A 224,978-nucleotide genomic window follows, 5' to 3' on the forward strand; every position below is an offset into this window, starting at 1 on the left:
GCCAGGTCGTCTTCCGCTATGCCGAAGGCACCAACCCGAACGGCTCGCTCAACGACATTGCCGGCGTCATGAACGCCAAGGGCAACGTGCTTGGCCTGATGCCGCACCCGGAAAACCTCATCGAGGCCGCGCATGGCGGTTCCGACGGTCGCGCTCTCTTCGCTTCGGTGCTCGACGTAATCGCTGCTTAACCCGGCGTTGCTATCAAGGGCGCATGTCCATACCCGAAAGGCTTTTCATGCGCCCTCGTCTCTCCGCCAGGCTTCTCCTGCCGCTCGTCGCCGCTGCGGCCTTGACGGCTTGCCAGACGAAGACGCCGCCGCCGAAGGCCAATGGCGGCGCGCTGCCGACCATGGAGCGCGTCGCGCTCGGCGCCAACAGCTGCTGGTTCAAATCGGGCGACCCGGCCTTCAAGGCCTATCGCCTCGCGCCGGAACTGAACTCCTTCTCCGGCCGGCCACGCATTCTCGTCGTGCATCGCAACTCGCCGGAATCGCGTCCGCTGCTCGTCGTGCAGGCGGAAGGCAGCCCCGCGAAGCTCGATGCCTTCGGACCCTTGATGGCCGAACCCGTCGGCGCGCGCATCGCGACCGACGTCCAGCGTTGGGCGGCAGGCGGCAAGGGCTGCTGAGCAGCCCTCAATCCCAATAGAACGATTTGTCGATTTCGCGCCGCGCCTCGCTGCGCGTAACGCCGATGTCGCGGAGCTGATCCTCCGTCATCTCGACGAGCGCGTGGCGGGTGCGGCGCTTGATCCACCACGCCCGCACGACAAGCCATGCACGATGGAGCAACAGGCTGGGCGAATAGCGTCGCTGAACGCCGCCCTCAACGAAGATTGTATCAATTGCCATGGAACTTTCTCCTGAAATGCCACCGGGAGCGTGACAATCGGTGCATCAAGGGAATAGTTGACTTGGAAAACGGTGCAATATAAGAATTGACACCATGACAAATTGGCTCCCCGATCTTCAGGCCTCCGACGGTCCGCTCTATGTCCGCATTGCCGACCAGATCGAGCAGGCGATCAACACAGGCGCCCTCGCCTCCGGCAGCAAGCTGCCGCCGCAGCGAAATCTCGCCTACGATATCGGTGTGACGATCGGTACGGTCAGCCGTGCCTACAGCATGGTGCGCGAGCGTGGCCTCGTCAGTGGCGAAGTCGGCCGCGGCACCTATGTGCTAGGTTCTCCCGACAATGACGACACCGCAGAGGCGATGGACCCGATCAGCGCCCGCCTCGTCGGCACGCGTGCCGCGAATGCACCGCCGGGCAAGCTGCGCTTCGACACCACGGCCGCCACGGATGTGGGACAATCGGCCATTGTCACCGATATCCTCTCGGCCATCTGCCGCGAGCAGCCGAACGAGATTTCAAGCTACACAAGAAATTTTCCGCCGCACTGGATGGAAGCCGGCCGCCAATGGCTGAAGCGTGGCGACTGGCAGCCGGCGATCGAGAGCATCGTCCCGACACTTGGCGCGCATGCCGCGGTCATGGCGGCCGTCTCGGTCATCACATCCCCGGGCGACCGCATCGTCTTCGAGCATGTCACCTATTCGCAGATCAGCCGCGGCACCGCCCTGCTCGGTCGACAGACGGCGCTGGTCGAGTCGGATGCCGAGGGCGTCATCCCGGAAGATTTCGAGCGGGTGTGCCTGCAGCAGCATCCCAAACTCGCCTTCCTGATGTCCGGCGCGCAGAATCCGACACTCGTCACCATGCCGGAGGAACGCCGCCGGGCGATTGCCGCCATCGCAAAACGGCACAATGTCTTCCTGGTGGAGGACAATCTCTACGGCGCGACGGCTGACAACGACATTCCGCTGCTTGCCGAAATCGCGCCCGATCGCACCTTCCTCGTCGGCGGCCTTTCGAAGAGTGTGGCGGCCGGCGTGCGCGGCGGCTGGATTTCCTGCCCACCACACCTCGCCCAGCGCGTGCGCATCGCCCACAAGATGGTGAGCGGCGGCCTGCCCTATCTGCTGGCCGAGCTGGCCGCGCGATTGGTGCTTTCGGGCATGGCCGATACGATCCGCATCAAGGTTTCCGAAGAGGTCGCCATTCGCGAGGCCCATGCGCGGAAAATCTTCGAGGGACTGGACTTCAACTCGCATCCGCGTGTGCCCTTCCTCTGGCTGAAGCTGCCGGATCCCTGGCTTTCCGGCACGTTCCGGCAAGCGGCCTTCGCCGAAGACATCCTCATCGACGACGAGGACGAGTTCAAAGCCGGGCGCTCGGAAAAGACCTTTCATCGCGCGCGCATCGGCCTCTCCTCGCCAGTGGCCCGCGAAGAGGTCGTCGGTGGCCTGACACGCTTGCGCCGGCTGCTGGAAAACGGCCCGACAGGGTATGACAGTCCGGCCTGAAACGCGCGTTCTCATGTGGTTGACGGTCATTTTCCTGTCGCGCTGAAAGTCGGCTTGGGTTAAAGAGACGGCAATCCTGCCCTTCACGACAAGACGAGCGACGATGACCATTTCGAACACCCGCCCGATCACCCCGGAGCTGATTGCCGCCCACGGGCTGAAGCCGGATGAATACGACCGCATCCTCTCGCTGATCGGCCGTGAGCCGACTTTCACCGAACTCGGCATCTTCTCGGCCATGTGGAACGAGCATTGCTCGTACAAGTCCTCGAAGCGCTGGCTGCGCACGCTGCCGACCAAGGGTCCGCGCGTCATCCAGGGTCCGGGCGAAAATGCCGGCGTGGTCGATATCGATGACGGCGACTGCGTCGTCTTCAAGATGGAGAGCCACAACCACCCGTCCTATATCGAGCCCTACCAGGGTGCTGCGACCGGCGTCGGCGGCATCCTGCGCGACGTCTTCACCATGGGCGCGCGCCCGGTCGCGGCGATGAACGCGTTGCGCTTCGGCGCGCCGGATCATCCGAAGACCCGCCACCTAGTTTCCGGCGTCGTTGCAGGCGTCGGCGGCTACGGCAACTCCTTCGGCGTGCCGACCGTCGGCGGCGAAGTCGAGTTCGACCCGCGCTACAACGGCAACATCCTCGTCAACGCCTTCGCCGCCGGCCTTGCCAAGTCGAACGCCATCTTCCTGTCGGAAGCCAAGGGCGTCGGCCTGCCAGTCGTCTATCTCGGCGCCAAGACCGGCCGTGACGGCGTCGGCGGTGCCACCATGGCATCGGCAGAATTCGACGAATCCATCGATGAGAAGCGTCCCACCGTTCAGGTCGGCGACCCCTTCACCGAAAAGTGCCTGCTGGAAGCCTGCCTGGAACTGATGCAGACCGGCGCCGTCATCGCCATCCAGGACATGGGTGCCGCCGGCCTCACCTGCTCGGCCGTGGAAATGGGCGCCAAGGGCGACCTCGGCATCGAATTGAACCTCGATTTGGTGCCGGTCCGCGAAGAGCAGATGACCGCCTATGAAATGATGCTGTCGGAAAGCCAGGAGCGCATGCTCATGGTTCTCGAGCCCGCCAAGGAAGAGGTCGCCAAGGCGGTCTTCATCAAGTGGGGCCTCGCCTTCGCCATTGTCGGCACCACGACGGATGACCTGCGCTTCCGCATCCTGCACCAGGGCGAGGAAGTCGCAAACCTGCCGATCAAGGACCTTGGCGACCAGGCTCCGGAATACGATCGCCCCTGGCGCGAGCCGGGCAAGCCCGCGCCGCTGCCGGCCAATCTGGTGGAAGAGCCCGCCAATTATGGCGATGCCGTGCTGAAGCTCGTCGGTTCGCCGAACCAGTCGAGCCGCCGCTGGGTCTACGAACAGTATGACACGCTGATCCAGGGCAATTCGCTGCAGATCCCCGGCGGCGACGCCGGCGTCGTGCGCGTCGAGGGTCACGCCTCCAAGGCGCTCGCCTTCTCTTCCGACGTCACCCCGCGTTATGTCGAGGCCGATCCGTTCGAAGGCGGCAAGCAGGCCGTCGCCGAGTGCTGGCGCAACATCACGGCAACCGGCGCCGAGCCACTCGCCTCCACCGACAACCTGAACTTCGGCAATCCGGAAAAGCCCGAGATTATGGGCCAGTTCGTCAAGGCCATCCAGGGTATCGGCGAAGCCTGCCGCGCGCTCGATTTCCCGATCGTCTCCGGCAACGTCTCGCTCTACAACGAGACCAACGGCATCGCGATCCTGCCGACCCCGACCATTGCCGGCGTCGGCCTGCTGCCCGACTGGTCGGTCATGGCCAAGATCGGTGGCGCCAGGGATGGCGACCAGCTGATCCTCATCGGCACGGATGGCAGCCATCTCGGCCAGTCCGTCTATCTGCGCGACGTCGTCGGCAAGATCGACGGCCCCGCGCCGGAGGTCGACCTGCATGCCGAACGCCGCAACGGCGACTTCGTACGCTCGGCCATCCGCAACAGCCAGGTCACGGCCTGCCACGACATTTCCTCAGGCGGTCTTGCCACCACGCTTGCCGAAATGGTCATGGCATCGGGCAAGGGCGCGAAGGTCGATCTCTCCGAAGCCAACAGTCCGGCGCACGCCCTGCTGTTCGGCGAAGACCAGGCCCGCTACGTGATCGCGGTTCCGTCCGACCTCGCAAACTTCGTCTGCGCCAATGCGGAAGGTGCGGGCATCCCGTTCCGCCGCCTCGGCACGGTCGCCGGCGATGCTCTGGCCGTGGATGGCCTGTTCTCGTTGCCGATTGAGCAATTGCGCAACACCCATGAATCGTGGTTCCCTGACTTCATGGATGGCAACGGCAACGCCGCTGCCGCCGCGGAATAAATAAGGGAGCAGTTTCATGGCCATGTCACCCGGCGATATCGAAGACCTCATCAAATCCGGCATTCCGGGAGCGAAGGTGGTCATCCGCGATCTTGCCGGCGACGGCGACCATTATGCAGCCGAGGTCGTCGCGGAAGCGTTCCGCGGCAAGACCCGCGTGCAGCAGCACCAGATGGTCTATGACGCGCTGAAGGGCAACATGGGCGGCGTGTTGCACGCCCTTGCCCTCCAGACCTCCATTCCGGAGTGATCCGTCATGGCCGGCCTTCTCGACCAGCTCGTCTCCGGTGTCGTTGATGCAGCCCTCAAAGAGGTGCTGAAAAAGACCGGCGTGCGCAAGACAACGACGACCAAGCGCACGCGCCGCAAGGCGACGACGACACGCAGGAAGGCCTCCGGCGGCATCCTCGGCGATATCATCGAGGCCGCGCTGAAGCCGGCCAAGAAGCCGGCAAAGCGCCCACGCAAGCAGACAAGCCGCCGGCGCACGGCGGCCAGTCGCTCGCGTCAGCGTAGCCGCTGATTGGTAAATGCCAATCTTGCTGTAAAAAACAGGCCAGCTACATGAGGGGCAAATGACGCTTGCGTCTGGCATTGAGCCTCGTTTTTCCATCATCGCCGGTAGCTATTTCGTCGCGGTCGTCGTCGCTTCCCTTGTCGTGGTAACATCGCTTGCCATTACGGTCGGTATCGATCCGTCACTCTCTCTTGCATTCGTTTTCGGGTGCGCAGTTACCTTCGCCTACGGGCTTCCCGGCTTTATAGCTACCGTCTTGATCTCGCGTTGCTTCCATCTTCGGGGATGGCGGTTCTTTATCATTGCAGGTGGTCTGGACGGCGTTTTGTCCATGGCAATTTTCGATTACAACATGCCGAAGCCTGACAAATTCTTCTTTCTTGTTATCTTGGGCGGTTTAGCTGGTGGTTTCATATACCGCCTGCTTGCCTATCGTCCGCACCTCGCTGCGACCTGAAGCACACACGTCGTACTTTTTCCTGAGGGCCTTCTGGCATTTGTCACCCGAGGTTGTTATTTAGGGCGCATGGTTCATCGCATCGGCCCTTGAAGCCGATTTGCTAGGGAATACGACTATGAGCGGCATCCACGATTTCATCGCCAACGAAGTGAAGACCAACGACGTTGTCCTGTTCCTCAAGGGCACGCCGGAATTCCCGCAGTGTGGGTTCTCCGGTCAGGTCGTTCAGATCCTCGACTATGTGGGCGTGGACTACAAAGGCATCAACGTGCTTGCCGACGCCGATATCCGCCAGGGCATCAAGGATTATTCCAACTGGCCGACCATCCCGCAGCTTTATGTGAAGGGTGAATTCATCGGCGGTTGCGACATCGTGCGCGAAATGTTCCAGTCGGGAGAGCTGCAGTCTCACCTTCAGGAACAGGGCATTTCGATCAAGGGCGCTGCCTGACGCTTCACGGTCTTCCGGCCGGCAAGCATTTCAAAGGCGCCGCATCCCAGCGGCGCCTTATCTCTTTTATGGAATGAATTGATATGTCTGCACTTTCCCCTGAATCTGCCCAGCGCCTCAAAGGCATGGGCAAGATAGAATTCATTGCGCTCATGGCGTTCCTGATGGCGCTCAATGCGCTCGCCATCGACATAATGCTGCCCGGCCTGCAGGAAATCGGCGCGAGCCTCGGCATCGAAAACGAGAACCACCGGCAATATGTCATCTCGGCCTACCTGATCGGCTTCGCCTTCGCGCAGCTGCTCTATGGTCCGATCTCCGACCGGTTCGGCCGTCGTGCGCCGATGTTCGTCGGCCTTGGCATCTACGTGCTCTCGTCGCTGGCGGCGATCTTCGTGCCGAGCTTTGCCGCCTTGCTTGCCGTGCGCTTCATCCAGGGCATCGGCTCGGCTGCGATGCGCGTGATCACCGTCTCCATCGTCCGTGACATTTTTGGCGGGCGCGCGATGGCGGAGGTCATGTCGCTGATCATGATGGTCTTCATGGTGATTCCCGTCTTGGCGCCGGGCATCGGCCAGGTCGTCATGCTGTTCGGCAACTGGCACCTGATCTTTGCTTTCATGGCCGTCGTGGCGCTTGCCGTCTGGGCGTGGATGTATTTCCGCCTGCCGGAGACGCTGCATGAGGACGACGTGCGCCCCTTCACGGTGCGTTCGGTCCTCGGCGGCTTCCGCATCGTTCTGACGGACCGCGTGGCGCTCTGCTACACGCTGGCGAGCACCTTCATCTTCGGGGCGCTGTTCGGCTTCATCAACTCCGCGCAACAGATTTATGTCGGTATTTACGGCCTCGGCGTCTGGTTTCCTGTCGCCTTCGCCGCCGTCGCCGCCTTCATGGCGCTGTCGTCCTTCGTCAACGCCCGCCTTGTCGGTCGGTTCGGCATGCGCAAGCTGTCGCATGGCGCCCTCATGGGCTTCCTGACGGTCAATACGCTGTGGCTCGCCCTGACGCTCCTCTGGCCGGGACATGTGCCATTCCCGATCTTCATCGTGCTGTTCGCGCTGTCGATGTTCCAGTTCGGCTGGATCGGCTCGAACTTCAACTCGCTCGCCATGGAACCGCTCGGCCACGTCGCCGGCACGGCCTCCTCGGTGCTTGGCTTCATGGGCACCGCCGGGGGCACGATCATCGGCGCGATCATCGGCCAGTCCTTCAACGGCACGGCGCTGCCGCTGGTCACCGGCTTCTTCACGCTCTCGATCATCGGCCTGATCTTCGTGCTGATCGCCGAGCGCGGAAAGCTGTTCCAGGCGCATAACAAGCCGGTCTGAGAAAAACGGCAGACAAAGAAAAGGCCCGGTTGCCATTGGCAGCCGGGCCTTTTGTTTTGATCTCATCCGCCTCAGTCGACGAACACCTCGCGGCGCAGCAGTTCCCAGGTGTCCTTGTCGGGCGCCACCAGCAGGCCGCCTTCCGTGTGGTGCGGCTTGTAGGCCGAGCCATCGAAGCGGGCGGCATGGGCGCCGGCCTCCTGCGCGATCAGCGTGCCGGCCAGGTGGTCCCAGGGCATCAGCTTATTGTACATGAGGTAATGCAGGTGGCCACCGGCGAAGGTGCGGTATTCGTGCGCGGCGCAGCGATAGTTCGAAACGAAGGCCACCTTGGCGAGGTTCGACAGGATGCGCGCGCGGCGGTCGCGGTCGAGGAAACTGGTGGACGCCATGCCCGTCAGCGCTTCGAGCGGAGCACCGCCACGAGCTTTCAGCCTGACGGCCGGGCGGTGATCGCCGGTCTGCCAGGCGCCGCCGCCCTTTTCCGCCATCACGAAATCATCGCCCATCGGATCGTAGATGATGCCGCCGACCGTTTCGCCGCCGGAGACGATCGCCGCCATGACGCCGAACAGCGGCACGCCGGACGCGAAATTGAAAGTGCCGTCGATCGGATCGACGACGATGGCGGTTTCCGCATCGCCGAGCTTGGACAGAAGCGCCGGATCCGCCGCGACCGACTCCTCGCCGACGAACAGCACGCCCGGAAACTGCGCAGCCACCTCGCGCTTGATGAAACGCTCCGCCGCTTCGTCGGCAACCGTCACGAGGTCGTTCGCGTCGGCCTTGGTGTGGACGTCGCCTTTTGCAAGCGCGCGAAAGCGCGGGCGGATTTCGGCTTCGGCCGCCTGTGCAAGCACAAGCGCCAGGGCATTGATGTCAATCGTCGTCGTCATTGGGCCTTACCGTTTCGAGGGAGGAGAAATCGAAAAGCTTCGGGTCGAGAAGATGGGACGGATTGGTGTGGCCGAGCGCGCGCAGCATGGTGTCCTTGCGGCCCGGCATGCGCGTTTCGATATCCGCCAGCATCGCCTTCATCGCATTGCGCTGGAGGCCGTCCTGCGAGCCGCAGAGGTCGCAGGGGATGATCGGGAACTGCATGGCGCTGGCGAATTTTGCGAGATCGTCTTCCGCTGCATAGGCAAGCGGACGCAGCACCATCAGGTCGCCTTCGTCATTGAGAAGCTTCGGCGGCATGGCGGCCAGCCGCCCGCCATGGAAGAAGTTCATGAAGAAGGTTTCGAGAATATCCTCCCGGTGGTGGCCGAGCACCAGCGCATCACAGCCCTCCTCCCGGGCGATGCGATAGAGATTGCCGCGCCGCAGCCGCGAGCACAGCGAACAATAGGTCGCCCCCGCCGGCACCTTCTCCTTCACGATGGAATAGGTGTCGCGATATTCGATGCGGTGTTTGGCGCCTATCGATTTCAGGTATTCCGGCAGGATGTGCTTTGGAAAATTCGGCTGGCCCTGGTCGAGATTGCAGGCAATCAGTTCGACCGGCAGCAGGCCGCGCCATTGCAGATCCATCAAAAGCGCAAGCAGCCCGTAGCTGTCCTTGCCGCCGGAGACGCCGACGAGCCAGCGCTTCTGGCCCTTCAGCATGCCGAAATCGTCCATCGCCTGCCGCACCTGCCGAAGCAGGCGCTTGCGCAGCTTGTTGAACGACACGCTGGAGGGCGCATCCGCAAAGAGCGGATGGCGACCATCGTCCGGTGTGTCGTCGTCGGGTTCAGCGATTGCCAGGGTCATCGGTGCCGTCATGGGCCTGCAATGCCCCGAACCGGCCGCACAATCAAGCCCCGAAGACCGACCATCCGGTGCGCGCCGCCAGCATTTCCAGCGCCAGCGAACCGAGAAGCGAGTTGCCGTTGTCGTTGAGGCCCGGCGACCAGACCGCGACCGAGGCTTTTCCGGGCGCCACGGCCAGAATACCGCCGCCCACGCCGCTCTTGCCCGGCAGGCCGACGCGGTAGGCAAAATCGCCCGATCCGTCATAGTGGCCGCAGGTCAGCATCAGCGCGTTGATACGCCGCGCCCGCATATGCGAGACGACGCGGTGACCGGTCAGCGGATTGGTGCCGCTATTGGCGAGGAACAGCCCCGCCTTGGCAAGCTGCCGGCAACTCATCGCCAGCGCGCATTGATGGAAATAGACGCCAAGCACCAGCTCGGCCGCGTGATCGAGCTTGCCGAAGGAGCGCATGAAATTGGCGAGTGCGAAATTGCGGAAGCCCGTCGCCTGCTCGGAGCGCGCCACGGCCTGGTCGACGATGATATCGTCTTCGTCCGCCAGGTAGCGCAGGAAGCGCACGATCTCGCCGATCGCCTCCTTCGGGGTATGGCCGGCGAGCACGAGATCGGTGATGGCGATCGCGCCCGCATTGATGAAGGGATTGCGTGGAATGCCGCCTTCCTGCTCGAGCTGGACGATGGAGTTGAACGCCGAGCCGGACGGCTCGCGTCCCACACGCTTCCAGATCGCCTCGCCGTGTTTGCCGAGCGCCAGCGTGAGCGTGAAGACCTTCGAGATGCTCTGGATGGAAAAGGCTTCTTCCGCGTCGCCGACGAGGTGCACGTCACCATCGACCGTCACCACCGCCATGCCGAATTTCTGGGGATCGACATGGGCAAGCTGCGGGATGTAGTTCGCCACCCTGCCCTCGCCGCGCCGCGGCGAAAGGTTTGCGTGGATGTCTTCGATGATGGCCTGAAGATCCATAAGCAGTTCCCCAAAGAAAAAGCCGCCAATCTCTTGGCGGCTTTTCCAGATTGCGCAAGGCGTCGTCGCGATTAACGCGAGTAGAATTCGACGACCAGGTGCGGTTCCATGACGACGGCGTAGGGCACGTCGGAGAGAACCGGGATGCGAACGAAGGTGGCGACCATCTTGTTGTGATCGACTTCGATGTAGTCCGGAACGTCGCGTTCAGCGAGGCCAACGGATTCAAGAACCGTGACGAGCTGCTTGGACTTTTCCTTGACTTCGATGACGTCGCCCGGCTTGCAACGGTAGGAACCGATGTTGACGCGGACGCCGTTGACCTTGACGTGGCCGTGGTTGACGAACTGACGGGCAGCGAAGACCGTCGGGACGAACTTGGCGCGGTAGACGATCGCGTCGAGGCGCGATTCGAGCAGACCGATCAGGTTTTCCGGGGTGTCGCCCTTGCGGCGCTCGGCTTCAGCGAAGATCGCGCGGAACTGCTTCTCGCGGATATCGCCATAGTAGCCCTTCAGCTTCTGCTTGGCGCGGAGCTGAACACCGAAGTCCGAAAGCTTGGACTTGCGGCGCTGGCCGTGCTGGCCCGGGCCGTATTCGCGGCGGTTGACCGGGGACTTCGGACGGCCCCAGATGTTTTCGCCCATACGGCGGTCGATTTTGTACTTGGATGCAGCGCGCTTGCTCATCGCATTTCCTCTTAGTCTTGTTATCGCCTGCCCGTTGCCGGACCGGCTGAAGGAAACACGCCCTCCTCTGAACCTTCTTAGGTTCCGACAGGTTTCTCACGATCGCGACCGGAGAATCCACGGGACATGTCAATGAAACACCGGACATTTCTGCCCGGCGTTGGCGGGGTCATTAGGCGAGTTTTACAAAACTGTCAACGAACAACACCCGGAAAATCCGCCTATTCCGCCGCATCGCGGTGGGAATCGGCAAGGTCCGGCCCATTGGCGTCACCCGGCAGCGTCTCGCAGGCGAGATCCGGGAAGGCGACGATTCGGTGGCCGGCGAGATCGCTGTGCACGACGACCAGCCCCTGCTCCTCGAAATAGCCGAGCAGGCGCCGCGCACGACGGGCGGAGTGGGTGCCGTAGGCGCGCGCGATCCGCGCATCCGACGGGCAGGCAAGGCCGCGCACGGCCGTCTGCGCGACGAGCAGGAAAACGCCCTGCAAATCCTCGGAGACGCTGCGGGAAAGATCAAGCGCCTTGCCCCAGATCTCCGTTGCCGCCGTCTCGGCATCGACGCCGGAACGCGCGACCGCCATCTTGCGGCGGAAGGCCGGAAGCGACAGCGGCGCGCCGGGCACGCGACGGATGCGGCAGCGCACGAGGAAATCCTGGAACAGTTCGGCATCCGCCCGGAAGGCAGCATCGGGATTGCCGAGGATTTCGGCGAGAACCTGGTCGAGCAGGCCGTCGCGCTCTTCGGCGGAAATCTCCGGCGCCGGGACTTTCGTTTCCGTCTGCACCGGCTCCGGCCGGGCGCGGGAGAGTTCGGCGAGGATATCCGTCGTCGGGCGCGGCGCGGGTGGCGCACGGCGCACCAGCGGGCGGGAAAACTCTTCGGGGTCGGGCGTGAAGATCAGGTCTTCGACATCCTGCGGCGCATCCGGTAACGGCATCAGCTTGGGGCTGGTCGAGCGCGCGGAGGTCTCGACGGTACCGATCGTCACCGGCAGCGGACGGCGCGACAGCGCCGGGCCGAGTGCCACGAAGGCGCCGCGCGGCAGATCGCGGAACATTTCCGCCTGCCGGCGATCAAGCCCGAGCAAGTCGGCAGCGCGCGCCATGTCGATATCGAGAAAGGTGCGGCCCATCAGAAAGTTCGAGGCTTCCGCCGCGACGTTCTTGGCAAGCTTTGCCAGGCGCTGCGTGGCGATGACGCCGGCAAGGCCGCGTTTACGACCACGGCACATCAGGTTGGTCATCGCGCCAAGCGAGAGTTTTCGCGCTTCTTCGGAGACCTCGCCGCTGACGGCCGGCGCAAAGAGCTGCGCCTCGTCGACGACAACGAGCACCGGATACCAGTAGTCCCGGTCCGCATCGAACATGGCGTTGAGGAAGATGCCGGCGGCGCGCATCTGCTCGTCGGCCTCAAGGCCTTCGAGCGAAAGCACGCAGGAAACGCGGTGCTGGCGGATGCGGTTGGCGATACCGACAAGCTCGGCTTCCGTGCGCTCGCCATCGACGACCACATGGCCGAATCGATCGGACAGCGTCACGAAGTCGCCCTCGGGATCGATGATGACCTGCTGTACCCATTGCGCGGACTGTTCGAGCAGGCGCCGCAAAAGATGCGACTTTCCCGAGCCCGAATTGCCCTGCACCAGCAGGCGCGTCGCCAGCAGTTCCTCGATATCGAGCTTGGCCGGTGCGCCGCCCTGCACCGTTCCCATGTCGATGCCGACCTTCATGCCGTTCCTCGTTCCTGAAATTTGTGATTCGTCCGGCCGCCACCGGGCAACCGGAGAGCCCTAACACGAAATTAACGCCCGTCACGACCCGCTTTGGAAAAACCCACAGGGAAAGCCGCGTCAGACGACGCGCAGACCAAATCCCTGCATCAGGCGCCGCGTCGAAAAATCCGGGTTGCGCGAGGTGAAGACGGCGATGTCCTCGCCGGGCGCAAGCGTCTCCAGCGGCGGCACGAGCCGGCGGGCCTGGCGGGCGATGGCCTCCGCCGGGTCGAGCCAATCGACTGGCCAGGGCGCGAGTTTGCGAAAGAGGTTCGCCATGAAGGGATAATGCGTGCAGGCGAGCACGACGATATCCGTCTTGCGGCCGTTCTCGTCGGCAAAGCAGGGGATGATCTCGGCACGCACCGCCTCGTCCGACAGCGTTTCGCCGCGGATATAGGCCTCGGCCATCGGCGCAAGGCGCTCCGAGCCGACGAGCCGCACGTCGCACTGGCTGGCGAAGGACTGGATGAGGTCGCGCGTATAGGCGCGCTTGACCGTTCCGGGTGTCGCGAGCACGGAGACGAGGCCGGAGCGGGTACGTTCGGCGGCCGGCTTGATGGCGGGAACGGTGCCGACGAAGGGCATGTGCGGAAAGGCGGCGCGCAGGTCCGCACCGACCAACGTGAACGCCGTGTTGCAGGCGATGACGCAGATTTCCGGGTCATGCTCCGCGAGCAGTTTCCGGAAGAGTTCGATGACATGTGCCTTCAGCGCCGGCTCTTCCCAGGGACCGTAGGGAAATGCGGCATCATCGGCGACATAGATGAAATGCCGCTCCGGCATCAGCACGCGGGCCTCGCGCAGCACGGTGAGGCCACCGATGCCGCTGTCGAACATGAGAACCGGTTTTGCGCTATTGTTCGTCACGAGGCACCTTGGGCCGGCGGTTGCGGGTGCGGTTCGGATCGACCGCGCCGCGGGGCGATTCGCGGGTGAAACGATCGAGGCAGGAAACGATACCGCGCAAAACCTGGATCTCCGTGCCGGTAAAGGAGGGACGCGTCAGAATGGCGCGCAGGTTCTCCACCAGTTTGGGCTTTTTTTCGTCAGGGCGGAAATAACCACGCGCGTCGAGCGTCTCTTCCACATGGTCGAAGAGGCCTTGAAGTTCTTCCTTCTTGGCCGGTCGCTGCGGCAACGCGTGGAACGGCGTGCTCTCGACAGAGACAAGGCCGCTTTTCATCCACTCGTAGCTCATGAGAAGAACGGCCTGCGCTAGGTTCAAGGAGGCGAAGGCGGGGTTGACCGGGAAAGTGACCAATTCGTCGGCGAGCGCGATTTCCTCGTTGGTGAGGCCGGTGCGTTCGCGACCGAAGAGTATGCCGGTCTTTTCGCCGGCGCGGAAACGCAGACGCAGGTCATCGGCGGCAACGACCGGCGAGCGGACTTCCTTGTAGCCGTAGCGATCGCGCGCCGTCGTCGCATAGACGAATTCGAGGTCGGCAACGGCCTCCTCCAACGAGGGATAGACCTTCGCCGCCTCGATAACGTGATCGGCCTTGCTGGCGGCGGAGATCGCCTTCTCGCTCGGCCAGCCATCGCGTGGATTGACGAGGCGCAGTTCCGCCAAGCCGAAATTCGCCATGGCGCGCGCCACCATGCCGATGTTCTCGCCGAGTTGCGGATGAACGAGGATGATCGCCGGTCCTTCGGCGATCAGCGTGCGTTCGCTGTTCGTGCCTGCCATGCTCATAATTCCCTAGAAAGATGGGGCCTCACTGGCATAAACGGCCGAAAATGAAAAGCGGCAGTCATTTATTCCGGTGATTCCGCAGCGCTGCCGTTTCCGCCATTGGCGCCCTCCTGCGCGATCTCGACCAGTTCCTTCTTGAGCGATGCAGCTTCCTCGAAGCTCGGGCGCTCTATATCGTCGATGACCGCGCGGCCATCCTCCTCGATTAGCTTGAAGACAAGCTTTTCCGGCTGCCAGTCGGCGGCGCGGTCGCCAAAACAATGGCTGTTGTCGAAGGTCACGGTGACGTCCTCCGCGCCTGCGGCCGGTTGGCCTTCGGTGGTCGTCACGTCCTTCAGCGCACAGCCGTCCTGGCCGCCGATGATCGGGTCATAGTCGAATGGCGAACCGCCATCCTCATAGGCCGGGTATTTTGCGGCCTCGCGGTACTTCGCCACGAAATCCTTGCTGTAGAGGCGCTTTAGAAAATCCTCGCTGAAATAGTCGGTATAGGGCGGCGGCGTATCGGTGTCGGTGCCCATGTCCTGCCAGTTGGCGGTGGCGGCGGACAGGATTTCCGCGACCGGCGCCTTGAAATCGGCGGCCTGAACCGAAACCGGAAGCAGAAGGGCGAGCGCAACGAGACCGAAACGCGACATGGCATTCTCCATTGGATGACGACAGGTCCGGACGGGCCTGCGAGCGGACCTCCCTGGAACGGAATTTTGGCGAAACTTATTCTTTTGCAGTGCGAAAATAAACCGCCTCCGCCCATGGTCGGCTTTGCCTTCCGGATCGTCAGTGCTATAGGGCCAATCGGTTCTTTAAAGTCCACGATCCGGGGCGTTCCGCCCCTACAAGCACGAGGCTCCCCATGGCAAAGATCAAGGTCGCCAACCCCGTCGTCGAACTCGATGGCGACGAGATGACGCGCATCATCTGGCAGTTCATCAAGGACAAGCTGATCCATCCCTATCTGGATGTGGACCTCGAATATTACGACCTCGGCATGGAAAACCGCGACGCCACCGACGACCAGGTGACGATCGACGCCGCCAACGCCATCAAGAAGCACGGCGTCGGCGTCAAGTGCGCCACCATCACGCCGGATGAAGCCCGCGTCGAGGAATTCAAGCTGAAGAAGATGTGGAAGTCGCCGAACGGCACGATCCGCAACATCCTCGGCGGCGTCATCTTCCGCGAGCCGATCATCTGCAAGAACGTGCCGCGCCTCGTTCCCGGCTGGACCAAGCCGATCATCGTCGGCCGCCACGCCTTCGGCGACCAGTATCGCGCCACTGATTTCAAGTTCCCCGGCAAGGGCAAGCTGACGATGAAGTTCGTCGGCGAGGACGGCAAGGAAATCGAATACGACGTGTTCGACGCCCCGTCCGCCGGTGTCGCCATGGGCATGTACAACCTCGACGATTCGATCACCGAATTCGCCCGCGCCTCGCTGAACTACGGCCTGCAGCGCAAGGTGCCGGTGTACCTGTCGACCAAGAACACCATCCTGAAAGTCTATGACGGCCGCTTCAAGGACATCTTCCAGCAGGTCTTCGACGCCGAATTCGCCGACAAGTTCAAGGAAGCCAAGATCTGGTACGAACACCGCCTGATCGACGACATGGTCGCTTCGGCGCTGAAGTGGTCCGGCGGCTACGTCTGGGCCTGCAAGAACTATGACGGCGACGTGCAGTCCGACATCGTGGCGCAGGGCTTCGGCTCGCTCGGCCTGATGACCTCGGTTCTGATGACGCCGGATGGCCAGACGGTGGAAGCCGAAGCCGCGCACGGCACGGTGACGCGCCACTACCGCCAGCACCAGAAGGGCGAGGAAACCTCGACCAACTCGATCGCCTCGATCTTCGCCTGGACGCGTGGCCTTGCCCACCGCGCCAAGCTGGACGGCAATGCGGAACTCGCCAAGTTCTCCGACACGCTGGAGCGCGTCTGCGTCGACACCGTCGAATCCGGCTTCATGACCAAGGACCTCGCGCTCCTCATCGGTCCCGACCAGCCGTGGCTCTCCACGACGGGCTTCCTCGACAAGATCGACGAGAACCTGCGCAAGGCCATGGCGGCCTGAGCCAAAGCAGAATGCATCGAGAAAGCCCGGCCATCGCGCCGGGCTTTTTCTTTAGCCGCCCTTGCGGCAACAGCACCTTGCCTTATCTTCCCCCCAGCCTGATGCAGAGGAGAAGCACATGGCCGAGGAGCTTGTTTTCTACGCCAACCCGATGTCGCGAGCACGCATTGCCCGCTGGATGCTGGAGGAAGTCGGCGCGCCCTACCGCACGGAATGGCTGACCTTCGACGGCTCGATGAAATCGCCGGATTTTCTCGCGATCAATCCGATGGGCAAGGTCCCCACCATCCGCCATGGCAAAGCGGTCGTCACCGAGGCGGCGGCAATCTGCGCCTATCTTGCAGATGCCTTCCCGCAGGCTGGCCTGGCACCGCCGACCGACAAGCGCGGCGACTACTATCGCTGGCTCTTCTTTGCCGCCGGGCCGCTCGAAATGGCCGTCTCGCTCAAGGCGTTCGGCCTCGAGGTACCCAAGGAGCGCGAACGCAGCATCGGCTGCGGCAACTACGCAACCGTGATGGATACGCTCGAACATGCGGTGACGCGGCATACATACATTACCGGCGAGACCTTCACCGCCGCAGACGTCTATGTCGGCGCGCATATCAGCTGGGGCCTGCAGTTCGGCACGCTCGAACCGCGCGATGCCTTCAAGGCCTATTGGGAGCGCCTCAAGGAGCGTCCAGCGAGCAAACGGGCGACAGCGATCGATGACGAGGAAATGCATCGGCAACTTGCCGCGGCGAAGCAATAGAATGAGCGCCGAGGTTTGAAGTTTTGCCCATCAACGCCCTCTCCTCCGTCATCCCGGGGTGAAGCCCGAAGATGGCGGAGGCGGGTAGGCGCTTGATACAGTTCCGGGGCGATGCCCCCATCCGACCTTTCGGCGCCGTCAGGCCGCAGCCTCCACCGCCGGCTGGAGCGGCAGGTAGATTTCCGTCAGCAGCTCGTTGGGCGGTACCTCTCGCGGATTGTTGAGATAGGCCTCGAACATCACCTCGTCGCGGATCGAGCGGCCGGAGGCCGGCAGCCAGGTGGCATACAGCCAGCGATAGGCCGCCGCCATATCGGCATATGGTCCCCTGTGGCGCAGCACCGCATAGTCGCCGCCGGCGAGCGTGCGGCGTTCCAGCGGCGCCTCCGCAGGGATGTCCGCATCCGCCGTCACACAGGCAAACGAACGAAGCTTGTCTTCCGGCACCAGATCGGGATCGTCGAGGAAAAGGCCGATCATGCGCATATCGGGCCGGAAGATGTTGCGGGAGAACAAGGCGCCGTAAAGCGCCTCGAATGCCTTGCCGATGCCCATATAGGACCCGGTGTGCGGAATGCAGAGCAACGTCTGCGAGGGGATGGTACGTGTAGCGATGTCATACATGCGGGGCGACTCCTTGCCGTTTTCGGGTTCGAAGGCGCGATGAGGACCATCCTTGCGGTAGCGCGCCGGCGGCATGCCGTAGGCAGCCGCAAACGCGCGCGTAAAGGATTGCAGGTTGGGATAGCCCCAGCGCGCGGCGATGTCCCGCACGGAGCGGTCGCTTTTCACCAGATCGCCCGCCGCGCGGTGCAGCCGGAGCCGCCGGACGGTCGCCGCCAGCGTTTCGTTGTGCACGGCCCGGTAGACGCGATGCCAGTGATGGGCGGAAAGGCAGGCGATATCCGAGAGACGGTCGAGGTCGAGATCCTCGTCCAGATGCTCGTAGATATAGGCGGAGACGCGCAGCAGGCGCTTCTCGTAGGCGGCCCAGATCTCGTTCTCGCTCATGCCGTTACCTCTCTCGTCGGGACGCATTCAATCAAGCACGGAGCGATTTCACAAATCCTGCGCTTCTGACTGCCCGCATTTTTTGATGGCCTTGACGTCCATCAATTGCATCGACGAACGACTCGGCGTGAGATGCTCCCGCCGGCCTTTCCATCCCCGGCTTCTTCGAGGCGCTCATGACCGATACCCTGATGCCGAAACTCGCCAGCGTTTTCGCGGAGGGATACGGTGCCGCGCGCCTGAGGGCGGACGCGCTCTCGGGGCTGACGGTCGCGATCGTCGCCCTGCCGCTTTCCATGGCCATCGCCATTGCCTCCGGTGTCACGCCGGACCGAGGCCTGTACACCGCCATCGTCGGCGGCTTCCTCGTCTCCGTGCTTGGCGGCAGCCGGTTCCAGGTCGGTGGACCGGCCGGCGCCTTTATCGTGCTGGTCTCGGCAACCGTCGCCCGACACGGCGTAGAGGGCTTATTGCTGGCTACCTTTCTGTCCGGCATCATCCTGGCGATTGCCGGTTATCTACGGCTCGGCAAATACATAAAATTCATTCCGTACCCCGTGACGGTCGGCTTTACCGCCGGGATTGCCGTCATCATATTCGCCAGCCAGATCAGCGAACTCTTCGGCTTGAAACTCGACGGACGCGAGCCCGGCCCGATCCTCGAAAAGCTCGCCGCCCTCTGGGCCGCACGCCCGACCTTCAACCCCGCGGCCTTCGCCGTCGCCGGCCTCACCATCGCCGTCATCCTGGTGCTGCGCCGCTTCCGTCCGAGCTGGCCCAATCTCCTCATCGCCGTTACCATCGCCTCCGTCGCGACCGCGCTTCTCTCCTTGCCCACGGAAACGATCGGCACACGCTTCGGTGGATTTCCGCGCGGCCTTCCCGTGCCGGCCCTGCCCTCGTTCTCGCCAGAGCTCGTCATTACCGTGCTGCCGGATGCCATCGCCTTCGCCCTGCTCGGTGCAATCGAGTCGCTGCTCTCGGCGGTCGTTGCCGATGGCATGACGGGACGGCGCCACCGCTCGAGCATGGAACTCATCGCACAAGGCTTCGCCAATGTCGGCTCGGCGCTGTTCGGCGGCATCTGCGTCACCGGCACCATCGCTCGAACGGCAACGAATGTACGCTCGGGCGCCACCAGCCCGGTCTCCGGCATGCTGCACGCGCTGTTCCTTCTCCTCTTCATGCTCGCCGCCGCACCGCTCGCAGGCTATATCCCGCTGGCCGCCCTTGCCGGCCTGCTCGCCGTCGTTTCGTTCAACATGGTGGAGCGTCCCGCCATCGCCGCCCTCATCCGCTCGTCGCGCGGCGATGCGGCCGTCGTGATCGTCACCTTCCTGCTCGTCGTGTTTCGCGATCTTACGGAGGGTATCGTCGTCGGCTTCCTGCTCGGCGCCGTGCTCTTCATCGACCGCATGGGCAAGGCGGTCGATATCCGCGAGGAAAGCGTGCCGCGTCTCGTGCGCGCCGTCGAAAATGCCGGCGAGGACGATGGCGGCCTGCCGGAGCGCCCCGTCGCGGCGGATGATCCCGATACCGTTGTGTATCGCATCAGCGGGGTTTTCTTCTTCGGCGCGGCCGCCAGTGTCGGTTCCGTGCTCGATCGCATCGCCGACCAGCGACGCAACTTCGTGCTCGACTGCACCGAGGTTCCGCTGATCGACTCCACCGCCGCGAGCGTCATCGAAGGCCTTGTCCGCAAGGCAAGCCGCTCGGGCGTTCAGGTCTATATTGCCGGCCTGAAGCCAGATATGCGCCGTCTCCTGGAAGCGCACGACCTGCACGCCCACGTCGTTTTCACGGCGACTGCAAATGAAGCGCTGGAGAGGATTTCACGCTTCTAGCGCGCAGCAGCGATACCGGTGGAGGAAGCGGACGGCGAACGCATACGCTCGGCAAAGCCGGAAAGCGTGGCCGCGGGCGTCGCCCGCATCACGAGGTTGCGCCCTGCTTCCTTGGCCGCATAGAGTGCTCCGTCGGCCGCCGAATGCAGGCGGTCGAAATCCGCACCGAAGGTCGCGACGTCGGCAAGGCCTATGCTGACGGAAACACCGATCTCGCGCCCTTCGCTCAGGATGCTCAGCGCGGCAACGTCCTGCCGCAGCCGTTCGGCAAAGTGTTCGGCCCGCGCGATATCATGCCGGGGGGCGAAGAGCGCAAACTCCTCCCCACCGAAACGGCAGAACAGCATGCCCTCCTCCAGCGAGGCGGAGATACGCGCGGAAAAGCGTTTGAGAACCGTGTCCCCTGCGACATGGCCGTGCGTATCGTTGATCGCCTTGAAGCGGTCGAGGTCGAAGATCATCAGCGTACCTTCGCTGCGGGCGGCAAGATGCACACGCGTATCCTCGAAGAACGAACCGCGATTGGCAATTCCGGTCAGCGCATCCGTGCGGGATGCCTGCCGGTAGAGCGCCTCGCCGCGCTCCTTGATGAGCACGAGCATCGCAACCGCCGCCAGAATCGTGTGAGCGAAGAGTTCCAGCGAGAAGAGCGCGAACCAGGCGGAATGCGCTGTGCCATTGCCGAGCGGTGCCGGTGAGACGATCGCCATCGGAATGCGCAGGGAATAGATGATGCCGTGCGACAGGAAGAAAATGGCGGACAGGGTGCGGGTGGGCAACCGTTCGCCCCGACGCCCACGCCAGATATCCACGCCCATCCAGACAGAATAGGCCGAGATGATCGCCGAGGAGAGAATGATGCGGTTGTTCACATCGGCCGAAATCTGCGGCACGAAAAGATAGGCGGCGCTCCAGAGAACCGGACCTGCCAGCACGACCAGCGGATAGGCCCGACGCCGATCGAAAACACGGAAGCCCGCCCACATCAGGGCATAGCCGAGGGTCGCAAGCATATTGGCAAAGCCGACGGTCAGCATGGGATAGCCGATTGCCCGCAGCGCAAAAAGAAGCGTGCAGACCGAGCCCACCCACATGGAGAGGCACCAGTAGCCGGCCGCCGCATGGCGCCGGTCGGTCAGCCAGACCTGCAACATGAAAATCCCGACGACGATGGTCGACAGGAAGGTACAGATCATCAAGGTCGAAATGCTGATCAGGTCTTCAATCAAAACACACTCTCCGCGCGGGCAAATGCTAGGCGTAAAGCTTGAAGACTTCGCAAACAAACGGCGGGCCAAAGCCCGCCGTCCTGTGGATACACGAAGGTTTGAAGCGCCGGATCAGCCGGCGATGGCTGACGCCACGGCTTCCAGCGCTTCGGCCGCCCTGGAACCATCCGGGCCGCCGGCCTGCGCCATGTCGGGGCGGCCGCCGCCGCCCTTTCCGCCGAGCGCTTCGGACGCGCGGCGCACCAGATCGACGGCGCTGAGACGGCCCGTGAGGTCGTCCGTCACCGCCACGACGGCGCTCGCCTTGCCATCCGGCGAGACGCCGACGAAGGTGACGACGCCGGAACCCAGGCTTTTTTTGCCCTCGTCCGCCAGGCTCTTCAGGTCCTTCGGCTCGACGCCGGTAACGACCTTGCCGAGATATTTCACGCCGGAAACGTCGCGAACGCCGTCATCGCTGCCCGACGGGCCGCCGGAAAGGGCGAGCTTCTTCTTGGCTTCCGTCAGCTCGCGCTCCAGCTTGCGGCGCTCGTCGACCAGCGCCTCGACGCGGGCAAGCACTTCGCCCGGCTGGGCCTTCAGCGTGGTGGCGAGCGCCTTCACGCGTTCGTCCTGCTCGGCGAGATAGGCGCGGGCCGCCTCACCCGTCAGCGCTTCGAGACGGCGCACGCCGGACCCGACGGCGCTGTCCGAGAGAATGCGCACGAGGCCGATCTCACCCGTGGAAGAGACATGCGTGCCGCCGCAAAGCTCGACCGAATAGGCACGGTTCGCCTTGGCGCCGCGAACGCCGGTGCCCATGGCGACGACGCGCACTTCGTCACCATACTTCTCGCCGAAGAGCGCCATGGCACCTTCCGCGATCGCATCGTCCACCGTCATCAGGCGGGTGGTGACAGGCGAATTCTGCACGATGATCTCGTTGGCCATGTCCTCGATGATGCGCAGCTCTTCGGCCGACATCGGCTTGGGATGCGAAACGTCGAAGCGCAGGCGCTCGGGCGCGACCAGCGAGCCCTTCTGGGCTACGTGGGTGCCGAGCACTTCGCGCAACGCCTCGTGCAGCAGATGCGTTGCCGAATGGTTGGCGCGCAGCCGCGAGCGACGGGCATGGTCGACAGTGAGCGCGACGGCATCGCCAACCTTCAGCGTGCCCTCGGCGACGGTCGCGACGTGAACGAAAACGCCCTCGCCCTTCTTCTGCGTGTCAGAAACGGTGAGCTTGGCATTGTCGGACGAGATCACGCCCGTATCGCCCATCTGACCGCCCGATTCGCCGTAGAACGGCGTCTGGTTGATGACGAGCTGAACCTCTTCACCGGCAGCGGCGGTTTCGACCGCCTTGCCATCACGCACGATCGCCTGCACGACGCCCTCGGCGATCTCGGTGTCGTAACCCAAAAATTCGGTCGCGCCGAACTTCTCCTTCAACTCGAACCAGATCGTTTCCATCGCCTTGTCGCCAGAGCCGGCCCAATGCGAGCGGGCTTCCGCCTTCTGGCGCTCCATGGCGTCGGTGAAGCCCGCGAGATCGACGTTGATTTCGCGCGCGCGCAACGCGTCCTGCGTCAGGTCGAGCGGGAAGCCGTAGGTATCGTAGAGCTTGAAGGCGGTCTCGCCATCCAGCATGTCGCCCTTGTGCAGCGTGGACGTGGCGTCGGAGAGCAGGTTGAGGCCACGCTCCAGCGTGGTGCGGAAGCGGGTTTCCTCGAGCTTCAACGTCTCGGAAATCAGCGCTTCGGCGCGGGCAAGCTCCGGATAGGCGCGGCCCATCTCGCCGACCAGCGTCGGCAGCAGCTTCCACATCAACGGGTCCTTGGCGCCGAGCAGCTGCGCATGGCGCATGGCGCGACGCATGATGCGGCGCAGCACATAGCCGCGGCCATCCTTGGCCGGCAAAACGCCGTCGGCGATCAGAAAGGCGGACGAGCGCAGGTGGTCGGCAATGACGCGGTGGCTGGCACGGGCCTCGCCCTCGGCCTTGACGCCCGTCGCCTCGACGGAGGCGTCGATCAGCGCACGGAAGAGGTCGATGTCATAGTTGTCGTGCTTGCCCTGGAGGAGTGCCGCAACACGCTCCAGCCCCATGCCGGTGTCTATGGACGGACGTGGCAGGTCGACGCGCTGATCCTTGGTGATCTGCTCGAACTGCATGAAGACGAGATTCCAGATCTCGATGAAGCGATCGCCATCCTCTTCCGGCGAGCCGGGTGGGCCGCCCCAGATATGATCGCCGTGGTCGTAGAAGATTTCCGAGCACGGACCGCAGGGGCCGGTATCGCCCATCGCCCAGAAATTGTCGCTGGTCGGAATGCGAATGATGCGGTCGTCGGTCAGGCCGGCGATCTTCTTCCAGAGATCGAAGGCCTGGTCATCCGTATGATAGACGGTGACGAGCAGGCGCCTCTTGTCGATGCCGAATTCCTTGGTGATCAGGTTCCAGGCAAGCTCGATCGCGCGCTCCTTGAAATAATCGCCGAAGGAGAAATTGCCCAGCATCTCGAAGAAAGTGTGGTGGCGCGCAGTGTAGCCGACATTGTCGAGGTCATTGTGCTTGCCGCCGGCGCGCACGCATTTCTGCGCGGTCACGGCGCGTGAATAGGGACGCTGCTCGAGGCCGGTGAACACGTTCTTGAACTGCACCATGCCGGCATTGGTGAACATCAGAGTCGGGTCGTTGCGCGGCACGAGCGGGCTGGACGACACGACCTCATGCTCGTTCTTGCGGAAATAGTCGAGGAAAGTCGACCGGATTTCATTCACGCCGCTCATATCGCGTCCTTCATCTCTGCACTGTCGGCGCCTCAAGCCAGGCGCAACATCCACCAAATTTTCATGTTCAGCAGATGCGAAACCGCCCCGCCGGCCGGAGTGCCCGCCCGGAGGCCCAGAAAGACCCTCCATCCGCGAATTCCGTCGAATTTGCACACGCCTGCCGCCCATCTGGCGAAAAGGCCGAAAACCTCGGGCGCGCACGAGAACTGAAGGCTTTTATCGCCCGCCTCTTCCCCTGTCCAGACATCAAAAAACCGGCCTTCCCAGAAGAAGAGGCCGGTTTTTCGAATTTTCGTCCCATCCATGTCGTGATCAACAAACCGCAGCGCACATTTGCGGCGGCCGATCGGCCGCCGCGCGGCGATCAGGGCTCGCCGTCACCGCCGTCGTTCGAGTCCGGGCCGCCGTTTTCCAGGAAGCGGTCGGCGATCAGGCCGGCATTCTGGCGCAGCGACGTTTCGATCTCACGGGCGACATCGGGGTGATCACGCAGGAACGTCTTGGCGTTCTCACGGCCCTGGCCGAGACGCTGGCTGTTATAGGAGAACCAGGCGCCGGATTTTTCGACGAGACCGGCCTTGACGCCGAGATCGACGAGTTCGCCCGTCTTGGAGACGCCTTCGCCATACATGATGTCGAATTCGACCTGCTTGAAGGGCGGCGCCATCTTGTTCTTGACGACCTTGACGCGCGTCTGGTTGCCAATCACCTCATCACGCTCCTTGACGGCGCCGATGCGGCGGATGTCGAGGCGGACGGAGGCATAGAATTTCAGCGCGTTACCGCCGGTCGTTACTTCCGGCGAGCCATAGACGACGCCGATCTTCATGCGGATCTGGTTGATGAAGATCACCATCGTGTTCGACTTGGAGATCGAGGCGGTCAGCTTGCGCAGCGCCTGGCTCATCAGGCGGGCCTGGAGGCCGGGCAGGCTTTCACCCATCTCGCCTTCGATTTCGGCGCGCGGCGTCAGTGCTGCCACCGAATCGATGACGAGAACGTCGATGGCACCGGAGCGAACCAGCGTATCGGTGATTTCAAGCGCCTGCTCGCCGGTGTCGGGCTGCGAGATCAACAGGTTTTCGAGATCGACACCGAGCTTGCGGGCATAGACCGGATCGAGTGCGTGTTCGGCGTCGACGAAGGCGCAGATACCGCCCTTCTTCTGGGCTTCGGCGATGGTCTGCAGCGCCAGCGTCGTCTTGCCCGAGCTTTCCGGACCGTAGATTTCGATGATGCGCCCCTTGGGTAGGCCGCCGATGCCGAGCGCCACGTCGAGGCTGAGGGAGCCCGTCGAAACCGTCTCGACCTCGATGATGCTGTCCTTGCCGCCGAGCTTCATGATGGAGCCCTTGCCGAACGAGCGCTCGATCTGAGAGAGAGCCGCTTCGAGTGCCTTGCTTTTATCCACTGATTTTTCCTCTACGAGCCGCAAAGTGTTCTGTGCCATTTGGTCCACCTTTAGGTTATTGAAGCAAGACAGGCAACGAAGCCGTCGATGAACGGTATGTACACATTTTGTTCTCGTTTTGCAAGAACCATTCATCCATTTGAATATTTTTGCAAATCCGGGGCGTGTTCTACTTTCGTTTCAAGTGGATGAAAGCGGCGCAGGAACAGAAACAGACCGACTGCCGGCCACAGCCGGAGCCACCGAATCGGCAGACGGGCACGAAGGAAGACGATGACGGACAGAACGATACTGGTGATGGGCGGCGCCCATGTGGACAGGCGCGGACGCATTGCCGGCGAAACCGCGCCGGGGGCGAGCAATCCCGGCGGATGGTTCGTGGAGGCGGGCGGCGGTGCTTTCAATGCGGCGCGCAATCTTGCCCGGCTCGGCCATGCCGTGCGGCTGGTGTCGCCACGCGGCGGCGATGCGGACGGCGATATCGTGGCGGCGGCGGCGAAGGCAGCGGGCGTCGAGGACACGCCCTTCATCTTCCTCGATCGGGCGACGCCGAGCTATACGGCAATCATCGAGCGGGACGGCAACCTCGTCATCGCACTCGCCGACATGGACCTCTACCGGCTGTTTTCGCCACGCCGCCTGCAGCAGAGGGCGATGCGCGAGGCCATCGCCTCGGCAGCACTTGTCCTGACGGACGCCAACCTGCCGGCCGAAACGCTGGCGACAATGAGCAAAGCCGCGATGGCCGCAGGCGTGCCGATCGCCGGCATCGCCATTTCGCCGGCAAAGGTCGTGCGGTTCCGCGAAAGCCTGACAGCCCTCGCCTTTCTCTTCATGAACGAAGCCGAGGCGCGTGCGCTGACGGGAGAAAGCCCGGAAAACCCGGAGGACTGGCCGACGGTGCTGCGTGCCACCGGTCTCTCCGCCGGCGTCGTGACACGCGGCGGCCATGGCGTCATCGCCTTTGACGAGACGCGCGCAGCACGCGTCGTGCCGCCGGCCATTCCCGAGCTTGGCGATGTCACCGGCGCCGGCGATTCGCTGGCCTCCGGCTTTCTCGGCGCGTTTCTGGGCGGCGCCGGCATCGAAGAGGCGCTTCGCCATGGCGTGGCCACGGCGGCGATCACCGTGCGCTCGCCGCTGGCCGTGGCCGAAGAAATGTCGCAGGCAGCCCTTGCGGCCGCACTTTCCCTTGTGCCGCAAGCGCAAATCCTGCCATGAGACTTTTTTGCCCAGATTTCCTCCCAGGATTTTGTAAGGACATCCCATGACCAGACCCGTCTCTCCCCTTCTGCCGATGCAATATTCGGATGAAGTTGCCGCCGCCAAGGCCCGCGGCGCACCGATCGTCGCGCTCGAATCGACGATCATCACCCACGGCATGCCCTATCCGGGCAACCTCGAGATGGCGCGCAGCGTGGAACGCATCATCCGCGAACAGGGCGCCGTACCGGCGACCATCGCGGTCATCGACGGCGTGCTGCATATCGGCCTCGACGAGGCGCGGCTGGAAGTGCTGGCACAGACGCAGGGCGCCATGAAGCTGTCGCGCGCCGATCTCGCCTTTGCCATCGCCGAGCGCCGCACGGGCGCCACCACCGTCGCCGCCACGATGATCGGCGCGGCCCGCGCCGGCATCAAGGTCTTTGCGACCGGCGGCATCGGCGGCGTGCACCGCAAAGCCGAGGAGACCTTCGACATCTCCGCCGACCTCGATGAACTCTCGCGCACCGGCGTCATCGTGGTCTGCGCCGGCGCCAAGGCGATCCTCGATATCCCCAAGACGCTGGAAGTGCTGGAAACGCGCGGCGTGCCGGTCGTGACCTATGACAGCCCCGTCTTCCCGGCCTTCTGGTCGCGCGATTCGGGCCTGAAGAGCCCGCTGACGCTGAACAGCCCGGCAGCGATCGCCAATTTCCAGACGGTACGCGACCAGCTCGGCGTCGATGGCGGCATGCTGATCGCCAATCCCGTGCCGGAAGCCGACGAAATTCCGCGCGAGGAAATGGAAATCTACATCGCCCGCGCCCTCGACAACGCCGAGCGCGACGAAATCGCCGGCAAGTCGGTGACACCCTACCTGCTCGACAACCTGTTCCATCTGACGGATGGCCGGAGCCTGAAGACGAACATCGCACTCGTGGAAAACAATGCGCGGCTCGCGGCGGAGATTGCCGTGGCGTTGGTGGATTGATCCTATCGGGCGGCCGGTTTGCGCCGGCCGCCCCTTGATCTGGAGCATGACATGGCGTTGACGCGAATCCTGCTCTATGTGCGCGATGTCGAAAAGACAGCACATTTTTACAAGACACTGTTCGGATTGGAAATTCACCGGACAGAGGGCGACCGGATCGTGGAGCTCGCCGATCCGCAAGGAGGCGCCAATCTGATGCTCCATCCCGCCGCCAAGGGCCAGAAAACGGGGCAATCGACGGTGAAGCTCGTCTTTTCCGTGCCGGATGTCGATGCGTTCTGTGTTGCGAGCAGCGCCCGCGGCTTCCCTTTCGGCCCAATCCATCGCGCTGGGGACTATTCTTTCGCAAACACCAGGGATCCGGACGGAAACTCCGTCTCCGTCTCAAGCCGCGGCATCGCCGTGCGCTAGAACCGTCAGGCGTCCAACATCTCTCGCACCGCCTCAGCCAGTTGCTTCAGCGAAAACGGCTTCGGCAGGAAGCCGAACTTGGCGTCGGCGGGCAGGTTGCGGGCGAAGGCGTCTTCGGCGTAGCCGGAGACGAAGATGAACTTCATGTCGGGATAGGATTTGCGCAGTTCGCGCAGCAGCGTCGGACCGTCCATTTCGGGCATGACGACGTCGGAAACGACGATGTCGATGGCGCCGTTCAGCTCTGCCATGATGTCGAGCGCCTCGACGCCGGAGCCGGCCTCGTGCACCGTATATCCGCGTGTTTCCAGCATGCGCTTGCCGCCGCGACGCACCGCTTCCTCGTCCTCGACCAGCAGCACGACGGCCGAACCGCCGGTGAGGTCGCGCGGCTCCTTTTCGGGCGTCGCTACGGCCGCCGGCAGCTGCTGAGCGCCAGCCTCCCCTGAAGCGACGGCCTCGGGGGCAACAACCTCTTCAATATGGCGCGGCATGAGGATGCGGAAGGTCGTGCCCTTGCCGACCTCGGAATCGAGATAGATGTAACCGCCGGATTGCTTGACGATGCCGTAGACCATGGAAAGGCCAAGGCCGGTGCCCTTGCCGACTTCCTTCGTCGTGAAGAAGGGTTCGAAGATCTTGTCGATGATCTCATGTGGAATGCCGGTGCCCTGGTCGGCGACATCGACTTCGACATAGTCACCCGGCGGCAGGTCGCGCAGGTTGCGCGCAGCAGCCTCCTCGGCCGGCACATTACGGGTGCGGAAGGTGATCGTGCCGCCTTCGGGCATCGCGTCGCGCGCATTGACGGCGAGGTTGATCAGCACCTGCTCGAACTGGCCGAGGTCGGTCTTGACCGCCCAGAGATCGCGCCCGTATTCCACGCCGATCTTGACGTTGGTGCCCGTCATGCGGTCGACGAGCATCCGCAGATCGCCGATGACATCGGTCATGTTCAGCACGGTCGGGCGCATCGTCTGCTTGCGCGAGAAGGCGAGCAACTGGCGCACCAGCACCGCGGCGCGGTTGGCGTTGCGCTTGATCTCCATGAGATCGGCGAAGCTCGCATCCGCCGGGCGGGCGGAGAGCAGCAGGTGATCGGAGGAGAGCAGGATCGCCGTCAGCACGTTGTTGAAGTCATGGGCGATACCGCCCGCCAGCGTGCCGACTGCATTCATCTTCTGCGTCTGCGCCATCTGCGTCTCGAGCGCCTTCTGCTCGGTGATTTCAACGGCATAGACGATGGCCGCCTCTTCCGGCGCCTCGTCGCTCTGGTCGATGACGGCATTTACATAGAAACGGAAATGCCGGCCGTCATCCGCCGGGTGCAGCGAATCGAGCGGCGGGATGTCGCCCTGACGGTCCTTGGCGGCGTCGAGCGCCGATTGCAGGCGCAGACGATCCGTCTCGTGCACGATGGTTTCGAGTTTGGCTCCACGGTCGATATCGTCGCGCGAGACGACGCCGGAGAACAGTTTCAGGAACGGTGCATTGGTGCGCAGGATGCGGCCGCCGCCATCGACGGAGGCGATCGCCATGGGCGTGTTGTTGAAAAACCGCGTGAAGCGCATCGAGGCGATCGAAGCGGACTGATCGCTCTCGCCGCCCTCTTCGCGCGCCAGAACGATGGTGCGGCTTTCGCCGGGCGCGCCGTCGCGCATGGAGGAGACGCGGTGCACGATGCGCACCGGCAGGCTCTGTCCGTTGGTCTTGCGAAGATCCAGATCCAGCGTCTCGGTCCGCTTGTGGCCGGGCTCGGCCTGCACGGACTGGATAAGGGCAAGCCCCTCGCCCGCCACCACATCGGCAATCAACAGCGAGCCCGGATGGAACTTCGCCAGATCGATGCCGAGCCATTCGGCGAGCGTGGCGTTGAGATAGACGATCTCACCCTTGCGGCCGGCGGAGAAGAAGCCGGCGGGCGCGTGGTCGAGATAGTCGATGGCGTTCTGCAGCTCCTTGAAGAAGCGTTCCTGATCGTCACGCTCGGAGGTGATGTCGGAGATCTGCCAGATATAGAGCGGCTGCCTGGCCTTGTCGCGGTTCGGCAGAACACGTGCCTTGAGGCGATACCAATGAGCGCCCGATCCACTCGCCGAAGACGGATTGAGCGCCTTCTGGACCCGGAATTCCTCCGCACCCTCCTTGCCCTCGTGCAGGCCGTTCGTCAGGCGATAGACGGCCTCGGTGGCGTCTCGGTTGCGCGACAGCAGCGTTTCGAGCGTCTGCACCTGCGTCGAGCCCACAGCCCCGGTCAGTGCGCCATAGGCGGCGTTGGCATAGACGATGCGGCCCTTGCGGTCGGTGACGACAGTGCCATCGGGGTGGGAATCGAGGAAGGAGCGCGCAAGATCGTCGGAGCCTGCGGCCTGTGGCATGATCTCGATAAAGCCGATGAGCGCCGAGACGACGAAGAAGATGCCGGCCATGGCAAGGACACCAAGCACGCCGAGCACGAGTTCGTTGTCGAGCTGGTTCTTGAAGACGATGAAGGCGCCGGCGGATGCGGCCAGTACGGCGGCAAGCACGACGACGCGCAGCGCCACCGCCGGCCGCACATTGCGGTCCACGATCGGCAGGTTGTCCTCGCCAGGCCGCTTCATCGTCGTCATCATTCCCTCATTCGCAACGGTTCGGTGCAGCGCTTGCAGCCGGATCCGATGCCAGAATCATTTTTATCCGCAGGAGGGAAGCGTAAAAAGCCGTCGAGGGAAAGCAAGCTCGCGAATTCACAGGGAATATTCCCGGCAAACCGTCGCAATTTCCGGCACCTGCGCTATTTGCGCGACGGTAATGGGGACAATAGGCGCTGGACAACACGTGACAAGCGCTTGTAGGAGCCCGCAAAAAGCCGTCAAATGCGGCATCGGCCCCATGGGCCAGTCTGCCGAGTAAGGAGTGCGCGCCATGTTCCAGGAGATTCTCGCGGAGAACGGCACGAAGTTCGTCATCGCCGCCGTGGTGGTGTTGCTCGGCCTCCTCTGCCTCGCGCTGGTGCTGTGGATCGTCCGTGGCCGTCCCTCTTCGCCCTTCATTCGCGGCGGACGCAACCGCACGCCGCGCCTGGCCGTGCTGGATGCCGCCGCAATCGACACACGCCGCCGCCTCGTGCTGGTGCGCCGCGACGATGTCGAACACCTCATCATGATCGGCGGGCCAACCGACATCGTCATCGAGACGCGCATTGCGACACCCTCTGCCACTGAGCATCCGGTGGAAAAACCGGTCCAGAAGGTCGAGCGCGCCGAGCCCGCGCCGGTGTTGCAGGAAACACCCGTGCGCGCTGCGGAAATCGCCGCCGCGCGTTCCACGGCGTCTGCGACCGCCGGCGCCACCGAACGCCGCCCCGCAGCCGCTCCGGATGGCGTGTCCTCCATGAGCAAGGTGCTCTATGCCGGCGACGACGAAGCCGCCGTCCGCGCCGCACAGGTCCGCCCGGTGACGCAACCGGTCACGACGCAGCAGCAGAACCCGGCGACCGCCCAGCAGCGCACGCCGGAGCGGCGTGCCGAAGACGTGCTGGAACAGAGCCGTCAGCGCGTGTTGGCAACGCAGCCTGCCGTTACCACGACCGCCCAGGCGACAGTCGGCCACCCCGTCCAGAGGCCGGTGACGACAACTGCTATCGCCAGGCCGGTATCGAATGTCGCCGACAATCCGGCGCTGGTCAGTGAATTCGAAAGGATTCTCGAAGCGGAAATGGCGAGCAATGCGGCGGCCACAAGCGCCGCCCGCACCGTAGCGCAGCCCGCAGCCATCACCAGCCAGGCGACGTCAGCGGGCGCGCAGGTCCAGCCCGTCGCCAAGAGCCGCGAGGAAACGGAAGCGGAAATGGCGCGCCTGCTCGGCGAAATCGCGGCAAACCGCAAGGGCTGATTTTCCCACCACCGCCTGGCGGAACGGCGTTAAAACCTGTCTCACCGCAGCGATAGAGACAAGTGCCACCGCGCAAACGCGAACCCAAAGCCACAAAAGGGAAAGCCGCTGGAAACGTCAGGTTTCCAGCGGCTTTCATTTGATTCGGTGCCGCGCAGTCCGAGAACTGCCGGCACCGGATGCGTCCGGTGTCGAGCTTCGTCAACGCAGCCCGCAGACCTCCTCAGATCCGCGGGTAACGCCTATTCGTCACGATACACCTTTTCCCGACGCTCATGGCGCTCCTGCGCCTCGATCGACAGCGTTGCGATCGGGCGGGCGTCGAGACGCTTGAGGCCGATCGGTTCGCCGGTTTCCTCGCAAAAGCCGTAGGTGCCTTCGTCTAGACGCTGGAGCGCTGCATCGATCTTTGAGATCAACTTGCGCTGTCGGTCACGAGCACGAAGCTCGATGGCACGGTCGGTTTCCGAGGATGCCCGGTCCGCGAGGTCCGGGTGGTTGGCGCTTTCTTCCGCCAGATGATCGAGGGTTTCGCGCGCTTCGCGCAGGATATCGTTTTTCCAGGCGTTCAGCTTCGCTCGGAAGTAAGCCCGCTGGCGTCCGTTCATGAATTCTTCGCCCTCATCGAGGACGAAACTGCTAAGATCGATCTTCTCACTCAACGCGATTCTCCTGAAGAACATCTCAAGGCGCGCTGTATATCCCCACGGGTAACGCGATTCAAGCCTGTCGGAACTTACCCACGGTTTTCGCGCATGCCTTTGTTTTAATCTCTGCCAGACTAATATTTCATCAAGATTACAACGGGATGGCAAAACCGCCCCGCCAGAGCGCCAAAATAGCCGCCGGTCATCCGCCACGACGCCATCTTCACGATCGGCCCTTTCGTCGTCCTGCCCTCAATTCAGGCACAGGTTGTTTGTTCCTGAAACGGATGATGCGGCCGTTTTCTTTCCCGAACCTGTCGAAGAGGCTGGATTCAGACTTATTTTAGCAAGTCATGCTTCTCTTCACCGTGGAGCAGGAGCGCGTTTTGATGTTTCGCAATTTGAAGGCAATTCTCACGATCGAGGCCGGCGACCCGGACCTCGTCCAGGCGCAGCTTGCCGCCTTCACCAAGCAGGTGCCGTTGCTCTATTTCATGCTGGTGACGAACACCGTCGCGCTCACCGTCACCCATTTCAACGCCGCACCCGCCGTCCTCACGCTCTATATTCCGTCCGCGCTCTATGCCGTCAGCCTGTTCAGGCTGGTTCACTGGTGGTTCAGCCGCCACCGGCGCTATACGCATGAAGAGGCGACCCTGCGTCTGCGCTCGACCTATCGCCTCACAGCGCTTCTCGGCGCCGGTTTCTGCGCCTGGTCGCTCAGCCTCTTTGCCTATGGCGATGCCTATCAGCAATCCCATGTCGCCTTCTACATCGCCAACACCGTCGTCGGCTGCATCTTCTGCCTGATGCATCTGCGCGCCGCGGCCCTCGCGCTGACGGCAATCGTGCTTGGCCCGTTCACCATCTTCTTCGGCACGTCGGGCAATCCCGTCTTCACGGCGCTGGCGCTCAACGTGGCGCTCGTCACCGCAGCCATGGTATTCATCCTGCTCACCTATTACCGGGATTTCCGCGCTCTCATCCAGTCGCAGAAGGAGCTGACCGCGCGACAGGCCGAGACCCAGCGCCTCAGCGACGAGAACCATCGTCTTGCCAATCTCGACAGCCTGACCAATCTGCCGAACCGCCGCCAGTTCCGCGCGGAGCTGGAGAAACGTCTCGTCGCAGCGGAAAAGAACGGCACGGGCCTCGCTCTCGGTCTCATCGATCTCGATGGTTTCAAACCGGTCAACGACACATTCGGCCACGGCATCGGCGACAAGCTGCTGATGGAGGTCGGCGAGCGGCTCTCCGTCTTTATGAAACAGAACATCTTCCCCGCCCGTCTCGGCGGCGACGAATTCGGCCTTGTCTTCGAGGGCATTCCCTGCCCGGACCGGCTGCGTGCGCTGGGCGAGGATATCTGCGCGGCTTTGCACGAACCCTATATCCTGAGCGGCCAGACGGCGCGTGTTTCGGGCTCGCTGGGCATTTCCATCCTGGGCGATGCCGGCACGACGGCGGACCGACTGTTCGATCGCGCCGATTTCGCCCTCTACCTCGCCAAGCAGAATTTTCGCGGCACGGCGGTCGTCTTTTCCGCAGAGCACGAGGCTGAGATCAGCGAGCAGGGCCGCATCCAGCAAGCGTTGCGCGCGGCCGATTTCGAGCAGGAAATGCACCTTGCCTTCCAGCCGATGGTGGACGCCGACACCAACGGCATTTCCGCCTATGAGGCGCTGGCCCGATGGGAAAGCCCTGCCCTCGGCAATGTGCCGCCCGGCGTCTTCATCCGTGCTGCCGAGCGCGCCGGTATCATCAGCCAGTTGACCGAGGTGCTAATGCATAAGGCACTGAGGGCGGCGAAGACCTGGCCGGGGCATATCCGTCTCTCCGTCAACCTCTCCACGCGCGATGTCGTCTCCAACAAGACCGTCGATGCGCTGCTCGACATCATCGCCGAAAGCGGCGTCGACCCGGCGCGCCTCGATATCGAGGTGACGGAAACCGCCGTCATGCGCAACTTCGCGCTCGCCGCCGAAAACATCCGCCGTTTTTCCGAGCGCGGCATCGGCGTCGCGCTCGACGATTTCGGCACAGGCCATTCGAGCCTCAGCTATGTGCACAAGCTGCCGCTCACCAAGATCAAGATCGACCGCAGCTTCATCGTCGATATCGCGAGCAACGAGCTTAGCCGCAGTATCGTGAAGACCATCGTCGACCTGTCACGCAACATCGGCTGCGTCTGCGTGGTCGAGGGCATGGAAACGGCCGAGCAGGTGGCGGCGCTGCGCGCGCTGGGTTGCCGCATGATGCAGGGCTACTACTTCGCCCGGCCACAGAAGCTGGAAGACACCCTCGCCTACCAGGCGACGTCGGACACGATCCTCAACCCGATCCTTCGCAAAACCGGTTGATCTTTCGCGCGAGGAAAGACATGAAGTCTGGAAGCGGCGAAAATTTTCGACCGCAGGCGATGGAGGACAGACTTGGCATCTTTCGGCGCACCGGCCTTCCGGCTCTATCTCCTTCGCCACGCCCGCGCGGCCTGGGCCGAGCCTGGCAAGACGGATTTCGACCGCACGCTCGACGATGACGGCTTTGCCGAGGCCGAGGTGATCGCCGAGGAAGCGTCCGACCAGGGTTACAAACCCGATCTTGTCATCTCCTCGACCGCCGTGCGCTGCCGGCAGACCGCCGAACCGTTCCAGCGGACGGTCAGCGAAGAGCTGTCCATCGACTATGTCGATTCGCTCTATTCCGGCACGATCGACACCTATGCCGAGCTGGCCTTCGCCGCACGGCAGGAAGCCTCCGTCATGATCATCGGTCACAACCCGATGATCGAGGAATTCTTCCACCGGCTCGTCGGCAAGGAGATCGCCGAGACCGCAGCGCCTTTCGGCTATCCGACGGCAGGCCTTGCGATCCTGGATTTCGACAAACGTCCGACGGAAGACGATTATGCCGGCGCCTGCCTTGCCGGCTTCATGATGCCCCGCCCCGCGCATTGACGGAAACGGCGGCGCCTCTTTTTTCGCCGGATTTCGGTTCCTATATCGCGATCGATGCTGGAAAGAGACCTTGCCCCCTAGCCTGACCACTCTCACCGACGAAGCCCTGCTCGCGCTCGACGCGCTGACCGGCCGTGCCGCCAATCTCGTTCATCCGTCGATCCGTCTCGGCGTGACGGGCCTGTCGCGCGCCGGCAAGACGGTCTTCATCTCCTCGCTCGTGCACAATCTCCTGAACGGTGGTCGCCTGCCGCTGTTCGAAGCCGGCCGCTCGGGCCGCGTTTCGAAGATCCGGCTGGAGCCGCAGCCGGACGATGCCGTGCCGCGCTTCCAGTACGAGGACCATATCCGCGCGCTCGTCGCCGACCGCCTCTGGCCGGATTCGACGCGGGCAATCTCGCAGCTGCGCATCACGCTCGACTATGAAAGCGCCTCAGGCTGGGGCCGGCTGTTCTCGCCCGGCAAACTCTCCATCGACATCGTCGACTATCCCGGCGAATGGCTGCTCGACCTGCCGCTGCTCGCGCAGGATTTCCGCACCTTCAGCGAAAACACCGTGACGCTGGCGGCGTCCGGCATCCGTGCGGAGCTTGCCCGCGACTGGCTGGCCCTGTCGGGAACGGTCGATCCCGGTGCCGCCGCATCGGAGGCGACCGCAAGGGCGCTGGCGGAAAGCTTTACCGCCTATCTGAAGGCCTGCAAATCGGACGAGCGCTCGCTTTCGACCCTGCCGCCTGGCCGCTTCCTCATGCCGGGCGACCTCGAAGGCTCGCCAGCCCTGACTTTTGCGCCGCTGCCGAACCTGTCGAAGGAGAGCCCTGCCAAGGGTTCGCTGCAGGCCATGATGGAACGCCGCTACGAGGCCTACAAGACCCATGTGGTCCGCCCTTTCTTCCGCGAGCATTTTGCCCGCCTCGACCGCCAGATCGTGCTGATCGACGCGCTGCAGGCGATCAATCGCGGCGCGGAGGCCGTGCATGATCTGGAACGCGCGCTGGGCGACGTCCTGGAGTGCTTCCGTTCCGGCACGAACAGTTTCTTGTCCTCCTTCGTCACGCGCCGCATCGACCGTATCGTCATTGCCGCGACGAAGGCCGATCACCTGCACCACGAGAGCCATGCACGGCTCGAGGCGGTCACCCGGCGGCTCGTCGAGCGCGCCATCGAGCGCATCGGCATGAGCGGCGCGGGTATCGAGGTCATGGCGCTCGCCTCCGTGCGCGCCACCCGCGAGGCGACCGTCAAGCACAATGGCGAGGACCTGCCTGTCATCGTCGGCGTGCCCATGGCAGGCGAGCGGATCAACGGCGAGACCTTCGACGGCGAGACGAAAACCGCGATATTTCCCGGTGACTTGCCGGAAAATCCGGATTCACTTTTCGAAGCGCTTGAATCACATTCTGAAGGCGACCCGCCGCTGCTCAACTTCGTGCGATTTCGTCCGCCGCATATCGAGGAGACCGCCGGCGGCCTGAAACTGTCGGTGCCGCACATCAGGCTCGACCGCGCGCTTCAATATCTCATCGGAGACCGGCTCGCATGAACGACCGTCCGCGCAAGCCCGCCGCCTTCTCGCTGCCGCCGGATGCAACCGTGCCGCCGGTGCGCAGCGAACCGCGCAAGCCTGCCGCCTTCGACAGCGCCGTGACGCTGACGCCGGATGCCGACGATCCGTTCATCGCGACGACGGCGGATCTGCCGGAACTCGCCCCGCCGGTCGCGACACCCCGCCCCCGTCGCCTCACCTTCGGCCGCATCGCCATCGGTGCACTCGGCCTCCTCTTGTCGCTCGCCGTCGGCCTCTGGGTCGATGCGCTGATCCGCGATCTCTTCAGCCGCAACGACTGGCTCGGCTATCTCGCGATCGGGGCCACGGCCGTTGCCGTGCTCGCCCTCATCGGCGTCGTGCTGCGCGAAGTCTGGGGCATTCGTCGCCTCGCCGCCGTGCAGGATCTCAAGCGCGATGTCACGGATGCGATGACCGCGCCGAAGCCGGCCGCCGGCCGCGCCATCGTCGCGCGCCTCGTGCATCTTCTTGCCGCCCGCCCGCAGACGGCCCGCGGCCGCGCCCGCCTTGCCGAAACCGAGGGCGAGATCATCGATTCGGCGCATCTCGTCGATCTCGCCGAGCGCGAACTGATGGCCCCGCTCGACCGCGAGGCGCGCGCACTGATTCTCGGCGCGGCAAAACGCGTCTCCATCGTCACTGCTGTCAGCCCCCGCGCGCTGGTCGATCTCGGCTATGTCATCTACGAGAGCAGCCGGCTGGTGCGCGGCATGGCGGAGCTTTACGGCGGCCGCCCCGGCAAACTGGGCATGCTGCGCCTGATGCGCGACGTCATCGCCCACCTCGCCGTGACCGGGTCCATCGCCATGGGCGACAGTCTGGTGCAGCAGTTGCTCGGCCATGGACTGGCCTCGAAGCTTTCCGCCCGACTCGGCGAAGGCGTGATCAACGGACTGATGACCGCACGCATCGGCATCGCCGCCATGGACCTTTGCCGCCCGATGCCCTTTCGCGCGCTCAAGCGCCCCGGCATCGGCGATTTCATCGGCGACCTGACGCCGGGCTCCGGCAACGATCGACGCGACGAGACGTGACCGCCTTGCAACACTGCGGTTTTCCGGAGCGCTAATCCTAGCAAAGATGAACGACACGGCGGGCGGAAACCGTCCATTAACCATTTTCGCGCAAATCTCGTCGCACCAAAGCAGGCCGAATGGCCGTCGCCCATCAAGGATCGTTCATGTACCCGCGCACCTCTTTGATCGCCCGCGCCTCCGTAGCGGCCTTCCTCGCAGCAGCCACCGCCTTCGCCACGCCAGCCTCCGCCGGTACGCGCGACAAGGCCTTTTTCGAACAGGTCACCGGCAGCTGGCAGGGCAAGGGCGAAATCGTCGCCGGCAAGTACAAGGGCACGAAATTCGCCTGCGACCTGACGGGTGATACCGCTCCCGCCAAGGGCACCGGCATCCAGCTCGACGGTTTCTGCCGCGTCGGCGTCTTCAAGCAGCCCATGTCGGCGCTGATCACCAAGGCGGGCGGCACCTACAAGGGAAAATTCCTCGACGGCGCTTCCGGCAAGGGCCTCGACATCACCTCCGGCCAGGTTGCCGGCAACAAGGTGGTCGTCGGCATCAACCGCCAGAAGCTGAACGGCGCGATGATCGCCCGGCTCGAGAGCGACAACAAGCTCAACATCACCATCTCGGTGAAGGTCGGGGAAAAGATGGTGCCGGTCATCGGCGTGTCGCTCGACCGCAGCCTCGACGACGTCGCCGTCGGTTCGATCAAGTAAGCGGGCACCATTCGGAGCCGGCACTCGCCGGCTCGATCCCTGTAACGTCAGCCTGTTTCAGCCAGTCCCCGACCGCGCGCCCGGCAACGATGAGATCGGGCGCGACATCCGCAAGCGGCATCAGCACGAAGCCGCGGCCCGTCATGCGCGGGTGCGGAAGCTCCAAGCGTCCGCCCGACTGCTCGATCCCCTCATAGCTCAGCACATCGATATCGATGGTACGCGGCCCCCAGCGCTCCTTGCGCTCCCGCTTCATGTCGCGCTCGATGCCCAGGCAGGCGTCGAGCAACGCCTCCGGCGAAAGCGTCGTCTCCACCAGCGCACAGGCATTGAAGAACCAGTCCTGATCGGTTTTGCCCCAGGGCGGCGTGCGGTAGAGCCGCGACACCGCAGTCACGCGGCAATCCGGCCGCGCGTCGAGCGTGCGCAACGCCTGCGCCATCGCCTCTACGGGTTCGCCGATATTGCCGCCAAGACCGAGCGAGGCCCGGCGAAAGGTTTCAGACGACATGATCGACTGTCACCTGCACGTAGTCGAGAACGCCGGGCACCGGCGCGTTCGGCTTCCGCACGGTGATCCGCGCGCGGGAAATCTGCGGGAAACGGGCGCAGAGAACGCCGGCGATCTCCTGCGCCAGCGCTTCGATGAGGTAGCGGCGCTGGCCGGTGACGATCTTCTCGATCTCCTGGAAAGCGACGCCGTAGTCCACAGTCGAATCGATCGAATCGTCGGAGAGCGGCCGCAGCGGCCGCACATCCAGTTCCGCATCGACGAAGAAACGCTGGCCCAGAAACTCTTCCGCATCATGCAGGCCATGGCGGGCGAAGAAGGCGCAGTTCTTGAGCGTGATCGTGTAGGTGGTGGTCATGGTTTTTCCTGTCTGGCTGTAGTCAGGCGCGTTCTTCGCGCGCCTTCACCTTGCGCTTTGCGTCCAGCATAGCATCCGCAATGGCAAGCGCATCCCTGTTGATTGCGACATCGTGCACCCGAAAGACCGCCGCGCCTGCGACACGCAGGAGCGCCGTCGTTGCGGCGGTGCCGGCATCCCGATCCGCCGCATCGCGGCCCGTGACAGCGCCGACGAAGCGCTTGCGCGAGGTGCCGGCAAGAATGGGCAGGCCGAACCCGAACAACTCGCCGAAGCGCGCCATCAGTTCGAGGTTCTCGTCCGTCTCCTTGGCAAAGCCAAAGCCGGGATCGAGCACCATGGCCTGCCGATCCACACCCGCCTCGCGGGCGATCTCCAGCGAGCGGCCGAGGAACAGATACTGATCCTCGACCACATCGGGCCTTTTCTGGCGATCGCGACCGGTATGCATGATGCAGAGCCCCGCACCGGTCTCAGCCGCGACGCGGGCGATATCGGGCTCGCGCTGCAGGCCATGCACGTCGTTGACGATATGCGCACCGGCAGCAACGGCAAGCCGCGCCGTCCCGGCCCGGTAGGTATCGACGGAGATGATGGCCTCGGTGGTAGCGGCCAGCGCCTCGATGACGGGGAGGATACGATCCTGCTCTTCCGTGGCCGTCACCGCCGCGGCGCCCGGCCGGGTGGATTCACCGCCGATATCGATGATTTCAGCGCCCTGTTCCAGACAGAGGATTGCCCGGGCTACCGCCGCATCGGCGCTGTCGAACAGCCCGCCGTCCGAAAAGGAATCAGGCGTGACGTTGACGATCGCCATCAAAATGCCGCGCGGGCCGAGCTCCAGATGCCGGCCATGGGCGAGCGCCCAGCGGAAGGGATCAAATGGCGAGACCATGGTGGTTTCCTTCGCGATTAACCAGCGTTCTGGAAAGGGTGTTGCGCTCGCCGAGCCTATGCCCCAAGCTTAAGAGAAGTTCAACCGGCCCCGGGCCGGCACTGCGTCGGGTGAACCCCGATGGCGAAAGGAATGCTGATTAGAATGAAGACCATCGCTCGCCTGATGGCCCTTGCCGCCCTCGTCTCCGCCACGCTCCAGCCGGCCGCCGCCGAAACGATCACCTCGAAATCCTTCGCCTATTTCTCCGTGGGAGGACGCACGGCGGCGGAGCTTGACGAGGAACTGTCCAAACGCGGCCCGATGATGAAACATTCCGGCTCCCGCCATCCGGGCGCCACGCGGATCAAGTGGGGCGGGTCTGTCACCTATGTGCGCCGCGGAGAGAAATGCGCGGTCGGCGATGCCAAGGTAACGCTCTCCACGCAGATCGTCCTGCCGCGCTGGAAGAACCGCAAACGCGCCACCCCCTCGCTCGCCCTGATCTGGGATACGCTGTCTGCAGACATCAAGCGCCACGAGGAACGCCATGCGGAAATCGCCCGCAGCCACGCCCGCGCGCTCGAGAAGACATTGAAGACCCTGCGGCCGGAAAGCGATTGCGAACGCATGCAGGCCCGCGTCGATCGGGCCACGGCAGACGCCGTTTCGAAGCACGATGCCGACCAGGCCCGCTTCGACAAGGTCGAATCGAAAAGCTTCAACGACCGCATGATGCGTCTCCTCACGCACCGTCTGAAGAGCCAGACCGAATAAGCTTGCGCGGCAACGCATGTATTTCCAGGGAAAGACTGAATGGAACCGGATCGGGCAAAGGCCCGATGCGCGTTCCATCCATGAAATGACTGGTTAGTTTTAGCGATAGCGCAAATCCGCAAATCACCGTACCTTCATATCAACGGTTAACGGGAAGAAGATTTTCCTTCCCGCAGTTGCATGAAACGGTTTGTAACAGGTTCTCCTGGCGCGTCCTTATCAAAGCAGCAGGTGTCTCCTCCCTCTCCTCGCTGCGATGCGCCCTCCTGGCCTCGCTCGTCTTGATCGACCGGCGAGGCTCTTTTTTTGCCTGTCTATTCTTGGGAAATTCTCAAACGGCCAAAACTCTTCTTCGGACAAGAAGATGATGCTGCATATTCATCGGCGCGAATTTGCCGCGATGAAGCGCGCACGCCGACGGGCGACACCGGAGGATGCCGCCGCAAAATTCCAACGTTGCAGGATGATGTCAGGCCTGGCGTTCCGGCACGTGAACCACGAGCCCGTCGAGCGCATCCGACATCTTGATCTGACAGGAGAGACGCGAGGTAGGACGCACCTCGTAGGCGAAGTCCAGCATGTCTTCTTCCATCGCCTCCGGCGGGCCGACGGTGGCGCTCCAGGCGTCGTCGACATAGACATGACAGGTCGCACAGGCGCAGGCGCCGCCGCACTCCGCCTCGATGCCCGGCACGGAGTTGCGTACAGCATTTTCCATGACGGTGGAGCCGTTGGCGACATCGAGGTCGTGGCGCGTGCCGTCGAAGGCGACGATGGTGAGTTTGCTCATAATGGGTTCCGGATTCTCAAAGGCTGCCCGAAGCGGGCGAATGAACGGCCGGCGAAAGGGTTTTCCAGAACGCCGGTTTTCCGGCGGTTGTTTCCAACAAAACCCCTCCCCAGTCAACATCGCGCGCGCGGCTGACGCTTGCAGGCCCGGATGCGCCATCGGCTTTTCCCGACGCGCCGGAGTGCAAGCATCGCCGGTTGCGACGATCAGCGGCAGAGCTTGAGGATGAAGTTTTCCGCCTCGACGACGGCGGCGGTGACACCGGCAAGCGCGATCGCATTGGCCGGGTTCTCTTCGAGCGCCGCAGCGGCCTTGGCGATTGCGCCCGCACCGACCGACTGGGCCGAGCCCTTGAGGCGGTGCGCAACGGCGGAGCGGGTTTCCCCCTCGCTCGCCGCCAGCTCCTTCATGCTTTCGCGCGCCTGGCGCGCGAACATCTGCAGCACTTCCAGTTCCAGAGCCTTGTCACCCATGGTCTGGCGCGCCAGATGCACCAGATCGATCGGCCGCCCATTCGAGGTACACATACCGCCTGCATTGTCAGGAGCCTCGAAGGCGATGTTGAGCGCTGCCATGTGCCAATATCCTTATTACGCTACGCACGCTTGTTTCGTTGTGATGCACGCGGGGCCGGATGCGACCGGGACCATGTCCCGGGGTCCGGCAGGGTCATGAGACACCATCCTGCGTGGCCGGCGCGGCTATCCGATTAAAAGAGGGCGCAATAGGGGCATGAATCGCAAACTATGGTTAACGGCTGAAAAATTGCCGTTTTCATAGATATTCCATCACGATACAAACGCCCCTCCCGTTAACTTCCTGTTAAGTTTCAAGCTAAGGGAGATGGCAATCAATTGTGTGATACAGGCTAATGTGTCACTACGATACGACCGGGATAGTCCCGGTGGATAAGCCGTGCGCGGAGATACATTGCTCTGTCGTTTCGGGTTATCGAGCGAATTTGGAATGAACGGCGGCCTGGACGCTGCTTGCCATGAGGGTAAGCAGCAAGACCGGCCACCAACCGGACGGTTCGAAGACGCCTGAGCAGCGGCAGAGCGTATGAGGCCCGTCCCGGAGAATGGTAACGAGGCGTAACCGCATGGCGACGAACAAGTCCACCGAGTCGATCGACGAAAAGGCTTTTCAGGCACTGGAAGAAGCGCTGAAGATCGATTTCGACGATCTGGAGCCGGAGACGCCCTCGAAGAAGGATGCGTCGGAGGCACGCGTGTCTGAACCAGCAGCCGGTGTTTCGAGCAAGACCCAGGAAAAGCCGGCGAGCCGCCCCGCAACGGGCGAGACACCGCGCAACCTGACGCCCGAGCCCGCGCCAAAAACCCCGGCCCTCACGCCCGCCAACGATGGCTCGCGCAAGTCGCCGGCAGCGATCCTGAAGTCGCTTGACGTCCGTTCCAGCCGGTCCTCGATGCGCATGGCCGTGCTCGCCTCCATCCTTTGGGTGATCGGCGGCCTCGGCGTCGCCAACCTTCTCTATGCACCGCAGATCTGGCAGATCCGTTCGGTCGCCGACCTCGTGGCGCTTCCCGGTGCCATCGGCATGGCCGTCGCCATCGTCATGCCGATCATGCTGTTCTTCGCCTTCGCGATCATGATCTCGCGCGCCCATGAGCTGCGCAGCGCCGCCCGCTCCATGGCTGAAGTCGCCCTTCGCCTGTCGGAGCCGGAAACCGTCGCGAGCGACCGCATCATGACGGTCGGCCAGGCCGTTCGCCGCGAAGTGTCCGCGATGAACGAGGGCATCGAGCGCACCATTGCGCGCGCCACCGAACTTGAAACCCTCGTACATTCGGAAGTGAACGCGCTCGAGCGCAGCTACACCGACAATGAAATGCGCGTGCGCACGCTCGTGCAGGAACTCGGTTCCGAGCGTGAAGCCATCGTCAGCCATGCCGAGCGCATCCGCTCCTCCATTTCCGGCGCCCATGAACAGCTGAAGGACGAGCTTGCGAGCGCCGGCGACAACATCACCCAGCGCCTTGCGACCTCGGGCGAGGCCTTCGCCTCCATGCTCGACACCCGCGCCGCCATGCTGATGGAAAAGTCCGACAGCGCGACGCAGACGATCGGCGCGATGCTTTCGGCCCGCACGGACAGCCTTCTCTCGACGCTGTCGTCCTCCGGTGTCGCACTCGCCAACGAATTCGACACCCGCCTCGACCACCTGACGAAGAGCCTGGGTTCCCGCGGCCGCGACCTGCTCCAGCAGTTCGAGACGCGTGCGACCTCGCTCGACACCAATACGGATAAGCTGAACGCAGCGCTCAACGAGCGCGCCAAGCAGCTCAACGAGACCCTGATCGCCCGGACCCGCGAAATCAGCGAAAGCCTGTCGGTCGGCCAGCACGCCGTCACCAACGGCCTCGACCAGGTTCTCCAGTCGATGAATGCCGCGCTCGACGAAAAGGGCGCACAGTTCCGCCAGAGCCTCAAGAACGCGGCCGATGACACGGTCATGGATCTCGATCTGCGCTCCGGCTTCTTCGACGAACGCATGCAGACGACCGTCGGTCAGATCGCCAGCGCCTTCGACAACCGCGTGGAAGAATTCGCCCAGGCCTTCGACCAGCGCGCCGGCTCACTCGACTCCAAGCTGATGGAAAGCCTCGGCCGCATCAACGAAACGGTCGCCAGCGGCCGCGATGCCATCGACGGCCTGCTCACATCGAGCATCGATCGCCTCGGCAACACGCTCACTGACCAGTCTTTCGCGCTGGCCACGACGCTTGCCACCAGCCAGGAAGTGCTCGAAAGCGCCGTCTCCGGCCACGCCGACGCCATCAACAATGCCGTCAGCGGCGCGCATGAGCGCGTCGGCGCGGCGCTGTCGGAAAAGTCGGCAGCCCTGCTCGGCGGCCTCTCGGACGTGCAGAATCGCATCGAAAGCGGTTTTGGCGCCCGCGCAGAGGCGCTGGCCGAGAGCATTTCGGGCAGCGAACGCCGCCTGACGGAAGCACTCGACAACCGCGGCACGGCCATCGCGACCGATATCCAGGCCGCCCAGGCGCGCATGGAAGAAGCGCTTGGCGCCCGCGCCGACGAAATCACGTCGACCATCGCGGCCAGCCACAACCGCCTCGACAGCGCGCTGACCGAGCGCACGGCCGCCCTCTCCGCCATGCTGAACGAGACCGGCAGCCAGCTCGAACAGTCGGTCGGTTCTGCCGCCGGCCGTGTTGAAACGGCACTGACGGGCGCTGCCCGCCAGATCGACGAAGTTATCACCGGACGCACCGCGAACCTCACCTCGGTGCTGTCCAACAGCGCCGGTTCAATGCAGTCCTCCATCGATGCCGCCGCAAGCCGCGTCGAAACCGTGCTCACCGAAGGCAGCCAGCAGCTCGGCGGCGTCCTGCATGGTCAGGCAACGGAATTTGCCGATGCGTTCTCCGGCCGCGCCGCCGAGATCGCGGAGGCCCTGTCCGGCCGCGCTTCGCAGCTTGCCGGTTCGCTCGTCAACACGCATGAGCAGATCCGCGCCACGCTCGACGACCGCATCAACGCAATCAATGTGGCGATCACCGATGGCCGCAACCAGCTCACCGAAACGCTGAACGAGCAGGCCACCAATATCGGCACGTCGATCGCGACCAGCGCCGGCATGCTGGAAATGTCGCTTGAGCAGCATGAGGAAACGCTTCGCCGCACCATCGACGGTAGCGCCGCCCTTCTCGATCACCGCGTGCGCGAAAGCGCAGGCGCCGTCGCCGAGCGCCTCAGCGAGACCTCGGCCAAGATCGCCGAAGCCGCCGACGCTTTCGGCGCGCGCATGGAAACGACGGTCGACAGCGTGGCAAGCCGCTTCGACACGACCGGCAGCCGCCTGGAAGAAAACCTCGGCAAGCTGGAAGCCCGCATCGAGCACAGCGTCGATAATGTCTCCGGCATCGTCGATACCGCCGCCTCGCGCATTTCCGACACGCTTTCCGAGCGCCTCAGCGATCTGGAAAGGGTCGGCGGCGACGTGTCGCTGCGCGTTTCCGACGCTCTCTCCCGCCCGATCGCCGAAGTCGATCGCATCGGCGACGAGACGACGGCGCGCATCGCAGCCGCACTTGCCGGCCGCGTCGGCGACATCGAGCGCGTCAGCGCCGACGCAGCCAACCGCATCGAAGGCGCCCTTTCCGGTCGTCTCGGCGATATCGAGCGCGTGACCACGGAAGCTGCCGAACGCCTTGACAACACGCTGACCGGCCGCACGCTCGAAATCGAGCTTATTGCCGACAATGCCGCCCAGCGCATCGATACCGCGCTCTCCGGCCGCGCCTCCGAAATCGAGCGCGCTGCCGGCGATAGCGCCCAGCGTATCGACAACCTGCTTTCCGGTCGGGCCTCCGAGATCGAACGGATTGCCGGTGACGTTGCCCAGCGCATCGGCGATACCCTTTCGAGCCGTACCTCCGAACTGGAACGCGTTGCCAGCGATACCGCAGAGCGTATCGACAGTGTGCTTTCCGGCCGCGCGTCCGAGATCGAACGCATCACGGGCGACGCTACCCAGCGTATCGACGTCACGCTTTCGGGTCGTGCCGCCGAAATCGAGCGCGTCACCGGCGCCGCCACGGCCCGCCTGGAGGGTGCACTGACGGAGCGCGCCAGCGAGATCGCCCGCCTTGCCGGCGAAGCGACCGACAAGATCGACGGTACGCTCGCACTGCGCACCGGCGACATCGAGCGCGTGTCCACCGCGGCCTCCGAGCGCATCGCCGCCACCATCGACGAAAAGACCGGCCGCATCGAGGAACGCCTCGGTACGATGGACCGGGCACTCACCATCGGTCTCGACAGCGTCAACCGCACGATCGACGGCAAGGCCGCGGGCCTTGCCCAGACGCTGCGCGACGCCGTCTCCCAGGCCGCCCACGACATGGATGCCGAAGCGATCCGCTCGGCTCAGTCGCTTGCAAAGACCGGCGAGGAATTCGCCCATCTGTCAAGCTCGCTGCGTGGCGCCGTCTCCCGCGCGGCACAGGAAATGGGCGTCGAAGCCCAGCGTGCGGCGGAGAATATCGCCAAGACCGGCGAGGATTTCGCTGAAAACCTGTCGGTCCGCAACGAAGCCTTCACCCGCTCCGTCGATGAAACCACCACCGCCGCTGTCGCCCGGTTTGCGGAAACCGAGAACCGTCTCACCAGCCAGGCGCAGTCGCTGCGCGCCGGTCTGGGCGACGTCGAAAAAGCTCTGGAAGCGCGCGGCGCCTCCATCCGCTCGACCCTCGACGAACGCACGCGTGAGCTCAACTCCATGCTGGCGAGCCGCACCGAGGAGCTGTCGCGCCTCATCAACGAGGAAGCCCGGCCCGTCATCGACGACTATGTCGCGGTCGGTCGCGAGGCTGTCGAGCGCATCACCGGCGTTGGCCGCGAGGCTGCCGAGCGCATCAGCGGGGTCGGTCGCGAGACCGCCGAAAGCATCAGCGGCGTCGCCCGTGAAAGCGCAGATCGCCTGCGCAACGAGAATGCCGCGCTGATCAACGCCATCTCCGCCCGCACGGCCGATACGCTGGCCGCCATCTCCAGCCGCACCGAAGAAGCGGCCGGCGCGATGCGCGACATCGAGAACGGCCTTGCCGCCAATGTCGAAGGCCTGATCGCCCGCCTTTCCGAAAGCAATGGCGCCATCGCCGGCCTGGTCGATTCCGCCAGCCAGACGCTCGGCGCTATCGACGGACGCCTCACCAGCACGTCGGAGCGCTTCACCACCTCCGCCGAGCGCGCAGCCGACATGGTCGCCACCACGTCGCGCCTGCTCGAAGGCAAGGTCGACCGACTGTCCGACATCTCGGCCGGCACGCTCTCGCAGATCGGCGGTATCGTCGGGCGCTTCGAGGACCATTCGAAGATCCTGTCGCAGGCCTCCGACCTGCTTGCCGCTGCCCAGTCGAACCTCGTCACGACGCTGGAAGAGCGCCAGGACGCGCTGCGGTCGCTTTCCATCGGCCTCGTCCAGCGCTCGGAAGAGATCGAAAAGACGATGCAGTCGCTCGAAGGCATGGTCGAAGGCGTCTTCAACCGCGCCGAAGAGCGTTCCGGCCTGATCGCCGGAAACCTGCGTGGCGGCATCCAGAGCTCGTTTGCCGAGGTCGGCCGCATTCTCGGCGAGACCGAGAAGCGCGCGGAGGCAGCCGCCACGACACTGCGGGATTCGCTGGTCAAGGCCGGTGAAGAAGCGGGCCAGTCCGTCGAAGGCGCGTTCACGCGCGCCGAAGAGCGGACCAAGGAAGTGGCCAATCGTCTACGCGGCAGCGTCGGCGCCTCGCTTTCCGATGTCGATCGCCTTCTCACCGAATCCGGCAAGAAGTCCGAGGCCGCCACGACCGTCATGCGCGAATCCATGCGCGAGGCCGTCGAGGAAGCCGTCGGCAAGTTCTCCGGCGCCACGGAAGAAATCCGCCGTGCGGCAAGCGAAATCCGCAAGGAACTCGACCAGACCCGCGGCGAACTGAAGCGCGGTGCCTTCGACCTTCCGGAAGAAGCCAAGGAAAACGCCGCCCAGATGCGCCGCGCCGTCAGCGAGCAGATCAAGGCGCTGCAGGACCTGTCCGACATCATCGGCAGGTCCTCGTCCGCGCTGGAAGTCTCCCGCCCGGCCGTCCAGCAGACCGTCGTGCAGCAGCCGGTGCAGGAAACGCGCGCTGTCGAGCCCCGTCGCGAAGAGCCCGCCCAGATGCGCGGCACCCTCGGCCTGGAGCGGGCCGCGAGTGCCACCGTGCCGCAGCGCGCGCAGCCCCTGCCCGCTGAGGCCGATGCCAAGACGGCCGGCGAAGGCGGCTGGATGCGGGATCTGCTGCGCGGCGCCGTGTCACGCGAGGAAGCCCAGTTCGCGCAGCCGCGCGGCGAGGCCCAGGCTGCCCGCCCGACCGAGGCACGCAACCCGCGCCACGTCGTGGAATCGCTGAACTCGCTCTCCGTCGATATCGCCCGCGCCATCGATCACGATGCCTCGGTCGATCTGTGGCGGCGCTATCAGCGCGGCGAGCGCGATGTCTTCACGCGCCGCCTCTACACGCTGAAGGGCCAGCAGACCTTCGACGAGATCAAGCGCAAATACGAGCGTGAGCCGGAATTCCGCACCGCGGTCGACCGCTACATCTCGGACTTCGAAAAGCTGCTCGCCGACGTTGCCCGCAACGACCGCGACAAGGTGATGACGCAGACCTATCTCACCTCCGACACCGGCAAGGTCTACACCATGCTGGCCCATGCGGCAGGCCGCTTCAGCTAAGCGGAATAGAAACAGATCCCATGACGGCCGTCCCTCGGGGCGGCCGTTTTTTTGTGATAACGCGCAGGTAACGTACATGTGAGGCGTCCATGCCGTTTCCCTCCACCAAAACCTTATAATCCGCGCTCTCCCCCTCTATATGCGTCTCGACGCACCTCGAAGGTGCCAAGGGGAAGAGAGACGAAATATGATTTTGATACAGGGATTTGGGCGTATTCTGGCAATGCTGGCGATTGCGCTGATGACGATCGTCACGGTGGTGGATGTCGCCGAGGCGCGCCGCGCCGGGAGCGGTTTCGGCAGCCGCGGCACGCGAACGTTCACCACGCCCTCGACGACGCGCACCTCGCCCACCGAGGCACAGCCCATTGACCGCACCATGACGCGCCAGCAATCAGCGCAACCCTCCGCCGGCCGCAACACGACCGCCACGAACCAGCGCCCCGGCCTCTTCGGCGGCTTTGGCGGCAGGCTGCTCGGCGGCCTGATGCTCGGCGGCCTCGTCGGCATGCTGCTCGGCTCAGGGCTCGGCGGCGGCATCGGCTTCCTCGGCCTCATCCTGCAGGTGGCGCTGATCGCCGGCCTGTTCTTCTTCCTCCGTCGCATGTTCGCGCAGCGTAATGCTCCCGCCTATGCCGGCAACGGCCAGGCGCGCAGCGCCTATCAGACCGGCGGCTCGGATTTCGAAATCCCGCGCATCGGCGGTGGCGCCCGGCAAGCGGCGGCCCAACCGAAATCCAATGATGAGATCGGCATCCAGCAGGCGGACCTCGAGCAGTTCGAAAGCCTGCTGAAGGAGCTGCAGGCGGCCTATGCGGCCGAAGACTTCCGCACGCTGCGCCAGATCACCACGCCGGAGGCCATGTCCTATATCGCCGAGGAACTCAGTGACAACGCGACCCAGGGCCTGAAGAACGAGGTGAAGGACGTTCACCTCGTGCAGGGCGATGTAGCCGAATCCTGGCGTGAGGGCACGGATGAATACGCGACCGTCGCCATGCGCTACGAGAGCATCGACGTCATGCGCGACCGTTCGACCGGCAGCCTCGTTTCCGGCGATCCGGACAATCTCACCGAGGCCGTCGAGATCTGGACGTTCCTGCGCCGCGACGGCGGCGAGTGGAAGGTTTCGGCCATCCAGGGCGTCGCGAACGCCTGAATGCAGAACGGTGCGCGGACTCCGCCGCGCACCGCTTCCTATAATTCTTAAATTCAGATTTAGATCGTGCTCAACGTCCAGCCGACGATGTCAGCGGTGACGCGGGCGAAGGCCGCATCAAGCGCCTTCACGAAAGCCGGATTACCGGAGCCCCCGACCGGCACTGCTGCGCGAAACACTTTCTGCGCCCGAACCGTGCCGTTGCGATCGTTGAGCAGCTTCGCCGATATTTCCACGACCGCCGTGTCCGCACCCGATGTCTGCACCTCGAAGGAGCGGATATCGGTGACGATCTGGTAGTCGATGGCAAGGCCCTGCCCCGGCATGCCGACACCACCGAGGCGGCCGCTGTTTTCGAAGGCCTGAACGAGCTTCGCCTGCACGATCTTGCTGAGACTGTCGCTCCACTGCGCCTGGCCGAGATACTGGATTTCCGAGGGCGACGGGCGGATGACGATCTGGTCGCCGTCGAGCGCTTTCAGCGCTGACGGCTGTGGCACGAGAATCTGCCGGTTCTTGGCCGACGGGCCTTCCACGGAGGCTAGTGCCGAAAGGCTGAACGTATCGTTCTTGGCCGCCTTGGTGCCGCAGGCGACAAGCGTTGCCGCCAGAACGGCGATGAGGGCAGCGCGCGCCGCCGTTCCGTTCCGCAACAACTCCATACCCGATACCGTCATCTCGTCCTCAAAAGCCACAGACTCAACGTTTAGCAGTGGCACAGCACGCTGTCACGGCTGCGCTACCGGACAAATTCGCGTCCGAAACATCCGGACTGCCATTGTGGGGATAGCGCCACACCTGCCGCTCAACGTCGGGTGCGGCCATCATACTGCTTCACCGTCTCGCCGCCGAACAGCAGGCGCTGCGGGTCACGCTCGAAGCCTGATATCGCGCTGTCGAGGTTCTGGATCGTCCGGCGTGTGTCGAGAACAAGCGCCTCGACATCGCGCAGGCCCGAACCGGAGAAACGCTGGAGACCGTCGGCGATCGGGCCGATGCGGCCGTTCAGCGTATCGGCCGCCTGCTTGATCGACTGCAGCGTGGCCTTGGCCTCGGCAAAGAGCGATTCGGAATCGCCCTCGCCCAGGAAGCCGTCGAGCTTGGCGAGCACGCCATCGACACGCGTGGAGGCGGTGTTGAGCTTGTTGGTCATCTGCTGCACGTCGGTGATGATCTGATCGATATCGCCCTGCCGCTCGCCGATACGGCTGGCGACGCCCGTGACCGATGCAATCGCCTTGCGGGCATCGGCGCTCGCAACCGAGATATTGTCGATCGCGCCGCTGACCTTCTGCGTATCGACGGCAGCAATCAGGTTGTCGACCTTGTCGAGCGCCGCGTTGGCGTTCTTGCCGAAGGTATCGAAGGTTTCCGCCGTCTTGCGGAAGCCCTCGACCGTCGTCTTCACATCACCCGAGGCAGCCGCGATATCCTTGCTGATCTTGTCGACATTGCCAACGAAGTCCTCGACCTTTTTCGGATCGACGGCCTTGATGAGGTCATCGACCGAAGCGAGCGTCGAATCCAGCCGGCCCGAAAGGTTGCGGAAGGTTTCCGACAGGCCGCCGACGCTCTTCAGGAACTCGTCGATATTCTTGCCGTTGCGGGCAAGCGAATCGGAAAACTGTTCGGCATTGCTGATCGTCTTGGTCAGCGGCCCGCGCGCATCGGCGACAAAGCCCTGGATGTCGGTGATGGCGGCATCGGCGCGTTTCAGGATCTTGTCGGCGGTCGACAGGATGTTGGTGACGCTCGACTGCTCGGCCTTGAGCACGGCGGCCGTCTCCGTGTCGAAGGCCTGCTGGAGGATGTTGGGATCGCCCGCGGTGCCGCCCGATAATTCGATATAGGCCGCGCCCGTAAGCCCCTGCACCTCCAGGACGGCAGTGGTCGAGTCTTTAACTGGAGCACTGGTCGAAACCTCCGTCATGGCGACGGAAAAGCGAGGATCGGCCGCATCGATGGCAAGGCTTCGCACGGAACCGACCGGAATGCCGTTGAAGCGAACGGGCGAGCCGATGCTGAGGCCGTTGGCGGAGCCCGGAATGCGGATGGCGAGCTGCGCCATGTCACCGCCGCGGCCATACTGTGACATCCAGTAGACAAAGCCGAAAGCGGCGGCCATCACAAGCACGGTGAAGAAACCGACGATGGCGTAGTTGGCTTTCGTTTCCATGCTTCAGGCTATCCCGCTTCGCAATTCCGACAGCCGGGGCAGCGAGGCTCCCGGACATTTTGTTCACGTCTTCCGGACGATGGACCGGGCGCGCTTGCCCTTGAAATAGGACTGCACCCATGGATCGTCAAAGGCCAGCATGTCCTCGATCGTGCCTTCGACCATAACCTTCTTCTGCCCGAGCACGGCGATGCGGTCGCAGACCGAAAACAGGCTGTCGAGGTCGTGAGTCACCATATACACGGTCAATCCCAGGGTGTCGCGCAGTTTGGCGATCAGGTCGTCGAATTCGGCCGCGCCGATCGGGTCGAGACCGGAGGTCGGCTCGTCGAGGAAGACCAGCGCCGGATCGAGCGCCAGGGCGCGCGCCAGCGCCGCGCGCTTGATCATGCCGCCGGAAAGCTCTGACGGATATTTGTCGGCGGCTTCCGGTGCGAGACCCACCAGCTCGATCTTCAGTTTTGCCAGCTCGTCCATCATCGCCTGCGGCAGGTCGAGATATTCGCGCATCGGTACCTGGATGTTTTCCTTCACCGTCAGCGAGGAGAACAGGGCGCCGTGCTGGAAGAGCACGCCGAGCTTCATGTCGAGCGCCAGCCGCTGGGCTTCCGTCGCCTTGTCGAAATCCGTGCCGAAGATGCGGATGTTACCGGAACGCCGCGGCAGCAGGCGCAGGACGGTGCGCATCAAAACGGATTTGCCGGTGCCCGAGGCGCCGACGAAGCCGAGAATCTCACCGCGATAGATATCGAGGTTCAGGCTGTCGAGCACGACATTGCTGCCGAAGCCCACGGTCAGATCCTTGACCGAGAGCACGACATTGTCCTGTTTTTCTGAAGCCGGATCCATGCGCGTTCCTAGAAATCGATTGCCGCGTAGAACATGGCGAAGAGACCATCGACGAGGATGACGACGAAGATCGACTTCACCACGGCGGCCGTGACGTGACGCCCGAGCGATTCAGCGCTGCCGCCGACCTTCAAGCCCTCCACCGCTGCGACGATGCCGATGATCAGCGCCATGAACGGTGCCTTGATCATGCCGGAAACAATGGTCGAAAGATCGATCGCCTCGCGCAGGCGCGAGAGGAACGTGTCGAAGGTGATGCCGGAATAGGCCCAGGCGACGCAAGCCGCGCCGAACAGCGCGGCGAAATTGGCGATGATGGTCAGGAGCGGCAGCGCGACGGTCAGCGCCACGAGCCGCGGGAAGACGAGTACGCCGACGGGGCTGAGGCCCATGACCTTCAGCGCGTCGATCTCCTCGCGCATCTTCATCGAGCCGATCTCGGCGGTGATGGCGCTGCCCGACCGGCCGGCGATCATGATGGCGGTCAGAAGCACGCCGATTTCACGCAACTGCAGGATGCCGACGAGATCGACGACAAAGACCTCCGCCCCGAAATAGCGCAGCTGGAAGGCGCCCTGCTGGGCGATGATGGCGCCGATGAGGAACGACATCAAAAGGATGATCGGCACGGCGCGCACGCCCATGTGGTCGATCTGGTGCACGATCGCCGCCGGCGAAAGCCCGCTCCGGCGGCCGAGCTTCAACTGCGCGCCGCGCACCGCCGAACCGAGGATGAACATGGCGGCCACCATGTCCTCCCAGGCGTCCACCATGACGCGTCCGACCGGCGAAAAGACGCGCTCGAACACCGTGGAGCGCGGGGCATTGCCTTCGCGCGGTTCGGCAAGCTTTTCCGGAAGGGCGGAAATGAGATCGGCATAACGTGCGCCATCACCGTCCCTGAGATGCACGTCCGCGCCACTGGCCTGCCGGCCCGTGATCGCCCGACGCACCAGCCAGGCACCGGCCGTGTCCATTTCAGAGACGCCGCTGAGGTCGATTTCCAGAGCCCCGCCCTTGGCGCCGGCCATCTCGGCGAGACGCTTGGCAGCGGTGACCGCGGTCGTGTTCACCCAGTGGCCGGAAAGGCGCCACACCTCCCCGCCGTCGTCCGGCAGGTTTTCGCTCACGATATCGGCTGAGGGGCTGGCGGCTGTGGTCAAGTCTCTTGCATCTTCCCGTGCTTGGGGCACAACATGCGCCTGTCTTATCGGCTCGCCGGCCATCTGTCACCGAACGAACCGGCAAAACCCCGTTTCCGCCTCGAATTTTTCGGGGCCAGCCAGGATCCCGCCCCATGCACCGTAGACTGCGCGCGACCGCCGAAACCTTCCCGATTGCCGGGGCTTTCACGATTTCACGCGGCGCCAAGACGACGGCCGAGGTGGTAACGTGCGAGATAGAGTCCTCCGGCAGCATTGGAAGGGGTGAATGCGTGCCCTACGCACGCTACGGCGAATCGGTGCCCGGCGTGCTGGCAGCCATCGAGGAGATGCGCGGCGCCATCGAAGGCGGCATCGGCCGGGAGGAACTTGCCGGTACCATGCCGGCGGGTGCGGCGCGTAACGCCATCGACTGCGCCCTTTGGGACCTTGAAGCGAAACTCTCCGGGGTGCCGACCTGGCAGGTCATCAACACCGTCGCCCCGCAGAAGCTCATCACAGCCTATACCCTGTCTCTCGGCGAACCCGAGGCCATGCAGCGCCATGCGGTCGAACATGCCGGCCGCGCCCTGCTCAAGGTGAAGGTCGGGACGGCGGACGATGCCGCCCGCATCAAGGCCGTGCGAGCCGGTGCGCCTGACAGCGCCATCATTCTCGACGCCAACGAGGGCTGGACGCCGGACAATCTCGCCTATCACTTCGCCGTCTGCGCCGAGGCGCGCATCGCGCTCGTCGAACAGCCGCTGCCGGCCGGAAACGATTCGGCGCTCGCCGGCTACGTCAGGCCCATCCCCGTTTGCGCGGACGAAAGCGTGCATCGCACGCAGGATGTGGCGAAGCTTGTCGACCGCTACGACGCGATCAACATCAAGCTCGACAAGGCCGGCGGCCTGACGGAGGCCTTGGCGCTGCGCGAAGTCGCGCGCGAGCAAGGGCTGAAGGTCATGGTCGGCTGCATGGTCGGCACCTCGCTCGGCATGGCACCGGCGGTGCTTCTGGCGCAGGGCGCCGATTTCGTCGATCTCGACGGTCCGCTGCTGCTGGCCCGCGACCGGGTGCCAGGCCTGCGCTACGAGGGCTCGTCCGTCTATCCGCCGGAGGCCACGCTCTGGGGCTGAAGGCGTGAGGCCGTGACCTTGGCGGCGATCACGCAGGCAAGGCCGGCGGCAGCGATGAACGACATCAGGTAAAAGCCCTGCACACCGTACCAATTGAAGACGAAACCGGAGACGAAGGTCGCCAACGCCGTGAAAATGCCGGTGTAGAAATAGTAAAGCCCCTGCGCGGACGCTTCCTGTTCTTCCGCCACGCGTTCCACCAGCCGGCTCTGCACGCTCATATGGATGATCGCATAGGTGAAGGCGTGCAGACATTGCAGCACGAAGTAGCCGGCAAAAGACATGTCCATTGGAAAGACGATCCAGCGCAGCACGGCCACGCTGCTGCCGACGATCATCATCGACCACAGATTGAAGCGGCGCCGAAGCTGAACGGCAAAGAGGAAAAAAACCACCTCCGCCATGACGCCGGCACTCCAGAGGATGCCGACATCCACGCCGCTGAAACCCATCTTCTGCCAGTAGATCGCCGAAAAGGCGAAGAGCATGGCGTGGCTGGCGTTGACGAGCGCAACGCCGATCAGCATGAGCTGCACATCCGCCTGCCGCAGCGTGTTTTTCGTCGGCAGCGTTGCAATCGCCGAGATCGGCGACGGCCGCCGCGGCTTGCCGACGCGGGGCGCGATCACCGCGCCGAGCACGGTCAGCACGAAGCCCACCGCCATCGCCGGCAGTACCATGGCGCCGCCATAGAGGCCGGCGAGCCATCCGCCGATCATCGTCGCGACGATGAAGGCGAGCGAACCCCAGAGACGCATCCTGCCGTAGTCGAAATTCCAGCGCCGCACGCCGGACAGCATGATCGCCTCGGTAATCGGCACATAGGGCGAATAGACAGCGCCCTGCAGCGTGTAAAGCAGCAGCACCGGCCAGAAAGATCCCGTCGCAAAGAGGGCAATCGCCGTCAGCAGCGACAGCACGGCCGACCAGGCCAGCATGATCGAGCGCTCACCGATTCGATCGGCAACGACGCCGGCCACAGGTGCGGTAAAGACGCGCACGAACATCGGCACGGCCAGAATGATGCCGATCTGGAGATCGCTCATTGAAAGCGTTTCGAGCCAGACCGGAAAGAACGGCAAGGCAATGCCGTTGACCATCATGGGCGCGCTGAAAACAAGGGCGATGCGCGCGACGAAGAACGGCGGCGCGCCTGACGTCACGTTAAACCCGGAAGGGGCGGTCATGGGCGGGGAACCTGTATTGGAACGCCCTCGCTCTAGCACGCCGATGTACGTACGCCAATCCGCTATTTCTGCCAGCTGCGTCCTGTCCGCTCCGGCCTGCGCCGCTCTGCGTCAGGCGGCCTCGGCCCCGGTCGCCACCACCACTCCAATGCTGCGGCTTGCGATCGCGACGGGTTCGGGGACGGCAGTCAGCTTCTGCCAGGTGATCAGTTCCATCTCGCCGTCATAGTGCTCGGCAATCGCCGTGCAGCTTTCCACCCAGTCGCCGCTGTTGATGTAGCGGATGCCGTCGATCTCGGTGATGACGGCATGGTGGATATGACCACAGATGACGCCGTCGGCATTGTTGCGACGGGCCTCCTCGACAACCACCTTCTGGAACTCGCCGATGAAATTCACGGCCGACTTGACCTGCTGCTTGGCCCAGGACGAGAACGACCAGTAAGGCAGGCCGAGGCGGCGGCGGATGGCGGCGAAGACGACGTTGATGGCGATGGCGGCATCATAAGCCCAATCGCCGAGATAGGCGACCACGCGGGCATGGCGCACCACGACGTCGAACTCGTCGCCGTGCAGCACGAGATAGCGCTTGCCGTCGGCAGCTTCGTGGATCATGCGCTCGGCCACCTCGACGCCACCGAAATGCGTCCCTGGGAAATCGCGCAGGAATTCGTCGTGATTGCCCGGAATATAGATGATGCGCGTACCCTTGCGCGCCTTGCGCAGGATTTTTTGCGTGACGTCGTTGAAGGACTGCGGCCAGTACCAGTTGCGCTTCAGCCGCCAGCCATCGACGATATCGCCGACTAGCACGATCGTCTCGGCCTCGTGGTGGCGCAGGAAGTCGATCAGGAAATCCGCCTTGGCCGCCTTTGATCCCAGATGCACATCCGAGATGAAGAGCGTGCGGAAGTGGCGGACATTGGGGTCGGCAGGCGTCGGGTTCATACGGTTCGTCTCCGGGTGGCCGGCCGCCGCGTTCCGTTTGGGACCGGCGGCTTTCCTCCCGTTGAAAACCAGACTCCTGTTTCAAATTGATGACACACCTATGCATTTTTGGTCCGCAAATAGGCATTGCACAGGGCGCGGAATGCGGCTTTATGGGAGTTTCCGGAAACTTCACGCGGCGACGCTTTCGTGGCATGTGGAGCCGCAAACCAAAACAGCATATGGCAGGAAACATCATGAGCACGGGTGACAAACCGAGGACGCAGAACGGCCCAGTCAGTGGCGACATCGACCAGCAGGCCCTCTTCTTCCACCGCCATCCCCGCCCGGGCAAGCTCGAGATCACCGCCACCAAGCCGCTCGGCAACCAGCGCGACCTCGCCCTCGCCTATTCCCCCGGTGTCGCGGCTCCCTGCCTCGCCATCCGCGACAATCCCGAAACGGCCGCCGACTACACAGCGCGCGCCAATCTCGTGGCCGTCGTCTCGAACGGCACCGCCGTGCTCGGCCTCGGCAATATCGGTCCGCTGGCCTCCAAGCCCGTCATGGAAGGCAAGGCCGTCCTCTTCAAGAAATTCGCCGGCATCGACGTCTTCGACATCGAAATCGACGCACCGACCGTCGACGAGATGGTCAATGTCGTCTCCGCGCTGGAGCCGACCTTCGGCGGCATCAATCTCGAAGACATCAAGGCCCCGGAATGTTTCGAGGTCGAGCGCCAGCTGCGCGAGAAGATGGACATCCCTGTTTTCCACGACGACCAGCACGGCACGGCCATCATCGTCGCAGCCGCCGTCCTGAACGGCCTGGAGCTTGCCGGCAAGGCGCTCGGCGACGCCAAGATCGTCGCGTCGGGTGCGGGTGCGGCGGCCCTCGCCTGCCTCAACCAGCTCGTCGTACTCGGCGCCAAGGTGGAGAACATCTGGGTCCACGACATCGAAGGCCTCGTCTACAAGGGCCGCGAAGCGCTGATGGACCAGTGGAAGGCCATCTATGCGCAGAAGACCGACAAGCGCGCGCTGTCCGAAAGCATCGACGGCGCCGACGTCTTCCTCGGCCTGTCTGCCGCGGGCGTTCTGAAGCCCGAACTGCTTACCCGCATGGCCGAAAAGCCGTTGATCATGGCGCTCGCCAACCCGACGCCGGAAATCATGCCGGAAGAGGCCCGCGCGGTGCGCCCGGACGCGATGATCTGCACCGGCCGCTCGGACTTCCCAAACCAGGTCAACAACGTCCTGTGCTTCCCCTACATCTTCCGCGGCGCGCTCGATTGCGGCGCGCGCACGATCAACGAAGAGATGAAGATGGCCGCCGTGCGCGCCATCGCGGCACTCGCCCGTGAGGAAGTGTCGGACGTCGCCGCCCGTGCCTATTCCGGCGACACGCCGAGCTTTGGTCCGAACTACCTGATCCCCTCGCCCTTCGACCAGCGCCTGATCCTGCGCATCGCGCCGGCCGTCGCCCGTGCGGCCGCCGAAACCGGCGTGGCCACCCGCCCGATCACCGACTTCGATGCCTATCTCGATCAGCTCAACCGCTTCGTCTGGCGTTCCGGCTTCATCATGAAGCCGATCTTTGCCGCAGCGAAAAAGGCCGAGAAGAAGCGCGTGATCTTTGCTGAGGGCGAGGACGAGCGCGTGCTGCGCGCCGCCCAGGTGCTGCTGGAGGAGAATACCGCAAAGCCGATCCTCATCGGCCGTCCGCAGATCATCGAGACGCGCCTCAAGCGCTACGGCCTGCGCGTACGCCCGAATGTCGATTTCGAGGTGGTCAACCCGGAGGACGATCCGCGCTACCGCGACTATGTCGAGGACTATATCCGCCTCGTCGGCCGCAAGGGCGTCAATCCGGAAGCCGCCCGCACCATCGTGCGCACCAACCAGACGGTCATCGCAGCCCTCTCCGTCAAGCGCGGCGAAGCGGATGCCATGATCTGCGGCATCGAGGGCCGCTATGCGCGGCATCTTCGCGATGTCAGCCAGATCATCGGCAAGCGACCGGGCGTGCTCGATTTCTCCGGCCTCAGCCTGCTGATCTCGCAGCGCGGCGCGACCTTCTTCACCGATACCTATGTCACGATGGAGCCGACGGCCGAGGAAGTGGCCGAGATGACCATCATGGCTGCGCAGGAAATCCGCCGCTTCGGCATCACGCCGCGCGCAGCGCTGGTCTCCCATTCGAACTTCGGTTCACGCGATTCGGACAGCGCCCTCAAGATGCGCCGGGCGATGGAACTGGTGCGCGAACAGGATCCCGACCTCGAAGCCGACGGTGAAATGCACGGCGATGCCGCGATTTCCGAGGCGTTGCGCCAGCGCGTCATGCCGAACTCGACGCTGACGGGCGAAGCCAACCTGCTGGTCTTCCCGAATCTCGACGCTGCCAACATCACGCTCGGCGTCGTCAAGACGATGACGGACAGCCTGCATGTCGGCCCCATCCTGCTCGGCGCCGCCCTGCCCGCCCACATCCTGTCGCCATCCGCGACCTCGCGCGGTGTGGTCAACATGGCCGCACTCGCCGTCGTGGAAGCATCCTATCCGGCCTGATTGGCAAGGATCGCCTTACAAAACGGCCGCCGCCTCGGCGGCCGTTTTCGTTTGCGGGGCGGTACGATCGGCATCGTGCGCCTCCCACCAGTCGCCCAGCGCATCCACCAGCGGCATCAGGCTGAGCCCCGCTGGCGTGAGATCGTATTCGACCCGCAGCGGATAGCCATCGAAGACCGTCCGCGCGACGATGCCCGCCTTTTCCAGCTTGCGCAGCTCGAGTGTCAGGATGCGATGCGACACCGTCGGATTGTCACGGCGAAGATCGCTGAACCGCTTCGTCCCGTCCTTCAGGTAGTAGATCAAAAGCGTCGGCCAGCGTCCGCCCAGGACCTGCATGACCTCCTCGATCGGGCAACGGGAAACGAGATCCTTCATGGCGGGCTCCGGTCTGGTGACAAAAATGTGCGTAATTTACATGGGGGCGGGCAAGGCCTAGGTCCAGTGTCGCTGCGCAGCGTGGTCAACAGAAATCACGGAGAACACCATTGGAACCGATCCTCATTTATGGCTTCCCCGCCGGAAGCTCCATGGGCCTTGTGGCCGCGCTGGAATGGCTGGGAAAGCCCTATCGGCTGTGCCGCGTCGACATGCTGGGCGAGATGCGCGACGCATCCTATGCCCGGCTCAACGCCCGCCACGAGACACCGGCGCTCGTCACCGACGACGGCCGGGTGATCATCGAAACCATGGCAATCGCGCAGTGGTTTACCGCCCGCGACACGCAACGGCGTATCAGCTTCGACCCTCAATCGGCCGAAGCCGATCGCATGGTCCAGCTCATGGCCTATATCAACACCGGCTTCACCGGCGCGTTTTCTCCGCTGTGGTCGGCGCTTGAAATGGAAACGCCGGACCCGATCCTGCAGCAGTCGCTGCGCACATGGGGTCGGGAGGCCGTCATCGAGCGGCACGACAAGCTGGAGGCCATGCTCGGCGCCACGCCCTACCTCGTCGGCGAACGCCCGACGCTCGCCGACAGCGTCCTGATCGGCGTCGCCCGCTGGCTCGACTATCACGAGGTCGCGCCAGCCGAGCGCTGGCCGCGCATCGCGGCGGTCCGCCGCCGGCTGGAAGCGGACCCGGCCGTGCGTTTCGCCACCGCGCTCGAAAGCGGCGAGACCCCGGACGGCTCCGGCGCCTTCATGGGGCATGTACCGCTCGCCGAGGTCATCGAGCGTTTCGGTCGCGCCTGATGTAGAAAGGCCGGGATCAGCCCGGCCTTTCCCTCCTACGCCACCGTCAGTTCCAGCCGGCGCGTGATGCCGATCGCCTGCAGGAAGGCCTCGTCGTGGCTGACGACGAGCAGCGCGCCGTCATAGGCCCGAAGCCCCGCTTCCACGGCCTCGATGGAATCGATGTCGAGATGGTTGGTCGGCTCATCGAGGATGAGCAGCGGCGGCGGCGTCTCGCCGCCAAGCACGCAGGCAAGCCCGGCCCGCAGCAATTGTCCGCCACTGAGACTTCCGCCACCCTGCAAGGCCGCATCGGCCCGGAACATGAAGCGCGCCAGCGCCGCCCGGCAGGCGTTCTCGTTGGCCTCCGGATTGAGACGGCGGAAGTTATCTCGGATCGAGAGACCGGCATCCAGCAGGCTGACACGCTGGTCGAGCACCGCGAAGTCCGTGAAGACGCGTACGCTGCCTTGTGACGGCTGCACCTGTCCCGTCACGAGCGCGAGCAAGGTCGTCTTGCCGGAGCCGTTCGGCCCCGTCACCGCGAGGCGCTCCGGCCCCGTGATCACAACGGAAAGATCGCGAAGAACCGGCCGTTCCGGCACATAGCCAGCCGTCACGGCATCGATCTTCAGCACCGTCTTCCCGGCCGCCAGATGCGTGGAGGGTAGGCTGACGGTCAGCGGTTGGAGAATTTCGATGCGTTCGCGCGCAGTCGCAACCGCCTCGACCGCCTGTGCCTGCCGGCTTTCGGCCAGCCGCGCATTCGCCCCGCTCGTCAGCTCGCTGCGCTCCTTCATGGCACCCAGCATGATGCGCGGTATGTCGCCGCGTGCCTTTTTCCTGCGGCCGGCACCGTCCTTGCGCGCCTTCCGCTCCGCAACCACCTGAATGGTGCGTGACACTTCAGCGGCCTGTTTTTCCGCATGGGAAAGGTCGTGCTGCGCGGCCGCCAGCTCCAGCGCCTTGCGTGCGCGGTAGGCACTCCAGTTGCCGCCGTAGCGCGTGGCGCCAAGCGATGTCAGTTCGACGATGGCATCCATCGTTTCCAGCAATTCACGATCATGGCTGACGACCACTGCGCCGGCCCGCCAACCCGCGAGCATGTCGATCACGGCCTGCCTGCCGTCCCGGTCGAGGTTGTTCGTGGGCTCGTCGAGCAGCAGGAAATCCGGTGCGCTAAACAGAAGCGCCGCCAGCGCCGCGCGCGTGCGCTGTCCACCGGATAGAGTCACCAGACGCGTCTCGGCAAATGCCTCCAGCCCGACGCGGGCCAGGGCGACGGCGAGGCGCGCTTCAAGTGTCCAGTCGGCCTGCGCCAGCGCCGCGGCATCCGCCTCCCCGCGTTCGGCGCGGCGCAGCAGGTCGAGCGCCTCTTCGATGCCGAAAAGGCTGGCGACGGTTTCCTGCGGACCGACCTGCACGCTCTGGCGCAGCACGCCGATGGTGCCATCGACAGAAATGGTACCGGTAAGTGGCTGGAGATCGCCCGTCGTCAGCTTGAGCAGCGTTGTCTTGCCGACGCCGTTGCGGCCGACAAGGCCGGCGCGTTCGCGGCCGAAGCTCACATCGAGATTGGAAAGAAGCGCGTGGCCGTCAGGCGTGGACCACGAAATCTTGGAGAGGGTGATGGAAGGCATGGATACGGAATTCCCCGAGGACAAAACGAAGTCGATTTGTGATCGGGTTGAAATCCATGCTGCACCATCCGGTCGGTGTTGACGACGGAAGGATATGTAGAGCCCGACCGGCGGCCTTGCAAGAGCAAGCGGCCGGTCAGGCAGAACGAAGAGCTTAGGCCACGGGCGGCTTGTCGAGGCGCTTGGACCATTCCTCAGCCTTGCCGAGGCCTGCATCCCGCCAGGGCGATCCCTTGATGCCAAGCTTGCTGCGCAGACGCATGCCCGAGATGATCCAGCGGTTCATGCCGGATGCGATGAAGGGCAGCGACGCGATATGAAGGCCGGTGAAAGGCAGGAACGGGTTGCGGCGGAGCGATCCGTAGATCTCGATGCGCGTTGTCGTCTTGTAGCTCGGGCTGCGGGCATGGAAACCATGCGTATCTGCAACGACGAGCGTGTTGGCCTTCACGGTCATCTTCACCGGCTGGCTGTAACCAAGCGCGCCAAGCTCATCCGGCATGATGCGCAGCGAGCCGCGGGCGGAATAGATGTTCTCCAGCGCATCGGCGTTCTCGCTGATGCCGCGCTCCCAGGCGAGGCGTTGCGGCGTCATTTCGTGCGATCCCGGCACGTAGGCGAACGGGCCATCCTCTTCGCCGACATCGCGCAGGAACAGCCAGGCCTTCGCCGTCGGCTGGAACGTATCGCTGTGTAGCGCCGTCTGTGGATCGGTCGAGCCTGCGGAGACGACCGACGGCAGCGCCATGACGATCTGCACGACGAGCAGCGGCTGGCCATCGTGGGAAGAGACATAACGCAAGAGATTGGTGAGGCGCGGGTCGTTGCGCGCGGCCTTGAAGCCGGGCAGGCTTTCGAGGTCGCTGTCGTCTATGATCGCGCGCCGCGTGACCGTCGTCCCCTGCTTCATGTCATGGCGTTCGAAATCGCGTTCGGCGAGTTCCCGCGTGACGGCCTCGAAAACCTCGGGTGACAGAAAGTTCTCGATCTTCACGAAGCCGGTTTCGGCATATTGCCGACGGTGGTCCGGCGCGACGAGGTTTTCCAGCTTCTTGCGACGCCAGGCGGCCATGCGCATGGCCAGCGAGACGCGCTTTTCATGCAGGCCCTTCTTGTTGAGCCACTTGCTGCCGATAACAGGATTGTCGGCAAAGGATTTTGCGCCCGAAGCGAGCTGGAGCGCGTAGAGAGGGCTCAACAAGACTGACGATATCTTCATAGTCACCTGCCTGCGGGATGATCCTGCCGCCGAACGGGCGACCCGTGCCATAACCGGCTGTTGTATTTGCCGAGAGTGCTACACCAAGCCCCCTGCGAGATCAATTGCATGTCGCAAGCAAAGATGACTGAAGAATTCATATTATATCCCCGCCCGTTAATCACAAATTTGGGAGCGCGTTGCACCGCGCGCCCCGTGGCTTATGATAGAGATCGAAAAACGGCCACATCCGACCGTCTTCCACGCTCAACCATGGGATTTCAGGACGTGAAAGGACGCTTCCGCCTTCTGCTCGCCATCGCGACCAGCCTGCCGCTGCTCATTTCGGGCGGTGCTGCAGCGTCGGACGTCTGCGAACGGATTCAGGCGGAACTGGCGAACCTTCCCCGAGTGCTCGTCGATACGGCGAGCGCCCGAAAATATGCCGGCGCCATCGCCCGCCAGAATATCCAGCTGCGCAAGGCCAAGAGCGATCAGCGCCGTCTCGGTTGCTCCAGTGGCAGCATCACCGTCTTCGGCGGCGAGAACGAAGCGGCCTGCGATACGCTGGACGCAGTCGTCAGCAAGATGGAGCGCAATCTCTATATCCTCGATCGCAAGCGCCGCGAATTTGCCGGCGGCACATCCTCGCAAGGGTCGCGCAACCGCCTGCTCGCATCGCTGGAAACGAACGGCTGCAACGACGAGGCGAAGGTGATGCCGATTGCGGCGACCGAGACCTTGCGCACCTTGCAGGATGATACGCGCACCCTGCCGCTCGGCACGATGCCCGAGGATGGCGAGCGGCTGCAACTGCGCTCGCTCGGCGGCAGTTCCGGCCATGGGAACCTGCGTACCGTCTGCGTGCGTACATGTGACGGCGGTTTCTTTCCCATTTCCTCCGGAGCCACGCCACTCGATTTCCGCCGCGACCAGAAGGTCTGCGCGATGATGTGCCCGCAGACCGAGACGCAGCTCTTCTACCAGTCGATGACGCCGGGCCAGGAAACCGAGCAGATGACCTCGACCGTCACCGGCCGACCCTACCGCGATCTCGAACACGCCTTCGGCTACCGCACCCGCGACCTCTCGAAGCCCGGCGCGTGCGGCTGCAATCTCTCCGCCTACTATCAGGAGATGATCAAACGCCAGAAGGCCATGAAGGGCGACACGGCGAGCACGGCGGACGGCGGTCTCCCGGAAACCGGCTCCGTCACGACGATCACCACCCTGCCGCACAAGCAGGAAACGATGAAAACACCTGCGAAGATCGAGGATCGCGTCTACGATCCCACCCACAACAAGGTGCGCACCGTCGGCCCCGCCTTCCTGCCGGAAAACGAGTCCGCCATCGATCTCGGCCGCCCGGCCGATGCCGGCGTCAACTGACGACGCTATAGCGTTTCCGGCCAGCGTTCTTCGAATACAAGCTCCTCCAGCGGCAGGCGCTGCCGCCAGCCTTTCACCGCAAGCTCCGGCTCGGCGTAGAGTTGGTCGACGAAGCCGACACAGAGCCAGGCGACGATTTCCACATGTTGGGGAATGCCGAGAATTTCCCTGACATCGTCGTCGTGGAAAATGCTGACCCAGCCGACGCCGACGCCTTCCGCGCGGGCAGCAAGCCAGAGGTTCTGCACGGCACAGACTGTGGAATAGACATCCATGCGCGGATTGTGCGTTCGGCCCAGCACCACGGCGCCGCCACGCGTGGGATCGCAGGTCACGCAAATCGACAGCGGCGCCTTCAGGATACCCTCTAGCTTCAACGCCCGGTATTGCGTCTGCCGTTCGCCGGTAAACATATCGGCGGCCTCGGCATTGGCCTTGAGGAAAGCGCCATGCACGGCACGCCGTGTTGCCTCGCTGCGCACCAGCAGGAAGTTCCACGGTTGCATGAAGCCGACGGAAGGCGCGCTGTGGGCGGCCTGAAGCAGGCGACCGACAAGATCGTGCGGCAACGGATCCGGCAGGAACTGGTCGCGCACATCACGGCGCGTTTCGATGGCGCGATAGACGGCCTGTCTTTCCTCGCACGGGAAAGCGCCGGCCCGGACGAGGTCGTCCGAGAGTTCTGTTCGCATCGTCTTCTCCCCAACAATGCGTACAACCTGCCGCCGTCCGCGCGGTTCGGTCTATCTCGCCAGGCCGGTCTTCTGACTTCGGTTCACACGGTCCGCGCCTGCCTTCCCGGTTCAACAACCAGTGGCAAAAGCCTGAATCGATTCAAACTTTTACGGCGCGAGCCATCCCCGTCACAGCGTTGGGCACGTTCCGGACCTGGGCTTGGACACCCGCACCGGCTTCCCGATTCTCCCGCCTCGAACGGGCACCTGACTGAGATGGATATGCGCATGGCCTGCCGGCGCGATCAAGTCCGCCCACGCCGCGCACAGCCCTTATTGCGCCGCGGCAGGCGCGGCGTGCACGTCATCGCGGCCATTTCCGTCAGGCGGCGCGCGCCGCACCCGCCTCAGCCACCACGCCATCGTCGATATCGTTGGCATGGACGGCGCGGTTGCGGCCCGCATGCTTGGCGGCATAGAGCGCGGCATCGGCCATGACCATGACATCGTGCAGGCTGCCGCCGTGATCGGGGAACTGCGCAATGCCCGCACTCCCGCCGATCAGCAGAAGCTGGCCGTCATAGGCGATCGGCACCTGCGCGTCGCGCACCAGCGCCTCAGCAAGCTCCACGAGGGTTTCGCGGGAAAAAGCACCGTTGAGAAGGACGGAGAACTCGTCGCCGCCAAGGCGCGCCACCGTCCCCTGTTTGCCGACACGCTCGGAAAAGCGCCGCGCCACCGCCTGCAACACGACATCGCCCGCCGCATGACCGTGCCGGTCGTTGACGGCCTTGAACTTGTCGAGGTCGAGCGCAAGAACGGCGAAGGGCTTGCCGTGACCTTTGGCGATGGTACGGCGGACTTCGTCATCGAAGCCGCTGCGATTCTTCAGCCCTGTCAGGGGATCGTGCCGGGCGAGGAAGGCGTTTTTCGCCTCGCTTCGCTGCAGCGCCTTGACCAGCGCCGAGAAGCGCAGGGTGACGAAAAGCATGACGCCGGCAAAGACCAGCACGAAGATGGCGATCTGCGGCAGCGCCGACTGCCAGACGAAGGTGCCCGGCATATTGGGTCGCCAGGACGCTACCATCGGATTATAGGCATCGCCGCCGACAGGCGCCATGACGAGGCCCGGTTCTTCGGTGACGATCGGCGTGAAACCGAGATCGTGCACGCCAAGCCGCTGCTCGGCATTGGACAACATCTTTTGCGAGACCGGCTTGACGGTGATGAGCAGCGTCGGCTCCAGCCGGCTTGCGGGAATATAGAGCGATTTCGGAACGACCGCCTGCACGACGACGATGCTCATGACGCGGTCGATAAGCCGCATGCCCGAGACGTGGATTTCCGGCAGCGCCGGCGTCAGGAGATCCGGATCCTCCTTGGCGCGTGCCACCTGCCAGCCACCGCGGTCAGGCGACAGCGCCTCACGGTAGGCGCGTTCGGCACGGCGGGTAAGATCGCTCACCCATTGCAACTTTTCGCGCGCCTTTCGCTCGGAAACCTTTTCCCCGCGATGCACACCGAGAATTTTCTCGCCATCCGGCGAGGTCAGGATCATCCAGGAGAAACCGAAGTCGGACCACATCCAGTCGCGCATCTGGTCATGCACGAAACCATCGTTGGGCATGCCGTGAGCAAGCGCGTTGAAACTCTTGTCCCAGAAGGAGAGCTGGCTCTGGTACTGCACCACCTGGTCGATCTGGTGGCTGAATTCGTTGCGAACCAGCGTGCGCTCGGTCTCGGCGACGAAGCTGTCGGCGCGCTCGATGGAATAGTCGAGAACGAAGAAGTTTGCCGCGCCGAAAAGTCCGACGATCATCACAGCTGCGGCACGGATCGCGAAATTCACCCTACGGCGCCGCCCCGTTCGACCGTCTTCCGCCTTGTCCGCCATCGTCACCCCTGCCTGTCCCCCACCCGTTTCGGGCATTGTTGAACAGAGGCTAGCCGACAGACCGCAAAATTCGCTTAAACAGGCTGGTGAGCGAATACTTAACCTGCACGCACAGGAAATTGCGGTCAGGCCGGCGCATAGCGCACGAAGGCGAATTCGCTGCCGTCAGGCGACCAGTTCGGCACGTTCATCGTGCCTTGCCCACCGAAAAGCTCGAACAGAATCCTAGCATTGCCGCCATCCATATCCATGAGCCGCAGCCGCACGTCGAGATCGCGCGGATGATCGAAGACATCGCCATCATAGGAGAGCACAAGCAGGTGTTTTCCATCCGGCGACGGATGCGGGAACCAGTCGCCATAGGGGCTGTCGGTGATGCGTGTCGGCTCCGAACCGTCAGGCCGCACCCGCCATATTTGCATGAGCCCCGTGCGGCTGGAGTTGAAATAGATCCACGCGCCGTCAGGAGAATAGTCCGGCCCGTCATTGCGGCCCTCGCCAAACGTCAACCGCAGCTCGGCGCCACCCTCGACAGGAATGGTATAGATATCGAAGGCATCACCCCGGATACCGCAATAGGCAAGCGTCTCTCCATCCGGCGACCAGCCATGCCAATAGGACGGCAGGTTCGGCGTCACGAGCCGGGGCGCACCGCCTTCGGCCGGCAGCACGTAGATCGCCGATTTGCCGAATTCCACCTTGTCGCTGACAACGAGCAGGCGACCGTCGGGCGAGAGCCCGTGATCGTTGTTGCACTGAACAGCAAAACCGGTATCGATCCGCTCCGGCCCGCCGCCAGCCAGCGCCAGTCGGTAAAGCACCCCATCGCCATTGATGACCAGAAACCGCCCGTCCCGCGAAAAATTCGGTGCCTCGACCAATTTCTCCGTCTGCCAGACGACACGCGTCCGGCCGGTGACAATGTTGTGGATTTCGACGGAGCTGCGCATGGTTTATCCCCGGTCACGATACCGGTTGGTGATGGGGTAGCGGCGGTCGCGGCCGAAGTTTTTCTTGGTGATCTTCACGCCGGGCGCCGACTGGCGGCGCTTGTATTCGGCGATGTAGAGCAGGTGCTCGATGCGGTGCACCGTCTTTACGTCATGGCCGCGCGCGACGATCTCCTCCGTGCTCATCTCCATTTCGACGAGGCATTCGAGGATGTCGTCGAGAACGGGATAGGGTGGAAGCGAATCCTGGTCGGTCTGGTTGGGACGAAGCTCGGCCGAGGGCGCCTTGTCGATGATGTTCTTCGGGATCACCTCGCCGGTCGGACCGAGCGCGCCCGGTGGCAGGTGGGTGTTGCGCCAGCTGGAGAGTGCGTAGACCTGCATCTTGTAGAGGTCCTTGATCGGGTTGAAGCCGCCGTTCATGTCGCCGTAGAGCGTCGCATAGCCCACCGACATTTCGGACTTGTTGCCCGTCGTGACGACCATCGAGCCGAACTTGTTGGAGATCGCCATCAGGATGGTGCCCCGCGTGCGGCTCTGCAGGTTTTCTTCGGTGATGCCCTCTTCCGTCCCCTCGAACGTCTCGGAAAGCGCGGAGAGAAAACCGGCAACCGGCGCTTCGATCGGCACGGTGTCGTAGCGGCAACCGAGCAGCCTGGCGCAGTCGGCGGCGTCCTTGAGCGAGTCTTTCGACGTATAGCGATAGGGCAGCATGATGCAGCGCACCCGCTCCTCGCCCAGCGCATCGACGGCGATGGCCGCGCAGATGGCCGAGTCGATGCCGCCGGACAGGCCGAGCACGACATTCTTGAAGCCGTTCTTGTTGACATAGTCGCGGAAGCCGAGCAGGCAGGCGCGGTAATCCGCCTCCTCCTTCTCGGGAATGCGCGACATCGGCCCGCCATCGCAGACCCAGCCACCGTCCTCTTTCTTGAAGGTGACGAGCGCGATCGTCTCCTCGAACTGGCTCATCTGGAAGGCGAGCGCCTTGTCGGCATTGAAGGCGAAGCTCGCGCCGTCGAAGACCAGTTCGTCCTGGCCGCCGAGCTGGTTGGCATAGAGCAGCGGCAGGCCGGTCTCGATGACCTGCTTCAGCACGACCTGATGGCGGATATCGACCTTGCCGCGATAGTAAGGCGAGCCGTTCGGCGAGAGCAGGATTTCCGCGCCGCTTTCGGCCAGCGTCTCGCAGACCCCCAGTTCGCCCCAGATATCCTCGCAGATCGGAATGCCGAGCCGCACGCCCCGGAAATTGACCGGGCCGGGCATCGCGCCCTGATCGAAGACGCGCTTTTCATCGAACTCGCCGTAGTTCGGCAGGTCCACCTTGTCTCTGACGGCGATAACCTTGCCCGCGTCGATGACCGCGACGGCGTTGAAGCGGCCCGTCTCGTCCTGCCGGGGAAAGCCGATGATGACGCCGGGGCCGCCGTTTGCGGTGTCGGCGGCTAGATCGTCGACGGCGCGGCGGCAGGCCTTCAGGAAAGCGGGCTTCAGCACCAGATCCTCCGGCGGATAGCCGGAGATGAAGAGTTCCGTGAGCAGCAGCAGATCGGCGCCCTGTCGCGCAGCATCCTCGCGGGCGGCACGCGCCTTGGCGAGGTTGCCGGTGATGTCGCCGACAATAGGGTTCAATTGCGCGACGGCGATGCGAAGCGTCGCCTTTTCAATCTCGGAAGTCATGTCTGCGGACCCGTCTTTGCATGGTGTCCGATCCTGCGGAGGCCGCACTCTCGAACGGTCGAGAAGCTGTTTAGAGCATGACAAGCGCTTTGGGAATGAAAAGCCTGACGATTGCATGCGCTTTCGCGCCAACCCCCTGCTTTTCAGTGGGTTCTCGGCACCATTGCCGCAAAGCAACAGGCGGAACCAAAGCACGGGGAGAACGTTGCAGAAACCGTTCATCTCCTGTTCAAGATGACGTCCGTATGACAGATACACGAAAGTTTCATGAAGTTTGGAGACGGCCTTGGCCCTGTTTAATTCCGCAGCCGTGGCGATCGAAACCACCGAAGGAGGTGCCGTCGAGGCAGGTTCCTTCGCGCGCCGTGCGAAGGCATTCGCCGTCCTGCGCTCGCTTGCCGTTTCCGGCCTGCTGGCGCTCCTGACCGTTGTCGTCATCGAACTCATTACACGCGGTTCGATCGAGCAGACCTGGATCTATTTCACCAATCTTGAGCAGCCGGCCTGGACCACCACCGGGGTCTTCTTCCTCACCTATCTCGCGCTCGACGCGCTGATCGGCCGCCAGCACAAGGGCGTGCTGTTCGTCGCGCCGCTCGTCGTGCTGATGGGCGTCATCTCGCAGCAGAAGCAGGTCTTCCTGACCGACCCGCTCTATCCGACGGACCTGCTCTTCGGCCGCCAGATCATGGAACTGATGCCTGTCCTCGTGCAGGATCGTCCGTGGACGGCCGCAGGCCTCGCCGTCGCCATCGTCGCCGCCGTCGTCGGCCTCGTCAGCCTCTGGGTCTTCGCCTGGCGCCGTTTCCGGCCGCTGACGCGCAAGGAGCGTCTTGCACGCCTCGCCATCGCGCTGCCGCTCTTGGCCGGCTTCGCCTCCATCATGGACTACAACGAGTTCTCCTGGGTCCGCGACCGGTTGAAGGTCTTCCCGATCATGTGGGACCAGGCGGAAAACTATCGCCACAACGGCTTCGTCATGGCGTTTGCCATCAATCTGCCCATGGCCAATGTTCAGGCGCCGGGCGGCTACATGGTCGATGCCATCGACAAGATCCCCTCCAAGCCGCTTCCCTTCGGCACCACGCATCGCTCCAAGCCCGACGTGATCGTCGTGATGAGTGAATCGCTGTGGGATCCCACGCGCATCGACAGCGTCAAGCTCTCGCAGGACCCGATGCCGGTCATCCGGGAAAGCCAGGGCGGCCACGTCTTCTCGCCGGAATTCGGGGGGCTGACGGCCAATATCGAATTCGAGGCGCTGACGGGCTTCTCCAACGCTTTCCTGCCGACCGGCAGCATTCCCTACCAGCAATATATCCGCAAGCCGATCCCCTCGCTGGCGACGTTCTTCCGCGCGGAAGGCTACACGGCGCGCGCCATCCACCCCTTCTCCGGCTGGTTCTGGAACCGTTCAAGCGTCTACAAGGCCTTCGGCTTCGAGACCTTCAAGGACGTCGACAAGATGCCGCCGCTCGCCAAGCGCGGCAACTTCACCTCCGACGAAGCCTTGACCAAGGAGATCATCCGTCAGGCAGACATGCAGGAAGATCCGTTCTTCTTCTTCACCGTCACGCTGCAGGGCCATGGTCCATATGACGACGGCCGCTACACGAAGACGGACATCACTCCCGAGGGCAAGCTGGACGCGCGCGACAACCGCATGCTGGCAAGCTACGCGCAGGGCGTGAAGGAAGCCGACCAGAGCCTGAAGATGCTGATGGACTGGGCGAAAAACCGCGACCGCGAGACGATCATCGTGGTCTTCGGCGACCACTTGCCGCCGCTCAACACGGTCTACCAGAATTCCGGCTACATGAAGGGCATCACCGCCGCGCGCAAGGGCTCGACCGAGCAGATGAAGAAGGAGCACGAAACCCCGCTCGTCATCTGGTCGAACAAGACGGGTGCGGAAAAGGATGTCGGCACGATCAGCCCGGCCTTCCTCTCCTACTACATCCTCAAGGAAGCCGGCTTCGAGCACCCCTACTACACGGGCTTCCTCGGCGCCGTGCATGACAAGCTGCGCGTCATCGACCGCTACATGCTGATTGACGCCAAGGGCAACGGCACGCCGGACTGGGCCCGCAAGAAGACGGTCGATCCGCTGGTGCGTGACTTCCGCTTCCTGCAGCACGACATCATGTTCGGCAAGCAGTACGGTCTCGAGCGTTTCTTCAACTCCCACGCGGAGCTGATGAGCGCGGGCTACTGATTTCACCTGAAACAACGCTAGGCTGGGGCTCCGATTCTCTTTCCGGGGCCCTAGCCATGAAACCCTTCGACGACGCCTCCCAGATCCTCTTCGGCAAACCGTCCGACCAGCTCGACGAAACCGAGCGCGAGGTTCTTCTCCACTCTCGTGAGGGCCGCATCCTGTCGGAAGACAGGAACGTCGCCTACCAGTCGAAGCAATCGCCCGGCGAACGCGTCGCGGATGCCATCGCGCGCGTCGGCGGCTCCTGGACCTTCATCATCAGCTTCCTCGTCTTCCTCTTCATCTGGACCCTGGCCAACACGATCCTGCTGACGAAAGACGCCTTCGACCCCTACCCCTTCATCTTCCTCAATCTCGTGCTCTCCATGCTCGCCGCCTTGCAGGCGCCGATCATCATGATGTCACAGAACCGGCAAGCCTCCCGCGACCGTTTCGAGGCCAGCAAGGACTACGAGGTCAACCTCAAGGCCGAGATCGAACTGATGGCGCTGCATCACAAGATCGACACCCACTTCGTCGGCGAGATTGCGGCATTGAAAATGGAAATCCTGCGGCTGCATGAAGCGTTACGAAACAGAATGTAACACTTTGTTACAACCCAAGGTGAGGATAAATGTAGGGATGTGAACCTATAGGAGAAATTAACATTTCGGGCGCACCGTTAGGCTGCATCCGCAATTCAAGGATGCGGGAAACTTAGGTTGTTCGTTAAACCAAGGAGGACATGTCATGCACGTCTTGTCCCGCCTGTCGACGGATCGCAATGGCACTTCGGCGCTGGAATTTGCGATCGTCGCCCCGCTCTTCTTCCTCGTTCTCTTCACGCTGATCGCTTACGGCATCTACCTTTCCGTGACGCACTCGGTGCAACAGATCGCCGCCGATGCTGCAAGAACTGCCGTCGCAGGCCTCAATTCGAGCGAGCGCGTGACGCTCGTCAATCACTATCTCGATGCCTCGCGGTTCAACTACTCGTTCATCAACCGCCGGAAGATGAAGGTGCTGGTCTCCGACGACCCAAACAATCCGGACCAGTTCACCGTCACGATCACCTACGATTCGAGTGATCTGCCCATCTGGAAGATGTTCACCTTCGCCTTGCCCGAGGACAAGATCGAACGTTACGCCACCGTGCGCGTGGGAGGGATGTGACCATGAAACGTCTCAATTCGTTGGTTTCGAACCGTTCCGGCAATATCGGCACGCTCGCCGCACTCAGCTTGCCGTTGGTGATCTTCTCCGTCGCGCTCGGTGTCGATTATGGCTACCTCACGGTGCAGCAGCGCCAGTTGCAGGCATCCGCCGATCTCGCCGCCATTGCCGCGGCCGCGAATGTCGGCGAGGCGGAAAAATCGGCCGCGGCCTATTTCGCGTTGAACGGCCTGCCCGTCTCCGTTGCCGGCAGCGATGGCAACATCATCGCGCCAGTCGTCCTGCCGGGCTCCGGGCGCACGCCTGCCAAGGCAAAGGTCGAGCGCGGTCGCTACGTTGCAAATCCCGACATCGCGCCGGAACAGCGCTTCAAGGCGACGAGCGCCGATGCTGATGCCGCACGCGTGACGCTGTCGCGGTCGGGCGATCTGTTCGTCGCTTCGATCTTCACGGCCAAATCGCCGGTATTGACGGCGGTGGGGTCGGCGGCGCGCAACAAGATCGCCGCGTTCTCCGTGGGCACGCGGCTTGCCAGCCTCAATGACGGTATTCTCAACGCGCTGCTTGGCCAGTTGCTTGGCACGAAATTGTCGCTGAAAGTGATGGACTACCGGGCGCTGCTCGACGCCGACATAGCGATCAATCCGTTCCTGAAGGCCGTTGCGACGGAACTGAACCTCACGGCGGCAACCTATGAAGACGTGCTGAATGCCGGCGTGACGATGCCGCAACTTCTCGCGTCCATGCGGGCGGTCGAAGGCCTTTCGGCCACGACGCGCTCGACGCTTAGGGCAATCGAACAGGCGACGGCGAGCAGCAAGGTCAAGTTGCCGCTGTCGCGCATCCTCAATATCGATCCGAAGAAGGGCGTTGCGGTCGCCACTGGTGGTGACTGGAAGATGTCGATCAATGCGCTGCAGATGGTCTCGGCCGCCGCGGCGCTCGCCAATGGCAAGAACCAGGTGGCGCTCGATCTCGGCACCTCGCTGCCCGGCCTTGCCGCCGTCAGCGTGCGCCTTGCGATCGGCGAGCCGCCGGTCGAAACGCCCGCCCATCGCCTCGGTGAGCCGGGCAGCGCGGTGCGCAGCGCCCAAACGCGGCTTGCCGTGGAGGTGAGCTTCGACGGATTGGCGACGCTTGCGGGCCTGCGCATCAAGCTGCCGCTCTATGTCGAAGTCGCGGCCTCCGAAGCCAAGCTCGCCGATATCCGCTGTCTCGGAGGCACGGCGGAGAATGCCAATGTCTCAGTCGATGCCGTGCCGGGTGTCGCTGAAATTGCGCTCGGCAAGGTCGATCCGTCCGTCCTGTCGGACTTTTCCGACGAGCCGCGCGTCCAGAAGGCACGCATCCTCGATTCCGGCCTGGTGCGTATCGATGCCATTGCCCATGTCGAGGCGAAAAACCTCGGCCGCACCCGCCTCGCCTTCTCGCCGACGGAAATCGCGTCACGCACCATCAAGACCGTTTCGACGCGCAGCACGTTGACCTCTACGACGAAGACGCTTCTGGAAAACCTCGACCTCGATGTCCAGATCCTCTTCCTCACGCTCGGCACGCCAAAGGCGGTGACATCGGCGCTTGCCTCGACGCTGGCGACGGTGACGGCGCCGATCGACGAGCTGCTCTACAACCTGCTGCTGGTCGTCGGCGTCCGGGTCGGGGAAGCGGATATCCGGGTCACGGGCGTGCGCTGCCAGCGCCCCGCTCTGGTGCAGTAGCGGAGACGACGCGCCTCATCTGCCTTGAGCGTATTGGGGCGCGTCGTCGGGGATCTCGTAGTAATCGCCCTTGTCGGCGCAGAAGATGTGAACGCCGATCTTCAAGCCCGTCGGCTGCTCGAACGAGCCGGCCATGATCGACGTATAGGTCGAGCCGTCGCCCTTCCAGAACAATGCGGAGCCGCAGGTACGGCAGAAGCCGCGGCTTGCCGTCTCGCTCGCCCGATACCAGGTGACACTCTCCGCGCCCTCCACGTCCAGTCCCTCGTCCAGCACATTGGTCGCCGCGTAGAAATGCCCCGTCTGCCGGCGGCACTGGCTGCAATGACAGGCGATCACCTCGCGCAGCTGGCCGGACGTGCGAAACCGCACCGCGCCGCAAAGGCAATGTCCCGAATGCGTCTCGCTCATGTCTTCCCCTTTTTTGATTGTGCGCAGACGCGCAAACGAAAACCGGGCCAGCTTTGCCAGCCGGCCCGGTCCTGTCAAATTCACATTCCTGAATGCTTGCATCAGCGCCGCTAATTTACGGAGCCAAAGCATGAACGGATAGGGATCAACCGTTCACAACCATGCGCTTTTCATCGCGACCGCCCTTCATGCGCTCGGCAAGAAGGAAGGCGAGCTCGAGTGCCTGGTCGGCATTGAGGCGCGGATCGCAATGGGTGTGGTAGCGGTCGGCGAGGTCGTCGCCCGACAGCGCGCGTGCGCCACCCGTGCATTCCGTCACATCGTTGCCGGTCATCTCGATATGGATGCCGCCCGGATGCGTGCCTTCCGCGCGGTGGATCTGGAAGAAGCTTTCGACTTCCGACAGGATCCGCTCGAACGGACGGGTCTTGTAGTTGTTGAGCGTGATCGTGTTGCCATGCATCGGATCGCAGGACCAGACGACCTTCTTGCCCTCGCGCTCGACGGCGCGAATGAGCTTCGGCAGGTTATCGGCAACCTTGTCGTGACCGAAGCGGCAGATCAGCGTCAGGCGGCCGGCCTCGTTGGACGGGTTCAGCAGATCGATCAGCTCAAGCAGGCCGTCACCGGTCAGCGACGGGCCGCACTTGAGGCCGAGCGGGTTCTTGATGCCGCGGCAATATTCAATATGCGCATGGTCGGCCTGGCGCGTGCGGTCACCGATCCAGATCATATGGCCGGAGGTCGCATACCAGTCGCCGGATGTCGAATCAACGCGGGTCAGCGCCTGCTCGTAGCCGAGCAGCAGCGCCTCATGGCTGGTGAAGAAATCGGTCTCGCGCAGGTTCGGATTGCTCTCCGGCGTGATGCCGATGGCCTTCATGAAGTCCATCGTTTCGGAAATCCGGTCGGCGAGCTTGCGGTAGCGCTCGGCCTGCGGGCTGTCCTTGACGAAGCCGAGCATCCACTGGTGCACGTTGTCGAGATTGGCGTAGCCGCCCATCGCGAAGGCGCGCAGCAGGTTCAGGGTCGCCGCCGACTGGCGGTAGGCCATGATCTGGCGTTCCGGGTTCGGAATGCGGGCTTCCTCGGTGAACTCGATGCCGTTGATGATATCGCCGCGGTAGGACGGCAGCGACACGTCACCCTGCTTCTCGGTGTTCGAGGAGCGCGGCTTGGCGAACTGACCGGCGATACGGCCGACCTTGACGACCGGCTGCTGGGCGCCAAACGTCAAGACCACGGCCATCTGGAGGAAGGCGCGGAAGAAGTCGCGGATCGTATCGGCGCCGTGTTCGGCGAAGCTCTCGGCGCAATCGCCGCCCTGCAGCAGAAAACCCTTGCCATCAGCGACATTGGCGAGCGCGCTCTTCAGGCGGCGGGCCTCGCCGGCGAAGACGAGCGGCGGAAACTTCGCGAGGCGCTCTTCAGTCGCCGCCAATGCGGCGAGATCCGGATAATCCGGAACCTGCTGGATGGGCTTGTGCCGCCAGCTGGTCGGGGTCCAATTCTGTGCCATGATACTCACCTGTCCTGAGCGCTCGCGAAAGCCTGCGGGCGCCCCTCCGTTTTGAAGATGCGGGCTTATAAACCGTTAGATGGTTCTTGCATAGCCGAACTTCCAGCGGTCACCGAGGCAATTGCGACGGCGGTGTGTTTCCTGTGACAGACGGCAGACCGCCAATCAGGCCCGGGAGCGGCGTGAAGCCGCCCCGGATGCGAATATCCAGCCGGAAACAGGCCTTTCCCCGGCCTTTCGCGGTTGCGGCCGGCCGCGTTCCAGCCGTCGGCTGAACAGAGTGTTCACCCATTGCAGGCCACGCCATTCCGTCCGCTCCAGCGGGTCGGCGAAGGCGTTGCGTTGCGACCGTTGCATTGCAGTCGTCTGTCGATCGAAGGCGATCATCCATTCCGGGTTCATGACGAAACTCCCTGTTTGCGGTGTCCGTCATGGAAGTAGCGACCGTTTTGCGGTCTTCGTAGATGCGGAAATGAAATGCCCGTTTCACCGGTGAGCGATACCGGCGACCGCTTTTGCGCTATGAAAGGAGACGCAAACGAGGAACCGGATATGTCGGAAGTCGACTGGAGCGATCTGCAGCTTTTCTTCCACGTCGCCGCCGAGGGCGGGCTTGCCGGCGCGGCGACCATGACGGGCATCAGCGCGCCGACGATCGGCCGCCGCATGCTGGCGCTGGAGCGCGCCATGGGCCGCACGCTCTTCGTCCGCAGCCAGCAAGGCTATCGGCTTGCGCCTGACGGCGTGGTGCTGTTCGAGCATGTACAGACCATCCGCCGCACGACGGCCGACATCACCCGCTGGCATGGCGATGCCTTCGCGCTGCCCATCGTCTCCATTGCCGGCGATATCTGGTTGACGGGCTTCGTCGCCGACAACACAGGTGAGCTTCGCGGCTCGGAAGACAGTTTCCGCCTCTGCTGCAAGCGGCTCCCGCCCGGCGACGACCTGACCTATCGCCACGGCATGATCTTCCTCCTCCATGCCGCCCCGAAAACCGGAAACGTCGCCGTGCGCAAGTCGGTGGAGGTCGCCTATGCCGTCTATCGCGCGGCAGACCACGTCTTCGAGACGGACCTGCCCTGGGTGTCCATCGGCACGGAGGTCGCGGTATCGGAGCCGGAGAAATGGGTTTTCCGCCATCACGAAAACCAGATCCACACCTGGACGAACGCACCTGACATTCTCGCCCGGCTGATCGCCGGTGGCGCGGGACGCGGCGTGCTGCCGACATTCGTGGGAGACGCGATGCCGGCGCTGATGCGCGAGGGCGCCCCCATCGAGGCCCTCACGCATCCGCTGTGGCTCGCCGTCAACGACGACGACCGCCACCGGCCGGAAATGCGCCTCGCACTCGATCGCCTCGCAGCACTCTTCAAGCACCACGAGGATCGTTTCGCCGGTCGCCTCCCGGTGGAAAGGAAGCCGGCGCTTAGAGCCGCTGCCCGTTCTTGATGCGGTAGCTCGGCTGGTACATCGTCACCAGCTCTTCGGACGCCGTCGGATGCACCGCCATGGTACGGTCGAAATCGTCCTTGGTGACGCCGGCCTTCAGCGAGATGCCGAGCAGCTGCGCCATCTCGCCCGCCTCATGGCCGAGGATATGTGCACCCACGACCTTGCGGTCCGCCGCGTTGACGACGAGCTTCATGATCGTCTTTTCCTGACGGCCCGACAGCGTCGCCTTCATCGGCCGGAATTCGGCGCGGTAGATTTCGAGATCGTCGAACTTCTTCGCCGCGTCCTCTTCGCTTAAGCCCACCGTGCCGATTTCCGGCTGCGAGAAGACGGCGGTGGCGATGAGGTCGTGGTCCGGCGAGACCGGATTGCCGCGGAACTCCGTCTCGATGAAGCACATGGCCTCATGGATGGCGACCGGCGTCAGTTGCACACGATCCGTAACGTCACCGAGCGCGAAAATGCCTGAAACATTGGTGCGCGAAAAATCGTCGACGATGATGGCGCCGCGCTCGTTCGTCGCCACACCGGCCGTCTCCAGCCCGAGGCTACCCGTGTTCGGCACGCGGCCGAGCGCCAGCATGACCTGATCGACGACAAGCGTCTCGCCGGCCTTGGTGGCGACAGAACGCTTGCCATCCGCCGTTCCCGAAACGCTGGTGATGATGTCTTCGCAGATCACGCGAATGCCCTTGGCGATCATCGCCGCCTGCACGCCCTGACGCATGTCCTGGTCGAAGCGCGACAGGATCTGCTTGCCGCGATAGATCAGCGTCGTCTCGACGCCGAGGCCGTGGAAGATGTTGGCGAACTCGACCGCGATGTAGCCGCCGCCGGAGATGACGATGGACTTCGGCATGTCCGGCAGGTCGAAGGCCTCGTTCGAGGAGATGCAGAGTTCGTGGCCGGGCAGATCGGCATGCGGCGTCGGGTGACCGCCGACGGCGATCAGGATGCGCTCGGCCGTCACCAGCTCGTCGGTCGCCGTCAGGCGCAGGGTATTCGGCCCCACCAGCACGGCGCGGGTCGCCAGAATGGTCGCAGCAGCATTGTCGAGGCCCTTGCGATAGAGGCCTTCGAGGCGGGTGATCTCCTTCTCCTTGGCGGCGACGAGCGCCTGCCAGTCGAAGGTGCTTTCGCCGACCGTCCAGCCGAAGCCGGCCGCGTCCTCGAAATGCTCGGGAAATTGCGAGGCATAGACATACAGCTTCTTCGGCACGCAGCCGCGGATGACGCAGGTGCCGCCGAAACGGAACTCTTCGGCGATCGCCACCTTCTTGCCCATGCTCGCCGCAAGGCGCGCGCTGCGCACGCCGCCGGAGCCTCCGCCGATGACGAAGAGGTCGTAGTCGAATGTCGGCATGGTGATCTCCTGCGGGCAAGGCTGGCCGGACGGCCGTAAAAGGTGTGGCAGTGCGAATCCGCCACCTGATTTCCTCCATATAGGAACGTCGAAGACAAAAGGAAAAGAGCAGCGCGCCACGATCCGCACGCGACCAACTGGAAAGCCGCGCGTTCCAACGATACCCTCCCCAAAATTGGCGATGCCAATCTGACGAATATCATTTACCGCAGAGCCAACACACCGTAGGAAGTAGGCGCTCGATTGTGGGCTAACCGGATGATAGATATGTCTAATTTAAAAGTTTTCGCTGCATCTGCAGTGGCACTCGCCATGCTTGCAGGCCCGGCTCTCGCGGAAGATCTCGTCTTCCAGCTGAAGAACGGCACCAACTCCGTCCTGACCCGTTTCTACACCTCGCCCGTCGGCGTCGACAAGTGGGAAGACGATGTGTTCGGCGAACAGGTTCTCAACCCCGGCGAGACGATCGAAATCACCATCGCTGACGGCCGCGACGTCTGCAATTACGACATGCGCTTCGAGTTCACCGAGGATTCCGATCTCGATACGACCACCGACAAGCAGAACCTCTGCGAGCTCGGCGAATATACGATCCATGAATGAAAAACGGGCCGCCTGTGACAGGGCGGCCTGCGTCTTCCATCACGATGCAGAAGAAAGGCGGCCAGAGAGCCGCCTTTTTGATGATTACTGCTGCGGCTGCGCTTCGCCGCCTTCGGCTGGCTGCGGCGTACCGAGGATGTTCTGGAGCTTCTTGCCGCTTTCGACCTGCAGGTCGCGGCCGATGCCGGCGGCCCAGATTTCAGCCGCCTTCATGAGGCTGCGGGTCGCGATCGGGCCGTCGGTCAGGAGCTTCTTGCCAACAGGCGAAGAATAGAAGTCGGCGATCGCCTTCAGCTCGTCCTGGGTGAAGGTCTTTGCGTAGATCGACGCGGCTTCCTTCTCGAGATCGGCGCGGCGCGGCGCGAGCGCAAGCGCCTGCTCATCGACGGTCGCGTTGATTTCGGCCTCGTGGTTCGGCGAAGCCTGGATGAGCGCTGCCTTGGCGCGCATGGCAAGGCTCGGAAGAATGTTGTCGAAGCCTGCCGTCGCCGCGATGGCGTCGATGGCGGCGCGGGCGGTCTTCATCTGTTCGTCCGTGACGTCCTGCGCCTTGACGGCGCCGACGAGGCTTGCCGAAACGATAAGGGTCAGCGCGAAGGTCCGGCCGAAACCAGCGAATTTGATCATGTCGGTCTGTGCTCCTGTCTATTCTTTCGCCGTCAGCGTGCGCGCACCAGCCGGACCGGCGATGATGGCAAGCGACGCCATATTGATGAAGAGTCCGTGTTCCACGACACCGGGAATGTCATTGAGGCTGCTTGCGAGCGCATCTGCATCAGGAATGCGGCCAAAAGATGCGTCGAGAATATAGTGTCCACCATCCGTGGTGAAGGTGCCGTCGCCGGAGGCGCGCAGCGTGAGCGCGCCGGAAAGGCCAAGGCGCGCGGCCGCCTTCTCGATGGCGATACGCGTCGAAACGAGGCCGAACGGGTTGACCTCGATCGGAAGCTTGAAGGCGCCGAGCGCCTCGACCACCTTGGTCTCGTCGGCAATCACGATCATGCGGGCCGAAGCGGCCGCCACGATCTTTTCGCGCAGCAGCGCACCGCCGCCGCCCTTGATGAGGCGCAGCTTGCCGTCGACCTCATCTGCGCCATCGATCGTCAGATCAAGTTCCGGCAGCTCGTCGAGCGACTTCAGCGGCACGCCGAGTTCGACGCAGAGCCGCGCTGTGCGTTCTGATGTGGGCACGCCCTCGACCTTGAGGCCGCCCGCCACCTTTTCCGCCAGCAGCCGGACGAACTCTTCTGCCGTCGAGCCGGTGCCGATGCCGAGCCGCATGCCGTCTTCCACATGGGCAAGGGCGGCTTCCGCGGCCTTGATCTTCATTTCCCTGGCGTCCATCCGCCACGCACTCCCTCAAACAACCCTACCGGCCCTTCCTGCGAAGCGACCGTAAATTCCGGTGAGACACTTACACGCCCCGCCGGACAAACGAAAGCCAAAATCGCGGGGAACCGGGCAGGCAGAAGGCGATTGCAAATGCCGCCTCCATCGCCTACCGGAGAGACCCGCCTCCCATCTTTCGCACAAGGTTTCCCATGTCCGCTTCTCTCGTTGTCTTCGATCTCGACGGTACGCTCATCGACACCGCACACGACCTCGTGGCGAGCCTCAATCACACGATCGGCCTCGAAGGCCTTGAACCCGTCGGCTATGGCGACCTCACCTATCTCGTCGGCCACGGCGGACAGGTCATGATCAAGCGCGCTTTTTCGCTGCGCGGCCGCGAGATTTCCGACAGCGAACTGCAGCGTATGCTGGGCGCCTTCGTCGAGCACTATGCCGGCGCGATGCCGGGCGTGTCCGTGCCCTATCCCGGTCTTGTCGACGCCATGGATCGCCTCTCCGGCTCCGGCTACCGCCTTGCCGTCTGCACCAACAAGATGGAAGGCCTTGCCCGCCGCCTGATCGATGGCCTCGGCCTGACCGCGCGCTTTGCCGCGATCACCGGCGGCGACACCTTCGCGGTCCGCAAGCCTGACGCCGAACATCTGCTCGGCACGGTCCGCCTTGCCGAAGCCGATCCGACGCGCACGGTGATGGTCGGCGACAGCCTCAACGACATCCTGGTCGCCCGCAATGCCGGTATACCCTCCATCGGCGTGCCCTTCGGCTATTCCGACGTGCCGGTCGCCGAGCTTGAACCGAACCATGTCGTCACGCATTTCGACGAACTGACGCCCGATCTCATCGAGCGCCTGCTGGCGCGCTGAAAACCGAAAGGCGCCGCATCCCTGCGGATACGGCGCCTTCGATACTTTTGCCTTCGGACGATATCAGCTCTGCGCCTGACGCGCCTTCTGCGTGGCGGCGAAAGCCTTGCGCATATAGTCGTCGCGACCATAGACGTCGTCGAAATACTCGACCGCGCCGTCCTTGTTCGGCCATGCCGTGAAATAGGCAACGTAGATCGGGATATCCGCCTTCACGCTGATGCCCTTGTTGCGGCCGCCTGCGATTTCCTTGCCGATATCGGCTTCCGTCACGCCGAGCACGGCGGCGGCCATCTTGCGGGGCTCGGCCAGACGCACGCAGCCATGGCTCAGCGCGCGCATATCCTTCTTGAAGAAGCTCTTCGACGGTGTGTCATGCATATAGATGGCATGGCTGTTCGGGAAAAGGATCTTCAGCTCGCCCAGCGCATTGTCGCCACTCGGCGGCTGGCGCACGGAAACGCCTGACGTGGAACCGTACCAGTTGACGGAGGACGACGGGACCGCGCGACCACCCACGGCCACTTCATAGCCCATGCGGTCGAGATAGTTCGGGTCGTTGCGCAGTTTCGGCAGCATCTCGTTGATGATGATCGACTGCGGCACGCCCCAATAGGGATTCACTTCGACGGTCTGGATGCGATCCTCGAAGAAATAGGTCTGATTCGACTTGGAGCCGACGACCGTGCGCATCGAGAACTTTTCCTGGCCGTCCTCGTAGTAATAGACCTGGAAGGCCGGCTGGTTGATGAAGACGTGGCGCGCGCCGAGATCGACCGGTAGCCAGCGCGCCTGTTCCAGCGCCACTTCCAGCTTGGCGATCTTGTCGGCCGCGCTGTCGCCGCCGACCATCTTGCGGATCGAGGCCTTGCCGACGACACCATCCGGCTTCAGGCCGTTTTCCTTCTGGAACGCCTCGACGAGGGACACCAGTTCCGGCGTGTATTCCGGGGTATCCCTGTAGCCGGCAATGGTCAGCGAATGCTCGGTCTTCAGCGCGTCGGAGCCGTGCTTGACGATGCCCTTGACGATATTGGCGAGTTCCGGATTGCTCTGGCCGGGCTTCAGCAGCGTGCCATCGGCGATCACCACGCGGTCTTCCGCGCTGCTCTCGGCCTTCAGTCTGGCAAGCTCTGCCTTCAGTGCCTGGAAGTCACCGCCGGCCGGCGAACGGCTTTCCAGATAGCCCTTGATATTGCTGCTCATCGCGACGTTCTTCAACGCGGCGACGATGTTGACGTCCTTGCGCTTGAAATCGTGATAGCCGGAGATGCGGTTGGGATCGATGCGGCCGCGTACCGCGTCCTGCACATAGGTGGCGACGGCGGAAGAGAGTGCGATCTCGAAAGTCGCAAGCTCGTCGTAGCGCTTGTTCAAGTCGACGCTGTCAAAGCTGTCCGACGGAATCTTGACCGCATAGTCCCAGGGGTCGAGGCCGACCGAGGCAGCATCGGCGAGAACGGCAATAGCGCTCTTCGCCTTTTCATTGATGCCGGTGCCGTCGATCCAGACGAGTTTCTTCTGTGTGGCGTAGAACGTCTCCACAGCCTTGGCGGCATCGGGCGTGGTGCGTACGTTCACATTGGCGAAGGCGGCGCGAACGCCGGAATCGCCAGCTGCGGGAATATCGACGGTGATCGAACTCGTCACGACGGGATCGGCGAGCTTTTCGATGGCGACGCGCTTCAGGCCATCAGCCTTGTAGGTGTAGTAGCGCGGGCCGGTGACGCGCGGCAGCGGCTTGGCGGCCTGCTTCGTTTCAGCGCCCGGAAGGGCGGCCCCCGTGGTCACGCCCGGCAATTCTTCGCGCACCGGCTCCTTCTTCTTGCCACGGAAGATGTCGAACAGCGTCAGGGCATTGGCGGGCGCGGCATTGAGCGTGATGGTGGCGCAGGAAAGAGCCAGCGCGGCGGCCAGCACGGCAGTCTTTGTCAGCTTCATAAATATTTCCATTCCCCGTATGAACCGCAACGCGCGGTCTCTGGCGGCGCCCGAACCAGCAGGCCGGTAAGTTATAGGAAAGGATGGTGAATGAAAAGGAAACGCCCCTCCCCGCCAGCCCTGCCAAACCTCACTTCTCCGTGACGCCGACACCTGGCAAGCCAGACGGATTAGGCCGCGTAAAAATTTGAATTGCTGTCGAAATTTCCCGCGTTGAGGGAAAAAATCCCGCCATCCGTCGCAACGGCCAGAAAAAACAAGCCGGCGGCTGTGATGGAAAAGGCACAACACCAGGCACCTTGCGGGGCCCTTTTTCGCCGCGTCGTCGCCTAATCGATTTTAACCGAAAGTCTCGTCCCATCCCGCCATTCCGCCCTTGCCAGCGGGTCGCAGATAGGCCAGAGATTTGCGCGATTTTTTCGCGCCAGCGCGGCCTCCAAAAGGCCCGCGCTCGCCCGGCCTGCCGCACCCCATGCGGCGGCAAAGCCGGCGGCAGACCGTAACGCATGGGCTCGGAGAAGCGGGAAGCACTATGACATCGACGCGCACGGAAACGGATACATTCGGCCCCATCGAAGTGGACAACAGCCGCTATTGGGGCGCGCAGGCCCAGCGCTCCCTCGGAAACTTCAAGATCGGCTGGGAAAAGCAGCCGCTGTCGGTCGTGCGTGCGCTCGGCATCGTCAAGCAGGCCGCCGCCCGCGCCAATGCCGAACTTGGCCGTCTCGATCCGGCCCTTGCCAAATCAATCACCGAAGCCGCGCAGGAAGTCATCGACGGCAATCTCAACGATCACTTCCCGCTTGTCGTCTGGCAGACCGGCTCGGGCACCCAGTCGAACATGAACGCCAATGAGGTGATCTCCAACCGGGCGATCGAAATGCTCGGCGGCGTCATGGGCTCGAAGAAGCCGGTGCATCCGAACGACCACGTCAACATGAGCCAGTCGTCGAACGACACCTACCCGACGGCCATGCACATCGCCTGCGCCGAGCGCATCGTGCACGACCTGCTGCCGGCGCTGAAGCACCTGCACGCCGCGCTCGAAGCCAAGGTCAAGGCCTTCGATCACATCATCAAGATCGGCCGCACGCATACGCAGGACGCCACGCCGCTCACCCTTGGTCAGGAATTCTCCGGCTATGCCGCGCAGGTCGCCTCCTCCATCAAGCGCATCGAACTGACGCTGCCGGGCCTGTGCGAACTCGCCCAGGGCGGCACCGCCGTCGGCACGGGCCTGAACGCGCCCATCGGCTTTGCCGAAAAGGTCGCCGAGCACATTGCGTCGATCACCGGCATCGCCTTCAAGACCGCGCCGAACAAGTTCGAGGCGCTCGCGGCCCATGATTCCATGGTCTTCTCGCATGGCGCGATCAATTCGGCCGCCGCCGCTCTCTTCAAGATCGCCAACGACATCCGCTTCCTCGGCTCCGGCCCGCGCTCGGGTCTCGGCGAACTGGCGCTGCCGGAAAACGAACCCGGCTCGTCGATCATGCCCGGCAAGGTCAACCCCACCCAGTGCGAAGCCCTCACCCAGGTCTGCGCCCAGGTGTTCGGCAACCACGCCTCGCTGACCTTCGCCGGCAGCCAGGGCCATTTCGAGCTGAACGTCTTCAACCCGCTGATGGCCTACAACTTCCTGCAGTCCGTCCAGCTCCTGTCGGATGCCGCGATCTCGTTCACCGACAATTGCGTTACCGGCATCGAGGCCCGCGAAGACAACATCAAGGCGGCACTCGACCGCTCCCTGATGCTCGTGACCGCGCTTGCGCCGAAGATCGGCTATGACAACGCCGCCAAGATCGCCAAGACCGCACACAAGAACGGCACCACCTTGCGTGACGAAGCGGTCGGCGGAGGCTACGTCACCAACGAAGAATTCGACGAGGTTGTACGCCCCGAAAAAATGATCATGCCGGGTTGAGGTAGAAACCCCTTATATTCTGGTGGAAAGGCCGTAAATCACCGGATTTACGGCCTTTTTTCTATGCGTATTCCGTGAGGGAAAGCACAATCGTTAATCTTTCGCAAAGCATTTGCGCAGTATTTTGCGGGGGCTAACGAATGAGCCAGGAGCAGCCGACATGAACACGGCAGTTGCGCAGAAGGTCCAGGTGCCCGATATCGCGGCCCAGGTGACCTACGCCATGCGCATAATGGGCGTGTCGCCCATCCCCCGGAATTACGAACTGTTCTACGAGGCCTATATCGGCTCGAACCCCAAGCTGACGCGCGAACTCGCCGCACTCGGCAGCAAGGCCTCGCAGGAAGAACTCGACGAAATCGGCATGCAGTATTTCGGCCATCATCATGGTGTGCCGGCCATCGACGGCGCGCATACGAAGATCGTCGGCGAACTGGAAGGCCTGTTGCGCCTTCTCAAGCAGGAGCAGACCTCGCTCGAAAGCTATAACAAGCTTCTGGACGAGACCTTCGTGCGCATCAACAACAAGAGTTCGGCCAGCGTCGACATCATCAGGGGCGTTATCAGCGTCCTCACCGAGGCGACCGGCGACACCATCAGCCAAGGCAAGGTGATGGTGGAGAATGTCACGCAGAAGTCCGTCGAGATGGACAATGTGCGCAAGGAACTCGATGAGTACAAGCGCATCGCCAACACGGATTCGCTGACGCAGCTTTCCAACCGCCGCGCCTTCGACGACAAGCTCTCCTCCCTGTACAATTCGACGATGACGCGCCATGTCACCGCGCTGATCATCGCCGATATCGACCACTTCAAGAAGATCAACGACACCTACGGCCACCCCGTCGGCGACAAGATCCTTGCCACCATCGGCAGCCTCATCCGTGCCAATGTGCGCAAGGACATTCTCGTTGCCCGCACCGGCGGTGAGGAATTCGCGATGATCGTCGAAGGCAATACCGAGGAAGAGGCGATGGCGATCGCCGAGCGTATCCGTACCGCGCTCGAGCACACGCCCTTCAAGAACTCCAAGACCGGCGTCAATTACGGCCCGATCACCATCTCGCTCGGCTTCTGCATGGCATCCTGGGCGGAAGGCCCCGGCGAGCTCTATTCCAAGGCCGATATCGCCCTCTATTGCGCCAAGAACGGCGGCCGCAACCGCACCATGGCCTATGAGGACGGCATGAAGAAGGATTTCGCCAAGAGCTGGCTGATCTACCGCAAATAGACGGCCTCCCTCCCTTTCGAAACGGCGCCTCCGGGCGCCGTTTTGCGTTTGAGGCGTTTGGAACCGCCTGTTCCCGCCGGAACATCGCAACGGCCGGCAAAGTCCTAGAACGTCCCCATGAGAACACGACGCCGGGCACCAAACGCACCGGCACTCCAGACAGGGACCAGGACAATGAACAAGCTCGCACTCGCCCTTATCGCAGGCCTTCTTTCCACCGCTGGCGCCGCATCGGCCGCCGACAACGCCGTCGACCAGATCGAGGTCGCCTCGCTCTCGTCCTCCTCGCAGAAGACGGGCTGGCTGCAGGTCCTTTCGGGCGGCAAGCCGATGAAGTCGGAAAAGAAGATCGCCGCCGTTTCCCGCGCGCCGATCGCCCGCGAACTCGTCGCCTTTACCGAAGACGTCGCCCCCGGCACGATCATCGTCGACAATTCCGAGCGCCGCCTCTACCACGTGCTCGGTTCCGGCCTTGCCATGAAATACGCCGTCAGCGTCGGCCGCGAAGGTTTCATCTGGACCGGTTCGGAAAAGGTGACGCGCAAGACCGAATGGCCGACCTGGACGCCGCCGGAAGACATGCGTGCCCGCGAAGCCAAGAAGGGCAAGATCCTGCCGGTTTCCATGAAGGGCGGCCTCGACAACCCGCTCGGCTCGCGCGCCATCTATCTCGGCTCGACCATCTATCGCATCCACGGCACCAACCAGCCGTCCTCGCTCGGCAAGGCGCAGTCGTCCGGTTGCATCCGCATGGCGAACGAAGACGTCGAACACCTCTACGCCCAGGTAACGTCAGGTGTGACGGTGATCGTTCGCAACTGATCCCCAAAAATGCCGGCGCGTAGCGTCGGCATTTGCACTTCCCAAAGACGGTTCCATTCTCAAACCGCAGTTCCGCATATATACAAGACGTTCGTGACGGACATTCCGGCCCACCCGCTTTTCAACGTGAAGGAGCCCCGCATGGCAAACATGACGCCGCAAGAGCAGCTGATGCTCGAACTGGTCAACCGGGCGCGCATGGATCCAGCGGGCGAAGCAAAACGGTTCGACATCGCCCTGAACGAGGGCGTTCCGACCGACAGAACCATTTCGACCGCACCGAAACAGGTCTTGGCCGGTAACGACGCCCTTGCACGCTCCGCAGACAAACATAGTCAATGGATGCTGGGCAACAATCGGTTCGAGCATCAGGAAACAGCGAACACGCCCGGCTTTACCGGCGTCACCCCGTCGGATCGCATAAAAGCGGCGGGCTACAACCTCACGGGCAACTGGAGCACGGCCGAGAACATCGCCGTGCGTGGAACAAGCGAGACGATCACCGCCGCCATGCGGACGGAAATGATCATCAACCAGCATGCGGACCTTTTCGTCGACGAAAACTATCCCGGCCGAGGCCATCGGACGAACATCCTGAGCGAAGCGGTTCAGGAAATGGGTATCGGGCAACGGTTCGGACCGTTCACGTTCTCCGGCGGCGGCAGTTCATTCAACTCGTCGATGGTCACGCAGAATTTCGCCAGCCAGGGCAACAAGATTTTCGTCACCGGGGTCGTCTACAAGGACAAGGTCATCGCCGATGACTTCTTCAGCGTCGGCGAGCAGGTGGCCAATGTGGGTGTCACCTCCAAAGGTGCGGTATCGGACAAGACGGGTGCGGGCGGCGGGTACGAGCTGCTTTACGACGACGGGGGCAGCAAGACGGTGCACTTCGCGCTGTCGAGCGGCAAGGTCAGCGTCGGCCTGACGCTCGGCTCAAGCAATGTGAAGGTGGACGTCGTCAACGGCACCGAGGTCTGGTCCAACACTTCCGTCAGGTCCGTTTCCGACAACGTCAAGGAACTGCATGTCCTCGGCATTCTCAAGACCAATCTGACAGGCGCCGACGGCAGCCAGAAGCTCTTCGGCAATGGCGCAGCGAATGTCCTCAAGGGCCTGGACGGCAACGATACGCTTTTGGGGGCCGGCGGCGGCGACCGCCTGGAGGGCGGCGCGGGAACGGACACGGCCTCCTACGAAACCTCCAGGAAAGGCGTGACCGCCAATCTCGCCTCCACGGGCTCGAACACGAACGACGCTAGAAAAGACGTCTATGTCTCGATCGAAAATCTCACTGGTAGCAAGTTCGTCGACACACTGACCGGCGATGACGGAAAGAACACCCTGAGCGGCCTTGCCGGCAACGATGTCCTCAAAGGCGGCAACGGCAACGACAAACTTCATGGCGGGTCGGGCGCAGACGATCTCACTGGAGGGTCAGGCGCGGACAGGTTCATCTTCAAGGCGCTCTCGGACAGCAAGGTCGCATCGAGTGGTCGAGACACGATCTTCGATTTCTCGCATTCAGGCGGCGACAGGATCGATCTGTCCGATATCGACGCGATCGCATCGACGGCGAAGAACGACGCCTTCACCTTCATCGGCGAGGAGGCCTTTTCCGGCAAGGCCGGGGAATTGCGCTTCGTAACGAAGGCGTCGGATACCTACATCTACGCCAATGTCGACAAGGACAAGACTGCGGAATTCGCACTTCATCTCGATGACAAGGTTACGCTGGTGAAGGGCGACTTCATTCTTTGACGAGAGAAGCGATCAGCGGCAGGCGGAAGCGTCTGCCGCTCTCGCTATGGCAATCAGTTCAGGGCGATACTCGAAATGCATGGTGTCGTAGTGATACCAGCGCCCGCCCCAGACAAAGCCGTGTCGCTCGAATATCTCGACGATCTCAAGCGGATATTTGTTGGCATATTTCGGCACCTTGCCGGGCTTCCCGCCGGACCAGATCCAATAATCCGCAAACTTGGTGTTGAGATCGACCGCCGCGCCAAAACTGTGCACCGACATGTTCTTGGCGCCAGAAACCTTGCGCCAGTTGAACACGCCGGCCGAAGGCGAGAGGTAGCGTTTCAGCTCGGACTTTGCCGCAAGGTCGTCCCGAACCTTTTCCAGCGCTGCGGCAGCCCCCTGCCGCTTCGTTACGCGCAACGTCTCGCCGAACCATTTCACGGGAACGAGATCGGCTCCGACGGCCTTTGCGGAAGCGCCGTAGAGCCGCATCATCAATGCGTCGCTGCGGATGCGGCCCGGATCGAAATCGGCCTCCGGCTTTTTCTCGCAGGCGCCGAGCGGATAGATCTGCCGAAGGCTGTCCTCGACATCGCCTGATGCAAGGCTCGCCTGGTGATCCTTCGCCTTGCCATCGTCGATCTCGAGCGGCGGGCCGCCATCCTTGAAGAGAAGCCTGTTGCCTTCGATGCCGGAAAGGCTCTCCGGATAGGCTTCCACCAGCAATTTCAGGCGGGCCGCAAGATCAGGCTCCGCCGCCCGCGCTGCAGGTATGGCGAGGAGGAGCGCGGCAACACCCGCGAGAAGACGCCTAGTCGACATTGATGTTGATATAGTCGCCATTGGCACCGCGCCAGATTTGGACCTCGATGCGGACGTCACCCTGAAGCAGACGGCGTGCTGCGCTATGCTCGATGCGGCCATGGCTGATCATGCGCTCGGCCAGTTCCCGGTTGCGCGCCGAGGCGAAGAAGCTGTCGGTATCGTCGCCCGGCTGGCTGATGCCGAAGCGGTGTACATTGGCGCGATCCTGCCGGATGACCTGCCAGGGCTGGGTCAGACGCGCATTGCTGGAGTTGTAGAGATCGTCCTGGCCGATATAGGCCCCGTAGCTCTCGATCAGTTCATCCGCCCTGGCAGCGCCCACCGAGGCCGCAAGCATGGCGGCGCATGCCGCCGCAAAAAATCCTGTGCGCATTCCCAACTCCAAAATTCGCAAAAACCATTCATAACCAGGAACAAGACGGTTGGGGAAGACAGGATATTCGCGCGCGCCTACCACATGGTCTTCGCCGCACCACCTGGCCATTCCCGGTCATAGGCGACGCCGTCGAAACCCATTTTCGCAGAAGCAAGCATCTGGCCTACGGTTGGCAGGCAGGCCGTATCGCGGAATTTTTCCGGGTTCCAGAGGTCGGCGCGCAGCACCGCACGGGCGCATTGCGAATAGACCTCCTCGATCGTGATGACCACGACGGAGCGCGGGTGTTTTCCATCCATGACGAAGCGTTCCGTGATCGCCGGGTCGATGCGCACGACGGCGCTGCCATTGAGGCGCATCGTGGTATTGGAGCCGGGAATGAGGAACATCAGCGCGACGCGCGGATCGCGCACGATGTTGGAAAGCGAATCGATGCGGTTGTTGCCGCGCCAGTCCGGCAGCATCAGCGTGCGCTCGTCCTCGATATGGATGACGGAGCCGGCATCGCCGCGCGGCGAGCAGTCGAGCCCTTCCGGCCCTGACGTGGCGAGCGCCATGAAGGGCGAAGCCTCGATCATCGCGCGGTATTCCGGCAGGAGATAGTCCGTCACTTTGACGAGCGAAGCTTCACCCGGAGCGCCGTAGAGCGCGTTCAACTGTTCGACCGAGGTGACAACCGTCATGCTTTTCTCCTGTGCGTGCGCGTTTGCGGCGCATCGCACCCTTGCATGACAGGCGCATGACGGAAAGGCCGTCAGGCGGCGATGCGCCGCGCGTCCTGCGCGAAGAAACCGACGATCCGATCGATGACAGGTTCGGCGGAAACGATGCGGCGGTGGCCGAAGCCGTTTGCCCATTCGAGCGTGACATTGGGGCCGGAAGCCGCGTAGCGCCGGGCGTGATGCGCCGGCACCTCCTTGTCGTCCTCGGCATGGATGACGAGCATGGGCGTGCTGAGGCGCCCTGCCCCGTCGGCCGCGTCGAAGGCCGAAAGCGGTGCGCCGGCGATGCGCTCGACATGGTTCTCCAACGCCACCTGCGTCTCCGGCCCGAGCTTCAGGTAGCGGCCGAGGTCCTTGAAGAGCCAGGCCATCTCGCTCGGCGAACCGATGGTGACGAGCCGGCGTGGCCGGTGCGCAGGCACCGAGGGTACGAGGCCGCTCGCCGCACAGGCAAGCGATGCGCCGCCGAAGGAATGGCCGCAGAAATAGTCGAAACCGCCAAAGCGCCGCCACGCGGCGTCGATGGCGCGAACGGCCATCGGCAGCGTCAGCGTGCGCCCGCGCGACGCCCCATGACCCGGCAGGTCGAGCGCCACGACCTCGTGGCCCGCCGCAACCAGCCCCTCCGTCAGCGCCGAAAGATAGGCCGCGCGGGACCCCCAGCCGTGAACGACGAGCACGCGGCCGGCAAAGTTTTCACAGGGGCGCGCCGCAAAACGATGCGCGACCGCCGTGCCGCCGGCAAAGCGCAGCGTCACGCGCTCGGCCTGCCGCATCCAGCCTTCTGAGCGGGCGAAAAGCTCCCTCTCCTTGGCCGTGCGCGGGCGACGACCCGGCGTGGTCGCGAACAGCCGGAACGCCGCCCGGCCGGCTGCAGCGGGAGAAACGGCCGCGACGCCCGACAGCGCCAAACGGATGACCTTCAATCCAAAGGATGCCATAGTGGGAATCCATAAAAATGTTCAATGATGAACAATAAAGTACAACGATGAACAAAAATCAAGCCTTTCCCTGGGACCATCCGCGCTTTCGCAGCTGGATCGGGGTAGCGCGTGCCTGCCAGCTGATGCAGCAGGCAGTGACGCGGGCGATTTCGGAGCTCGGCATCAAGCCGCCGCATCTCGACATTCTCGTCAATCTCTACCGTTTCGAGGGCATTTCGCAGCAGGAACTGGCGCGCAAGCTGCTCGTCGGCCGTTCGAACATGAGCATGCTGCTGCCGCAACTCGAAAAGCGCGGCCTTATCGAGCGCAATCCTGACGCCAAGGACAAGCGCGTGCTGCGCTTGTCACTGACCCCGGCCGGCCGGACGCTGACGGAACAGGCCATGGCCATCCAGACCGGGCTCATCGAGCGCATCATGTCGCAGACGCCGGAAGACCGTTGCCTCCAGGTCGCCGAGGCGATGGAGGACATCATCCGCATCCTCCAGACGATGGAGATCGCGGAAGACGACTAGGCCTTGGCGACAGCATCCGCCCGCGTCGATTTCAGCGACAGGAATTCCCAGAGCGCCACGCCGAACAGCACGGCAGCCGCCGCCATGAAGAGTTGGTAGGGTTCGACAAACGGCACCAGCACCGAAAGCGCCAGGAGGGCTGCGATGCCGACGATATGCGACAGAGGCGATCGTCCGCGGATCGCCGCCTTGAACCAGATATTGCCGAGCAGGAAGACGATCGGCCCGCCGAGAATGGCGCTCGCCGTCTTGGCATCGACATGACCGTGCGGATGGGCAAGGGCGAATTCCTCCGCGACGGCCGAAAGGATGATGCCGGCAACGATCGGTATATGGGCATAGGTGAAAGCCATGCGGGCGATGCGCCCGGGCGTCGCCGAATGCTCGATGAGATGCGCTGCCTCCCCATGGCCGAAGCGGAAATAGATCCACCACATGGTGGCGGTCGACAGGAAGGCCGTCATCAGCATGAAGATGGTGAAGCCGTCGAGCAGCTCCATGCCGGCGACCGTGCGACCGGTAACGAGGATTGTTTCGCCCAGGCAGATGATGACGAAGAGCGCGCAGCGTTCCGCCATATGCTCACCCGAGACCTGCCAGTCGCTGACGGTGGAACGGCCAAGCCCCGGCACGGCAAAGCCGAGCGCCGGCGAGGCGTATTCGAGACCGAGCGCGATGGCCCAGAGCGCCAGCCGCGCCTCATGCTCCACGAAGGCACCGGCGATCCAGAACACGGCGGAAAAGAGCGTCCAGACCGTGATGCGGGTGAAGTTGAGGCTGTTTTCCGGCCAGTCGCGGCGCATGACATAGGCAGTGAAGGCCGAGCGGCCCGTCTGCATGACGACATAGGTGAGCGCGAAGAGCAGCCCGCCCGCCTCGAAGGCCGTGGGGATGGCGATGGACAGCATCAGCCCCAGAAACATCAGCACGAAGAGCAGGATGCGCACCGGCGATTTTTCCGGGTCGAGCCAGTTCGTCGCCCAGGTCGTGTAGATCCACACCCACCAGATCGCCAGCATCAGCAGCGCGGCTTCGACGAGGCCGAGCGGCGAATAATGCGCGGCCAGCGAATGCGAAAGCTGGATGATGGTCAGGACGAAGATGAGGTCGAAGAAGAGTTCGGCAAAGGCCACCTTGCCTTCCCGGGCGGTGCCGCGGGCGCGCAGGCAGGCGGAATGGGCAAAGCGTTCGTCGTTCGTCGCCGTCATGGCGCATCCTTTTCAAGAAGCCGTTCGAGCCGCCGGTCGGGCACGACCCACAGGAGCGCGACCGCGGCATAGAGCACATGGGAAATCACCGGCGAGACAAAGGCAAGCCCGATCGCGGCGAGATAGAAGACGGGCGAGAACCGCCCCTTGAAATCACGCCCGAGGGCGTTGCGCACTCGCGCGGCATCCGGATGCACGGCGACGATGCGGATCTGCAGGATTTCGTAGGCGATGGCCGTCAAGAGCAGGATCACGCCGTAGAGCGCCGTCGGGATCGCGGCCGCCGGATTGTTGCCCATCCAGGCGGTGACGAAGGGAATGAGCGACATCCAGAAAAGAAGATGCATGTTCGCCCACAGCACGCCGCCGCTGGCATTGCCGCAGATGGTGAGCAGGTGATGGTGGTTGTTCCAGTAGATCGCCACATAGACGAAGCTCAGGAGGTAGCCGAGGAAGATCGGCAGCATGGGAAGAAGAGCCGCAAGGGTCGGCTCCTTCGGCACCGCCAGTTGCAACACCATGATGGTGATGATGATGGCGATCACGCCATCGCTGAAGGCTTCGAGCCGTCCCTTGTTCATGCAGGCCTCATGTCCATTTTCATTAGACATGACGCATGTTGCGCCGAGTCGCTACAGAAGATTGCGTAGCGTCAGCCTGCCTGCTCTTCCTCGTGGCGATGGCGCTCCTCCTCCACCGCCGCGCGCTGCCGGCCCGTGCGGGCCGCGACGAGGTCGGCGGGCGAGGCATTGCCACGAATGAGCTGGCGGCCGGCATAGATGCCGCCGACGGTTTCCAGTTCCAGACGCTGCCGGTCGACATCGCGGAATTCCTCGACCACCTCGGCCGCCAGATCCTCGTCCTCGCCGAGCGCCTTCAACGTCTCGCGGCTGAAGATCATCGCCGATTCGAAGGTCTCCCGGATCTGGAAGTCGACGCCCGCGTGAATGAGGTCGAGCGCATGGCCTCGGTCATAGGCGCGCGCCAGCAGCGGCACGAGCGGAAACTCCTCGCGCACCACCTCGGCGATTTTCACCGCCGCCTCTTTCTCATCGAGGCAGATCAGGATGGCCTTGGCGGTGGCCGCACCCGCCGCATGCAGGATATCGATGCGCGAGCCATCGCCGTAATAGACCTTGAAACCGAAATCCGAAGCGTCGCGAACGAATTCCGCATCCTTGTCGATCAGCGAAAGCGTATAGCCGCGCGCCAAAAGCGGCTGGCTGACGATCTGGCCGAAGCGGCCGAAACCGATCATCAGCACCGTTCCCTCGACATTCTCGGGCAGCGTCAGCCCCTCCGTGGACGGCTGCTGCTTCGGAACGATGCGGTCATGCAGGATGACCATCAGGGGCGTCAGGATCATCGAGATGATGATCGTCGCCGTCAGGATGGCGTTTTCCTCGCCATTCAGAATACCGGCGGCAACGGCGGCGGCATAAAGCACGAAGGCGAATTCGCCGCCCTGCGCCATCAGCACGGCACGCTCCAGGCTCTCGCTGTGGCACGTGCCGAGCAGGCGCGCCACGACGTAGATCAGGAGTGTCTTCGCCACCATGTAGCCGATGACGCTTGCCACCACGAGCTGCCAGTTGGCGGCGATGACCGAAAGGTCGATCGCCATGCCGACACCGAGAAAGAACAGGCCAAGCAGGATGCCGCGGAAGGGCTCGATGTCGGCTTCAAGCTGATGGCGGAAGGCCGATTCGGAGAGCAGCACGCCGGCAAGGAACGCGCCCATCGCCATGGAGAGACCGGAGACCTGCATGGCAAGCGCCGAACCGAGCACCACCAGCAGCGCCGCCGCCGTCATCACCTCGCGCGCGCCGGAGGCGGCAAGCACGCGAAACAGCGGATTGAGCAGGTAGCGTCCCGCCAGTACCAGCGCCACGATGGCGCCGATGGCGATGCCGATGGACAGCCAGCGGTCGGCGGCATCGGTCGCCGCAGCCCCGGTGCCGAGCAGCGTGACGATGGCGAGCAGCGGCACGATGGCAAGGTCTTCGAAGAGCAGGATCGCGATGATACGCTGGCCCTTCAGCGTCGACATCGTGCCCCGCTCCTGCAGCATCTGCATGACGATGGCGGTGGAAGTCAGAACGAAGCCGGTGCCGGCGACGAAGGAGGGAATGAGCGGAAAGCCGAAGGACAGGCCGATGCAGGTCAGCGCCGCCATGGCGCCCATCACCTGAACCGCGCCGAGCCCGAAGATGTCCTTGCGCATGCCCCATAGCCGTGAAGGCTGCATTTCCAGGCCGATGATGAACAGGAACATCACCACGCCGAGTTCGGCGACATGGATGATCGCCTGCGGATCGGCAAAGAAACCGAGGCCGAAGGGACCTATGGCGAGGCCGGCCGCGAGATAACCAAGCACCGAGCCAAGCCCGATCTTCTTGAAGACCGGCACGGCGGCAACGCCGGCCGCAAGCAGCACAACTACCTGGGTAAGATCATTCGCATTCGCTTCTGCTGCCAAGGGTCTCTCCGTTCGTCTGCGGTGGACGCGCCCTTTGGCAGTCCTGAAATTATCGCGGCTTTTCCGACATATCGCGGCTCATGCCCTTCTCCGCAAGGTCGCGCTCGTAATCGGCAAAGAGCGTTTCGCCCTTTTCCCCGAGTTCCCGGAGATAGGACCACGTGAAGATACCGGTATCATGAAAATCGTCGAAACCGATGCGCACGGCATAATTGCCCGTCGGCGTCATGGCGATGATCGCGACATTGCGTTTGCCCGGCACAGTCAGCTTCTGGCCCGGCCCATGGCCCTGCACCTCGGCAGATGGCGAGAGCACGCGCAGCATTTCGGCGGAAAGGTCGAAGCTCGCGCCATCGTTGAAGGTGACGACGAGGCGCTGGCGATCTTTCGAGACACGCAGTTCGGTCGGCCAGAGGTCGCTCATGGCAATTCCTTTCCTCACGATTTCGCGAAGGACTATGCCGCAAGCCGGGGATGTGCAAGGCTGAAAATGCTGTCATAATCGCCCCATCGGCTTGACGATGCGCTTCGCGCGCACGACATGTCGATGATGGAGGACGTGTCTTGAATTCCTATGCAGGCCCCTGGAACGGCGCCGACCCCGTCGCGCAATCCGCAGCCCCGATGATCGATCCCTTCGGCCGGGCGGTCACCTATCTGCGCGTTTCCGTAACGGACCGCTGCGATTTCCGCTGCACCTATTGCATGGCGGAGAACATGACCTTCCTGCCGAAGAAGGATTTGCTGACGCTGGAAGAGCTGAACCGGCTCTGTTCCGCCTTCATCGCCAAGGGCGTGCGCAAGCTGAGGCTGACCGGCGGCGAGCCGCTGGTGCGCAAGAACATCATGCATCTCGTGCGCGAACTCGGCCGCCATGTGCATGACGGCCGCCTCGACGAACTGACGCTGACGACCAACGGCTCGCAGCTCGCCAGACATGCCGCCGAGCTTGCCGATTGCGGGGTGCGCCGCATCAACGTCTCGCTCGACACGCTCGACGCCGAAAAATTCAAAACCATCACCCGCTGGGGCGAGCTTTCCAAGGTCATCGAAGGCATCGACGCCGCGCAGGCCGCCGGTCTCAAGATCAAGATCAACGCGGTGGCGCTGAAGGATTTCAACGATCGCGAAATCCCCGACCTGATGCGCTGGGCGCATGGCCGCGGCATGGACCTGACCCTTATCGAGACCATGCCGATGGGCGAGATCGAGGAAGACCGCACCGATCGCTACCTGCCGCTCTCGGAAATGCGCGCCCGCCTGGCAGAAGACTTCACGCTGACCGAAAACGCCTACCGCACCGGTGGCCCGGCGCGTTATGTGACGGTCGAGGAAACCGGCGGCCGCCTCGGCCTCATCACGCCGATGACGCACAATTTCTGCGAAAGCTGCAACCGCGTGCGCCTCACCTGCACCGGCACGCTCTATATGTGCCTCGGCCAGAACGACGCCGCGGACCTGCGCCTGCCCTTGCGCGCCTCCGATGACGACGCCCTCCTCTCCCAGGCGATAGACGAGGCGATCGGCCGCAAGCCAAAGGGGCACGATTTCATCATCGACCGCCGCAACCGCCCGGCCGTCGCCCGCCATATGAGCGTCACCGGCGGCTAGGCAGCCGTCGAAAGCGAGGTTTCGGTGAAAATCCTGCTGGCCGCCCTGTTCTGTGCCGCCCTGCCTCTCCAAAGCCTCGCCGCCGAGCGCCCGGAAGGCATCGCCGCCGCCGAAACGCTGGTCAAGACTGCGTTCGGCACCGAATGCGATATGAACGGCATGGAAGAGGTGCCGATGGCCGGCCCTGACGAGGAGGGGTATGGCCACGCCTACTACCGCCTCGCCTTCAAGCCCGACTACGATCCCAACGGCCCTGAGGTACAGATCGACCTCTATCAACTGTTCTGCGGCTCCGGCGCCTACAACATCCGCCACGCCTTCGTGCTGAAGAGAAGCGACGAGGAAAGCCTGAAACTCATAAGCTTCGCCACGCCCGATCTCGACTACGCCTATGCCGACGAGGAAATGAACACGCTGAAAGCCGACCCGAAGGTGCGCGGCTTCCGCGCCACCGGCCTCCTCGTCAATTCAAGCTTCGACGTGGAAAAACGCACGATCACCAGCCATGCGGCATGGCGCGGCATCGGCGATGCCTGGGACAGCGGCGAATGGGTCTTTCGCAATGGCGATTTCATGTTGACGCGATTCGAGGTCGATCCCACCTATGGCGATCCGGATCCGGCGGCGGAGAGTTTCGTCGTCTACGAGGCAGGAAAATAGCCCTGCCCGAATCGAAACGGCCGGGTTTTCGCCCGGCCGTTTCGTTTCCCGAAGAATACCCTTTTACGCCGCGTAGTGCCGGCCGTAGCCGTCATTCTCGCGCATATCCAGATCCCGCGTCTTGAAGTGGTCGATCTTCTGGTTGAGCGTCTGCACCCGGCGGCGCAGGCCGTGGATCTCGGCGGTGTTTTCCTCCACCATCGCAGCGTTCTGCTGGGTGATCAGCTCGACCTGATGCACCGCCTGGTTCACCTCGTTGATGCCCTCGTACTGGGCGGCGGCAGCCGCCTCGATCTTGCCGACGAGCGTATGGATCGAGGAGATGTGTTCGTTGATGACCGACAGCGCCTCTCCGGTCTCGGTGACAAGGGCGACACCGTTGCGGACCTGCGCGGAACTCTCCGAGATGAGACCCTTGATCTCGCGGGCCGCACCGGCGCAGCGCTGCGCCAGCTCGCGCACTTCCTGCGCCACGACCGCAAAGCCGCGGCCCGCCTCGCCGGCACGCGCGGCCTCGACGCCGGCATTCAGCGCCAGCAGGTTGGTCTGGAAGGCGATCTCGTCGATCACGCCGATGATGGTGCTGATCTTGTCCGAGGAGCGGTTGATCTCGCCCATGGCGGTGACGGCCTTGGCCACGACCTCGCCGGAGCGCTGGGCGTAGCTGTGCGTCTCGTCGACCGACACGGCGGTCTTCTGGGCACTCTCGGCCGTCGAGCGAACGATGTCGGTCAGCTGGCGCAGTGCCCGCGAGCTTTCCTCCAACGCCGCTGCCTGCTGTTCCGTGCGGCGGGCGAGATCGTCGGCGGAGGCGGCGAGATTGTCGGTGCCGCCATTGATTTCCATCGTCGTCGCGCGGACGTCGGAGAGCGTGTGGCGCAGCGCCTCGACCGCATTGTTGTAGGTGCGGGCCATGGCGACATATTCGGCCGCCAGCGCCTCCGTCATGCTTTCCTCGAGATTACCCGCGGCTAGCTGGCCGAGCACGTCCGAGAGCGCCGTCAGCGCTTCCGTCTGCTCCGCCTCGATGCGGGCGCGCTCGCTGGTGCGGCGGGCCTGTTCCTCGGCCGTCAGCTGGCGCTGGGCTTCCGCCTCCTGCTCGAGGCGGACGTTTTCGCGGGCGGCGTCGCGGAAGACGGCAACCGAGCGCACCATGTCGCCGATCTCGTCGCCGCGGTTGCGGCCGTCGATGCTGATGTCGAGATCGCCGCTGGCAAGACGCGCCATGGATTCCGTGACGCGCTTCAGCGGGCCGCGCAGGGTTTCGACCAGCATCAGGCCACCGATGATGGCCAGCAGCGTGCCGGCGACCATCGCGATGATGGAGACATTGGCCGAACGCTGGCTGTCCTGCTTGCCGGCTTCCTGCGCGCTCGAGACGAACTGTTCGAGCGTCTGGCTGGCATCGGCAACGGAGGCATAGGCGCTGACACGCGCCGCCTGCCACTTTTCGCCGACGGCGATCAGGTCCTGCGTGCCCTTCTCGATCTCGGCGAGCGAGGGCGCGAGCTTCTGCGAGAGGTCGCGAAGGGCCGCATTCTTCGCGCCGAGCTTGGCGAGTTCGCCTGCGCTTTCGGCGACGGCCTTCACGTCGGCGAGAACCGCGTCGCGGCTCGGCTGATCGAGCTTGCGGTGCAGCTCGCTGATATGCAGACGCGTCTGGTCGATCCCCTTGAACGTGTCGCCCATCAGCGTGATGAGTGTCTTCAGGAGGCCGATCTCGGCATCCATGCTGACGAAGCGCTTGGCAGCGGTGTCGGAGTTCTTGCCCGCTTCCTTCAGAAAATCAGCGTCGAATTTGGAAAGCTTGGTGAGAACGGGAATGAATTTCGCTTTCTTGCTCTCGGCGTCGTCGGCACCGGCAAGTATCTCCTGCACCTTGGCGATCTCGGCTTCCAGCGGCTTGATCTGTTCCAGCGCCTTCGGCGAAGCGATCGCCTTGGATTCATTCAGCTGCTTCAGGAGCTGCGGCAGATAGGTCCCGGCCGCCTTCACCTTGTCTTCCGGCTTCATCGCCAGAGCGACCGGCTTGCGGAATTTGCCGATGCGCTCGGCCAGGCCCTGATAGGCGGCGGCATCGAAAAGCAGCGCCTTGGCGAAAGCTTCCTTCTCGCCGGATTCGCTTCTGATGACGGCGATCTGCTTTTCGGCGAAGTCGCCGTCGCGGGCCATCGCGGCAAGCGCGCCTTCGAGAGCTGCGGTGACGGCGTTGCGTTCCTGGTCGATCGACCAGAGCGTTTCGGTCTGGCCGCGCATCGTGCCGGCAAGCGCAACGACGGAGGCGATCTTCGCCTTCTCGGCTGCATTCGGCAGCAGCGCATCAAGGTCGTGGATGCCCTCTTCCTGCTCGTCGATCCGGGCCGAAAGCGCATCGCGCGTTTCCTGGCCGGGCTTGTCGGCGAAATCCTGCAGGCCCGTGCGCAGGTTCTGGAAGTGCGACAGGCTGTTGATCGTCTCGCGGGTGACCGTCATGTGGCCATTCAGGGTACTCGCGGTGAAGTACCCGACAAGCCCGATGCCCGCGATGAGCACGACAAGGGGAATGACGAACAGCAACACCTTGGTGACGATGCGGCGCTGCTGGAGCAGGCGGTCGATGAAGGACATGGTTTCCCCGACGTTTTTTTGAAGACCAATGTCCCGTCGGATGCTCTTTCAAGCCGGAACGGCCGCTCTGGCTACCAGGGGGAGCGCGGCCGAAAATCGCTTGATGGGCGTCGGCCGATCTTGCATCAGGCGGCCAGCCCTCACCCGTCGCATCATGCGATCGCTCATTGGGATGGCGCAACGATAGGTGCGGAAGCTTAATGAATGCCTTCGAGAAACCGGCAGAAACTCAAGGCTTTGCGCCGAAATGACGATGGTTTTTGCCCAAAATCGCCTCAACCGCCCTTTCTTTCACCAATCACCCCGTTTGTTCCGTCCTTGAGGATGATGGCAGGCCGCCCGCATTGGGCTTATGAGGGACAGACACACGCTTGGAATCACTCCCCATGAACTCCACCGGAAATGCCAGAGGCGCCTTGTTCATGGCCATCGCCATGGCGGCTTTCACCTGCAACGATGCCCTCGTCAAGTCCGTCACGCACACGATGAACACCGGCCAGATCCTGTTCGTGCGCGGGCTGATGACCAGCGCGCTGGTGCTCGTCATCGCCTGGCGGATGGGCGCGCTCGGCTCCTGGCGCGTCCTGCTGCAGCCAGCCGTGGCCCTGCGGCTCGCGGCTGAAATCTTCGCTTCGCTCACCTTCATCTCCGCCCTTGGCGCCATGCCGCTTGCCAATATCTCGGCCATCCTCCAGTCGTTGCCACTTGCCGTGACGCTGGGCGCTGCCCTCTTCCTCGGCGAGCAGGTCGGCTGGCGTCGGTGGCTCGCCATCGTCGTCGGCTTTGTCGGCGTTATCATCGTCATCCGCCCCGGCCCGGAGGGATTTTCGCTTGCCGCCATCTATGCCATCGCCTCGATGATCGGCGCGGCGACGCGCGACCTTGCCACGCGCCGCATCCACAGCAATGTCTCCACCCTGTTCATCAGCGTCGTCACGGCCATCGCCATCACGCTTGTCGGCGGCGCGCTGATCGTGCCGATGGGGGGCTGGCAGCCGATGTCGCTGGAGATCATCGGGCGCCTGGCCGCCGCCAGCGTGCTGCTCCTCGTCGGCTACCAGACGATCGTCAACGCCATGCGCATCGGCGAAATCTCCTTCGTCGCGCCCTTCCGCTATGTCAGCCTCCTGTGGGCCATCGCCATCGGCTTCCTGTTTTTCGGCGAACTGCCCGATCTCTGGATGACGATTGGGGTCTCGATCATCATCGCATCGGGCCTCTACACCTTCTACCGCGAGAACCGCCGTCGGGCCGTGCCGATCGCGCAGGAATCAAAGCCGGAATCGCTGTGACGTTGTAGAGACTTGCGACCCGGCCTTGCACCGATTAGACCGGAGGGAAGCCAACACGATGGGAGCACAATGGCACTGTCGCATGCGATACCGGGCGTGATCCTTGCCGGTGGCCTGTCCTCTCGGATGGGCCAGGACAAGACGCGTATCCGTCTCGGCGGCTGCGCGCTCATCGACCGCGCGGCCCGCCGCCTGCGCCCGCAGGTCTCCAGCGTCACAGTCAATGCCAATGGCCCCATGCTCTTCGAACGGGGTGAGGAACTGCCTGTTTTCGCAGATCTCGACGCAGCCCGTGCCGGCCCGCTCGGCGGGGTGCTGGCCGCCCTCGACCACGCCAGGCGCAACCATCCCGAAGCGAGCCATGTCGCGACCGTGCCGACGGACAGCCCGTTCTTCCCGACCGATCTCGTTCGCCGTCTAAGCCTCGCCATCGACACGCCCGAGCGCATCGCCGTGGCGCGGTCGGCAAGCGGCCTCCATCCGGTCTTCGCTCTCTGGCCCATAGCGCTTGCAGGCGATCTCGCGGATTGGCTGGCGGGCGGTGGAGCGCTGCGGGTGCGCAGCTATCTCGAACGGCACCAGGCGCGCGAAATCGCCTTCCCGCTGATTGAAACGCCACGCGGCGAGTTCGACCCGTTCTTCAACATCAACACGCCCGACGATCTCGATGAGGCGGAAAACTGGCTCTGGGTGTTGGAGAGATGACGAAACCAAAAATCTTCGGCATCGCCGGGTGGAAGAATTCCGGCAAGACAGGCCTTGCCGTGCGCCTGGTCACGGAACTTGTCGCGCGCGGCTACCGCGTCTCGACCATCAAGCACGCGCACCATGATTTCGATATCGACAAGGTCGGTGCCGACAGCTATCGCCACCGGCAGGCCGGCGCGCATGAAGTGACCATCGTCTCCGGCACGCGCTATGCCATCATGCACGAGCTGCGCGGCGCGCCGGAACCCAGTTTCGAGGAAATCCTCGCCCGCATCGCACCCTGCGATCTCGTGCTTATCGAAGGCTACAAGCGCGAACCCATCCCGAAGATCGAGGCGCGGCGCCTGGAGGCGGCCAACCGTACGCCGCTCGCGCCCGAAGACCCCCACATCGCCGCCATCGCCGCCGACCATCCCGTCGCGGACACAACGCTTCCGGTCTTCGACCTCGACGACATCCCGGCGATTGCCGACTTCGTCATCGCCATAACCGGCCTCCCCGCGCCCGTCACGGCCTGATCATCGCATCACCGCCGCCTGCTTTTCTCGTGCACCGATCTCCTCGGCGCTCGCTGAGCAACGTTAATTCCGGGTCAATTCTGTTCGATTTCAAGATGACCGTGTATCAATACGCGCCATAGCAATGTCTAATATGCTTAAATTAACCTTACCACTTAAGCTCTGTGACGGTTTTATTGCAATAGAATACCACCGGAGATACGTAGTATTTGATTAGCAACGCAGAGTTTTGCCATGGCACATATCATCTCAAGAGCCCGCGGCCGTTTTGGCCTCTTCACAAGCCCCTACGCACTCATCCTGGGCTCCTTGCTTTACTTTGCGTTCGCTTATTACTTCGATACCCGATGGCGCTACCTGCCCTATAATTTCGCGGCCATCCTCACGCTGGCGTCCATCATCTTCCTGATCTCCAGACGACCGTTCTTTTCGCTCTATGGCGCGACGCTGGTTGCGGTTCTCTTCACCCTCATCTCCATGATGAAGTTCCACTCCAAGGGACTGGCGCTGCACGTCTACGACGTCGTCTTCATCGGTTCCGACGTATCCACGCTGTCGTTTCTCGTGCGGTACTACCTGCCCGCCGTCATCGTGGCTGCGGTGGGTCTTGCGGCCATCGCGACGTTCCTGACGATCCTGTTCCGGCGGGAAGATCCGGCACCGTGGGGCGTCGGCGTCAGAAGCGGCATCGTCGCGGCAAGCCTGGTTGCCGCGGTCATCGCCCATCGCCCCACCACGCGGGATGCCGACTTCCTGCCTTTCATCGGAGGCTACAACGCCTCGGCCTTCTTCCTGTCGCTCTGGCATATTCCAAGCCTGATGAAGCCGATGCAGTTCGCCACCCCGCTCGACGGCGCCGACGCCGGTCAGCCTTTCGTCAACGACGCGCTCTGCACCAAATCCGGCAAGCAGCCCGATCTCTTCCTGACCCTTTCGGAAAGCCAGACCTCGCCGCTCGTCTTCCCGCAGCTTTCCATTCCGCAATCGGTCACGCAGACCTATCAGTCGGGTGACGGCACGATCCGGCCCCTGTTCGTCGAGATTTTCGGCGGCGGAACATGGATGACGAATTTCTCCGTGCTGACCGGCCTCTCTACCGCCGATTTCGGCTGGCTCGGCCCCTATGTGAACCACCTGCTCGTGGACAAGGTACGAGGCTCGTTGCCGGACGTGCTCGCCCGTTGCGGCTATCGCACGGTCGCATTCATGCCCATGCAGTACAATTCGATCAATGAAGGGCCGTTCCTGAAGTCGCTCGGTTTTCAGGAAATCTACGACGCCGACCACATGAGCCTGCCGGTCATGGGCGTGCGGGATACCAACTACTTCGACAATGCAAAAGACATGATTGCGCAGCATCGGAAGAACGACAAACGCCCGCTCTTCGTGCTCGTCCAGACCATGTTCACGCACTCGCCCTACGAGAACACGCTCGAACCGGTGGTGGCGGGAGAACATGTCTACGCAGACGATGCCGGCGCCAACGAATATCTGCGTCGCGTCGGCGCATCGCGAAGCGATCTGGTTGCATACCGGGACGCGATCAAGGCCGATCCCGGAGCGCGGGGAAGCGTCTTCCTCGAATTCGGCGATCACCAGTCCATCGCGACGAAACCGTACATCCTGGAACGAACCGACGACGACAACCCCTTCACGACTTTCCGTTCCCCGGTCTACGAGACCTTCTACGCGATCCACGGCTTCGGAACGCCGATAGACTATCGCAAGCTGGGTGTCGTGGATGCGCCGTTCCTCATTCCCAGCATCCTCGCGGCAACGGACCTGCCGAGCTCGCAGGTCTTCGACGACCTCGCCTCACTGAGCGACGTTTGCCACGGCGAATTTCACACATGCGCGCAGAGAGCGGCAGTCGATCGGCATATCAGGCGACGCATGGACGCCGACATGCTGCAATTGAACTAAGCGACGTCGCCCATCCCTGACAAAAAAGGCCGCGGGATCGCTCCCGCGGCCTTTCTTTCACGCTCGCCTTACCCGATTACTCGGCCATGGCGACCGGCTTCACCAGAGCGGTCACGCGACGGATGGTGACGCGGCGATTGAGCTGTTCGGCAGAATCCGTGTCGATCTTCAGGAATCGCTCGCCGTAGCCCTGCGTGGCAAGGTTTTCCGGCGGGATGTCGTAGACATCCGTCAGGATGTTCGCGACAGCCTCGGCGCGCTCGTCCGACAGAACGAGGTTCGATTCGTCCGAGCCGACGGCATCCGTGTGGCCTTCGATCAGGAAGGTCTCGCCGGCATCCTTGTCGAGGATCTCGTTGATCGCATCCGCCACCTTGCGCAGCGTCGCGGCCTGGTTCACCGAAATCTCCGAGGAACCGGTCGCAAACGTGATCGTGTCGAGGTCGATGCGACGCACCTTGTCGCGGATACGGGCCGAGTACTTCACCTCATCCAGCGTATAGACGCGCTCGACGGGTTCCACCGGCGGGCGATCGAGGAAGTCGCGATAGTCGCGCTCCTCTTCCGAGGAGGTGTCGATGATGTAGTCGTCGACCGGCACCGTCAGGCGCATCGGCGGCAGGCGCTCACCGGGGTCGACGAAGGTCGGCCGGCTGTCCCTGTCGATTTCGGGCGCATAGAACATCACGTATTCGCTGCCCGAACGATCAATGCGCGAGCGCTGGATGACATCGCCGTAGCGGCTGCGGATCGTCACGACGCGGTCGCCGTTCGGCCGCACGATGACCTCGCGAACGCGACCGTGCGGCAGATCCTCGTAATAGGTCTCGGTTGCCCGGCGCGACAGGCGGCGGCCGTCGTCGGAACGCACGATGATGCGGTCGCCGAAATTGATGACGGCGCGATCATCGAACTGACGTTCGACGCGCCAGCCATCCCGCTCCTCATAGCGCGGCCGGCGGTCGCGCCGTTCACCCCGTTCGCGCTCGCCCGATTCGTAGCGCACACGGTCCCGGTCCTTCCATCCGACCTGCGCGTCGCGGTCGGATTCCGGCACGCGGACCCGCACGTTTTCCCGCTCCTCCGCGCGCTTGCGGCGACGCTCCTCGCGCGCAGAACCCTTGCGGTTGTCGAAATCCTTGTCGCTGTCGAGCACGGCCGCGCCATCGACAAACGGCAACTCGATCGTTTCGTTCGTCTTGGACGGGTCCCTGGCGATGCGCTCGCGATTTTCGTCGCGCTTGCGACGGGGCCGTTCGGCCTTCTTCTCTTCACGCTGCTGGTCCTCGGCCGCCTCGCGCTGCTTCTTGCGGCGCTCCTCGCGGGCCTTCTGACGATCCTGCTCCTGCTGATCACCAGCCTCGGCTTCCCGTTGTTTCTGACGACGCTCTTCACGCGCCTTCTGGCGGTCCTGCTGTTGCTGATCGTCGCCTTCGGCCGCTTCGCGCTGCTTCTTACGGCGCTCTTCACGCGCCTTCTCGCGGTCCTGCTGCTGTTGCTCGCCGGCTTCGGCTTCCCGCTGCTTCTGGCGACGCTCCTCGCGCGCCTTCTGACGATCCTGTTGCTGCTGATCGTCGCCTTCGGCCGCTTCGCGCTGTTTCTTGCGGCGCTCTTCGCGGGCCTTCTGACGATCCTCCTGCTGCTGCTGATCACCGGCCTCGGCTTCCCGCTGCTTCTGGCGACGCTCTTCACGTGCCTTCTGGCGGTCCTGCTGTTGCTGATCGTCGCCTTCGGCCGCTTCGCGCTGCTTCTTGCGGCGCTCTTCGCGGGCCTTCTGGCGATCCTCCTGCTGCTGCTGATCGCCGGCCTCGGCTTCCCGCTGCTTCTGGCGACGCTCTTCACGCGCCTTCTGGCGGTCCTGCTGTTGCTGTTCATCGCCCTGGGCGGCTTCGCGCTGCTTCTTGCGCCGTTCCTGACGTTCCTGCTGCTGCTGATCGTCGCCTTCGGCCGACTCGCGCTGTTTCTTGCGGCGTTCGCCCTGCTGTTCGCCGTTCTCCTGCTGCTGCTGTTCCTTCTGGCGCTGCCTGCGCAGTTTGCGCTGCTCCGCTTCGGAAAGATCGCCCTCCTGGACGGTGATGACATGCGGCATACCGCTCTCGACGATCGGCGGGCGGACCATCGCCGCCTGAACCGGTTGCCAGACAAGCGAAACGATAGGCAAAGCCACCGTTGCCAGAAGTGTCGTTCTCTTACCCATGGGTGTTTCCTCGTTTGCCCGTTGCCGGCAATGGATCAATCGTTTTGGGCAAATTCGTGTTTCCACATATTCGCCGGTGTGAATCGACGCTAGACCATTACACATGAATCCGCGCTGAATGCGACGGAGCCGCAGGCCCGATGGCCTGCGGCTCCGTCTAAACGCACGAGGACGCGATCTAGTTCGCCTTGGCGACCGGGCGGACCAGCGTCGTGACGCGACGGATGGTGACGCGGCGGTTCTGCTGCTCGGCCACGTCGGCGCGCACCTTCAGGAAGCGCTCGCCATAACCTTGCGTCTGCAGGTTCTCCGGCGGAATGCCGTAAACCTCCGTCAGCAGGCTTGCGACCGATTCGGCGCGCTCGTCGGAAAGCACGAGGTTCGACTTGTCGGAGCCGACAGCGTCCGTGTGGCCTTCGATCAGAAAGGTCTCGCCCGGATCCTTATCGAGCACCTTCTGCATCGCGTCGGCAACGCTGCGCAGGGTACGGGCCTGCGACATCGGCACTTCGGCGCTCGCCGTTGCGAAGGTGATCGTATCGAGGTCGATGCGGCGTACCTTGTCACGCAGGCGGGCCGATTGCTTCACCTCGTCGATCGTATAGACGCGCTCGACGCGCTCCACCGGAGGCTCGGCAAGGAACTCGTAGTAGTCACGGTCCGGATCGCTCGACGTATCGATGATGTAGTCGCTGACGGGAATGCGCAGGCGCATCGGCGGCAGTTCGTAGCCGATGTCGACGAGACCCGGACGCGGCGCGTCCCCCTCCAGCTCCGGCGCATAGACGAGAATGTGCTCCCGTCCGTCCCGGCCGACGCGCGAGCGCTGAATGATGTCGCCATAGCGGTTGTAGATGGTGACGATGCGCACGCCGCCGGGGCGCTGGATCGTCTCGCGGACGCGACCGCGGGCGAGGTTGTCATAGGTGACCTCCTCGGAATCCCGGCGAAGACGCGGACGGTCGTCGCCGCGAACGATCAGCTGGTCGCCTACCTCCAGAACCGTGCGGTTCTCGATGCGCTCGATGACATTGACCTGCGTGACGCTGTTGTCGATCGTGTTGTTGTTGACGATCGTCGTGTTGTTGATGACCGTGTTGTTGACGATGTTGGTGGTCTCGGGAACGATGAATGCCGGAGCCTCTTCGACGCGCTTGCCTTCTTCGTTGATCGCCGCCTCGATACGCTGGGGAACGGCCTCGCGGACCTCTTCGGAAATCGTGGCCTGCGCGCTGTCGTCCGTGTCGGGAACCGGTACTTCCTCCTCTTGCGCGCGCTGTTCCTCACGCTGCTTGCGGCGGTTGTCACGGCTTTTCTGGCCGCCGGCATTGTCGGCGTCCTTGTCGCTGTCCAGCACGGCCGCACCGTTTTCGACAGGCAAAACGACCGTCTCATCGGTCTTGCCCGGATCCTGGGCGATGTCCTGTTTCTGCTCTTCCGTCAGCGTTTCAACAACCTCCGGAACCGCTTCGCTGGCGGGTGCGTCCTCGCCGGTCTGCTGGCTCTGTTCGGCGGCAGGCTGCTCGGATTGCTGTTGCTGCTCTTCAGCCGCCTTCTGCTCGTCAGCCTGACGCTGTTGATCCTCAGCCGCTTTCTGTTCGTCGGCCTGGCGTTGTTGATCCTCAGCCGCCTTTTGCTCGTCGGCCTGACGTTGCTGGTCCTCGGCCGCCTTTTGCTCATCGGCTTGGCGCTGCTGGTCCTCCGCCGCCTTCTGTTCATCAGCCTGAGGCTGCTGGTCCTCGGCCGCTTTCTGCTCATCAGCCTGGCGTTGCTGCTCGTCTTCGGCAGCCTTCTGCTCATCGGCCTGGCGTTGCTGATCCTCGGCCGCCTTCTGCTCATCGGCCTGGCGTTGCTGGTCCTCGGCCGCCTTCTGCTCATCGGCCTGGCGCTGCTGCTCTTCGGCCGCCTTCTGCTCATCGGCCTGGCGTTGCTGGTCCTCGGCCGCCTTCTGCTCATCGGCCTGGCGCTGCTGCTCTTCGGCCGCCTTCTGCTCATCGGCCTGGCGTTGCTGGTCCTCGGCCGCCTTCTGCTCATCGGCCTGGCGCTGCTGCTCTTCGGCCGCCTTTTGCTCGTCGGCCTGACGCTGCTGCTCGTCTTCGGCCGCCTTTTGTTCATCCGCCTGGCGTTGCTGTTCTTCCTGTTCGGCGCGCTGTTGCTCTTCCTGCTGCTGTTTCAGCAGTTCCTCTTCACTCGGCTGGTTCTCGTCGCTGGCCTGGGCCACCTCGAAAGGCTTCATGCGCGCGTCGGCCAGCGTCGGCGTTGCGATCAGCGAGGCTGACAGCAGGGGCAGAGCCACGGTGGCAAAAAGTCTGGAGCGGAAAGTCATCGTTCTGTCCTCACGGTGTCCCGTCTATCTGTCTGGAGCGGCGCCTCCCGGCTCTTGCGGCCGGCCGTCAACACCCGTTTCCCTACAGGCCTAGTCATGCGGGCGTGAACCGCGCCTGAACGACCTGTTCAACCGCGAGATAGGTCGCACCATCCGCAAGGCTAGTGGCGACGCGTCAAATTGTCGGGGAAACGCGGTGGAAGCACGGCGGAAAAGCAGTTGATTTTTTGTGAGAAACAGTTCGATTATCCAACCCAAGCGGGCAGGCCTGCCCGCTTCAATTCAGGGCCCGGACAACAAGAAAAACCCGAGAGCCTTCAACAGAGAGGATCACAATGCGTATTTCCAAACGTTTCACGCTCGCAGCATCGGCTGCCGTCATCGCCCTCTTCGCGACGTCCGCGATGGCTGAAGGCGAGAAGATCGTGATCGGCACGGAAGGCGCCTACCCGCCCTTCAACAATCTCGAGGCCGACGGCACGCTGACCGGTTTCGACATCGACATCGCCAAGGCGCTCTGCGAGGAAATGAAGGCTGAATGCACCTTCGTGACGCAGGACTGGGACGGCATCATTCCGGCACTGATCGCCAAGAAGTTCGACGCCATCGTCGCTTCCATGTCGATCACCGCCGAGCGCAAGGAAAAGGTCGACTTCTCCAAGAAGTACTACAACACGCCGCCGGCCATCATCGTGCCGAAGGATTCCGACATCAAGGAAGCGACGCCCGAAGCGCTCGCCGGCAAGGCGCTCGGCGCCCAGGGTTCTACGACCCATTCCAACTATGCCCAGGCGCATATGAAGGATGCCGACGTCAAGATGTATCCGACGTCCGACGAGTACAAGCTCGACATCGCCAACGGCCGCATCGATGCCGCCATCGACGACGTCGTCGTTCTCTCGGAATGGCTGAAGACCGACGCCGGCTCGTGCTGCAAGCTGCTCGGCACGCTGCCGATCGACCCGGTCATCAACGGCGAAGGCGCCGGCATCGCGGTCCGCAAGGACGAAACGGAACTGGCCGACAAGTTCACCGCGGCGATCGCGGCGATCCGCAAGAGCGGCAAGTACCAGGAAATCAACGCCAAGTACTTCCCGTTCGACGTTTACGGCGAGTAAGATCGGCACATTCTGCTCATGAGGGTTTTTTCTGACCCCATCACCAGAATGCACGGGCGGGAGGGCTTGCTCTCCCGCTCCTTTTGTTTGAGAAGTTGGACATAAAGAAAAGAGGGGCGCATCAAGCGCCTTAACAAGAAGCGTAAAACGCGCATCGGGGGTAATTCTGGCATGAGCGGGTTCTTCACCGCCATCGTCGAGGCGGTATCCGCATTTCTGGGGATCATCGATCCCCTCTGCGGACCGATCGGCATCTTCAATCTTTTCGCGGGCAACACGCTGCTCGCCTGCGGCGCCGCAGGCTGGGGCGACGAGATCGCCTTCGGCTTCCTGGTCACGGCGAGCCTTGCCATCGCGACGCTGCCGGTCGGCCTCGTCATGGGCTTCTTCATCGCGCTGGCAAAACAGTCGGAAGAAAAGTCGCTGCGGCTTTCGGCCAACATCTACACCACGCTCTTCCGTGGCCTGCCGGAGCTTCTGACGCTCTTCATCATCTATTACGGCCTGCAGATCGTCGTGCAGAACTTCGCGACCGCGATCGGTTATGAGGGCACGATCGAGATCAACGCCTTCTTCGCCGGCATGATCGCGCTCGGCATGGTCTTTTCCGCCTATTGCTCGGAAGTGCTGCTGTCGGCCTTCAAGGCCATTCCGCGCGGCCAGTACGAGGCGGGTTATGCGCTCGGCCTGCACAAGGGCCGCACCATGCAGCTCATCGTCCTGCCGCAGCTCATCCGCGTTGCCCTGCCCGGCCTCGGCAATCTCTGGATGGCGCTCCTGAAGGACACCGCCCTCGTCTCCGTCGTCGGCCTGCCGGATATCCTGCGCCAGACGAGTGTCGCGGCACGCGTCACCAAGGAAGCCTTCGAGTTCTACGCCATCGCCTGCGTGCTGTTCCTCATCCTCGCCTTCCTCTCCTCGCTGGTCTTCTCCAGCATCGAGGGCTGGGCCAAGCGTTCGGAGGCCGCACGATGAGCTTCGTCACCACCCTCATCGCACCGCAGGCCCCGCCGCCGGCCCCGCCGAAACCCGTCACCGCCGGCCGCCTCTTCGGCAATGCCTTCCTGGGCATCTGGCTGGCGCTCGCCGTCGGCATCTTCATGATGATCGTCGGCGGATGGGATCCGGAAAAATTCGCGAAATACGGCCCGAACTACCTGTCCGGCCTCGGCGTGACGATGTTGCTCGTCGTCCTGTCGGTCGTGCTCGGCGCCCTCCTGTCGCTGCCCCTCGCCTTCGCGCGCATGTCGAAGAACCCGGTCCTTTCCTGGATCGCCTACGCCTATGTCTACTTCTTCCGCGGCACGCCGCTGCTCACCCAGCTCTTCCTCATCTATTACGGCCTCGGCAGTTTCTCGGCCGAACTGAAAGCCTGGGGGCTCTGGTGGTTCTTCCGCGATGCCTGGAACTGCGCGCTGCTCACCTTCACGCTCAACACCGCCGCCTACCAGGCCGAAATCCTGCGCGGCGCCATCGAGAGCGTTCCGCGCGGCCAGCATGAAGGCGCCGATGCGCTTGGCCTGCCGAAGAAGATCGCCTTCTTCAAGGTCATCCTGCCGCAGGCCCTCATCGTGGCGCTGCGTCCCTATGGCAACGAAATCATCCTGATGATCAAGGGCTCGGCCATCGTCGCCATCGTCACGGTTCTCGACCTGATGGGCCAGACCCGCCTCGCCTTCTCGCGCACCTTCGACTACCAGGCCTATCTCTGGGCGGCGCTGATGTATCTGCTGATCGTGGAGTTGCTGCGCAACATCTGGGCCTGGCTGGAAGCCCGCCTGACACGCCACCTCAAGCGTTGACATCATTGGCAGCACTCGATTGCGAGTGCTGCCAACACACTGTTTTCAAAAGAAATATCCTCTTACGTCGCGAGACGTTAAGGCTGCGTTAACCTTGCGGGCGTTCAATCATAGGGACCATCATTCAGCAGCAATGAGGTCCCTATGACGAACGACATGGCAATGCAGCTCAAGGGCTACGGCGTGACCACGGCCCAGATCCTCTATCGCATGCCCGATCATCAGCAATTCCTGCAGACCTATATCTGGCAGCACTACGACCTCGCCCCGGATTTCCCGGAGATGAAGACTTTCCTGAAATTCTGGCAGGAAAAGCTCGACGGCCCCATTCACTCCGTCCGCTACATCCACCGCCGTCTGATTTCGGCGACGGAGTGGCGCGCGCTGAAGGGCGAGTTCGTCATCAACTGAGCCCGAAGTCCAGGATGGTCAGACATGCACCGAACCATGCGCCAGTTCGGTGTCGGACATGTCCACCTTCATCGAGAAATAGGCGATGACGGCATAGAGCAGCGCCACGCCGCCGATCACCACGAGGCCGGGTATCGGGCCGAGCGCCGCATTGGCGACCACATGTTCGAGCGCGAGCGTCATGTCCTTGCCTGCCGTGGCCGGCCTCTGCATCATCGAGGATGAAATCTTCAAGGCCCAGGCGAGCAGCAGGATGAGATAGAGCCAGCAGTAGTTTCGCCGGAGCCGCCGACAGGCCGCGTCGCGGTAGCTGATCAGGAACTCCGGCTTGCGCAGGCTCTTGGCGATCGGCGCGGCCCAATCGAGGTCGAGGGCGGCGCGCGGGTTGAGGATTTCAGCGAAGTAGAAGCGCTCCAGCTGGCGCACCCGCGCGCGGTAGACGTCGAAGAACCGGTAGCGTCGCGCTTCGATCATCAGGAGCAGCGAGACGAGCAGCATGGCGAAGAGCAGGACGCCGTGATGCGAGGTCGGCGTCGAGAGCGACACCGAGAGCAGCGCCGCCACCACCGTGATCGCCCAGTTCGACGTTCGGTCGATCCGGTCGCGCCAGCCGGCCATGCGGCCAAGCTCGCCGCGATAATAGTGCACCATCGTGTTGATGGTCTCCATGGGCGTCGCCGGCAAAGCGGGACTGCCTGTGCGCTTCGCCTCGGCGGAAAGCGACAAAGGGGACATATCGGCGGGCATATCCTTCCTCCAACTGTCTTTTTGGTCTTGCGAGGATGATGCGCCTGTTTCAGCAATTGATAAACGGCTATTTGCACTTAAGCTTGGTCTGCCGGCCGCCGCGTGCACACTCCATTGCCAAAACTCCGCCTGGACCTTAAGAGACGCCTCATGAAAAAGATCGACGAAGATGCGCTCGCGGAAGCCTATAACCGCGCCCTCTCGCTGGAAAAATCCGGCGATTTCGATGCCGCCGCCCAGGCCTATGCCGACGTGCTGGCGCTCGACCCCGATGACCATGGCGGGGCGGCCGTGCGGCTCGCCTCGATGGGCCGTGGCGACACGCCGGAAAAGGCGCCGGACGCCTATGTCGCCACCCTTTTCGACCAGCATGCCGAAGTGTTCGAAGACGTGCTCGTCGAGCAGCTCGGTTATTGCGTGCCGCTTCTGGTGCGCCAGCGCTTCCAGGACCTCAAGATGGGGCCGTTCCAGCGCGTGCTCGACCTTGGCTGCGGCACGGGTCTGACCGGCGGCGCCTTGCGCGATATGGCGGAGGACATCACCGGCGTCGACCTGTCGGAGAACATGATCGAAGTCGCCCATGAGAAGGACCTCTACGAGACGCTCTATGTCGGCGAAGCCGTCGACTTCCTCGACGACAACGACGACGAGCCCTTCGACCTCATCACCGCGACCGACGTGCTGCCCTATCTCGGCGCGCTGGAGCCGCTGTTCTTCGGCGTCGCCGAAAATCTCGTAGCGGGGGGACACTTCATCTTCTCGTCCGAAACGCTGCCCGAACACACCTTTGCCGGCCGCCCCTTCATGGTCGGTCCGAACCAGCGTTTTGCGCATGCAGCCGATTACGTCCTCCAGCGTCTCGACGAGACCGGCTTCGATCTCGTCGAGATCACAGATATCACCGTGCGCATGGAGGAAGGCCAGCCGATCGCCGGTCACCTCGTGCTCGCGAAGTATCGCGGCTGAAGGGCGGGGAGTATTTCCCCGCATCTGAGAGAAACACTTTCGCCGGAAACGATGATCCGTTACACCTCCTGCCAGCAAGTGCAGGAGGGTACGGCATGGCAAAAGTTGCGTTCATCGGTCTCGGTGTCATGGGCTATCCCATGGCGGGTCACCTGAAGGTCAAGGGCGGCCATGCGGTCGCGGTCTACAACCGCACCTTCGCCAAGGCCGAGAAATGGGCGGCCGAATTCGGCGGCACGGCGTTCCGCACACCGGCGGAAGCCGCAGAAGACGCCGACTTCGTCTTCACCTGCGTCGGCAATGACGACGACCTGCGCTCCGTGACGACGGCAAAAGGCGGCGTGCTCGACGGCATGAAGGCCGGCGCCATCCTGATCGACAACACCACCGCCTCCGCCGAAGTCGCCCGCGAACTCGATGCGGCAACCAGGGCCAAGGGCCTGCACTTCATCGACGCTCCCGTCTCCGGCGGTCAGGCCGGCGCGGAGAATGGCGTGCTGACGGTCATGTGCGGCGGCGAGGAAACGGTCTTCGACAAGGCAAGGCCCGTCATCGACGCCTATGCCCGCATGGTTGGCCTGATGGGGCCGGCCGGCAGCGGCCAGCTCGCCAAGATGGTCAACCAGATCTGCGTTGCCGGCGTCGTGCAGGGTCTCGCCGAAGCCATCCATTTCGGCAAGCAGGCGGGGCTCGACATGGAAGCCGTCATCGAGGTCATCTCCAAGGGCGCTGCCGGTTCCTGGCAGATGGACAACCGCCACAAGACGATGATCGCCGGCAAATACGATTTTGGATTCGCCATCGACTGGATGCGCAAGGACCTCGACATCGTCCTGTCCGAAGCCCGGCGCAACGGCGCGAAGCTGCCGACCACCGCCCTCATAGACCAGTTCTACGGCGACGTGCAGGACATGGGCGGCAATCGCTGGGACACGTCCTCGCTGCTCGCCCGTCTCGAACGGAAATGATCGATCAGGCTTCCACCGCCAGCGAGATCATCGACCACCTCCGGTCGCTCCGGTCGGAGGAAAACATCGCCGGCATGGAGCGCTTCGGCATCGCCACCGGAACAGCGCTCGGAATTTCCAACCCAGACCTGCGCAAGATCGGGCGGCTAACAGGCAGGAACCACGCACGCGCCTTCGCGCTGTGGACGAGCGACATCCGCGAAGCCCGCATGCTGGCGCTCTATACACTCGAGCCGAAGAAACTCACGACGGAAGAGGCATGGCGCCTCAGCGAGGATTTCAACTCCTGGGAAATCGTCGATGGCGCGGCGGATATCTTTGTCGAGGCCGGGCTCGTCGAGTTGATCCCGGATTTCGCGGCCGACGAGCGGGAATTCGTGCGCCGCACCGCCTTCGCGATGATTGCGGGCGCGGCCATGCATCTGAAAAAAGAACCGGACGCGACGTTGATCGCCTGGCTGGACCTCATCGAGGATCATGCCGGCGACCCACGCAATTTTGTGAAGAAAGCGGTCAACTGGGCGCTGCGCAACATCGGCAAGCGCAGCCACGCCTGCCACGCGCCGGCCGTCGCGCTTGCGCAAAAACTCTCCGAGAGTTCGGACAGGACGGCACGCTGGATCGGCAAGGATGCCGTTCGCGAGCTGACGGACGAAAAGATCCTCGCGCGGATCAAGCGCTGAGCATTTCCAGCCGAAGCGACATCGCTTCGGCGTCGGATAATGCCGTAAAACCAGACCCTGGGCCGACAGACCTTAGTCGTCGCCGCTCTTCTGGTCCACGACCATGTAGTCGAGCGGCAACTCGGTCGTGTACTTGATCTGCTCCATGGCGAAGGCCGACGAGACGTCGCGAATTTCGATGCGGGCGATCATGCGCTTGTAGAAGGCGTCATAGGCGCCGATGTCGGGCACCACGACGCGCAGCAGGTAATCCACCTCGCCGCTCATGCGGTAGAATTCCACGACTTCAGGGAATTCGACGATCACTTCGGAAAAACGCTTCAGCCATTCGGTGGAATGGGAGTTGGTGCGGATCGAGACGAAGACGGTGACCTTGGTGTTGATCTTGATCGGATCGAGCAGCGCGACGCGCTTGCGGATCACGCCATCCTCTTCCATCTTCTGGATGCGCCGCCAGCAGGGCGTGGTCGAAAGCCCGACCTTCTTGGCGAGGTCGGCCACAGCCAGCGTGGAATCTTCCTGCAGAAGGCGCAGGATTTTGCGGTCCAGACGATCCATTATAGTCCCCTAAGAAATTTAATTCCCTCATACACCGACATTACGGCAAATGGGAAGAATTACATTTCATTCCGCGATAATTTTCACCCGCTTTCGCAGTTCTGGCAGAACCTCTTCCGAAAACCAGGGATTTCGTTTCAGCCAGCCGGTATTGCGCCAGCTCGGATGCGGCAGCGGCAAGACGGCTGGCGCCTCGTTGCGTCCGAGATGGCGGCGCCAGTCGCGCACAGTCTCGGTCATGCTCTTCGCCCTCGCCGCACCGAGATGCCATGCCTGAGCATACTGGCCGATCGCCAGCACCAGTTCCACCTGCGGCATGGCCGCGATGACCCGCGTTCGCCAAAGCGGGGCGCATTCCCGGCGTGGCGGCAAGTCGCTGCCGTGGACATCGTAGCCGGGAAAACAGAAGCCCATCGGCACGATGGAAAATTTTCGCGGGTCGTAAAAGTCTTCGCGCGTCACGCCCAGCCAGTCGCGCAGGCGGTCACCGGAAGCATCGTTGAAAGGCAGCCCGCTCTCATGCACGCGCAGCCCGGGCGCCTGCCCGGCGATAAGGATGCGCGCCGTTCGGGAGATGACGGCAACGGGTCGCGGTTCGTGCGGCAACCGATCGTCCGGCCCCTTCGCCGGGGCATCACGACAGAGCCGGCAGGCCGCGATCGCCGCGCTCAGCGCAGCGATGTCGTCGGCAGGGTTTCGCTCGTCCATCGCACCGTCCGTTCAACTCCAGCCCAGCGTCGCCAGAATACCGCCGAACACGCCGGTTTCTCCCTGATGCGTATCCTCCTGCGGGCGGCCATTCATTTTGCGCCATTGCTGCGGCAGGTCGAATTCCGTAGCCCACAGTCCCTTGCGCTCGGCCTTGGCAAACTGCTCTTCATCCTCATAGCCACCATAGGACACCGCAAGCCCCTCGCGCACCATGCGCGCGCCGAGATCGCCGGCAACGGTCTCGCAGCGCGCCAGAAGCCGGTCGTATTTGTCCCTGCCCTGGCTGCGACAGGTGACAGGCCCGGCGCGCAGAAATTCTGCCAGCCGCGAGCGTGCTGCGACGCCACAGCGCCAGTCCACCCCGTCGCGCTTGCAGATCTGCATCATCTCCGGCGTATCTATGCCGGCGAGGCGGATGCGGTGCCCGTCGAGCGTCAGCGTATCGCCATCGGCCGCACGCGCGGTTCCGGTGATCGTCTCGCCGCTCTCGCCGCCGATCCGCAGAACGACCAGCGCCGTCAGCGCCAGGATCGCCATTGCCACGCCGACATCGCGCGCCCGTTTGGAAAGCCCCATGATTCCCGTTTCCTGCCGTTGAGTCCTGACGCACCGTCATATGCCGAAGTGGCGCCGAATTCACGCTACGGAAATGCCGGAATGGTTCGTAAATGGTTTATGCGCGGCAGCATCTTCTTAAGGATTGCCCCCTAGAATTCAACGCCAACAGCAACCGTGCAATCGTGATGAGTACCGGCGTCAGTACCTCGACCGACAAGATCATCGTCGACAAGTCGCGCAGCCATAGAAACAAGGCTGTTTCGCGGGCCGTTCGCGCGACTCGTGAGCGGCTGCAGACGGCGACCGGAATTTCCGCCGGCTTCGAGCGGGAAATGCTGCAACTCCACATCGCCTCGGCGGTGCAGAGCGCGCTCGCAATCCCGACGATCATCGTGCTGATCACCGCCATCGGCATCTATCTGACCGAGGAAATCGGCCTCATGGCCTGGGCCGTGCTCGCCCTCAGCGTCCATGCGATCGGCATGATCGTCGCGCGCCGCGCCCGCGGAAAGGACGTCACTGCCGAGAACGTGCGCCGCTGGCAGCGCCGCTTCCTTGCGGCGCAGGTCGTCATGGGCCTCGCCTGGGCAGCCTTTGCTCTCCAGACCTGCGGCAAATGCACCGGCGTCACCTTCGAACTCTACCAGGGCACCGCCCTCCTCGTCGCGCTCGCCGTCACGACGATCACGACGCTGATGCTGCGTCATGCCGTGCTCTACACCTTCCTGCCGACGGTGCTGGCGCTGACCGTCTCGACACTCCTGCGTCCTGTCCCCGCCACGATGGCGATGGCCGCCATCATTTTCGCCGCCCTCGTCTTCCTCATCTTCATGACGCATCGCCTGCGTCAGACCAGCGCGCAACTCCTCTCCTCGCAATCGGAAAAGGATGATCTGATCGCCGAGCTGGAAGTAGCAAAGTCGATGTCCGACGAAGCCCGCCGCCGCGCGGAAGAGGCAAATCTCGCGAAGTCACGCTTCCTCGCCTCCATGTCCCATGAACTGCGCACCCCCTTGAACGCCATCCTGGGCTTCTCCGAGGTCATGTCGACGGAAGTGCTGGGGCCGCTCAACAACCCGGTCTACAAGGAATACACGTCGGACATCCATCGTTCCGGCCAGCACCTGCTCAACCTCATCAACGAGATCCTCGACCTCTCGCGCATCGAGGCCGGCAAATACGACCTGTCGGAAGATTCCGTGCATTTCGTCGATATCGCCGAGGATTGCATCGGCATGGTGCAGCTGCGCGCGCGGGCGAAGAACATCACGATATCGGAACAGGTCGAAGGCGGCATGCCCGCTGTCTGGGCAGACGAGAAGGCGTTGCGCCAGGTCCTTCTGAACCTGCTGTCGAACGCGGTAAAGTTCACGCCCCAGGGCGGCGAGATCGTCGTCAAGGCCGGCTGGACCGCCGGTGGCGGCCAGTATGTCTCAATCAGGGATAACGGCCCCGGCATTCCCGAAGACGAAATCCCCGTCGTGCTCTCGGCCTTCGGCCAGGGCTCCATCGCCATCAAGAGTGCCGAACAGGGCACGGGTCTCGGCCTGCCGATCGTCCAGGCGATCCTGGCCAAGCACAATGGCGAATTCATCCTGAAATCGAAGCTGCGCGAAGGCACCGAGGCCATCGCCATCCTGCCGGCCAAGCGCGTGCTGCAAAGCCTGCCCGCCGTCACGGAAACCCAGGCCGTTTCTCCGCGCAAGAAGAGCTTTGCCTGAGGCCGTCGAGCTTCAGATGAACTGGGAAATCACCACATAGCCGGCATAGCCCGCATTGGCGATGATCAGGCAGAACACGGCGAAGGAGCCCAGGTCCTTCGAATGTTTGCCCATTTCGGAAATCTCCGGAGACACCCGGTCGACGATCTCCTCGATCGCCGTGTTGAGCGCCTCGAAAGCGACCATCAGGAGAAAGAGGATCGCCATCGCGACATACTGGAAGAACGAGGCGCCGACGAAGGCGAAGATCACCATCGCCACACCGAAGGCGATCAGTTCATGACGGAAGGCGGATTCGCCGAGCAGCCGGCGCGCGCCGGCTGCCGAATAGGTCGCCGCGGCGATCAGGTGGCTGAAGCCCGTCTTTTTCTCGATTGGTCCCTGACCCATTGCACAATCCCGTTCCTGCAGTGCCCGCGGAGCCATCGCCCCACGGGTCTCAATCCATGCCATTTTGGCTTTTTGCCGGCCGCGCTCTACGAACGGTTGCTGACGCCCGCCTGAACGAAGGTCGCCATGCCGGAATGGCAGGCGGCGGCCGACTTGACGATACCGGCGGCAAGGGCGGCACCGGTGCCCTCGCCAAGGCGCATGCCGAGCGCCAGAAGCGGCGTCTTGCCAAGCTTCTCGATCGACTTCATATGCGCCGGTTCGGCCGAGACATGCCCGATCAGGCAGTGATCGAGCGCCGAGGGATTGGCGGCGCGCAGGATGGCACCGGCCGCCGTCGCGACGTAACCGTCGATGATGACGGGGATCTTCTGCATGCGGGCGGCGAGGATGGCGCCGGCCATCGCCGCGATCTCGCGGCCGCCAAGCCGGCGCAGCACTTCCAGCGGATCGGAAAGATGGCCGCGGTTGAGCGCGACCGCCTTCTCGACGGCCGCGATCTTGCGCTTGAGAACCTCGCCTTCCGAGCCCGTGCCGGGGCCGACCCATTCTTCCGCCGTGCCGCCATAGAGCGCCAGGTTGATGGCGGCGGCGATCGTCGTGTTGCCGATGCCCATTTCGCCGATGCACAGCAGGTCCGTGCCACCGGCAACGGCCTCCATGCCGAAGGCCATGGTGGCGGCGCAGTCGCGCTCCGACAGCGCCGGCTCCTCGGTGATGTCGGCCGTCGGATAATCGAGCGCGAGGTCGAAGACCTTCAGGCCGAGATCGTGCGTCACGCAGATCTGGTTGATCGCGGCCCCGCCGGCGGCGAAGTTCTCCACCATCTGCGCGGTAACCGAGGACGGATAGGGCGTGATGCCCTGCTTGGTGACACCGTGATTGCCGGCGAAGATCGCGACCAGCGGACGCGTCACGGCCGGCGGACGGCCGGTCCAGGCGGCGAGCCAGAAGGCGATTTCCTCCAGCCGTCCAAGCGCGCCCGGCGGCTTCGTCAACTGCCCGTCCCGTTCACGCGCGGCAACCAGCGCGGCCCCGTCCGGACCGGGCAGATTGCGCAGCAATTCACGAAAATCATCGAACGGCAGGCCGCTGGCACTCATCTTGGGATATTCCTTGCTTGGGACTTTCAAAGGCAGGTGTCTCCTAATAGAGGCAGGGCGCGGCTCCGACAACCGCATTTGCGGCAGCGGCCGACGCCTTTTGCGGCGAGCGGCGGCGACGGGTGTCGCGCATCGGAAAGCCGCCATGCCATGCCGGCTCTACGATGTCGCGCACGGGTGCGAACACCACCGCAGCTCGTGCTTTCCTCCATCTCCGAGCATGCTCCGGGGATTATTCTTCACGGGTCGGCGGCCAGCCTGGCCGCCTGCCAGCAGGGGTCTCCAGCGTGACCATCCAGGACTATATCGACGACATCGCCCGCTCCGTCGCCTTTCTCTCCCGCGTGCACGTGCCGCAGCGCCACTTCATCGGCCATGACGGGCGGCTGTCGCGCGCCGTCTCGGCCTTTCCCGCCGCCGGCATACTGATCGTGCTGCCGCCGGCCGCGCTTGCCGCCGTGCTCTCGGCCTTCCACGCGCCGCCCCTGCTCCTCGCCTTCGCCGTGCTCGGCCTGCAGGTGCTGATCACCGGCGCGTTGCATGAAGACGGGCTCTCCGACAGCGCCGACGGCATCGGCGGCGGGCGGGACCGGGAAAGCGCGCTCGCCATCATGAAGGACAGCCGCGTCGGCTCCTATGGCGTGGTCGCGCTGGTTCTCTCCTTCGGTATCCGCAGCGCCGCCATCGCCGCCCTTGCACCGGTGCTGACACCCGCCAGCCTCGCCATGGCGCTGCTCGCCGTCGCCGCCGCCAGCCGCACCGCCATGGTCTGGCACTGGTCGCTGCTGCCGCCCGCGCGGCGCGATGGCGTTGCCGCCTCGGTCGGCGAACCGGACCGCGCCGCGACCGTCACGGCCCTCGTCTCCGGCATCCTGATGGCCACCCTGCTCCTCGTGCCGCACGCGACGATCCTATCGCTTCCGCTCTCTCTCGTCGCAGCCATGGCCGCCGTGCTGGTTTTCAACCGCATCGCGGTTCGCAAGATCGGCGGGCATACCGGCGATACGATCGGCGCCACACAGCAGCTCACGGAAATGTCTATCCTGTTCGCCCTTGCCTTGACGCTTTGAGCTGACGATATAGGAAAAGTGGATATCCGGAGCTGCAATGGAATCGCCCTGCATTCTCGTCTGTTCGATCGACATGGTGACCGGCTTCTGCTTCGGCTGCGGTCGCACGCGCGACGAAATCGGCGCCTGGACGCTCTATAGCTCCGAGCAGCGCCGCACGATCATGGCCGAACTGCCGGCGCGGCTCGAGACCGTCGAGCGCAAGCCCCGGCGCGAGACCCGCCGCACCCGCATGGCACGGGAGCGCGGCGAGGCATGAGGCTCTATATCCTTCTCGGCATCCTCGGCGCCGGTCTCGTCCTCCTGATCCTCAATCACGACGGCGGCCGCACGCTCGGCATCGACAACGACGATTTCGGCCGCCTCGTGACACTCTCGGCGATCGGCACGATGATGGCCGCCGGCATTCTCGCGAGCCGCCGCCAATGGGGCGAGAGCCTGCGCCAGGCCGCCATCTGGCTCCTGGTCATCCTGGCGCTCGCCACCGCCTATCTCTATCGCTTCGACCTGCAGCAGGTCGGCAGCCGCCTGACCGCCGGCCTCATTCCCGGCCGCGCCGTCGTGACGACAGGTGCCGGCGGCGAGCAGATCCTCGTCGTCCACAAGGGCATCTCCGGCCATTTCGAGGCCGATGTCAGCATTGACGGCACGCCGCTGCGCATGCTGGTCGATACCGGCGCCAGTTCCATCGTGCTGACCTATGACGACGCCATGCGGCTCGGCATCAATCCCGACAATCTCGTCTTTTCCATCGAAGTCTCCACCGCCAACGGCCGCGCGATGGCCGCCCCGGTGACGCTGCGCCAGGTCGCCATCGGCCCCATCATGCGTGGCACGATCCGCGGCATGGTCACGCAAGCCGGCCAGCTCGACCAGAGCCTGCTCGGCATGAGTTTCCTGGAAACCCTGGGCTCCATCGAGATCACGCGCGACGAACTGAGGCTGAAGGACTGATCAGGCCGCGTCCTGGAACCGGTAGTGCAGTCGTACGCAGCCCTTGTCGATCGCCTTCGCGCTGACGAGCGTCGGGCTTGCGCGAAATCCCGTCAGCGGAAACAGCGGCTGCCCGCTGCCAAGCATTTCCGGGATCACATAGATCTCGATCTCGTCCAGCGCCCCGCGTTCGAGAAAGGCCATCTGCAACCGCCCGCCGCCCAGCATCCAGACATCGCCGTCGTCGAGCGCGCGCAGTTCCGCGATGAGGGCATCGATATCGTCCCGGGTTTCGAGAGGCCCCTTCGGCGCCTCGATGGGCCGCGACGTGACGACGAAGGTCCGCTTGTCCGCATAGGCCCATGGCGAAGGGTCACGCACGATGAAGTCGTAAGTGCCGCGTCCCATCACGACCGTGCGGATGCCTCCGAGGAAAGTCCGGTAGTCATGCTCGCCGAGATCCATTCCGTCATATTTGAACAGCCAGTCGAGATTGTCGTTTTCGCCGGCGATCAGCCCGTCGAGGCTGGCTGCGATATAGCCTATGATCCTTGCCATGCCAAAATCTCCTTGAATAATAAACGAACATTCATTTATATATAACCATGGCCCGACACAAGACAATCCCGGACGAGAAAGTCCTCGACACCCTTCTCGAAACAGTGATGGAAACCGGCCCGGCCGGGCTCTCCTTCGCGCGCGCCGCCAAGGCTTCAGGCCTTTCGCCGGCAACTCTCGTGCAGCGCTACGGCGACCGGGAAAGAATGGTTCAGGCTGTGCTGTTGCGCGCCTGGGACCGGCTGGACGCCGAGACCGAAGCCGCCGACGTCGAAGCCGCCGCGACACCAGCCGGCGCGGTCGATCTGCTGATGGCTCTGATGCCACCGGAAACCGCCGAACAGAATGCCACGGATGGCCTTCTGCTCCTGCGCGAAGACATACGGGATCCTGCCCTGCGGGCGCGCGGTGCCGCCTGGGCCTATAGTCTCGTCGAGGCGCTGGCACGGCGCCTGTCGGACAATCCCGAGGAGGGAAAACGCCTGGCCTGGCAGATGGCGAGCATCTGGCAGGGCGCCCACACCTGGTGGGCGTTCACGCGCGAAGAGCCGGCGGAGAAAGCCATCCGCCGCGTGCTGGAAAGCTGGCTGGACGATTGAAACGGAGCGGATCGCGCCGCCCCGTTCCGACGTCTGATAATGGCCAAAACAAAAAACTAGAACATTTCTGGTGAATCGGAGCTCACCGGAAATACTCTAGATGGGCTGCCCCACATCGATGCGATTGCCGTCGGGATCGGCAAACACGAAGGCTCGCAGGCCATAGTCCTTGTCCTGAAGGCGCTTGATGATTCGCAATCCGTAGCGCTGGCATGCCGTATGCAGCGCATCGACATCGTCCACCATCAGATGCGCCACATTGAAAGCCGCCGCCTTGTGCGTGGGCTGCAGCGTGAGATGCAGCTCGCCGGCATCCCGCTTCAGGATCATGAAGCCGACGGGGCTGCCATTTTCGAAGACTTTCCTGAAACCCAGGACCTCCGTGTAGAACGCCTCGGCCTTCTTCATGTCCTTGACCGGCAACATGGCCGCTATTCGTCCAAATCGGACACCGTGATCGGCGATGTCAGTCATCGCAGAACCTCCGCTTGCAACGACACATGCCCCGCCGGACGGTGCCGGCCGAAGGTGTGCCAGTTGTTGTTTGGGTCAGCAGGACGGTGCCTACGGACGAGACCATAGCGCGGCTCCGTTGGAAAGAAAACGGTGTGATCACGCCCGGCGCTTGATACGCAGCAACATCGGCGCGGCGACCAGTATCGTCACGGCGGAAAGCACGGCACCGGTGAGGAAGGTCGCGCCGGAGCCATGGGCATCCCAGATCCAGCCGGCCGCGACATTGCCGAAAAGCACCACCACACCGGTGATGAGGTTGAAGACGCCGAAGGCGGTGCCCTTGAGATGTTTGGGCGCGGTATCGGCGATCAGCGTGGCCAGAAGCCCCTGCGAAAGCCCCATATGAAGCCCCCAGAGCACGATCCCGGCGATGAACAGCGGTATGGACGCAGCAAGGGCAAGCGTGCCATAGGCGGCAACGAGCACGAACAGGCTGGCGATCAGCAACCCCGACCGTCCGATCCGATCCGACAGCACTCCGACCGGATAGGCCGTCAGGCCATAGACGGCATGCATGACAACCATGGTGAGGGGAATCCAGGCCGGCGCAAAACCGGCCTCCTGCGACTTCAGCAGCAAAAAAGCCTCGCTGAAGCGTGCCAGCGTCAAGAGCGATGCCGCGCCGATGACCATCCACACCGCCCCGTTGAGCCGGGCGATATCGGCAAGGCGCGGCAGACCGCCACCCTTCGCCTGGAACGGCGCCTTCGGCTCTCGAACCCCGACGATCAAAAGCAGAACGGCCAGAAAGGCTGGAATGACCGCGATCCAGTAGATGGCGAGCACATCGCCACCAAGCACGATCATCAGCCCGATGGCGGCCAGCGGACCGACGAAACCGCCGACCGTATCGAGCGACTTGCGCAGACCGAAACTCGCGCCGCGCAGCTCCGGCGGCGTCACATCGGCGATCAGGGCATCGCGCGGCGTGCCGCGAATCCCCTTGCCCACACGGTCGACAGCCTTGGCCGCGACGATCCAGCCCATGGACGTGGCAAGCGGGAAGATCAGCTTGGAGAGCGCCCCCAGACCGTAACCCAGAACGGCCAGCGGCTTTCGCCGCGCCATGCGATCAGCAAGAATGCCGGAGAAGAGTTTCGTAACGGTCGCGATGGCGACCGAAAGGCCCTCGACGAAGCCGACGAAGACGGCCGACGCGCCGAGCCCGCTGACGAGATAGAAGGGCAGCAGCGTCTGCACCATCTCCGAGGAAATATCCATCAAGAGGCTGACGACGCCGAGCACCCAGACCGTCGCAGGGATGGAGGTCGCCGGTCTGGACGTCGTCATGGATTTCCTCGCGCCTCAAGAATGCATGGCGCGAGGGATAGGGGCGTGCCGCAAAACGGTCAACCGCTTGCGGCGTGGCCACCGGCCTAGTTCTTCAGCTTGTACCCGGTCTTGAATATCCAGGCGGTGATCGACAGGCAGACGACGAGGAAGCCGAGAACCGTCAGGAGGCTGACGACGGGGTTCACGTCGGCGATCTCGTAAAAACTCCACCGGAATCCGGAGACGAGATAGAGCACCGGGTTGAAGTGGCTGACGGTCTGCCAGAAGGGCGGCAGCATGTCGATCGAGTAGAACGAACCGCCGAGGAAGACGAGCGGCGGCACGATCAGCATGGGGAAGAGGTTGAGCTGTTCGAAATCCTTCGCCCAGATGCCGATCATGAAGCCGAACAGTGAGAAGCTGACCGCCGTCAGCACGAAGAACAGCACCATCATGAAGGGGTGCTTGATGGAGATGTCGACGAAGAACGCCGCGGTCACGAGGATGATCGTACCGACGATCAGCCCTTTCGTCGCGGCCGCACCGACATAGCCGATGACGATCTCGATCATCGAGATCGGCGACGACAGGAGTTCGTAGATCGTGCCGGTGAATTTCGGGAAGTAGATGCCGAAGGAGCCGTTGCCGATACACTGGTTGAGCAGCGTCAGCATGATGAGGCCGGGCGCAATGAAGGCGCCATAGGACACGCCGTTCACCTCCTGCATGCGCGAGCCGATCGCCGCACCGAAGACGATGAAGTAGAGCGACGTGGTGATGACGGGCGAGACGATGCTCTGCAGCATCGTGCGGCGCGTACGCGCCATTTCGAATGCGTAGATGGATTTGATCGCCTCGAAGTTCATTTGCCCTCTCCCACCAGTTCCACGAAGATGTCTTCCAGCGAGCTCTGCTCCGTGGAAATGTCCTTGACCCGCAATCCGCATTGCGAGAGTGCCGACAGCAGGGACGAGATGCCTGTCCTCTCGCCGGACGAATCGAATTCATAGGTCAGCCGCGTGCCCTCGTCCGACAGCGTCAGCCCATAGGGCGACAAGGCATCGGGCACGGCCGTGATCGGCTCCGCAAGCTCGACGGTCATCTGCTTGCGTCCGAGCTTGGCCATGAGCGCCTTCTTGTCTTCCACAAGCAGGATCCGGCCGTGGTTGATGACACCGATGCGGTCGGCTATCTCTTCGGCTTCCTCGATATAGTGCGTCGTCAGGATGATCGTGACGCCGTTGGCGCGAAGCCGCTCGACGAGCTGCCACATGTCCTTGCGCAGCGAAACGTCCACGCCCGCCGTCGGCTCGTCGAGGAACAGAACCTTCGGCTCGTAGGACAGCGCCTTGGCGATCAGCACGCGCCGGCGCATGCCGCCGGAGAGATGGCGCAGCATCGTGTCCTTCTTGTCGTAGAGCGAGAGGTCTTTCAGGATGCGCTCGATCAGCGCGGGATTCGGCGCGCAGCCGTGCAGGCCGCGCGAGAAGGCGACGGTGTTGTAGACCGTCTCGAAGGCATCGAGCGTCAGCTCCTGCGGCACGAGGCCGATGATGGAGCGCGTCTTGCGATAGTCGGTGAGGATGTCATGGCCGCCGACGGTCACCGTGCCGTCGCTCGGCGTGACGATGCCGCAGATGATCGAGATCATCGTCGTCTTGCCGGCACCGTTCGGCCCGAGCAGCGCAAGAATTTCGCCCTGCTCGATATCGAGATCGACGCCTTTCAGCGCCTTGAACCCGGATGCGTAACTCTTGGTGAGATTGCGAATGGAAACGATGGGCGCCATGGGAGGGTCCAAAAAGAGGAAATTTCATGCGGAAGGACACCCTATATGGCGTGTCCCTTGTCAATTTTCACCCGCGGCCGGCAAAAAATTCGCTTTGGCAGGCAATCCGTTGTCATCAAACCGTGACCGATTTCAACCATGGTCTCGGCGAGGCCGAAGGGACGGTTTGCACCCCGCGCACCCGCCGTTCCCCTGCTTTCGCAGCGGCCTTGCTCCCGACCCTGAGGGAGCCTCCGGCGGTCCCGTCCGCCACGCTTCCTCGCGGAAGCACCGCATGCATCTTCGCCGGTCGCCCCGGCGGAGGTGTTGGAATGTGACGTTCCAGGCAACCGTCCCCCTAGGGCGGATTGCCAACCCCTTTTGACCGGCGCTCCGCCGGTCTTTTTTTGCCTGGCATCCCGAAAATCACGGCTCCCGGGAACCCACCCGCCCGCTTCCCGCTTGTTCTGCACAGCAAAGGAAGGACGAGCCGCCATGAGCCTGAACAAGATCTATGCCCATCTCAATTGCGCCGATCTCGACACCAGCATCCGCTGGTTCACCGCAATCTTCAATCGCGGTCCGGATGCCCGCCCCATGGAAGGCCTGGCCGAATGGCACCGTGCCGATAGCGCGGGCTTCCAATTTTTCCAGAACCCGGCCGATGCCGGCCACGGAACGCTCACCTTGATCCTCCGCGCCCTGGAAAACGAACGGTCGCGGCTCGAAACGGCCGGCCTCTCGCCCGGCGACATCGAACAGGCAAGCTATGTCCGGCTGATCCGCCTTCGCGATCCCGACAAGAACCTCGTCGTGCTCGCCGAGGAAAACTGAGCCCGGCAAGACCTAGCCACCGGCCGTTGCCGCGGCGAAGACCTGCAGTTGCGCAGCAAAAGCCCGTTGATAGGCGGGCCGCGCCTGGCCGCGGGCGATGTAGGCTTCAAGATCGGGAAACTCCTTCAGGAGGCCCGACGATTCCAACCGGCGCAGCGCATGGATCATCATCAGGTCTCCGGCGCTGAAGGCACCATCGAGCCATTCGCTATCGCCGAGGTGACGGGAAAGCTCGGTCAGCCGCACGCGGATACGGTCGTCAAGCATCGGCAGCCTCTCGGCGTACCAGGGCTTTTCGCGTTCCATCAGATAGGCGGCCGACCGTTCGACGATCGGCGGCTCCACCGTAGCGAGCGCCGAAAACATCCACATGATCGCCCGCATCCTGCCTTTGGCATCATCCGGCAGAAGGCTGGGATGCTGCTCCGCGATATGGAGCACGATGGCGCCCGACTCGAACAGCGCAAGCCCGTCTTCTTCGAACGTCGGGATCTGCCCGAAGGGATTGAGCGCGAGATGCGCCGGCTGCTTCATCGCCTTGAAGGATAGAAGACGCACTTCGTAGGGTTTGCCGACCTCCTCCAAGGCCCAGCGCACGCGCATGTCGCGCGCCAGCCCCTGCCCGCGATCCGGCGAGCTTTCGAATGCGGTAATCGTAGCCGTCATCATCTCTCTCCCTGGCTGTTCATCTCAAAGACGATTGGCCGCAAGGGATTCCGACATCCGGGCTGAAAATTTGCAAGCAATCCTACAGGCTGCAATGCCGGTAGCCGGATTTCCTGGCACGCAGATCGAAATGGAAGTGGTCCTTGTGGTAGCGGTCGCTGCCGGGGCCGAGCACGGTCGAAAAATATTTGCAGCTGTCGCTTCGCACGGACTTCAGCAGGCCCTTTTCGCGGAAGGCAAAAAAGCCCTTCTTCTCGATGGCGATCGCCTTGCCGTTCTTCAGCACGATCTTGCCCACGTCGATCGCGTTGCCCTTGGCATGCTCGGACATCGCCGCACCCTTGCGCGAATTCATCGTGCGGCAGGAATAGGACGACATCTGGTGGATGGCCGAAACGCCGGAGAGATAGCGTGTGCGGCTGGAGGGTACCAGCTCCTGCCGAACCCAGCGCGCGAAGGCTTCGGTGATCTGGCAGTTCACCTGCGCGGCCGGCTTGATCTGGATGCCGCCGGAAAGGCCTGACAGTTCCACCGGCCACGCGATGCCGCAGGAGCGGCCGCGGGAAATGCGCGGTACATCGCGAAACTTGACGCCGAGCTTCAGCAGCCGCTGGCGGCAGGCCTTTTCAGATGCCGGCATGCCACCCATCGTCTCGGGCATCTGCATGGGATTGTTGAGCCTCGGCAGGAAGGCGACCTGCTCGCCCTCGACCGCCTGGCGCTTGCGCGTCGTCACCTTGTCCGGCACGGCGAGATAGCCGTCGTTTTCCGCTGGCGTGCTCAGTTCCAGACCGGCATCCGACATCGGGATGTTCTCCGGCTGGCCGACCTGCTCGGGGGTGTCCGAACCGATCCCGGCGACCACGACCTGCGTGGCGTTGCCCTCGGCGATCTCGTTCGCCTGCGCCTCCGCCAGCCCTTCCACAGGCTGCACGCCAAGCCCCTCGTCCATGCTGACGCCGCCCTCAGGAACGGTCAGAACACCGGAGGACGTTTGCACGGGATCGGAAATCCCCATGGCCTCGTCGCTGTCGATCATCGGCAGGCGCTTCTTTTCACTGACCGGCGCCATCAGCGCCGTATCCGTGCTTTCGCCGCCGCCCGAAGGTTCCGCAACGGGATAGACGCTTACGTCTTCACCCGTGCCGCCCCTATCGGACGCCGGCACCTGCGCTACCTCCTCCATGGGCCGGATGGCGCTGACGCCACCGCCGTCGATATCGTCGGGCGGCGTCAGGCCGCCCGAACAGGCGGCCAGCATCGCCGGAATGAGAAGCAGCCCGAGCGGCCTGCGAAGACGAGAAACGAACGCAATACTCATTGTCACTTCCGCCTGGCACCCGGCCTCGCCCGATGCGAGGTCGATGATGGCACATGTCTGTCCGGTGATGGTGCAGGCAGCTTTTGTCCGCATTCGGACACGCCGACGTGAAACCGGAGGCGCGGGACCATACCCCCGCAATTCCACTGGATTTTCTCGCAACAGGGTAAAGGAAACGTTGTTGTCGGCGCAATTCCAGCGAAAGTGTGCAGCGGTTTTGCGTTTCGAAGAAAAGCGGGAACGCGCTGGAAACGAAAAACCCCGGTGCCAAGGGCACCGGGGTAAGATTTCCGGAGATCGTCTTTTGCTTTATGCGGCGCGGCGCCGGTGATCCGCCGCTCCGGCTGCGGTGAGCCGGAAGTTTCCGAGCAGTGTCTTCAGCCGCTCGCTTTCCTGGGTCAGCGTCTGACCGGCGGCGTTGGTTTCCTCCACCATCGCGGCGTTCTGCTGGGTCATCTGGTCCATCTGGTTGACGGCGGTGTTCACCTCGGCAAGGCCGGTCGCCTGCTCGCGGGCGGAGGTGGCGATCGACGTCACCTGGTCGTTCACTTTGTTGACCAGCAGTTCGATCTCGGTGAGCGCGTCGCCCGTCGAGCGTACCAGCGCGACGCCGGTGCCGACTTCGGTCGCCGAATTGCTGATCAGGCCCTTGATCTCCTTTGCCGCTTTGGCCGAACGCTGGGCGAGTTCGCGCACTTCCTGCGCCACGACCGCAAAGCCGCGGCCGGCCTCGCCGGCCCGTGCGGCCTCGACGCCGGCATTCAACGCCAGCAGGTTGGTCTGGAAGGCGATCTCGTCGATGACGCCGATGATCTGGCTGATGCGGCTCGACGCGTCCTCGATGCGGCTCATCGCGGCGACGGCATCGCGCACGATCGTCCCGGAACGACCGGTCGACTGCTTCGTCTCCGCCACCATGCGGCTCGCCTCGGCAGCTCGTTCGGAGGCGTTACGTACCGTCGCGGTAATCTCGTCGAGCGCGGCGGCGGTTTCCTCGAGCGAAGCCGCCTGCTGCTCCGTGCGGTGCGAAAGGTTGTTTGCGGCTTTCGCGATGCCGCCGGCGCTGCCGTGCACGATCTCGGTCGAATGGGCGATCGCGTTGATGACGCTGGAAAGCGCATCGACGGCCCGGTTGAAGTCATCACGCAGCTTTGCATATTCCGGGGCGATCGAGCCGATGGAAACCGTGAGGTCGCCGTTTGCGAGGCGCTCCAGCGCGCCGCCAACGACATGCATGGCATCCGCCTGGCTCTCGCTGACCTGACGCTGGCGGCGTTCCCCCTGCGAGCGCTCCTCGTCTAGACGCATCTGCTGTTCGCCTTCGCGCACCCGCATCTGCGCCCGCTCGGCAACGGACTGGCGCAGCACCGAAACGACCTTCGCCATCTCGCCGATCTCGTCCTTGCGCTCGGTTTCCGGCACGTCGCGCGAAACGTCCTCCTCGGCGATCGCCTGCATGGAGCCCTTGAGGCGCAGGATCGGGCCGGTGACGCTTTTCACGATGCCGTAGGCGGCAAGAATGATGGCGAGGCCGCCGACGGCGAGAATGATCGCCATCTCGATGGCGTTGCTGCGGAACATCGCCGCAAGGTCGTCCGCATAGACGCCCGTGCCGACGATCCAGCCCCAGGGCTCGAAACCCGCGACATGCGAATATTTCAGCACCGGCTCCTCGAAGCCCGGCTTCGGCCAGAGATAATCGACGAAGGCCTGGCCCGTCGGGCTGCCCTTCACGGCTTTCACGAATTCGGTGAAGATGTGCTTGCCTGTCGGATCCGCCATGCCGGATTGGTCGGTGCCGTCGAGCGCCGGCTTGATCGGATGCATCACGATCACGGCGTTCATGTCGTTGATCCAGAAGTAGCCGCTGTCCTCGTAGCGCAAGGCGCGCACGGCATCCTTGGCACGGGTCTGCGCCTCTTCGCGCGTCAGCGCGCCTGCCGTTTCAAGCTCATGATAGTGTTTGAAGAGCGTCAGCATGCTCTGGTCCATCGCCGCAAGCTTCGACTTGCGCTCGGCAACCATCGCGTCCTGATAGTGATAGAGGCTGTAGACGAGCGCGGCCGCGAAAATGGTCAGGGCAAGACCGACAAGCAATGATAGACGCGTGGATATCCTGAAATTCTTCACCGGGCTCTCCTGACCTCAGACGCACGGCGCCTTATGCCCGAAGGTCCGGGAAACCCCTTAAAATCATCTAAAATTGCAATCATCAATTTTTAGAGCGTGCGCATACTCGAAAATGCCGCTCGCCTGCGCTGCGCCGGCCTCTTTCTCCTTCGCCCGCATTCGGCTAGACCGGAGGAAAGATGGAGAGGATCCGCATGACCGACACGAAGATGCCGAACGGCCAGCTCACCCTTCGCACGCTCGCCATGCCGGGTGATGCCAATGCCGCGGGCGATATCTTCGGCGGCTGGGTCATGGCGCAGATGGACCTTGCCTCCGGCATTCGCGCCGCCGAGCGCGCGCGCGGTCGCGTGGTGACGGCAGCCGTCAAGGAAATGGCCTTCGAGCTTCCCGTGAAGATCGGCGACACGCTCAGCATCTACACGGACATCGCGCGCGTCGGCCGCACGTCGATCACACTCAGCGTCGAAGCCTGGGCGCAGCGCTACCTCACGACGACGCTGGAAAAGGTAACGGGCGCCACCTTCATCATGGTCGCGCTCGACCAGAGCGGCCAGCCCACGCCCGTCCCGGTCGATTGACAGCAGAGGCGCCGGCGATGGAACACACGACCCCGGATCCCGCATTGTTCAGCCATGTACGGGTCGTCATCGGCATGGTGGTCAGTCTCAGCATTGCCCGCATCCTGACGGGCATCGCACTCCTGGTCCAGCATCCCGGCAAGGTGAAGCCCTACCCCGTGCATCTGGCCTGGGCAGGCTTCCTCCTGCTGTTCCTGCTGCATTTCTGGTGGTGGGAGTTCCGCCTGCAGGCACTGACGACGATCGGCTTCGGCGTCTATCTCTTCCTGATCAGTTTTTGCTGCCTGTTTTTCCTGCTCGCCGTGCTGCTCTTCCCCACCGTGCTCGACGACTATGCCGGCTACGAAGACTACTTCTATTCGCGCCGCAAATGGTTCTTCGGTGTCTTCGCGCTGGTCTTCGCCGTCGATCTGCTCGACACCGCCCTGAAGGGCGAAGCTTATTTCGGGTCTTTCGGCTACGAATACCCGTTGCGCAACGCCGTCTTCATCGTGCTTTGCCTTGTCGCCGCCTGGACAGCCAGCCGCCGCTACCACACCACCTTCGTGACCCTGGGCATCCTCTACCAGCTCAGCTGGATCTTTCGTGCGTTCGACATGCTGGAATAGCTAGCCGCGCAGATAGGCGGCCCGCTTGTCGAAGCCCAACCCGGGAAAGACCGAGGTTTCCAGATCGTGCGCGGATACGCCGAACTGCTGGTAAAGCATGGACGCCGCCAGTTTCGCGACGGCGGGATGCCGGCGCTCCGCTTTTCCTCGTCCGCGCGAATCCGGTCGGAAAACATGTCCGTCTCCGTCTCCCTCGCTTCGCGAGGGACCATCGCAAAGGCGGGATCGTTCCGGTAAAGTCGGACGAAGAAGGCCTGCTCGTCCTCGGTAAAGGCCAGATCAGCGCGCCCCGATTTCAGCCCGACCGGCGAACTCGGCCCCATCGAACGAATCTGATCGAGGTAATCCAGCATGGTCGGGTGCAGCACGAAAGCTCTCGGGAGGTCGGAGAAGCGCCCCGCTAGATGCGGTCGTATCGCCTCCGCTTCATACAGTGCCGCCAGGATACGAACAGCTGTGCTCTTGAGGGTGTTGATCGAGAAGTGATCGCTCCAAAAGGAGGAGAGCCGCTCGAAGAAACCATTCGGGGAGAAGACGGCCTGTCGGGCCTTCAGATGGCGGTCGCGCTGCAAGGCATTCCCAACAACAATGCTGTACCGATTGATGCGCCGTTCGCCCACGACCTGCAGCATATTGTTGTTACGCACCCTCGTATAGGAGAGTAGAACATCGCGACAGGCGGGAAACCTGGCGCGACGCCCCTCGATGCCATGGTAGCGAAGGTTGTTGTCACGCGTGCCTCATCCGTTCGATGTCCATGCTCGTGTCCGAATGCGACTATTTTGGGAAAATACGCTCATCCCTTGAACACGAAGGCGGCACCGGCGGCGATCAGCATGAAGCCGATGGCGTGGTTCCAGGTGAGGCTTTCCTTCAGCCAGAAAACGGAGAAGCCGGCGAAGACCAGGAGGGTGATGACCTCCTGGATGGTCTTCAGCTGCGCCGCCGAATAGACCTCGTGGCCGATGCGGTTGGCCGGTACGGCCAGGCAATATTCGAAAAAGGCGATGCCCCAGCTTGCCAGGATCGCGATGAAGAGCGGCGCCGACTTGAATTTCAGGTGGCCGTACCAGGCGAAGGTCATGAAAACGTTGGAAAGGGCGAGAAGCACGATCGGCCAGACGGCCGCGGGGTTGAGGCTGAAGGGCATCGGCGAATCCTGATGTTCGAAGAAAGTCCTGATCGAGATATCCGAGCCATTGCCGTCGTCAAGGCCGGGCAACCATGGATTCTCGCGATCCCCCGTTAAGACAATCTTATGCCCACCGCCACACCATCCGCCCACATCGCCACAGCGGCGATTCCTTCGGGCCGGGACGAAAATGACGGATGCGACCCGGCTGATGCCGGAGGATGAACCGACAAGGCGACAGATCCTCTCCGCACAGGCCCTGGCCGTGCTGGACGGCGTCGTGCTGTCGCTTGCCGCCAATTGCTTCCTCGCGGCCACCACCGCGGCGGTCCTCTGGCTCGATGAACCGGGCGCCAGCATCCTGGCCTGGCTCTCTGCGGTCTTCGCCATAAATCTCGCCCGCTATATGGGTGTCCGGATCGTTCGCCGGCTCAACTGCGCGGTGGAACGGCCAAAACGCGCGCTCGGCGTACTTTCGCTCGGTGCGCTCGGCGGAGGCCTTGCCTGGAGCCTCCCCCCCTTCATCGGTATCCTGCAGGGCACGAACGGCCTCAACCCCTATCTCATTTTCATCATCGGCGGCATCTGCGCGGGATCGCTGATGCAGAGCATGGCCTATTCCCGCACAGCCCTGCTCTTCGCCGGTCCCCCCCTCGCCGCCGCCATCCTCTCGTTGCTGATCACGGGCACGTCGGCCGCGCTTGTCATTGCCGCCGACGCTCTGCTGCTGGCGGTCATGATGCTGCGCGCCAGCCAGCTCAGCGAGGCCGGTTTCATCCGCAGCCAGATCGACCGGCTGAAAGCCGTGGCGCTCGCCGCCTCGCTCTCCGATGCCAACGGAGAAATCCGCCAATCCTATCAACAGCTTGCGTCTCTTGCCAATCGCGACCCGCTGACAGGCCTCGGCAACCGCGCGCTGTTCAACCAGCGCCTGCGCGACCTGATGGACGATAGCGTCCCGACCGGCACCCTCGCGCTGCTCGTTATCGATCTCGACCGCTTCAAGGCGATCAACGACACGATGGGCCACGGCGCCGGCGACGCCGTGCTGACGGAGATCGCCAGCCGTCTCGCCGGCCTTACCCGCCCGACCGATACGGTCGTGCGTCTTGGTGGCGACGAATTCGCTGTTATCATCGAAGGATACGCGGCGGAAGCCCGCGGCCGCGAGATCGGCGACGGCATTGTCCGCCTCGCCGGAGATCCCATCGTCGTCGGCGGGCGGCCGGTCACCGTCGGCGCAAGCGCCGGCCTTGCGCTTTATCCGCAACATGGCGAGACGGCCGACGACCTCTTCGCCAGCGCCGACATCGCGCTCTATGCCGCCAAGGAAGGCGGCCGCCGCCGCCTCGGCCTGTTCAATCCCATCCTGAAAGCCCGCATCGAGCGCCAGCGCCTCATCGAGGCCACCTTGACGGACGCCATCGAGGACCGCGCGTTGCGGGTGGTCTTCCAGCCGCAGGTGGAACTCGCCACCGGCCGCGTCACCGGCTTCGAGGCGCTGCTGCGCTGGATGCATCCCGAACTCGGGGCCGTCAGCCCGCCGGACATCGTGCGCGCCGCCCATGCCCTGCATATCTCGACGGCGCTGACCGGCTATGTCGCCAATTGCGCCGCGGAGTTTCTGCGCACCCTGCCGCGTCTCGGCCTGCCGGAGGCCGCCGTCGCCGTGAACGTCTCGCCGCGCGAGTTCTCCGGCGACACGCTTTCACGCCTGCTGACGGACATTGCCCGCGCGCACGACGTCTCGCCGGCACTGATGGAAATCGAGATCACCGAGGAAGCGACGCTCGATACGCAGGCTGCCGGTGCGGAACTCGCCCGGCTGGAAGCCGCCGGATTCCGCCTCGCGGTCGACGATTTCGGCATGGGTCATTCCTCGCTCGCCTATCTCGTCAGCCTGCACATCGACCGGTTGAAGATCGACCGCAGTTTCGTCAAGGGCATCGCCACCAGCCGCGAGAACCAGGCCCTGATCGCCGCCCTCATCGGTATCGGCCACGCGCTGTCTATCGATATCGTCGTGGAAGGCGTCGAGGACGAGGAGGAGGCCGAGGTTCTGCGCATGCTCGGCTGCCGCCACGCCCAGGGCTATCACTTCGCCCGCCCGATGCCCGCCGAAGACATCCCGCGCTGGCTCGACCAGCATACGGAACGCATGGCTCTCCGGCTGGCGGGTACGCCCTAGGCGACTATTGCCCGCGCCCGCTTGCGCTCGACCTTCGCCAACAGCACCAGCGAAACGACAAGCATCAGGCCACCATTGAACGGATGCAGCGCCTGCAAGATGCCGGAACCGCTGTTCTGCCCGACCACGACCAGCCCGGTCTGGATCCCGTAGAGCACAGCCAGCAACCCCGCCCACCAGCGCAGCGGACGTGCCTGCCTGCCGAACCAGGCCGCGACCGCCATTGCAGCGATGGGCAGGAGCAAGGCCATACCAAATCCACTGTGCCAGCCTAAAAACAAGCCGTCGTGAAACAGCCCCAACCCGGCCAGCAGGTATTGCAAGAGAATCCCTGCCGGCACGGCACGCACCGTCTGAAGAAACCAGAACGGCGCGCGCCCTTGCGGCTTCGCGGCGGATGGATGAACGCTCGTCGCCATGGCTCACCCCCACGCTTCCACGAGGAAACGGTCTGCATCCAGCCGGCGCCATGTTTCAAGGATCGCCGTATAATCCTTCGCCGCGCCATGCAGCGAGAGATCGTCGAGCTTGTCCGCCCGGTAGACGAGGAACGGCGCCTGCCACGGCAAGCTGCACCGGTGGGCCGTCGCCTCCAGCGGGCGCAGGAGCTCCTCCATGGTGAACTTGTTGGCCCCGCTGCGCTGATAGGCCTCCGGCACATTGCCGGCCGTCGCCACGACGAGAAGCGGCTTGCCCTCCAGCCGGCATCCCTCGGTCTGGTAGGCCATGTAGTACATGCGCGTCAGCACCGCGTCCTTCCACGCCTGCAGCAATGGCGGCGTGGCATACCACTGGATCGGGAACTGCAGCACGATCCGATCGGCGGATAGCAACCGGGCAACCTCCCGGTCCGCATCGATCCGCCCGTCCGGATAGAGCGCATACATGTCGGCGATCTCGACACCCGGCAACCGGGCAGCCGCACCGGCCAGCGCCGCATTGGCGCGCGAGCGGCTGAGATCGGGATGGAAGAGAAGGATCAAGGTCTTGCGCATGGCGTCGTCTCCTGTGTTGACGCCATCAGGATGCCGGAGCCCATGAAATCATTCCAATGGATGATTTATATATGTTATTATCGATTTCATGAATTTAAGATCCATCGACCTGAACCTTCTTGTCATCCTCGATGCCCTGCTGGACGAAGCCCATGTCTCGCGTGCCGGCGCCAAGCTGAACCTGTCCCAGCCTGCGACCTCGAGCGCGCTCGATCGCTGCCGCCATCTCTTCGCGGATCCCCTGCTGGAACGCCGCAAGGGCGGCATGCGGCTGACGCCGAAGGCGCAAGCCCTGCGCGATCCGCTGAAAAATCTGCTGGTCGGCATTGCCGCCGTGGTCGATGCCCCGGAAGAATCGCTCTCCGACATCCGCCAGACGGTGCGCGTCACCACGGCCGATCACCCGGGCATCCTGATCGCTGGCCCGCTGCATCGGGCACTTGCCCGCTCCGCACCCGGTATCGATCTCGTCATTCAGCCCTGGCACGGCGCACCGGCTGCGCTCGAATCCCTCGCCCGTGGTGCCAGCGACATTGCCGTCTCCGTCTTCCCGACCATCGACGAAACCGCCTTCCACCGCGAAACCCTGCTGGACGAGCACTATGTCGTTGCCATGCGCAAGAACCATCCCGCCGCCGGGGATTTCTCGTTCGAGCGATGGCTGGACTATCCCCATATCCTCGTTTCCGGCCGCGGCGACACGCGCAGCAGCCTCGACGACCAGCTCGCGACCCTCGGCAGTGTTCGCCGCGTCGGCATCGTCGTGCCGAGCTTCCTGATGGTTGCGCCGCTTCTCGACGACAGCGACCTCATCGCCATGATGCCTGCCCACACCTTGCCACAGGATGCGCAGGGCCGTTTCCACGTCGCCCCGCCCCCCATTCCCGTCGCCGGCTTCCCCCTCCACCTCGCCTGGCACCGCCGCCGCGACAAGGATCGCGCCGTCCAGCATGTGGCGGATGTCTTGCGTGCCGTGTTTTCCGGTCTGGGAATCTAGCCGATCTTGTTCACCAGCTGCGCCGTTGCCAGCAATGTGACGAGATCGCGGATCATCGGCCGCAAGTGCCGGTCGAAATCGATGGGCGTGTCGACGGGTGGCAGCTCGAAGAAATTCCTCTTCGAGGGCACCAGCAGATAACAATCCCGGCCGTTCAGCGCCAGCCGCACCACGTCGTCGCGCCACTCCGTGGCGAGGTAATCGAGCGCCTTGGCGAGCGCACCCTGTACGATGGGCGTCGCCGCCTCCGGCCGGTCGGTGCGGAATTCATGCGAGGCATCCACCTCCGGATTGCTGCTGGGGACAAGCGCCAGCTTGCTGCCGCCGAAGAAGTCGCGCATGAAGAGCTGTACGGCATTGGGCTTGCGCGCCGCCACCAGCAGGCCGGGAAACGCCTGCTCGCGGATGAAGTGGAAGATCACGCCCTTGAAGGTCGTGCTCCGGCTCTTGCCGCTGCCGCTGACCAGTTCCGTCTCCGACAGGGTGAAGGCCAGCCCGTCATGCCGGCCGGAGATCGTGTCGCCGTGCTCGCTGCGATCACGCGGCACGAGCTCCTTGCCGGGCATGGCGCTCATGAAGCGCGGCTCGGCGCCGTGCACATACTGGACCTCGTCGATGAAGCCGAAGACGAGCGGCAACATGCGGTCCCGCAGGTCCTGCTGGAAGCGTTTCGACGGCGCGAGCGCATAGCGCCAGACGACGGTGCCGCCGAAGAACAGCACGCCAAGCACGATGCCGACGATGTCCGTGTCGATCTCGATGACGGCGATATAGGCGAGGATGCAGGCAAAGACGACATAACCGCCGAACATCAGCACCATGTTGACATAGAGCGTGTTCGTCACGGTGCCGCGCTCGGCATTGTAGGCCGCCACCGCCACGCGCAGCTCCTCCAGCGCGTCCTCCTTCGGCATCAGTGCCGCCTCGTCAATCATCGTGTCCATGATCGCCCCTCGCCCTGCCTCGTCTGATAACGGGCGGAGACGGCCGCAAATTCGTTTCCCTTTTGTACTCAAAACCCCTTTTCTTTCCACATGACTCTCTCCATATTCCCCGCATGGCCAAAGCTCCGAAAAAACCCACCGCCCCGAACTCCGGTTTCGAGGAAGCCCCGCAATCGCCTTTCGAGGGAGAGCCCCTGTCCGGCAGCGTCTCCGACTGGGTGAAGCAGATCGAGGCGGAAGCGGAAGCGGCTGGCATCGAAAGCCGCCGCGAGGTCGCCTCCAAGGCGGGGAAACACCGCAAGACGGTGGAGAACGCCGCTCGCCGCCATACGGAAAACGTCACCGCGTCCAAAACCTCCCGCGGCGTCTCGATCGGCGGCTCGTCCGATCCGAAGACCCGCGCCGCCGCCGGCCTCAACCCGGTCTCCGGCCTCGATGTCTCCTTGGAAGACGCCGCCGCGCTCAATGCCGGCACGGCCGTCACCGCCACGGTGGAGGCATTGTCCGCGCTGATCGAGAGCGGCAACCCGCTGTTCAAGGACGGCAAGCTCTGGACGCCGCACCGCCCCGCCCGCCCCGCCAAGTCGGAAGGCGGCATCGCCATCCGCATGGTGAGCGAATACCAGCCCGCCGGCGACCAGCCGACCGCGATTGCCGATCTCGTCGAGGGCCTGTCCTCGGGCGAGCGCAGCCAGGTCCTGCTCGGCGTCACCGGCTCCGGAAAGACCTTCACCATGGCCAAGGTGATCGAGGAGACGCAGCGCCCCGCCGTCATCCTCGCGCCGAACAAGACGCTGGCCGCCCAGCTCTACAGCGAGTTCAAGAACTTCTTCCCGGAAAACGCGGTCGAATATTTCGTCTCCTACTACGATTACTACCAGCCGGAAGCCTATGTGCCGCGCTCCGATACCTTCATCGAGAAGGAATCGTCGATCAACGAGCAGATCGACCGCATGCGCCACTCCGCGACGCGCTCGCTGCTGGAGCGCGACGACTGCATCATCGTCGCCTCGGTCTCCTGCATCTACGGTATCGGCTCGGTCGAGACCTACACCGCCATGACCTTCCAGATGGAGGTGGGCGAACGGCTCGACCAGCGCCAGCTGCTCGCCGACCTCGTCGCCCAGCAATACAAGCGCCGCGAGATGGATTTTCAACGCGGAAGTTTCCGGGTGCGGGGCGACACGATCGAAATTTTCCCGGCCCACCTGGAAGATGCCGCCTGGCGCATCAGCATGTTCGGCGACGAGATCGACGCGATCACCGAGTTCGACCCGCTGACCGGCCAGAAGACCGGCGACCTGAAATCGGTAAAAATCTACGCCAACAGCCACTATGTCACGCCCCGCCCGACGCTGAACGGCGCCATCAAGGCGATCAAGGAGGAGCTGAAACACCGCCTCGTCGAGCTGGAAAAGGCCGGCCGCCTGCTGGAAGCGCAGCGCCTCGAGCAGCGCACGCGCTACGATATCGAGATGCTGGAGGCCACCGGCTCCTGCGCCGGCATCGAAAACTATTCGCGCTATCTCACGGGCCGCAAGCCCGGCGAGCCGCCGCCGACGCTGTTCGAATACATCCCCGACAACGCGCTGATCTTCATCGACGAGAGCCACGTCACGATCCCGCAGATCGGCGGCATGTACCGGGGCGACTTCCGCCGCAAGGCGACGCTGGCCGAATACGGTTTCCGCCTGCCCTCCTGCATGGACAACCGCCCGCTGCGCTTCGAGGAATGGGACGCCATGCGCCCCGACACGGTCGCCGTCTCGGCCACCCCCGGCAACTGGGAGATGGAGGCGGCCGGCGGCGTCTTCGCCGAGCAGGTCATCCGCCCGACCGGCCTGATCGACCCGCCCGTCGAGGTGCGCCCGGCCAAAAGCCAGGTGGACGACGTGCTGGGCGAAATCCGCGAGACGGCGCAGGCCGGCTACCGCACGCTCGTCACCGTGCTCACCAAGCGCATGGCCGAAGACCTCACCGAATACCTGCACGAACAGGGTGTTCGCGTGCGCTATATGCACTCGGACATCGACACGCTGGAGCGCATCGAGATCATCCGCGATCTTCGTCTGGGTGCTTTCGACGTGCTCGTCGGCATCAACCTTTTGCGCGAAGGCCTCGATATTCCGGAATGCGGCTTCGTCGCCATCCTCGATGCCGACAAGGAAGGTTTTTTGCGCTCGGAGACGTCGCTGGTGCAGACCATCGGCCGCGCGGCGCGAAACGTCGACGGCAAGGTCATCCTCTATGCCGACCGGATCACCGGCTCCATGCAGCGCGCCATGGACGAGACGACCCGCCGCCGCGAAAAGCAGGTCGCCTATAACGAGGCGCACGGCATCACCCCGGAATCGGTAAAGGCCAGGATTTCCGACATTCTCGACTCGGTCTACGAGCGCGACCACGTCCGCGCCGATATTTCCGGCGTTTCCGGCAAGGGTTTCGCCGATGGCGGCAACCTCGTCGGCAACAACCTGCAGACCCATCTCAACGCGCTGGAAAAAGCCATGCGCGACGCCGCCACCGATCTCGATTTCGAAAAGGCCGCCCGCCTGCGCGACGAGATCAAACGCCTCAAGGCCGCCGAACTCGCCATCATGGACGACCCGATGGCGCGGCAAGAGGCGCGGAGCGCCGAAGGCGCGAATGGGAATGCAAAAGGCTCGGCAAGAAGTCAGGAAGGTGGCAAGAGCGGAAAGGCCGGCGCTTCCGACACCCCGTCGAAATCCGCATCGGCAAAGGCCGGCGGCGGCGCGGGTGCGACGTCCGACACCACCTCTCCGACGTCATCCTCGAACTCGACCCGAGGATCCAACGCCACAGACGCCGACGCCCCGTCAAAATCCCTCTTCCAAAAACCCTCGCTCGACGACATGGGCCCGGGCACCGACACCGAACGACCGCTCTTCCGCAAGCCGGAATTGGACGAAATGGGCCGCGACGTCGCCACGCCCTCAGGCAAATCGCTGTTCCGCCGCAACACGCTCGACGAAATGACCGTCGGCCGCACGGAAAAGCCCGTCACCGGTGACCTGCCCGCCCGCCCGGACGAAACCCTCTCCACCAAAAAACGCCACGCCCCCCTCCTCGAAGGCCAGCCCGAACGTGCCGATGGTGCCGACGACGCCAAGCCGGTTCGACGGGGGAAGATTGGCGCCGGGAGCTATGAGGACCCGGCGGAAGCGAAGCGGAAGGGACGCACGAAGGGGAAAACGGGGCGGCCGGGGCAATAAAGCAGTCCCAGTGAACTATTCGACGTCTTTCTCTTCCGAAGCAATTTGTCCCGCAATTTTCGATGTGAGCTTATGGAATAGGCTAGACTTCGGATTGTAGACAAAATCTTCGCCGATATGCCTACGCAAGTGCTCCTTCAAAAGCTCCATTTTGACTTGCGTTCGAAGGTTATAGACGTCTTCTAGTGGGATATCTAAATTATTTTGCGAGGCATTTGAGACGTCCGTAGCGATAATACTTACCTTAAACAAGTCTTGCCGCCTGCGATTAATGCCTATAATTTCTGTAATTAAGCGGTGCAAGACTGTATAACAAACCGCAAGAACCACAGCAGATATAATAACATATGGAGACCTTGAAACTATAAAATCGACAACATCAAATCCATCTCCAAAATCCAAATTAATTAATTTCTCGGAATTCCAAAAAAGCCTACCTGTCACAAACATAATTACAATCAATGGAACAGCGCAAAGCCAAGCGTAAACAGAAACATTCCTTGCCCCTTGAGAAACATATCCCGATATCTCGGTAGGAAAGAGATTTATATCACTCACAAGAGACCGCAAACGCGACTCTTTTTCTGAAATATCTTTAGATAAATTCTCAGAATCTTTCGTCAATCGATCAACATTATTACGATATCTCTGATTTTCTTCATTTAAATTTCTTGTCACAGACTCCGCGATGGCAATTTCTTTTTTTCTGTTCTCAAGAATTTCAGAATGATCGGCTATGGAAGCCTCTAAATCCGAGAACTGGTCGCCCTGAGAAGAGAGTAACTCCTGCAAATCTTCTATCTTACTTGCGAGGGACTTATACGCCTCCTCGGATTTCTGCGCCCTCTTTAAGTATAAATTAAGATTATCCTCCACATTTCTTCTATATCCCTCAAAGCCGTCCAAAATTGAAATGACATCTGAAAAAGAATTTTGCTCAATTCCCTCTACAGTTATCTTCGTCAACTTAGAGTCTTTAAAAAACCTCTCATTTGGCTTCAGCCCAAAACCGCCTATGAACCTATTTACATTAAAAATAAATTTTCCATCGCTATATCTTACAGCTTCATTTTTCGTCGATCCGACAATATAGTCTTTATAGCTTAGCTCAAGCTCATGATATTCCTCGTATCCGAACGCAGATACCGTTATCTTAGTTACATAAATTATATCAATAAAATCAAAATCCATCCATTCACGACGGGCCTTAATGAAATTTTCCTCTGAAGAATTTCCAACTAGTTGAGTTGATTTTCTGGCTCTGTGTGAAAAGAATCCGATGTCGATATCTTTTGCAACCGGTAAAGCTGTCGCTTCAATGCTGTTGAGAGCGTTATGATCCATGGCTTCTGGAAGGGGAGCTAATTCTTGGGTCATCTCTACAAGTGTTCCTCTGAGAAAAACTAGATGTTACCCATAATTTGTCTGCTCATCGCACCGAATGCAATCAAACGTATAATTCACCCACCGAATTCTCCTGTTGGATGGTCCATATTGTCGCTTATAGACAGGAAGTTTCCCCACTAGCAGCGTTGATTTTCCCCGCCCCTAAAACCCCATGCCATACTCCCCTCATCCCGCCGCGGATACACCGCAAGGCGTTGCGGCGAGGCGGGGTCGGCGCTTTTGGGGAGGGACGGACGCAAGCCGTCTCCAGAAGGGTCTGCGGAAAGTGGTCTCCCTCCGGCGACATGGGGGAAGCGGCGGGGCGTCGGACCGGGCCCTTCGTTTCATCCCCTGACGGCGCGCCGGATGTGCCTGTGCGGCACACAAGGGGGCTGGGATTGGCGGATGCGTCGGCATCGTCCGCCGGAGCGGTGTCTTCCCGGGAAAGGCGAAACCCTTTCCGTCCGGGCCGGGCTCGAAGGCGAGCCCCGCGCGGATGTCAAAACCGGCCAAAAACCCGCCCCGGAAACCGACGGCGAAACGACGCCAAACCAAGCCTTTGCAGAGAGACCGGAGTCGCAGGCAAAAACCGCCGAACGGGGCGCTGAAAGGTGTCACACCCATACTTTTGACGAGACAGCTTTGAGCGCCCCGTCCGAAGCCTGATCGAAACCCGGCATGCTTTTCACGCGCGGGATCGTTTTCGCGCACCCACCCGCAAGGCCGGCGCGGGCGATGATCGTGAATGCCCGCGCGCCCCCTCGGCCGATCCGGCGAAGACTGGCCGCAGAAAGCCCCGTCTGGCCGGGAGGCGCCGGCGAGGTCCTCGACGGCGCAGACCGGCGGTGCGATGCCTGTGCAGCGCGGGACCGTCCCGCTGTCGGCAGCGGCCCGGACGCCGCGCGAGATACACCGTCCACCGTCATCCCGCCCCGGCAACAGGAGCCGCCATGCCCTACGAATCGCCCCCGCTCGATCGACACCTGCTCGCCCGCACCGCCGAGATGCTGGCCTTGCCGGAGCGCATCTGCCGCCGTCGCGACTGCCGGCGCCGCCATCGCTGCACCTGGTTCTTCCGCGAGACGCGGCAGCCGTGCTGCCTTGCCAATCTCGACGCCGGGCAGCGCCGTCTGTTCGAAGAGCTCGCCGAGACCGTGCGCGACGCCCGTGATTTCGGCCGATGGGACAGCAAGATCAGGATGACCTCGCCCTATCGCGAGACGCGGGCGCTTCAGGATGCCGCCGTCGAGGCCGCCCGTCCGCTCGTTGCCGGCCACGCGGCGAAGACATTCTATCGCGCTTTCGAGGCGATGCGCGCCGCACAGCCCGCGCCGCGCCACGAGGGGTGCGAGCCACCGCTGCCGAAGAGCCGGTAGGACGGCCTATTCCGCCGCCTCGCCCTTGACGAGGACGGGCGCGGGTTCGAGTGCTGCTGCCAGTTCGTAGGAATAGCCTTCCAGCATGGCATAGGCCTGCTCGATGGACTGGATCTGGGTCTCGGCATTGCGGATCGCCTCGGCGATCGATTGCGAGCGGGCGCGCAGCATGGAGCCCAGAAAGTCCGTGCCGGCCTTGCGGCCGAGACGGTCGATATGCTGGCGCACGCGGTTGCGGTGGCGTTCCAGCTCCAGGATGTGGAAGCGGCTCTTGACGATATCGTCGGAGAGTTTGCGGCGCATCGCCGCCAGCGGGTCGAAGCTGCCGGGCTCGCGCTCGTCGAGGATGACGTCGTTGACCAGCGGCTCGAGCAGCATCAGGCCCTTAAGGTCGCGCGGATCGGCCAGCTGCGGGTCGAAGCCGGTGTCGTCGAAGACCTTTCGGCGCACGGGATCGCGCAGCAGGTCGTAGCAGGTCTGCAGGCGGGCGAACTGGTCGGCATCGCCGCCCGAATCGGGATGCATGCCCTTGGCGGCCTTGCGATAGGCAGCCTTCACCGCGTTGTCGTCTGCATCGCGCTCCAGTTCGAGCATGGCGTAGGGATCGATCACGCAGGCACCTGTCCGTCTTTTCATTGCGTCTTCGGTTCTTTTACGCCGTTTTCCAACCCCGAGGGGACGAAATTGTGGTGACGCCGCGGCGATGCACAGAAAGCGCTACTCCGCCGCGTCTCGCGCCTCGGCCCGCGCCGACAGCACCGCCGCAAAGGCATTCGCGATCACCTCCGGCCCCGCCCCCGGCTTGGTGGCGTCGGTGGACAGGATCTGCCGGTAGCGCCGCACACCCGGAAAGCCCTGGAACAGCCCGACCATGTGCCGCGTGACATGCGCCACCCGCCCGCCCCGGGCGATCACCTCGGCCGCATGGGAAACCATGGCTTCCCGCACCGCTTCCCAATAGTCGATGGGAAGGTCTTGCGGGCTGGTGAAGAGGCCGGACGGCTGGCCTCCCGACAGGGGATGCGGAAAAAGATCATCCACGCCGGTGAGAACGCCGCTATCCTGATAAGCGGCTCTGCCAAGCATGACACCGTCAAGCCCTTCCATTTCGGAGACAGCCTGACTCAATGTATGAAGCCCGCCATTGAGGCCGATGAAAAGACCGGGGTTTTCGCTTTTCAGCCGGCGCACCAGATCGTAGTCCAGCGGCGGAATATCGCGGTTCTCCTTCGGCGACAGGCCTTGCAGCCACGCCTTGCGCGCATGGACCCAGACGGCATCGGTGCCGGCGGCCTTCACGCGGGACACGAGATCGCGCAGCGCCACTTCGGGGTCCTGATCGTCGACGCCGATGCGGCATTTTACGGTGACGGGAACGGCCACCGCCGCCTTCATCGCCGCCACGCAATCGGCCACCAGATCCGGCTCACGCATCAGGCAGGCGCCGAAGGTTCCCGATTGCACCCGGTCCGAGGGGCAGCCGACATTGAGGTTGATCTCGGCGTAGCCGAAATCCGTGCCGATCCGCGCCGCCTCCGCGAGCTTGCGGGGATCGTTGCCGCCAAGCTGCAGCGCCACCGGTTGCTCCACGGCATCGAAGCCGAGCAGCCGCTCGCGATTGCCGCGCAGGATGGCGTCGGCGACGATCATTTCGGTGAAGAGCAGCGCATTCTTCGTCAATTGCCGGGCGAAGACCCGGTACGCCCTGTCCGACCAGTCGATCATCGGGGCGGTGGCGAAAATCTTCGTCCCCGTGCTTACGGCCTGGCTATAGAATGTCGCTGCGTTCGTCATGGCCGGGCTCATACTCCAGAAACACCACAAAAACCACCCTCCGGCTTTCCTCACCGCAGGACGCGGATGCTAGAGTGGCGCTGGAATCAAACCGCCGGAGGAAAACCATGCCGCTCTATGCCCTCGACGACCGTGCGCCAACGCTGCCCGCCGCCGACCGCTACTGGGTGGCGCCGGATGCCAATGTCATCGGCAAGGTCATCGTCGGCGAGGATGTCGGCATCTGGTTCGGCGCCACGCTGCGCGGCGACAACGAACCGATCATCGTCGGCGCCCGCTCCAACATCCAGGAGGGCGTGGTGGTGCATACGGATCCCGGCAGGCCCGTCGTCATCGGCGAAGGCTGCACGATCGGCCACGGCGCCATCATCCACGGCTGCACGATCGGCAGCAACTCCCTGATCGGCATGGGCGCGACGGTGCTGAACGGCGCGGTCATCGGCAACAACTGCCTCGTCGGCGCCAATGCGCTGGTGACGGAAGGCAAGGTCTTCCCGGACAATTCGCTCATCGTCGGGTCACCGGCCAAGGCCATCCGCACCCTTGATGCCGATGCGGTCGAGGGCCTGAAGCGCTCGGCCGAAAGCTATGTGCGCAACTGGCAGCGCTTCAGGAAAGGCCTGAAGCCGATCGGTTAGGCGCCATCGGCCTGCGCTAAACTGCTGCGTACGCTTCTGAAACGGCTTCAGGCACAGCCCGCGCAGGTGCCGCGGATCTCGATCGTCGTCTTGCCGGTCTTGAAATTGCGGTCACGCGCAAAGCCCTTCAGCCTGTCCTCGATAACGTGGTCGTGGAACTCCGTCACCTTTCCGCAGGTCTCACAGATGGTGAAAGCGGTGATGCCATGGGCGTGGCAGTCCTCGTCGGGATGGGCACAGGCGACGAAGGCGTTGATGCTTTCGAGCCGATGCACGAGGCCGAACTCCAGGAGCTTGTCGAGCGCGCGATAAACCTGAAGCGGCGCGCGAAAACCGCTGTCACGCAGCTTGTCGAGGATCGTGTAGGCGCTGAGCGGGCTTTGCGAATGCGAGAGCACGTCGAGCACGAGGCCCTGGTTGCGCGTCAAAGTCTGGGTCGTCATGCCTGGCCTCCCTGGCTGGCGGTTGCAGAATCCACGCCGCCCGTCCTCGGCTTCGTCAGCAGGCTTAGAATGAACAGGCCAAGCGCTGCAACCACGATCGAGGGGCCGGAGGGGGTGTCGAATTTCAAGGAGCCGAACAGCCCGCCGATGACGGCGAGCGCTCCGATGACGGAGGCGAGCACGGCCATGATCTCCGGGCTCGTCGAAAAGCGCCGGGCGGTGGCGGCGGGAATGATCAAAAGCGAGGTGATGAGCAGGATCCCGACGATCTTCATGGCGATGGCAATGACGAGCGCCATCAGCAGCATGAAGGCGAGCCGCGTCTTTTCCGGCTCCATGCCCTCGGCTTCGGCCAGCTCCGGGTTGACGGTCGAGGCGATCAGCGGACGCCACATCCAGACGATGGCGAAGGTGACGAGAATGCCGCCGCCCCAGACCAGGTCCACATCGGCGCGCGAGACGGCAAGAATATCGCCGAAAAGGAAGCCCACAAGGTCGATGCGCACCCAGGTCATGAAGGAAACCATGACAAGGCCAATCGCCAGCGTGGCATGCGAGAGAATGCCGAGCAACGCATCGGTGGAGAGCGTTCCGCGCTTCTGGAGGAGAAGCAGCAGCAGCGAGACGGTGGCGGCGACGATGAAGACGCTCAGAAGCAGGTTGAAATCCAGCAGCAGCGACAGCGCCACGCCAAGCAGCGCCGAATGGGCCATCGTATCACCGAAATACGCCATCCGGCGCCAGACGACGAAACAGCCGAGCGGCCCGGCGGTCAGCGCAAGCCCCACGCCGGCAACGAGGGCGCGCATGAAAAAGTCGTCAAGCATCGCGCCGCTCCCCCTTGCCGTTCGAAGGCCGTGGCGTGTGGTCATGGCCGCAGCCGCAGTTCGGGCCATGGGTGTGTACGATGCGCATCGGCCCCGCCTTGCCGCCGGTCGGCAGGATTTCGACGTGGTGGCCATCATCCGGCCGGCAATCGTCGGTGATCGAACCGTCCGCATGCTGGACGCGTCCGTCCGGCAGATGGGTGTGGTCGTGGTTGTGATTGTAGAAAGCAAGCGTCTGGCCGGCACGGGCGCCGAAGAGGCGCAGATATTCCGGGCTCTGGCTGACCGTTTCCGGCGTGCCACGGCAGCAGACATGGCCGTTGAGGCAGATGACGGTATCCGTCTCGGCCATCACGACATGCAGATCGTGCGAGATCAGAAGGATGCCGCAGCCCGTCGTGTTGCGAATGGTCTTGATGAGATCGTAGAGCGCGATCTCGCCGGAGAAATCGACGCCCTGCACCGGCTCGTCGAGAACCAGAAGATCGGGTTTGCGCGCAATAGCGCGGGCGAGCAGCGCACGCTGGAACTCGCCGCCGGAGAGGTGCTGCACTTCCGCACGGGCGAGATGGCGGATACCGGTCGCCTCAAGCGCCGCGTCGATCTCGACGCCCTTCAACGGCGACGTCAGCGTCATCAGCCGGTCGACGGTGAGCGGCATGGTCCAGTCGACGGCGAGCTTCTGCGGCACGTAGCCGACCTTGAGGCCAGCCTTGCGCTCCACCCTGCCCTCGTCCGGCTTCAATACACCGATCGCCGCCTTGGCACTCGTCGACTTGCCCGAGCCGTTCGGGCCGATCAGCGTGACGATCTCGCCGGGTGCTATGGAAAACTCCACGCCGCGCACGAGCCAGCGGCCCTGGCGGCGCACGCCGACGCCTGCAAGCGAGACAAGCGGCTGGACGGTCCTGGTTGGGGTTTGCAGCATCATTTTTCCAAAAAGCCTGTTGCGTCAGGATATGGCACACGTTATAGCATAACGCAATTGATGTAATAACATTACATTCCAATTCAAGCGGAGTATCCCATGCAAAAGACCTTGCGCACCCTCCTTCTCTCCACTGCCCTCCTTGCCGTGGGCACCATTGGCGCGCGGGCCGAAGTGCCCGATGTGGTGGTCTCGATCAAGCCGATCCATTCGCTGGTCGCCGCGATCATGCAGGGTGTCGGCGAACCGAAACTGATCGTGGAAGGTGCGGCATCGCCGCATACCTATTCGCTGAAGCCGTCGAATGCCTCCGCCTTGCAGGATGCGGACCTCGTTTTCTGGGTAGGCCACGGGCTCGAAGCCTTCCTGGAAAAGCCGCTGGAATCGCTCGGCAGCAAGGCAACGATCGTGGAACTGGACGATGCTCCCGGCATCGAGAAGCTGCAGTTCCGCGAAGGCGGCCCCTTTGAAGCCCACACGCATGAGGGCGAGGAAGGCCACGAGCACGAGGGCCATTCGCATGACGAAGCCGGTCATGACCATGCCAAGGAGGCCGAAGAGGCCCACGACCACGCCGCGGAAGCCGGCCACGCTCATGAGGAGCATGGCGAATTCGATATGCATCTGTGGCTGAACCCGCAGAATGCCCGCGCCATCGCGGCGGAAGCCGCCAGAGCCCTCTCGGAAAAGGACCCCGCCAACGCCGAGACCTACAACAAGAACCTCGCAGGCCTGACCGAGAGGCTCACCGCACTCGACCGGGAAATCGGCGAAACCGTCGCACCCGTGAAGGAAAAGCCGTTCATCGTCTTCCACGATGCCTACCAGTATTTCGAGCATCACTATGGCGTGCACGCCGCCGGTTCGATTACCGTCAGCCCGGAAACGCTGCCCGGCGCAGAGCGGCTCACTCAGATCCGCGACAAGGTCAAAACGCTTGGCGCAACCTGCGTCTTCGCCGAACCGCAGTTCGAACCGAAGCTGGTCAATGTGGTGATCGAGGGAACATCCGCCAAATCCGGCGTGCTCGATCCCGAAGCCGCCACGCTGGAGCCGGGTCCGGACCTCTACTTCACGCTGATGAAGAGCATCGCGACATCGCTGCACGATTGCCTCGGACAGGCAGGCTGAGCACGACGGGATGGCTCCATTTCCTCTGTCCTGCCGGATCAAATCCTGCGGGATGGAGGAAAGGGTGCGTATCGAACAGAACACAGGCGGGATCGACCCGCCTTTTTCAGACCTCAAAATGTAATAGTATAACATTAAAGGTAAAAACAATGGACACGCGCCTCCCCGTCACCGTCCTCTCCGGCTTCCTCGGTGCCGGCAAGACGACGCTGCTGAACCACGTCCTCAACAATCGCAGCGGCCTGCGCGTCGCCGTTATCGTCAACGACATGAGCGAGGTAAACATCGACGCCGCCCTCATTCGCGATGGCGGTGCGGATCTTTCGCGCACGGGCGAGCAGCTTGTGGAAATGACGAACGGCTGCATCTGTTGCACGCTGCGTGACGACCTTCTGGCAGAAGTGCGGCGGCTGGCGCAGATGAGCCGCTTCGATTACCTGCTGATCGAATCGAGCGGTATTTCCGAGCCCCTGCCCGTCGCCACCACCTTCGACTTTCGCGACGAAAGCGGCTGGAGCCTGTCGGATGTCGCGCGGCTCGACACGATGGTGACGGTGGTGGATGCCGCAAATCTCCTGAAGGACTACGGCTCGGAGGATTTTCTCGCCCAGCGTGGCGAGACGGCCGGCGAAGGCGATACGCGCACGCTGGTGGAGCTCCTGGTCGAGCAGATCGAATTCGCCGACGTGATCGTGCTCAACAAGACCGGCGCAGCGAGCCCCGACAATCTGCGCGCCGCCCGTCAGATCATCGGCAGCCTCAACGCCGCCGCGCGCATCATCGAAACCGATTTCGGCCGCGTCGCGCTCACCGACATCCTCGGCACCGGGCTCTTCGATTTCGGCAAGGCGAGCGAACATCCGCTGTGGTTCAAGGAACTCCACGGCTTCAAGGATCATGTGCCGGAGACCGAGGAATACGGCGTCCGTTCCTTCGTCTATCGCGCGAAGAAGCCGTTCCACCCGGCGCGTTTCAAGGCGTTTCTCGATGAAAGCTGGCCGGGCGTCATCCGCGCCAAGGGCTTTTTCTGGCTGGCGACACGACCGCACCATGTCGGCGAAATGAGTCAGGCGGGCGCGCTGGTGAGAAGCGGCCGGCTTGGTCTCTGGTGGGCCTCGGTGCCGCCTCAGCACTGGCCGCAGGACAAGGCCGCGCGCGAGGCCATTGCCAGCTACTCCGATCCCGTCTGGGGCGACCGGCGGCAGGAACTCGTCTTCATCGGTGCGGACCCGATGGATGAAGCCGAGATCCGCCGCCGGCTGGACGCCTGCCTTATCGAGGCGGAGGCATACGAGCCCGCCCGCTGGGCGAACCTGCCGGACCCCTTCCCGCTCTGGATCCGCCAGGCCGGTTGATCAGGAGAGTGCCGCGTAGCTGAAACGGGCAAAATCCCCGCCGCGCCCGCGTCCGGTAATATCGAAAGCGAACATGCCGATGAAGGCGCCGGTGAAAGAGCCGTGCTCGCCTCGCCCGCCCTCGTCGGACACCACGCCGGCATCCAGCACCGGGCCGATAGCCTGCCAGGCATCGGCACCGGCCGGACGCCAGAAGAACTGGAGGTCGTTGCCATGCACCTCCGCCGCCAGTTCCAGCGGTCCGTCGCCCACCGCGACACCGCTGCCGGCCGGGAAGGTCAGGTTGCCGCTCGGAAAATCCCCCGGGCAGGACAGGATCGTCAGAACGCGGCCAAGCACCTCGTGCCTTGTGAGACCAAGCGCATGGAACTTGTAGCGGTTGTAGTAGTGCGTCAGACCCGCGACCTGCTGATAGACCTGCGGCTCGGCCTCGATCACAGTCTCGGCACGGAAATCATGATGCTCCTGCCGGCGCGCCACCAGCGCCTGCTCGAACCAGCTGCCGATACTTTCGCGCCCGAAGAGCCGCAGATGACCGGACCGGGCGGAGAGCGAAAAAATCCGCTCCGGCTCCGGCGTGCGCAGCCACTGGAAATCCGGCGGCAGCACGCTATCGGAAAAATCGTAGGAAACACGCCTCGGCTGTTCGATCCGCACCGCCCCGCCCGGCGCTGAAACCTCGACCGCCGGCACCGGCGAGCCGTGCTCCAGATAGAGCCAGCCATCCTCGCGCCAGACGCATTTCTGCAGAGCCGTCTCGCGCCCCAGCGTGCAACGGCGCTCGGGCGGCAACGGGCGACCGCAGAGATGGGTGTGATAGGCCGCGCCATCGGGCGTTTCGACATATTGCCCGTGCCCGGCCCGCTGGAGCAGCGCCTCGGGGTGGTCCTTGGCGGTGATCAGGTAAATGTCCGGATGCATCTCATAGGGGCCGTCGATCGCCCTCGACCGCGCCATCGTGACGGTGTGGTCATAGCCCGTGCCGCCCTCCGCCGTCGTGAGATAATACCAGCCGTTGCGCCGGAAAAGGTGCGGCGCCTCCACCAGGCCCTGCCGGCTGCCGGAAAAGATGTTCGTCACGGGACCGACGAGACGCCCTGTCGCGGCATCCCATTCCTGAAGCAGGATGCCGTCAAAGGCATTGTGGGCAGCGCCGTTGTGGTTTTCCGGGCGATGGTTCCATTGCATGTTGACGAACCATTTTCGCCCGTCTTCGTCATGGAAGAGCGAAGGGTCGAAGCCGGAGGAATTGACATAGACCGGGTCGGACCATTCGCCCTCCACGGAGGAAGCGGTCACGATATAGTTGTGCGCATCCTTGAAGCTGCCGTCGAAGCGTTTGACGTCGGTATAAACAAGCCAGAACAACCCGTTGGCATGGGACAGGCACGGCGCCCAGACGCCGCAGCTGTCGGGATTGCCGCGCATGTCGAGCTGGCTCCTGCGCTCCAGCGGCCGTTTGACCAGCGTCCAGTTCACCAGATCGCGGGAATGGTGAATCTGCACGCCCGGATACCATTCGAAGGTCGAGGTGGCGATGTAGTAGTCCTCCCCCACCCGGCAGATCGAGGGGTCCGGGTTGAAGCCCGGCAGGATCGGGTTGCGGATCATCGTTTCCTCCAAAATGATGCACGTGCGTCAAAATATGCGCAAAAAAGGCCGCCCGGTTTTGCCGGGCGGCCCGAAAGATCAGTCGATCTCGGCGGAACTCTTCCAGAGATTGACGTCAGCGCCGTTCGAAAGGGTCTCGATCTCAGCCAGTTCGGCGGCCGAGAAGTCGAGATTGTCCAGCGCCTTGACGCAATCGACGATCTGCGACGACCGGCTGGCGCCGATCAGCGCGGAGGTGATGCGCCCGCCGCGCAGCACCCAGGCGATCGCCATCTGCGCCAGCGTCTGGCCCCGCGTCTCGGCGATGCCGTTGAGCTTGCGGATATTGTCGAGGATCTCAGGGCGGATGGATTCCGATTTCAGGAAGTGGTTCAGCGCCGCGCGGCTGTCGCTCGGAATGCCGCCGAGATACTTTGCCGTCAGCAGGCCCTGCGCCAGCGGCGTGAAAACGATGGAGCCGATGCCGAGTTCCTCAAGCGTATCGACGAGACCATCCTCCTCGATCCAGCGGTTGAGCATGGAATAGCTCGGCTGGTGGATGATGCAGGGCGTGCCGAGCGCCTTCAGGATCGCGGCCGCCTCGCGGGTGCGCTGCGAATTGTAGGAGGAGATGCCGACATAGAGCGCGCGGCCGGAACGCACGATATGGTCGAGCGCGCCGCAGGTTTCCTCCAGCGGCGTATCCGGATCAAAGCGGTGGGAATAGAAGATATCGACATAGTCGAGGCCCATGCGCTTCAGGCTCTGGTCGCAGGAGGCGATCAGGTACTTGCGGCTGCCCCACTCGCCATAGGGACCCGGCCACATGTCGTAGCCGGCCTTGGAGGAGATGATCAGCTCATCGCGCAGGTGCTTGAAATCGGTGCGCAGGATCTCGCCGAAGGCAGTTTCGGCCGTGCCACCGGGCGGACCGTAATTGTTGGCAAGGTCGAAATGGGTGATGCCGAGGTCGAAGGCCGTGCGGCACATATCGACCTTGCGGTCATGCGGCGTGTCGTCGCCGAAATTGTGCCACAGGCCGAGCGATACCGCCGGCAGCTTCAGGCCGGAGCGCCCAACGCGGTTGTAGATCATCTTGTCGTAGCGGGTTTCCGCCGGCTGCCAGGCCATGGTCCATTTCCTTCATTTGAATCGGGACGTGTTTCGTACAGCCCCGTCGTGCCGGCCGGCAAGGGACATCCGCCCCTCGCCGGCGTTTGTTCGCATCTAGCGCAGCAGCGCGCGCGCTTCCTCGATACCGAGCGCTTCCGGCTGGGTGCAGGTCGTCACGATATCGACGGCCTTACCCTCTTCCGCCGAACGCAGGATCGCGGTCAGAACGTCGATCGTGTGCAGCGAACGGTCGAGCGAGCAGCGATAGTCGCGGCCGGTCGTCACCGCCTCCATCATATCGGCAAGACCGATGCCGCGGTAGTTGGCCTGTGTGCCCCAGTCGAACTGGTAGTTCTGGGCCGTCAACGGGTGATCCCAAACCTCCACTTCCTTCGGCTCGCGGTCGTTGCCGGCCACTTCCACCTTGCCGCCGAAGAAGTTCGGGTCCGGCACGAAGACGGCGCCGTCGGTGCCGTAGAGTTCCATGTTCTGGTGGCGGTGCGCCCAGACATCCCAGCTCGCCATCAGCGCGATCTGCGCGCCGTTCTCGAATTCGAGGATGGCGTGGATGTTCGTCGCGACGATGACCGGCACCGCCTCGCCGAGACGTGGACCGTTGCCGATGATGCGCTCCTCGCGTGACTTGTTGGCAAGCGCCACGACGCGCTTCACCGGACCGACGAGATTGACGAGGTTGTTGACGTAGTAGGGACCGAGATCGAGGATCGGCCCGCCGCCCGGCGCGAAGAAGAAGTCCGGGTTCGGATGCCAGCTCTCCATGCCGGGGCTCAGCACATGCGCCGTGCCCGACATGATTTTCCCCACCTTGCCGCTGTCGATGATGTGGCGAGCGAACTGATGCGAGCCGCCGAGATAGGTATCCGGCGCGGAACCGACCTTGAGGCCCTTGGCGTCGGCGATGCGGCGCAAGTCCTCGCCCTGTTCGATGGAGAGAACGAAGGGCTTTTCCGAATAGACGTGCTTGCCCGCCTCCAGCGCCGCCTTCGAAACGGGATAATGCGCCTCCGGCACCGTCAGGTTGATCACGACATCGACCGCCGGATTGGAAAGCAGCGCGTCGATCTCCTGTGCCTCCACGCCGAACTCTTCCGAGCGCGCCCTGGAGGCTGCGGGGTTGATATCGGCACAGGCGACAAGCTTCAGGTTCCTGAACATCGGGATCAGCTTGAAGTAAGCGCCCGAAATGTTGCCGCAGCCGATGATGCCGACTCCGTATTCCTTGCTCATGATGGTCTGTCCTCAGAATGCCTTGATGGTTGCAATCGAGCGTGAGGCAAGGCGCGTGATGTCCTTGGGATTGTCATGCTCGACGATGAAGTGTTTTGCCGGCGTGCCGGCGAGCGCCTTGACGAGATCGCCCCAGGCGACGGTGCCATGGCCGACATCCGCCCAGCCGTCCTCGTCGGTATTCTCGCCCTTCGGCGCAATGTCCTTGACGTGCACGGCGGTGATGCGGTTGCCGTATTTCTGGATCCAGGCGAACGGGTCGGCGCCGCCGCGGATGATCCAGGCGATATCCGCTTCCCAGGACAGGTCCGGGCCGCCGGCGAAGATGTGGTCCTGCGGCACGGAACCGTCAGGCAGCGCAAAAAACTCGAAATCGTGGTTGTGCCAGCCGAAAGTCAGGCCCGCCTTGCGGATCGGTTCGCCGGCCTTCTGCAGGCGTTCGCCGAAGGCGCGCCAGCCGGCAGCATCCGTCGGGCGGTGCTCCGGCAGGAGATAGGGGCAATAGACCGCCTCGATGCCCAGCGTGCGGCAAATCTCGATGACACGATCCGGTTCGTCCTCGATCATATCGAGGCCGAAATGGGCGGTCGGCATGGTGAGGCCGTTCCTGTCGAGATCGGCCTTCACCTGCTGGATGGCGGCATCGTCGAGCGAGGCATAGAGCGCGCCGTAGCCCTCGACTTGGCTGTAGCCGGCATCGGCGAGGATGCGGAAGATTTCGGCGAATGGCTGGAAGTTGCGGGCGCTGTAAAGCTGGAAACTGACCGTCTGCATGAATGTCTCCTCGTTTCAGTCTTGATGGGTCTGGCAGGAATGAAGGTCGAGCCAGTGGAATTGGGGAACCGCGCCGCGTTCGGCCGGCGTGAAGATCACGGTCTTGCGTTCGCCTGCGGTCAGATCGAAGGCATTGTCGGACCAGCGGCCGGCAATGTCGGCTTCCAGCATGACATGCAGCGCAAGGCCGCTCGCCGAGGCCGTGACGGCGAAAGCGCCGCCGTCACGCGCCGCAGTGTCGAGCGTCAGGCGGGAGGCTTCGAGATCGAGCGCCTTGTAGGTGCCGGAGACGTGGTGCCCCTCGCCTTTCATGCCATTCGAAGCCTCGAAGGACCAGAAGAGCAGCGTGTCCTCCGGCAGGTCGGCGGCGAAGACGGAAAATAGCATTTCCGCCTTGTCCGGGCCGCAAGCACCCTCTGCGTTGCGATACGGGCGGCGCTCGCCGGTGAGCGAGACGAGCCAGGTATCGAGCTTCACCGTGACGCTTTCGGCCGTATCGTTGACGACGGAGAAGCCGATGGTCTCGCCATCCTTCGAGGGGATGGCGGCAACGGCGACGGGCTGGAAGAAGCGGCGCACCATATAGTGCATGGCCTTCCAGCTGCCGCCGTAGTCGAGGCTCGACCAGGAGGCGACCGGCCAGGTGTCGTTGAGCTGCCAGTAGAGCGTGCCCATGCAATGGGGTTTGAGCGACCGCCAGTATTCGACGGCGGTGCGGATGGCCAGCCCCTGCTGGATCTGGCTCAGATAGACGAAGCTCGGGAAATCCTTGGGGAAGCGGAAGTAGCGGAACATCGTGCCGGCAATGCGCTCGTTGCCGCCGGCATTCTTCTGGTGGCTCTCCATCACGGGCGACGCGATGTTCATGTCCTTCGGGTCGGCAAAGCTCTTCATGACCGGCATGGACGTGTAGGACTGGAAGCCGAATTCCGAGCAGAATCGCGGCCGCACGGTGCGGTAATTGTCGAACGACTTGTTCTCGTGCCAGACGGACCAGTAGTGCATGTCGCCGGAACCATCGGCATGCCAGGCATCGCCGAAATCGAGATAGCCGGAGGCCGGGCTCGACGGCCACCAGATCGCGCCCGGCGCGGCCTTCTTCATCGCCACTTCGATGGTGCGGTTGAGGCGGTCGTAGGAGACGAGGTAGCGGTCGCGGTTCTCGCGGCTGACATCGAACCACGTCAGCGCGCCGACCAATTCGTTGTCGCCGCACCACAGCACGATCGAAGGGTGCGAGGCGAGCCGCTTGACCTGGTAGTCCACCTCTACGGCAACGTTGTCGAGAAAATCGACGGTCGAGGGATAGAGGTTGCAGGCGAACATGAAGTCCTGCCAGACCATCAGGCCAAGCTCGTCGCAGAGGTCGTAGAACCAGTCCGGCTCGTAGAAGCCGCCGCCCCAGACGCGCAGCATGTTCATGTTGGCATCGACGGCCGATTGCAGCAGGTCGCGCACGGAAACGGGATTGATGCGCGAGGGCAGCGCGTCGGCGGGGATCCAGTTGGCGCCGCGGCAGAAGATTTCACGGCCGTTGATCTTCAGGGCAAAGCGGCTGCCCGGTTCATCCTTGTCGATCAGGAGTTCGACCTGACGCAGACCGATACGGCGCACCACCGTCTCCGTCGGCGTCTCGACGCGCACGGCATAGATCGCCTGCTCGCCATGGCCCTTGGGCCACCAGAGCGCCGGCTTCTCGATGCAGAACATGTGGGTCAGCTGCGTCTCGCCGGCACTAACGCCGATATCGAGCCGCACCCGCTCCTCGCCGAGCGCGAAATGCACAGGCAGGATGCCCGGCTGTTCGGCATGGAAGGTGGCGGTGACGTAAAGATCGACCGTACCATCGGCATGATGGAACTGCCGCGTCGTGACATGTTCGATGCGCGCCGCCTCCAGCTTGCGCAGGACGATTTCGCCATAGATGCCGAGCGGTGCTATGGCGATATTCCAGTCCCAGCCGAAATGGCACTGGGGCTTGCGCAGCATGTTGCCGTTGGGGATCGGCGAATTGCCGGTGGACCACGGAATGAAAAAGGGTTGCTCCGCCTGGCGCAGCGCTCCCGCCGTGACGCTCGAATGGATCAGCACCTTCAGCGTGTTCTTGCCGGTCTTCAGCGCATCGGTGACATCGGGCCGGTACCGACGGAAGCAATTGTCGGTGTCGAGCACCAGCACGCCGTTCACATAGACCGAGGCGACCGTGTCGATGCTGCCGATATCGAGATACCAGTCGCCCTCCAGCATTTCCGGCGCGACCTCGAAGGTGCGCTCGATCGCCCAGTCCTTCTCCGCCACCCACTGCACATCCCGTTCATTTCGGCCGGCATAGGGATCAGGGATGAGATCGGCGGCAAGCAGCGCGCTATGCACGTCGCCCGGCACGCGCATCGGCGCGGATTTCTCCGCGTCCGTGCTGGTAACGGTCCAGATGCCAGAAAGGTCGATGGAGGTAATATCGGATGTGTGGGTCATGGCAATGTCTGGGCGGTTTCTCTTGCCGCAGGAAGGTATGTCCCTCCGGCCGCAGGGCCAGAGGGTTTTCGTGAAAGAGCGGACTTAAATCCGCTCCTCGGTGCCCGCATCGAACAGCGAGGCAAGCCCCATGTCGAAGGCAAGCCGCACCGCCGTACCCGGTGCGAAACGCCGGGCCCCGGCGATCCGGACCGACATGGTGTGGCCGGCATGTTTCAGCCAGAGCAGGTTGTCGGCGCCCATCGGCTCCTCGATATCGACGGTCGCCTGATGGAGGTCGGCACCGGGAATATCCTCGTTGACCTTCACATGCTCCGGGCGCACACCGAGAACGACTTTGCGACCGGCCTGGAGCCGCTCGCCCGCTGTATAACCATCGAGTGAGAAATCGACGCCGTTGGCGACAAAGACCGGTTTGCCGCCCTTCTCGGCGATCTCGCCGTGCAAAAAGTTCATCGACGGCGAACCGATGAAGCCGGCGACGAACATGTTTCTCGGCGCGTTGTAGATCGTGTTGGGATCGGCAAGCTGCTGGATGACGCCGCTCTTCATGATGGCGATCCGGTCGGCGAGCGTCAGCGCCTCGATCTGGTCGTGCGTAACGTAGATCATCGTGTTCTTCAGCGACTGGTGCAGTCGCTTGATTTCCACGCGCAGTTCCGAGCGCAGCTTGGCATCGAGGTTGGACAGCGGCTCGTCGAACAGGAAGACATCGACATCGCGTACCAAGGCCCGGCCGATCGCCACGCGCTGGCGCTGGCCACCGGAGAGTTCCGAAGGTTTACGCTTCAGCAGCGGACCGATCTGCAGGATTTCGGAGGCGCGGGCGACGCGCTTGTCGATCTCCGCCTTGGGCATCTTGGCGACCTGCAGGCCGAAAGAGAGGTTTTTTTCCACCGTCATCTGCGGATAGAGCGCATAGGACTGGAACACCATGCCGATGCCCCGGTCCTTGGGCTCTTCCCAGGTGACGTTCTTGTTCTTGATGAAGATCTGCCCGCCAGTCGGCTCGAGCAGGCCGGCGATACAATTGAGAAGGGTCGACTTGCCGCAACCGGACGAGCCGAGCAGCACGAGGAACTCGCCCTCCCCGATGTCGAGATTGAGGTTTTCCAGCACGTTGACCGCACCGAAGCTCAACGAAAGGTCCTTGATGGAGACGGATTTCTGCATGGCTTAACCCTTGACTGCGCCGGCGGCGATGCCGCGGACGAACAAGCGTCCCGACACGAAGTAAACGAAGAGCGGAACCGCGCCGGTGAGCAAAGTCGCGGCCATGTTGACGTTGTACTCCTTCACCCCCTGGACGGAGTTGACGATGTTGTTGAGCTGCACGGTCATCGGGTAATATTCCGGCCGCGTGAACACCACGCCGAACAGGAAGTCGTTCCAGATGCCGGTGATCTGCAGGATCATCGCCACGACGAAGATCGGCAGCGACATGGGCAGCATGATGCGGAAATAAATCTGCCAGAACCCGGCGCCATCGATGCGCGCCGCCTTGAACAGCTCCTCCGGCAGCGACGAAAAGTAATTGCGAAAAAGCAGCGTCAGGATCGGCATGCCGAAGATGGTGTGAACCATGACAAGGCCGGTCAGCGTGCCGTAGATGCCCATTTCCCTGAGCACGATGACGATTGGATAGATCATCACCTGATAGGGAATGAAGGCGCCGACGATGAGGATGGTGAAGAACAGGTCCGCGCCCTTGAACTTCCAGTTGGCGAGCGCATAGCCGTTGACCGAGGCGACGAGGATCGAGATCAGCGTCGAGGGCACGGTGATGCGCACCGAGTTCCAGAAGCCGCGCGACAGGCCATCGCAGTTGAGGCCGGTGCAGGCCGTCGCCCAGGCCTTGGCCCAGGGCTCGAAAGTCACTTCGAGCGGCGGCGAGAAGATATTGCCGAGCCGGATTTCCGGCATGCCCTTCATGGAGGTCACGACCATCACGTAGAGCGGCAGCAGATAGTAGAGCGCAGCGACAATGAGCGTGCCGTAGAGCATGATGTTGCGGCCGGAAAGAGCGCGGCGGGGCTTGGCGCCGCGGGGTTCGATGCCCGCCCTGGTGGCGGCGGCAAGCGCCGGGCCGGGCTTGATGGAAACGGTCTCAGCCACGCTTGCGTCCTCCGAACTCGAGATAGGCCCACGGCACGATGATGATCGCGACGGTGACGAGCATCATGGTGGAGGCGGCGAACCCCTGGCCGAGGTTCTGGGCCTGGAACATGTAGTCGTAGACATATTTCGCCGGTACTTCCGAGGCGATGCCCGGGCCGCCGCTCGTCTGCGCCACCACGAGGTCGTAGACCTTGACGATGCCGCTCGCGATGATGACGAGGGTGGTGATGAAGACCGGCCGCATCATCGGAATGACGATGAAGAGATAGGTCTTCCACATCGGGATGCCGTCGATGCGCGCCGCCTTCCAGATATCCTCGTCGATACCGCGCAGGCCCGCGAGCAGCAGGCACATGACGAGCCCCGTACCCTGCCACAACCCGGCAATCAGCACGCCGTAGATGACGATGTCGGCATTGTAGAGCGGGTCGAAGGTAAAACTCGTCCAGCCGAGCGAGCGCACGACGGACTGAACGCCGAATTCCGGGTTCAGGATCCACTGCCAGACGAGGCCGGTCACGATGAAGGACAGTGCGAAGGGATAGAGGAAGATCGTGCGAAAGGTATTTTCGAAGCGGATCTTCTGGTCCATCAGAGCCGCCAGCAGAAAGCCGACCACGAGGCTGAACACCAGCGTGAAGACGCCGTAGATCGCGAGATTCTCGATCGAGACGATCCAGCGCGGTGCGCTCCACAGGCGTTCGTACTGGTCGAGACCGACGAATTTCGCGCGCGGCAGCAGTTTGGAATTGGTGAACGAATAAACGACCGTCCAGACCGTGCCGCCCAGAAAGATGACGACGGCCGTAAGCATCATGGGAATGGATGCAATCTTGGAATTCAGATTGCGCAGCAATTTGCTGGGGCGACCGGTGTGTGCCTGGCCCGTCATGGGTCACTCCTCCTTGGTCTCGATCAGGAAGAACGGCCGGCGCAAGCGCCGGCCGCTTGCTGATCACTCCGCCGAAGCGATGATGTCGGCGAAACGCTTCTGGGCGTCTTCCGGCGCCATGGACGGGTTGGCGAAGAATTCGGAGAAGAGGTCTTCCTTCTGCTTCTGGCTATCGGCCGAAAGCAACTGGTCCGTGCCCTCGATCACGTTGCCCTTGGCAAGGATGTCGAGGCCCTTCTTCATGCAGTCGTTGGCGGCGGCGAGGTCGACGTCGCCGCGCACCGGCAGCGAGCCCTTCTTCAGGTTGAAGGCGACCTGGGTCGCAGGCGCCAGCAGCGTCGAGGCCAGCACTTCCTGCGCCTTGGACTTTTCCTCATCCTTGAGCAGCGGGAAGTAGAAGGCGTCGCCGCCAGTCGAAATGATCTCGTTCACGCCGAGGCCCGGAAGGCAGGTATAGTCCTTGCCGGCCGTCTGGCCGGCGAGCGCGAACTCGCCCTGCGCCCAGTCACCCATGATCTGGCCGCCGGCCTTGCCGGTAATGACCATGTTGGTGGCCTGGTTCCAGTCCTGCACATTAGTGCCCTTGGACATGCGGCGGGCATCGTCGGCGGCCTTGAAGACCTTGGCGATATCGGCGCCGGCGGCGACCTCCTCGTCCTTGTCCTTGAACACCTTGTAGAAGTTGTCCTTGCCGGCGATGGCGACCATCAGCACGTCGAACGCACCGGCCGCCTGCCAGGGCTGACCACCGACGGCGAGCGGAACGATGCCGGCCTTTTCAAGCGCCGGAGAGGCTGCGACGAACTCGTCCCAGTTCTTCGGCACGGCGACGCCCGCCTTTTCGAAGGCGGCGTTGGACAGCCAGAGCCACTGCCAGGAATGGATGTTGACCGGCGCGCAATAGATCTTGCCGTCGATCGTGCAGCTGTCGAGCAGGCTCGCCGGCTTGATGATCTCCTTCCACTTCTCCTTTGTCGCGACATCGGTGAGATCGCGCATCAGGCCGGCCTCGACCAGTTCTTCGGCCTGGCGGCCGTGGTTGAACTGCGTGGCGGCCATCGGATCGCCGCCGGTGATGCGGCTGACCATGATCGGACGGGCCGTACCGCCGGAGCCGGCAATGGCGCCGTCTACCCACTTGTTGCCAGTCGCATCGAATGCCTTTGCAAGCTCGGCGACCGCCGCGGCCTCCCCGCCGGACGTCCACCAATGGGTCACTTCGAGATCGGTCGCATTGGCTGCGGCGAACGGCAGGACCACGGTCGCTGCCAGGATAGCAGCCATAGAGCGAATTTTCATGAGTTCTCCTCCCTCACTGAAACGTTGCCGGAAAAACGTAGTCCAATCGATTTAATCGCGCAACAGGGCTTGAGGAATTAATGCGAGATTTCTTTCAGATGCATGATCTTCGGGCTTTTCGACCATTGTTATCCGAGCAAGAAAAGAACCAAAAACATCAATCAAATAATTGATATTATTATATTTACAGCAAAATCTCGAATCGATCCTGCAGCAGTATTTTCGCAGATGCATAAATTATGAGTTTGCGGTGCAATGCCGGGTCAAAAGCCGATCGGCTGAAAATTTCAGGAAATTCCTCCTCGACAAAACACCTGTATCGTTACAGATTTATAGTCGTCTTCGGGAGGGAGTAGCGGCCGGGGTTAAAAAATGTATAACCGGCCGCTCATATGGAGAGGTGCAGGCAGGGGATGGACAACAAGAAGAGCGAGGGCCAGGCGGCAGCGCTTCCGCCCTCCAATGAACGGCCGACGCTGAAGACGATCGCCTTCATGACCGGCCTCGGCATCACCACCGTTTCCCGTGCCCTGAAAGATGCGCCGGACATCAGCGCCGAGACGAAGGAGCGCGTGCGCCTCGTCGCGCGCCAGATCGGCTATCAGCCAAACCGCGCCGGTGTGCGTCTCCGCACCGGCAAGACCAATGTCATCAGCCTCATCCTCAGCCTTGAGGAAGAGATCATGGGCCTGACGAGCCCGATGGTCATCGGCATCTCGGAAATTCTCGCCTCGACGCAGTACCATCTCGTGGTGACGCCCTATCGAACGCAGGGCAACGCCCTCGACCCGGTGCGCTATGTGCTGGAGACGGGTGCCGCCGACGGCGTCATCATCTCGCGCACCGAGCCGAAAGATCCGCGCGTCGCCCTGATGATGGAACGCAACTTCCCCTTCGCGACGCACGGCCGCACGGAAATGGGCTTTTCCCATCCCTATCACGACTTCGACAATGAGCGCTTCGCCTATGAAGCGGTGCGCAGGCTGGTCGAAATGGGCCGCAAACGCCTGATCCTGCTTCAGCCGCCACCCTATCTCACCTTCTACCTGCATATGCGCGGCGGCTTCGAGCGTGGCGTGCGCGATTTCGGCGCGACGGCGGTTCCCTTCAACACCGTGAACCTCGACAACAGCCTGCTCGACATCCGCGAGGCGGCCGAGGGAGTGTTCAGCGGGCCGGATGCACCCGACGGCATCGTCTCGGGCAGCGGCGGCGGCGCGGTCGCGTTGATCGCAGCGCTGGAAGCGAATGGCCTTAAACTCGGCCAGGAAATCGACATGGTCTCCAAGGAGCCGCACATGTTCCTGCAATGGCTGCGGCCCGAAGTCGTCACCATGCGCGAGGACATCCGCCTCGCCGGCCGAGAGCTTGCCAAGGCCGTCATCGCCCGCATCGAGGGTATTCCGCCGGAAGAGCTCCAGACGCTGAGCTATCCGATCCCGACGGAATGACGCCTTATCGACGCATCAGGTTTTCAAGATCGCATGCGCGAGCTTGAAAGCGACCGGCCCGACGATCAGCGAGAACACGAAGGCGACCGGCCAGGCGACGACGAAGGTATGCGCCCACATGTCGAGCCACAGGAGTGTCGGGCCGAGTTTCAGAAGCGAAAAGAAGCCGGTCATCAGGCACGCCATCATCCCGGAAATGAAGACCTGGGCGAGAATGACGGTTTTTGTCTTGGACATGAAAACTCCACGGAATACGGGTGGAGCGCGACGCCACCACCCCGGTTGAGGTTGGCGCCGTGGGTTCGCGAAGCGACTAAATCTCGTTGATGACACGAGGACCGGGATAACCAACCGGCCATGCATTTTTCGGCTTCTTCCGCGTAGTCAAAGCCCGGCGGACTGTCAACGCTCGCGCGGAAGCACCAAAAGAAAAACCGCCCGCGAAAGGTTTTCGCGGGCGGTTTCGTAAGCGCATATGATCAGGCGTTGAGGCCGGAACCCCACGGGCCATGATGGCTATCGGCACCGTCGAGGCGGTCGAAGCCATGGGCGCCGAAGAAATCGCGCTGGGCCTGGATGACATTGGCCGTGCCGCGGCCGCGACGGTAGCTGTCGAAATAGCCCAGCGCCGAGGCAAGTGCCGGGACCGGCAGGCCATGCAGCGCGGCGGCGGAGACGACGCGGCGGAGCGCTGCATCGGTATCCTTGACCATCGTGGCGAAGGCCGGGGTGACGATGAGGTTGGCCGCATCCGGCGCCTTGGTGAAGGCGCTGGTGATCTCATCGAGGAACTGCGAGCGGATGATGCAGCCGGCGCGCCAGATTTTGGCAATCGTCGGCATCGGCAGGTTCCAGTTATATTCCTTCGAGGCAGCGGCCATCACGGCAAAGCCCTGCGCATAGGCGCCGATCTTGCCGGCGAGCAGCGCGCTTTCGAGGTCCCTGATGAAGGCGGCCTTGTCGGCAACCTGAAGCGCCGGCACATCCGGCAGGCCGAGGATCTTTTCGGCGGCCTCACGTTCGCTCTTGAAAGAGGAGATGGAGCGGGCGGCAACGGCGGCCTCGATGCCGGTTGCCGGCACGCCCATGTTCTGGGCTTCGATGGCGGACCATTTTCCGGTGCCCTTCTGGCCGGCCTTGTCGAGGATCATGTCGACCATCGGACCACCGGCGATCGGGTCCTTGGCGGCGAGGACTTTTTCTGTGATCTCGATCAGGTAGGATTCGAGACGACCCTTGTTCCACTGACCGAAGACCTCGCCGATCTCGGTGGCGCTCATCTTCAGGCCGTCGCGCAGGATGCCGTAGATTTCGGCGATCATCTGCATGTCGGCATATTCGATGCCGTTATGGATGGTTTTCACGAAGTGGCCGGCGCCGTTTTCGCCGAGCCAGGCAACGCACGGGTCGTCGTTGTACTTGGCGGCAATCGAGGTCAGCACCTTCTCGACGCGCTTCCAGCTATCTTCCTTGCCGCCGACCATGATGGACGGACCATGGCGCGCGCCCTCCTCACCACCGGAAACGCCCATGCCGATGAAGGTCAGGCCCGAATCCTTCAGCGCATCGAAGCGGCGCATCGTGTCGCGGAAGTTGGCATTGCCGGCATCGATCATGATGTCGTTGTTTTCGAGATAGGGGCGCAGCAATTCCATCTGCTGGTCGACGGCCGCACCGGCCTGAATCATGATAATGATCGGGCGCGGCGGGCGGATGGCGGCGACGAATTCTTCGATCGTCTCGCAGGGCACGATCTGACCCTTGAGGTCGCCGGCTTCTTCGTAGAATTCCCTGGTGCGCGCGACCGTGCGGTTGAAAACCGCGATCTTGTTGCCCTTCTCGGCAATGTTGAGCGCAAGGTTCGATCCCATAACACCGAGACCGATAAGCCCGATTTCCGCCTGTGCCACGTTCATACCTCCGTAGGATGGCGCGGCGGGGGAATTTTCCGGACCGATACCGAAAACGCCGCGCTAAAAGAGCATTTGGGAGCTTTGCTCCAGCGGTGGTGTTTTGGCATTCAAATCGATTTACGACAAGCAAATGTTTGTTGAAACAGCGTTTTTAGAACTGTTTGAAATCACGGACCCGGCCGGTCGTCGCCATCGTCAAGAACACGCCAGGCCGCGCCCTCGACATCGTCGTACTGGCCGCTCTTCAGCGACCAGAGGAAGGCTCCAAGACCGAGCGCGCCGAGAAGAAGCGCGATGGGGATGAGGAAGATCAGCGTGTTCATGCGACTTGCACCATAGGCTTGACCGGACGGGCCTCGTCTGCAGCGCGCGCTGCGAAAGCCGGCAGCCGGGTGCGCAGCCGAAGCGAATTGACCACCACGATGATCGACGATGTGGACATGGCGATGGCGGCGATCAGCGGCGTGGCGTGGCCGAGAATGGCGATCGGCACGGCGATGACGTTGTACCCGACGGCGAGCGCAAAATTCTGCCGGATGAGACGGCCGGCACGGCGGGCGGTCTCATAGGCGAAGGGCACGGCCTCCAGGCTCTCATGCAGGAAGACGAAGTCCGCAGCCTGCCTTCCGACATCCGCCGCCGTGGCGGGCGCAATCGAGACATGGGCGGCAGCGAGCGCCGGCGCATCGTTGATGCCGTCGCCGACCATCAGCACGCGGTGGCCGCTGGCGGCACGTTCTGCCACGGCTTCGGTCTTCTCGCGCGGCGAGAGCGCGGCGCGCCAGCGGGCGATGCCCAGCGCACCGGCAATGCGGCCGACGGCGGGCGCACGGTCGCCGGACAGGATCGCCATGTCGATGCCATCCCGCTTGAGGGCGCTGATCGCCTCGCCGGCCCCCGTACGGAGGGCATCCTCGAAGCGGAAGGTTTCCAACGCCACGCCGTCGCAGGACAGCACGACCTCCGAAAGTCCATGCCCCTCCTCGCCATCCAAGGCCTTGCCGGTGGCGAAAGCGCGGTTGCCAAGACGCAGCAGGCCTTGCGGGGTCTTGGCCTCAAGGCCGCCGCCGGCCACCTCCTTCACCGCGTCGAAAATGGGCACGGGGCCGGAAATCGCGCCAGCCAGAGCAAGCGAAAGCGGATGGCGCGAATGGGTGGCGAGTGCAGCCGCAAGCGCGAGGTTTGCGCGGTTCACCTGGTCGCGATCGACGAGGCGCGGTTTGCCGAGTGTGAGCGTGCCGGTCTTGTCGAAGACGGCCGTGTCGATCTCCGCAAGACGCTCCATGGCCGAACCGTCCTTGACCATCACGCCGCCGGCAAAGAGCCGGCCGGCCGCCACGACCTGCACGACAGGAACGGCAAGGCCGAGCGCGCAGGGGCAGGTGATAATGAGGACCGCGATGGCAACGAGCATGGCATGCTTCCAGTCGCCATCATAAACACCCCATCCCAGGAACGAGACGAGCGCCAGCAGATGCACGGCCGGCGAATAGATCTGCGCGGCGCGGTCGGCAATGCGCCGGTAACGCGCCCTGCCCCCTTCGGCGGCCTCCATGAGGCCGATGACCTCGGACAGGAAGGAATTGCGGGCGGTCGCGACGGCCTCCACCAGCAGCGAACCGGTGAGGTTCATGGCGCCGGCCTCAAGCTGCATGCCGGGCGACGCGGCCAGCGGATCGCTCTCGCCATTGACGATGGAGCGGTCGATATCGCTCATGCCCGAAAGCACGCGGCAATCGACGGGAATGCGCTCGCCGGCAGCGATGGAAAGGTGTTCGCCGACAGCGATATCCTCGACGGGCCGGTAGTCGCGCGTGCCGTCCGGTAGCACGACCATGGCGCCGCGCGGCGAGAGACGTGCAAGGCCTGTTATGGCCGAGCGGGCGCGGTCGCGCATGACATGGTCCAGCGTTCGGCCGATGAGCAGGAAGAACAAAAGGCTTACGGTCGCGTCGAACCAGACGTGCTCGGCGCTGTGCAGCGTCTCCCAGAGCGAAACGGCGTAGGAGAGCGTGATGGCGAGTGCGATGGGCACGTCCATATTGGTGCGACCGTGGCGCAGCGCGTTCCAGGCCGACTGATAGAAGAAGCGGCCGGAATAGATCAGCGTCGGGCCGGCGATGAAGGCGGAGATCCAGTGGAAGAGGTCGCGCGTCGCATCTTCGGCGCCCGACCAGACGGACACCGACAGCAGCATGATATTGGTCGCCGCAAAGCCAGCGACCGCAACGGCGCGGATCAGCTGATTGCGCAGACGGTCGTCGCCTTCGGCGCCGAGCGCGAAGAGATGCGTGTCATAGCCCGTCGCGCGAATGGCGGCGGCAATGGTCTGCGGATCGGTGGGCCGGCCTTCGACCTCTTCCTTCCAGACGACCGAGACGCGGCGTGTCGAGAGATTGACACGTGAGCGCACGACTTCCGGCAGGGCGTTCACGGCGCCTTCGACGGTGGTGATGCAGGCGCCGCAATGCACGCCGGGCACGCTGAGATCGCTCTGGCGCAAACCGTCCCCCAGCGGACGGCTCGACAGCATCAGTTCTTCCGAAGAGGGCAGCGCATGGCTTGCGCGCCCGGCTTCGAGGGCACCTTCCGTGCCGGGTGCGCAGCAGCTCATTTCGCCCCTCCTGCGACGACGGTGCGCACGGTCTGGTGAAACACCTTCGTGCCGTCGCGCTTCGTGCTGATATCGACGATCCACTGGCCGGCCGTGATATCGCGCTCGGCGACGAAGAGCCCCAGCCCTTCCGACTCCAGCGCCAGCGTAAAGTCCTCGCGCTCGTCTACCGGGCGCTTGAAGGTCGCAATGATGTCATTGGCGATGACGGGCTCGCCTTTGGCGTCCACGACACGGTACGTGACGCGTCCAGCCTCGATGGTGAGGTTCCCCTCGATGCCACTCGCCGCAAAGGCCTTGGCCTCGGCCACCTTGCCGTTGAACTGCTGGCTGGCGACATAGGTGTTCTGCACCACGAGGCCGCTCCAGCTGTTCGAGGCATTCCAGGCCATGATGAGGTTCACGGTGATGATCGTTCCGAAGAACAGGACCATGATGCCGAGCATATGCCACCCGGTGAAGACGAAGCCCTGCTGTTGTTTGTTCCCAGTGGCCATCACTTTGCTCCCGGCGTATTGAAATTGGCGGAATAGACGTCGCGCTCGTGGCCCTGCCGGTCCTCGGCGATGATCTGGAAGCCCTCTGCGGCCTCGGCAAGCTTGTCCTTCGGCAGGGTGACGAAGACGCGCAGCGCCGTCACCTTGTCCGGATCGGCAGGCACGTCGACGCTGCGGGCATCGGCACTCTCGTGGCCAGAAATTTTCATGGTCGCACCGGGCATGCCCACGATCGAGACGGTGATGACGCGCGGCTCGGGGATCATGTTGAGCAGCTTCACCGCGTAACCGTTGCGGATCGAGCCGTCCGATTCGACGACGAATTGCGGGTTGCGGTCGTGGATGACGTTAAGATCCAGCCGATCGCGCGAGAGAAGCGCAAAGACGAGGCCGAGGCCCGCCAGCGACCAGACACCGAAATAGAGCAGCGTGCGTGGGCGAAAAATGATGCGCCAGTCGAAATGCTTGATCCTGCCGTCGAATTTGCCTTCCGCGTCACGCACGCGCTGGGGATCGATCGCCTGCGTGCCGCCGCCGGTCGCCAGCGCCATGTTGGCCGAATAGTCCGAAAGCGTCGCATAGGCGATCAGGCCCCGCTCCTTGCCGATCTTGTCCATCACGTTGTCGCAGGCATCGATGCAGAGCGCGCAGGTAATGCATTCCATCTGCTGGCCTTCGCGGATATCGATGCCCATGGGACAGACGACGACGCAGGCATTGCAATCCACGCAATCGCCGACGCTTTCGCCGGCCGCGACCGCCTTCTTGGCGTGGCGCGTGCGCGGCTCTCCGCGCCAGTCGTTGTAGGTGACGACCAGCGAGCTTTCATCCAGCATCGCCGCCTGGATGCGCGGCCACGGGCACATATAGGTGCAGACCTGCTCGCGCATGAGGCCGCCGAGCACATAGGTGGTTGCCGTGAGGACAGCGACGGTGATGTAGGCGACCGGCGGGGCCTGGAGGGTGACGAAATCGACGAGCAGCGTCGGGGCATCGGCGAAATAGAAAATCCACGCACCGCCGGTCGCGACCGCGATCACCAGCCAGGTGACATGCTTGCTGACGCGCTTCCAGACCTTGTCGAGGGTCCACGGTCCGGTGTCCAGTTTGATGCGGGCATTGCGGTCGCCCTCGATGGCGCGCTCCACGACGAGGAAGAGATCGACCCAGACGGTCTGCGGACAGGCGTAACCGCACCAGGCGCGGCCGACCGCCGACGTGACGAGGAAGAGCCCGAACCCCGCCATGACCAGCAGGCCGGCGACAAAAAAGAACTCCTGCGGCCAGATCTCGATGAAGAAGAAGTAGAACCGCCGGCCGGCGAGATCGACCAGCACCGCCTGATCCGGCGCATGCGGGCCGCGATCCCAGCGAATCCACGGCGTCAGGTAATAGATGCCGAGCGTGACCAGCATGACCAGCCACTTGAACTGGCGGAACCGGCCTTCGGCGCGCTTAGGAAAAATCTTCTTGCGCTTCTCGTAGAGCGGCTTGCGCACCTTTGCCGAGTTGACGGGCTCGGCGTCGTGGCGTTCGATGGAATTGTAGATCGTGGTGGTAGTCTTCTGCATGGGATTCGGCCGCACCTGTCGTTGTGCCACCACAATGACGCCAACAGCCCCCGCTATCGTTGATCTACGTCAAGTTTTGAGCACAGAGCAGCGTGGCGGGTTGCCGCACGGAAGGCCGCGGATGAAGGGCACGATTCTGGCGAAACGCTACGGCGACTACCGTGAATTCGCGGTGGGAGACGCACTTTCCGGCACCATTCGTTGCGCCTGGCTGCACAGTGCGCCGACGGAAGGCGCTGGCGCGCGTATCGCGGTGGTGCCGGATGGCTGCGTCGATCTGCTGTGGAGCGAACAGGGCTTTGTCATCGCCGGCCCTGACCGCACCGCGGCCTTTCCGATCCTGGCTCCAGGCACGACCATTCTTGGCCTGCGCTTCAGGCCGGGCATCGCCCGCCATCTGCTGCGCTGTGACCTCGATGCCCTCGCCGGCAAAGTCGTTGCCCTCGACGATCTGCGTCCCCGTGGCTTCAATTCCCATCACGAGCACCTGCTTGCGACCGGTAGCCCGATGAAACGCCTTCGGTTGCTGACGGAAATCTTCGCCAAGGAGATGCACGACCTGCCAGCGATCAGGCGCGATGCCGCAGCATTGGAAAGGCTGAGCGCCAGCCTGCCGGCGAAGGCCATTGCGGCCGAGCTTGGCGTGACGGAACGCACCCTGCGGCGCATCAGCACCGCGGAATTCGGCTATGGGCCCAAGACACTTGCGCGCATCCTGCGGCTTCAGACGCTGCTTGGCCGCATCGGCGAGAAAAACAGCGCGTTGGCTGATCTCGCGGCCGAGACCGGCTTCGCCGACCAGGCGCATATGAACCGCGACGTGCTGGCTCTGACGAGCCTCACGCCCGGGGAAATTCTGCGGCAGATGCGCGGCTGATTGTCCGTTTCATTCAAGACAACGGCCCCTGATCGCGTAAGCTCGCGCCAACAGGAGACGACAGATGACCACCTCAACCGCCCGCGTCATTCACCGGACCATCAAACGCGACTGGCGCGCGGTCTACGCTTTTGCCGCCCAGCCGGAAAACATGCCGCTCTGGGCCTCCGGCCTTGCCGCAGGCCTCACGCGCGATGGCGACGACTGGATCGCCGACGGCGGACCGATCGGCGATGTGCGCGTGCGCTTCGCCCCGCCCAACGATTTCGGCGTCATCGACCACCGGGTGACGCTGCCGAACGGGATGGTCGTCGACAACGCGCTGCGCGTCGTGCCGAACGGCGCTGATGCGGAAGTGATGTTCACGCTGCTGCGCCAGCCGGATATGGACGATGCAGCCTTTGAGTCGGATGCGGCGCATATCGCTCGAGATCTCGAAGCCCTGAAAAAACTTATGGAAGACAAGGAGAGCCCGCGATGAGTGGCAAGGGTGCCGATCGCAAGATCGACTATATCGAATTCAACGTTGCCGACATCTCCAGAAGCAAGGCCTTCTACGCCGACGCCTTCGGCTGGACCTTTACCGACTATGGCCCGGGCTATTGCGAATTCCAGGATGGCCGCCTCACCGGCGGCTTCACGACGCTGGCGCCGGTTTCCGCCAAGGGCGGCCCACTCGTCATCCTCTTTGCCCACGACCTCGAAGATGCGCTCGGCCGGGTTGAGAAAGCGGGAGGAACGATTGTGAAGCCGATTTTCGCGTTCCCCGGCGGCCGGCGCTTCCAGTTCGCCGATCCCGATGGTTACGAGCTGGCTGTCTGGTCCGACCGTTAACTTGCTTCCCGTAACGTCAATGTGATTGCCCTGATGATTTTTAACGAACGAATTCAGGCTTTCTCAATCGGACGCTCCTAAGGCAGGGCTTGCGATCCAACGAACGCGGGCCCGTTTCATGTACAAAATCCTCGGCAAGACATTGGCGGTCGCCGTGCTCTCCACATTGGCATCGCTCCTCATCAGCTTCGCCTTCGTGCCGTTGATGGGTGGCCAGGTCGCGGGCGCCGGCCTCGTCATGACCATCGCCTGCCCGATCGTGATCTCCATCCCCGCCTCGCTCGTGCATTTCTATCTCGGGGAGAAGCTGCGCTCGACAAACACGGCGCTCGCGGCGGCACGGGACGAACTGGCCGCCGCCTATACGCGCCTCCAGCATCAGGCGCGGCGCGATGCCCTGACCGGTCTCCTCAACCGCGCGACATTCATGACGGAACTCGAGACCCGGAGCCAGGCCGGCATGCATGGCGGCCTGCTGTTCCTCGATCTCGATCACTTCAAGTCGATCAACGACCGTTTCGGCCACGCGACGGGCGACGCGGCGCTGGAACGTGTCGGCGCTCTTCTCTCGGAACTCGCACGGGAGGATGACATCGTCGGTCGTCTCGGTGGCGAGGAGTTCGCGATTTTCCTGAATGCCGCCTCGCCCGCGCGCATGCTCGACCACTCCCAGACGGTTCGCGAGGCGGTGGAAGCCATCGACCTGTTTTCGTCCTCCGGCCAGCGCATCCCGCTCGGCATCAGTATCGGGGCTTTCCACTGCGCGCCGCGCTTCAATCCGGCGGAAGCGCTCGCAGCCTCCGACCGCAACCTCTATCGCGCGAAATCCTCGGGCCGAAACATGGTCGTCGCATGAAAAAGGCCGCGGAAACCGCGGCCTTTTTCTTTCTTATGGCCCCAAAGCTTACTCGCCGCCGCCCAGGGAATGGACGAAGATGGCGAGCTGCTTGACCGAGGGATCGCCGAGGCGCGGCAGCCAGGCGGGCATGACACCGTGCTTGGGAGCCTTGACCTGTGCGGCGATAGCGGCCTCGCCCTCACCCTTCAGCCAGATGGCGTCGGCAAGGTTCGGGGCGCCCATCTCGCGGTTGCCCTTGGCATCCTCGCCGTGGCAGGCCGCGCAGTTGTCGGCGAAGACTTGGCTGCCGGGTTCGACGAGGCCTGCATCAGACGGAGTGCCGGTCAAGCTGACGACATAGGCGGCCACCTGCTTGATCTGGTCGGGTTCGAGGATCTCGCCATAGGCGGGCATTTCCGCGACGCGGGTCTCGTCGTCGCCGGGATGGCGGATACCGTGCGCGATCGTCTGGTAAATGTCATCCACCGTACCGCCCCAGACCCAATCGTCGTCGTTGAGGTTCGGAAAGCCGACGAAGCCGGCCGCACCGGAACCATGGCACTGCGCACAGTTGACCTTGAAGGCCGAGGCCCCGCCAGCGATCGCGAACTGCGAGAGCTGCGGATCTGCCATGATCTCCTGCAGCGACGACTTGGCGATACGATCCACGAAGGCGGACTGCGCCTGCTTCGCATCGGCAAGCTCGGTTGCGATGTTGGCGCGGCTCGACCAGCCGAGCATGCCGGTCGTCGCATCCGAAATCAGCGGCCAGGCCGGAAACGCGATCGTGTAACCGATTGCCCAGAGGATCGTGGCGTAGAAGGTCCAGACCCACCAGCGCGGCATCGGGTTGTTGAGTTCCCGGATACCGTCCCATTCGTGGCCGGTGGTTTCGACGCCCGAGATTTCGTCAATATGTTTCTCGGCCATGATCAGTCCTCCTTGAGAGGGATTTCAGCGGCCCGTTCGGCGGCCTTGCGGGCGCCGGGGCGGAAGACGAAGGCGACGACGGCCAGGAAGAACAGCGTCATGGCGAGAAGCGCCCAGCTGTCGGCGAAGTGGCGCATGGCGGTATAGGTTTCCATGGGCCCCTCCTCAGCGGTAACCGGCGGCGTCGTCATAGGTGGAGAAGTCCACCAGCGTGCCGAGCATCTGCAGATAGGCGACAAGCGCGTCCATTTCGGTGAGCTTCGCCGGGTCGCCATCGAAGTCGCCGAGTTTGGCCTTCGGATAGCGCGCCTCGATGCCGGACGTGTCGGCATTCGGATCGGCCTGCGCCTTCATGTCGGCCGCCGCGTTTTCCAGCATCTCGTCCGTATAGGGCACGCCGACGGCGCGGTTGGCCGACAGGTGCATCGAGATGGCCTTCACATCGACCGGCGTTTCCTTGAGGAAGGCGTAGCTCGGCATCACCGATTCCGGCACGACCGAGCGCGGCTCGATCAGGTGCTGGACGTGCCACTCGTTCGAGTAGCGGTCGCCGACGCGGGCGAGATCCGGCCCCGTGCGCTTCGAACCCCACTGGAACGGATGGTCGTACATCGACTCCGCCGCCAGCGAGTAGTGCCCGTAGCGTTCCACCTCGTCGCGGAACGGCCGGATCATCTGGCTATGACAGGTGTAGCAGCCCTCGCGGACGTAGATGTCGCGACCGGCGAGTTCCAGCGGCGAGTAAGGCCGCATGCCCTCCACCTTCTCGATGGTGTTTTCGAGGTAGAACAGCGGGGCGATCTCGACGATGCCGCCGATAGAGACGACGAGCAGCGAGCCAACGAGGAGAAGCGTCGCGTTGCGTTCAAGGATGGCGTGTTTATCAAGAATGGACATCGCGTCCCCTCCTATTCGGCCGGCTGGAGCGCGGGCGTGGCACCCGGGATCGGGGCCTCGTCACGCTGGTAGCCGAGGATTGTCATGGTCACGTTGTAGGCCATGATGAGCGCACCCAGCAGGAACAGCCCACCGCCGACGGCACGCAGCACGTAGTAGGGGAACATGGCGGCGATCGTTTCGGCGAACGAGTAGACCAGGAAGCCCTGCTCGTCGTATTCGCGCCACATCAGGCCTTGCTGGATGCCGGCAACCCACATGACGGCGGCGTAGACGACGATGCCGAGGGTGGCGAGCCAGAAGTGCCAGTTGACCATGCGGATCGAGTAGAGCCGCTCACGCTTCCACAGTTTCGGCACGAGGAAGTAGACCGCGCCGAAGGTGATGAGGCCGTTCCATCCGAGCGCACCCGAATGCACGTGGCCGATCGTCCAGTCCGTGTAGTGGCTGAGCGAATTGACCGACTTGATCGACATCATCGGCCCTTCGAAGGTCGCCATGCCGTAGAAGGCGATGGCCATGACCATCATGCGCACGATCGGGTCGGTACGGATCTTGTCCCAGGCGCCCTGGAGCGTCATCAGGCCGTTGATCATGCCGCCCCACGAGGGCATCCAGAGCATGATGGAGAAGACCATGCCGAGTGTCTGCGCCCAGTCCGGCAGCGCCGTATAGTGCAGGTGGTGCGGGCCGGCCCAGATGTACATGAAGATCAGGGCCCAGAAGTGGATGATCGACAGGCGGTAGGAATAGACCGGCCGGTTCACCTGCTTGGGCACGAAATAGTACATCATGCCGAGGAAGCCGGCCGTCAGGAAGAAGCCGACGGCGTTGTGGCCGTACCACCACTGGGTCAGCGCATCCTGCACGCCCGAGAATGCCGAATAGCTCTTCACGCCAAGGAACGAGACCGGGACGGCCAGGTTGTTGACGATGTGCAGCATCGCAACAGTGACGATGAAGGCGAGAAAGAACCAGTTCGCCACATAGATGTGGGGTTCCTTGCGGGTCATGATCGTGCCGAGGAAGACGATCAGATAGGCGACCCAGACGATGGTCAGCCAGATGTCGACATACCATTCCGGCTCGGCATATTCCCTGCCCTGCGTGATGCCGAGCAGATAGCCGGTGGCGGCCATGATGATGAAGAGCTGATAGCCCCAGAACACGAACCAGCCGAGATTGCCGCCGAAAAGGCGGGCGCGCGAGGTGCGCTGCACGACATAGAACGAAGTCGCGATCAACGCGTTGCCGCAGAAGGCGAAGATGACCGCCGAGGTGTGCAGCGGGCGCACGCGGCCGAAGTTGAGCCACGGCTCGATATTGAGATCGGGAAAGGCCAGCTGCGCAGCGACAACGACGCCGATCAGGAAGCCGACGACGCCCCAGAACACTGTCGCGATGACACCGTACTTGATGACCTCGTCGAAATAGCCGTCACCAGCGTGCGAGGGTAGAGCGGGCGATGCGGGCGCGAAAGTGATGTGCCGCACCATGAGAATCGTCGCCCCGAGGAGCACGAAGAAGAGAACCCACATATGGCTCTCGAAGAGCCGGTCATGGGCAAAGGCCGCGCCGAGAAGGGCGAGAAACGCCCCTACGGCAAGGATAATCGTTTCGGTCAAGTATTTCACGTTGGCATCCCCCAACTCGTCAAGGTCCCGCATCGACCGGCTCCCACACGGAATCGGCCTTTGCGCTCGATTGAGCCTTCGCAGATGCGCAAGGAAGCATCCTTGACATGGATCAAGGCGCGAGACGGAAGCCGGCGGCATCAAAGGACAGGTTGACGCAGCCGCGCGTCGTGAGACGCCGCGGCCCTTCCCAAACGAGGGAACACGAGATGACGGATTACAATGGTATCGCCCGGCTGCTTTCGGATCGCCCGACGGACGCCGTTTCGCTCGACTGGCTGAAGAAAGCCCACGACGCCCAGCTGACGCTCTGCACTGCGCTTGAGGAAATCGCCGACAGCCTGCCGGCCAACGTCAACCGGCAGAAGTGCATATACGCCGCCAAATCATTGATTCCACTGGTGAATGGCGTGCATCGCTATGAAGAGGAAGCCGTATTCCCGCTTCTGGAGCGTCGAAACTCCAGCGACGGGGAGCTCGCCTCCTCCATCGCGCGGCTGAAATTCGAGCATGTCGAAGACGAATGTTTTGCGGAAGAACTGACCGATACGCTGACGCGGCTGGGCAGCGGCGACGGCACGGTCAACGCAGAAGCCGCGGGCTACATGCTCCGCGGCTTCTTCGAATCGATCCGGCGTCACATCGCCTTCGAACAGCAGTTCATGCTGCGCGGGGACCGGCTGGCGTCCTGATCCTCAGGCCGCGATCGGTCCGCGCGCTTCCTGCATCGGCTGCAGCACAAGGATTGCGCCGAGCACATTTCCGGCTGCCGACATGCAGGGTGTCATGCGGCAGCGCGTGGCGATCGAGCCCGGACGCGGAGAAATATAGTTGTATTCGACGATCTCTCCCGCAAAACAGCGGTCCAGGTGTCGCTTGACGCGCGACTCGAACCGCTGAACACCGACAAATTCGGCAATGTGCCGGCCAACGAGATCCATGGGCTTCTCGCACAAGCTCTCGGCATTCAGCGGGTTGGAATAGAGATAGCGGTAATCCGTCGTTATGACCGCCACCCGGTCTGGCAAGCTGTCGAGGATTGCCTCGTTGATCAGGCCATCCTCCACCACACGCGGCGACATGACGGGACGGCCTGCCTCGGGAAACTCGACGCGAAAGGGGCGTACAGTCTCATCGGCGCCGAAATAGCGATCCAGCAGAAGCTTGAAATTATGCGCCTGCCGGAGCACGCAGGCCTTGTCCTCTGCCTCTTCGCGAAGCAGCTCCACCACGAACTGGAATTGGATCTTGAGGTCGGAGACGTCAGCGGCCTCCTTGTGTAGTACGGCTGCCAGCGCCGGTTCGATTTCCCTGTCCAGCATGGAAACGAGTCTCTCATTTCCAGTCTTTATTGCATGCTGGAGTTGCGAATACTTAAACCAGAACAACTCTACAAGAGCTTTCAATTCATGCTCCCTGAATTGCTGAAATCTACAGCAATTTGATCACTTACATTATTCAATCTGTCCGGAAATAAGATACGGTTTTGACCGTCACCTCCCTGAATTTCGCTATCCAAAGCGCTTACATTAGCAAAATGGTAACAGCGCAGAGGAGGATGTCAAACCCATATTTGATAAAATTGCGTATTTTTGGAATAATGAACACGTTCAAAATTGAGCGTGAAGAAAGAAATGATAAGCACTCAAGTAATAAGGGTGCGCTTGATATTCCAACGGTCATGATACCAGAGCCATTGGCCGGGATATTCCCGCACCCATTGCTCGACCTTGTCGTTCAGCATCTGCGCCGTCGCATCGACATCGACAGCACCGTTCTCCTTGCGCGGGATCGCCATCGCCGGCTCCAGCTCCAGCCGGTAACGATTGCCCGGCAGGCGGATGCAGCGCGCCGGATAGACCTCGCAATCGAACTGGCGCACCAGCTTGGCCAGCAGCGGATTGGTCTGCACGTCGCGCCCGAAGAACTGCGTCGGCAGGCCCTTGGTGAACTTCTGGTCGACAAGCACACCCACCGGCCCGCCGCCATCCAGCTTGCGCGCCAGCGTGAAGGAGGAGCCGGCATGCGAGGGCACGAGATGGCCCATGCGCGCGCGGCGGAACTCGAACACCTTGTCGGCGACGTAGGGATTGTTGGGCGGGCGAAAAAGCACCGTCACATCCAGGCCGAAGGCAGCGCCCGCGACCGGAAGAAGCTCGAAATTGCCGGTATGGGCGGTGAAGACGATGAAGGGGCGCGGATTGTCGCGAAGATCCACGAAGAGTGGGATGCCGGACACTTCGATGCGGCCCGGCGTCGTCTTTTCGGGATCGAAATCGAACAACTTGTCGAGGAAGACATATTCGGCGGCAAGCCGGCCCATATTGCCCCAGGCGTCAAGCGCGATCGCCTGGATGTCAGCCTCGGATTTTTCCGGAAAGGCATTGCGCAGATTGGTCAGCGTCAGCGTGTGGCGGCCCGTCTTGGGGCCGATCCAGCGCACCAGGCGGTCGGCGAAGTTGATCGCCCCATCCGCCGGGAACAGTTTTAGCAAATTGAGCAGACCGAAGGCGAACTGCGCCACCAGCCAGTCCTTGGTGTTGCGCAGCGCCAGGACAAGACGTGTGACCAGCATCTTCATGGGATCAATCCAGTCTGAGGACGATCTTGCCGAAGATCTGGCGCGATTCCATACGCTCCAGCGCGGTGGCGATACCGTCGAAGGTAATTTCGGTATCGATGACCGGGTGCACGACGCCGCGCGCCATCTTCTGCATGGCGTCAGCCATGTTTTCCATGCGGCAGCCGAAGGAGCCGAGCAGCTTCAACTGCTGCTGGAAGAGCATCATCAGGTTCATGTCCGTGGAGACGCCCGAGGTGGAGCCGCAGGTGACGAGGCGGCCGCCGCGCTTCATGCAGAGCATGGAGCCTGCCCAGGTGTCCTTGCCGACATGTTCGAAGACGACGTCGACGCCCTTCTTCTTGGTCAGCTTGCGCACCACGCCCTCGAAGCGGTCTTCGCGATAGTTGATGACGTGGTCGGCGCCGAGCGCCTTGGCCTTCTCGATCTTGTCGTTGGAGCCGACGGTCGTAATGACGGTGCAGCCGGTCTTTTTGGCAAGCTGGATCGCGGCCGTGCCGATGCCGGAGCCACCGGCATGGACGAGGATCGTTTCGCCGGGCTGAAGCTTGGCGTTGTCGAACAGCATGTGCTCGACCGTGCCGAAGGTGACCGGCGCAAGCGCCGCCGCGACCGCATCGATGCCGGGCGGTGCCGGGACCAGCAGGCGGGCGGGAAGATTGACCTTCTCCTGCGCGAAGCCATCGAGATGGAAGCCGTGCACGCCGCCGACATGTTCGCAGAGATTGTCGCGCTTCTCGCGGCAAGGCTTGCAAAGGCCGCAGGTGCGCGCGCCGTAGATCGAGACGAGCTGGCCGGGCAGCACGTTGGACACACCCGGACCGAGCGTTTCAACGACGCCGGCGGCTTCCGCGCCGATGACCAGCGGCATCTTGCGCTTGGCAAAGGCCATGCCGCGCCAGCCCCAGACGTCGATATGGTTGAGCGCGACGGCTTTGACGCGCAGCGTCACTTCGCCGGGGCCGGGAGCATCCGGTTCCGGGATGTCGGTCAGTTCGAGCTTGCGGTCGTCGAGAAGCTGCAGGGCACGCATGGGCAAATTCCTATCAGGCCGGCTCGGCCGTCATCACGAGGCTGGCGTTCTGGCCGCCGAAGCCGAAGGAGTTGGAAAGAACGGCCGTGACGCGCGCATCGCGCTTCACGTTCGGCACGACGTCGAGAAGGATCGTCGGGTCGGGGTTCGTGTAGTTGATGGTGGGCGGCAGCGTACCGGTCAGCATGGTCTGAATCGAGAACACTGCCTCGACCGCACCGGCCGCCGTCAGCGTATGGCCGATCATCGACTTGTTGGACGACACCGCGATGCCCGCCAGCTTGTCGCCGAACACGGTCGACATGGAGAGATACTCCATCTTGTCGTTTTCCGGCGTCGATGTGCCGTGGGCATTGATGTAGCCGATGCCGCTCTCGTCGATGCCGGCGTCTTCCAGCGCAGCCCTGATGGTCGCGATTGCCGGGCCGCCATCCGGCGAGGAGCGTGTGCGATGGAAATGGTCGGCCTTCTCCCCGCAGCCCTTGAGAATGCCCAGCACCTTGGCACCGCGAGCAATCGCCGATTCCAACGATTCCAGCACGAGCGTCGCCGCACCCTCGGCGATGACGAAGCCGTCGCGATCCTTGCTGAACGGCTTGGATGCCTTGGTCGGCGGGTCGTTCTGCGTCGAAAGGGCGGAAAGCAGCGCGAAGCGAATGAGGGCTTCGGCCGTGACCGAACCGTCGGTGCCGACGGTCAGCGCGCGGTCTGTACGGCCCTGGCGGATCGCCTCGACGCCGAGCTGGATGGCGGTGGCACCCGAGGCACAGGCGGTCGACAGGGTCACCGGCAGGCCGCGCGTGCCATAGCGGTCGGCAAGGCGCTCGGAAATCGAGCCGAAAGCCCAGGCCTCATGCAAGGCCGGCTCGGCCTTCTCGCGCAAAACAGCGAGGAAACGGTCATAGGCGTCGCCGGGACGCTGCGATGGCGGCGCGCGGTCTGCGAGCGCGAAACGGTCACGCCAGTCGGGCTCGATCGGCGGCGCGGCGAGGAAGAGCGGGCCGCCGAACTCACCGGAAATACCGGCCTGCGCCAGCGCCTCGTCCGTCGTTTCGCGGGCGTAGGCGTAAGAGCGCTCGACCGGGTTCTCGTTGGGAACGGTGATGAAATCGACCGTGCCGGAAATGCGAGTGTTCAGCCCGTCGACCGGGAAGCGCGTGATATCGTGGATGCCGGACACGCCGCCCGTCAGCGCGGCCCAATTGTCCTTGAGGCCCTGCCCGAGCGAAGTGACGACGCCCATGCCTGTCACGGCAACGATGGGGCGACCGAGATGATCCCTGTATGCGGCTTTCGTCATGGCCGGAACCTCACTTCTCTGCCGAAAGGATAGCGACGCCCTCGCCGCGCGAATGACCGACCGTCGTGACGACAGCCGTCCTGGCGGCAGCGTCCATGGCGGCCTCGGCCGCCGTTTCGAACGGAGCGACCGTGATGCCCGCGCCGAGCGTCAGCGCGGCGAGCGCGAGGCCGAGCGGAAACTGCGCCTCGAGCGCCTGGCCGGTGACGGCGCTGAAGCCGCGCACCGGGCTGCCGGCAAAACGGCTGTCGAGCCAGGTCTTTTCCCGGGCCGTCGCGCCATGTTCGCCGGATGCGCCGGAGAAGACCACGGTCCCCGCCCCGGCTTCCGCGCCTTCGGCGAGACGCTCGAGGCGGGTTTCGAGCCGGCCGTCGTCGCGCGCGCCGCGATCGCCTCCAATGGCGTCGATGGTCGCATAGATGCGCGCACCGCGCGCTTCAGCATGTTCGCGGGATTCGAGAATGAGGAAAGCTGCCGCCGTGCCCGTGATGATGCCGCCACCGGCATTTTCGTCACGCGACCAGAGCGGCGCCCAGCCGCCCGTCGCATGGGCGCCGATGGCTTCATAGAGCAGGATGACGTCCTGGCGCTCTGCAACCAGCGCACTGCCGACGAGCGTATGCGTCGACTGGCCGGAGCGGATACGGTGGAAAGCGGTTTCGACGGCGCTGATGCCCGCCGCTTCCTCGCCCATGAAGGTGCGGGAGGAACCGGTGACCTTGTGCACGATGGAAATGTTGCCGGCGAGCAGATTGGAAAGCTGGGCGAGGAAGAGCGTCGGACGCAGTTCCGTCGTCAGCTTCTCGTTGAGCAGACGTTCGCGGTCGTTACGCTTCAGGCCTTCGTCGACGATCAGCGAGTCGACATTGATATCGCGCTCGCCGCCGCCGGCCGCGACGATCATGTCCATTGTGCCGCAGGCTTCGGCATCGTCCTTGAAGCCGGCGTCATCGAGTGCGAGACCGGCGGTGAAGACGCCGAGACGCTGCCAGTTCTCCATCTGGCGCTGGTCGCCGCGCTTGGCGATCTGCTGGTTCCAGTCGATCTCGGGCATCGGGTGCACCGGATAGGGCGCGAAGCGCTCCGTCTCGATCTTCAAACCCGGCGCCGTCGCAGCACCGAGGATCGCCACATGGGCCTCGGCCCCGACACCCTGACAGGTGACGATGCCGACGCCCGTGATCACCACATCGTTGTTCGCCATGTTAGTTCCCTTCAGCAGACGCTGCGAGCGCCTCGAACAAACCCACCTCGCCCGCGCGCTTGCGAACGATGTCCGCCAGCGGCACTTCGGCAAACGGCATGGTGCGCAGCTTCAGCTGTGCATCGCAGACTTTCTTGCCGGCGGAGGTAATCCGCGTCTTGGTCACGGCATAACCCGAACCGTCATGCTCCAGCACGGCCTCGATGTCGAGCACGGCGTCCGGCTCGACGAAGGTGCGCATCTTGGCGCCGTCGACACTCATCAGGAAGGGCATCGCCGCGAAATCGGTCGCCGCCAGCACTAGGAAACCGGAGGCCTGCGCCATGGTCTCGATGAGAAGCACGCCCGGAACGAGCGGCATGCCGGGAAAATGCCCTTCGAAGACCGGGCTCTTGGAAGGCACGACCGAGCGGGCGTTGAGCACGCGGCGCGCGCCGTCAACGGCTTCCACGCGGTCGATCATCTGGAAATATTCAAGCAACATCGGATTGTCGTCCCTGGCAGGGTCCGGAAATCGAAAGGCCTGCCGAAGACGGCAGGCCATGTGTCCTGTGCACCGGGATCGCCCGGAACAGAGCCGCTAACGCAGCCGGGCGGTCTCGCCTCAGGCCTTGGCAGCCCGCAGTTCGTCGATCTTCGCGCAGAGGTTCTTCAGGACGAAATATTCTTCCGTCGCGACCTTGCCTTCGTTGACGTCCTGCGTCCACTTTTCAAGCGGAATCTTGATGCCGAATTCCTTGTCGATCGCAAAAACGATGTCGAGGAAATCAAGGCTGTCGATGCCGAGATCGTCGATGGTGTGGCTGTCCGGAGTGATCGTCTCGCGATCGATCTCGCTCGTCTCAGCAATGATGTCGGCAACCTTGTCGAATGTAGCAGTCACGCCCATACCTCATGAATCTATAGTTGGGCCGATCCTATAGGGAAAACAGACGCGATTGCCAATGGGGTTGATGAGGGCCCTGCGTACTGCACGCGGCTGTGTTGCGCAAACAGCATGGCCGCCCCGACGATCAGACGGCCATGGAATGCCGGCCCCGGCCACTCGAAAGATGCGCGTCGAAGACTGCCGCAACGGTCCGCGCGAAAGGTCGGCCCGTCGCCGTCAACAGGAAGCAGTCGCCCTCGATACGGCAGAGACCATCCCTGTCGGAGGCGGCAAAGGCGTTCGCCTCGGCCCTTATCAGGCGGGAAAATGCGGGGAAACGGGTTGCGACATCCGCAAAGGAAAAGCCGAAATCGCACATGACGCGCTCGATGACGAAGGCGCGGGCACGGTCCTCTTCCGTCAGGGCATAGCCGCGCACGGCGACGATGCCGCCCTCCGCCGCCCGGCGCAGATATTCGCTCGTTGCCGGCATGTTCTGGATATAGCCCTGCGGCAGCTGGCCGATGGCCGAAGCGCCGAGCCCGATCAGCGCGTCCGCCTGATCGTCGGTGTAACCCTGGAAATTGCGGCGGAGCGTGCCGTTTCGCGCCGCTACGGCAAGTCGGTCGGCGGGCAACGCGAAATGGTCGATGCCTACAGCCTCGTAGCCTGCCGCCAGCAGCATCTCCGCCGCCATCCGCATCTGGCCGAAGCGCTCGACAACACCGGGCAAGGCCGCCTCGTCGATCATCGTCTGGTGCTTCTTCATCCAGGGCACATGGGCGTAGCCGAAGAGCGCGATGCGATCCGGTGCCAGCGAGATGACGGCGCGGACGGTTTCGCCAAGCGTTTCCATGGTCTGGAACGGCAGGCCATAGAGAATGTCGCAATTGACCGAGCGCACACCTCTTACCCGCGCCGCCTCCACCACACCGCGCGTCTGCTCGAAAGTCTGGATGCGGTTGATCGCCTTCTGAACCTTCGGATCGAAATCCTGGATGCCGAGGCTGGCGCGTGTCATGCCGATATCGGCGAGCGCGTCGTGCCTTTCGTCATCGAGATCATTCGGATCCATCTCGACGGAAATCTCGGCGTCGTCAGCGAAGGTGAAATTTGCATCGAGACAGGTTTTTAGCGCGCGCATGTCATCTGGCCGCAGCAATGTGGGCGAGCCGCCGCCGAAATGCAGCGCGGTAACAGGCGCATCTTTCGCGACGCGACCGCCAATGCCACCGATCTCGGCATGGAGCCCTTTGAGATAGGCCTCGACCGGCTCGTAGCGCAGCGTCTGCTTGGTATGGCAGGCGCAGAACCAGCAAAGTCGATCGCAATAGGGGATGTGCACATAGAGCGAGAGGCGATTCGCCGCCGAAAGCGATGCCAGCCAGTCGGAATAGACCTCCGGTCCGATACTTTCGTTGAAATGCGGCGCGGTCGGATAGCTTGTATAGCGCGGAACCGGCGACGAAAGGCGTTGTACGAGGTTGTCCTGCATGGGTCTCTCCTAACTCGCGAAGGAAATAACCCGAAGAACCTGTGCGCCATTTGATTTTGATCAAGTGCAAGCCGGAATGCTTGCGCTAGGATTTGACAATAGTCAGGAAGCGCTCTTTTGCCGCTGGACGGTACGCTTTAAGTTCATGGCTGCGTGCGATAGCACGGCAATATTGCGCCGCTTAGCCGCCGGGCGAAAGGAAAAGCCGCTATGGAAGTTCGCCGCCAAGATATCCATAATTCCGATATTCCGCTCGTCTGTCGCGCCTGTGAGGCGCGCCATGGCGGTGTCTGTAGCGCGCTTTCGGCCGAGCAGTTGACCGAACTCAACAAGCATTCCTTCCGCCATCGCCTGGAAACCGGCGCCGAGGTGATCGGCCAGGGCGAGACGGTTGTGAACTATTCCAACATCATGCGCGGCGTCGTGAAGTTGACGAAGATCATGGCGGATGGTCGCCAGCAGATCGTCGGCCTGCAGTTCGCGCCCGACTTCCTCGGCCGCCCCTTCCTGACGGAAAGCGCCATCACGGCGGAAGCCGCCACCGACAGCGAAGTCTGCAACTTCCCGCGCAACGTGCTCGACCGGCTTGTCAAAAGGACGCCGGAACTGGAGCACATGCTGCACCAGCAGGCGCTCAAGGAGCTGGACGAGGCGCGCGACTGGATGCTGACGCTGGGCCGCAAGACGGCGCAGGAGAAGGTCGCAAGCTTCCTCTACCTCATCGCCACCCATATCGACCCCGAAAGCGTCGACATGTCGGCTTTCGACCTGCCGCTCTCGCGCGCCGATATCGCCGACTTCCTCGGGCTGACCATCGAGACAGTCAGCCGCCAGTTCACCAAGCTGCGCAAGGAAAACGTCATCCGCATCGAAAACAACCGGCATGTCACCGTTCCCGACATGGACCGGCTGATGCGCTATGCCGGCAACGACTGAGGCGTTCATTTATCTCGATGCGCTTCCGTGCGGAAAACCGGCAACCGCTTTTCCCGGAAATGCCTAGCGCGTGATCACGATCTTCGTATTGGACAACCCATTGCGGTTTGCCATCTGAAAGAAGGTCGCCGCGTTGTTCGGGTGCAGGCGCACGCAGCCATGCGAGGCCGGGCGGCCGAGACGCTTCGTCTCGTAGGTCGCGTGAACCGCATAACCGCCCTTGAAGAACACCGCGAACGGCATGGGCGCATTGTTGTATTTGCGCGAACGATGGTTGCGCGATGCCCATTTTGCCGACCAGCTGCCCGTCGGCGTGCCGTAACCCTGGCGGCCTGTCGATACGCGCCAGCGATATTTTACCATGCCATTCTGAGTAACGACCATGGTTTGCGAAGAAATGCTGATCTGGGCGACGAGGTTGGCTGACAGTGCAGCCTCGGTCTGAAACAAGACAAGAAGGAACGCGACGGCAGTCGCAAACAAGGTACGCATGACTTCCCCTCTAAACGCTTCTGCATGGCTTCGAGGCCATGTCTCACGACGAGACAGAATATAGACGTTTCAGCCTTCCGCAATATTGACGGGGGTGGCGAAAAGAAAACGAAGTTAAGGCGTAAAATTTTATCGACCGACGAGGGCTGCGCTCAAAGCAAAGCCACGAGAAGTGCTGCGAGCAGGACAGCGCCGGCAAGACTGGCGCAGGCGGCAGAGAAAATCCGCAAGGAAAGATCGATGTCGGCGACCGTCGCAATCGTGCGGCCGCTCGCATTCATCATGGGTTCGTCGACACGCGCGCCGCCATAGATGCGCGGGCCGGCAAGACCGACGCCGACGGCGCCCGCCATGGCCGCTTCCGGCCAGCCGGAATTGGGCGAGCGGTGAAGGCCGGCATCGCGCAGCGCCGTGCCGATTGCCGCACGCGCCGCCGCCCTGCTTTTGCGCAGCCATGCCCCAGCCGCGATGAAGAGGATGGACGCCCGCGCGGCGGGCCAGTTGGCAAGATCGTCCAGCCGGGCGGAAGCCCAGCCGAAATCGAGATATTTCGCATTCTTGTGGCCGATCATGGAATCGGCGGTGTTCAGCATCTTGTAGGCGAAGAGGCCCGGCAGGCCGAGCAGCGCATACCAGAGCGCCGGCGCCACCACGCCGTCGGAAAAATTCTCGGCAAGGCTCTCGATGCCGGCGCGGCAGATGGCAGGCTCGTCGAGTGTTGCCGGATCGCGCCCGACGATCATCGAAACCGCCTGTCGCCCGCCATCGACGCCGCCGCGCTTGAGGCCTGTGGAGACGGCCCGAACATGGTCGTGCAGGCTCTTCTGGGCGAGGAGGATCGCGACGATGACGACTTCGGCAACCACGCCGAGAACGCCAAGCCGCACGAGCAGCGCGTGAACGACGAAGCCCAGGAACAGACTGGCGGCCAGCAGCACAGCAATGACTGCCGCGCCGTTGAAGCGCTTCGTATCGGCGGAAAGCCGCTTGCCGTTGAAGAGCTTGTCCATCACCCCGATCGCCCGGCCGAACAGGACGACGGGATGCGACACGCGCCGCCACACCTTGTCCGGGTCACCGACGAGGCGATCGAGGACCAGCGCGAAGAACAGGATGAGCAGCGTGGCGGTCATCGGTCAGCCCGCTCTGTCCGCGAGCGCCGCAGCAAGACGCTCATCGCCCCGGCTGTCAGCGGCGAGACCGAAGCGCAACCAATGCGGATTGTAGTCGAAGGGGCGCACGAGGATACGGCGACGGCAGAGATGTTCTTGGATGGCCGCAGCATCCGGGTGCTCGACCAGCGAGAAGAGCCCGGTGCCGCCGATGACATCAAGACCGGCGGCGGTGAGCGTGGCATCAAGTGCCGCTTTGCGCGCCGTGATGGCGTCGCGAATAGACCCTGTGTCCGACGTCATCAGCTTTGTCGCGATGGTCAATGCCGGTCCCGAGACGGCCCAGGGGCCGAGACCATCCTCGATACGATCGAGCACGGCGCTTTCGCCAATGACAAAGCCAAGGCGCAGGCCGGCAAGGCCGAAGAATTTGCCGAAGGAGCGGAAGACCAGAAGGCCTGGCATGTCGTCGCCGGCAAGCGGCGCGATGCAGGTTTCCGGCTGCATGTCGCCGAAGGCCTCATCCACGATCAACAGACCGCCTTTGCCCGAAAGGCGCGCATGAAGCGCAAGCAATGTGTCCCGATCGATCAGGTGACCGGTGGGATTGTTCGGATTGACGACGACGACGAGGCCATGGGCGTCGGTGATATCGTGAAGGCTTGCGACGCGATCCACCGCGACGCCGGCATTGTCCAGCACGCGGGCGTATTCGCCATAGGTCGGCGACAGCACAGCCGCACGCTGGCCGGCGGGAACCAGGCGCGGCAGAAGCTGGATGACCGACTGCGTGCCGGGTACGGGCAGCGGCAGAGCGTGGGGCGTGGCGTAGTAGCAGGCGGCGGCGGCGCGGGCCTCGTCCTGCCTGTATCGATCCGGCAGGCGATGCCAGGCGGCGACGTCGATCGCGGGAAGCGCGACGGGAGACGGATTGATGCCCGTGGACAGGTCCAGCCAGTCTTCCGGCCTGCCGCCGAAGCGTGCGGCGGCAGCGGCGATCCCGCCGCCATGCACGATGCGCGGCGCGTTCATGCCGCCTCCGGCGCAAGGTCGATGAGATGCATGTAGGAGCCGCTGACAGCGCCGCGGCGGAGACCGGCATCGCCGAGCGCTTCACCCATGGCGTCCCTGACGGCAAAGAGACGGTCCGCCTCGCCTTCCATCACGACGGTCGAGTAGTGGAATTCATGCGCCGTCATCGGCGCGGTAAAGCCGGAGCCGGAAAGCGGCGTGACCAGGCGGTAACCGAGATGGCGGCGACGTTCGGCGAAGCTGGTGACAAGCGGCAGGAGGCCGAGCATGCCGTAGCGGGACCCATCCGCCGCAACAAGTCCTTCCCCCAACACCATGTAGCCCCCGCATTCGCCATAGATGCGCGCGCCCCGGCGCGCCGCATCCTGCATGCCTAGGCGGAAACGGCCGGCATTGGCAAGGGTTTCGGCGTGCAGTTCCGGATAACCGCCAGGCAGATACACAGCATCCGCATCGGCGGCGGGCATCTCGTCGGCAAGGGGCGAGAAGAAGCTGAGGCTTGCCCCCGCAGAACGCCAGCCCATCAGCAGATGCTCGTAGGCGAAGGCAAAGGCGGTGTCGCGCGCTATGGCGACGTGCTGGCCGAGCGGCGGCAGCAGGGAAACGGCCGATATCCTTGGAAGGGCATGGCGTCCCGCAACGGACAGAAGGCGCTCGATATCACAGCAGCGCGCCACGATTTGCGCCGCACGCGCGATAAAACCCTCAAGCCCGCCATGTTCGCCGGCTTGTACCAGTCCGAGATGGCGTTCCGGCAGGGCAAGCCCGGCATCCCGCTCCACTACGCCGAAAATCTCGATGCCGCTCGCGTCCAGCGCACCGCGCAGCATCATCTCGTGTTTCCGGCTGCCGACCTTGTTGAGGATGACGCCGGCCACGCGGATATCGTTGCGGAAATCGGCATAGCCCTTCACCATGGCGGCGACGGACTGCGACAGGCGGCTGCAATCGACGACGAGCACGACCGGCAGGCCGAGTGTGGTGGCAAGATCGGCCGGCGCACCGGTGCCGTCGGCGGCACCGTCGAAAAGCCCCATCATCGCCTCGACGAGCAGGAAGTCCCCCTCGCCCGCCTGCATCGCGGCATTGGCGCGGATGAGTTCGGGACGCATGGCCCAGGGGTCATAGTTCAGGCAGGCGCGGCGGCTGGCGGCGGCATGGAAGGCGGGATCGATGTAGTCCGGCCCAGCCTTGCCGGAAACGAGCGGCACGCCCGCATCGGCAAGTGCCCGCGCCAGCCCGAGCGTCACCGTCGTCTTGCCGGAGCCGGACGCGGGCGCTGCGATCAGCAGACCGCTCATGCCTGGTCTTTCATGTCTCGCGAGCCGAACGGATCAGGCACGAGCTTGCGGCCCTGCGTCAGCGCACCGAGCCAATCGAGCGAAGCCCGCAGACGCACCACCTCGCCAACCACGACGATAGCCGGAGGTTCGATGCCGGCGGCCTCGACATCGGCTTCGGCCCCGCCGAGCGTCGTTTCCAGTACCCGCTGCTCTGAGGTCGCGGCATTGCAGACGAAGGCGACAGGCTCATGCGCCGAGCGGCCGGCGGCGATGAGGTTTTCGGCGATCTGACCGATATGCTTCATCGCCATGTACATGACGATGACGGGCGAGCCCTTGGCGATGCCTTCCCAGTTGATGCGGTCGGGCACCAGACCAGACGAATCGTGGCCGGTGAGGAAGGTAACGGCGTGGTTCACCTCGCGGTGCGTCACGGGGATACCGGCATAGGCAAGTCCACCGATACCGGCGGTGATGCCCGGAACGATGCGGAAGGGTATGCCGTGTTCGATCAGTGTCAGCGCCTCCTCGCCGCCGCGCCCGAAGACGAAGGGGTCGCCGCCCTTGAGGCGCAGCACCCGATGCCCGGCGCGCGCCAGCTCGACCAGCCGAAGTGAGATGTCGCGCTGCTTGTGCGAGGGCTTGCCGCCGCGCTTGCCGGCAAATTCCAGCGCCGCGCCGGGGCGCGCAAGCGACAGGCACTCGGCATTGACCAGAGCGTCATGCACGATGACATCGGCCTGCTGCAGGGCGTTCGCGGCATGCAGCGTCAAAAGGCCGGGATCACCGGGCCCGGCACCGACCAGCCAGACGCTGCCCTTTTCCATCGGCGGGAGGGCGGAAAAGAGGGTCTGCATCACGCGTGCTCCCGGCTTGAATCACAATGCGAAGGAGCGGAATCGCCTCCCGAGGAAACCACGGCAAGCAACTGGAAAGATTCGGCGATCGCCACCGTCGCATGGGGCGACTTGGTCTTTTCCGCGACGAGCCGACCGCCCTTGCCCGCCTGCGCCAGCGCGGCCGCCTCCGCGACGCCGTGGCAACCGGTATGGGCGAAGACGATGGCGGACGGGTTGGCAAGGCGCGGCGTCTCGGCTTCGAGGCGCGCGGCGGGAAACGTCACCAGCGGCACGGAGAAATGGCGGGCAACCGCGTGCATTGCCGGCTCTTCCGCACGCGCATCCAGCGTCGCGACAAAGGCGACATCGTCGGGAACCGCGCCAAGGCGCGCGAGCGTGGCAAGGGAAAGGTTCAGGGCTTCGGCAGACGGAGTGCCACGTTCGCAGCCAAGGCCAAGGACGAGGAAACGTCCGGTTCCGGGGGATGGGGCCTCAGCGTGCATGGCGGTCTCTCGCAAAATTCCACGCGAAAGAGCCCGGCTTCGCCGTCTTCCGACAGTTCCGGCTATGGCCCCGTCTTGGTCGGCCGCACCGGACACCGCTCGGCCCGCCTGGCGGGCACCGTCGCATGTCTCTTAGTACCGGACGGCCGCAAGCCGGTCAAACCGGATTGCGGCATGCGAGACGCCGGATGCGGCATGCGCTAGATCGTTGTCAGATTGGCGGCGATGATCTCGCGCCAGAGACGCGTGGGCGAAACCCATGCATCGGGCGCATTGTAGTTGCCGGAGAAGATGACGCAGGCGACGTCCGCATCCGGCATCAGCCAGAGCCGCTGGCCGCCATTGCCAAAGCCCGCCATCCACGGGCGCTCCCCGCCAGAAGCCGGCACGAAGGTCTCGCCGGTGAACCATAAGCGGCCATAGCCGAGCCCGTCTTCGGCCGAAGCGGCCGGCGTAAGAGACGCATCGACCCATGCGGCGGATACGATGCGGCGGCCCTCGAAAAGACCGTGGCCAAGCACCATCCGGCCGATGCGCAACAGATCCCGCGCGCAAAGCCGAAGCCCGGATGCAGCCGATGCGATGCCGTCACGGCCGCAATTCCATTCGAAGCGGGAAATGCCGAGCGGCGCAAACAGCGCCTCGCGAGCGAAATCCTCCAGCCGCTTCCCCGTGCCGCGCGCGATGATCGCGCCGACCAGCGCCACCGCGCCGCCGGAATAGGTCCAGCGCGTGCCGGGCGCGTGGAGCACCTGCTGCCCGAGCGCATAGCGATAGCGATCCGGTGCGTTTTCCATGGCGATCTCGCTGTTCAGCGGATCGGCATAGGAGCGGAACTCGTCCCATTCGAGACCGAGCGTCATGGTCAGCGCATGGCCGATCGTCTGGCCGGAGCGGATTGGATCAGCGGCAAGATCGGCATATTCGGGAAACTGCGCCAGAAGCGACGCTTCCGGCGGCGGGACGAGTCCCCGGTCGAGCGCGATGCCGTAAAGCAGGCCGACGATGCTTTTTGTAACGGAGCGCAGGTCGTGCAGCGTCTCGACGTCGAAAACCACAGTGCCGAGCGGCTGGCCCCAGTTCTCGTCGCGCCCCTCGCAATACTGCTCCAGAACCAGCCCGTCGCCGCGGCTGACGAGCACGGCATGCACATCGCGGATGAGCCCCGATTCGATACCGGCGAGCAGCTTGCGCTCCAGCCCCGGTTCAAACCCCGCCTCCACTGCCCCAACGTTCGCCCATGCCGTCTTGGCCATCGCCTCACCTCTCCTGCTGCCCCATCACTCTATAAGGCCTTTTGACCTGCATTTGATCCGCGTTGCGAGAAAGCGTTGATGCAAGCGGGCTTTGCTTTTGCCCTGCAGTCTGACAGAAGTCAGGAAAAGCCCCTCCCCGAAAGTCCCGAGTCCCGTCTTGGCTGATATCGCCCTCCACATCCTCGTCTTCCTGTTTTTCGCGGCCTTCCTTGCGGGCTTCATCGATTCCATCGCGGGCGGCGGCGGCATGATCACCATTCCCGCCATGCTGATCGCCGGCCTTCCGCCGCTGGAAACGCTCGGCACCAACAAGTTGCAATCGCTGTTCGGCTCCGGCTCGGCGACGCTCGCCTATGCGCGCGCCGGCCATGTGCGGTTGTCGGAGCAATTGCCGATGGCGGCACTCTCGGCGCTCGGCGCCGTCTTCGGCGCGCTGCTGGCGACAATCGTTCCCGGCGATGTGCTGAAGGCCATTCTGCCTTTCCTGCTCGTGGCGATCGCCGTCTATTTCGGCTTGAAGCCGAACATCGGCGACGTGGACAAACACCGCCGCATGAGTGTCTTTCTGTTCACCGTTACCATCGTGCCGGCCATCGGCTTCTATGACGGCGTGTTCGGTCCCGGCACCGGCTCGTTCTTCATGCTGGCCTTCGTGACGCTCGCGGGCTTCGGCGTGCTGAAAGCGACAGCCCACACCAAGCTCCTGAATTTCGGCTCGAATGTCGGCGCCTTCGCCGTCTTCCTGTTCTATGGCGTCGTGTTGTGGAAGGTCGGCCTCGTCATGGGCGCAGGCCAGTTCCTCGGCGCCCAGGCGGGATCGCGCGTCGCGATGAAAAGTGGCGCGAAGATCATCAAGCCGCTTCTCGTCGTGACCTCGATTGCGCTTGCCATCCGCCTAATGGCCGATCCGAGCCATCCGCTGCGCGTCTGGCTCGGCTGGTAGGAAGCATCAGAACTCGACGCCCTGCTGAGCCTTGATGCCGGAGCGGAACGGGTGCTTCAGCAGCTCCATTTCGGTTGCCAGGTCGGCGATCTCGATCAGCTCTTCCTTGGCGTTGCGGCCCGTCAGCACGACATGGGTCATATGGGGCTTTTCGGTCTTCAGGAATTCGATGACCTCGTTCACGTCGAGATAATCGTAGCGCAACGCGATATTGATCTCGTCGAGCAGCACCATGGAATTGCGCTCGTCGCGGATCAGTTCCTTGGCCTTTTCCCAGGCCTTCTGCGCCGTCGCGACATCGCGGGCGCGGTCCTGCGTTTCCCAGGTAAAGCCCTCGCCGAGCGTATAGAACTGGCAGATGTCGGAGAAATGCGTCTCGATCAGTTCGCGCTCGCCCGTCACCATCGCGCCCTTGATGAACTGCACCACGGCGCAGGGCATCTTGTGGGCGATGTGGCGGAAGATCATGCCGAAGCCGGCCGTCGACTTGCCTTTGCCCTTGCCGGTATGGACGACGATGAGGCCCTTTTCGTCCGTCTTCGTCGCCATGATCTTTTCGCGCGCCTGCTTCTTCTTCGCCATCTTCTCCGAATGGCGGGCGAGTTCGGCCTCGGTCATGCCGGCGGTTTCGTCGTGGTTCTCGGTCATCTTGCTTCCCTTCCCTAACTCTTTGTGTGCGCAATTCCGGACGCAAAGCCGCTTCACACGTTTGCCGGATTGCTCTAGGACGCCTTGCGGGCGCCCAGCATGTCCAGTTCGAAACGCGCGGAATTGGAGCGAGGCGTCCAAAGGCCCCGGTCGATAGCCTCGGCAAAGCGCGCGGCCATTTCGGCAAGCGCCGCCGGGTTCTTCTGCATCAGGAAATCCCGCACGCGCTCGTCGAGCATATAGGCCTGATAGGCGGCCTCGAAATGATGGTCCTTCACCGCACCCGTCGTCGCGGCGAAGGCAAACATGAAATCGACCGTCGCGGCGATCTCGAAGGCGCCCTTGTAGCCATGGCGCATGACGCCATCGATCCATTTCGGATTGACGACGCGGGCGCGCACGACGCGGCCGATCTCGTCTTCCAGCGTGCGCACGACCGGCTTTTCCGGCCGTGACAGGTCGTTGTGGTAGATGGTGGGTTGCTGGCCGGAGAGGTGCTGCACGGCCGCGGCCATGCCGCCCTGAAACTGGTAATATTCATCGCTGTCGAGCAGGTCGTGCTCGCGGCTGTCCTGGTTCTGCACGACGGCCTGCAGGCTCTTCATGCGCGCCTCGAGCCGCTCGCGCATCGGCACGCTGTCGCCCTCGCCGTCATAGGCGTGCGCACCCCAGGCAAGCCAGGCTTCCGCGACATCGCCGCGATCGGTCCAGAGCCCTTCATCGATCATGGTTTGCAGGCCGGCGCCATAGCTGCCGGATTTCGCGCCGAAGATACGGAAGCCGGCCTGTCTGGCGGCCTCCTCCTCGGATATTCCCCTGGCCGCAAGAACCGCGGCCTCAGCGCGCATGCGGGCGGCAACCGGGTTGTCCGCATCGTCCTCGTCAAGTGCGCCGATGGCGCGCACGGCACGGTCGAAGAGCGCAATCTGTTCCGGGAAGGCATCCCGGAAGAAGCCGGAAATTCTGAGCGTCACATCGACGCGCGGATGGCGCAGCATCGCGGGCGGGATGATCTCGAATCCGGTGACGCGGCGCGATGCCATGTCCCAGGTCGGCTTGACGCCGATCAGTGCCATCGCCTGCGCGATATCATCGCCGCCGGTGCGCATGTTGGAGGTGCCCCAGGCGGTAATGCCGAAGGAGGTCGGCCATTCGCCGTGGTCCTGCGCATATCGGGTGACGAGCAGTTCGGCGGATTTTTTACCCAGCTCCCACGCAGCCGGCGTCGGCACGGCACGGCTGTCGACGGAGTAGAAGTTGCGCCCCGTCGGCAGCACGTCCGGCCGCCCGCGCGTCGGCGCGCCGGAAGGGCCGGGCTCGATGAAGCGACCGTCGAGGCCGCGCAGCAGTGCTGCGATCTCCGCCGGGCCGCAGGCGGCGACGGCGGGGCGGATGCTCGCCTCGATCGTATCAAGCACCGCACGGGTCGCCGGCCAGTCTTCCGGGCAGGCCAGCGTGCCGTCCACGAGTTTCGCCGCCAGAAGCTCGATACGTTCCACTGTATCGCCATTGCTGCGCCACGGAGCATCCAGCTGTCCGGCAAGGATCGCGGGACGCGGACCGGTCCACGCATCGGAGCCGACGCAATCGAGCGGATCGAAGGCGATGTCGCCGAGGCCATCCGCGGCAATCGCCCGCTGCAAACTCGCCTCTCCACCCTCGCCGAGCCCGCGTGGAACGCGGGCGAGCGCGACCGTCAGGTCGGTAAGAAGCCGGCCCTCCGGCGAGACGCCAAAAATGTGCAGGCCGTCGCGAATCTGCATTTCCTTGAGGTCGCAGAGATAGGCGTCCAGCTTTTGCAGCGCCGCCTCTTCGCCGTCCGACCGGGCGATGCCGGCGTCGCTGTCGAGGCCGATGTCGCGCACGAGTTCCAGGATCTGCTTCGTCAGGAGCTTGATGCGTCGCGGGTCGCCGCCGGAGGCCTCGTAATACTCATCGACGAGCGCTTCGAGATCCTTGAGGGGGCCATAGGTCTCGGCGCGGGTCAGCGGCGGCGTCAGGTGGTCGATGATGACGGCGGCGGAGCGGCGTTTGGCCTGCGTGCCCTCGCCCGGATCGTTGACGATGAACGGATAGAGATGCGGCAGCGGACCGAGCACGGCCTCGGGGTAACACGCCTCCGACAGCGCCAGCGCCTTGCCCGGCAACCACTCGAGATTGCCGTGTTTGCCCATATGCACGATGGCATGAGCGCCGTAGTGCAGGCGCAGGAAAGCGTAGAAGGCGAGATAGCCGTGCGGCGGCACCAGATCCGGCGAATGATAGGTGTCCTTCGGATCGATATTGTAACCGCGCGCCGGCTGGATGCCGACCAGCGTCTCCCCGAAACGGGCGAGCGGCAGGGCGAAGACGTCGCCGAGGACGAACGGATCGTCTTCCGGCGCACCCCAGCGCGCTGCCATCTCATCCTGAATCGACTTCGGAAGCGTCAAGAAGAAGGCCTTGTAATGATTCAGTGAAAACGTTTCGCGAATTTCGCGGCCGTCGCTCGCCGCGTTGGTCGGGCCGGCCATCAGATGGGCGATCAGCGCGTCGCCGTCACCAGGCAAACCGTCAATTGCATAACCTTCCGCCGCCATGGCGCGCAGCACTTCCATCGTGCCGGCGGGCGTATCGAGGCCGACGCCATTTCCCAGCCGGCCGTCGCGGTTGGGATAGTTCGCCATGACCAGTGCGATGCGGCGCGCGGCGGGTTGGGCACGGCGCAGCCGCGCCCAGCCGGCGGCAAGCCTGGCCACGAAACGGATGCGGTCCTCGACCGGGTCGAGGCTCACGATGTTCGTCTCGACGCGCTCGTCGTACCGCGCGGCGGCCTTGAAGGAGACGGCGCGGGAAAGCACGCGGCCATCCACCTCCGGCAGCGAGACATTCATGCCGAGATCGCGGGCCGTCAGGCCCTGCCCCGACGCCTCCCACGCTTCGCGCGAGGAACCGGAGAAGACGACCTGCAACACCGGCGCACCGGTCTCGTCCAGCACGGTTGGTTTGCGGCCGGCGCCGGGCGCGGAAACAGCGAAGCTCGTGGCGTTGAGAACCACTTCAGGCTGGATTTCGGCGAAGGCGGCGCGGACCGTTTCGATGGAAACGGGTTCCTTGAGACTGGACACGAAGAGCGGCAGGGCACGGATGCCTTCCGCCGCCAGTGCCTCGATCAGCATTTCGACGGGACGGGTCTCGCCGCTCTGGACGTAAGCGCGGTAGAACGAGATCGCGGCGGTCGGAGGTTCGAATCCCTCACCCGCTACCATCGTCCCGGCGAGGTCTCGCCATGTCGCGACATCCACCACGCCCTGCCCCGGCCACCAGATAGCGGCCTTTTCCAGCGGCATTGCCGATTCCGGTTTGTCGCCGCCAAAGGCCACGGCATCGGCATAGGCGAGGAAGCGGTCCGCATTGTCGGCACCGCCCTCGTTGAGATAGGCCCAGAGACGCTGGCGGTCGGTGTCCTCGATGCGATTGAACGGCATCAGGCCTTCGTCCGGCCGGTCGTCTCCGGGGAGTGCAACGAGCTTGATGCCATTGGCGACCGCCGTGGCCAGCAGCGCTTCCAAGACGTAGCGGAAGTAGCTGGCGCCGCCGAGGGCGCGGATGACGATCAGCTTCGCGTGGCGGGCCGTGCGCTCGATATAGGTATCGACCGACATCGGGTGCGAGAGCGTCGCGAGACTGGCGAGGCGCAGGCGCGTATCCGTGCCGCGCGCACGGTGCGCGGCGGCGATGGAGGCGAGTTCCGTGTCGGCGGCCGAGAGGAAGAGGATATCGCCCGGCGTCTGGCCGAGATCGATCGCCTCCTTGCCATCGGCGATGGTGCCCTTCTGGGCTAGCAGGAGATGCATGCCGCGCCTCCTGTCTGTGGCCGTGCCGTGGACGTGAAACCCCGGGTCAGGCCCGAGGATGACGGAAAGGAGGAACGGTCACGGAACCTTTCCGCCGGCGCCGCGTGCAGAACTTTCCCTATCGTCGGCAGCCTCCCCTCCCCACCGTCATCCTCGGGCCTGACCGGAAGATCCACCGGCATGGCGGACCGGAAACAGCCGGAGGGCACCTGAGACGAGTAAGAGAGGGGCTGCTGTGTCTTCATGCCGAAATCACGCCGCCGCGGCGATGGCGGCGCGGACGGCCTGCTCGTCCATGTCGTGCAGGCCGATGACGACGAGGCGGGTGCCGCGGGTTTCACCGGGCGCCCAGGCCCGTTCGAAATAGGTGTCGATGCGGCTGCCGACAGCCTGGACGAGCAGGCGCAGCGGCTTGCCGGGCACATCGGCAAACCCCTTGACGCGCAGCACGTCGTGTTCGGCGATCACGCCCTTGAGGCGTTCGGTGAAGGTCGCCGGATCGGCGATGGCCGGCAGTTCCACGACGAAGCTGTCGAACTCGTCGTGATCGTGTTCCTCGCCGTTCTCGTGTTCCAGCTCATGGTGCGATTTGCGATTGGCAATGTCGTCTTCCGTGCCCACACCCAGGCCCAGCAGGACGGCGGCGGCGACTTCGCCGTTCCTCGCCTCGATCATCGAGGGCTTGCGAGCGATGCGGGAGGCGACTTCGTCGCGCACGCTCTGAACGCCGGCGGCGTCGAGGAGATCGGTCTTGTTGAGCACGATGAGGTCAGCGGCGGTCAACTGGTCCTCGAAGAGTTCTTCCAGCGGGCTTTCGTGGTCGAGATTGTCGTCTTCGGCCCGAAGCGCATCGACCTTGTCATGGTCGTCGGCAAAACGGCCGGCGGCGACGGCGGCACTGTCGACCACGGTGATGACGCCGTCTACCGTGACCTGCGTCTTGATTTCCGGCCAGTTGAAGGCGGCGATCAGCGGCTGCGGCAAAGCGAGGCCCGACGTCTCGATGACGATGTGGTCGGGACGGTTTTCACGCTCCAGCAGCTTCGTCATCGTCGGAATGAAATCGTCGGCGACCGTGCAGCAGATGCAGCCATTGGTGAGTTCGATGATGTCGTCTTCCGTGCAGGCTTCCGCACCGCAGCCCTTGAGAACGTCACCGTCGACGCCGAGATCGCCGAACTCGTTGATGATGAGCGCGATGCGTTTTCCCCCGGCGTTCTGCAGGAGGTTGCGGATCATCGTCGTCTTGCCGGCACCCAGGAATCCGGTGATGACGGTGGCGGGGATCTTCTGTTGCAGCATAGGCTCAACCCTTCATTTTCAGCGGCAGTCCGGCCGCGACGAAATAGACTTCCGGTACGAGCGCCGCCACCTGCTGGTGCAGCCGCCCGGCATGGTCGCGGAATTCGCGCGCCATGCGATTGTCAGGTACGATGCCGAGGCCGACTTCGTTCGATACGAAGACCAGCCGGCCCGGCGCGTCTTTGATGGCCGACAAAAGGCCGGCAAATTCCTCTGCGATGTCCCGTTCCTCCAGCATCAGGTTGGTCAGCCAGAGGGTGAGGCAATCGATAAGGACCGCTCGGTCCTCGTGCGCCACATCCTTTATGCGGGCGGCGAGCGCAAGCGGTTCCTCGTGCGTTTCCCAGCCTTTTCCGCGATCTTCCCGGTGTTTGGCGATGCGCTCACGCATCTCGTCGTCCCAGGCGCGGCCGGTGGCGATATAATGACGCGAGAGGCCGGTCTCGGCGACCAGCCTCTCGGCAAAAGCGGATTTTCCGGAACGCGCACCGCCCAGAACCAGGACGGCTCCGGGCGATGTCTGCACCATATCAGGCTGCCTTGGCGATCTTCTCGTTGGCAAAGCCGAGCGAGAGGCCGAGCACGATCCAGAAGAACAGCGTCGTGGCAAGGGCCGCGACGGCGAACTCCGCGCCGAGAACGGCCGGAACGTTGCTGGAAATGTCGGACGGCTGCGGCGCACCATAGACCTGCGGTGCGGCGAGAAGAACGACACCGGCAACCTTGGCGACGATGCCCGGCTTCAGGAACAGCAGGTAAAGTCCCGCCGCCGAAAGGGCCACGGTCGCAACCCACCAGATCTGGCGCTGCGTCAGGTCGGCAGCCGGGAAGCCCGGAAGCTCCGGCGGCAGACCAATGGCCGGCAGCATATGCACGGCCAGCCAGCCGGCGGCGCCCCAGAGCGCACCATTGGCAATGGTGATCGGATTGCCGGAAACGAGGCTGAAACCGGCGAGCAGCAGGGCAAAGCCCGTACCCGTGACAAGGTTGGCGAGCAACGTGCCGGAGAAGCGGCTCATGCCGAACATGATGCCGCCCTCCTCGTGATCCTCGCCCTCATGGGCATAGGCCACGGAGACGGGGGAGAGTGCGGACGCGACGTCGAGGATCATGGCGCCGAGCGAGGAATGCTCCTGCGTCGCGGCAGCACCATCGGTCGTCGGCGTGGTGCCTTCGATTGCCGGAGCGGCTTCGTCGCCGCCCTCGAACTCTTCAGCGTGCAGAATGAGCGGCACGACTCGGGCTTCCTGGGCGGCTGTCATCAGCACGCCGGAAAACAGCCCGGCCACCAGGGCGGCCAGGAGATAACGAACGATCATGTCAAAAACTCCTTAGTGGCAGGGAAAGCCGTAGGAGTGACGCGTGTCGTGGGCCGTGTCGTGCAGCACGGCCGAATTGGCAAGGCCGGCGCCGAAGACAAGGAAGGCACCGAGAAGCAGCGCGAAAACGCCGGCAACGAGGCGGTCGTTCGCGGAAAGGGTAATAGAAGACGTATTGGAAACAGCCATGACAACCTCCGTGCAGGCGTTGGGGAAGCCCCTCCCCAGGTCGAGCGATATGCCCTCATTGGCTGGCAGGTCTCCTGGCTCGCAGCGTCCGGCGCATTCAGCGCCTGCGGGCTACCCTCACCTTCCCGAATTCAAGCATCGCGAGAGGCGGACGATTCGTAGAAAAAGAGGCGTCCAACCCCGGCTATCGCGATGCCATCCAGTGGCTTTTCCGGCTGGCACTCCTTTCGTGCTTGCAAGGCACCATTGCCCCTACGCCCACGAAAATCCTCCATCCGGATGGGTATCCCTCGCTACTCTACAGTCGCGGGGTCGGCCGTGATTGCAGCGCCCTGATTGGGTCCGCCACGTCACATTCCCATTTACTCCCTGATCCGTTTCCGGATCCGGGAACCATCCAATATCGCCGATGATTATGCGGCCCACCCCGGGAAGTCAATCGACCGGCAGCGGCATGGCCTATGCCAAAACCGCCGTCCGGTCGTCGCATTCTCAATAGCCGGGGATGATCACCACGCCGCCGCCCTCATTGTAGTAGCCGTCGTCGCGGTAATACGGGCCATCGTAGTAGCCATCGACGGGACCTTCGAGCACGTCGTAGTCCTGCTGGTAGCGGCGCTGGCGATTCTGCCTGCTCTGACGGGTCTCGGCATATTGTGCGGCCTGGCGCAGCGCGCGGAACTGCTGGCGTGACATGTAGCCGTCAGCGCGGTAGCCGGACGCGCCTTGCCAGGCGGATATCGCCGCGCGGGTGCGCGGCCCGAAGACACCGTCGGCGCCATAGGTGTTGAAACCAAGCATGCTCAGGTAGCGCTGCGCCTGGGCACGGATGGAGCGATCCATATAGGCCTCGCGCGGATCGACGACCGGTTCGGCCTTGCGCTCGGTTTCCGTGGTCGCGGCGTCTTCCTTCGCCTGCACGTCCTGCTTGGTCGTCAACGCGGCGATGCGCTTGCGGGCATCATCAACGAAGCGCCCCTGGGGATATTGGTAGATGTAGTCACGGAAGGCCTTTTCCGAACCGTCGGCCACAGCCGTCTGGAATGTCTTGTCTTCCGCACGCTTGGCCGCCTCCGCCTCTTCGAGGGCGAGCGCGCGATTGTCCTTGTCGGCGTCCTGCGGCGCGTTTTCGCGGGCGGCGGTCGCATCATTCCCGGTGTCGGCAGGCTTTTGCGCGGCGGCAGCGTCTTCAGCGCGCTTTTCGGCTTCTTCGGCAAGGCGCGCGGCTTCCGCCGCCTTAGCTTCGGCATCGGCGGCCGCAGCGGCGGCCTCGGCCTTCAGGCGCTCGACTTCCGCCGCCTTCTCTTGCGCGAACTTGCGGGCGGCGGCGGCCTCTTCCTCGATCTTCGCCTTTTCGACGGCGGCAGCCTTTTCGGCCTCGAGGCGCTTTGCCTCGGCTTCACGGCGGGCAGTCGCCTCCTCTTCAGCGCGTGCCTTCTCGGCAGCCGCAGCCTCTTCCGCCTTCTGGCGATCCGCCTCGGCCTTCAGTCGCGCGGCTTCCTCCGCCTTTGCCTTTTCGGCGGCGGCAGCCACCTCCTCCTTGAGGCGCTTGGCCTCGGCCGCCTGCGTTTCCGCGAGCTGCCGGGCTTCCGCTTCCTTTTTATCGGCTTCTGCCTTCAGGCGAGCGGCTTCTTCCGCCCTGACCTTTTCGGCGGCAGCTGCTTCCGCCTTGAGACGCTCGGCTTCCGCCGCCTGCCGTTCCGCAAGCTGCCGGGCTTCCGCTTCCTTTTTCTCCGCTTCGGCCTTCAGGCGAGCGGCTTCTTCCGCCTTCGCCTTTTCAACAGCTGCTGCTTCCACCTTGAGACGTTCGGCCTCGGCCGCCTGCTGTTCCACTAGCTGCCGCGCTTCCGCTTCCTTTTTCTCCGCTTCGGCCTTCAGGCGGGCGGTCTCCTCGGCCTTCGCTTTTTCAGCAGCCGCAGCCTCCACCCTGGCCTTCTCCTCGGCGGCGGCCTTTTCTTCGGCAACTTTGCGGGCGGCAGCGGCCTCCTCTACCTTCTTGGCTTCAGCCTCGGCCTTGAGGCGCGCAGCTTCTTCTTCGGCCTTGGCCTTTTCCGCTTCGGCCGCCTTCTGAGCCTCTTCCGCAGCCTTCTTGGCTTCGGCGGCTTTCAGGGCCTCCTCTTCGGCTTTTTTCGCCTCGGCGGCCTTTTCCGCTTCTTCCGTCTTGCTGGCCTCGGCCGCCTTCCTCGCCTCCTCGTCAGCCTTTGCCTTCTCCGCAGCGGCAGCCTCGTCGGCCTTGGCTTTCGCCTCCGCCTCGGCGGTGGCGCTCTTGGCGGGCTTTTCCTTGGCGGTAGCCTGCAACTCGGCGATACGCAGGCGCGCCATGGAGGCGAAGGTGCCGTTGGGATACTGCGTCAGATAGCCTTCATACTGGGTGACATCGCTGCCGGAGGAAACCTTTTGCCAGAGCGAAAACTCCTCTTCCCAGCGCTTGCCCGCGCTGCCGGCTTCCTTGCCGGTGGCGGCCTGCGCGAAGGCGACGGCCGGCGTGCCGGCCAGCGACAGCCCGAGGAGGCCGGCCAGAACGGAGCGTGCGAGAGGTCCAGAACCCATATATCTCACCCTTTTAGGATCGCGCGAAAGCGGCTGCGCCCAGCTTCTCCGGGCGGATTTCAGTAAGTCCTCGCACCGAATTCTGGCGCAACTTTGGTGCAACAGAGTGACTGCGAGGAACCTGATGGCTGTACGTTTGAGAAGACTGATTTAATCAGGCGGGTCGCAGGAGACTGTCGAGCCAGGTGGGGTCGAGTACCGATTCCAGCTCCGCCGCGACACCGTCGAGCGCCGCGTCGACGCTGGCACGATAGTCGAAGCCGCCGCCGTCGATGCCGAAATCGGCGAGAAGCCCGGCGCGGTAGGCGTCGCTGGACAGGAGCCCATGCAGATAGGTGCCCATCACCCGCCCGTCGGCGGAAACGGCGCCATCCGGCCGGCCGTCTATACTGACGGACGGACGCAGCACATCCGGCCCGGTGGTGCGGCCGAGATGGATCTCGTAGCCTTCCAGCGGCACGTCATATTGCAGGGAGCGGGCCGTGCTGTTGCGCACGGTTTTTTCCGGCGCCATCTCGGTTTCGACCGCCAGGAGGCCAAGCCCCTCGACGTCGCGCTCGCTGCCCTCGATGCCGAGCGGATCCGTGACACGCTGCCCGAGCATCTGGTAACCGCCACAGATACCGATGACGCGGCCGCCGCGACGCATATGGAGCTGAAGGTCCCTGTCCCAGCCATAGGCGCGGAAATCACGCAGGTCCGAGATGGTGGATTTCGAGCCCGGCAGGACCACGAGCCCGGCATCCGCCGGAAGCCGCTCACCCGGCCGCACGAAGACGAGGTCGACCTGCGGCTCGGCCTTGAGCGGATCGAGGTCGTCGAAATTGGCGATGCGCGGCAGCACGGGCACCGCCACCTTCAATGCCCCTCCTCCGCCTCTGGCAAGCCGCTCCAGCACCACGGAATCTTCCGCCGGCAGATGCGCGGCCTGCTTCAGCCACGGCACGACGCCGAAGCAGGGCCAGCCGGTGAAACGGGCGATCTCGGAGAGGCCGCTGTCGAAAAGCGTCACGTCCCCGCGAAACTTGTTGATGAGGTAGCCCGTGACCATGCGCCGGTCTTCCTCCGGCAGAATGGCATGGGTGCCGACCAGCGAAGCGATGACGCCGCCGCGGTCGATGTCGCCGACCAGCACGACCGGCACATTCGCCCGTGTCGCGAAGCCCATATTGGCGATGTCGCCGGCGCGCAGGTTGATTTCCGCCGGCGAGCCCGCCCCTTCCACGACGACGAGATCGGCGCCTTCGCTGACGATCCCGAAGCTCTCCAAGACCGCGCCCATCAGCTTGGGCTTCAGCGCCTGGTAGTCGCGCCCCTTGGCCTGGCCGAACACGGATCCCTGCACAATGATCTGGCTACCGACATCGGACTGCGGTTTGAGCAGGACCGGGTTCATGTGTACCGAGGACGGCACGCGGGCGGCCAGCGACTGCAGCCACTGCGCGCGGCCGATCTCGCCGCCATCGGCCGAGACGGCGGCGTTGTTGGACATGTTCTGCGGCTTGAAGGGGCGTACCTTCAGCCCGCGGTTGGCGGCGATGCGGCAGAGCCCCGCCACCAATACCGTTTTTCCGACATCCGAGCCGGTGCCCTGGAGCATGATCGTTCTGGTCATGAACCCCTCCTAGCACTCCGGCCTGCAGCCGAAAAGCGCTGAATTACCGCAATCTTGCCGTAATTGACGACCGCGATGCGATGCATTTGCGCAACAGGCCGCCATGCAACGTAAACATGGCTGTCATGCTGTCGAATTTGCGACATTTTGCGCCGTGAACGACCGTGACTTTCCATGCGATCGCGCCTATATCAACGCCATCAGACAGCCGAGGCGTGTGGCTTCGGATTTTTAGGACAAAGACCATGCTGTTCATCTTCAGCAAGCCGAATTTCGTACAGATCGCCTGGAACGGCATCGTTCCCCAGAGCCAGTCCCGCGTGCGCAACGTCGTCATGGACGCGCCTTTCGGTCCGCTCGGCTTCATCCGTACGCGCAACGTCGGCTGATCCTTCGAGCGCGACGTCAGGTCCGCTCGCATGCGACGTCGCCTCTCTCCGGGAGGCGGCGTTTTTCTTTGCCCGCAGTTCAGAGAACGACGCCCTGAAACGGCGAAAGCCGTGCATCCCTCTCGGTGATACACGGCTTGCCAAAATACGCATGGCGGCTATCGACAAACACGCGTCGAAGCCCGGTCACCCCGGTACGCAATACCTTTCCGGAGCGGGCGGCGGTGTCCCCCGCCGTGTTGAAACCAATAGCGGCACATCGTTACCGGACCGTTATCGGGAGCTTAAGCAAAGATGAATCGTCACTTTTTTTGAAAAAATCTGAAATATTTTATTGGACGACAGAGCGGCGCAGACGAGACAGGATATGTCCGCAATCAACGACCATGCCCGACACCCTTCCTGAGCGGACGTGAATATTTGCCCGAATGCGAGCAAACGCCCATTTTTTCCGCTCCAGGCCTGCCGCTTTTTCAGCTTTTCCACCTGTCAAAGAAGGTCTCCTGACAACCCGTCGGCATGCAGGAGGTTGATTTCTCAATAGGAACCCGTAGGCTACCCCCTGTAGCGCACGACGACACGTCTCCGGCGACAGGGTTCCGCCGGTGAACAGAAAAACAGGGATCGGCGCTTTTGCAGCAGGGGGATTGGCTCGCCTCACTGGCATCGAACCTCCATGGCTGTCGCGAAACTTTCGGGCAGACGGGACAACGCAGTAGCCTGCGCTGCCTTCCGGGTTGATTGCTGCATCCAAGACTGGGAGGTCTTAACCTAATGAAGAAGCTCCTTGCTTCCACTATCCTCGCTGCCGGCCTTTATGGCTTTGCCGGTTCTGCCCAGGCGGCAGAGTGCGGCGAAGTTTCCATGGCCGAAATGAACTGGGCCTCGGCAGGCGTTGCCGCGCATGTCGACAAGCTCATCCTCGAAAACGGTTACGGCTGCACCGTGACGCTCGTGACCGGCGACACGATGCCGACCTTCACCTCGATGAACGAAAAGGGCGAGCCTGACGTCGCGCCCGAAATGTGGGTGAACGCCGTGCGCACGCCGCTCGACGCGGCCATTGCCGAGGGACGCCTCATCCAGCTCGCTCCCCTCCTCTCGGAAGGCGGCGTCGAAGGCTGGTGGATCCCGAAATTCCTCGCCGACGCGCATCCCGACATCAAGACCGTCCAGGACGCGCTCAAACATCCCGACCTCTTCCCCGCGCCGGAAGACCCGTCCAAGGGCGCCGTGCACAATTGCCCGTCGGGCTGGAACTGCCAGGTCTCGACGGACAATCTCTATCGCGCGCTCAATGCCGACAAGGATGGCTTCACGCTCGTCGATACTGGGTCGGCAGCCGGCCTCGACGGCTCGATTGCCAACGCTTTCGAAAAGAAGTCCGGCTGGCTCGGCTACTATTGGGCACCGACCGCCATTCTCGGCAAGTACGAGATGACGAAGCTCTCCTTCGGCGTCGACCATGACAAGGCCGATTGGGATGCCTGCACCGCCGTGCCGGACTGCCCGAACCCGAAGGTCAACTCCTATCCGACCTCCGACGTCTTCACCGTAGTGACCAAGGCCTTCTCCGAAAAGGCCGGCGTTGCCATGGACTACATGAAGACCCGCCAGTGGGACAACGGCACGGTCGGCAAGGTTCTGGCCTGGATGGACGCCAACCAGGGCACGAACGAGGACGCCGCAAAGTACTTCCTCGAAACCTATCCCGACATGTGGACCAAGTGGGTTGCCCCCGAGGTCGCCGAGAAGGTCAAGGCCGCTCTCTAAACCGATCGCCGGCAGCCTTTCCCGGCTGCCGGCCTTTTCCGCGACCTGAACAAGCGCATCGGGCATCGTTGCCGCCGCGCATCAAGAAACGGCAGAGGTCGCAAACAGCACAGTATCATCGAGTGGTTCGTGTCATGACGAACCGCAAGCCGGGAAACAGAACAAGAATATCCCTGTGCGCACCGTCTCGTTCGCAATTGCACAAGAATTGCAGTGCGTTGCGAGACAATAACTTCCGGTAGAGAGGGGACAAGAATGGCAGGTCTATGTGAATCGTTGCCAGGCTTTCTTTGTAAATTTCCGGCCTTCAGTGACGTCAGCATCCGTGTAGTCAGAAAAAGTGTCGACGACGGTTTCAAATCGCTCGTTCGAAGCTATGTGAACGCCATCGACGCGATGGTGCAGCCACTGCAATGGTTTCTGAACTATCTCGAGCGGCTGTTCGTCAGCTCACCCTGGCCGATTATTCTATTGATCATGCTGGCCATCGTCTATTTCGGCAGCCGCAATATCAGGATCACCATCGGCACGGCCGTCTCGATGCTTGCCATCGGCCTGCTCGGCCTGTGGAACGACACGATGGTGACGCTCGCCATGGTGACGGTCTGTACGTTCATCGCCATCCTGATCGGCATTCCGATCGGCATTCTCATGGCCCGGTCCGACCGGGTGCAGGGCATCATCAACCCGATCCTCGACGTGATGCAGACGATGCCGAGCTTCGTCTACCTCATTCCCGTCGTCATGATCTTCGGCATCGGCAAGGTGCCGGGGCTCATCGCGGTCGTCATCTACGCCGTGCCGCCGATGATCCGCCTCACCAATCTCGGCATCCGGCTTGTCGACAAGGAAGTTCTCGAGGCGGCCGACGCCTTCGGTTCCTCCGGCTGGCAGAAGCTCAAGAACGTGCAGATGCCGCTGGCGCTGCCCACCATCATGGCCGGCATCAACCAGACGATCATGATGTCGCTCGCCATGGTCGTGGTCGCCTCCATGGTCGGCGTCGGCGGTCTCGGCAAGAACGTGCTTCAGGCCATCAACAACCAGTTCTTCACGGTCGGGTTCCTCAACGGGTTCGCGCTCGTGGCCATCGCCATCATTTTCGACCGCACAAGCCAGGCCTATGGCAAGCGGCTGCAGAAGCATTCGGAGGTAATTCATGGTTAGTCATGCAATCGAGGTCCGCAATCTCTACAAGATTTTTGGCCCGCGGGGCGGTGACTATGTCGATGCGGTGAAGAACGGTCTTGGCAAGGCGGAACTGAACGAGAAATACGGCCACGTTCTCGGCCTGCGCGACATCAACATCTCCATGCCCGCCGGCGGCATCATGGTGGTGATGGGGCTTTCGGGTTCCGGCAAGTCGACGCTGATCCGCCACATCAACCGCCTGATCGACCCGACCGCCGGCGAAGTGCTCTATGACGGCGTCGACGTCTGCAAGATGAGCGAGAACGACCTTCGCGAATTCCGCCGCCACAAGACGGCGATGGTGTTCCAGAAGTTCGCGCTGCTGCCGCATCGCACCGTGCTCGAAAACACCGTCTACGGCCTGGAAATCCAGGGCGTGGGCCAGGAAGAGCGCGAGAAGCGGGCAAAGCAGTGGATCGCCCGGGTCGGCCTGTCCGGCTTCGAGAACCACTATCCGAACCAGCTGTCGGGCGGCATGCAGCAGCGCGTGGGCCTTGCCCGCGCATTGACCAATGACGCCGATATCCTGCTGATGGACGAAGCCTATTCGGCGCTCGACCCGCTCATCCGCGTCGACATGCAGACCGTGCTTCTCGATCTCCAAAAGGAGCTGAAGAAGACCGTCGTCTTCATCACGCACGATCTCGACGAGGCGCTTCGCCTCGGCGACAAGATCGCCATCCTGCGCGACGGCATGGTCGTGCAGCAGGGCACCGGCCAGGAAATCGTGCTCAACCCGGCGGACGAGTACATCACGGCCTTCGTGAAGGAAGTGAACCGCGGTCGCGTGGTTAATGTCGAGACGATCATGGCGCCGCTGTCGGGCACTCCCGAGGGCATGCCGATCGTCAAGGGCACCGTGCTGGAAGCGGCCGCCCGCGCTATGACCTCGGTGAACCAGACGCTCGCCCATGTGGTGGACGAGAACAATCGTCCGGTGGGTGCGATCAGCCTCAGCGCGATCATCTCCAGCATGGTGACGCCGACGAGCCACGAGGCGAAGGCGGCCTGAGCCGACACGGCGACCCTGGCGAACAAACGTCCCGCCGCGCGCTTTGCGGCGGGATTTTTTGCGCCTAGCTGCGGGTGCCGAGCGCCAGCCTGCACGCCAGTCCCGCAAAGACGCTCGCCAGCAAATACTGCGGCAGCCGGGGGAAACGGCTGATGGAGCCGAGGCGGCTTCGCAACTGGCTACCCAGCAGGATGACCATGCCGTTCACGAAGAGACCCACACCGTTCAAGACCGTGGCCAGCACGGCCATCTGCACCGGCAGCGACGCGCCGGAGGGATCGGCGAACTGCGGAAAGAGCGCCAGCACGAACAGCGCCATCTTCGGGTTGAGGAGGTTCGTGGCGAGGCCTTCGGAGAAAATCCGTTTGCCCGACAGCCGCTTCAGCGTCGCCGACGGAGAAAAGGCGGATCCTTCCGACCGCATGGTCTTGTAAGCAAGATAAAGCAGGTAGATGCAGCCGGCCCAACGTACGATTTCATAGGCGATGGGAACGGTGAGGAAAAGTTGGGACAGGCCAAGGCCGGCCGCGAACGCGTGGCAATAGGTGCCGGCGGCGATGCCGGCATAGGTCAGGAAACCGGCGGACCGCCCCTGGCTGACGCTACGCGACGCGATGAGCAGCATATCCGGACCGGGCGTCGCGGTCAGAACCAGGGACGCGGCGGCAAAGAGCATGAAGGTGGAGAAATCCGGCATGAGAGTTTCCTTTTGGAATGGAGCCGGAATTCCGGTTTAGCAGCATCACGCCGGGGCACAACCGCCGAGTCGCCTGAAACATCATTTTGTTTGCCGGCAATGCATCGTTGCAATCACATAAGGAAATCTTTATATGATGCGACAAACAGAAGGATCCGCCCATGACCGCCACGAACAAGCTTGCCAACCTGCTCGCCGAAAAGCCCTTCCTGCTTGCCGATGGTGCAACGGGCACCTCGCTCTTCGCCATGGGCCTGGAAGCTGGCGAAGCGCCGGAGTTGTGGAACGAGGCCAAGCCCGAAAACATCACGAAACTGCACCAGGACTTCGTCGATGCCGGAGCGGACATCATCCTTACCAACACGTTCGGCGGCACGCGCCACCGCCTGAAGCTGCACCACGCCCAGGACCGCGTCTTCGACCTCAACAAGACGGCCGCCGAGATCGCCCGCGCCGTCGCCGACAAGGCTGAGCGCAACGTCATCGTCGCCGGCTCCGTCGGCCCGACCGGCGAACTGCTCGTGCCGCTTGGCGCGCTGACCTATGACGACGCCGTCGCCGCCTTCGTCGAGCAGATCGAAGGCCTCAAGGCCGGCGGCGCCGACGTCGCCTGGATCGAAACCATGTCCTCGCCCGAGGAAATCCGTGCCGCCGCGGAAGCCGCCACCAAGGTCGGCATGCCCTTCGTCTATACCGGCTCGTTCGATACGGCCGGCAAGACCATGATGGGCCTTCATCCGCGCGACATCCATGGCGTTGCCGGCGATATCGGTGCGGGACCTCTGGCCGTTGGCGCCAATTGCGGCGTCGGCGCATCCGACATCCTCTCCTCGCTGCTCGACATGACGGGTGCCAACCCGTCCGCAACCGTGGTCGTCAAGGGCAATTGCGGCATTCCGGAATTTCGCGGCTCGGAAATCTATTATTCCGGCACGCCGCCATTGATGGCCGAATATGCCCGTCTCGCCCGCGATGCCGGCGCGCGCATCATCGGCGGCTGCTGCGGCACGTCCTGCGAGCACCTCGCCGCCATGCGCGTCGCGCTCGATGCGCACGAGCCGCGTGACCGCCCCACCCTCGAAGCCATTGTTGAAAAGATCGGCCCGCTGCGCAACAAGACGGCCGACGAAAGCGCCGCCCAGCCGACCCGCGAACGCGGCGGCCGCCGCCGCGGCTAAGGTCGGGTCTTCCTATCAAGATCAGCCGCCCCGGTCGGCGCCGTGGGCGGCTTTTTCATGCGCGTAGCGATGGCCATTACCTGCAAGGTAATCGATCCGCCGCACGGCGCCGTCTAGGGTCCTCTCACCGAAACCCGGTAGAGGAGACCCCGATGACCACCTACGCAATCGCCCATCTTCGCAACGTCGCGTTCGGCCCCGACATCATCGCCTATCTCGAAGGCATCGATGCGACCATGGCGCCGTACGGCGGAGCATTCGTGTTGCATGGCGAGGGCAACAAGCGGGTGCTCGAAGGCGCCTTCGCCGGTGACATCGTCATGCTGTCTTTTCCGGACCGCAAGGCGGCGGAAGACTGGTACGCTTCGCCCGCCTATCAGGAAATCCTGCCGCTGCGCACCCGCAATTCCGACGGGGATGTTCTGCTGGTCGATGGCGTGGAAGACGGACACAGGGCGACCGATATTCTGGACTAGCCACCAGAGGAGAAGCCTCGCGGACAAGCCCGCGAGGTCGTTGAAATCAGGCTTCCGACAAAAATTCCCGCCAGGCCGCAAGGCCCACCTCAATGTTCCGGCGCCCGACACCGACGCGGAAACGGTCCACCGGGACAGGCAGAAGCGCAGAGACGAAAAGGCTGGAGGGCAGCAGCAAAACACCCTTTTCTTCCACCAGTCGGCGGCAATGTTCTTCCACGCCATCCTTTCCCAGATAGCGCGTGAAGGCGACGCAACCGCCATCGGGCGCGACCCATTCGTAGAGATCGGGATAGTCGGCGAAGAAGGCGCCGATCTTGGCGATATTTTCCGCGCAGATCGCACGGTTGCGACCAAAGATCGTCTCGCGCGCCTTGATCGCGATACCGGCCAGCACCTCGGAGGGGCGCGCGTTGCAGATGGAGAGATAATGTTTCATCTTCTCCATACGTTCGAGCAGCGCATGGTCGCGGCAGGCGATCCAGCCGATGCGCAGACCCGGCAGGCCATACGCCTTGGACATCACATTGAGCGAAATGCCCTTGTCGAAGAGATCGGCGGCCTGCGGCAGGCGCTTTGCAGCGTCGGTTTCGAGCCCGCGATAAACCTCATCGGAAAAGAGATGGATGCCACGTTCGGCACACAGCGCGACAAGCTCGCGGAAAATGTCCTGGTCGGCGATCGTTCCGGTCGGATTGTTCGGGAAATTGACGGCGATAAGTCTGGTTTCCGGGCGAAGTGCAGCACGGACGTCGTCGAGATCGAGCTGCCAGCGGTTTTCCGGGCGGAGCGCTATACCGGTCACTTTGCCTGTGATGGTAACCGGCATCGTCTCCATCGACTGGTAGTTCGGCACCGTGACGATGGCGTGGTCCCCAGGCCCGAGCAGCGCCAGCATGGCGCAATACAGCCCTTCTTCCGCGCCGGCGAAGGTCAGAATGTCGGCGCCGGACAGTGTCTCATAGGTCGAGGCGATGGTTTCGCGCAGCGCCGGCGCGCCCCAGGTCTCGGTGTAGCCGAGCGAAACGCGCTCCCAGGCCTCGCGATCTTCGGGACCGGCCAGCGCCAGAAGCTCCGACATGGTCATGGTCTCGGCGTCGCTCGCCGTCATATGGTGGCGCGCCTTGAACTCCCAGCGCGAAAAATGGGTCTCAAGGCGGAAATCCGGCAGGGTGGTCATGACGTCATGTCCTTCTGGCTCTGGCGCCGGGCATCGGCGAGATAGTTGTAGATCGAGGCGCGCGAGGCGCCGATAAGGCCGGCGAGATGATCGACGGCGTTGCGGGTCTGGAAGAGGCCGCGCTCGTCCAGCATTGTCACGAGCGCCACGCGGTCGCCCTTCTTGAGGGCAGTGAGCGCCAGCCCACGACTGCGCAGCCAATCGTGCAGCGCCGTGTTGATTTCCTCGCGCCAATCGCCGGCAAAGAGCGCGGGCGGGCGCGACGCGGCAACGCCGGTGAAGGCGGAGAGAAGCTTCGCCGCCGCCTCGAAATGCGAGACGTCCATGTTGATACAGAGCAGGCCAAGTGCCTGACCGTAGTCGTCCTTCAGCACGGCGGTCACGGATTTCAGCCGGCGGCCGTCCTCGCCGGTCTTTTCGTAGGGACCATAGACGCCGGCCTCGCCCACCTCGGCCAGTTCCTCCCCGACAAGGGATTCCATGCCCGGCTTGCGGCCGGAAAAGGCGTTCCAGATGCCGGCGACCAGCCCGGTTTCGAGATCGTGCAGCACGACTTCGGCATGGGGATAGAACAGGGTCGAGATGGCCGCGGCCGTCGCGGCGTGCTGGCGGAGCAGCAGATCGGCGTTTGATGAATCGAACATGGCGGCAAACAATCCAAAATTGGATAATTTGTCAACATTGGATTTTTAGTCCAAAAACTTTTCGCCGCTTGCGAGGGCTTCTGCAGCGTCCTATCCAAGGCAAAGACGATTCTGAAGGGGATGAACATGAGTGCGGACCTTGCAGCCTTTCCGGACCGGGACACCGTTGCCGACAAGCTTGCGGCCCTTGGCGAAGGCGAGCAGGCGTATCTGCGCCTCCTCATGGAAAACCCACAGCAGGATGAAAACCTGCTCGAAGGCCTTCACGTCTGCCTGAACCGAGCTGCGGCCGCGCCCTTCCTCAATTCGCTGAAGCTGGAAAGGCTCGGCGAATGGCTGGGCGAAACGGCACCCACGCGACTGCAGATCCGCCTCATGGAAACCGCCCGCTCCAGCCAGCACGCCGCGCACACCGCCCTGCGTACGGGGCTAACCCGCTCCGGCGGCCTCGAAAAGGCCTATCCGAAAGCCTGATCCAAGCCCGCCGTCAGCGGCCCGAAGGATTTGCGGATCAGATCCGCCATGCCGTCGATCGCCGGCCCACCGCGACGGGGATTGCGTTTCAGCACGACGCGCGAGGAATCGACGACCGGAAACCCGTCGGCAAGTGTCAGCTCCCGTGCACCCGGCGGAATGTTGCTGCGGGCAAGCGGCGCGATGGCGAGGCCGCTTGCCACTGCCGACCGCAGGCCGCTGCTGGTATCGCTGGTATAGGCGACGCGGTACGGGATCGCGTGGCGTTCCAGTGAACGTTGGGCAAATTCCCGGCACCAGACCGAACGCCGATAGAATGCGACGGGTACCGGACGCTCCAGATGCAGATTATGCGCGACGGACGCCACCCAGACCGTCGGATCGATCGCCAGAAGCTCGCCGGAAATGCCGCCGTCCCACTCGAAGATGACGGCGAGATCGAGTTCGTCCGCCTCCAGCGCTTCCATCTGCTGGGCCGTATAGCCGCAAAACACCGTCACCTCTGCTCCAGGATGGGCCTCCGCGAAACCGGCCAGCGCATTGGGCAGAACCGTCTGGTTGTATTCCTCGGGGATGCCCACCCGCACCGGCCCGTCGAGCGGTAGGGTACGCATCGCTGCCGTCGTCTCGTCGACCAGCCCGACAATGCGCTTCGCATAGGGAAGCAGCCTCTGCCCCTCCATCGTCAGGCCGACACCGCGCGGGCCGCGTTCGAAGAGTTTTGCGCCGATGGAATCCTCCAGCTTGCGCACCTGCATGCTGATTGCCGATTGCGTACGCCCCAGCCGGTCCGCGGCGTGCGTGACATTGCCCGCCTGCGCGACGGCCGCGAAAATCCTGAGGAGATCACTTTCGAGAGGTGGATACATGGCGCCATCGCTTTTTCTGATGTCTGCCATCATCGCTATTCGTTTGTGAAATGTCTACGGCTTTGCTTGGCTCTCTCGCAGAAGGAAAGGCGAAGGGCATGGATATTTTGACAAAACTGCGGACGCTGTTGGCCCGCTATCGGCAGAAACGGCTGGAGCGCGAGGCCCTGCGGCTGCTCATCGCGCGCGGAGATCGGCGATTGCTGCGGGATGCGGGGCTCAGCCTGGCCGAAGGCGACCATCCGCGCGTCGAGCCTCTACCCCGAACGAAGGAGAGGCGCTGGACGGCGCCCCTCATCCGGTTGCCGCGACCGTCTCTCCACAAGCACGTCGGGAGGGATGTTGCACCGGCCTCCGAAAGCAGCCGGCCCGCCGCGTAAGGGGAGGCTCGCAGCTTGCTCCTTCTCCCCTTTCACGGAGAGAAGGAGCCGGCAGACCGCATGGGCGAGCTTTCACTTCTCGCCGGAAAGCCCACCGGCGAGCTGCACCAGTTTCACGAACTCCGCCCGGTAGCCGAAGGGATCGTTGCCCCTCGCGGCTTCGGAAAGGCCGAGGATCGATCCATAGGCATAGTCCTGCAATGCGGACACACCCTTGAGCTTCTGCCCGAAGGCGGCAACCGCAACGGAGAAGCGTATGTCCGTGGAGGCCGCGTTCACATCGGCAATGGCATTGGCGTCCGTCACCGGCATGGTGACGAGTTCGCTTTTGTCGCTATCCGGTTTCTTCCAGCGCATTTTCAGGAAGGCAAGCTCGCCGCCACTGGCGGCAGGCGTTGCCGCCGCATCGCCCTTGCCGTAGCGCAGGGGATCGTTCAGCACTGCGGGGCTGCCCTTCGGTGTCACCTCGTAGATCGCGGTCACCCGATGGCCGGAGCCGATATCGCCGGCATCCACCTTGTCGTCGTTGAAGTCCTCGCGGTTGAGAATGCGGGTCTCGTAGCCGATCAGGCGGTATTCGGCGATGCGCTCCGGGTTGAACTCAATCTGGAACTTGACGTCCTTGGCGATGGGGAAGAGCGAGGAGCCAGCCTCCTCGACCAGCGTCTTCTGCGCTTCGGCGAGCGTATCGATATAGGCGGCCGTGCCGTTGCCGTTCTGCGCCAGCGCCTGCATCATGCCATCGTTGTAGTTACCCCGGCCAAAGCCGAGTACGGAGAGGAAGATGCCGCTTTTGCGGCGTTCCTCGATGATACGCTTCAGGTCCTCGTCGCTCGCCGGACCGACATTGAAATCGCCGTCCGTGGCCAGCATGACGCGGTTGACGCCATCCTTCTTGAAGGCCTTTTGCGCCAGCTTGTAGGCGGCCTCGATGCCCTCGGCACCGGCCGTCGAGCCGCCGGGTTCGAGATTGTCGATGGCGTCGAGGATTTTCTGGCGATCCTTCGCCGCCGTCGGCTCCAGCACCACGCCGGCATCGCCGGCATAGGTGACGATCGAGACCGTATCCGTCTCCTTCAGCTTGCCGACCAGCAGGCGAAAGGCACTCTTGAGCAGCGGCAGCTTGTCGGCCTCGTCCATCGAGCCGGAGACATCGATCAGGAAGACGAGATTGGCCGACGGCTGCTCCGTCGCCACGGTCTCAAAACCCTTGATGCCGATATGCAGGAGCTCGGTGTCCTTGTTCCACGGCGTCGGCATGACGGTGACGGTGGCGTTGAACGGCTTTTCCGCCGTCTCCGGCCCCTTCCAGTCATAGGGGAAGTAGTTGACCAGCTCCTCGACGCGCACCGAATCCGGCTCCGGCAGGCTACCGCCGAGCAGCGCGCCGCGCATATAGGAATAGGAGGCCGTGTCGACATCCGCGGAAAAGGTCGAGACCGGATCGGTGGCGACACTCTTCACCGGGTTCGGATCGGCGGAGGCGAAGCGCTCGCGGTCTTCTTCCGGCATGGGCATGGCGATGCTGTCCGCCACTGCGGAGGACTGCGTCACCGCACGGCTCAGCGCCGGTGTGTTCGCGGCACCGCCGACGGCGAGCGATTCCGGCATGGCGGCAGCCATTTCCTCGTCGCGACTTTCGGCAATCGGTGCGGGTTCGGCAGCGATCGCCTTTGCGTCCGCATTCGGAGTCGAACGCTTGGCACCACCACCGACGGCCTGCTCTTTATTCAGAAGCTTATGAATCTCGCCAGCGTCGACGCCTAGCGACGTCTTCTTGTCGACACGTGCGCGAAGCTCACCCTCGACAGGCTTTGCAGCGATCTCCGTTTCCGTCGTCAGCGGCACCGTGCCGTTGCGCACCATTTCATAGGTGACGAGGCCAGCGACAGGCACGACAAGCAGGGTGGCAAGGGCCGAGCCGGCCAAGAGTTTGCGGTTCATGATGGGGCTCCATATCCGGTTGAAGATGGAGTTTTGACGCCCGTCCCTGGTCGATCCTTGGGGAGCATCCGCATTTTTTTCCGCATTGTCGAAAGCCTGCATGGCAACGGCAAGCGCCGCAGCGCGGACAGAGGCGTCAGCGGCCGGTGCGGCGCGGCGGGCGAGTTTTTCGAGGTCGAGATCGGTCATATCCTATCCTTCCGTCACGCGGCGGCATCGCGCAAAAGCACCTTCAGGCGCTTGCGGGCTTCGTGCACATGCCAGGAAATCGTCGTTTCGGCGCAGCCGAGAACATCGGCCGCCGCGGCGTGGCTCAGGCCCTCACTGTAGATCAGCAGCACCGCGTCGCGCTGCTTGTCCGGCAGTTGCCGCACAGCCTGCCACAGTTCTTCGCTGCCCTCTTCCGGCGGGCCGCCATCGAGCACCGCCTGTTCACGCAGATAGGCCGCATCGCGCCATTCGGCACGGCGGCGCTTGCGCATCTGGTCGCGCGCGGCATTCAGCGTCACGGTATAGAGCCATGTGCCAAAGCGGCTTGCGCCCTTGAAGCCGCGGATAGCGTTGGCGAGACGTATGCACACCTCCTGCGCCACATCCTCGGCATCCTGCCGGTCGCCGCACCATCGCCAGGCGACGGCATGAATGAAATCATAGCGGCCTTCGATCAGGGCGGCGAAAGCCTGCCTGTCTCCCGACGCCGCCTTTTCGACAAGTTCTGTTTCCACGGGTCCATCCCGATTGCGTGCACTATCCTCTCAGACGTGTCTCAGGCAGCGATCCTTGGGTGTTTTTCAAAAAAATCATTACCAGGGCAGATTTTTCACGACGGCGATGATCGTACCCATCGCCGCATCCCGGTCATGCCGGCGGATTTCCGGGGCGTAGAGGCTGGAAATGCTGCCATCGAGAAACAGCGCATTCCGGCTCTGAAGCCGGTCGCGGAAGAGCGTCGCGAAATCGTGAAAGCGCACCGGATCGTTCGAAATCGCAAAGGCAACGCGCCCGTCCGGCAGAACGCCGACGCCGTTGCGGATCTGCAAACTGGTCGCATCCGGCAGAAAGCGTGGGTGGATTTTTCCGTCGATTACCAGCATCGGCCCCGACTGCGTCGCCTCACGCGGTGAAAGCCCGGCTTTCGCAAAAGCTTCCGTCTCCATCACACCCGCTTCGCCATCCCCCACCCAAAACACGCCGTTGGGTTTCATGAAGAAATTACCGAAGGCATCGGCATGGTTGAGCTCGCCCGCCTCCCGGCCTTGCTCGACCAACAGCCCGACCGGCCCGTAGTCCGGATGATACATGCCGCCATTCATGGCGAAGCTCATGTGCTGGCCGTTGCGCAGGAGATGCGTGTTGAGCTGATCATAGGTCGCACCCCGCGCCTCCAGCGTTCCTGCGCCAAAAAGCCGGATCGTGTCCTTGGCGAGATCGAAGGTGCAGACAGTGTAGCGACCGGAGAGATGCTCGATCACGGCGCATTTCGGCGGCTCGGCCATGGCGATGCTCCGCAGGGCAAAAGTGGCAAGCAGGATGGAGAAGAACAGGAAGGGTCGCATAGCTATCGGCTCAAGGGGCAATGCGGCGAATTTAGCGACGAACCGTGCTCAAAGCGACAGCGCCGCCATGTGGAAGCGCAGTTGTGCGTCGTTGTAGCGGTAGGTTGCACCGACCGGGCAGGCCGTGCGGGCGAAGCAGCCCTTGGCCATGCAGCCGCCCTGTCCTTCCGCCGTGCGAAGGTGCGTGCGACAGACAGGCACGTCGAATTTTTCCGGGCGCACCGCGCTGACGGGACAGGCGGCGAGGCAGGGCTTGTCCGGACAACTATCACAGGGATGCGCGGCACGGACTGCCGGTTCGTCAACGATCGGTTCGGCAAAACCGAGGGCGCCGCGGTAGCCGTGCCACAGGCCGTGCACAGGGTGGATGAGGATACCGAGCGGCGAGGCTTTGAGGCCTTCGGCGCGCATGGCCCATTGCTGGAAAGGCTGCCAGGGCGGATCGGAAGGAAACCACACCGCTGCCTCCACCGTGGTGGCGATGGGGCGGATGACGGCTTTCGACCAGGTGTCGAGCGGGTCACTGCCGCCGTGGTCCGATTGGGTTTCCCGCCAGTGGGAAAAAGCCGACCACAGAGAGCTGCCGATATTACCGACAAGGGCGACGCTCCTTGCGGAACGGCCATCAGTCAAACGCGGGGCCGCCTCACCTTCCGTGAAATTCAAAAAACCGCGCAAAAAAAGACCGTGCGGCTCGAGAGCCGCACGGATGTTTTCTAGATCGGGGGAACGCGCCCTCACTTGGTCACGTCCCCTTTGAGTTCGTAGTGGGGACGCCAGACTTCCTTCTGGATCATGTCCGCCACCCGTATTGCTCCGCCTTGCTCCCTGGCGCGATCGGGACCCTTTCAGGTGAAGGCGTCGGGCATCGAGTCCTTGCGCTCCTTGATATAGGCGAGCAAGGCGTCGTCGATGGCCGGATCGAGATAGGGCGCCTCGTAGTGTTCCAACCAGGTGCGGCAGAGCGCATTGGCACGGTCTTCGAT

The 224,978-nt window shown here is 63.3% G+C and carries 211 protein-coding genes and 2 riboswitches (2 of these 213 cut by a window edge); of the genes, 84 read left to right on the forward strand and 127 right to left on the reverse strand.

Annotated features, from left to right (window positions below; genetic code table 11):
- Together purQ and MUO32_RS11190 are read left to right on the forward strand one after the other, a co-directional pair.
- Positions 1–191, forward strand: partial view of a phosphoribosylformylglycinamidine synthase subunit PurQ gene (purQ, locus tag MUO32_RS11185; protein WP_257948364.1) — the final stretch only. Its footprint begins 481 nt before the window's first position; 191 of the gene's 672 nt are visible here — the last part of the coding sequence; the start codon falls outside the window, past its left edge; its stop codon occupies positions 189–191.
- 47 nt (positions 192–238) lie between these two features.
- Positions 239–631, forward strand: coding sequence for a hypothetical protein (locus tag MUO32_RS11190; protein WP_257948365.1), 393 nt, complete (start codon positions 239–241; stop codon positions 629–631).
- 7 nt (positions 632–638) lie between these two features.
- Here MUO32_RS11190 and MUO32_RS11195 read toward each other — a convergent pair whose 3' ends face one another.
- Positions 639–854: a DUF1127 domain-containing protein gene (locus MUO32_RS11195; protein ID WP_257948366.1), complete on the reverse strand. Its 216-nt coding sequence runs from the start codon at positions 852–854 to the stop codon at positions 639–641.
- A gap of 94 nt (positions 855–948) precedes the next feature.
- Here MUO32_RS11195 and MUO32_RS11200 point away from each other — a divergent pair, with 94 nt between their 5' ends.
- From MUO32_RS11200 to MUO32_RS11230, 7 genes are all read left to right on the forward strand, one after another.
- Positions 949–2,370 carry a PLP-dependent aminotransferase family protein gene (locus tag MUO32_RS11200; RefSeq protein WP_257948367.1) on the forward strand — a complete coding sequence of 474 codons (1,422 nt, stop codon included), beginning with the start codon at positions 949–951 and terminating at the stop codon, positions 2,368–2,370.
- A 103-nt stretch (positions 2,371–2,473) separates the two neighbouring features.
- Positions 2,474–4,711, forward strand: coding sequence for a phosphoribosylformylglycinamidine synthase subunit PurL (gene purL, locus MUO32_RS11205; protein ID WP_257948368.1), 2,238 nt, complete (start codon positions 2,474–2,476; stop codon positions 4,709–4,711).
- 16 nt (positions 4,712–4,727) lie between these two features.
- Positions 4,728–4,961 (forward strand): BolA/IbaG family iron-sulfur metabolism protein, encoded by a 234-nt coding sequence (locus MUO32_RS11210; RefSeq protein WP_244759081.1) that lies wholly within the window; start codon positions 4,728–4,730, stop codon positions 4,959–4,961.
- 6 nt (positions 4,962–4,967) lie between these two features.
- On the forward strand, positions 4,968–5,234 hold the full coding sequence (locus MUO32_RS11215) for a hypothetical protein (RefSeq protein ID WP_257948369.1): 267 nt from the start codon (positions 4,968–4,970) through the stop codon (positions 5,232–5,234).
- Positions 5,235–5,286: 52 nt separating this feature from the next.
- The gene (locus MUO32_RS11220) at positions 5,287–5,685 is read left to right on the forward strand and encodes a hypothetical protein (RefSeq protein WP_257948370.1); all 399 of its coding nucleotides are present in this window, start codon (positions 5,287–5,289) and stop codon (positions 5,683–5,685) included.
- A 118-nt stretch (positions 5,686–5,803) separates the two neighbouring features.
- A complete protein-coding gene (grxD, locus tag MUO32_RS11225) occupies positions 5,804–6,139 on the forward strand; it encodes a Grx4 family monothiol glutaredoxin (RefSeq protein WP_257948371.1) in 336 nt (111 codons plus the stop codon).
- Positions 6,140–6,264: 125 nt separating this feature from the next.
- Positions 6,265–7,470, forward strand: coding sequence for a multidrug effflux MFS transporter (locus MUO32_RS11230; RefSeq protein WP_257949202.1), 1,206 nt, complete (start codon positions 6,265–6,267; stop codon positions 7,468–7,470).
- Positions 7,471–7,541: 71 nt separating this feature from the next.
- Here the strand turns inward: MUO32_RS11230 and MUO32_RS11235 are convergent, their stop codons facing one another.
- The 8 genes from MUO32_RS11235 to MUO32_RS11270 form a co-directional block, all read right to left on the reverse strand.
- On the reverse strand, positions 7,542–8,366 hold the full coding sequence (locus MUO32_RS11235; RefSeq protein ID WP_257948372.1) for an inositol monophosphatase: 825 nt from the start codon (positions 8,364–8,366) through the stop codon (positions 7,542–7,544).
- The gene (gene ttcA / locus MUO32_RS11240; protein ID WP_257948373.1) at positions 8,350–9,222 is read right to left on the reverse strand and encodes a tRNA 2-thiocytidine(32) synthetase TtcA; all 873 of its coding nucleotides are present in this window, start codon (positions 9,220–9,222) and stop codon (positions 8,350–8,352) included. The genes MUO32_RS11235 and ttcA overlap by 17 nt, the downstream gene beginning before the upstream one ends.
- 43 nt (positions 9,223–9,265) lie before the next feature.
- The gene (locus MUO32_RS11245) at positions 9,266–10,192 is read right to left on the reverse strand and encodes a glutaminase (protein ID WP_257948374.1); all 927 of its coding nucleotides are present in this window, start codon (positions 10,190–10,192) and stop codon (positions 9,266–9,268) included.
- Between the two features lie 71 nt (positions 10,193–10,263).
- Entirely contained in the window at positions 10,264–10,881 is a 618-nt protein-coding gene (rpsD, locus tag MUO32_RS11250; protein ID WP_069058975.1) for a 30S ribosomal protein S4, read from the reverse strand.
- Between the two features lie 221 nt (positions 10,882–11,102).
- The gene (locus MUO32_RS11255) at positions 11,103–12,614 is read right to left on the reverse strand and encodes an ATP-binding protein (RefSeq protein ID WP_257948375.1); all 1,512 of its coding nucleotides are present in this window, start codon (positions 12,612–12,614) and stop codon (positions 11,103–11,105) included.
- Between the two features lie 120 nt (positions 12,615–12,734).
- Entirely contained in the window at positions 12,735–13,496 is a 762-nt protein-coding gene (gene murI, locus MUO32_RS11260; RefSeq protein ID WP_069058977.1) for a glutamate racemase, read from the reverse strand.
- A gap of 16 nt (positions 13,497–13,512) precedes the next feature.
- Positions 13,513–14,346 (reverse strand): RNA methyltransferase, encoded by an 834-nt coding sequence (locus MUO32_RS11265; protein WP_257948376.1) that lies wholly within the window; start codon positions 14,344–14,346, stop codon positions 13,513–13,515.
- 68 nt (positions 14,347–14,414) lie between these two features.
- On the reverse strand, positions 14,415–14,990 hold the full coding sequence (locus MUO32_RS11270) for a hypothetical protein (protein WP_257948377.1): 576 nt from the start codon (positions 14,988–14,990) through the stop codon (positions 14,415–14,417).
- Between the two features lie 215 nt (positions 14,991–15,205).
- Between MUO32_RS11270 and MUO32_RS11275 the strand changes: the two genes are divergently transcribed.
- Positions 15,206–16,420, forward strand: a complete 1,215-nt coding sequence (locus tag MUO32_RS11275; RefSeq protein WP_257948378.1) for an NADP-dependent isocitrate dehydrogenase — start codon at positions 15,206–15,208, stop codon at positions 16,418–16,420.
- A gap of 118 nt (positions 16,421–16,538) precedes the next feature.
- The gene (locus MUO32_RS11280) at positions 16,539–17,174 is read left to right on the forward strand and encodes a glutathione S-transferase family protein (RefSeq protein ID WP_257948379.1); all 636 of its coding nucleotides are present in this window, start codon (positions 16,539–16,541) and stop codon (positions 17,172–17,174) included.
- 138 nt (positions 17,175–17,312) lie between these two features.
- On the opposite strand, the gene MUO32_RS11285 is transcribed toward MUO32_RS11280, so the two are convergent.
- A complete protein-coding gene (locus MUO32_RS11285) occupies positions 17,313–18,185 on the reverse strand; it encodes a GyrI-like domain-containing protein (RefSeq protein WP_257948380.1) in 873 nt (290 codons plus the stop codon).
- Between the two features lie 176 nt (positions 18,186–18,361).
- On the opposite strand from MUO32_RS11285, the gene MUO32_RS11290 reads away from it, so the two are divergent.
- A complete protein-coding gene (locus MUO32_RS11290; RefSeq protein ID WP_257948381.1) occupies positions 18,362–20,029 on the forward strand; it encodes a SulP family inorganic anion transporter in 1,668 nt (555 codons plus the stop codon).
- On the opposite strand, the gene MUO32_RS11295 is transcribed toward MUO32_RS11290, so the two are convergent.
- From MUO32_RS11295 to recA, 4 genes are all read right to left on the reverse strand, one after another.
- Positions 20,026–21,258 (reverse strand): GGDEF domain-containing protein, encoded by a 1,233-nt coding sequence (locus MUO32_RS11295; RefSeq protein WP_257948382.1) that lies wholly within the window; start codon positions 21,256–21,258, stop codon positions 20,026–20,028. The genes MUO32_RS11290 and MUO32_RS11295 overlap by 4 nt on opposite strands.
- A gap of 111 nt (positions 21,259–21,369) precedes the next feature.
- Positions 21,370–24,030, reverse strand: coding sequence for an alanine--tRNA ligase (alaS, locus tag MUO32_RS11300; protein ID WP_257948383.1), 2,661 nt, complete (start codon positions 24,028–24,030; stop codon positions 21,370–21,372).
- Between the two features lie 32 nt (positions 24,031–24,062).
- Positions 24,063–24,338: a hypothetical protein gene (locus MUO32_RS11305; RefSeq protein WP_257948384.1), complete on the reverse strand. Its 276-nt coding sequence runs from the start codon at positions 24,336–24,338 to the stop codon at positions 24,063–24,065.
- A 59-nt stretch (positions 24,339–24,397) separates the two neighbouring features.
- Entirely contained in the window at positions 24,398–25,483 is a 1,086-nt protein-coding gene (recA, locus tag MUO32_RS11310) for a recombinase RecA (RefSeq protein ID WP_257948385.1), read from the reverse strand.
- A 234-nt stretch (positions 25,484–25,717) separates the two neighbouring features.
- Between recA and MUO32_RS11315 the strand changes: the two genes are divergently transcribed.
- The 3 genes from MUO32_RS11315 to MUO32_RS11325 are packed head-to-tail and all read left to right on the forward strand — an operon-like array spanning position 25,718 to position 28,049.
- Positions 25,718–26,665 carry a carbohydrate kinase family protein gene (locus tag MUO32_RS11315; RefSeq protein WP_257948386.1) on the forward strand — a complete coding sequence of 316 codons (948 nt, stop codon included), beginning with the start codon at positions 25,718–25,720 and terminating at the stop codon, positions 26,663–26,665.
- A 46-nt stretch (positions 26,666–26,711) separates the two neighbouring features.
- Positions 26,712–27,638, forward strand: a complete 927-nt coding sequence (locus tag MUO32_RS11320) for a pseudouridine-5'-phosphate glycosidase (RefSeq protein ID WP_257948387.1) — start codon at positions 26,712–26,714, stop codon at positions 27,636–27,638.
- Positions 27,639–27,689: 51 nt separating this feature from the next.
- Complete coding sequence (locus MUO32_RS11325) at positions 27,690–28,049, forward strand: VOC family protein (RefSeq protein WP_257948388.1); 360 nt, start codon at positions 27,690–27,692, stop codon at positions 28,047–28,049.
- 5 nt (positions 28,050–28,054) lie between these two features.
- Here MUO32_RS11325 and cckA read toward each other — a convergent pair whose 3' ends face one another.
- Positions 28,055–30,652, reverse strand: coding sequence for a cell cycle histidine kinase CckA (cckA, locus tag MUO32_RS11330; RefSeq protein ID WP_374708660.1), 2,598 nt, complete (start codon positions 30,650–30,652; stop codon positions 28,055–28,057).
- 304 nt (positions 30,653–30,956) lie between these two features.
- On the opposite strand from cckA, the gene MUO32_RS11335 reads away from it, so the two are divergent.
- Complete coding sequence (locus tag MUO32_RS11335; protein ID WP_257948390.1) at positions 30,957–31,925, forward strand: flagellar biosynthetic protein FliO; 969 nt, start codon at positions 30,957–30,959, stop codon at positions 31,923–31,925.
- A gap of 242 nt (positions 31,926–32,167) precedes the next feature.
- On the opposite strand, the gene dksA is transcribed toward MUO32_RS11335, so the two are convergent.
- On the reverse strand, positions 32,168–32,587 hold the full coding sequence (gene dksA / locus MUO32_RS11340; protein WP_257948391.1) for an RNA polymerase-binding protein DksA: 420 nt from the start codon (positions 32,585–32,587) through the stop codon (positions 32,168–32,170).
- A 374-nt stretch (positions 32,588–32,961) separates the two neighbouring features.
- On the opposite strand from dksA, the gene MUO32_RS11345 reads away from it, so the two are divergent.
- The 5 genes from MUO32_RS11345 to MUO32_RS11365 all read left to right on the forward strand — a co-directional run bounded on the left by MUO32_RS11345 (position 32,962) and on the right by MUO32_RS11365 (position 38,828).
- Positions 32,962–34,932 carry a bifunctional diguanylate cyclase/phosphodiesterase gene (locus MUO32_RS11345; RefSeq protein WP_257948392.1) on the forward strand — a complete coding sequence of 657 codons (1,971 nt, stop codon included), beginning with the start codon at positions 32,962–32,964 and terminating at the stop codon, positions 34,930–34,932.
- 72 nt (positions 34,933–35,004) lie between these two features.
- A complete protein-coding gene (locus tag MUO32_RS11350) occupies positions 35,005–35,529 on the forward strand; it encodes a histidine phosphatase family protein (protein ID WP_257948395.1) in 525 nt (174 codons plus the stop codon).
- A gap of 70 nt (positions 35,530–35,599) precedes the next feature.
- Positions 35,600–37,072: a YcjX family protein gene (locus MUO32_RS11355; protein ID WP_257948396.1), complete on the forward strand. Its 1,473-nt coding sequence runs from the start codon at positions 35,600–35,602 to the stop codon at positions 37,070–37,072.
- On the forward strand, positions 37,069–38,130 hold the full coding sequence (locus MUO32_RS11360) for a YcjF family protein (RefSeq protein ID WP_257948397.1): 1,062 nt from the start codon (positions 37,069–37,071) through the stop codon (positions 38,128–38,130). The genes MUO32_RS11355 and MUO32_RS11360 overlap by 4 nt, the downstream gene beginning before the upstream one ends.
- A 146-nt stretch (positions 38,131–38,276) precedes the next feature.
- Entirely contained in the window at positions 38,277–38,828 is a 552-nt protein-coding gene (locus MUO32_RS11365) for a hypothetical protein (protein WP_257948398.1), read from the forward strand.
- Here MUO32_RS11365 and folK read toward each other — a convergent pair.
- The 3 genes from folK to folP are packed head-to-tail and all read right to left on the reverse strand — an operon-like array spanning position 38,821 to position 40,592.
- Entirely contained in the window at positions 38,821–39,339 is a 519-nt protein-coding gene (gene folK / locus MUO32_RS11370) for a 2-amino-4-hydroxy-6-hydroxymethyldihydropteridine diphosphokinase (RefSeq protein WP_257948399.1), read from the reverse strand. The two genes, MUO32_RS11365 and folK, sit on opposite strands and share 8 nt — an antisense overlap.
- A complete protein-coding gene (folB, locus tag MUO32_RS11375; RefSeq protein ID WP_244759109.1) occupies positions 39,329–39,697 on the reverse strand; it encodes a dihydroneopterin aldolase in 369 nt (122 codons plus the stop codon). Before folB ends, folK begins: the two co-directional genes overlap by 11 nt.
- A 22-nt stretch (positions 39,698–39,719) precedes the next feature.
- Positions 39,720–40,592 carry a dihydropteroate synthase gene (gene folP / locus MUO32_RS11380; RefSeq protein WP_257948400.1) on the reverse strand — a complete coding sequence of 291 codons (873 nt, stop codon included), beginning with the start codon at positions 40,590–40,592 and terminating at the stop codon, positions 39,720–39,722.
- Between the two features lie 135 nt (positions 40,593–40,727).
- Between folP and MUO32_RS11385 the strand changes: the two genes are divergently transcribed.
- Complete coding sequence (locus MUO32_RS11385; RefSeq protein WP_374708661.1) at positions 40,728–41,348, forward strand: DUF922 domain-containing Zn-dependent protease; 621 nt, start codon at positions 40,728–40,730, stop codon at positions 41,346–41,348.
- 469 nt (positions 41,349–41,817) lie between these two features.
- Here MUO32_RS11385 and MUO32_RS11390 read toward each other — a convergent pair whose 3' ends face one another.
- Together MUO32_RS11390 and MUO32_RS11395 are read right to left on the reverse strand one after the other, a co-directional pair.
- Entirely contained in the window at positions 41,818–42,138 is a 321-nt protein-coding gene (locus MUO32_RS11390; RefSeq protein ID WP_244759112.1) for a 2Fe-2S iron-sulfur cluster-binding protein, read from the reverse strand.
- Between the two features lie 206 nt (positions 42,139–42,344).
- A complete protein-coding gene (locus MUO32_RS11395) occupies positions 42,345–42,713 on the reverse strand; it encodes an Hpt domain-containing protein (protein ID WP_257948402.1) in 369 nt (122 codons plus the stop codon).
- Between the two features lie 527 nt (positions 42,714–43,240).
- Here MUO32_RS11395 and MUO32_RS11400 point away from each other — a divergent pair.
- Both MUO32_RS11400 and MUO32_RS11405 read left to right on the forward strand, forming a co-directional pair.
- The gene (locus MUO32_RS11400) at positions 43,241–49,384 is read left to right on the forward strand and encodes a kinesin (RefSeq protein ID WP_257948403.1); all 6,144 of its coding nucleotides are present in this window, start codon (positions 43,241–43,243) and stop codon (positions 49,382–49,384) included.
- A 187-nt stretch (positions 49,385–49,571) separates the two neighbouring features.
- The gene (locus tag MUO32_RS11405; RefSeq protein ID WP_257948404.1) at positions 49,572–50,543 is read left to right on the forward strand and encodes a Tim44 domain-containing protein; all 972 of its coding nucleotides are present in this window, start codon (positions 49,572–49,574) and stop codon (positions 50,541–50,543) included.
- Between the two features lie 59 nt (positions 50,544–50,602).
- Here the strand turns inward: MUO32_RS11405 and MUO32_RS11410 are convergent, their stop codons facing one another.
- From MUO32_RS11410 to MUO32_RS11425, 4 genes are all read right to left on the reverse strand, one after another.
- Positions 50,603–51,220, reverse strand: a complete 618-nt coding sequence (locus MUO32_RS11410; protein WP_257948405.1) for an ABC-type transport auxiliary lipoprotein family protein — start codon at positions 51,218–51,220, stop codon at positions 50,603–50,605.
- Between the two features lie 128 nt (positions 51,221–51,348).
- A complete protein-coding gene (locus MUO32_RS11415) occupies positions 51,349–52,719 on the reverse strand; it encodes an MlaD family protein (RefSeq protein WP_257948406.1) in 1,371 nt (456 codons plus the stop codon).
- A 63-nt stretch (positions 52,720–52,782) separates the two neighbouring features.
- On the reverse strand, positions 52,783–53,568 hold the full coding sequence (locus MUO32_RS11420; RefSeq protein WP_257948407.1) for an ABC transporter ATP-binding protein: 786 nt from the start codon (positions 53,566–53,568) through the stop codon (positions 52,783–52,785).
- A gap of 8 nt (positions 53,569–53,576) precedes the next feature.
- On the reverse strand, positions 53,577–54,794 hold the full coding sequence (locus MUO32_RS11425; protein WP_257948408.1) for an ABC transporter permease: 1,218 nt from the start codon (positions 54,792–54,794) through the stop codon (positions 53,577–53,579).
- A 71-nt stretch (positions 54,795–54,865) separates the two neighbouring features.
- On the opposite strand from MUO32_RS11425, the gene dgcA reads away from it, so the two are divergent.
- Positions 54,866–55,849, forward strand: coding sequence for an N-acetyl-D-Glu racemase DgcA (dgcA, locus tag MUO32_RS11430; protein WP_257948410.1), 984 nt, complete (start codon positions 54,866–54,868; stop codon positions 55,847–55,849).
- Here the strand turns inward: dgcA and MUO32_RS11435 are convergent.
- Positions 55,819–57,036 (reverse strand): MFS transporter, encoded by a 1,218-nt coding sequence (locus tag MUO32_RS11435; RefSeq protein ID WP_257948411.1) that lies wholly within the window; start codon positions 57,034–57,036, stop codon positions 55,819–55,821. The genes dgcA and MUO32_RS11435 overlap by 31 nt on opposite strands.
- Positions 57,037–57,147: 111 nt before the next feature.
- Entirely contained in the window at positions 57,148–57,984 is an 837-nt protein-coding gene (locus tag MUO32_RS11440; protein WP_257948412.1) for a UDP-2,3-diacylglucosamine diphosphatase, read from the reverse strand.
- A gap of 236 nt (positions 57,985–58,220) precedes the next feature.
- On the opposite strand from MUO32_RS11440, the gene MUO32_RS11445 reads away from it, so the two are divergent.
- Positions 58,221–60,533, forward strand: coding sequence for an NADP-dependent malic enzyme (locus MUO32_RS11445; protein WP_257948413.1), 2,313 nt, complete (start codon positions 58,221–58,223; stop codon positions 60,531–60,533).
- Positions 60,534–60,548: 15 nt separating this feature from the next.
- On the opposite strand, the gene MUO32_RS11450 is transcribed toward MUO32_RS11445, so the two are convergent.
- On the reverse strand, positions 60,549–60,911 hold the full coding sequence (locus tag MUO32_RS11450) for a helix-turn-helix domain-containing protein (protein ID WP_257948414.1): 363 nt from the start codon (positions 60,909–60,911) through the stop codon (positions 60,549–60,551).
- A 110-nt stretch (positions 60,912–61,021) separates the two neighbouring features.
- On the opposite strand from MUO32_RS11450, the gene MUO32_RS11455 reads away from it, so the two are divergent.
- Positions 61,022–61,729: a glutathione S-transferase family protein gene (locus MUO32_RS11455; RefSeq protein WP_257948415.1), complete on the forward strand. Its 708-nt coding sequence runs from the start codon at positions 61,022–61,024 to the stop codon at positions 61,727–61,729.
- Between the two features lie 35 nt (positions 61,730–61,764).
- Here MUO32_RS11455 and MUO32_RS11460 read toward each other — a convergent pair whose 3' ends face one another.
- Positions 61,765–63,348: an ABC-F family ATP-binding cassette domain-containing protein gene (locus MUO32_RS11460; protein WP_257948416.1), complete on the reverse strand. Its 1,584-nt coding sequence runs from the start codon at positions 63,346–63,348 to the stop codon at positions 61,765–61,767.
- A 154-nt stretch (positions 63,349–63,502) separates the two neighbouring features.
- Complete coding sequence (locus tag MUO32_RS11465) at positions 63,503–64,546, reverse strand: phytanoyl-CoA dioxygenase family protein (protein WP_257948418.1); 1,044 nt, start codon at positions 64,544–64,546, stop codon at positions 63,503–63,505.
- A 288-nt stretch (positions 64,547–64,834) separates the two neighbouring features.
- Here MUO32_RS11465 and MUO32_RS11470 point away from each other — a divergent pair, with 288 nt between their 5' ends.
- The gene (locus tag MUO32_RS11470; RefSeq protein WP_257948419.1) at positions 64,835–65,935 is read left to right on the forward strand and encodes a DUF2865 domain-containing protein; all 1,101 of its coding nucleotides are present in this window, start codon (positions 64,835–64,837) and stop codon (positions 65,933–65,935) included.
- 5 nt (positions 65,936–65,940) lie between these two features.
- Here the strand turns inward: MUO32_RS11470 and bluB are convergent, their stop codons facing one another.
- The 4 genes from bluB to MUO32_RS11490 all read right to left on the reverse strand — a co-directional run bounded on the left by bluB (position 65,941) and on the right by MUO32_RS11490 (position 71,136).
- Positions 65,941–66,627 carry a 5,6-dimethylbenzimidazole synthase gene (gene bluB / locus MUO32_RS11475; RefSeq protein ID WP_257948420.1) on the reverse strand — a complete coding sequence of 229 codons (687 nt, stop codon included), beginning with the start codon at positions 66,625–66,627 and terminating at the stop codon, positions 65,941–65,943.
- A 44-nt stretch (positions 66,628–66,671) separates the two neighbouring features.
- Positions 66,672–66,895: riboswitch (cobalamin riboswitch) on the reverse strand.
- Positions 66,896–66,991: 96 nt separating this feature from the next.
- The gene (locus MUO32_RS11480; protein WP_257948421.1) at positions 66,992–68,503 is read right to left on the reverse strand and encodes a diguanylate cyclase domain-containing protein; all 1,512 of its coding nucleotides are present in this window, start codon (positions 68,501–68,503) and stop codon (positions 66,992–66,994) included.
- Between the two features lie 125 nt (positions 68,504–68,628).
- Positions 68,629–69,453 (reverse strand): hypothetical protein, encoded by an 825-nt coding sequence (locus MUO32_RS11485; protein WP_257948422.1) that lies wholly within the window; start codon positions 69,451–69,453, stop codon positions 68,629–68,631.
- A gap of 3 nt (positions 69,454–69,456) precedes the next feature.
- Positions 69,457–71,136, reverse strand: a complete 1,680-nt coding sequence (locus tag MUO32_RS11490; RefSeq protein WP_257948423.1) for an NAD+ synthase — start codon at positions 71,134–71,136, stop codon at positions 69,457–69,459.
- A gap of 286 nt (positions 71,137–71,422) precedes the next feature.
- On the opposite strand from MUO32_RS11490, the gene MUO32_RS11495 reads away from it, so the two are divergent.
- From MUO32_RS11495 to MUO32_RS11510, 4 genes are all read left to right on the forward strand, one after another.
- Positions 71,423–73,351 (forward strand): LTA synthase family protein, encoded by a 1,929-nt coding sequence (locus MUO32_RS11495; RefSeq protein WP_257948424.1) that lies wholly within the window; start codon positions 71,423–71,425, stop codon positions 73,349–73,351.
- Between the two features lie 56 nt (positions 73,352–73,407).
- Positions 73,408–73,938: a DUF1003 domain-containing protein gene (locus MUO32_RS11500; RefSeq protein WP_257948425.1), complete on the forward strand. Its 531-nt coding sequence runs from the start codon at positions 73,408–73,410 to the stop codon at positions 73,936–73,938.
- Positions 73,939–74,083: 145 nt separating this feature from the next.
- On the forward strand, positions 74,084–74,506 hold the full coding sequence (locus tag MUO32_RS11505; RefSeq protein WP_257948426.1) for a TadE/TadG family type IV pilus assembly protein: 423 nt from the start codon (positions 74,084–74,086) through the stop codon (positions 74,504–74,506).
- A gap of 2 nt (positions 74,507–74,508) precedes the next feature.
- On the forward strand, positions 74,509–76,224 hold the full coding sequence (locus MUO32_RS11510; RefSeq protein WP_257948427.1) for a pilus assembly protein TadG-related protein: 1,716 nt from the start codon (positions 74,509–74,511) through the stop codon (positions 76,222–76,224).
- A 15-nt stretch (positions 76,225–76,239) separates the two neighbouring features.
- Here the strand turns inward: MUO32_RS11510 and MUO32_RS11515 are convergent, their stop codons facing one another.
- Positions 76,240–76,635 (reverse strand): GFA family protein, encoded by a 396-nt coding sequence (locus MUO32_RS11515; RefSeq protein WP_257948428.1) that lies wholly within the window; start codon positions 76,633–76,635, stop codon positions 76,240–76,242.
- Positions 76,636–76,780: 145 nt separating this feature from the next.
- Positions 76,781–78,154 carry a class II 3-deoxy-7-phosphoheptulonate synthase gene (locus MUO32_RS11520; RefSeq protein ID WP_257948429.1) on the reverse strand — a complete coding sequence of 458 codons (1,374 nt, stop codon included), beginning with the start codon at positions 78,152–78,154 and terminating at the stop codon, positions 76,781–76,783.
- Between the two features lie 552 nt (positions 78,155–78,706).
- Here MUO32_RS11520 and MUO32_RS11525 point away from each other — a divergent pair.
- Positions 78,707–79,609: a LysR family transcriptional regulator gene (locus MUO32_RS11525; protein ID WP_257948430.1), complete on the forward strand. Its 903-nt coding sequence runs from the start codon at positions 78,707–78,709 to the stop codon at positions 79,607–79,609.
- Here the strand turns inward: MUO32_RS11525 and gor are convergent.
- Complete coding sequence (gor, locus tag MUO32_RS11530; RefSeq protein WP_257948431.1) at positions 79,587–80,975, reverse strand: glutathione-disulfide reductase; 1,389 nt, start codon at positions 80,973–80,975, stop codon at positions 79,587–79,589. The two genes, MUO32_RS11525 and gor, sit on opposite strands and share 23 nt — an antisense overlap.
- A gap of 312 nt (positions 80,976–81,287) precedes the next feature.
- On the opposite strand from gor, the gene MUO32_RS11535 reads away from it, so the two are divergent.
- Entirely contained in the window at positions 81,288–81,578 is a 291-nt protein-coding gene (locus MUO32_RS11535; protein WP_374708663.1) for a hypothetical protein, read from the forward strand.
- Positions 81,579–81,662: 84 nt separating this feature from the next.
- On the opposite strand, the gene MUO32_RS11540 is transcribed toward MUO32_RS11535, so the two are convergent.
- Positions 81,663–82,205 carry a DUF2059 domain-containing protein gene (locus tag MUO32_RS11540; protein WP_257948433.1) on the reverse strand — a complete coding sequence of 181 codons (543 nt, stop codon included), beginning with the start codon at positions 82,203–82,205 and terminating at the stop codon, positions 81,663–81,665.
- An 18-nt stretch (positions 82,206–82,223) separates the two neighbouring features.
- Positions 82,224–82,922, reverse strand: coding sequence for a ribose-5-phosphate isomerase RpiA (gene rpiA / locus MUO32_RS11545; protein ID WP_257948434.1), 699 nt, complete (start codon positions 82,920–82,922; stop codon positions 82,224–82,226).
- A 197-nt stretch (positions 82,923–83,119) separates the two neighbouring features.
- Between rpiA and MUO32_RS11550 the strand changes: the two genes are divergently transcribed.
- Entirely contained in the window at positions 83,120–83,794 is a 675-nt protein-coding gene (locus MUO32_RS11550) for an HAD family hydrolase (RefSeq protein ID WP_257948435.1), read from the forward strand.
- 63 nt (positions 83,795–83,857) lie between these two features.
- Here MUO32_RS11550 and MUO32_RS11555 read toward each other — a convergent pair whose 3' ends face one another.
- The gene (locus tag MUO32_RS11555) at positions 83,858–85,735 is read right to left on the reverse strand and encodes a murein L,D-transpeptidase (protein ID WP_257948436.1); all 1,878 of its coding nucleotides are present in this window, start codon (positions 85,733–85,735) and stop codon (positions 83,858–83,860) included.
- A 472-nt stretch (positions 85,736–86,207) separates the two neighbouring features.
- Here MUO32_RS11555 and fumC point away from each other — a divergent pair, with 472 nt between their 5' ends.
- The 4 genes from fumC (at position 86,208) to MUO32_RS11575 (ending at position 91,473) form a co-directional block, all read left to right on the forward strand.
- On the forward strand, positions 86,208–87,659 hold the full coding sequence (fumC, locus tag MUO32_RS11560; protein ID WP_257948437.1) for a class II fumarate hydratase: 1,452 nt from the start codon (positions 86,208–86,210) through the stop codon (positions 87,657–87,659).
- Positions 87,660–87,819: 160 nt separating this feature from the next.
- The gene (locus MUO32_RS11565) at positions 87,820–88,890 is read left to right on the forward strand and encodes a GGDEF domain-containing protein (protein ID WP_257948438.1); all 1,071 of its coding nucleotides are present in this window, start codon (positions 87,820–87,822) and stop codon (positions 88,888–88,890) included.
- 174 nt (positions 88,891–89,064) lie between these two features.
- Positions 89,065–89,712 (forward strand): L,D-transpeptidase, encoded by a 648-nt coding sequence (locus MUO32_RS11570; protein ID WP_257948439.1) that lies wholly within the window; start codon positions 89,065–89,067, stop codon positions 89,710–89,712.
- A gap of 141 nt (positions 89,713–89,853) precedes the next feature.
- The gene (locus MUO32_RS11575) at positions 89,854–91,473 is read left to right on the forward strand and encodes a CAP domain-containing protein (RefSeq protein ID WP_257948440.1); all 1,620 of its coding nucleotides are present in this window, start codon (positions 89,854–89,856) and stop codon (positions 91,471–91,473) included.
- A 12-nt stretch (positions 91,474–91,485) separates the two neighbouring features.
- On the opposite strand, the gene MUO32_RS11580 is transcribed toward MUO32_RS11575, so the two are convergent.
- The 4 genes from MUO32_RS11580 to MUO32_RS11595 all read right to left on the reverse strand — a co-directional run bounded on the left by MUO32_RS11580 (position 91,486) and on the right by MUO32_RS11595 (position 94,322).
- Positions 91,486–92,280 carry a M15 family metallopeptidase gene (locus MUO32_RS11580; RefSeq protein WP_257948441.1) on the reverse strand — a complete coding sequence of 265 codons (795 nt, stop codon included), beginning with the start codon at positions 92,278–92,280 and terminating at the stop codon, positions 91,486–91,488.
- On the reverse strand, positions 92,270–92,656 hold the full coding sequence (locus MUO32_RS11585) for a hypothetical protein (protein WP_257948442.1): 387 nt from the start codon (positions 92,654–92,656) through the stop codon (positions 92,270–92,272). The genes MUO32_RS11580 and MUO32_RS11585 overlap by 11 nt, the downstream gene beginning before the upstream one ends.
- 77 nt (positions 92,657–92,733) lie before the next feature.
- Positions 92,734–93,342: a pyridoxamine 5'-phosphate oxidase family protein gene (locus MUO32_RS11590; protein ID WP_257948443.1), complete on the reverse strand. Its 609-nt coding sequence runs from the start codon at positions 93,340–93,342 to the stop codon at positions 92,734–92,736.
- A 71-nt stretch (positions 93,343–93,413) separates the two neighbouring features.
- The gene (locus tag MUO32_RS11595) at positions 93,414–94,322 is read right to left on the reverse strand and encodes an alpha/beta hydrolase (protein WP_257948444.1); all 909 of its coding nucleotides are present in this window, start codon (positions 94,320–94,322) and stop codon (positions 93,414–93,416) included.
- A gap of 47 nt (positions 94,323–94,369) precedes the next feature.
- On the opposite strand from MUO32_RS11595, the gene MUO32_RS11600 reads away from it, so the two are divergent.
- Positions 94,370–94,840 carry a MarR family winged helix-turn-helix transcriptional regulator gene (locus MUO32_RS11600; RefSeq protein ID WP_257948446.1) on the forward strand — a complete coding sequence of 157 codons (471 nt, stop codon included), beginning with the start codon at positions 94,370–94,372 and terminating at the stop codon, positions 94,838–94,840.
- Here MUO32_RS11600 and MUO32_RS11605 read toward each other — a convergent pair.
- The 4 genes from MUO32_RS11605 to MUO32_RS11620 form a co-directional block, all read right to left on the reverse strand.
- Positions 94,837–96,048: a low temperature requirement protein A gene (locus MUO32_RS11605; protein WP_257948447.1), complete on the reverse strand. Its 1,212-nt coding sequence runs from the start codon at positions 96,046–96,048 to the stop codon at positions 94,837–94,839. The two genes, MUO32_RS11600 and MUO32_RS11605, sit on opposite strands and share 4 nt — an antisense overlap.
- Positions 96,045–96,629 carry a TMEM175 family protein gene (locus tag MUO32_RS11610; RefSeq protein ID WP_257948448.1) on the reverse strand — a complete coding sequence of 195 codons (585 nt, stop codon included), beginning with the start codon at positions 96,627–96,629 and terminating at the stop codon, positions 96,045–96,047. Before MUO32_RS11610 ends, MUO32_RS11605 begins: the two co-directional genes overlap by 4 nt.
- A gap of 71 nt (positions 96,630–96,700) precedes the next feature.
- Positions 96,701–98,527: a monovalent cation:proton antiporter-2 (CPA2) family protein gene (locus MUO32_RS11615; RefSeq protein WP_257948449.1), complete on the reverse strand. Its 1,827-nt coding sequence runs from the start codon at positions 98,525–98,527 to the stop codon at positions 96,701–96,703.
- A 49-nt stretch (positions 98,528–98,576) separates the two neighbouring features.
- A complete protein-coding gene (locus tag MUO32_RS11620; RefSeq protein WP_257948450.1) occupies positions 98,577–98,951 on the reverse strand; it encodes a DUF971 domain-containing protein in 375 nt (124 codons plus the stop codon).
- Positions 98,952–99,151: 200 nt separating this feature from the next.
- Here MUO32_RS11620 and moaA point away from each other — a divergent pair, with 200 nt between their 5' ends.
- Positions 99,152–100,138, forward strand: coding sequence for a GTP 3',8-cyclase MoaA (gene moaA, locus MUO32_RS11625; RefSeq protein WP_257949203.1), 987 nt, complete (start codon positions 99,152–99,154; stop codon positions 100,136–100,138).
- Positions 100,139–100,162: 24 nt separating this feature from the next.
- The gene (locus MUO32_RS11630) at positions 100,163–100,798 is read left to right on the forward strand and encodes a DUF1176 domain-containing protein (protein WP_257948451.1); all 636 of its coding nucleotides are present in this window, start codon (positions 100,163–100,165) and stop codon (positions 100,796–100,798) included.
- Positions 100,799–100,861: 63 nt separating this feature from the next.
- On the opposite strand, the gene MUO32_RS11635 is transcribed toward MUO32_RS11630, so the two are convergent.
- Entirely contained in the window at positions 100,862–103,405 is a 2,544-nt protein-coding gene (locus tag MUO32_RS11635) for a methyl-accepting chemotaxis protein (RefSeq protein WP_257948452.1), read from the reverse strand.
- Positions 103,406–103,791: 386 nt separating this feature from the next.
- On the opposite strand from MUO32_RS11635, the gene MUO32_RS11640 reads away from it, so the two are divergent.
- From MUO32_RS11640 to MUO32_RS11655, 4 genes are all read left to right on the forward strand, one after another.
- On the forward strand, positions 103,792–104,697 hold the full coding sequence (locus MUO32_RS11640; protein ID WP_257948453.1) for a DMT family transporter: 906 nt from the start codon (positions 103,792–103,794) through the stop codon (positions 104,695–104,697).
- 69 nt (positions 104,698–104,766) lie between these two features.
- Positions 104,767–105,402: a molybdenum cofactor guanylyltransferase MobA gene (mobA, locus tag MUO32_RS11645; protein WP_257948454.1), complete on the forward strand. Its 636-nt coding sequence runs from the start codon at positions 104,767–104,769 to the stop codon at positions 105,400–105,402.
- Positions 105,399–105,923: a molybdopterin-guanine dinucleotide biosynthesis protein B gene (mobB, locus tag MUO32_RS11650; RefSeq protein ID WP_257948455.1), complete on the forward strand. Its 525-nt coding sequence runs from the start codon at positions 105,399–105,401 to the stop codon at positions 105,921–105,923. The genes mobA and mobB overlap by 4 nt, the downstream gene beginning before the upstream one ends.
- A gap of 234 nt (positions 105,924–106,157) precedes the next feature.
- On the forward strand, positions 106,158–107,846 hold the full coding sequence (locus MUO32_RS11655; protein ID WP_257948456.1) for a sulfatase-like hydrolase/transferase: 1,689 nt from the start codon (positions 106,158–106,160) through the stop codon (positions 107,844–107,846).
- Between the two features lie 76 nt (positions 107,847–107,922).
- Here MUO32_RS11655 and MUO32_RS11660 read toward each other — a convergent pair whose 3' ends face one another.
- Positions 107,923–110,043, reverse strand: coding sequence for an OmpA family protein (locus MUO32_RS11660; RefSeq protein WP_257948457.1), 2,121 nt, complete (start codon positions 110,041–110,043; stop codon positions 107,923–107,925).
- Between the two features lie 178 nt (positions 110,044–110,221).
- The gene (locus MUO32_RS11665) at positions 110,222–112,369 is read right to left on the reverse strand and encodes an OmpA family protein (RefSeq protein WP_257948459.1); all 2,148 of its coding nucleotides are present in this window, start codon (positions 112,367–112,369) and stop codon (positions 110,222–110,224) included.
- Between the two features lie 335 nt (positions 112,370–112,704).
- Here MUO32_RS11665 and MUO32_RS11670 point away from each other — a divergent pair, with 335 nt between their 5' ends.
- The 4 genes from MUO32_RS11670 to MUO32_RS11685 all read left to right on the forward strand — a co-directional run bounded on the left by MUO32_RS11670 (position 112,705) and on the right by MUO32_RS11685 (position 115,700).
- Positions 112,705–113,487: an ABC transporter substrate-binding protein gene (locus tag MUO32_RS11670; RefSeq protein ID WP_257948460.1), complete on the forward strand. Its 783-nt coding sequence runs from the start codon at positions 112,705–112,707 to the stop codon at positions 113,485–113,487.
- Positions 113,488–113,658: 171 nt separating this feature from the next.
- On the forward strand, positions 113,659–114,462 hold the full coding sequence (locus MUO32_RS11675; RefSeq protein WP_257948461.1) for an ABC transporter permease: 804 nt from the start codon (positions 113,659–113,661) through the stop codon (positions 114,460–114,462).
- Entirely contained in the window at positions 114,459–115,289 is an 831-nt protein-coding gene (locus MUO32_RS11680; RefSeq protein ID WP_257948462.1) for an ABC transporter permease, read from the forward strand. Before MUO32_RS11675 ends, MUO32_RS11680 begins: the two co-directional genes overlap by 4 nt.
- Positions 115,290–115,433: 144 nt before the next feature.
- Positions 115,434–115,700, forward strand: coding sequence for an usg protein (locus MUO32_RS11685; protein WP_257948463.1), 267 nt, complete (start codon positions 115,434–115,436; stop codon positions 115,698–115,700).
- Positions 115,701–115,718: 18 nt separating this feature from the next.
- Here the strand turns inward: MUO32_RS11685 and MUO32_RS11690 are convergent, their stop codons facing one another.
- A complete protein-coding gene (locus MUO32_RS11690; protein WP_257948464.1) occupies positions 115,719–116,447 on the reverse strand; it encodes a DUF2270 domain-containing protein in 729 nt (242 codons plus the stop codon).
- Between the two features lie 150 nt (positions 116,448–116,597).
- Between MUO32_RS11690 and MUO32_RS11695 the strand changes: the two genes are divergently transcribed.
- The 3 genes from MUO32_RS11695 (at position 116,598) to MUO32_RS11705 (ending at position 119,064) form a co-directional block, all read left to right on the forward strand.
- Positions 116,598–117,413 (forward strand): class I SAM-dependent methyltransferase, encoded by an 816-nt coding sequence (locus MUO32_RS11695; RefSeq protein ID WP_257948465.1) that lies wholly within the window; start codon positions 116,598–116,600, stop codon positions 117,411–117,413.
- Between the two features lie 95 nt (positions 117,414–117,508).
- On the forward strand, positions 117,509–118,381 hold the full coding sequence (locus tag MUO32_RS11700; protein WP_257948466.1) for an NAD(P)-dependent oxidoreductase: 873 nt from the start codon (positions 117,509–117,511) through the stop codon (positions 118,379–118,381).
- The gene (locus MUO32_RS11705; RefSeq protein ID WP_257948467.1) at positions 118,378–119,064 is read left to right on the forward strand and encodes a DNA alkylation repair protein; all 687 of its coding nucleotides are present in this window, start codon (positions 118,378–118,380) and stop codon (positions 119,062–119,064) included. Before MUO32_RS11700 ends, MUO32_RS11705 begins: the two co-directional genes overlap by 4 nt.
- Positions 119,065–119,136: 72 nt before the next feature.
- Here MUO32_RS11705 and MUO32_RS11710 read toward each other — a convergent pair whose 3' ends face one another.
- The 3 genes from MUO32_RS11710 to MUO32_RS11720 form a co-directional block, all read right to left on the reverse strand.
- Entirely contained in the window at positions 119,137–119,622 is a 486-nt protein-coding gene (locus MUO32_RS11710; protein WP_257948468.1) for an Lrp/AsnC family transcriptional regulator, read from the reverse strand.
- Positions 119,623–119,688: 66 nt separating this feature from the next.
- A complete protein-coding gene (locus MUO32_RS11715; protein WP_257948469.1) occupies positions 119,689–120,330 on the reverse strand; it encodes a uracil-DNA glycosylase family protein in 642 nt (213 codons plus the stop codon).
- 12 nt (positions 120,331–120,342) lie between these two features.
- Positions 120,343–120,909, reverse strand: coding sequence for a thermonuclease family protein (locus tag MUO32_RS11720; protein WP_257948470.1), 567 nt, complete (start codon positions 120,907–120,909; stop codon positions 120,343–120,345).
- Between the two features lie 167 nt (positions 120,910–121,076).
- On the opposite strand from MUO32_RS11720, the gene MUO32_RS11725 reads away from it, so the two are divergent.
- The gene (locus MUO32_RS11725) at positions 121,077–122,612 is read left to right on the forward strand and encodes a HAMP domain-containing sensor histidine kinase (protein WP_257948471.1); all 1,536 of its coding nucleotides are present in this window, start codon (positions 121,077–121,079) and stop codon (positions 122,610–122,612) included.
- Positions 122,613–122,624: 12 nt separating this feature from the next.
- Here the strand turns inward: MUO32_RS11725 and MUO32_RS11730 are convergent, their stop codons facing one another.
- The gene (locus tag MUO32_RS11730) at positions 122,625–123,002 is read right to left on the reverse strand and encodes a diacylglycerol kinase (RefSeq protein WP_257948472.1); all 378 of its coding nucleotides are present in this window, start codon (positions 123,000–123,002) and stop codon (positions 122,625–122,627) included.
- An 86-nt stretch (positions 123,003–123,088) separates the two neighbouring features.
- The gene (gene cobT / locus MUO32_RS11735) at positions 123,089–124,105 is read right to left on the reverse strand and encodes a nicotinate-nucleotide--dimethylbenzimidazole phosphoribosyltransferase (protein WP_257948473.1); all 1,017 of its coding nucleotides are present in this window, start codon (positions 124,103–124,105) and stop codon (positions 123,089–123,091) included.
- A gap of 287 nt (positions 124,106–124,392) precedes the next feature.
- Between cobT and MUO32_RS11740 the strand changes: the two genes are divergently transcribed.
- Genes MUO32_RS11740 through MUO32_RS11750 form a run of 3 tightly spaced genes read left to right on the forward strand, consistent with a single transcriptional unit; the run spans position 124,393 to position 126,129 of the window.
- Positions 124,393–125,175 carry an adenosylcobinamide-GDP ribazoletransferase gene (locus MUO32_RS11740; RefSeq protein WP_257948474.1) on the forward strand — a complete coding sequence of 261 codons (783 nt, stop codon included), beginning with the start codon at positions 124,393–124,395 and terminating at the stop codon, positions 125,173–125,175.
- Positions 125,176–125,212: 37 nt separating this feature from the next.
- Positions 125,213–125,434, forward strand: a complete 222-nt coding sequence (locus MUO32_RS11745) for a DUF1289 domain-containing protein (protein ID WP_257948475.1) — start codon at positions 125,213–125,215, stop codon at positions 125,432–125,434.
- A complete protein-coding gene (locus tag MUO32_RS11750; protein WP_257948476.1) occupies positions 125,431–126,129 on the forward strand; it encodes a TIGR02281 family clan AA aspartic protease in 699 nt (232 codons plus the stop codon). Before MUO32_RS11745 ends, MUO32_RS11750 begins: the two co-directional genes overlap by 4 nt.
- Here MUO32_RS11750 and MUO32_RS11755 read toward each other — a convergent pair whose 3' ends face one another.
- Positions 126,130–126,666 carry a dihydrofolate reductase family protein gene (locus MUO32_RS11755; RefSeq protein WP_257948478.1) on the reverse strand — a complete coding sequence of 179 codons (537 nt, stop codon included), beginning with the start codon at positions 126,664–126,666 and terminating at the stop codon, positions 126,130–126,132.
- A gap of 47 nt (positions 126,667–126,713) precedes the next feature.
- Here MUO32_RS11755 and MUO32_RS11760 point away from each other — a divergent pair, with 47 nt between their 5' ends.
- Positions 126,714–127,265: a TetR/AcrR family transcriptional regulator gene (locus tag MUO32_RS11760; protein ID WP_257948479.1), complete on the forward strand. Its 552-nt coding sequence runs from the start codon at positions 126,714–126,716 to the stop codon at positions 127,263–127,265.
- Between the two features lie 96 nt (positions 127,266–127,361).
- On the opposite strand, the gene MUO32_RS11765 is transcribed toward MUO32_RS11760, so the two are convergent.
- The 4 genes from MUO32_RS11765 to MUO32_RS11780 all read right to left on the reverse strand — a co-directional run bounded on the left by MUO32_RS11765 (position 127,362) and on the right by MUO32_RS11780 (position 130,842).
- On the reverse strand, positions 127,362–127,739 hold the full coding sequence (locus tag MUO32_RS11765; protein ID WP_257948480.1) for a glyoxalase superfamily protein: 378 nt from the start codon (positions 127,737–127,739) through the stop codon (positions 127,362–127,364).
- A 138-nt stretch (positions 127,740–127,877) separates the two neighbouring features.
- Entirely contained in the window at positions 127,878–129,071 is a 1,194-nt protein-coding gene (locus MUO32_RS11770; RefSeq protein WP_257948481.1) for an MFS transporter, read from the reverse strand.
- A gap of 86 nt (positions 129,072–129,157) precedes the next feature.
- Positions 129,158–129,919 (reverse strand): ABC transporter permease, encoded by a 762-nt coding sequence (locus MUO32_RS11775; protein ID WP_257948482.1) that lies wholly within the window; start codon positions 129,917–129,919, stop codon positions 129,158–129,160.
- Positions 129,916–130,842 (reverse strand): ABC transporter ATP-binding protein, encoded by a 927-nt coding sequence (locus MUO32_RS11780; RefSeq protein WP_257948484.1) that lies wholly within the window; start codon positions 130,840–130,842, stop codon positions 129,916–129,918. Before MUO32_RS11780 ends, MUO32_RS11775 begins: the two co-directional genes overlap by 4 nt.
- Before the next feature lie 474 nt (positions 130,843–131,316).
- On the opposite strand from MUO32_RS11780, the gene MUO32_RS11785 reads away from it, so the two are divergent.
- Entirely contained in the window at positions 131,317–131,655 is a 339-nt protein-coding gene (locus MUO32_RS11785) for a VOC family protein (RefSeq protein WP_257948485.1), read from the forward strand.
- Positions 131,656–131,667: 12 nt separating this feature from the next.
- Here MUO32_RS11785 and MUO32_RS11790 read toward each other — a convergent pair whose 3' ends face one another.
- From MUO32_RS11790 to MUO32_RS11800, 3 genes are all read right to left on the reverse strand, one after another.
- Positions 131,668–132,321, reverse strand: coding sequence for a glutathione S-transferase family protein (locus MUO32_RS11790; protein WP_257948486.1), 654 nt, complete (start codon positions 132,319–132,321; stop codon positions 131,668–131,670).
- Positions 132,322–132,403: 82 nt separating this feature from the next.
- Complete coding sequence (locus MUO32_RS11795; RefSeq protein ID WP_374708637.1) at positions 132,404–133,642, reverse strand: extensin family protein; 1,239 nt, start codon at positions 133,640–133,642, stop codon at positions 132,404–132,406.
- 309 nt (positions 133,643–133,951) lie between these two features.
- Positions 133,952–135,772 carry a methyl-accepting chemotaxis protein gene (locus tag MUO32_RS11800; protein ID WP_257948488.1) on the reverse strand — a complete coding sequence of 607 codons (1,821 nt, stop codon included), beginning with the start codon at positions 135,770–135,772 and terminating at the stop codon, positions 133,952–133,954.
- A 194-nt stretch (positions 135,773–135,966) separates the two neighbouring features.
- Between MUO32_RS11800 and MUO32_RS11805 the strand changes: the two genes are divergently transcribed.
- Positions 135,967–136,353 (forward strand): acyl-CoA thioesterase, encoded by a 387-nt coding sequence (locus tag MUO32_RS11805; protein ID WP_257948489.1) that lies wholly within the window; start codon positions 135,967–135,969, stop codon positions 136,351–136,353.
- Between the two features lie 17 nt (positions 136,354–136,370).
- Complete coding sequence (locus tag MUO32_RS11810) at positions 136,371–136,961, forward strand: hypothetical protein (protein WP_257948490.1); 591 nt, start codon at positions 136,371–136,373, stop codon at positions 136,959–136,961.
- Here the strand turns inward: MUO32_RS11810 and MUO32_RS11815 are convergent.
- Positions 136,916–137,593 carry a DUF1800 domain-containing protein gene (locus tag MUO32_RS11815; protein WP_257948491.1) on the reverse strand — a complete coding sequence of 226 codons (678 nt, stop codon included), beginning with the start codon at positions 137,591–137,593 and terminating at the stop codon, positions 136,916–136,918. The two genes, MUO32_RS11810 and MUO32_RS11815, sit on opposite strands and share 46 nt — an antisense overlap.
- 164 nt (positions 137,594–137,757) lie before the next feature.
- Positions 137,758–138,111 (reverse strand): DMT family protein, encoded by a 354-nt coding sequence (locus MUO32_RS11820; RefSeq protein ID WP_257949205.1) that lies wholly within the window; start codon positions 138,109–138,111, stop codon positions 137,758–137,760.
- 172 nt (positions 138,112–138,283) lie between these two features.
- On the opposite strand from MUO32_RS11820, the gene MUO32_RS11825 reads away from it, so the two are divergent.
- The gene (locus MUO32_RS11825; protein WP_257948492.1) at positions 138,284–140,281 is read left to right on the forward strand and encodes a bifunctional diguanylate cyclase/phosphodiesterase; all 1,998 of its coding nucleotides are present in this window, start codon (positions 138,284–138,286) and stop codon (positions 140,279–140,281) included.
- On the opposite strand, the gene MUO32_RS11830 is transcribed toward MUO32_RS11825, so the two are convergent.
- Complete coding sequence (locus MUO32_RS11830; RefSeq protein WP_257948493.1) at positions 140,278–140,700, reverse strand: DUF6220 domain-containing protein; 423 nt, start codon at positions 140,698–140,700, stop codon at positions 140,278–140,280. The two genes, MUO32_RS11825 and MUO32_RS11830, sit on opposite strands and share 4 nt — an antisense overlap.
- Before the next feature lie 3 nt (positions 140,701–140,703).
- Positions 140,704–141,276, reverse strand: coding sequence for an NAD(P)H-dependent oxidoreductase (locus MUO32_RS11835; protein ID WP_257948494.1), 573 nt, complete (start codon positions 141,274–141,276; stop codon positions 140,704–140,706).
- A gap of 88 nt (positions 141,277–141,364) precedes the next feature.
- Here MUO32_RS11835 and MUO32_RS11840 point away from each other — a divergent pair, with 88 nt between their 5' ends.
- Entirely contained in the window at positions 141,365–142,273 is a 909-nt protein-coding gene (locus MUO32_RS11840) for a LysR family transcriptional regulator (protein ID WP_257948495.1), read from the forward strand.
- Here the strand turns inward: MUO32_RS11840 and MUO32_RS11845 are convergent.
- Complete coding sequence (locus tag MUO32_RS11845; RefSeq protein WP_257948497.1) at positions 142,270–143,217, reverse strand: DUF3137 domain-containing protein; 948 nt, start codon at positions 143,215–143,217, stop codon at positions 142,270–142,272. The genes MUO32_RS11840 and MUO32_RS11845 overlap by 4 nt on opposite strands.
- Positions 143,218–143,330: 113 nt before the next feature.
- On the opposite strand from MUO32_RS11845, the gene uvrB reads away from it, so the two are divergent.
- The gene (uvrB, locus tag MUO32_RS11850; protein WP_257948499.1) at positions 143,331–146,450 is read left to right on the forward strand and encodes an excinuclease ABC subunit UvrB; all 3,120 of its coding nucleotides are present in this window, start codon (positions 143,331–143,333) and stop codon (positions 146,448–146,450) included.
- A 15-nt stretch (positions 146,451–146,465) separates the two neighbouring features.
- On the opposite strand, the gene MUO32_RS11855 is transcribed toward uvrB, so the two are convergent.
- The gene (locus MUO32_RS11855) at positions 146,466–147,827 is read right to left on the reverse strand and encodes a hypothetical protein (RefSeq protein ID WP_257948500.1); all 1,362 of its coding nucleotides are present in this window, start codon (positions 147,825–147,827) and stop codon (positions 146,466–146,468) included.
- Between the two features lie 959 nt (positions 147,828–148,786).
- Here MUO32_RS11855 and MUO32_RS11860 point away from each other — a divergent pair.
- A complete protein-coding gene (locus tag MUO32_RS11860) occupies positions 148,787–149,212 on the forward strand; it encodes a hypothetical protein (RefSeq protein ID WP_257948501.1) in 426 nt (141 codons plus the stop codon).
- Positions 149,213–149,218: 6 nt separating this feature from the next.
- Here the strand turns inward: MUO32_RS11860 and MUO32_RS11865 are convergent, their stop codons facing one another.
- Both MUO32_RS11865 and dusA read right to left on the reverse strand, forming a co-directional pair.
- Positions 149,219–149,848: a J domain-containing protein gene (locus MUO32_RS11865; protein WP_257948503.1), complete on the reverse strand. Its 630-nt coding sequence runs from the start codon at positions 149,846–149,848 to the stop codon at positions 149,219–149,221.
- Positions 149,849–149,929: 81 nt separating this feature from the next.
- Positions 149,930–151,006, reverse strand: a complete 1,077-nt coding sequence (gene dusA, locus MUO32_RS11870) for a tRNA dihydrouridine(20/20a) synthase DusA (RefSeq protein WP_257948504.1) — start codon at positions 151,004–151,006, stop codon at positions 149,930–149,932.
- A 107-nt stretch (positions 151,007–151,113) separates the two neighbouring features.
- Here dusA and MUO32_RS11875 point away from each other — a divergent pair, with 107 nt between their 5' ends.
- Positions 151,114–151,644 (forward strand): gamma carbonic anhydrase family protein, encoded by a 531-nt coding sequence (locus tag MUO32_RS11875; RefSeq protein WP_257948505.1) that lies wholly within the window; start codon positions 151,114–151,116, stop codon positions 151,642–151,644.
- A 47-nt stretch (positions 151,645–151,691) separates the two neighbouring features.
- Here the strand turns inward: MUO32_RS11875 and MUO32_RS11880 are convergent, their stop codons facing one another.
- The 3 genes from MUO32_RS11880 to MUO32_RS11890 are packed head-to-tail and all read right to left on the reverse strand — an operon-like array spanning position 151,692 to position 153,842.
- On the reverse strand, positions 151,692–152,087 hold the full coding sequence (locus MUO32_RS11880) for a Fur family transcriptional regulator (RefSeq protein WP_257948506.1): 396 nt from the start codon (positions 152,085–152,087) through the stop codon (positions 151,692–151,694).
- Entirely contained in the window at positions 152,084–152,914 is an 831-nt protein-coding gene (locus tag MUO32_RS11885; protein WP_257948507.1) for a metal ABC transporter permease, read from the reverse strand. The genes MUO32_RS11880 and MUO32_RS11885 overlap by 4 nt, the downstream gene beginning before the upstream one ends.
- Positions 152,907–153,842 (reverse strand): metal ABC transporter ATP-binding protein, encoded by a 936-nt coding sequence (locus MUO32_RS11890; RefSeq protein ID WP_257948508.1) that lies wholly within the window; start codon positions 153,840–153,842, stop codon positions 152,907–152,909. Before MUO32_RS11890 ends, MUO32_RS11885 begins: the two co-directional genes overlap by 8 nt.
- Positions 153,843–153,941: 99 nt before the next feature.
- Here MUO32_RS11890 and znuA point away from each other — a divergent pair, with 99 nt between their 5' ends.
- Together znuA and zigA are read left to right on the forward strand one after the other, a co-directional pair.
- The gene (gene znuA, locus MUO32_RS11895) at positions 153,942–154,973 is read left to right on the forward strand and encodes a zinc ABC transporter substrate-binding protein ZnuA (protein WP_257948509.1); all 1,032 of its coding nucleotides are present in this window, start codon (positions 153,942–153,944) and stop codon (positions 154,971–154,973) included.
- Between the two features lie 149 nt (positions 154,974–155,122).
- On the forward strand, positions 155,123–156,328 hold the full coding sequence (gene zigA, locus MUO32_RS11900; RefSeq protein WP_257948511.1) for a zinc metallochaperone GTPase ZigA: 1,206 nt from the start codon (positions 155,123–155,125) through the stop codon (positions 156,326–156,328).
- Here zigA and MUO32_RS11905 read toward each other — a convergent pair whose 3' ends face one another.
- The 9 genes from MUO32_RS11905 to MUO32_RS11945 all read right to left on the reverse strand — a co-directional run bounded on the left by MUO32_RS11905 (position 156,329) and on the right by MUO32_RS11945 (position 167,837).
- Positions 156,329–157,939: a glycoside hydrolase family 43 protein gene (locus MUO32_RS11905; protein ID WP_257948512.1), complete on the reverse strand. Its 1,611-nt coding sequence runs from the start codon at positions 157,937–157,939 to the stop codon at positions 156,329–156,331. It lies immediately after the preceding gene.
- A 78-nt stretch (positions 157,940–158,017) separates the two neighbouring features.
- Complete coding sequence (gene mgrA, locus MUO32_RS11910) at positions 158,018–159,049, reverse strand: L-glyceraldehyde 3-phosphate reductase (protein WP_257948513.1); 1,032 nt, start codon at positions 159,047–159,049, stop codon at positions 158,018–158,020.
- Positions 159,050–159,145: 96 nt separating this feature from the next.
- A complete protein-coding gene (locus tag MUO32_RS11915) occupies positions 159,146–160,279 on the reverse strand; it encodes a Gfo/Idh/MocA family protein (protein WP_257948514.1) in 1,134 nt (377 codons plus the stop codon).
- Positions 160,280–160,291: 12 nt separating this feature from the next.
- Positions 160,292–161,053, reverse strand: a complete 762-nt coding sequence (locus tag MUO32_RS11920) for a sugar phosphate isomerase/epimerase (RefSeq protein WP_257948515.1) — start codon at positions 161,051–161,053, stop codon at positions 160,292–160,294.
- 15 nt (positions 161,054–161,068) lie between these two features.
- Positions 161,069–163,528 (reverse strand): glycoside hydrolase family 2 protein, encoded by a 2,460-nt coding sequence (locus tag MUO32_RS11925; RefSeq protein WP_257948516.1) that lies wholly within the window; start codon positions 163,526–163,528, stop codon positions 161,069–161,071.
- Between the two features lie 84 nt (positions 163,529–163,612).
- Complete coding sequence (locus MUO32_RS11930; RefSeq protein ID WP_257948517.1) at positions 163,613–164,701, reverse strand: ABC transporter ATP-binding protein; 1,089 nt, start codon at positions 164,699–164,701, stop codon at positions 163,613–163,615.
- A gap of 3 nt (positions 164,702–164,704) precedes the next feature.
- Positions 164,705–165,532: a carbohydrate ABC transporter permease gene (locus MUO32_RS11935; protein ID WP_257949207.1), complete on the reverse strand. Its 828-nt coding sequence runs from the start codon at positions 165,530–165,532 to the stop codon at positions 164,705–164,707.
- 103 nt (positions 165,533–165,635) lie between these two features.
- On the reverse strand, positions 165,636–166,538 hold the full coding sequence (locus tag MUO32_RS11940; protein ID WP_257948518.1) for a carbohydrate ABC transporter permease: 903 nt from the start codon (positions 166,536–166,538) through the stop codon (positions 165,636–165,638).
- Positions 166,539–166,601: 63 nt separating this feature from the next.
- Positions 166,602–167,837: an ABC transporter substrate-binding protein gene (locus MUO32_RS11945; protein WP_257948519.1), complete on the reverse strand. Its 1,236-nt coding sequence runs from the start codon at positions 167,835–167,837 to the stop codon at positions 166,602–166,604.
- Between the two features lie 413 nt (positions 167,838–168,250).
- On the opposite strand from MUO32_RS11945, the gene MUO32_RS11950 reads away from it, so the two are divergent.
- Positions 168,251–169,288, forward strand: a complete 1,038-nt coding sequence (locus tag MUO32_RS11950; protein WP_257948520.1) for a LacI family transcriptional regulator — start codon at positions 168,251–168,253, stop codon at positions 169,286–169,288.
- Between the two features lie 15 nt (positions 169,289–169,303).
- Here MUO32_RS11950 and MUO32_RS11955 read toward each other — a convergent pair whose 3' ends face one another.
- The 6 genes from MUO32_RS11955 to ccoG all read right to left on the reverse strand — a co-directional run bounded on the left by MUO32_RS11955 (position 169,304) and on the right by ccoG (position 175,883).
- Positions 169,304–169,525 carry a DUF2798 domain-containing protein gene (locus MUO32_RS11955; protein WP_257948521.1) on the reverse strand — a complete coding sequence of 74 codons (222 nt, stop codon included), beginning with the start codon at positions 169,523–169,525 and terminating at the stop codon, positions 169,304–169,306.
- A gap of 242 nt (positions 169,526–169,767) precedes the next feature.
- Entirely contained in the window at positions 169,768–171,198 is a 1,431-nt protein-coding gene (gene gndA, locus MUO32_RS11960; protein ID WP_257948522.1) for an NADP-dependent phosphogluconate dehydrogenase, read from the reverse strand.
- Positions 171,199–171,368: 170 nt separating this feature from the next.
- On the reverse strand, positions 171,369–171,524 hold the full coding sequence (gene ccoS / locus MUO32_RS11965) for a cbb3-type cytochrome oxidase assembly protein CcoS (protein ID WP_257948523.1): 156 nt from the start codon (positions 171,522–171,524) through the stop codon (positions 171,369–171,371).
- The gene (locus MUO32_RS11970; protein ID WP_257948524.1) at positions 171,521–173,815 is read right to left on the reverse strand and encodes a cation-translocating P-type ATPase; all 2,295 of its coding nucleotides are present in this window, start codon (positions 173,813–173,815) and stop codon (positions 171,521–171,523) included. The genes ccoS and MUO32_RS11970 overlap by 4 nt, the downstream gene beginning before the upstream one ends.
- Positions 173,812–174,312, reverse strand: a complete 501-nt coding sequence (locus tag MUO32_RS11975) for a FixH family protein (RefSeq protein ID WP_257948525.1) — start codon at positions 174,310–174,312, stop codon at positions 173,812–173,814. Before MUO32_RS11975 ends, MUO32_RS11970 begins: the two co-directional genes overlap by 4 nt.
- On the reverse strand, positions 174,312–175,883 hold the full coding sequence (gene ccoG / locus MUO32_RS11980; protein WP_257948526.1) for a cytochrome c oxidase accessory protein CcoG: 1,572 nt from the start codon (positions 175,881–175,883) through the stop codon (positions 174,312–174,314). The genes MUO32_RS11975 and ccoG overlap by 1 nt, the downstream gene beginning before the upstream one ends.
- 121 nt (positions 175,884–176,004) lie before the next feature.
- On the opposite strand from ccoG, the gene MUO32_RS11985 reads away from it, so the two are divergent.
- The 4 genes from MUO32_RS11985 to MUO32_RS12000 all read left to right on the forward strand — a co-directional run bounded on the left by MUO32_RS11985 (position 176,005) and on the right by MUO32_RS12000 (position 178,450).
- Entirely contained in the window at positions 176,005–176,760 is a 756-nt protein-coding gene (locus MUO32_RS11985) for an AraC family transcriptional regulator (RefSeq protein ID WP_257948527.1), read from the forward strand.
- Positions 176,761–176,824: 64 nt separating this feature from the next.
- On the forward strand, positions 176,825–177,241 hold the full coding sequence (locus tag MUO32_RS11990; protein ID WP_257948528.1) for an SRPBCC family protein: 417 nt from the start codon (positions 176,825–176,827) through the stop codon (positions 177,239–177,241).
- Entirely contained in the window at positions 177,238–177,594 is a 357-nt protein-coding gene (locus MUO32_RS11995) for a VOC family protein (protein ID WP_257948529.1), read from the forward strand. The genes MUO32_RS11990 and MUO32_RS11995 overlap by 4 nt, the downstream gene beginning before the upstream one ends.
- 118 nt (positions 177,595–177,712) lie before the next feature.
- Positions 177,713–178,450: a GGDEF domain-containing protein gene (locus MUO32_RS12000; protein ID WP_257948530.1), complete on the forward strand. Its 738-nt coding sequence runs from the start codon at positions 177,713–177,715 to the stop codon at positions 178,448–178,450.
- 48 nt (positions 178,451–178,498) lie between these two features.
- Here MUO32_RS12000 and ccoP read toward each other — a convergent pair whose 3' ends face one another.
- From ccoP to ccoN, 4 genes are read right to left on the reverse strand one after another with little or no spacing between them, the layout of a single operon-like run.
- Positions 178,499–179,362, reverse strand: a complete 864-nt coding sequence (gene ccoP / locus MUO32_RS12005; RefSeq protein WP_257948531.1) for a cytochrome-c oxidase, cbb3-type subunit III — start codon at positions 179,360–179,362, stop codon at positions 178,499–178,501.
- A 2-nt stretch (positions 179,363–179,364) separates the two neighbouring features.
- The gene (locus MUO32_RS12010; protein ID WP_069058482.1) at positions 179,365–179,517 is read right to left on the reverse strand and encodes a CcoQ/FixQ family Cbb3-type cytochrome c oxidase assembly chaperone; all 153 of its coding nucleotides are present in this window, start codon (positions 179,515–179,517) and stop codon (positions 179,365–179,367) included.
- 10 nt (positions 179,518–179,527) lie between these two features.
- Entirely contained in the window at positions 179,528–180,259 is a 732-nt protein-coding gene (gene ccoO / locus MUO32_RS12015) for a cytochrome-c oxidase, cbb3-type subunit II (protein WP_069058481.1), read from the reverse strand.
- Positions 180,260–180,270: 11 nt separating this feature from the next.
- A complete protein-coding gene (ccoN, locus tag MUO32_RS12020; protein WP_257948532.1) occupies positions 180,271–181,893 on the reverse strand; it encodes a cytochrome-c oxidase, cbb3-type subunit I in 1,623 nt (540 codons plus the stop codon).
- Positions 181,894–182,102: 209 nt separating this feature from the next.
- Here ccoN and MUO32_RS12025 point away from each other — a divergent pair, with 209 nt between their 5' ends.
- Positions 182,103–182,585, forward strand: a complete 483-nt coding sequence (locus MUO32_RS12025) for a hemerythrin domain-containing protein (protein WP_257948533.1) — start codon at positions 182,103–182,105, stop codon at positions 182,583–182,585.
- A 3-nt stretch (positions 182,586–182,588) separates the two neighbouring features.
- Here MUO32_RS12025 and MUO32_RS12030 read toward each other — a convergent pair whose 3' ends face one another.
- The 8 genes from MUO32_RS12030 to hemN form a co-directional block, all read right to left on the reverse strand.
- On the reverse strand, positions 182,589–183,299 hold the full coding sequence (locus tag MUO32_RS12030; protein ID WP_257948534.1) for a PAS domain-containing protein: 711 nt from the start codon (positions 183,297–183,299) through the stop codon (positions 182,589–182,591).
- Positions 183,300–183,538: 239 nt separating this feature from the next.
- Positions 183,539–184,468: a lipid A biosynthesis lauroyl acyltransferase gene (locus MUO32_RS12035; RefSeq protein ID WP_257949208.1), complete on the reverse strand. Its 930-nt coding sequence runs from the start codon at positions 184,466–184,468 to the stop codon at positions 183,539–183,541.
- A 10-nt stretch (positions 184,469–184,478) separates the two neighbouring features.
- Positions 184,479–185,507, reverse strand: coding sequence for a zinc-binding dehydrogenase (locus tag MUO32_RS12040; RefSeq protein WP_257948536.1), 1,029 nt, complete (start codon positions 185,505–185,507; stop codon positions 184,479–184,481).
- A gap of 13 nt (positions 185,508–185,520) precedes the next feature.
- Complete coding sequence (locus MUO32_RS12045; RefSeq protein ID WP_257948537.1) at positions 185,521–186,807, reverse strand: beta-ketoacyl-ACP synthase; 1,287 nt, start codon at positions 186,805–186,807, stop codon at positions 185,521–185,523.
- Between the two features lie 10 nt (positions 186,808–186,817).
- Complete coding sequence (locus MUO32_RS12050) at positions 186,818–188,011, reverse strand: beta-ketoacyl-ACP synthase (RefSeq protein WP_257948538.1); 1,194 nt, start codon at positions 188,009–188,011, stop codon at positions 186,818–186,820.
- Position 188,012: 1 nt separating this feature from the next.
- Positions 188,013–188,495, reverse strand: coding sequence for a 3-hydroxyacyl-ACP dehydratase FabZ family protein (locus tag MUO32_RS12055; protein WP_257948539.1), 483 nt, complete (start codon positions 188,493–188,495; stop codon positions 188,013–188,015).
- Positions 188,496–188,615: 120 nt separating this feature from the next.
- On the reverse strand, positions 188,616–188,900 hold the full coding sequence (locus MUO32_RS12060; RefSeq protein ID WP_150129872.1) for an acyl carrier protein: 285 nt from the start codon (positions 188,898–188,900) through the stop codon (positions 188,616–188,618).
- A 124-nt stretch (positions 188,901–189,024) separates the two neighbouring features.
- Complete coding sequence (hemN, locus tag MUO32_RS12065; RefSeq protein ID WP_257948540.1) at positions 189,025–190,374, reverse strand: oxygen-independent coproporphyrinogen III oxidase; 1,350 nt, start codon at positions 190,372–190,374, stop codon at positions 189,025–189,027.
- A gap of 210 nt (positions 190,375–190,584) precedes the next feature.
- On the opposite strand from hemN, the gene MUO32_RS12070 reads away from it, so the two are divergent.
- Positions 190,585–191,310 (forward strand): Crp/Fnr family transcriptional regulator, encoded by a 726-nt coding sequence (locus MUO32_RS12070; RefSeq protein ID WP_257948541.1) that lies wholly within the window; start codon positions 190,585–190,587, stop codon positions 191,308–191,310.
- Between the two features lie 63 nt (positions 191,311–191,373).
- Here MUO32_RS12070 and MUO32_RS12075 read toward each other — a convergent pair whose 3' ends face one another.
- The 7 genes from MUO32_RS12075 to MUO32_RS12105 form a co-directional block, all read right to left on the reverse strand.
- Positions 191,374–191,802, reverse strand: coding sequence for a L,D-transpeptidase (locus MUO32_RS12075; RefSeq protein ID WP_257948542.1), 429 nt, complete (start codon positions 191,800–191,802; stop codon positions 191,374–191,376).
- Between the two features lie 152 nt (positions 191,803–191,954).
- Positions 191,955–192,935, reverse strand: a complete 981-nt coding sequence (gene cbiB, locus MUO32_RS12080; RefSeq protein WP_257948543.1) for an adenosylcobinamide-phosphate synthase CbiB — start codon at positions 192,933–192,935, stop codon at positions 191,955–191,957.
- A 3-nt stretch (positions 192,936–192,938) separates the two neighbouring features.
- Positions 192,939–193,946, reverse strand: a complete 1,008-nt coding sequence (gene cobD / locus MUO32_RS12085) for a threonine-phosphate decarboxylase CobD (RefSeq protein ID WP_257948544.1) — start codon at positions 193,944–193,946, stop codon at positions 192,939–192,941.
- Positions 193,943–195,247 carry a cobyrinate a,c-diamide synthase gene (locus MUO32_RS12090; RefSeq protein WP_257948545.1) on the reverse strand — a complete coding sequence of 435 codons (1,305 nt, stop codon included), beginning with the start codon at positions 195,245–195,247 and terminating at the stop codon, positions 193,943–193,945. Before MUO32_RS12090 ends, cobD begins: the two co-directional genes overlap by 4 nt.
- Complete coding sequence (cobA, locus tag MUO32_RS12095; RefSeq protein WP_257949209.1) at positions 195,244–196,086, reverse strand: uroporphyrinogen-III C-methyltransferase; 843 nt, start codon at positions 196,084–196,086, stop codon at positions 195,244–195,246. Before cobA ends, MUO32_RS12090 begins: the two co-directional genes overlap by 4 nt.
- Complete coding sequence (locus tag MUO32_RS12100; RefSeq protein WP_257948546.1) at positions 196,086–196,571, reverse strand: cobalamin biosynthesis protein; 486 nt, start codon at positions 196,569–196,571, stop codon at positions 196,086–196,088. Before MUO32_RS12100 ends, cobA begins: the two co-directional genes overlap by 1 nt.
- Positions 196,572–196,771: 200 nt before the next feature.
- Entirely contained in the window at positions 196,772–197,827 is a 1,056-nt protein-coding gene (locus tag MUO32_RS12105) for a serine hydrolase (protein ID WP_257948547.1), read from the reverse strand.
- A 157-nt stretch (positions 197,828–197,984) separates the two neighbouring features.
- Here MUO32_RS12105 and MUO32_RS12110 point away from each other — a divergent pair, with 157 nt between their 5' ends.
- Positions 197,985–198,770, forward strand: coding sequence for a TSUP family transporter (locus MUO32_RS12110; RefSeq protein ID WP_257948548.1), 786 nt, complete (start codon positions 197,985–197,987; stop codon positions 198,768–198,770).
- Between the two features lie 6 nt (positions 198,771–198,776).
- Here MUO32_RS12110 and cobO read toward each other — a convergent pair whose 3' ends face one another.
- The 8 genes from cobO to MUO32_RS12150 all read right to left on the reverse strand — a co-directional run bounded on the left by cobO (position 198,777) and on the right by MUO32_RS12150 (position 210,229).
- Positions 198,777–199,418 carry a cob(I)yrinic acid a,c-diamide adenosyltransferase gene (gene cobO, locus MUO32_RS12115; RefSeq protein WP_257948549.1) on the reverse strand — a complete coding sequence of 214 codons (642 nt, stop codon included), beginning with the start codon at positions 199,416–199,418 and terminating at the stop codon, positions 198,777–198,779.
- Positions 199,419–199,492: 74 nt separating this feature from the next.
- Positions 199,493–203,254 carry a cobaltochelatase subunit CobN gene (gene cobN, locus MUO32_RS12120; RefSeq protein WP_257948550.1) on the reverse strand — a complete coding sequence of 1,254 codons (3,762 nt, stop codon included), beginning with the start codon at positions 203,252–203,254 and terminating at the stop codon, positions 199,493–199,495.
- A 252-nt stretch (positions 203,255–203,506) separates the two neighbouring features.
- Positions 203,507–204,556 carry a cobalamin biosynthesis protein CobW gene (gene cobW / locus MUO32_RS12125; RefSeq protein WP_257948551.1) on the reverse strand — a complete coding sequence of 350 codons (1,050 nt, stop codon included), beginning with the start codon at positions 204,554–204,556 and terminating at the stop codon, positions 203,507–203,509.
- 4 nt (positions 204,557–204,560) lie between these two features.
- Complete coding sequence (gene cobU, locus MUO32_RS12130; protein WP_257948552.1) at positions 204,561–205,085, reverse strand: bifunctional adenosylcobinamide kinase/adenosylcobinamide-phosphate guanylyltransferase; 525 nt, start codon at positions 205,083–205,085, stop codon at positions 204,561–204,563.
- A gap of 1 nt (position 205,086) precedes the next feature.
- Positions 205,087–205,875 carry a CbtA family protein gene (locus tag MUO32_RS12135; protein ID WP_257948553.1) on the reverse strand — a complete coding sequence of 263 codons (789 nt, stop codon included), beginning with the start codon at positions 205,873–205,875 and terminating at the stop codon, positions 205,087–205,089.
- Between the two features lie 12 nt (positions 205,876–205,887).
- Complete coding sequence (locus MUO32_RS12140) at positions 205,888–206,064, reverse strand: CbtB-domain containing protein (protein ID WP_244759252.1); 177 nt, start codon at positions 206,062–206,064, stop codon at positions 205,888–205,890.
- Positions 206,065–206,110: 46 nt separating this feature from the next.
- Positions 206,111–206,477: riboswitch (cobalamin riboswitch) on the reverse strand.
- Positions 206,478–206,556: 79 nt separating this feature from the next.
- Entirely contained in the window at positions 206,557–208,614 is a 2,058-nt protein-coding gene (locus MUO32_RS12145; protein WP_257948555.1) for a peptidoglycan-binding protein, read from the reverse strand.
- 154 nt (positions 208,615–208,768) lie between these two features.
- Complete coding sequence (locus MUO32_RS12150; protein ID WP_257948557.1) at positions 208,769–210,229, reverse strand: cobyric acid synthase; 1,461 nt, start codon at positions 210,227–210,229, stop codon at positions 208,769–208,771.
- Positions 210,230–210,474: 245 nt separating this feature from the next.
- On the opposite strand from MUO32_RS12150, the gene MUO32_RS12155 reads away from it, so the two are divergent.
- The 4 genes from MUO32_RS12155 (at position 210,475) to MUO32_RS12170 (ending at position 214,594) form a co-directional block, all read left to right on the forward strand.
- Positions 210,475–210,618 carry a hypothetical protein gene (locus MUO32_RS12155; protein ID WP_257948558.1) on the forward strand — a complete coding sequence of 48 codons (144 nt, stop codon included), beginning with the start codon at positions 210,475–210,477 and terminating at the stop codon, positions 210,616–210,618.
- A 774-nt stretch (positions 210,619–211,392) separates the two neighbouring features.
- The gene (locus tag MUO32_RS12160; RefSeq protein WP_257948559.1) at positions 211,393–212,391 is read left to right on the forward strand and encodes an ABC transporter substrate-binding protein; all 999 of its coding nucleotides are present in this window, start codon (positions 211,393–211,395) and stop codon (positions 212,389–212,391) included.
- 255 nt (positions 212,392–212,646) lie between these two features.
- The gene (locus tag MUO32_RS12165; RefSeq protein ID WP_257948561.1) at positions 212,647–213,558 is read left to right on the forward strand and encodes a proline/glycine betaine ABC transporter permease; all 912 of its coding nucleotides are present in this window, start codon (positions 212,647–212,649) and stop codon (positions 213,556–213,558) included.
- A complete protein-coding gene (locus MUO32_RS12170) occupies positions 213,551–214,594 on the forward strand; it encodes a glycine betaine/L-proline ABC transporter ATP-binding protein (protein ID WP_257948562.1) in 1,044 nt (347 codons plus the stop codon). The genes MUO32_RS12165 and MUO32_RS12170 overlap by 8 nt, the downstream gene beginning before the upstream one ends.
- A 64-nt stretch (positions 214,595–214,658) precedes the next feature.
- Here MUO32_RS12170 and MUO32_RS12175 read toward each other — a convergent pair whose 3' ends face one another.
- The gene (locus MUO32_RS12175; protein WP_257948563.1) at positions 214,659–215,291 is read right to left on the reverse strand and encodes a LysE family translocator; all 633 of its coding nucleotides are present in this window, start codon (positions 215,289–215,291) and stop codon (positions 214,659–214,661) included.
- 161 nt (positions 215,292–215,452) lie between these two features.
- On the opposite strand from MUO32_RS12175, the gene bmt reads away from it, so the two are divergent.
- Together bmt and MUO32_RS12185 are read left to right on the forward strand one after the other, a co-directional pair.
- On the forward strand, positions 215,453–216,469 hold the full coding sequence (bmt, locus tag MUO32_RS12180) for a betaine--homocysteine S-methyltransferase (protein ID WP_257948564.1): 1,017 nt from the start codon (positions 215,453–215,455) through the stop codon (positions 216,467–216,469).
- Positions 216,470–216,621: 152 nt separating this feature from the next.
- On the forward strand, positions 216,622–216,945 hold the full coding sequence (locus MUO32_RS12185) for a DUF1330 domain-containing protein (RefSeq protein WP_257948565.1): 324 nt from the start codon (positions 216,622–216,624) through the stop codon (positions 216,943–216,945).
- A 46-nt stretch (positions 216,946–216,991) separates the two neighbouring features.
- On the opposite strand, the gene MUO32_RS12190 is transcribed toward MUO32_RS12185, so the two are convergent.
- A complete protein-coding gene (locus tag MUO32_RS12190) occupies positions 216,992–218,125 on the reverse strand; it encodes an aminotransferase class I/II-fold pyridoxal phosphate-dependent enzyme (RefSeq protein ID WP_257948566.1) in 1,134 nt (377 codons plus the stop codon).
- Entirely contained in the window at positions 218,122–218,769 is a 648-nt protein-coding gene (locus tag MUO32_RS12195) for a transcriptional regulator (RefSeq protein WP_257948567.1), read from the reverse strand. The genes MUO32_RS12190 and MUO32_RS12195 overlap by 4 nt, the downstream gene beginning before the upstream one ends.
- A 126-nt stretch (positions 218,770–218,895) precedes the next feature.
- Between MUO32_RS12195 and MUO32_RS12200 the strand changes: the two genes are divergently transcribed.
- A complete protein-coding gene (locus MUO32_RS12200; RefSeq protein ID WP_257948568.1) occupies positions 218,896–219,243 on the forward strand; it encodes a hypothetical protein in 348 nt (115 codons plus the stop codon).
- Here MUO32_RS12200 and MUO32_RS12205 read toward each other — a convergent pair.
- Entirely contained in the window at positions 219,228–220,142 is a 915-nt protein-coding gene (locus MUO32_RS12205) for a LysR family transcriptional regulator (RefSeq protein ID WP_374708638.1), read from the reverse strand. The genes MUO32_RS12200 and MUO32_RS12205 overlap by 16 nt on opposite strands.
- 68 nt (positions 220,143–220,210) lie before the next feature.
- On the opposite strand from MUO32_RS12205, the gene MUO32_RS12210 reads away from it, so the two are divergent.
- Positions 220,211–220,492 (forward strand): hypothetical protein, encoded by a 282-nt coding sequence (locus MUO32_RS12210; protein WP_257948569.1) that lies wholly within the window; start codon positions 220,211–220,213, stop codon positions 220,490–220,492.
- Between the two features lie 72 nt (positions 220,493–220,564).
- Here MUO32_RS12210 and MUO32_RS12215 read toward each other — a convergent pair whose 3' ends face one another.
- The 5 genes from MUO32_RS12215 to MUO32_RS12235 form a co-directional block, all read right to left on the reverse strand.
- On the reverse strand, positions 220,565–222,625 hold the full coding sequence (locus tag MUO32_RS12215; RefSeq protein WP_257948570.1) for a VWA domain-containing protein: 2,061 nt from the start codon (positions 222,623–222,625) through the stop codon (positions 220,565–220,567).
- 14 nt (positions 222,626–222,639) lie between these two features.
- On the reverse strand, positions 222,640–223,161 hold the full coding sequence (locus tag MUO32_RS12220) for an RNA polymerase sigma factor (RefSeq protein ID WP_257948571.1): 522 nt from the start codon (positions 223,159–223,161) through the stop codon (positions 222,640–222,642).
- 78 nt (positions 223,162–223,239) lie between these two features.
- The gene (locus tag MUO32_RS12225; protein ID WP_257948572.1) at positions 223,240–223,992 is read right to left on the reverse strand and encodes a phosphodiester glycosidase family protein; all 753 of its coding nucleotides are present in this window, start codon (positions 223,990–223,992) and stop codon (positions 223,240–223,242) included.
- A gap of 48 nt (positions 223,993–224,040) precedes the next feature.
- On the reverse strand, positions 224,041–224,733 hold the full coding sequence (locus MUO32_RS12230) for a ferredoxin (RefSeq protein ID WP_257948573.1): 693 nt from the start codon (positions 224,731–224,733) through the stop codon (positions 224,041–224,043).
- Between the two features lie 107 nt (positions 224,734–224,840).
- Positions 224,841–224,978, reverse strand: partial view of a trimethylamine methyltransferase family protein gene (locus MUO32_RS12235; RefSeq protein WP_257948575.1) — the end only. 1,446 nt of this gene lie beyond the right edge of the window; 138 of the gene's 1,584 nt are visible here — the last part of the coding sequence; its start codon lies off the right edge, out of view — the gene reads right to left on this strand; its stop codon occupies positions 224,841–224,843.

The organism is Shinella sp. CPCC 101442, from assembly GCF_024704725.1.
Lineage (GTDB): Bacteria > Pseudomonadota > Alphaproteobacteria > Rhizobiales > Rhizobiaceae > Shinella.

Excerpts from the sequence above, each read along its gene's own strand:
- MUO32_RS11190 (WP_257948365.1), top strand. The coding sequence starts at position 239 with ATGCGCCCTCGTCTCTCCGCCAGGCTTCTCCTGCCGCTCGTCGCCGCT.
- MUO32_RS11195 (WP_257948366.1), bottom strand. The coding sequence starts at position 854 with ATGGCAATTGATACAATCTTCGTTGAGGGCGGCGTTCAGCGACGCTAT.
- MUO32_RS11200 (WP_257948367.1), top strand. The coding sequence starts at position 949 with ATGACAAATTGGCTCCCCGATCTTCAGGCCTCCGACGGTCCGCTCTAT.
- purL (WP_257948368.1), top strand. The coding sequence starts at position 2,474 with ATGACCATTTCGAACACCCGCCCGATCACCCCGGAGCTGATTGCCGCC.
- MUO32_RS11210 (WP_244759081.1), top strand. The coding sequence starts at position 4,728 with ATGGCCATGTCACCCGGCGATATCGAAGACCTCATCAAATCCGGCATT.
- MUO32_RS11215 (WP_257948369.1), top strand. The coding sequence starts at position 4,968 with ATGGCCGGCCTTCTCGACCAGCTCGTCTCCGGTGTCGTTGATGCAGCC.
- MUO32_RS11220 (WP_257948370.1), top strand. The coding sequence starts at position 5,287 with ATGACGCTTGCGTCTGGCATTGAGCCTCGTTTTTCCATCATCGCCGGT.
- grxD (WP_257948371.1), top strand. The coding sequence starts at position 5,804 with ATGAGCGGCATCCACGATTTCATCGCCAACGAAGTGAAGACCAACGAC.
- MUO32_RS11230 (WP_257949202.1), top strand. The coding sequence starts at position 6,265 with ATGGGCAAGATAGAATTCATTGCGCTCATGGCGTTCCTGATGGCGCTC.
- MUO32_RS11235 (WP_257948372.1), bottom strand. The coding sequence starts at position 8,366 with ATGACGACGACGATTGACATCAATGCCCTGGCGCTTGTGCTTGCACAG.
- ttcA (WP_257948373.1), bottom strand. The coding sequence starts at position 9,222 with ATGACCCTGGCAATCGCTGAACCCGACGACGACACACCGGACGATGGT.
- MUO32_RS11245 (WP_257948374.1), bottom strand. The coding sequence starts at position 10,192 with ATGGATCTTCAGGCCATCATCGAAGACATCCACGCAAACCTTTCGCCG.
- rpsD (WP_069058975.1), bottom strand. The coding sequence starts at position 10,881 with ATGAGCAAGCGCGCTGCATCCAAGTACAAAATCGACCGCCGTATGGGC.
- MUO32_RS11255 (WP_257948375.1), bottom strand. The coding sequence starts at position 12,614 with ATGAAGGTCGGCATCGACATGGGAACGGTGCAGGGCGGCGCACCGGCC.
- murI (WP_069058977.1), bottom strand. The coding sequence starts at position 13,496 with ATGTTCGACAGCGGCATCGGTGGCCTCACCGTGCTGCGCGAGGCCCGC.
- MUO32_RS11265 (WP_257948376.1), bottom strand. The coding sequence starts at position 14,346 with ATGGCAGGCACGAACAGCGAACGCACGCTGATCGCCGAAGGACCGGCG.
- MUO32_RS11270 (WP_257948377.1), bottom strand. The coding sequence starts at position 14,990 with ATGTCGCGTTTCGGTCTCGTTGCGCTCGCCCTTCTGCTTCCGGTTTCG.
- MUO32_RS11275 (WP_257948378.1), top strand. The coding sequence starts at position 15,206 with ATGGCAAAGATCAAGGTCGCCAACCCCGTCGTCGAACTCGATGGCGAC.
- MUO32_RS11280 (WP_257948379.1), top strand. The coding sequence starts at position 16,539 with ATGGCCGAGGAGCTTGTTTTCTACGCCAACCCGATGTCGCGAGCACGC.
- MUO32_RS11285 (WP_257948380.1), bottom strand. The coding sequence starts at position 18,185 with ATGAGCGAGAACGAGATCTGGGCCGCCTACGAGAAGCGCCTGCTGCGC.
- MUO32_RS11290 (WP_257948381.1), top strand. The coding sequence starts at position 18,362 with ATGACCGATACCCTGATGCCGAAACTCGCCAGCGTTTTCGCGGAGGGA.
- alaS (WP_257948383.1), bottom strand. The coding sequence starts at position 24,030 with ATGAGCGGCGTGAATGAAATCCGGTCGACTTTCCTCGACTATTTCCGC.
- MUO32_RS11305 (WP_257948384.1), bottom strand. The coding sequence starts at position 24,338 with ATGGATGGGACGAAAATTCGAAAAACCGGCCTCTTCTTCTGGGAAGGC.
- recA (WP_257948385.1), bottom strand. The coding sequence starts at position 25,483 with ATGGCACAGAACACTTTGCGGCTCGTAGAGGAAAAATCAGTGGATAAA.
- MUO32_RS11315 (WP_257948386.1), top strand. The coding sequence starts at position 25,718 with ATGACGGACAGAACGATACTGGTGATGGGCGGCGCCCATGTGGACAGG.
- MUO32_RS11320 (WP_257948387.1), top strand. The coding sequence starts at position 26,712 with ATGACCAGACCCGTCTCTCCCCTTCTGCCGATGCAATATTCGGATGAA.
- MUO32_RS11325 (WP_257948388.1), top strand. The coding sequence starts at position 27,690 with ATGGCGTTGACGCGAATCCTGCTCTATGTGCGCGATGTCGAAAAGACA.
- cckA (WP_374708660.1), bottom strand. The coding sequence starts at position 30,652 with ATGAAGCGGCCTGGCGAGGACAACCTGCCGATCGTGGACCGCAATGTG.
- MUO32_RS11335 (WP_257948390.1), top strand. The coding sequence starts at position 30,957 with ATGTTCCAGGAGATTCTCGCGGAGAACGGCACGAAGTTCGTCATCGCC.
- MUO32_RS11345 (WP_257948392.1), top strand. The coding sequence starts at position 32,962 with ATGTTTCGCAATTTGAAGGCAATTCTCACGATCGAGGCCGGCGACCCG.
- MUO32_RS11360 (WP_257948397.1), top strand. The coding sequence starts at position 37,069 with ATGAACGACCGTCCGCGCAAGCCCGCCGCCTTCTCGCTGCCGCCGGAT.
- MUO32_RS11365 (WP_257948398.1), top strand. The coding sequence starts at position 38,277 with ATGTACCCGCGCACCTCTTTGATCGCCCGCGCCTCCGTAGCGGCCTTC.
- folK (WP_257948399.1), bottom strand. The coding sequence starts at position 39,339 with ATGTCGTCTGAAACCTTTCGCCGGGCCTCGCTCGGTCTTGGCGGCAAT.
- folB (WP_244759109.1), bottom strand. The coding sequence starts at position 39,697 with ATGACCACCACCTACACGATCACGCTCAAGAACTGCGCCTTCTTCGCC.
- folP (WP_257948400.1), bottom strand. The coding sequence starts at position 40,592 with ATGGTCTCGCCATTTGATCCCTTCCGCTGGGCGCTCGCCCATGGCCGG.
- MUO32_RS11390 (WP_244759112.1), bottom strand. The coding sequence starts at position 42,138 with ATGAGCAAACTCACCATCGTCGCCTTCGACGGCACGCGCCACGACCTC.
- MUO32_RS11395 (WP_257948402.1), bottom strand. The coding sequence starts at position 42,713 with ATGGCAGCGCTCAACATCGCCTTCGAGGCTCCTGACAATGCAGGCGGT.
- MUO32_RS11400 (WP_257948403.1), top strand. The coding sequence starts at position 43,241 with ATGGCGACGAACAAGTCCACCGAGTCGATCGACGAAAAGGCTTTTCAG.
- MUO32_RS11405 (WP_257948404.1), top strand. The coding sequence starts at position 49,572 with ATGATTTTGATACAGGGATTTGGGCGTATTCTGGCAATGCTGGCGATT.
- MUO32_RS11410 (WP_257948405.1), bottom strand. The coding sequence starts at position 51,220 with ATGACGGTATCGGGTATGGAGTTGTTGCGGAACGGAACGGCGGCGCGC.
- MUO32_RS11415 (WP_257948406.1), bottom strand. The coding sequence starts at position 52,719 with ATGGAAACGAAAGCCAACTACGCCATCGTCGGTTTCTTCACCGTGCTT.
- MUO32_RS11420 (WP_257948407.1), bottom strand. The coding sequence starts at position 53,568 with ATGGATCCGGCTTCAGAAAAACAGGACAATGTCGTGCTCTCGGTCAAG.
- MUO32_RS11425 (WP_257948408.1), bottom strand. The coding sequence starts at position 54,794 with ATGGCCGGCGAGCCGATAAGACAGGCGCATGTTGTGCCCCAAGCACGG.
- dgcA (WP_257948410.1), top strand. The coding sequence starts at position 54,866 with ATGCACCGTAGACTGCGCGCGACCGCCGAAACCTTCCCGATTGCCGGG.
- MUO32_RS11435 (WP_257948411.1), bottom strand. The coding sequence starts at position 57,036 with ATGACCGCCCCTTCCGGGTTTAACGTGACGTCAGGCGCGCCGCCGTTC.
- MUO32_RS11440 (WP_257948412.1), bottom strand. The coding sequence starts at position 57,984 with ATGAACCCGACGCCTGCCGACCCCAATGTCCGCCACTTCCGCACGCTC.
- MUO32_RS11445 (WP_257948413.1), top strand. The coding sequence starts at position 58,221 with ATGAGCACGGGTGACAAACCGAGGACGCAGAACGGCCCAGTCAGTGGC.
- MUO32_RS11450 (WP_257948414.1), bottom strand. The coding sequence starts at position 60,911 with ATGAAGGATCTCGTTTCCCGTTGCCCGATCGAGGAGGTCATGCAGGTC.
- MUO32_RS11460 (WP_257948416.1), bottom strand. The coding sequence starts at position 63,348 with ATGCCTTCCATCACCCTCTCCAAGATTTCGTGGTCCACGCCTGACGGC.
- bluB (WP_257948420.1), bottom strand. The coding sequence starts at position 66,627 with ATGCGAACAGAACTCTCGGACGACCTCGTCCGGGCCGGCGCTTTCCCG.
- MUO32_RS11480 (WP_257948421.1), bottom strand. The coding sequence starts at position 68,503 with ATGGCGGACAAGGCGGAAGACGGTCGAACGGGGCGGCGCCGTAGGGTG.
- MUO32_RS11485 (WP_257948422.1), bottom strand. The coding sequence starts at position 69,453 with ATGCGCAGCTCCGTCGAAATCCACAACATTGTCACCGGCCGGACGCGT.
- MUO32_RS11490 (WP_257948423.1), bottom strand. The coding sequence starts at position 71,136 with ATGACTTCCGAGATTGAAAAGGCGACGCTTCGCATCGCCGTCGCGCAA.
- MUO32_RS11500 (WP_257948425.1), top strand. The coding sequence starts at position 73,408 with ATGAAACCCTTCGACGACGCCTCCCAGATCCTCTTCGGCAAACCGTCC.
- MUO32_RS11505 (WP_257948426.1), top strand. The coding sequence starts at position 74,084 with ATGCACGTCTTGTCCCGCCTGTCGACGGATCGCAATGGCACTTCGGCG.
- MUO32_RS11510 (WP_257948427.1), top strand. The coding sequence starts at position 74,509 with ATGAAACGTCTCAATTCGTTGGTTTCGAACCGTTCCGGCAATATCGGC.
- MUO32_RS11515 (WP_257948428.1), bottom strand. The coding sequence starts at position 76,635 with ATGAGCGAGACGCATTCGGGACATTGCCTTTGCGGCGCGGTGCGGTTT.
- MUO32_RS11520 (WP_257948429.1), bottom strand. The coding sequence starts at position 78,154 with ATGGCACAGAATTGGACCCCGACCAGCTGGCGGCACAAGCCCATCCAG.
- MUO32_RS11525 (WP_257948430.1), top strand. The coding sequence starts at position 78,707 with ATGTCGGAAGTCGACTGGAGCGATCTGCAGCTTTTCTTCCACGTCGCC.
- gor (WP_257948431.1), bottom strand. The coding sequence starts at position 80,975 with ATGCCGACATTCGACTACGACCTCTTCGTCATCGGCGGAGGCTCCGGC.
- MUO32_RS11535 (WP_374708663.1), top strand. The coding sequence starts at position 81,288 with ATGCTTGCAGGCCCGGCTCTCGCGGAAGATCTCGTCTTCCAGCTGAAG.
- MUO32_RS11540 (WP_257948433.1), bottom strand. The coding sequence starts at position 82,205 with ATGATCAAATTCGCTGGTTTCGGCCGGACCTTCGCGCTGACCCTTATC.
- rpiA (WP_257948434.1), bottom strand. The coding sequence starts at position 82,922 with ATGGACGCCAGGGAAATGAAGATCAAGGCCGCGGAAGCCGCCCTTGCC.
- MUO32_RS11550 (WP_257948435.1), top strand. The coding sequence starts at position 83,120 with ATGTCCGCTTCTCTCGTTGTCTTCGATCTCGACGGTACGCTCATCGAC.
- MUO32_RS11555 (WP_257948436.1), bottom strand. The coding sequence starts at position 85,735 with ATGAAGCTGACAAAGACTGCCGTGCTGGCCGCCGCGCTGGCTCTTTCC.
- fumC (WP_257948437.1), top strand. The coding sequence starts at position 86,208 with ATGCGGCGGCAAAGCCGGCGGCAGACCGTAACGCATGGGCTCGGAGAA.
- MUO32_RS11565 (WP_257948438.1), top strand. The coding sequence starts at position 87,820 with ATGAACACGGCAGTTGCGCAGAAGGTCCAGGTGCCCGATATCGCGGCC.
- MUO32_RS11570 (WP_257948439.1), top strand. The coding sequence starts at position 89,065 with ATGAACAAGCTCGCACTCGCCCTTATCGCAGGCCTTCTTTCCACCGCT.
- MUO32_RS11575 (WP_257948440.1), top strand. The coding sequence starts at position 89,854 with ATGGCAAACATGACGCCGCAAGAGCAGCTGATGCTCGAACTGGTCAAC.
- MUO32_RS11580 (WP_257948441.1), bottom strand. The coding sequence starts at position 92,280 with ATGTCGACTAGGCGTCTTCTCGCGGGTGTTGCCGCGCTCCTCCTCGCC.
- MUO32_RS11585 (WP_257948442.1), bottom strand. The coding sequence starts at position 92,656 with ATGCGCACAGGATTTTTTGCGGCGGCATGCGCCGCCATGCTTGCGGCC.
- MUO32_RS11590 (WP_257948443.1), bottom strand. The coding sequence starts at position 93,342 with ATGACGGTTGTCACCTCGGTCGAACAGTTGAACGCGCTCTACGGCGCT.
- MUO32_RS11595 (WP_257948444.1), bottom strand. The coding sequence starts at position 94,322 with ATGGCATCCTTTGGATTGAAGGTCATCCGTTTGGCGCTGTCGGGCGTC.
- MUO32_RS11600 (WP_257948446.1), top strand. The coding sequence starts at position 94,370 with ATGAACAAAAATCAAGCCTTTCCCTGGGACCATCCGCGCTTTCGCAGC.
- MUO32_RS11605 (WP_257948447.1), bottom strand. The coding sequence starts at position 96,048 with ATGACGGCGACGAACGACGAACGCTTTGCCCATTCCGCCTGCCTGCGC.
- MUO32_RS11610 (WP_257948448.1), bottom strand. The coding sequence starts at position 96,629 with ATGAACAAGGGACGGCTCGAAGCCTTCAGCGATGGCGTGATCGCCATC.
- MUO32_RS11620 (WP_257948450.1), bottom strand. The coding sequence starts at position 98,951 with ATGAGCGACCTCTGGCCGACCGAACTGCGTGTCTCGAAAGATCGCCAG.
- moaA (WP_257949203.1), top strand. The coding sequence starts at position 99,152 with ATGATCGATCCCTTCGGCCGGGCGGTCACCTATCTGCGCGTTTCCGTA.
- MUO32_RS11635 (WP_257948452.1), bottom strand. The coding sequence starts at position 103,405 with ATGTCCTTCATCGACCGCCTGCTCCAGCAGCGCCGCATCGTCACCAAG.
- MUO32_RS11640 (WP_257948453.1), top strand. The coding sequence starts at position 103,792 with ATGAACTCCACCGGAAATGCCAGAGGCGCCTTGTTCATGGCCATCGCC.
- mobA (WP_257948454.1), top strand. The coding sequence starts at position 104,767 with ATGGCACTGTCGCATGCGATACCGGGCGTGATCCTTGCCGGTGGCCTG.
- mobB (WP_257948455.1), top strand. The coding sequence starts at position 105,399 with ATGACGAAACCAAAAATCTTCGGCATCGCCGGGTGGAAGAATTCCGGC.
- MUO32_RS11655 (WP_257948456.1), top strand. The coding sequence starts at position 106,158 with ATGGCACATATCATCTCAAGAGCCCGCGGCCGTTTTGGCCTCTTCACA.
- MUO32_RS11660 (WP_257948457.1), bottom strand. The coding sequence starts at position 110,043 with ATGGGTAAGAGAACGACACTTCTGGCAACGGTGGCTTTGCCTATCGTT.
- MUO32_RS11665 (WP_257948459.1), bottom strand. The coding sequence starts at position 112,369 with ATGACTTTCCGCTCCAGACTTTTTGCCACCGTGGCTCTGCCCCTGCTG.
- MUO32_RS11670 (WP_257948460.1), top strand. The coding sequence starts at position 112,705 with ATGCGTATTTCCAAACGTTTCACGCTCGCAGCATCGGCTGCCGTCATC.
- MUO32_RS11675 (WP_257948461.1), top strand. The coding sequence starts at position 113,659 with ATGAGCGGGTTCTTCACCGCCATCGTCGAGGCGGTATCCGCATTTCTG.
- MUO32_RS11680 (WP_257948462.1), top strand. The coding sequence starts at position 114,459 with ATGAGCTTCGTCACCACCCTCATCGCACCGCAGGCCCCGCCGCCGGCC.
- MUO32_RS11685 (WP_257948463.1), top strand. The coding sequence starts at position 115,434 with ATGACGAACGACATGGCAATGCAGCTCAAGGGCTACGGCGTGACCACG.
- MUO32_RS11690 (WP_257948464.1), bottom strand. The coding sequence starts at position 116,447 with ATGCCCGCCGATATGTCCCCTTTGTCGCTTTCCGCCGAGGCGAAGCGC.
- MUO32_RS11695 (WP_257948465.1), top strand. The coding sequence starts at position 116,598 with ATGAAAAAGATCGACGAAGATGCGCTCGCGGAAGCCTATAACCGCGCC.
- MUO32_RS11700 (WP_257948466.1), top strand. The coding sequence starts at position 117,509 with ATGGCAAAAGTTGCGTTCATCGGTCTCGGTGTCATGGGCTATCCCATG.
- MUO32_RS11705 (WP_257948467.1), top strand. The coding sequence starts at position 118,378 with ATGATCGATCAGGCTTCCACCGCCAGCGAGATCATCGACCACCTCCGG.
- MUO32_RS11710 (WP_257948468.1), bottom strand. The coding sequence starts at position 119,622 with ATGGATCGTCTGGACCGCAAAATCCTGCGCCTTCTGCAGGAAGATTCC.
- MUO32_RS11715 (WP_257948469.1), bottom strand. The coding sequence starts at position 120,330 with ATGGACGAGCGAAACCCTGCCGACGACATCGCTGCGCTGAGCGCGGCG.
- MUO32_RS11720 (WP_257948470.1), bottom strand. The coding sequence starts at position 120,909 with ATGGGGCTTTCCAAACGGGCGCGCGATGTCGGCGTGGCAATGGCGATC.
- MUO32_RS11725 (WP_257948471.1), top strand. The coding sequence starts at position 121,077 with ATGAGTACCGGCGTCAGTACCTCGACCGACAAGATCATCGTCGACAAG.
- MUO32_RS11730 (WP_257948472.1), bottom strand. The coding sequence starts at position 123,002 with ATGGGTCAGGGACCAATCGAGAAAAAGACGGGCTTCAGCCACCTGATC.
- cobT (WP_257948473.1), bottom strand. The coding sequence starts at position 124,105 with ATGAGTGCCAGCGGCCTGCCGTTCGATGATTTTCGTGAATTGCTGCGC.
- MUO32_RS11745 (WP_257948475.1), top strand. The coding sequence starts at position 125,213 with ATGGAATCGCCCTGCATTCTCGTCTGTTCGATCGACATGGTGACCGGC.
- MUO32_RS11750 (WP_257948476.1), top strand. The coding sequence starts at position 125,431 with ATGAGGCTCTATATCCTTCTCGGCATCCTCGGCGCCGGTCTCGTCCTC.
- MUO32_RS11755 (WP_257948478.1), bottom strand. The coding sequence starts at position 126,666 with ATGGCAAGGATCATAGGCTATATCGCAGCCAGCCTCGACGGGCTGATC.
- MUO32_RS11760 (WP_257948479.1), top strand. The coding sequence starts at position 126,714 with ATGGCCCGACACAAGACAATCCCGGACGAGAAAGTCCTCGACACCCTT.
- MUO32_RS11765 (WP_257948480.1), bottom strand. The coding sequence starts at position 127,739 with ATGACTGACATCGCCGATCACGGTGTCCGATTTGGACGAATAGCGGCC.
- MUO32_RS11770 (WP_257948481.1), bottom strand. The coding sequence starts at position 129,071 with ATGACGACGTCCAGACCGGCGACCTCCATCCCTGCGACGGTCTGGGTG.
- MUO32_RS11775 (WP_257948482.1), bottom strand. The coding sequence starts at position 129,919 with ATGAACTTCGAGGCGATCAAATCCATCTACGCATTCGAAATGGCGCGT.
- MUO32_RS11780 (WP_257948484.1), bottom strand. The coding sequence starts at position 130,842 with ATGGCGCCCATCGTTTCCATTCGCAATCTCACCAAGAGTTACGCATCC.
- MUO32_RS11785 (WP_257948485.1), top strand. The coding sequence starts at position 131,317 with ATGAGCCTGAACAAGATCTATGCCCATCTCAATTGCGCCGATCTCGAC.
- MUO32_RS11790 (WP_257948486.1), bottom strand. The coding sequence starts at position 132,321 with ATGACGGCTACGATTACCGCATTCGAAAGCTCGCCGGATCGCGGGCAG.
- MUO32_RS11795 (WP_374708637.1), bottom strand. The coding sequence starts at position 133,642 with ATGAGTATTGCGTTCGTTTCTCGTCTTCGCAGGCCGCTCGGGCTGCTT.
- MUO32_RS11805 (WP_257948489.1), top strand. The coding sequence starts at position 135,967 with ATGACCGACACGAAGATGCCGAACGGCCAGCTCACCCTTCGCACGCTC.
- MUO32_RS11810 (WP_257948490.1), top strand. The coding sequence starts at position 136,371 with ATGGAACACACGACCCCGGATCCCGCATTGTTCAGCCATGTACGGGTC.
- MUO32_RS11815 (WP_257948491.1), bottom strand. The coding sequence starts at position 137,593 with ATGCTGCAGGTCGTGGGCGAACGGCGCATCAATCGGTACAGCATTGTT.
- MUO32_RS11820 (WP_257949205.1), bottom strand. The coding sequence starts at position 138,111 with ATGCCCTTCAGCCTCAACCCCGCGGCCGTCTGGCCGATCGTGCTTCTC.
- MUO32_RS11825 (WP_257948492.1), top strand. The coding sequence starts at position 138,284 with ATGACGGATGCGACCCGGCTGATGCCGGAGGATGAACCGACAAGGCGA.
- MUO32_RS11830 (WP_257948493.1), bottom strand. The coding sequence starts at position 140,700 with ATGGCGACGAGCGTTCATCCATCCGCCGCGAAGCCGCAAGGGCGCGCG.
- MUO32_RS11835 (WP_257948494.1), bottom strand. The coding sequence starts at position 141,276 with ATGCGCAAGACCTTGATCCTTCTCTTCCATCCCGATCTCAGCCGCTCG.
- MUO32_RS11840 (WP_257948495.1), top strand. The coding sequence starts at position 141,365 with ATGAATTTAAGATCCATCGACCTGAACCTTCTTGTCATCCTCGATGCC.
- MUO32_RS11845 (WP_257948497.1), bottom strand. The coding sequence starts at position 143,217 with ATGGACACGATGATTGACGAGGCGGCACTGATGCCGAAGGAGGACGCG.
- uvrB (WP_257948499.1), top strand. The coding sequence starts at position 143,331 with ATGGCCAAAGCTCCGAAAAAACCCACCGCCCCGAACTCCGGTTTCGAG.
- MUO32_RS11855 (WP_257948500.1), bottom strand. The coding sequence starts at position 147,827 with ATGACCCAAGAATTAGCTCCCCTTCCAGAAGCCATGGATCATAACGCT.
- MUO32_RS11860 (WP_257948501.1), top strand. The coding sequence starts at position 148,787 with ATGCCCTACGAATCGCCCCCGCTCGATCGACACCTGCTCGCCCGCACC.
- MUO32_RS11865 (WP_257948503.1), bottom strand. The coding sequence starts at position 149,848 with ATGAAAAGACGGACAGGTGCCTGCGTGATCGATCCCTACGCCATGCTC.
- dusA (WP_257948504.1), bottom strand. The coding sequence starts at position 151,006 with ATGACGAACGCAGCGACATTCTATAGCCAGGCCGTAAGCACGGGGACG.
- MUO32_RS11875 (WP_257948505.1), top strand. The coding sequence starts at position 151,114 with ATGCCGCTCTATGCCCTCGACGACCGTGCGCCAACGCTGCCCGCCGCC.
- MUO32_RS11880 (WP_257948506.1), bottom strand. The coding sequence starts at position 152,087 with ATGACGACCCAGACTTTGACGCGCAACCAGGGCCTCGTGCTCGACGTG.
- MUO32_RS11885 (WP_257948507.1), bottom strand. The coding sequence starts at position 152,914 with ATGCTTGACGACTTTTTCATGCGCGCCCTCGTTGCCGGCGTGGGGCTT.
- MUO32_RS11890 (WP_257948508.1), bottom strand. The coding sequence starts at position 153,842 with ATGCTGCAAACCCCAACCAGGACCGTCCAGCCGCTTGTCTCGCTTGCA.
- znuA (WP_257948509.1), top strand. The coding sequence starts at position 153,942 with ATGCAAAAGACCTTGCGCACCCTCCTTCTCTCCACTGCCCTCCTTGCC.
- zigA (WP_257948511.1), top strand. The coding sequence starts at position 155,123 with ATGGACACGCGCCTCCCCGTCACCGTCCTCTCCGGCTTCCTCGGTGCC.
- MUO32_RS11905 (WP_257948512.1), bottom strand. The coding sequence starts at position 157,939 with ATGATCCGCAACCCGATCCTGCCGGGCTTCAACCCGGACCCCTCGATC.
- mgrA (WP_257948513.1), bottom strand. The coding sequence starts at position 159,049 with ATGGCCTGGCAGCCGGCGGAAACCCGCTACGACAAGATGATCTACAAC.
- MUO32_RS11915 (WP_257948514.1), bottom strand. The coding sequence starts at position 160,279 with ATGAGCAAGGAATACGGAGTCGGCATCATCGGCTGCGGCAACATTTCG.
- MUO32_RS11920 (WP_257948515.1), bottom strand. The coding sequence starts at position 161,053 with ATGCAGACGGTCAGTTTCCAGCTTTACAGCGCCCGCAACTTCCAGCCA.
- MUO32_RS11925 (WP_257948516.1), bottom strand. The coding sequence starts at position 163,528 with ATGACCCACACATCCGATATTACCTCCATCGACCTTTCTGGCATCTGG.
- MUO32_RS11930 (WP_257948517.1), bottom strand. The coding sequence starts at position 164,701 with ATGCAGAAATCCGTCTCCATCAAGGACCTTTCGTTGAGCTTCGGTGCG.
- MUO32_RS11935 (WP_257949207.1), bottom strand. The coding sequence starts at position 165,532 with ATGCTCTACGGCACGCTCATTGTCGCTGCGCTCTACTATCTGCTGCCG.
- MUO32_RS11940 (WP_257948518.1), bottom strand. The coding sequence starts at position 166,538 with ATGACGGGCCAGGCACACACCGGTCGCCCCAGCAAATTGCTGCGCAAT.
- MUO32_RS11945 (WP_257948519.1), bottom strand. The coding sequence starts at position 167,837 with ATGAAAATTCGCTCTATGGCTGCTATCCTGGCAGCGACCGTGGTCCTG.
- MUO32_RS11950 (WP_257948520.1), top strand. The coding sequence starts at position 168,251 with ATGGACAACAAGAAGAGCGAGGGCCAGGCGGCAGCGCTTCCGCCCTCC.
- MUO32_RS11955 (WP_257948521.1), bottom strand. The coding sequence starts at position 169,525 with ATGTCCAAGACAAAAACCGTCATTCTCGCCCAGGTCTTCATTTCCGGG.
- ccoS (WP_257948523.1), bottom strand. The coding sequence starts at position 171,524 with ATGAACACGCTGATCTTCCTCATCCCCATCGCGCTTCTTCTCGGCGCG.
- MUO32_RS11970 (WP_257948524.1), bottom strand. The coding sequence starts at position 173,815 with ATGAGCTGCTGCGCACCCGGCACGGAAGGTGCCCTCGAAGCCGGGCGC.
- MUO32_RS11975 (WP_257948525.1), bottom strand. The coding sequence starts at position 174,312 with ATGGCCACTGGGAACAAACAACAGCAGGGCTTCGTCTTCACCGGGTGG.
- ccoG (WP_257948526.1), bottom strand. The coding sequence starts at position 175,883 with ATGCAGAAGACTACCACCACGATCTACAATTCCATCGAACGCCACGAC.
- MUO32_RS11985 (WP_257948527.1), top strand. The coding sequence starts at position 176,005 with ATGAAGGGCACGATTCTGGCGAAACGCTACGGCGACTACCGTGAATTC.
- MUO32_RS11990 (WP_257948528.1), top strand. The coding sequence starts at position 176,825 with ATGACCACCTCAACCGCCCGCGTCATTCACCGGACCATCAAACGCGAC.
- MUO32_RS11995 (WP_257948529.1), top strand. The coding sequence starts at position 177,238 with ATGAGTGGCAAGGGTGCCGATCGCAAGATCGACTATATCGAATTCAAC.
- MUO32_RS12000 (WP_257948530.1), top strand. The coding sequence starts at position 177,713 with ATGTACAAAATCCTCGGCAAGACATTGGCGGTCGCCGTGCTCTCCACA.
- ccoP (WP_257948531.1), bottom strand. The coding sequence starts at position 179,362 with ATGGCCGAGAAACATATTGACGAAATCTCGGGCGTCGAAACCACCGGC.
- MUO32_RS12010 (WP_069058482.1), bottom strand. The coding sequence starts at position 179,517 with ATGGAAACCTATACCGCCATGCGCCACTTCGCCGACAGCTGGGCGCTT.
- ccoO (WP_069058481.1), bottom strand. The coding sequence starts at position 180,259 with ATGTCCATTCTTGATAAACACGCCATCCTTGAACGCAACGCGACGCTT.
- MUO32_RS12025 (WP_257948533.1), top strand. The coding sequence starts at position 182,103 with ATGACGGATTACAATGGTATCGCCCGGCTGCTTTCGGATCGCCCGACG.
- MUO32_RS12035 (WP_257949208.1), bottom strand. The coding sequence starts at position 184,468 with ATGCTGGTCACACGTCTTGTCCTGGCGCTGCGCAACACCAAGGACTGG.
- MUO32_RS12040 (WP_257948536.1), bottom strand. The coding sequence starts at position 185,507 with ATGCGTGCCCTGCAGCTTCTCGACGACCGCAAGCTCGAACTGACCGAC.
- MUO32_RS12045 (WP_257948537.1), bottom strand. The coding sequence starts at position 186,807 with ATGACGAAAGCCGCATACAGGGATCATCTCGGTCGCCCCATCGTTGCC.
- MUO32_RS12050 (WP_257948538.1), bottom strand. The coding sequence starts at position 188,011 with ATGGCGAACAACGATGTGGTGATCACGGGCGTCGGCATCGTCACCTGT.
- MUO32_RS12055 (WP_257948539.1), bottom strand. The coding sequence starts at position 188,495 with ATGTTGCTTGAATATTTCCAGATGATCGACCGCGTGGAAGCCGTTGAC.
- MUO32_RS12060 (WP_150129872.1), bottom strand. The coding sequence starts at position 188,900 with ATGGGCGTGACTGCTACATTCGACAAGGTTGCCGACATCATTGCTGAG.
- hemN (WP_257948540.1), bottom strand. The coding sequence starts at position 190,374 with ATGCAGGACAACCTCGTACAACGCCTTTCGTCGCCGGTTCCGCGCTAT.
- MUO32_RS12070 (WP_257948541.1), top strand. The coding sequence starts at position 190,585 with ATGGAAGTTCGCCGCCAAGATATCCATAATTCCGATATTCCGCTCGTC.
- MUO32_RS12075 (WP_257948542.1), bottom strand. The coding sequence starts at position 191,802 with ATGCGTACCTTGTTTGCGACTGCCGTCGCGTTCCTTCTTGTCTTGTTT.
- cbiB (WP_257948543.1), bottom strand. The coding sequence starts at position 192,935 with ATGACCGCCACGCTGCTCATCCTGTTCTTCGCGCTGGTCCTCGATCGC.
- cobD (WP_257948544.1), bottom strand. The coding sequence starts at position 193,946 with ATGAACGCGCCGCGCATCGTGCATGGCGGCGGGATCGCCGCTGCCGCC.
- MUO32_RS12090 (WP_257948545.1), bottom strand. The coding sequence starts at position 195,247 with ATGAGCGGTCTGCTGATCGCAGCGCCCGCGTCCGGCTCCGGCAAGACG.
- cobA (WP_257949209.1), bottom strand. The coding sequence starts at position 196,086 with ATGCAGACCCTCTTTTCCGCCCTCCCGCCGATGGAAAAGGGCAGCGTC.
- MUO32_RS12100 (WP_257948546.1), bottom strand. The coding sequence starts at position 196,571 with ATGCACGCTGAGGCCCCATCCCCCGGAACCGGACGTTTCCTCGTCCTT.
- MUO32_RS12105 (WP_257948547.1), bottom strand. The coding sequence starts at position 197,827 with ATGGCCAAGACGGCATGGGCGAACGTTGGGGCAGTGGAGGCGGGGTTT.
- cobO (WP_257948549.1), bottom strand. The coding sequence starts at position 199,418 with ATGACCGAGAACCACGACGAAACCGCCGGCATGACCGAGGCCGAACTC.
- cobN (WP_257948550.1), bottom strand. The coding sequence starts at position 203,254 with ATGCATCTCCTGCTAGCCCAGAAGGGCACCATCGCCGATGGCAAGGAG.
- cobW (WP_257948551.1), bottom strand. The coding sequence starts at position 204,556 with ATGCTGCAACAGAAGATCCCCGCCACCGTCATCACCGGATTCCTGGGT.
- cobU (WP_257948552.1), bottom strand. The coding sequence starts at position 205,085 with ATGGTGCAGACATCGCCCGGAGCCGTCCTGGTTCTGGGCGGTGCGCGT.
- MUO32_RS12135 (WP_257948553.1), bottom strand. The coding sequence starts at position 205,875 with ATGATCGTTCGTTATCTCCTGGCCGCCCTGGTGGCCGGGCTGTTTTCC.
- MUO32_RS12140 (WP_244759252.1), bottom strand. The coding sequence starts at position 206,064 with ATGGCTGTTTCCAATACGTCTTCTATTACCCTTTCCGCGAACGACCGC.
- MUO32_RS12145 (WP_257948555.1), bottom strand. The coding sequence starts at position 208,614 with ATGGGTTCTGGACCTCTCGCACGCTCCGTTCTGGCCGGCCTCCTCGGG.
- MUO32_RS12150 (WP_257948557.1), bottom strand. The coding sequence starts at position 210,229 with ATGACCAGAACGATCATGCTCCAGGGCACCGGCTCGGATGTCGGAAAA.
- MUO32_RS12155 (WP_257948558.1), top strand. The coding sequence starts at position 210,475 with ATGCTGTTCATCTTCAGCAAGCCGAATTTCGTACAGATCGCCTGGAAC.
- MUO32_RS12160 (WP_257948559.1), top strand. The coding sequence starts at position 211,393 with ATGAAGAAGCTCCTTGCTTCCACTATCCTCGCTGCCGGCCTTTATGGC.
- MUO32_RS12165 (WP_257948561.1), top strand. The coding sequence starts at position 212,647 with ATGGCAGGTCTATGTGAATCGTTGCCAGGCTTTCTTTGTAAATTTCCG.
- MUO32_RS12170 (WP_257948562.1), top strand. The coding sequence starts at position 213,551 with ATGGTTAGTCATGCAATCGAGGTCCGCAATCTCTACAAGATTTTTGGC.
- MUO32_RS12175 (WP_257948563.1), bottom strand. The coding sequence starts at position 215,291 with ATGCCGGATTTCTCCACCTTCATGCTCTTTGCCGCCGCGTCCCTGGTT.
- bmt (WP_257948564.1), top strand. The coding sequence starts at position 215,453 with ATGACCGCCACGAACAAGCTTGCCAACCTGCTCGCCGAAAAGCCCTTC.
- MUO32_RS12185 (WP_257948565.1), top strand. The coding sequence starts at position 216,622 with ATGACCACCTACGCAATCGCCCATCTTCGCAACGTCGCGTTCGGCCCC.
- MUO32_RS12190 (WP_257948566.1), bottom strand. The coding sequence starts at position 218,125 with ATGACCACCCTGCCGGATTTCCGCCTTGAGACCCATTTTTCGCGCTGG.
- MUO32_RS12195 (WP_257948567.1), bottom strand. The coding sequence starts at position 218,769 with ATGTTCGATTCATCAAACGCCGATCTGCTGCTCCGCCAGCACGCCGCG.
- MUO32_RS12200 (WP_257948568.1), top strand. The coding sequence starts at position 218,896 with ATGAGTGCGGACCTTGCAGCCTTTCCGGACCGGGACACCGTTGCCGAC.
- MUO32_RS12205 (WP_374708638.1), bottom strand. The coding sequence starts at position 220,142 with ATGGCAGACATCAGAAAAAGCGATGGCGCCATGTATCCACCTCTCGAA.
- MUO32_RS12210 (WP_257948569.1), top strand. The coding sequence starts at position 220,211 with ATGGATATTTTGACAAAACTGCGGACGCTGTTGGCCCGCTATCGGCAG.
- MUO32_RS12215 (WP_257948570.1), bottom strand. The coding sequence starts at position 222,625 with ATGACCGATCTCGACCTCGAAAAACTCGCCCGCCGCGCCGCACCGGCC.
- MUO32_RS12225 (WP_257948572.1), bottom strand. The coding sequence starts at position 223,992 with ATGCGACCCTTCCTGTTCTTCTCCATCCTGCTTGCCACTTTTGCCCTG.